Source organism: Yersinia sp. FDAARGOS_228, assembly GCF_002073315.2.
GTDB classification, from domain to species: domain Bacteria; phylum Pseudomonadota; class Gammaproteobacteria; order Enterobacterales; family Enterobacteriaceae; genus Yersinia; species Yersinia intermedia.
The window spans coordinates 4,152,345-4,379,194 of the sequence record NZ_CP020409.2 but is presented as its reverse complement, the minus strand read 5'-3'; the positions used below and the strand labels follow the sequence as shown (position 1 = coordinate 4,379,194).

Below are 226,850 nucleotides of genomic sequence, written 5' to 3'. Positions count from 1 at the left end.
GCGGTAAACGGTTAATACTGTCAGAAAAAACAGCCAAAGAAGCACAAGCACCTAATGATGCCACTGACATCCAAAATGATCCGTTAGTTAGCCGAGAACTGACGATTAACAAAGAATTAAGTCAGCGGCTGATTAATGCCACGAAAGAAGGCAATACTCTAGTACAACAGAATATCAGAGTTAAAAACTGGCTGGATCGCGCACTGCAATCGGAGCGTAACTTAAAAGAACAAATTACCGTACTGCGCGGTAGTTTGTTGCTTTCACGTATTCTGTACCAGCAGCAACTCAATTTACCCACGGCTGGCTTGATAACCAATATGGGGCCACGTATCGCTGACTTGCGCTTGGAGCAATTTGAAATAAACCAGCAACGTGACCAGCTATTCCAGGGGGATGACTATATCCAAACCCTGATGAATGACAGTAAAGAGAAAATCAGCCCTGATGTAGAAGACGCTCTGGGGCAAATTGTTGATATCCGCCGTGAGCTACTGGATCAGTTGAATAAGCAGTTGGGTAACCAACTGACACTGGCTATCAATCTGCAAATAAACCAACAGCAGTTACTCAGCGTCAATGAATCGCTGCAACATACACTGACACAGCAGATTTTTTGGGTTAGCAGTAATAAACCGATGGATTGGTCTTGGCTAAAAGCCTTACCGGGGGCGCTTAAAGCTGAACTGAGTAATTTTCACTTTAGCCTGTCACCGGGTGATGTGTTGTCGGGGTTGATCAAATCAGTGATGTTCCTACTGCCTATGTTGATTGTGGTGGGGGTGATACGGTCACGCTATAGCATTATCAATAAACATTTGGATCGGCTGGCGGCTGACGTCGGGCAACTTAAGCACGACAGTCAAATGCATACGCCAAATGCCATTATGCTGACTTTACTGAAAGTCTTGCCAGGGGCCTTAATCATTCTAGGTTTTGGTTACTGGTGTCTGCGTTCAGACTTTAATCTCAGTGACTTCCTCTGGAGCTTCTTCCAACGTTTGGCACTGTTCTGGCTGATATTTGACCTGACCTATCGCATGCTCTCGCCAGGGGGAATTACCGAGCGACACTTTATGATTGCGGCTGACCGGTGTGCACATTATCGCCGCCAAATGGTGCGATTAGGGGGCGCATTGTTGCCGGTGATATTCTGGTCAGAATTGGGTGAGAAAAGTCCGCTTCGATTGGTCGATGATGTCATTGGACAAATTGTTATTGTTATTGCTCTGGCACTGCTGGCCTTGTTTGTCTATCCATTCTGTCGTGATAGCTGGCGTGAAAAAGATTCCCATGCGGTGCGATTGGTGATTGTGACTGCGGTTGCGGTAACCCCCATCATTTTGATTGGATTAATGGTGGCAGGGTATTTCTATACAACGTTGCAACTGGCTGGCCGCTGGATAGATAGTCTGTATTTATTATTCCTGTGGAATATCGTTTACCTGACGGCAATTCGAGGTTTAGGGGTTGCTGCGCGGCGTTTGGCCTATCGTAGGGCAATTGCCCGGCGGCAAAGTTTGGTGAAAGAGGGGGCTGAAGGTGGTGAACCGGTTGAAGAGCCGCCATTGGCCTTGGACCAAATTAACCAACAATCATTGCGCCTGACAACGATGGCGCTCTTCCTGATTTTTGCGACTTGTTTCTATTGGATTTGGGCGGACCTGATAACGGTTATCTCCTATCTGGACAGTATATCTCTGTGGCATTACACCTCGACGGTCGCTGGTGCCAGCGTAACGCAGGCTGTGACTTTGGGGAATATGCTGGTGGCTTGGATGGCATTGGTGGTTGCCTATGTTCTGACTCGTAACTTGCCAGGCTTACTGGAAGTCGTGGTGCTGTCGCGCCTGCAACTACGCCAAGGGACTTCTTATGCCATCACTACTATTCTGACTTATTTTATTACGGCTGTCGGGGGGATAACCGCGCTCAGCTCACTCGGTGTTTCGTGGGATAAATTGCAATGGCTAGTAGCGGCCTTGTCTGTTGGTTTGGGTTTTGGCTTGCAGGAAATTTTCGCCAACTTTGTATCAGGTTTGATTATTCTGTTTGAACGGCCTGTTCGTATCGGCGATACCATTACTATCGGTACTTTTTCTGGGAATGTCAGCAAGATACGCATCCGCGCGACGACAATTACCGATTTTGACCGTAAAGAAGTCATTATTCCAAACAAAGCATTTGTTACCGAACGCCTGATCAACTGGTCACTGTCAGATACCATTACGCGTATCATCATTAAAGTTGGTGTTGCCTATGGTTCCGATCTGGCGAAAGTAAAAGATGTGCTGTTGCAAGCCGCTCATGAGAATCCGCGCGTTATGGTTGATCCTGAACCACAAGTTTTCTTCCTAAACTTCGGCTCCAGCACTCTTGATCACGAGTTACGGTTGTATGTCCGTGAACTCAGGGATCGCAGCTATACGGTGGATGAATTGAACAGGGCTATTGATAAGTTATGTCGTGAAAATGACATTAATATCGCTTTTAACCAGTTGGAAGTATATCTGCACAAACCGGATGGTACCGAGGTTCAGGAAGTCAGTCGGCCGCTTGATAAACAAGGCTTACCGGCTGAGCAATCGGATTTGGGGGATACTAAGCCTGACTTACCGGATATCAATAAGCCGCTTGCTTAAGGTATTTGTCTGTACAGACAGAGTAGCGCACCATTCTTGATGGAGTCGCTATGGGTAGGTTCATATAGTGAGTATCACTGAGGCGACACTCTGGTGTATCGCCTTGGTTGAACCTCAGAAGTGATATCTTCAATCTGAGTTTTGGTGGCGGAGCTTACGCTGATAATCAAGTTGCACTATCGCTAACGCCGCCAGTGCTGTCTCGGGCGCTATCTCATTGCATTCCAGCAGATAGATAAGATCTACTGCCAGTTGCAGTTCTGGTGGTGCTTTTTCAACTGACATAATCTAACCAACATTTGATTTGCAGTTAATCGGGAAGTCAGGTGTGAATATCTTGCTCGGGTTCCACCTGACCTGATTCAAACTATATATCTAATAGATTTCAACATACCCAATAGATTTCAACATGCTGGAAGGTGATAAGCGAGGCAACACCGATGAGCTGACTCCAGTCAGTAATTCGGGGGAGCGCAAGCCGTCAACATCTGCACTTGAAACAGGGCGGGCATAAAACATTATAGAGAACTATTTGTTGTCGGAACCTCAATGATTCAAAAAATGTGACAAATATTCAAAAACCGTTCTCTTTTTTCTCAATACTGCGCTCTATTCTTATCAACGCCTGCCGGCAGCGCATTAGACGCCCCTCAAGTGCTGCGAGCTCCTTCTGTATTTTCTGCTGCTCGGATAACAAACTTTGCTTACCCAGTTGGCTCTCTCTATCGTGAATCATAGCCAGTATCCGCCGCTCATAATCCTGATGCTCAGCCAGCTTATGGTAAGGGTCCAATTTGTTATCCCTGGGCTCAGGATTTGATTTTCTTAATTTTTGAGTGGCTAATTCTCTTTGTAATGCAGAAATCTGAGCAACCAGCTTTTCAGCCAGAAAAGCGACCTGTTGTGTGCGATTTTCTGCAACTACTTGCTTCAGTTGTGCCATATTTTTCCGTACTTCCTGTAGATAATCGCGAAACCGATTACCATGATTACCAAACAGGTTGAGATCAAAACGGGCTTGCTGAGACGGCGTGTTTGCCTGAGGGCCAACTTGTGCCGACAGCGCTTCAATTTGGCTTTCAAGCACCTGCAATAATTTTTCCGTACTCATGGCGCTTCTCCTGGGCATTTCCCGCCAGCTTGCCTTCGAATGGTGGCAGATACAAGCACGAGGGAGGGGAAATACAATAGATACCGATGTATCGTGTAAGTTATGGCAAGAATATCTGTTGATGATGGTCAACGCATGGGTTAATGATAACGTCTCATTAAAGTGCTAATAAAGGGAGCTTATGTCTCGTTGGTTTTTAATAACGGTGGGTTGGCTGGCAGTGATATTGGCAACGTTAGGTGTCGTGCTTCCTTTGTTACCTACTACGCCGTTTTTGCTGTTGGCTGCCTGGTGTTTTGCACGATCCTCCCCTCGATTTCATCACTGGTTGCTCTATCGTTCATGGTTTGGCAGCTATATACGTACCTGGCAACAACATCGAGCATTGCCTGCGGGCACTAAGTCGAAAGCAATATTCATTACCATACTTACATTTGCTGTTTCACTTTGGTTGGTGAAAATCTGGTGGGTGAGAGGCATATTACTTATCATGTTAACCCTACTGTTGACCTTTATGTGGCGAATGCCAGTTATTGACCTATCGCAACAAAAACGGCGCTGAGCAATTCACACCAGTTGCATTTTAGTGCCAGTTTGCATAGATTTGAGCGTTTTCGTGCGCGGGGTAATCCTTCGTTGCCTCCTTAATGTTAAGGATGCGGTGACGTAGACTATCGGAGTATTATCGATAGTGGGACTAAGTTACTCAGCCGATGCCATTTAACATCGACTGACCGCGCTTAAGTATGTACAGCAGTTTTATCAGGCACAAATTATGACCGCTACTGCACCTAAGACAGCACAACAGTTTCAATATATTAAAGACAGTATCAAAACCATCCCCGATTATCCAAAAGCGGGAATACTGTTTCGTGATGTGACCAGCTTGCTAGAAGATCCATTAGCCTATGCCGCCAGCATCGAATTGCTGGTAGAGCGCTATCTGGATAAAGGCGTGACCAAAGTAGTGGGTACTGAAGCTCGCGGTTTTCTCTTTGGTGCGCCGGTAGCCCTGTCGCTGGGTGTCGGTTTTGTTCCGGTGCGTAAACCCGGTAAATTGCCTCGGGAAACTATCAGCGAAAGCTATGAGTTGGAGTATGGCACTGACGAACTTGAGATCCATACCGATAGCATTAAACCGGGCGATAACGTCTTGGTGATTGATGATTTACTGGCAACTGGCGGCACAATCGAGGCGACGGTTAAGCTTATCCGTCGGCTGGGTGGTAAAGTGACTGACGCCGCATTTGTGATTGATTTACCTGAACTGGGCGGCGAAGCGCGTCTGACTCAGCAAGGGATCACTTGCTATAGTTTGGTTTCGTTCAGCGGGCATTGATTTTATCCTCCCAAGAACGTGGAGTTGCAGGTGGGCTGCAAGTGAATATATCCCGCCAGGTAGTTGATTTTGGTAAATGAACGCAGCCAACACTCTCTGGACTGAAAGATGCCAGGTATAACAATCTGGTGGTCATCAACGGTGACCGCCAGATTATTCGATGAATATCGGGAAAATATTATCAATGCAAACTGCTATTCACTTATTAGAGTGGCAGCGAATAAATACGTGAAGATTCGCCCCATGGGTGATAACCCAATCCAGTAAAAGTAAAACCATACTTTTCGTAAAACCCGATATGGTCAGTACATAAATGTAGTGTATCAAAACCTAATTGTTTGGTTTCTTTAGCAATATGCTTGATCAGTAATTGACCATAAGCATGCCCCCGGTGTTGCTCTTCAATATAAAGTGCACATAACCAAGGATACAGATCCATACGGCTAATAAAGTCATTGGTGATTAACCCCGCGCAACCAATAACTTCATTATTCATCTCCATCAAATACCATTGAGGTAAAGGATTTTTAGCTTCAATACAATGACTGATGCAATCCTGATAAAGCATTTTAGTCTCTTCCGTGGCCCACTTATTCTGAAAATAGCGTATAGATTCATCTTTATACTCAGGGTGGCTTCTCACTGAGATGATTTTTATCATTGTTGTGTTCCTAACACACTAATTATACTTACTATTTTTGGTAAAGATCCCAGCGATTACCGTAAATATCTTCGAACACAACCACCATGCCATATTCCTCTTTGCGAGGTTCTTCGCAGAATGTCACTCCTTTTGACTTCATCAATTCATAATCACGCCAGAAGTTATCCGTCTCAAGAAAAAGGAATACTCGACCACCGCATTGATTACCAATAAACGCAGCTTGCTGGTCATTGGATGCTCGAGCCAGCAATAAACGACACTCACTGTCTTCTGTCGGCGAGACCGACACCCAACGCTTCCCTGGTTGTACCTCATCTTCTCGCAGAAAAAAGCCCAGTTTTTCGGTATAAAATTCAATGGCTTTATCGTAATCATCAACTACGATAGCAATGTAGCCCATCCCTCTTTTTTTACTTGTCATAAATCCATCCATTGTTAATTGACCCAAACTGGATACTACTGCTTATTAACTATAACGTCTTGGTAGCCCTGTTTCAGCATCCATTAAAATGCCGTACAAAATCCAGCGTTCAGGGACGTAACATTACAATCTGCGGGTCAGATAGGGGCACCGTAGCGTTCACCCAATGCTTGAGCATTACACACCTTGCTTTAATTGTCTGATACTCAGGTCGCTCGGTTCATTCTGGCCTGTACTTTCAGGTGTTCAAGAGTGTGATGACACGCGACCGCTGTTCGATCTCAGCTAAAATCTTGTCGATAGATTTGGATGCCTTTTTCTCTGTTGCAGAAACTAAGAATGATTTATTACTGCATCGCAGGGCACAAAGAATCGACAAGTCTACCGCCACAAAGTAAATTTGTGGGAATGACGATGGGCGTACTGGTACACTAAGATTCAGCCTGTAGCTATCAGGGTTAATGTGTTCAAAAACAGACCGCTCAATATATGTAGGTTAAATTGTGGTTTTTTTATTGGCGATTAAAATATTATTTATAAATCAATGATGAAGTATTAATGAGCTATCAGGTCCTTGCCCGTAAGTGGCGCCCCCAAACGTTCGCAGACGTCGTTGGTCAGGAACATGTCCTGACGGCGCTGGCCAATGGCCTTTCATTAGGGCGTATCCATCACGCCTATCTATTCTCCGGTACCCGTGGCGTTGGTAAAACGTCTATTGCCCGGCTGTTAGCCAAAGGTCTTAACTGCGAAACGGGCATTACCGCGACGCCTTGCGGTACCTGTGCTAACTGCCTGGAGATTGAGCAAGGCCGTTTTGTTGATCTGATCGAGATAGACGCCGCCTCGCGCACGAAAGTAGAAGATACCCGAGAACTGCTGGATAACGTTCAATATGCGCCAGCCCGTGGCCGCTTCAAAGTGTACTTAATTGATGAAGTGCATATGCTGTCGCGCCACAGTTTCAATGCGCTACTAAAAACGCTTGAAGAGCCGCCAGCTCATGTGAAATTCTTGCTGGCGACCACGGATCCACAGAAACTGCCGGTGACCATCCTTTCCCGCTGTTTGCAATTCCATCTCAAAGTGATCGATGTTGAGGTTATCCGTGGGCAGCTTGAAAAAATATTGCTGGCAGAGCAAATCAGTAGTGATGCTCGTGCATTGCAGTTACTGGCACGGGCGGCCGATGGTAGTATGCGCGATGCGCTCAGCCTGACAGATCAGGCCGTTGCGATGGGCGATGGGCATGTGACTACAGCCACTGTTAGCCAAATGCTGGGAACGCTGGATGACGAGCAACCCTTGGCGATTATCGAGGCGCTGGTCAGTGCTGATGGTGCGCGAGTGATGGCGCAGGTAGAACAAGCGGCATCTCGTGGTGTTGATTGGGAAAACTTATTGGTTGAAACCCTAAGCTTGCTGCACCGGATTGCGATGGTACAACTGCTGCCATCAATGTTGGATAACCATTATGCGACGGTTGAGCCTCGGTTACGCGAACTGGCTCGCACATTGCCGCCTACAGATATCCAGCTATATTATCAAATACTGTTGATGGGCCGTAAAGAGCTGGCTTATGCGCCAGATCGCCGCATGGGGGTCGAAATGACCTTATTGCGTGCGCTGGCCTTTCATCCTAAAGCAATAATCGCTGAACCGCAGATTGTTCCTGTCAGTGCGCCAGCAGCCATTGCAGGTAATAACGCACCTCAGTACGCCCAAAATACCCAACAACCTGTATCGACTCACTCAGCCGTGCCATCGCAAGATGCACCGCCGCTAGGGCTTGCCGCTGACGTGGGTACTCAACTACCCGATTCGACTGCGCAGCTTCTTCAGGCGCGAACCCAGTTGTTGCGGCAATCCGGGGCAACCACACCAAAAAAGAATGAGCCGGCAGCGCCAGGAAAAGCGCGGCCGGCAACCTCGGCACTGGAGCGTCTCGCTTCGGTGACTGAGCGCAGCCAGCAGCGTCTGGCTGCTAAATCAACCGAAGAAAAGAAACCGGCCAAGAAAGAAGCTTATCGCTGGACCGCGCAGAATCAGCCTGAAACGGTGGCTGAGCCAGTTACCACGCCTAAGGCATTGCGCTCTGCGTTAGAGCATGAAAAAACACCGGAGCTTTCTGCTAAGTTGGCTGAAGAGGCTATGGTGCGGGATCCTTGGGCGGCAGAGATAGATAAGTTGCATATTCCGAAATTGGTACAGCAACTTGCGCTGAATGCATTTAAAGAAGTAATAGAACCGGGTAATATCTGCCTTCACCTGCGTTCTAGCCAGCGCCATTTAAATTCGCCCTCGGCACAAAAAACGCTGGGCGATGCATTGAGTGAATTACACGGTAATGCTGTCACACTTAGCGTTATCGAAGATGACAACCCGGCGGAACGTACTCCGCTGGAATGGCGGCAGGCCATTTATGAAGAAAAACTGGCACAAGCACGCCAGTCGATTATTGCGGATAATAATATTCAGACACTGCGTCGTTTCTTCGATGCAGAATTGGATGAAGAGAGTATCCGGCCGGTTTAACCGCTGCGATAAGTGCATGGTGTACTGACGCGGCCCCTTGCTATGAGAGATGACTATGTTTGGTAAAGGCGGTATTGGCAATTTAATGAAACAAGCCCAGCAGATGCAGGAAAAAATGCAGCAGATGCAGGAAGAAGTCGCCAAATTGGAAGTTACCGGTGAATCTGGCGCGGGCTTGGTAAAAGTAACCATCAATGGGGCGCACAACTGCCGCCGGGTTGAAATTGACCCAAGCCTATTGGTTGAAGAAGATAAAGAAATGCTGGAAGATTTGATTGCTGCGGCATTGAACGATGCTGCTCGTCGTATCGATGAAACGCAAAAAGAGAAAATGGCTTCTGTCTCCAGTGGTATGCAATTACCACCAGGCTTTAAGATGCCGTTCTGATGCAAACCAGTCCACTCCTTGAATCATTAATGGAGGCGTTGCGTTGCCTGCCGGGCGTTGGCCCGAAATCAGCGCAACGCATGGCATTCCAACTGCTACAGCGTGATCGTAGTGGTGGAATGCGGCTGGCGCAGTCATTGACCCGTGCGATGTCTGAAATCGGTCACTGTGCGGATTGCCGTACATTTACCGAGCAAGACCGTTGCACCATCTGCTCCAACCCGCGCCGGCAGCAGAATGGTCAGATCTGCGTGGTCGAAAGCCCGGCAGATATCCATGCTATTGAACAAACTGGCCAGTTCGGCGGGCGTTACTTTGTGCTGATGGGGCATTTATCCCCCATGGATGGTATTGGCCCTGGCGATATTGGCTTGGATTTACTTGAAAAACGGCTTGAAACTGAAACTATCACTGAAGTCATTTTGGCAACTAATCCGACCGTCGAAGGGGACGCCACTGCCAACTATATCGGTCAGATGTGTGGTCAGTATGGCGTATTAGCCAGCCGTATCGCTCATGGTGTACCGGTAGGCGGTGAACTGGAAATGGTTGATGGTACGACATTATCGCATTCACTGGCCGGGCGTAATCCTATTAAGTATTGATCCCATTCTTTACTGTGGGCGACAGTCTTGTTATTGATTATCTTACGAATAAATTCGTTAGGGATAATAAGTCAATCGCCCTCAATTCTCTGTTTTTTTCTACCCTCATACTTGAAACTTTCACCTATTGGCCCCATCTGATACTCATTGTTCGATTTTATGTACCTGTCGGTAATTTGGATTGAGGTAATTAATGAGTATGAAAGGTCAAGAAACCCGTGGATTCCAGTCTGAAGTAAAACAACTCCTCCATTTGATGATTCACTCGCTTTATTCCAATAAAGAAATTTTCTTGCGCGAGCTGATCTCTAATGCCTCTGATGCGGCTGACAAACTGCGTTTCCGCGCGCTGTCTAATCCTGAATTATTTGAGGGCGACGGTGAGCTGAGAGTGCGTTTATCCTGTGATAAAGAAAAGCGTACTTTGACTCTAAGCGATAACGGCATTGGTATGAGCCGTGATGAAGTTATTGATAACCTTGGTACCATCGCGAAGTCAGGGACTAAATCATTCCTTGAGTCTATTGGTTCAGATCAAGCCAAAGATAGCCAATTAATCGGCCAGTTTGGTGTCGGTTTCTACTCCGCATTTATCGTGGCAGATAAAGTCACCGTCCGTACCCGTGCTGCCGGTGCGCCTGCTGATGCTGGCGTATTTTGGGAATCAGCAGGCGAGGGTGACTACACCATTGCTGATATCACTAAAGAAGAGCGTGGTACTGAGATAACCCTGCATCTGCGTGAAGGTGAAGACGAATATCTGGATGATTGGCGCTTGCGCTCAGTCATCAGCAAATATTCAGACCATATTGCCTTGCCTGTTGAAATTCAAAGCAAAAACGAAGAAGACGGCACGGTCACCTGGGAGAAAATCAATAAAGCTCAGGCATTATGGACGCGCGGCAAAGCAGAGATAACTGACGACGAATATAAAGCATTTTATAAGCATATCGCGCACGATTTCACCGACCCGATGAGTTGGAGCCATAACCGCGTTGAAGGTAAGCAGGAATACACCAGCTTGCTGTATATTCCGGCACAGGCCCCGTGGGACATGTGGAATCGCGATCATAAGCATGGTTTGAAACTTTACGTGCAGCGCGTGTTCATTATGGATGATGCTGAACAGTTCATGCCGAATTACCTGCGTTTTGTTCGTGGTTTAATAGATTCTAATGATCTGCCGCTGAACGTCTCGCGTGAGATTCTGCAAGACAGCCGCATTACTCAGAATCTACGTAGTGCACTGACTAAACGTGTGCTGCAAATGTTGGAAAAACTGGCTAAAGACGATGCTGAGAAATATCAGCAGTTCTGGCAACAGTTTGGTATGGCGCTTAAGGAAGGCCCAGCAGAAGACGGTAGCAATAGAGAAACTATCGCCAAGTTACTGCGCTTTGCTTCAACCCATACCGACAGCTCAGCGCAAACTGTGTCCCTGGAAGACTATGTCAGCCGTATGACTGAAGGGCAGGAGAAGATTTATTACATCACTGCTGACAGCTATGCTGCGGCGAAGAACAGCCCTCATCTGGAACTGTTCCGCAAGAAAGGCATTGAAGTTTTGCTGTTATCTGACCGTATCGATGAATGGATGATGAGCTACTTGACCGAATTTGACGGTAAAGTCTTCCAGTCAGTCAGCAAAGCAGATGATTCACTGAATAAGTTGGCAGATGAAGAGCGTCCAGATCAGCAAGAGGCCGACAAAGCGTTGGAGCCATTCGTTGAGCGCGTTAAAACCCTACTGGGTGAACGTGTGAAAGATGTCCGCCTGACGCATCGTTTGACGGATACTCCAGCGATAGTGACAACTGATGCTGATGAAATGAGCACACAGATGGCGAAATTGTTTGCTGCTGCCGGCCAACAGGCACCGGAAGTGAAGTACATCTTTGAATTAAACCCTGAACATGGCTTGGTTAAACGCGCTGCTGATGTGGCGGACGAAACACAGTTTGCTGAATGGGTCGAGTTATTACTGGATCAAGCGCTATTAGCTGAACGGGGAACATTAGATGATCCTAATCAGTTCATTCGCAGAATGAATCAGTTATTAACGGCTTAATTGAGTAATAGAACGCCTCGGATAGTGCATTATCTGGGGCGTTTTTTCATCTGTTTTCAGTAGGTTAATTTTTTATTTCTCTTTGGTATTACAGATTCCCCCCCGCTAACCGGCCTCGCGCGCCTTGAGCCAACCCCCCTGAAAATGGTATGGTTGCTTGTTTTCCGCAATTTCGATTTTTTTAAGAGCTTATCCCAGTTAGCGTCATTGTTGCAGCCAGTTTGGACATGGGCAGCGCGGAAGAACCGGAGCGTACACATCGTATGTGAGGATTCTGAGCACTGCCTTGGTTCAAAATGGCAAATAAAATAGCCCTAATGGGATGGCTCTAAGTAAAAACACATAGAAAAACTACATAGCAAGGGGATTTACGCAATGCGTATCATTCTGCTGGGCGCTCCGGGCGCTGGTAAGGGTACTCAGGCTCAATTCATCATGGAGAAATACGGTATTCCGCAAATCTCTACTGGTGATATGTTGCGCGCCGCTGTAAAAGCTGGTTCTGAGTTAGGTCTGAAAGCGAAAGAAATAATGGATGCCGGCAAGCTGGTTACTGATGAGCTGGTTATCGCATTGGTTAAAGAGCGCATCACCCAGGACGATTGCCGTGACGGTTTCCTGCTCGACGGGTTCCCACGTACTATTCCTCAGGCTGATGCCATGAAAGAAGCCGGCATCAAGGTTGATTATGTGCTGGAGTTTGATGTGCCAGACGAGTTGATTGTTGAGCGCATCGTCGGGCGTCGGGTACATGCTGCTTCAGGCCGTGTTTATCACATTAAATTCAACCCACCTAAAGTTGAAAATAAAGATGATGTGACAGGCGATGAACTTACTATTCGTAAAGACGATCAGGAAGCCACTGTTCGCAAACGTCTGATCGAATATCATCAACAAACTGCACCATTAGTTTCTTACTATCGTAAAGAAGCTGATGCAGGTAATACGCAATATTTTAAACTGGACGGAACCCGTAAAGTAGCAGAAGTCAGTGCAGAACTGGCGACTATCCTCGGTTAATTCTGGATGGTAAGATAGCTAAGGCGGCCTAAGGTCGCCTTTCTCATTTTACGGTTCTGGTTGCGGGCTTATTCGTAAGTTCGAATAATAGGCGTAGTATCCTCCACAAGGATTTTGCATCATGCAAAGCAAGCTCGGCGTATTAATGGTCAACTTGGGGACACCGGACGCCCCAACACCGCAAGCAGTAAAACGCTATCTGGCTGAGTTCCTGAGTGACCGCCGGGTGGTTGATACTTCCCCATGGCTGTGGTGGCCTTTGTTGCGTGGCGTCATTTTGCCTATTCGATCTCCTCGCGTAGCTAAATTATACCAATCAGTTTGGATGGAAGAGGGGTCACCGTTATTGGTCTATAGTCGGCGGCAACAGAAAGCATTGGCGGCACGTATGCCAGAGATCCCCGTTGAGTTAGGCATGAGTTATGGTTCACCAAATCTGCCAGATGCTATTGATAAGTTGTTAGCCCAAGGGGTGACTAAGCTGGTGGTTTTGCCGCTTTATCCGCAATATTCCTGTTCAACCAGTGCGGCTGTGTGGGACGCTGTTGCCCGTATTCTGAAAGGGTACCGTCGGTTGCCGTCAGTCTCTTTTATCCGTGATTATGCAGAACATCCCGCCTATATTTCGGCGTTACAACAAAGTGTTGAACGGGCTTTCGTGCAGCATGGTAAACCTGACAGATTAATCCTTTCCTTCCATGGTATTCCTAAGCGCTATGCCCGACTGGGGGATGATTATCCACAACGCTGTGAAGATACCAGCCGTGCTTTACGTGGCAAGTTGGCGTTACCAGCCGAACACATCATGATGACATATCAGTCTCGCTTTGGCCGCGAACCTTGGTTAACCCCTTATACCGACGAGACACTAAAAAGTCTTCCAGCTCAAGGTATTAAGCATATTCAGCTTATCTGCCCCGGTTTTTCTGCCGATTGTCTTGAAACACTGGAGGAGATCAAGGAGCAGAACAGGGAGATTTTCATGCACGCTGGTGGCGAGAAATTTGAGTATATTCCAGCATTGAATGACGATGAGGGGCATATAGACCTTTTAGAACAGCTAGTTAGAGATCATTTGTAGTGTTAGTGGCAAAATGGTGTTATGACGACTATATTCATATTTGTTGAAATAGTTACATGTGGAAGTAAATTTTCCAGACTCAATAAAGTTAACTGAGTGTTTTTTATTTTTAAATCAGAATAAACCGAATTGATATTTTCATATTTTCGTGATGTCAATTAGCCAGTACAGTGAAATATCCAAAAATGATATATTTCAGATTTTTCTTGTAATAATGGGTTATATGTAAGAAAATTAAAGGCTATATTATAATTTCGCAAATTTTGATGTTTTTCAGAAAGTGCCGTTTAGCCGTCTTGTCAACTGAATCAGTGATATGACTTTAGGTAAGACCTTGGATTACAAGATTTTTTTAAAATCAGCGCATTGGTTGCTGTGAGCCAAGGGCGGTAGCATATCTATAATTCAATGCTTTTGGCGTAATTGCATGATTTTAATTGAATAATTTTTTCTTTTAGAAATGAAGTAAATTTTTATACTTGACATGTATATCGATATTTTTGGTGCGAAAAGTCCAAATATTAATACCATTTTTATAATAAATTAGCTGAGTTTGAATTTATGTCTTTAAATATAAAATTACAGCCATCAGGCATTACTTTTAATGCTGGTGAAACGGCAACTATCTTAGATTCTGCTTTAGAAAATAATATCAATATCGAATATAGCTGCAAAGATGGTACTTGTGGTTCTTGCAAAGCGAAATTAATTTCTGGAGAAATAGAACAAGGTGAAAATAGTGCCCTAACTAACGAAGATATTTCCAATGGATTTATTCTCACTTGTTGTTCAAAACCAAAAACCAATATAGAAATTAATGTTAATTATTATCCTGAGTTAAGCCATATAAAGAAAAAAACATATCCATGTAAACTTGATAATATTGAAATTATCGGTTCAGATATTGCTATATTGAGTCTGCGCTTACCCCCAACTGCAAGAATAGAGTATTTGGCTGGTCAATTTATTGATTTAATTATCAATGGGCAGCGTCGCAGCTATTCTATTGCAAATGCTTCTGGTGGGAATATTGAGTTACATATAAGAAAAGTAAGTAACGGTGTATTCAGCCAAATCATTTTTAATGAACTTAAATTGCAACAACTTCTTCGTATTGAAGGACCACAAGGAACATTCTTTGTTCGTGATAATGATCGCCCGTTAATATTTTTAGCTGGAGGAACAGGATTTGCTCCAGTTAAGGCAATGGTTGAAGAGCTTATAAATAAAAATGACCAGCGACCGATACATATTTATTGGGGAATGCCTCAAGGTAGACTTTTCTATTCTGATATAGTTAATAAATGGTCAGTAGAATATCCGAATATCCAATATGTCCCCGTTGTTTCTGAAGAAGATAGTTCTTGGCATGGGCAAACAGGATTCGTTCATCAGGCGGTAATAAACGATTTTCCTGATCTAAGTAACTTCAGTGTTTATGCCTGTGGTTCACTCGCTATGATTTCTGCGGCACATCAGGAATTTGTTGAATATGGGCTGGCTGAAGACCAATTTTTCTCTGATGCCTTCGTTTCATCAAAGTAATTATCAATGGAGAGTAAAGTGAAAGCAGTTATTCTTGCAGGTGGTTTAGGAACTCGTCTTAGTGAAGAAACGGTAGTTAAACCAAAACCGATGGTAGAGATCGGCGGAATGCCTATTTTATGGCATATTATGAAACTCTATTCTGCTCACGGGATTAATGATTTCATTATCTGCTGTGGTTACAAGGGATATGTAATAAAAGAATATTTTGCTAACTACTTTATGCATATGTCCGATATCACTTTCTCTATGCTCGACAATGAAATGAAAGTACACCAAAAACGAGTTGAACCGTGGAATGTAACACTGGTTGATACTGGTGAAAACTCTATGACCGGTGGCCGTTTGAAACGTGTCAAAGATTATGTAAAAGATGACGAAGCATTTTGTTTTACTTACGGTGATGGTGTTGGTGATATAAATATTACTGAGTTGATTAACTTCCATAAAACACATGGTAAACAGGCTACATTAACGGCAACTTTTCCTCCTGGCCGTTTTGGTGCATTGGATATTAAAGATAGACAAGTCCGTAGTTTTAAAGAAAAACCTAAAGGTGATGGCGCAATGATTAATGGCGGCTATTTTGTTCTATCTCCTAAAGTTATCGATCTTATTGATGGCGATAAATCTACTTGGGAACAAGAGCCACTAATGACGTTGGCTGAAAAAGGTGAATTGATGGCTTACGAGCACACCGGTTTTTGGCAGCCAATGGATACTTTGCGTGACAAAGTCTATCTGCATGAATTATGGGAAGAAGGCCGGGCGCCTTGGAAAGTTTGGGAATAAATAACATGATCGATAAAAGTTTTTGGCAAGGTAAACGCGTTTTTATTACTGGACATACCGGTTTTAAAGGTGGTTGGCTAAGTTTATGGTTGCAAAATATGGGGGCGACAGTAAAGGGCTATGCATTGGCAGCACCAACAGAACCAAGTTTATTTGAAGCTGCGCGTGTTGCCGATGACATGATTTCGGAAATCGGTGATATTCGTAACTATGACCAATTACTAAAATCAATCAGCGACTTTAAGCCTGAAATTGTTTTCCATATGGCTGCACAACCTTTAGTCCGTTTGTCTTACTCAGAACCTGTTGAAACTTATTCGACTAATGTTATGGGTACCGTTTATCTGCTGGAAGCTGTTCGACATGTTGGCGGTGTCAAAGCCATTATTAATATCACCAGTGATAAATGCTATGATAATAAAGAATGGGTTTGGGGATACCGGGAAAATGAAGCTATGGGGGGATATGATCCCTACTCAAACAGTAAAGGTTGCGCTGAGCTAGTCACATCCTCCTATCGAAATTCTTTTTTTAATCCAGCTAAATATGAACAACATGGCAGCGCACTTGCAACAGTGCGCGCTGGTAATGTTATTGGTGGTGGTGATTGGGCACTAGATAGGGTAGTTCCTGATATTTTACGCGCATTTGAAAGATCAATCCCTGTTATTATTCGCAATCCACATGCAATTCGCCCATGGCAACATGTATTAGAACCACTGTCCGGTTATTTATTGCTGGCGCAAAAAATGTACTCTGAGGGTACTCAGTTTGGTGAAGGTTGGAATTTTGGGCCCAATGATACGGATGCCACGCCGGTACAGAATATCGTAGAAAAAATGGTGTCATTCTGGGGTAAAGATGCCAGTTGGCAATTAGATGGCAGTGAGCATCCTCATGAAGCACATTACTTGAAACTGGATTGCTCTAAAGCAAAAATGCAATTAGGCTGGCACCCACGCTGGAGTCTCGATACTACACTGGCTCGAATTGTTGCTTGGCATCAAGCTTGGTTGTCAGATTCCGATATGCGTGATTACAGTATTAACGAAATTAATAGCTATATGAACACTAAATGATTTGAGGTCATAGATAAATGAGTCAAGAACAATTACGTCAACAGATTGCTGAGTTAGTTGCTCAGTATGCTGAAACGGCTATGGCCCCAAAGCCATTTGAAGCAGGTAAAAGTGTCGTCCCACCTTCAGGTAAAGTGATCGGTACTAAAGAACTACAGCTTATGGTTGAAGCATCTTTAGACGGATGGCTCACCACTGGTCGTTTCAACGATGCATTTGAAAAGAAACTCGGTGAATATATTGGAGTTCCTTATGTATTGACCACAACGTCTGGTTCCTCTGCCAATTTACTAGCACTCACGGCATTAACATCCCCTAAATTAGGTGCTCGTGCACTTAAGCCTGGTGACGAAGTGATTACTGTCGCTGCCGGATTCCCTACAACAGTTAACCCAACCATCCAAAATGGGCTAATCCCGGTATTTGTCGATGTAGATATCCCGACTTATAACATCAATGCTAGCCTAATTGAGGCAGCAGTTAGTGATAAAACTAAAGCAATCATGATTGCTCATACTTTAGGTAACTTATTCGATTTGGCAGAAGTACGCCGAGTAGCAGATAAGTATAATCTATGGTTGATTGAAGACTGCTGCGATGCTTTAGGTTCTAAATATGACGGAAAAATGGCTGGCACATTTGGTGATATTGGTACTGTCAGTTTCTATCCTGCGCACCATATTACAATGGGCGAGGGAGGTGCGGTATTCACCAAATCAGCAGAACTGAAAACTATTATTGAATCTTTCCGTGATTGGGGTCGTGACTGCTATTGTGCACCTGGTTGTGATAATACTTGTAAGAAACGATTTGGTCAGCAATTGGGTTCTCTGCCATTTGGCTATGATCATAAATACACCTATTCGCACCTCGGTTATAACTTAAAGATTACCGACATGCAGGCCGCGTGTGGCTTGGCACAACTTGAACGTGTAGAGGAATTTGTTGAGACGCGTAAAGCGAACTTTAAGTATCTCAAAGAAGCACTTCAATCATGTGTCGACTTTATCGAATTACCGGAAGCAACTGAAAATTCAGAGCCATCATGGTTTGGCTTCCCGATTACTTTGAAAGAGGATTGTGGGATTAGCCGTATTGACTTGGTTAAATTCCTTGATGAAGCAAAAGTTGGGACTCGTTTGCTCTTCGCCGGTAACTTAACTCGTCAACCTTATTTCCATGATGTGAAATATCGTGTCGTGGGTGAATTGACTAATACCGACCGAATTATGAATCAAACTTTCTGGATTGGTATCTATCCAGGGTTGACACATGATCATTTAGATTATGTTGTAAGCAAGTTTGAGGAGTTTTTTGGTTTGAATTTCTAATTTAGTTAATATATTGAGCTAGTTAATCTGGCTCAATTTTTACTGGGGTAGTAAATGAAAGCGTCTGATGCTATAGCACATGTATTGAGTGCTAATAATGTAGATTTTGGTTTTGAATTGATAGGCGGGATGATTGCTCATCTCGTTGACAGTATCAATTTATTAGGAAAAACAAAATTAGTCTCTGTACATCATGAGCAAGCAGCCGCATTTGCAGCAGGTGGAATCGCTAGAGCTACTGGAAATCAAAAGATAGGGTTAGCTTTAGGGACCAGTGGACCTGGTGCAACAAATTTAATTACTGGCATTGCTGATTGTTGGTTGGATAGTTCACCTTGTATTTTTATTACAGGGCAGGTTAATACAAATGAACTAAAGGGCGAGAGAAATATTCGGCAGCAAGGATTTCAAGAGCTGGATATAGTCAGTATTGTTAAAAGTATTACTAAGTATGCCTATCAAATAAAGCATCAGGATGAAATTATTCCCTGCTTACAACATGCAATTGATGTTGCTACGAGTGGACGGCTTGGCCCTGTACTTATAGATATTCCAATGAATCTACAAAGAGCAGAATTAGATAAAGGTGTGATTGATTACCTTAAAGAAAAAAAAGAGATAATAGTTAAAAAGGATTCAAATTCATTCTCTGATTTTGCTAAAATAATTGAATTATTAAATAAATCAAAAAAACCACTATTCCTAATTGGAGGTGGTGCAATAAATGCGGAGAACTTTATTCCTTGGCAATCTTTTCTTTCGAAGGAAAAAATTCCCCATGTTGCTAGCTTGAAAGGAAGTGAAAAAACGTTAGCTCTGCCAGGGTATTTTGGCATGATTGGCAGCTATGGTACCCGTACTGCAAATTATGCTCTGCAACATGCAGATTTAGTTATTGTTGTTGGAAGCCGTTTAGATGTTCGGCAAACGGGGGCTGATACAGATGATTTTGCCCGGAATGCAAAAGTTGTTCAAATAGATATTGACCAACAACAAATAGATAACAGAATAAAAGGTTATTTTAATGTTGTCGCATCGAGTGAAGAATTCTTTTCATACTCATTAGATAACAATTTTAATGGGCAATATGATGATTGGTTTTTGAATCTCAATAAACATTGGGGAGAAATGTTTATTGATGAATATGAAGACCTTAATATCAGTCCATTTAAAATGTGTAAAATATTAAATAGTTTATTTGATAGCAAAAAAATACATTATGTTACCGATGTTGGTAATAATCAGATGTGGGCCGCCCATTCGTTACGACTAAGTTCTGGGCAAGCAATACATAATTCTGGCGGTTTGGGTGCGATGGGTTTTGGAATACCGACAGCAATAGGTGTTTCTTATGCAATTGATGGCGCTGTGGTTGTAATTACCGGTGATGGTGGCGCTCAATTAAACATCCAAGAATTAGATATTATTGCTCGTGAAAAATTACCAATCCTGACAATAGTTCTTAATAATGATTCTTTAGGTATGGTTCGCGCATTCCAAGATATGTATTTTGATGGCCGTGATGATTCAACATATTGGAATGGATATAGCTCATCGTTTGCAAGGATTGGAAAAGCATATAATATAATATCATTTACTATTGCAACAGATGTTGAATTTTCTAAGTATATAAGTGATTTTATTGCTAATCCTCGACCAATGCTTATTGAGGTTTTAATGAGCGATGCTAGAGAATGCAGGCCAAGATTAGCATTTGGAAATCCAATTGATAAACAATTTCCTTATAAATAACAGAAGGGCTATATGAAATTGGCAATTATTGGCGCTACAAGCCAAATAGCTCGTGACCTTATTATTAGACTTTTAACAGTTCAATGCCACTCTTTGGAATTATATTCACGTAAACCAGAGATTCTAAAAGAATGGCTTATACATAAAGGTTACTCTGAGAGATATACATCTAATCATATAGACACAATATTTATTGATCCTCAATATGATGCTATTTTAAATTTTATTGGCGCTGGAGACCCTGCAAAAGTAAGAGATCTAGGGAGTAGTATATTCAAACTCACTCAATATTTTGATTCTAAGATTATTGATTATTTATATAGCAATCCTTCATGTAAATATATATTTTTAAGCAGTGGTGCAGTTTATGGCGATATATTTTCACACGCCCAAGAGTCGCATACCTACAGCAAATTCAATATTAATAATCTAAATGACTCGGATTGGTATGGATTAGCAAAGTTTCAAGCTGAAGTAACTCACAGGTCATTAGAGAAACTTAATATAGTTGATGTAAGAGTTTTTGGGTATTTTAGTGAAAATCAGGATCTTGAATCTAAATTTATTTTATCCGAAATGTACCGGGCTATACGGGATGATGTGGTCTTTATTACAGGAAGAAATGAAATGGTGCGAGATTATATACATCCCGATGACTTTTATCAATTAGTAAATAGAGTGTTAATGTCTGGTCTTGGTAACTATGCAGTAGATTGTTATTCCAGAGAAATAATTTCGAAAGAAAAAATGATTTGTGCAATGTATCATAACTTTAACATGAAATTTAGGTATATAGATGAAACTACAGATTTTAGAGTTAATAAGAAAAACGAAAGGACATTCTATTATAGTAAGAATGTAAAAATAGGGAAAGACATTAACTATAACCCTATATATAGTTCTGAGGATTCAATTGTAGAAGAAATGCATAAGATTGTTGGTAGTATAAAATGATAAGTAAAATGAGTTTTTTGTCAAAGTTATCTAAATTTACATCAATAGATTATCATATCGGGATTACACTATTATTTAGACTTTGGTCTATATTTGCCGGTGGTATACTAATAATATTAATTCCATTTTCAATGTCAGAATCAGAACAAGGTTATTTTTTTACGTTTTCAAGCCTGATAGCTATGCAGGTTTTTTTTGAACTAGGTTTTAATTTTGTCGTAGTACAACTAGTTGGCCATGAGATGGCTCATGTCACATGCAAAAAGAATGGTAAATTGGATGGCGCTGAATTCAATATTTCGCGGATCTATTCCTTAATTTCTCTTTTGAGAAAATGGTATGCTGTTATTTCGGTTTTTTTCTTTATTATAGTATTTTTATCGGGAATTTATTTTTTTCATACAACAGGAGAACTATCATTTAGTAAATGGCTCCCTGCTTGGATATTATTAGTCTTTTTTTCATCTATTAACCTTTTTGTTAGCCCATTTTTAGCTGTACTTGAAGGTATGGGGTTTGTAGGACAGGTTGCTTCTATCAGACTTGCCCAATCATTTTTAGGATATGCAACTTTAATTATACTTTTACTATCAGGATATGGGTTAATAGCAACACCTGTAATTAGTGGGACCGCAGCGTTAATATCTCTCATCTGGGTGCTTAAGAAGTATAGGGCATTGCTATTTAAAAACGATAGCTATTCTGCAATTAGCAAGATTTCATGGAGAAAAGAAATATTCCCATTTCAATGGAAGATTGCGCTCAGTTGGTTAAGTGGTTATTTTATTTTTCAACTTTTTAACCCGATGCTATTTGCTCATCAAGGCGCTATTGAGGCAGGTAAAATAGGATTGACATTGGCTGCATTTAATTCCATGTTATCATTATCGATGAGTTGGATAACAGCAAAAAGTCCCGTTATGGCTGGACTAATAGCAGGGAATGAAAGATTCAAACTTAATTCATTATTTAAATCTTTACTATTTAAATCTTTATTTTTAAATGTGATTATATCTGGCTCATTCCTATTATTTGTTGTCGGTTTAAAACACTATAATATCGCACTTGCTACAAGGATTGTCGATGTTAATATTCTACTTGTTCTTTTATTTATATCTCTTATAAATCATCTTATTTTTTCAATGGCAGTTTATATGCGCGCGCACAAACAAGAGCCTATGCTATGGAATTCACTTGTTGTAGGACTTATTACTTTACCTTTAATATTTTATTTTTCTAGGATAAGTACCTTTGCCACGATGCTAAGTTATAGTGCTGTAATTACATTTATATCTTTACCATGGTGTTATATTCTTTTTATGAAATACTATAAAGGTTTGATTAAAATAAATGAGATAAATAAAAAATAAACTTTAGATAGACATAACACAGTCCCATGTAATTAAGTGTTATTTAATAAATACGATGGTTTTTAATATATGGTATAGGCTTAGAGTTATATAAATGAATAATATTAAATTGTCATTTTGCATTCCAACATATAATCGAAGAGATTTACTTTCTGAACTAATTGAGAGCATTGTTTCTCAATGTGATAATAGAGATGATGTCGAGATTTGTATTTCAGATAATGCATCAGATGATGGTACTGATATAATGGTTTCTTCTTGGGGAAGTAAAACAAATATACCTATAGTTTATCGCAAGAACGAGGAGAACTTAGGCCCTGATATAAATATAATTGCCTCTCCCTCTTTTGCGTCAGGCACGTATTGCTGGCTGGTCGGTAGTGATGATAAATTATTTGATGATGCAATTGAATATATAGATAAATATTTAGATGAAAGTAATGATATATATTTAGTTGAAAGAACAGAGTTTGATTATGATATGATTGAAATAAAAAGAGCTGATAGGCGATGGATGTGTACGGAAGAGCGTTCATATGATTTGGCCGATGAGCGTCAGTTGTTGAATTATTTTTCTAATAGCTTATCAATAGGAGCTATATTTAGTTTTATGAGTTCTATCATTGTGAAAAGATCCAGATGGAATGAAGTAATATTTGATACCAAATATATCGGATGTGCATACACTCATGTTTATTATATCCTGTCTATTATTAAAAAAGGCGCGACTATACAATATATAAATAAACCATGTATTATGTGTAGAGGAGGCAATGACTCTTTTGTAGGGTCTGTTGTTAGTCGAATTGAACTAGATTTCAATGGATATACAAGACTTGCGGATGGTTTTTATGCGGATAATAATGAGTTAAAATCTAGATTTCTGAATGTATTATTGCATGAAAGACCATTCTTATTTAATTCGATGATAGTTTCTCTTTATGGAACTGCGGAAGAAAAGAACAGAATGAAAGATTATTATCTAATGTTAGGGCAAAGTGAGATTATTATTAATATTATCTATAGGGTTAAACCTATATTGAAGTTAGTAAAATACTTAAAAGATAAAATTAAGAATTTAAAAAAATAAGTGTAATATCTTTAAATTAAATAAATTGTAATTCTAATTTATTTTGTAGTTTTTTATATAATTACATGTGCAACTTTAGTACATAATCTTTTTTTATTTTGTTTAGGTTTATTTTTATATATTTAATAAGTAATGATGAGATCTAAATAAGGGTTTTTGATGAATTATGTTTCGGTTGAACACTATGTTCTGGTTACTAATGGTTATTTTAATAAGTATATATTTATTGTTTTATTATTTTTGTTTTTTTGTATGGTAATATCAATTAATGAAATTAATTCTAAAATAGCCTCATACTTCCTGTTAACTTTTTTTATAATATTGAGCTTATTCTTTTCATTAAATGGCCCTGATAAGGGTTCATATGCTACATTTTATTCCTATTTGCAAAGTTATTCTGATATTTTTATAACTAGAAATACTATTGACTCTCCATTTTATTATATACTAATGGTTAGTTTGAAAAGTATTGGTGCGAATGCTGAAGCATTTTTTATTTTTCAAAATATATTAATATCCATATCGCTTTTTTTATTAAGTCTTAGAATAAAAAATGGTATATATGTAGTGTTTTGGCTCTGGTTTACTCATTTACTTATCCCTTTTTCAGTTAGGGGGCATCTATTACTAGTCCTTCTGCCACTTCTTTATTATTATAATAATAGAATTGGAAAAGGTTTAGTATCATTGGCGTCACTAACTTTGCATCCACTTATTGCAGTCTTTCCTCTGGCCTATTATTATAGAAATAAAATTTCACTTATCAAAACAACTATTTTAATATCGTGTGTGATATTTATTTTCTTTGATTACTTTTTTGGTAAGTTCTCATCTTACATTTCTGATGGTAAAAGTTACTATAATGATACTGGTGCTTTCTATACTTCATCAGTGTTTGAGTTCATCGAGTTTGCTATTTTCTACAATGCGCTGAAAACTGCATCAATAAAACTTTCATTTATAACTAAACTATTTTTAGTATTACCAATATTAGTTTCTTTATTTTCTATATTGGTACCAACCTTGGGGAGATTTGTTTTTGCATTTGATTTAATGTATGTCTTAGTTTTATTAAATTATAACTTAAAAATATCGAAGTCGATGTGGCTTCTCCTCTGTCTCATGGCCTTTGTACGTTTCGCAAAAAATTATATAATGCAGGAGTATTATATTATATGATCCCTTCTTTTAGTGACCCATTAAATACCTTCTCTACAGGTGTGACTTTTCTTAAAAGTATTTTATTTAAAGAAAGTATTTTAAGTAAAAATACATATTCAAAATTATATTTATTTAAACGTTTTTTTTCTAAAAATAAATGCGAAAAGGTTGTATTTATACCTATTGAATATAAATGCCTGCTTGCGCATAAGGACGATATAATAATATTACCAGATGATTCTTTGAGATCAATTCAAAGTGTTGCTAAAGTTAGATTTGCTAATAGATCATATTTGAAGTTTACATATCAAGTTTATCGATATATTATTACATATATCCTGATAAATTCCTTGCGTCGGTGTGTGCTCTATACCGTTTCAAAAGATGATGAGATTTCCTTAAAAAGAAAGTTCCCTAAAAATAATATAAAATATCTCCCTCATCCAATCCAAGCCAGATATAATTTGGGACGAATAAGTGATTTTACTCTTAATGTGAAAACTATAGGTTTTATTAATTTGCAGAACCACTACTCTGTAGATGCAACAAATTTTCTTTCTTATAGTGATTTAACTGAGCTTAAAAATAAAACTATAATCTTTCATGGCTCAGCCAGCAAAAATTGGTTTCAGAAGGCTAAAGAACTATATGTCGGAGTTGATTTTATTGAAAAAAGATATATTGAAGACTTTGATACCTTTTTTGATAGTTTAGATCTTGTCATTATGCCTCTAGATGCTGGTGCGGGGGTTAAAAATATCTTGCTAAACTCTGTGTATAAAAACAAATTAGTTTTTGGTACGAAAGAAGCTTTTTCAGGAATCCCCGAGCACTTAGCAAAACCTTTTATAATTAATAGTATAGGTGATATTAACGAGAAGCTAAAAAAAATACTCTCTTTAGAGAAAGATTTTTTTAGACTAAGAGAGTACATTTTAGAGCATCACACAATTGAAAATTTTAAATTTGCTTTATGCGAGTAAGTAATATGCTCAACGATGTTGATATATCTGTAATCATTCCCGTTTATAACGCTGAGAAATTTATCCTGACTGCCGTGGAGTCTGTTTTATCTCAAGAGTGTGTAAATATAGAATTAATAATAATCGATGATGGTTCTACTGACACTAGCGGCGAAATAATACAATCAATAAATGATAACAGAATAAAATATTTCAAAAAAGAAAACGGAGGGATCGTGTCAGCTCTTAATTTTGCAATATCTAAAACTCATTCAAATTTAATTGCAAGAATGGATGCTGACGATATAATGGAACCTTTAAGACTAAAAAAACAACTTGATTATATGATAAGGAATGATTTAGATATTGTTGGCGGTAATATTAAATTAATAGATGAGAACGATCAAGTTATAGGCAAGAAAAATTTCCCAATTAATCATTTTGATATAATATCATCTATGCCATTTATTAATCCTCTTTGTCATCCTGCGACTATAATTAAAGCCACAGTATTAAAAGAAGTTAATGGATATACTTTAGGTACTGATGGAGCAGAAGATTTTGATTTATGGTGTAGATTGTCAGGAATATATAAGTTCGGAAACTTACCTGAGTATGTTTTATCTTATAGATTAACAGCTAATAGTATATCCCAATCTTCTCATTTGCATCGAATTTCTTTATGTACTGAATCTATTAGGGATAATATACCTAATGCTCCGATAGTCTTTTATTCATTCCCCTCATATTTTAAGAGACTACCTGATGTTTTTAGGTATGTGATTAAGTACTCCTGCGTAACAAATTTCAGATCTTTTTATTACATGACATCTGGATTTATTCGGGCTTTAAACTTCTCATTTAAAATATATAAGGAAAAAAAATGAGTGTTAATGTTCTTGTGCAAGGAGGTCTAGGTAATCAATTATTTCAGGTTGCTTGGGCTTATTATTTGAAAGATAAGCTAAAGCTAGATGTTAATTTAAATATGCGGCTTTTTTATAAGCAGAAGCAACATTCAGCAGTGAGTTTTTTATCCTTACTAGGAGAATTATCGCATGTTCCTCTTTATAAGAATAAAATAATCACTTTTAATGATGATCTACTATCTAAAGTAATTAGATTTTCTTTGCGTAAGATAAACATTCGTTATGTGCCAAAGTTTTTGATATATGATTACGATGCTTTGAGTAATCTGGTCGATTGTTTGAAAATAGCAAATTCACATTGTCATTATGGATATTTCCAATTTCCGGATGCTGCAATATATGCAGCTGATTCTTTCAGAGATTGTATATTAGATAAGCATAGTCAGTTTATAAGAAGTATTAATAAAAATATATCTAAGCATGTTGGTATTCATATTAGGAGAGGGGATTTTGTTACATCTAAAAATAAATTGCATACTGTTAGCAGTATCGAATATATAAAAAAAGCAATTGAAAAGTTTCCAGGAAGAAGTTTCTTGGTTTTTTCTGATGATATCGATTGGTGTAAAGAGGAATTACATGATGTTAGTTCAGTTGAGTATTTTTCTGGAAAATCAGCGATCGAGGATTTTATTGGGTTAATGTACTGTCAAGATTATATTTTGAGTGGAAGCACTTTTAGTTGGTGGGCAGCCATTCTTAATAGAAATGAATCAACTAAAGTTATTATTCCAAAGTCAGATGCACAGTTCATGTCTGAGCAATCTAATAATATAATTGGTTGGGACTATGAAAGAGTGTAGAAGTATTTGTATTATACAAAATTCAATAAAAACTGTTGTTGTATTTAGATTATCGTATATTAAAGAGTTAATGCATCGTGGGTATAAGGTGTACTGTATTGCACCAGATGATGACCATGAATCAGTTGATTTACTTAAGCAGTATGGTGTTGTAGTTATTACTACAGAAAATAAAACTCTATTACAGAATTATTTTTTTATAAATTTTTCTTTGCTAAGGCTTTTACTTAAAGAAAAGTTTAGATTAACCGTATCTTGCCATTTTCTAGTTACCTTTATTTTATCTATTCCATCAATTTTTTTTGCGAGAAAAAGTGTTTGTTTTATTGAAGGAGTCGGTTCTTTTTTTACAAGGAATAAAGGTTTTCTCAGGGTGCTAAAATTATTGTTAATGATGTTTGTTAATAAAAGAATATTTATGAATGAATATGAAAAAAGTTTATTAGGGCATAAGGATGATTTAGTCCTTGGCGGCATAGGCGTTGATATTAATAGCTTTAGTCCTTACCCTAAGAAAAAAAACAATTCAAAAAAAATAAAACTACTTTATGTTGGGCGTTTAGTTGAAGATAAAGGCATCTTCTATATTATTGAACTAGTCAGATGTTTGAAGACAAGAGGTATAGATTTTATTCTCAATGTTGTTGGTGATACATATCCTGCAAATCCATCATCTCTTACAGAAAATGATATAGCCAATTTAAAAATAGAGTTCGAGAAGGAAATATTTTTTCATGGCTATCTTTGTGACCTTCGCAACATTTATGCTGAAACTGACGTTTTACTCCTTTTATCAAAACATGAAGGGTTTCCTGTTGTAGTCATGGAGGCGAATGCATGTGGTGTTCCAGCGATATGCTATTCTGTGCCGGGGTGTGTTGATGCGATTGAAACTGGAATTAATGGTTTTCTGTTTGACGAGGGTGAGATCGACGGTATTGTAAAATTAATTAGCACTCAAGACTTTTCATTATTGGCAACTCAATGTCGAAGTTATGCAGAAGATAATTTTAATCAAGTAAACAAGAATAGATCTATTATTGAGGCGATCGAATCGTTATGAAAAAGGCATTAATCACGGGTATTACTGGTCAGGATGGTTCTTATTTAGCCGAGTTTTTACTCGAGAAAGGCTATCAGGTTCATGGTATTAAAAGACGTTCATCTTCTTTTAATACCAGCCGTATTGATCATATTTACCAAGACCCTCATGAAGTCAACCCTCATTTCTTTTTGCACTACGGTGATTTGACTGATACTTCTAATTTAATTCGCTTAGTTAAAGAAATTCAACCCGACGAAATTTATAACTTAGGCGCTCAGTCTCATGTGGCTGTTTCTTTCGAATCGCCAGAGTATACCGCAGACGTAGATGCTATGGGTACTCTTCGTTTATTAGAGGCTATTAGGATCAATGGACTAGATAAGAAAACTCGTTTTTATCAGGCTTCTACTTCCGAGCTGTATGGTTTGGTTCAAGAAATACCTCAAAGAGAAACAACACCATTCTATCCTCGTTCTCCGTATGCAGTAGCGAAGATGTATGCTTATTGGATTACAATTAATTACCGTGAGTCCTATGGCATATATGCTTGCAATGGTATTTTGTTCAACCATGAGTCCCCTCGTCGTGGAGAAACGTTTGTTACTCGTAAAATTACGCGGGCTATTGCTAACATAGCGTTAGGGTTGGAAGATTGCTTGTACCTAGGAAATATGGATTCTCTGCGTGATTGGGGTCATGCGAAAGATTATGTGCGTATGCAGTGGATGATGCTACAGCAGGACCATCCTGAAGACTTTGTTATTGCAACCGGTAAACAGATTACTGTCAGAGAGTTTGTACGTATGTCTGCAAAAGAGGCCGGTATCGAAATTGAATTTTCAGGTAAAGGACTGGATGAAATTGCAACGATATCAGCAATCAGCGGTGATCATGTAACTTCGGCAAAAGTAGGTGATATTATTGTTCGTGTTGATCCTCGATATTTCCGTCCCGCAGAAGTAGAGACTCTATTAGGTGATCCAACAAAAGCGAAAGAAAAGTTGGGTTGGATACCAGAGATAACTGTTGAAGAGATGTGCGCTGAAATGGTTGCTGGTGATTTACAGCAGGCTAAGCAGCATGCTTTGCTGAAGGCTAACGGTTTTGATGTGTCTATTACTTTAGAGGGTTAATAAGAATGGTTATGAAGCGCGTATTTGTGGCTGGCCATCGTGGTATGGTTGGGTCGGCTATTGTCCGTCAGCTGAAAGACCGTAGAGATATTGAATTGGTGCTTAAGCCACGTACTGAATTGGATTTAATGTCTCAATCAGATGTACAGGAGTTTTTCATTGCAGAGGCTATTGATGAAGTTTATCTAGCTGCCGCAAAAGTAGGTGGAATTCAAGCTAATAATAATTATCCTGCTGAATTTATTTATGAAAACTTAATAATTGAGTGCAATATTATCCATACTGCTCATTCGGTGGGTATACAAAAATTACTCCTTTTAGGTTCGTCATGTATTTATCCAAAAATGGCAGAACAGCCTATGAAAGAGTCTGCGTTACTTACTGGTGTATTGGAACCTACCAATGAACCTTATGCAATCTCTAAGATAGCCGGTATTAAATTGTGTGAATCATACAATCGGCAATACAACCGTGATTACCGTAGTGTTATGCCAACTAATCTCTATGGTGAAAATGACAATTTCCATTCTGAGAACTCACATGTTATTCCTGCATTACTACGCCGGTTTCATGAAGCAAAAATGCGTAATGACAACGAAATAATTGTTTGGGGAACTGGTAAACCGATGCGTGAGTTCTTGCATGTAGATGATATGGCAGCAGCCAGCATACATGTGATGGAGCTGGCAGATGATGTCTATACAACCAATACTCAGCCCATGTTATCTCATATTAATGTTGGAACTGGTGTTGATTGTACTATTCGTGAATTAGCTGAAACGATTGCTAACGTAGTTGGCTTTTACGGTAAACTGACTTTTGATTCAAGTAAACCCGATGGTGCACCTCGTAAGCTTATGGATGTGAGTCGTTTGAAAAAACTAGGCTGGCAGTATCAGATTTCCTTGGATAAAGGGTTAAAGATGACCTATCAGTGGTTCTTGGATAATCAGGACAATTTTAGGAAGTAACTACTTATGCTATTACCTGTAATTATGGCTGGGGGAGCTGGCAGTCGTTTATGGCCTTTATCTCGGACACACTATCCTAAGCAATTCTTGGCACTTACGTCAGAATTAACGATGCTCCAAGAAACCTTATTGAGATTACAGAATCTACCCCATCTTTCACCATTAGTGATATGTAATGAAGAGCATAGGTTTATTATTGCTGAGCAACTTCGGCAGCAAAATCTATTATATAGTGGCATTGTGTTGGAACCTGTAGGACGTAATACTGCTCCTGCAATTGCATTGGCGGCATTGCTTGCTACATTAACTGGTGAAGACCCGATCTTGTTGGTATTAGCAGCTGATCATGTGATACAGGATAACCCTGCATTCATTCGTGCTGTCCAGCGAGCTGAGCCTCTTGCTGAAATGGGTAAATTGGTCACTTTCGGAATAGTCCCTAATACACCTGAAACGGGATATGGTTATATTCGGCAGGGTAAACAGATTGGGGATGATGCTTTTCAGGTAGATGCTTTTGTAGAAAAACCTGATTTAACTAAAGCAGAGCAATATTTAGTGTCTGGTGATTATTATTGGAATAGTGGGATGTTTGTGTTCAAAGCATCTCGTTATTTGCAAGAGTTGGAAAAGCATCGACCAGATATTTTTGAAGCCTGCAAAAATGCTATTGCGGGACAACACAAGGATCTAGATTTTATTCGCCTCGATGAGGCTGCATTCTGTAACTGCCCCGAGGAGTCCATTGATTATGCAGTAATGGAAAAAACAAGCGATGCGGTAGTGGTTCCTATGAATGCACAATGGAGTGATGTAGGCTGTTGGTCAGCGCTCTGGGAAATCAATGATAAAGATGGTCATGGCAATGTTGTTCGCGGCGACGTGCTAACGGAAGATACAAATAATAGTTATATCTATTCTCAGAATAGATTAGTAGCCACTGTTGGAATTAATGATCTAATCATTGTTGAAACTAAAGATGCTTTATTGGTCGCTGATAAAAATAAAGTGCAAAGCGTCAAAGAGATCGTTGAGCAACTAAAGCTTGGTTTACGATCTGAATATCTACAGCATCGGGAAATCTATCGACCATGGGGGTCACATGACGCAATTGCTGAAGGCACCCGATATCATGTGCAGCATGTGACAATCAAGCCAGGGCAGCGCACTGCAACTCAAATTCATCATCATCGTGCTGAACATTGGGTTGTCGTCTCTGGGACGGCTAAAGTGTACAGAGATAGCGAAAGTTATTTAGTAACAGAGAACGAATCTACCTATATTGCTGTTGGGGTGGCCCACTCTATTGAGAATCCAGGAAAACTTCCTTTGGAGATAATAGAAGTTCGCACTGGAAGCTACTTAGAAGAAGATGATATTGTTCGAATTGAGCATAAAATATAGAGCTAGAAAATTATGAGTAAATTAAGTTGTTTTAAAGCCTACGATATTCGTGGCCGATTAGGTGATGAGTTAAATGAAGATATTGCTTACAGAATAGGCCGAGCATATGGTGAGTTTGAAAAACCTAAGAAAGTAGTGGTCGGCGGCGATGTCAGATTAACCAGTGAGAGTCTTAAATTAGCACTTTCTCGGGGGCTACAGGATGCAGGTGTTGATGTGTTAGATATTGGTTTATCTGGTACTGAAGAGATATATTTCTCTACTTTTCATCTGGATGTTGATGGTGGAGTAGAGGTAACTGCTAGTCATAATCCAATTGATTATAATGGCATGAAACTGGTCCGTAAAAATGCATGCCCTATTAGTGGGGATACTGGTTTGCGAGATATTCAGCGTTTAGCAGAAATAAATGAATTTTCTGCAACAGATCCTTCAAAAAAAGGCAGTTATGAAAGAGTATCTATTATTGATGACTATATTGAGCACTTAATCGGATATATAAATCCATCGTTACTTAAGCCGCTGAAATTAGTTATTAATAGCGGGAATGGTGCGGCAGGACATGTAATTGATGCACTTGAAAAGCAATTTTCTGCTTTAGATATCCCGGTTACTCTGATTAAAATCCATAATGAACCAGATGGTACTTTCCCTCATGGTATACCTAATCCATTATTACCCGAATGTCGGCAGGATACTACGGATGCGGTGTTAGCTTATGGTGCAGATATGGGGATTGCTTTTGATGGTGATTTTGACCGTTGTTTCTTTTTTAGTCATAACGGAGATTTTATTGAAGGATATTATATTGTAGGTCTTTTGGCTGAATTTTTTCTTCAAAAACAATCGTCTAGCAAGATAATTCATGATCCCCGCTTAACCTGGAATACGATAGATATCGTAAACTCTTTCGGTGGAAGACCTATAATGTCTAAAACTGGTCACGCATTTATCAAAGAACGTATGCGAAAAGAAGATGCGGTTTATGGTGGTGAAATGAGTGCTCATCATTATTTCCGTGATTTTGCTTATTGTGATTCAGGTATGATTCCATGGTTACTCATTTCGGAAATTATATCCGTCAAGGGGAAAAGTCTGGAACAATTAGTAAAAGAGCGCATGCTAGCCTACCCTGCATCGGGAGAGATAAATTCCCAACTAAGAGATCCAATATCTGCGATAGCTCGAGTTCGTGCTACATATGAAGCTAGGGCTATGAATATTGATGAAACTGATGGGGTTAGTATGGAGTTTGCTGAATGGCGTTTTAATTTACGCAGTTCAAACACAGAGTCTGTTGTGCGATTAAATGTTGAATCAAAACATGATGAACAGTTAATGAAAGAAGAGACTTCCAGTATTTTAAGAATATTAAGAGAGTGACTGTTATTAATTTTATCTATCTTATGTACAATTGATAGAGTGTGTGAAATGGAAAATATATGACTATACTAGTTACTGGTGGTGCAGGATACATAGGTTCCCATACAGTGCTCAAATTATTAGAGCAAGGGGAAAATGTTGTGGTTCTTGATAATTTAGTTAATTCATCAGTTGAGTCATTATCACGTGTGTCCAAAATTTGTGGGCGAAAACCTATTTTTTATCAAGGTGACATACTTGATAGAGCTTGCGTTAAACGTATTTTATTAAATTATGAAATTGATTCTGTCATCCATTTTGCTGGATTGAAGTCGGTAGGCGAGTCCGTTAGTAAACCTATTGAGTATTATCAGAATAATGTCATTGGCTCCATAGTTTTACTTGAAGAAATGCATGCTGCTAATGTAACAAAACTAATCTTTAGTTCCTCGGCGACTGTATATGGAGAGCCGGAATTTGTTCCATTAACGGAGAATGCTAAGGTTGGTGGAACAACTAATCCATATGGCTCTTCAAAAGTAATGGTTGAGAAAATACTGCAAGATTTCTCCCAAGCTCATCCTGACTTTTCAATTGTATCCTTACGCTATTTTAATCCAGTCGGTGCTCACTCCTCGGGTTTGATTGGTGAAGATCCTAATGGAAAACCGAATAATTTATTACCTTTTATTACCCAAGTTGCTATTGGTAAATTAGCTACGCTTGCTGTATATGGCAATGATTATAATACACCGGATGGTTCTGGTGTTAGGGATTATATTCATGTTATGGATCTTGCTGAAGGACATTTAAGTACTTTAAACCATTTATCTCCTGGATATCGGACCTATAATTTAGGCACGGGAGTTGGTTATTCTGTTTTACATATCATCAAAGAATTTGAGAATATTACGAACATAAAAATCCCTTTTGAGATTGTTTCTCGTCGTCCTGGTGATATTGCCGAGTGCTGGGCTAGTCCCGAACTAGCGCGTCGGGAGTTAGGCTGGTATGCAAAAAGAACTTTAGTTGATATGCTTCAGGACGCTTGGAAATGGCAAAAAATGAATCCTAATGGTTATAACTGTTAGTTATTATTTACAATATTTTTCTTAATTTAATTAGTATGGGTAAAATTGATGAGTGATAGATCACAGGGTAATGATAAAAAACCATCCCCGTTTGGAAAGTATATATTGCCTTCAAATAAAGAAGAAGTAGACCTTATAGAGATAATTTCAATAATATTTAGATCATCCAAGTTGATCGTTATCGTACTCGCTATATTTACTCTTGTGGGAGGAGGGATTGCATTTTTTTCTCCAAAAGAATGGACTAGTTATGCAATAGTATCAGTTACTTCTGATGGTAAGATGCAACCGCTTGAATCTGTTGAGTCATCATTATCAGTGCTTAATATTGATTTGAATATTACCGCAGATGACCTGTTCATGGATTTCAGGACATACTACTCTTCTAAAGATATGTTGAGTAAATATATGTCGGAAGAGAAAATTAACGCTAATAATTTTGCTGGGGTTAAAGGCCAGAATATAAAATCGGATAGTGGTGTTAGGGATAATTACATTCTTACTTATAGTTCTAATTTAGAATATGGTTTAAATGATATTTTCTCAGGTTATATTAATTATATTAACAGGAAAGTTAATGATAATGTTAATGACCAAATTAAATTCACCATAGATACAGCTAAAAAGATAGCCTCTGAAGAATATAATTTAGCTTTACAACAGGTTGAGAATGAACATAAAATCAGAATCCAGAGATTAGAATACGCAGCTTCGATAGCTAAAGCGGCTGGTTTGCAGAAGCCAGCTATTGGTGCATTTGATATTTCTGCTAGTAGTAATAATTATCCAATATCCATGGGTTATGATGCATTAAATAGGCAGTTAGAAATTGAGAAGTCTATAACTGATCTCACAAGTGTTAATGCAGATTTATTGAATAAAAAGCTCTACCTGAATAAAATAACTGCATTACAACCTGTTGTTATAGATGTCCCGACATTTAATTACTTGCAGGAGCCATCGGATCCTCTACAGCAGAGTGTCCCATCTGAACCAATACTTCAAAATAGTAGAAAAGGTTTATTGACAATTATTTTATTTGGTTTCATTGGTTTAATTGGTTCTATTGCATTTGTATTGATGCGGTTTTTTGTTCTTGAGCGCCATAATTCTAGATTAGAACCACCCAAAAAATAAATTTATTATGCCCAGATAAAGAACTGTCGTGTTATAAAAATACTAATTTTCTCATATGAGTGCCTAATATTTCGGTGTCTATTATGCTTACTGTAACGGACTATTTTGGTATTACTACTTATGTGTGCCAGAGATTTTATCTCTGGCCTCATTTTTTTATCTTCCCATTTCAATTTTTTACTCAAAACAATGAAATTTCCTGGTAAACGCAAATCTAAGCACTATTTTCCGGTTAATGCCCGTGACCCTTTATTGCAACCGGCGCAAACAGAAAATGAAGTGAGCACCTCTTATATCGTTGGTATTGACCAGACGTTGGTTGATATTGAAGCCAAGGTTGATGAGGGATTTATTGCCCGTTATGGTCTGAGCCAAGGGCACTCTTTAGTGATTGAAGATGATATCGCTGAAAACCTTTATCAGGAACTAACCGCTAATGGGTTGATTACTCATGAGTTCGCTGGCGGAACTATTGGTAATACGTTGCACAACTATTCTGTCCTTGCTGATGATCGTTCCATCCTGTTGGGCACCATGTGTAGCAATATTAAAATTGGCAGTTATGCCTATCGTTATCTGTGTAATACCTCAAGTCGCACCGATCTGAATTATTTGCAGGCAGTTGATGGCGCTATTGGTCGCTGTTTTACCTTGATTAGCGATAATGGTGAGCGGACTTTTGCGATAAGTCCGGGGCAAATGAATCAGCTACGCCCTGAAAGTATTCCTGAAGATGTGATTGCGGGAGCTTCTGCTTTGGTGCTGACTGCTTATCTGGTGCGTTGTAAGCCAGATGAACCTATGCCGGCGGCTACAATGCAGGCTATCAGTTATGCGAAGAAACATGATGTTCCCGTCGTGATGACCCTAGGGACGAAATATGTTATTGCAGATAATCCGCAGTGGTGGCGTGATTTTCTCAGCGAGCACGTCTCTATATTGGCGATGAATGAAGATGAGGCTTATGAACTTACTGGCCTGAATGATCCGTTGATGGCTTCTGATATGGCATTGAATTGGGTGGATTTAGTGCTTTGTACTGCCGGCCCGAATGGGCTTTATATGGCAGGATATACTGAAGAGGCGAATAAGCGCCAAACACAGCATCCATTATTACCTGGCGCTATCGCAGAATTTAACCTGTATGAATTTAGCCGGGCAATGCGCCAAGAGCATTGTGATCATCCATTACGTATCTATTCTCACATTGCGCCTTATATGGGCGGGCCTGAGAAAATAATGAATACCAACGGGGCAGGGGATGGTGCATTGTCCGCTGTGCTGCATGATATTGCGGCTAATGGTTATCATCGTAATAACGTTCCGAACTCTAGCAAACATGTGCGAAGTTACCTTAGCTACTCTTCGTTGGCACAAGTGTGCAAGTATGCTAATCGGGTCAGTTATCAGGTATTAAACCAGCATTCGCCGCGTTTAACACGTGGCTTGCCTGAACGGGAAGATAGTTTAGAAGAGTCGTACTGGGAGCGGTAAGATACCCGTCATACTTCAAGTTGCATGCGCGTTGGCTGCTCTTATTACTCGGCCCATCCTTGGGCCTCGCAAGGCGAGGCCGCTGCAAGCGGCGTTCAAATCTGCTCCCGGCAGATTTGTCACCTCAGTCACTTACTCGTGTAAGCTCCTGGGGATTTGCTTGTAGCTGCCTTCCCGCAACTTGCATTATTTAGAGTATAAAACTTCAGTTATAAACACAGATATGTTTTTAAATCGGGCAAACTGGCATTTTATCTTCTTCGGTCAGCGTTTCTATTTTTAGCATATTAAGCATGCTGTTAGCGATTTCACGTTCTCCCATAACAACCTGGTTAGCGCCGCGGTCTGAGATATAAACCACTTCATCGTCATAATGGGCGCGGGCGATTATCTCAAGATCTGGCCGCTTAATTCTGGCTGATGCGACAATTTCACCGGCTTCGTAGCCATTTGGAATTGTTAATAGGAGCCAGCGGGCACAATCCAGACGCGCCAATGACATAATATCTGCGCTTGCAGCATTACCTAATACCGCATTAATACCTTGTTCACGTAAGGCTTCTACACGCGGGCGTGAATTTTCTACGACGACCAGCGGGATGCCCTCTGCGTTAAGTTTTGCCCCTAATAAGCTACCTACCCGGCCATATCCCACCAATAATGCATGGTTGCATAAGTCGACAGGGATCTGTTTTTCCTCCTCTACTGCCTCTTCCAGTATCAGATCTTCCATCGTTTCATTCTTGGCTAAATAGCGATCCAGCAAGGTGAAAAGTAACGGGTTGAGCATAATAGAAAGAATCGCCCCCGCCAGCACCAGATTACGGCCATGTTCAGACATTAAACCAAGAGAAATACCCAGCCCTGCCAGGATAAAGGCGAACTCCCCGATTTGTGCCAAACTGACGGAAATGGTGAGAGCCGTACGTTTTGAGTGACCAAACAACCGCACCAGTATGAAAGCAGCCGCTGATTTACCAAAGATAATAATGGCCAAGGACGCTAACACCGCTAATGGTTCTCGCAGCAAAATCATCGGATCGAATAACATGCCGACTGAAACAAAGAACAGTACGGCAAAGGCATCACGCAGCGGCAAGGTATCTTGCGCGGCACGGTGGCTCAGCTCCGATTCATTTAATACCATTCCAGCGAAGAATGCACCGAGAGCAAATGATACGTCAAACAGCCCTACAGCGCCGTAGGCTATTCCAAGCGCCAACACCAAGACTGCCAGCGTAAAGAGTTCTCGTGAACCGGTACTGGCTGTTTTAGCCAGTATCCAGGGCACCAACCGGCGGCCGACTACAATCATTAGGGTTATGAACGCGATCACTTTACCAATAGTAATGGCTAACTCTGTAAATAATTGGCTCAAACTGGTGGTTTCGTTGCCCATGACTCCGGCAAACGCGGGCAATAATACTAATGTCAGTACCATTGCTAAATCTTCGACAATCAGCCAACCGATAGCAATCTGCCCTCGCTGACTATCAATCAGTTGCCGTTCTTCCAGTGCACGCAGTAATACCACAGTACTGGCGGTTGATAGACATAACCCAAAGACCAATCCGGTGACCAGATCCCAACCTAATAAATGAGATAAGCCCATACCAAGTAGAGTGGCGACGGCTATTTGTGCCACGGCTCCGGGAATTGCGATAGCTTTTACTGCGAGGAGGTCTTTAAGCGAGAAATGAAGTCCGACACCAAACATCAACAAAATAACACCAATTTCAGCCAGTTCGGGTGCTAATGAAGTATCAGCAACAAACCCCGGCGTGAATGGCCCGGCAAGCACCCCTGCGGCAAGATACCCCACCAGTGGTGAGATGCGCAGGCGGTGGGCCAGAGAGCCCAAGAGGAAGGCGAGAACAAGGCCTCCGACGATCGTGGTGATTAAGGGTGTTGAGTGGTGCATCCAGACTCCTTCTTGTTATACCTGCCATCTTTCAAATTGCAGGTGTGTTGGCTACGTTCGTTACTCGGCCGATCTTTGCAAGGCCGCTGCAAGTAGCGTTTAAATCTACTCCCAACAAATTTGTCACTGGCTTGCCGCCTTTTGAATGAACATTGGTTATATGCGGAGCAGCAAGCATTTCACAACAATGCCACCAGTTTATTGTATTTATGCGATCAATGCGCGATAAAATTCATTTTTTATCGATAAAAGTCTGGTTTGGCATGGAAATTGTCTGAAGTGGTTATTTATGGGGGATTTGCGGTTTTCATCAAGATTACACAGGGAACTCTCCCGACTAAAGTAACGCTCTCAGTCGGGATTATAAGGCTGTTACTATTACTTATCTTCTATATTAGGCAGTAAGGCCGTAAATATCCCCAGTAATGGTAGGAATGCACATATTTGGTAAACTAGCTCAATACTGGTTAAATCAGCAACATATCCTAGTACTGCCGCACCTAATCCGCCCATACCGAAAGCAAAACCGAAGAATAAGCCGGATACCATCCCCACTTTTCCAGGGATTAACTCCTGTGCATACACCAATATTGCAGAGAAGGCTGATGCGAGGATAACGCCAATGATCACGGTTAAAACCCCAGTCCAATACAAGGAAGCATAGGGTAAAATAAGGGTAAAGGGGGCTACACCCAAGATTGACCCCCAAATAACATATTTTCGCCCTATCCGATCACCCAGAGGGCCGCCAATGATGGTGCCAGCAGCTACGGCGAATAAGAAGACAAATAGATGTATCTGGGCGTTTTGCACTGAAACACCAAACTTATGCATCAGATAAAAGGTGTAATAGCTGCTAATGCTGGTCAAGTAGAAGTATTTAGAGAATATCAGCACCATCAAGATTACTAATGTGCTAATCACCGTCTTTTTAGGGAGTACTTTTGCTGATGAGACTTTTACGATTTTGCCATGTGTCATTTTTTGCTGCTGCTGATACCACTTGCTGACTTGCAGTAGCACCACAATGGCCAGTAATGCCGCGAGGGAGAACCAGCCAACATTGCCTTTACCGTAAGGAGCAATAAGGATTGCAGCTAATAGTGGGCCGAGAGCACTGCCGAAGTTGCCGCCAACTTGGAAAACGGACTGGGCCAGACCATGGCGACCGCCGGATGCCATGCGTGCTACCCGTGATGATTCAGGGTGAAATACCGATGAACCGGTGCCAACCAGCGCTGCTGCCAATAAAACCACTGGGAAAGTGGTTGCCACTGCCAGCAGCAATATACCTGATAAGGTAAAACCCATACCAATCGGTAAAGAGTAGGGTTGGGGGTGTTTATCGGTATAAAGCCCTATCAAGGGCTGTAGTAGTGATGCGGTAAGCTGGTAAGTCAGCGTGATTAGCCCTATCTGAGCAAAACTCAGTGAAAACTCGGCTTGTAATAAAGGATAAATCGCCAGAATCAGCGATTGAATCATATCGTTGAGCAGATGAGATACGCTAATAGCACCCAGTATAGAGAAGGATGTACGTTTTACAGCGGCAGTAGTGGATGGTTGGAATCCAGTCTCAGAACGATCGGTCATAGTGAGTATTCGCCTAATAATTTTCACTGTTAATAATATGCTGGTAACGAATACATATTATGCAGATCGAATGATTTTTACTACATCTGACATAATTTGATATATATTCCAAAGTTATGAAATTCATATATACATCGTCACATTACAATGCGAGTTATGTCACGGTATGGTCTTGATTTATCGTGTTATTGATATGCATTACACTATTTTCACTCATTAAGCCGGTATTCATCGGGCCGGTTTTTAACGACTACATGGAGATTTGCCATGCGTTTTTCATTACCGACCACAGCATGTGCCTTGGCTGTGTCGCTAGCGTTCGCCCCTGGATGGGCTGCTGCCTGGGAAAAAGATAAAACTTACGATATCACTATATTGCACACTAATGATCACCATGGGCACTTCTGGCAAAACGATCATGGTGAGTATGGTTTAGCGGCGCAGAAAACGGTCGTCGATAATATTCGCAAACAAGTTGCAGCCGAAGGCGGAAGCCTGCTACTGCTGTCAGGCGGGGATATCAATACCGGTGTGCCTGAATCTGATTTGCAAGATGCGGAACCTGATTTTCGGGGGATGAATCTGGTTGGTTATGACGCGATGGCCATTGGCAATCACGAATTTGATAACCCACTAAGTGTGCTGCGCCAACAAGAGAAGTGGGCAACCTTCCCGCTGTTATCGGCCAATATTTACCAGAAAAGCACGCAACAGCGCTTATTTAAGCCTTATGCCTTGTTTGATAAGCAAGGTGTGAAAATTGCGGTAATTGGTTTAACGACTGATGATACTGCCAAGATCGGGAATCCCGAATATTTCACCGATATTGAATTCCATGTCCCGGCCGTTGAAGCAAAGCAAGTCGTCGATCAACTGCGAAAGACCGATAAGCCTGACATTATCATCGCCGCTACCCATATGGGGCATTACGATGATGGTAGGCATGGTTCGAATGCTCCGGGTGATGTAGAGATGGCACGCAGCCTTCCGGCGGGCTATTTAGATATGATAGTGGGTGGTCACTCGCAAGATCCGGTTTGTATGGCCAGTGAGAACCATAAGCAGGCTGATTATGTTCCCGGTACACCTTGTGCTCCTGATCGCCAGAACGGAACCTGGATTGTTCAAGCTCATGAGTGGGGTAAATATGTTGGTCGTGCCGATTTTAAATTCCGTAATGGTGAATTGAAACTGGTGAGTTATCAGTTAATCCCCATCAATTTAAAGAAAAAAGTTGAGAAGGCTGATGGTACCAGTGAGCGGGTCTTTTATACCCAAGAGATCGCGCAAGATCCATCGATGCTGAAGCTACTTACGCCTTTCGAAGAGCAAGGTAAGGCGCAGTTGGATATTAAAGTCGGCAGCGTCAATGGCAAGTTAGAAGGTGATCGCAGCAAGGTTCGTTTTGAGCAGACCAATCTGGCGCGGGTGTTACTGGCCGCGCAAATGGAACGAGCCGGTGCCGACTTCGCCGTGATGAGTGGTGGTGGGGTGCGTGACTCTATCGACGCCGGTGATATCACGTATAAAAATGTGCTTAAGGTCCAGCCATTTGGTAATACGTTAGTTTACGCCGATATGAAAGGCAGTGAGATCGAGAAGTATCTGGCCGTGGTGGCGAATAAAAAAGTCGATTCAGGCGCTTATGCACAATTTGCTAATGTCAGCTTGGTCGCTGATGGCAATGGCGTCAGTGACGTGAAAATACAGGGCAAGCCATTAGATCCGAATAAAATGTATCGTCTGGCGACTCTGAATTTTAATGCATTAGGCGGCGATGGCTACCCGAAAATCGATACCCTACCGGGCTATGTGAACACTGGTTTTATCGATGCTGAAGTACTAAAGCAGTATATTGAAAAGCACTCTCCACTGGATGCCAGTCAGTATCAGCCGAAAGGTGAGATTGTTTATAAGTAAGGCGTGAAGCTGGAAGCCTCCATTTGGCAGTGGAGGCTTCTGGTGCTTTGCGCGCGATATGTGTGCAGCGCGCTACGGGTCTGTCATGCAATAAATCAACTAATCCCGTTTGGCAATATCGGCAAAGCTGCCTTGCAGCAACTGGCATAAATCTGCTGCTGCCAATTCAATATCTAAACCCCGCTTGCCGCCGGAAACAAATATAGTGGCATACGTCTGTGCCGGGCTATCGATCACTGTTGGCAAGCGCTTTTTCTGCCCTAATGGACTGATACCACCGACTAAATAACCGGTGGTGCGCTGCGCCAATTGTGGGTCAGCCATCTCCGCCTTTTTGGCACCTAAAGCACGAGCCACCTTTTTCAGATCAAGCTGAGTGGCGACGGGGGTAACGGCAACCGCCAGATTTTTGGCGTCACCATTTAAGGCGACCAGCAAGGTTTTATAAACCTGATCGGCATTAAGCCCCAACTTTTTAACGGCTTCATCGCCAAAGTTAGTTTCTGCTGCGTCATGGTGATAAGCGTGCAATGTGAACGGAACTTTTTGTTTTTCCAGCAAAACGACTGCGGGGGTCATAATAAACGTCCAATTAAAAATGAAAATTCATTCCAGTGGATTATCCTACACCCAATTATTGCGGTAGGGTTAAAAATTAACCTAATAAAATCAAGGTCATTATTATGAGTTGCTTGAGTCATGATGAATGTAAGTTGCTAATCTAATCGTGAGGTTGCTACCCTGTACCTGCAGCTCATATTATCCGCAAGGGGTGTGGGCGCTTAATAACTAAAATAATGAAAATTCCTCTTTGACTGGCCGATAGCGATATCGGCCTTTTTTTTACTTTTATTTGTGATTACTGTACGCCGGGTTGCAACAAATCAGGAAGATTGCCCTCGCCATACAGATGCAGTGCACCTACTGCAACCACATAACGCCCGGTGGGTAACTGTTCGAGCTGCTGTTGCCAGCGTTTATTTCGTTGAATCATCAGTACGTCGTATAGGTTTTGGCTAAAGGTTGGCGCCAGTGTAGTTAGGTTATTGGCTGGGTGATGCTCCAGCCACCAGCCAATCATGGTTTGCAGCAGGCGTGCGTTGGTGTGCCAATGGGTTAGTGTATCAAGCAGCAAAGACATTCCGTTATCAGGTAATGTCTCCAGTAAATCGAGCTGCATTTGTGTTCCTTCCAGCTCAATAACTCTTTTTTGTTGCGCTGCCGCCGCTTTCAATAATTGATAATCGATGCCGTACTCCCCGCGCAACCCCAAGCGTTGAGCCTGGCGAGCCTGTAGCATCAAGGCAACCTGCCATGCCGGTAGAAAGGCCATCGTGTGCGGATCCGTGCTCAGCTCTTCGCAGCGCTGTAGCAATTGCTGATATGGCTCCTCAGGTAATCTATCGATTAATGGTTCGCTAAGGGTATCGTTACCAAAAGGTGAGGAGGCATCGGTGATATCCGCTTCGACGATAAGAGCATCAGCCTGATTCAATTTATTCAGCAACTCGTGGGGGAGGGGGAACATGCCCTCGGTCCCCATATGAATGCTGCCAACCATATGGAAGTGGCGTTCGCCGGGTAAGGTGATATCCAACGCCGGATAAGGGTAGGTCGCCGGTGTCAGGATACCGAGAAATTTTGCAATGCGGCGTAATAATTGGCCCATATCCATGGGGTTCCCTTTTTAGCATTTTTTAACATGCTAAACGCTAAATGGCGCACATGAAAGTATTGTGCGCCATTAGGTTATACTCTTTGTACTTGAAGCCGCAGGGTTGTTAGCTGCGTTAGTTACTTGGCCCATCCGTGGGCCTACCTGCAACGCCAATGACTTTGAGTCTATTGGGCGCGCTTATTGCTTCGGTTTAAAGCGCAGCAAACGGTTAGCGTTGCTGACCACGGTAATGGATGACAGCGCCATAGCCGCTCCAGCTACCACCGGGCTAAGTAATGTTCCGGTGAACGGGAACAGAATACCCGCTGCAATCGGAATACCCAATGCGTTGTAGAAAAAAGCACCCAATAGGTTTTGCTTCATATTACGCAATGTTGCTTTGGAAAGTTCAACAGCATCCGCCACCCCATGCAGGCTGTGGCGCATCAACGTGATAGCCGCAGTTTCAATTGCGATATCACTACCACCGCCCATGGCAATTCCAACATCAGCTTGTGCCAGTGCGGGGGCATCATTGATACCATCGCCAATCATGGCCACTTTGTGCCCGGCGGCTTGCAGTTGCTTGATAGCCTCAGCTTTACCCTCCGGCAACACACCCGCGATCACCTGATCAATACCGGCTTCTTTGGCAATGGCATTGGCGGTAATAGGGTTATCACCGGTTAACATCACCAGGCTATATCCCAGCTTATGCAATCGTTGCAGCGCGCTGACACTGTCGCTGCGCAGTGGGTCGCGGATCGACAGCAATGCCGCGGGTTTACCCATCGCGGTGAGGATAACCGGAGTGGCACCACTTTCGGCTTGCTGCTGCATGAGCGATTGCAACTCACGGGTATCAATGCTCTGCTCCTCCAGCAGACGGTTGTTCCCTAGCAACAGCGGAATGCCGTCAACTTCACCACTGACACCCAAGCCGCGTAAGGTGCGGAACTGACTAACTGTAGCCAGCGTCAGCCCTTCGGCACGTTGCAAAATAGCGCGAGCCAATGGGTGATTAGAGCCAGTTTCTAGTGCTGCGGCCCATTCCAGCGCTTGTTGTTCGCTGACACCGTTAAAGGTATGAATTGCCACCACTTGCGGGTGACCTTCCGTTAGCGTGCCAGTTTTGTCGAACACCAACGTATCGAGATTACTGGCTTGCTGCAACGCATCGGCATCACGAACCAAAACACCAAACTCGGCCGCCCGCCCGACGCCAGAAATGATAGACATCGGCGTCGCCAGCCCCAGCGCGCAGGGACAAGCAATAATGAGCACCGTGGTGGCGACCACCAGGGTGTACACCAACTGAGGTTGTGGCCCGAGGAAATACCAAATCAGCCCGGCGATAACAGCAATTGCCACCACGGTTGGTACAAATACCGCAGATATTCGGTCCGCCAATTTGCCGATTTCTGGTTTACTGCTTTGCGCCTGACGAACCAGTTTGATGATACGCGCCAGTGTGGTTTGGCTACCAATGGCATTGGCGCGGAACAGTACTGACCCATCCTGTACTTGGGTACCCGCATGTACCACATCACCTGCTGATTTTTGTTGAGGGATAGGTTCGCCGGTCAGCATGGCTTCGTCCATCCACACTTCGCCTTGCACAATTTCACCATCAACCGGTACACGGTCACCGGTAGTCAGGCGCAAAGTCATGCCCAATTGGACCTCAGCCAAAGGGATCACTTGCTCGCCTTCGTCAGACACCCATCGTGCTGTTGGTGGTGCCAGATCCAGCAATCGCTCCAACGCATTGGATGAGCGCTGTCTGGCACGTTGTTCCATCGCATGACCAAGGTTAATCAAACCGATGATCATGGCACTGGCTTCGTAATAAAGATGGCGCGCTTCCATCGGGAAAACATCTGGCCAGATATTCACCGTGATGGAATAAAGCCACGCCGCCCCAGTACCTAGCGCCACTAAGGTATCCATGGTGGCACTGCCATTTTTCAGGCTGACCCAGGCGTTGCGATAAAAATGTCCACCTGCAAATATCATCACCAGCAGAGTAATAACCCCGACAATAAGCCACGGTGTCTGGGTTTCGGGGGTTAGCGTCATACTGCCGCCAAATAACCCCCATCCCATCAGTGGGATACCCAACAGCAGGCCCAGCGCTGCTTGCCATTGGAAGCGTTTCATACTGGCTTGGGACATCTGTTGCTGACGTGCGCGGCGCTCGCCTTCGTCTTCAATAATTTCCGCGCCATAACCGGCATTTTTGACGGCTGCGATTAAGGCGTCATTACTTGGGGTACCGGTGACTAACGCGCTACGTTCCGCCAAATTGACGCGCGCAACCTCAACCCCATCAACCCCTTCCAGAGCATGTTGTACTTTGGATACGCAACTGGCACAGCTCATTCCGGTTAGTAATAACTGGACGCTATCGATATCCGCCACTGTGGTTGGTTTAGCATTAGTATCATTTGTTACTGCCGGAATGGTTGAAGAGGCCGCTGCCTGATATTCCGGCTGAGATGGGGCTGAGTGAGTCAGCGGCTCAGTTTTTGGGGATAGGGCACCTGGCAGTGCGGCGTGATAACCCGCCTGTTCCACTGCGCTAATTAGCACCTGTGGATCTGCTTTGCCATACACTTTAGCGCTATCCACACTTACCACGGCCGCAATCACACCGGGAACGGCTTCCAGCGCTTTGCGTGTAGCTTCAGTACAATGACCGCAACTTAAGCCTGAGAGCTGTAATTGTGTATCGGGTGTTTGGGCTTCTTCTGCCTGATAACCGGCTTGCTTGACGGTATCAATCAACGTATTGATATCGGCTTCACCGGTCACTTTGGCGTAGTTGACATCGACTTCAGCATGATGAATATCTTCACGGCTTTCTAACGCAGTTTTCACTCGTTTGGCACAATTCATACAGGAAAGGCCATGCAAGGCCAAGACTGTGGTTTGCAACATAATTAACCCCTTATCGAGTAACCACTTATCCGTTAATTTCGTCGGGATAAGTTTAGTTGGTAATCCCAGTCACATCGCTTATCTGCGGTGATAATGGACTGCTCCGCAACTTTACGCTGTACAGATTTTATTCCGCTTGACTGACATCGTTATTTTCACTAATTATGGAGGTTAAACCTTCCAGCAAGGGGAAGGTCAAGGGGAAATATGAACATAAGCGATGTCGCAAAAAAAACCGGCTTAACCAGCAAAGCCATTCGTTTCTACGAAGAAAAAAAACTGGTAACGCCGCCGATCCGCACAGATAACGGTTATCGCAGTTACAGTGCCAAACACATTGAAGAGTTAACACTGCTACGTCAGGCGCGACAGGTTGGTTTTACACTGGATGAATGCCGTGAGCTACTGGCATTATTTCATAATCCGGCCCGCCACAGCGCGGATGTGAAAGCGGCGACGCTGCTAAAGGTAGCGGAAATTGAGCAACATATTGATGATCTTAATCAGATGCGCTTGCGCTTGCTAGCACTGGCAGATGAGTGCCCTGGGGATGATGGCGCTGATTGCCCGATTATCAATAATCTGTCGGGATGTTGCCACTCGGCAGATAAGCAGGCTGTTGATAATAAGAAGAACGTTGTCATTAAACGGAAGGTTGTGAGTAAACAAGAGACAGTTAGTTAACTGACAGGCCGCTCAACTGACGGCCTGCCGGTCAATATGCTACTTATGATGATATAGGTATCAGTGATGGATGGCGCGGACATGCAAGGTATTGCCTTCCACTAATATCACTTCAACTTCGGTACCAATACTAAGCTCGGTCGCGCAATAAATACGCCAGCTACTGTCGCCAACCCGCATGCGACCAAAACCATCAATGGTCGGTTCGGTCAATGTTGCCCGCGTACCCAATAACTGATGAGTACGTTGATTCAACATCGCAGGTTGTGGTTTGGTGCGTTTACTCAGCCAGTACCACCACAGGAATGCAGCGACCACTGTCAGGACGGAAAATAGCACGCCTTGCATCTCCCAGCTAAAGGGAAATAGCCAGACTAACGCGCCCACGACTACGGCGGCAACGCCGCTCCACAGCATATAACCACTGGCACCTAGCATCTCAGCGGCCAGTAGCAGCCCGCCGAGAGATAGCCAAAACCAACTTGGATTCGCGGCAATTTCCTCCAGCATGGTTATTTACCTCGGCTGTTTTTACTCTCGCCAATCAGTTCGGCAATCCCGCCGATAGCGCCCATCAGGCTGCTAGCTTCTAGCGGCATCATAATGACTTTGCTGTTATTAGCGGAGCCGATGTGTTGCAGTGCGTCGGTATATTTCTGTGCCACAAAGTAGTTAATGGCTTGAATGTCACCGGCAGCAATAGCCTCAGAAACCATTCGGGTGGCTTGGGCTTCAGCTTCAGCGCCACGCTCACGGGCTTCTGCCTGCAAGAATGCGGATTGACGCTCACCTTCAGCTTTCAGAATCTGTGATTGCTTCTCACCTTCAGCACGCAAAATTGCGGCCTGACGAACCCCTTCGGCTTCCAGAATATCAGCACGTTTAGTACGTTCCGCTTTCATCTGAGCATTCATCGCAGAAATCAGTTCAGCCGGTGGGCGCACGTCACGGACTTCAATTCGGGTAACTTTAATGCCCCACGGGTTGGTGGCTTCATCCACAATATGCAGCAGGCGGCCGTTGATGTTGTCACGTTGGGACAACATTTCATCCAGCTCCATGGAACCTAAAACAGTACGGAAGTTGGTCATGGTCAAATTGATGATGGCCGATTCCAAATTGCTGACTTCATACGCTGCTTTTACCGGGTCAATAACCTGGATAAAGCAGACGGCATCAATCGCCACGTTGGCGTTATCGCGGGAAATGATCTCTTGGGATGGGATATCCAAGACTTGTTCCATCATATTGATTTTACGACCAACACGATCCATAAATGGCACAACGATGTTCAAGCCTGGCATCAGGGTTTTGGTATAACGGCCAAAACGCTCGACAGTCCACTGAAAACCTTGTGGAACGATTTTGATTGAGGAAAACACCACAATCAGTGCAACAACGATAAGAACAGGGATGACCGTAAACATATTTAACTTCCTGTCAGCAATAATATTTGTTTCTTAATATTACGTGACGGGGCGCTAAATGCCTAACGAATGGCCGGTAAAAGCATGTAAATGAGGAAAAGTAAGGTTGTCGCAGAGTAAAACTGCGCGAGATGATCCCGCGCAGCAGCAAATAAGGAGATCGCCCCAAAAGCCATGGCGATTAAAATTCGCGGTCAGTACAGCAATGAATAAAGTTGGCGGCGATATTTGGCTGCCAGTGCATCGCCAGTGCCTAATGCGGCCAGAATATCCATGAGTGTCTTACGTGCAGTGCCATTGGCCGCAGCCAGATCTTTTTTCAGATGGCTCAGCAACAACTCTAAAGCTTCTTCATTGCGGCCAACCTGATGCAGTTGCAGCGCTAATTGAACCGCTAGTTCGACGTTGTCAGGCTGTTCAGTCAGTTGCTGTTGTAACTGTTGGATCTCTGGGGTGTCAGCCGCTTGTTTGAGTAACTCAATCTGAGCAATCAGGCCTTGATAGCGGGTATCACGGTCTTGCAGTGGAATGGTTGCCAGCACCGCTTCAGCATCTTCACTGCGGTTCAACTGGATTTGTACTTCAGCCAGTTGCAGGCCAATTTCACTGTTTTGCCCACTCAGCGCCCAGGCGTCTTTCAACAGTGGCAGCGCTTCTTGTACGTTGCCTTCACTTAACAATTGCACGGCTTCGGCAACTTTCAACTCTTCAGGTTTCGGCAGTACCCGTTGCAACAGTTCGCGGATAACCTCTTCTGGTTGTGGCCCTTGGAAGCCATCAACCGGTTGACCGTCTTTAAACAGATAAACCGCCGGAATTGAGCGTAAACCAAACTGTGATGCCACCATCTGCTCTGCATCGCAGTCGACACGAGCCAGAATAAATTGACCAGCATACTCTGCGGCCAGTTTATCCAGCACTGGCGTCAGTTGCAGGCAATGCTGGCTGCGTTCGGACCAAAAGTAGAACAATACTGGCACGGCCATGGATTGTTCTAAGGTCTGGTGTAGGTTCGCTTCAGTAATATCAATCGTAGTAGGTGCTAGCATGAATTATTTCTCTCATCCGTTTTAACACTAGATGGGGGCAGATTATGTTGCTTCAACCCCAACTATTTTTGGATAGTCAGTTAAGCATTGCCGCGCAGGACTTTATCTAACATTCGCCCCGGTAGGATGCGGCGCAGAATGGTCAAAGCATGGGCCACTAATGTGACAGGATAGCGCAATTGTGGGCGCTGGCTTTCCAGCGCATGGCGTAATTTCGGTAGTATAGCCTGCGGGGGCAGGGTAAAGCGCTTTGCGATACCAGGATTATTGACCGGTTTATCGGCCTCGGCCTGATTTACGTTCTGTGTAAAATGGGTACTGATCGGGCCGGGTTCAATCAGACAAACATGTACACCACTGCCGTGCAGTTCCATCCGTAGTGCATCAGACCACGCTTCCAGTGCATATTTGCTGGCAGCATAAGCGCCGCGACCTGCCGTAGAAACCAACCCCATCACCGAACTGGTTTGAATTATACGCCCTTCGCCGTGGGGCAACATTGCTGGTAACAGCAATTGCGTGAGCTGGTGGGTGCCGAATAGATTGGTGGAAAACTGCTTTTCCAACTGCTGGCGTGAAATGGTGTGCAACGGGCCATACAGGCCGAAACCACCGTTGTTAAACAGGCCGTATAAGCGCCCGCCAGTCAGTTCGATAACCTGCGCGGCAGCACGTTCCACACTGGCACTGTCATCCAAATCCAGTTCAATACCTTCCAGACCCAATTGTGTCATCTTTGCCACATCATCAGGTTTACGGCAGGCAGCCAGCACGCGATAGCCCCTGTTTTTCAAATCCTGTGCCGCAACCAGACCAATGCCGCTGGAACAACCGGTGATTAAGACTGCTTTTTGCATAACTTTACCTAGTGAGTGGTTCTATTTGTTTGAACAAATGTTATACCGTCATACTTCAAGCTGTATGTGCGTTGGCTGTGCTCAATCACCTGAATCACTTACTGATGTAAGCTCAGCGTGATTTTCTCGCTTGCCGCCTTCCTGCAACTTGAATTATTTAGCGTATATTACTTTTATTGATGTATCGCAACGAGCGGCTTGAGTTGTTGCGCCATCCAATCTGCGATGAAGGGTTGGGCCGCTGCGTTAGGGTGTAAGCCATCATCCTGCATCCACTGCGGTTTCACAGCAACAGCTTCCATAAAGAAAGGGACCAATGGAATGTTAAATTGCTGTGCCAGTTGTGGATACATCGCGGTGAAAGCATCAGTATAACGGCGACCATAGTTAGGCGGAATGCGGATTTGCATCAATAAAGGTTGGGCTTTCGCTTCCAATATCTGATTGATAATTTGTGTCAGGTCCCGTTGAATATCTTGCGTTGGAAAACCACGCAGTCCGTCATTGGCACCCAATTCTATCAGCACCCAGCGTGGCTGATGTTGTTTGAGCAAGGCGGGCAGGCGGGCCAGGCCTTGAGCGGCGGTGTCACCACTGATACTGGCGTTGACTACCTTCGGCAATGACGGTGTTCCCTGCCATGTTTTATCCAGCCGTGAAGGCCATGCTTCGGCAATCGGTAGGCGGTAACCGGCGCTTAAGCTATCGCCAAGAATTAACAGTGTATCGGTTGCGGCGGCTCGCAAACTGAATAATCCCAACAGTAAAAGGAAGGGAAGATGCCAGCGGAAAACGTTCTTGAAGTTCATCATCTTAATAAATACGTCGGCCAGGGTGAGCAACAGCTCTCCATCCTTACCGGAGTTGAGCTGGTTGTCAAACCCGCGCAGACAATTGCGCTGATTGGTGAGTCGGGTTCCGGTAAGTCAACTTTGCTGGGGATTCTGGCAGGGCTTGATGATGGCAGCAGTGGTGAGGTGAGTTTACTCGGCCAGTCTTTGACCGCCATGGATGAAGAAGGGCGCGCGCAATTACGCGCAAAAAACGTCGGCTTCGTATTTCAGTCATTTATGCTGGTGCCCACACTCAATACGTTGGAGAACGTTCAGCTTCCTGCATTGTTGCGTGGAGAGAGCGAACGCAATAGTAAGGCCCATGCGGTGGAGTTATTAGAGCAACTTGGGTTGGGCAAACGGCTTCATCATCTGCCCGCTCAGCTATCTGGTGGTGAGCAGCAGCGAGTAGCATTGGCACGGGCCTTTAGTGGGCGGCCTAAAGTGTTATTTGCCGATGAGCCGACCGGTAATCTTGACCGCCATACCGGTGACAGAATTGCTGATTTGTTGTTTTCACTCAATCGGGATTATGACACCACACTGATTCTGGTTACCCACGATGTACAACTGGCGGGGCGTTGCCAGCGCCGCTTGCGGCTACGGGACGGCAAATTGTGGGAGGAAGTATGATTTGGCGCTGGTTTTGGCGTGAGTGGCGCTCACCCTCACTGTTAATTGTCTGGCTGGCATTAACGCTGGCGGTGGCCTGTGTGCTGGCGCTGGGTACTATCAGTGACCGTATGGAAAAAGGGCTGAGTCAGCAAAGCCGTGATTTTCTGGCCGGCGATCGGGTGCTGAGTGCGGCGCATCCGGTTCCTGACGCGTGGTTGCTGGAAGCTAAACGGCAAGGGTTGACCGTCAGTCGCCAGTTATCATTTATGACCATGACCTTCGCGGGTGATCGCCCACAACTGGCTGATGTGAAAGCCACTGATTTAGCCTATCCGCTGTATGGCAAATTAGATACGCTGCCTGCTGGCGCGGTGCTTGAACCGGGTACGGTGTTGGTGGCTCCAAGGCTGTTGTCGCTACTTGGGGTTAAGGTCGGCGATATGCTGGATGTCGGTGATACCTCACTGAAAATTGTTGGTGAAGTGATTCAGGAGCCTGATTCTGGCTTTAATCCATTCCAAACCGCGCCGCGTATTTTGATCAATCTGGCTGACGTGGAAAAGACCGGTGCGATTCAGCCGGGTAGCCGTCTGACCTATCGTTATATGTTCGCCGGCCAGCCTGATGGCGTCACCCAATTTAGTGACTGGCTCACGCCACAACTGAAACCAGAGCAGCGTTTGTACGGCTTGCAGGAGTCAGGTGGTGCGCTGGGGAAATCGCTGCAACGGGCGCAGCAGTTCTTGCTGTTATCGGCACTATTGACGTTACTACTTTCGATTGCTGCCGTTGCGGTGGCGATGGGCCACTATTGCCGCAGCCGCTATGATTTAGTTGCGGTCCTGAAAACATTAGGTGCAGGGCGCAGCGCGCTGCGGCGGTTGATTATCGGTCAGTGGTTGTCAGTACTGGTGTTGGCAGGCCTGTGTGGCAGTGTGATTGGCCTCTTATTCGAGAAAGTTTTAGTTCGCTTATTGTCACCGGTATTACCGGCTGCATTGCCAGCAGCCGGTTTATGGCCATGGGTATGGTCAATGGGTTCGCTGGTATTGATTTCGTTGCTGGTGGGTGTTCGCCCCTATCGGCAATTGCTAGCGACCCAGCCGCTACGGGTTTTGCGCCGTGATGTTTCCGCGAATGTTTGGCCGCTGCGTTACTTTATTCCTGCAATGCTGGTTATCGTGATTGGCCTATTGGCATTGCTGATGGGAGGAAACGCGTTATTGTGGGCCATTCTGGCTGGCATGGTGGTATTGGCGTTATTACTGGGCGTGATTGGCTGGGGCAGCTTGGTACTGTTGCGCCGCCTGACCGTTACCCGTCTGTCATTGCGGCTGGCAATCAACCGTTTGCTACGTCAACCGTGGATGACATTAACGCAACTGGCGGCATTTTCATTATCCTTCATGCTGTTAGCGTTGTTATTGGTACTGCGTGGGGATCTGTTGGATCGTTGGCAGCAACAATTGCCGCCAGACAGCCCGAATTACTTCTTGCTGAATATGACACCGCAACAGGTGCCACAAGTAACTGAATTTCTGGCGCAACATCAGATAACGCCATCAACGTTCTACCCTATCGTGCGGGTACGGTTATCTGAAATTAACCAGCAACTGGCCACCGAGCGGGTGCGTGAAGATGAACCCGGTGGCGAAGCGGTTAACCGTGAATTGAATCTGACCTGGCAGCAAGACTTACCGGCGCACAATATTTTGACCGCCGGCCAATGGCCGCCTAAAGCCGACGAAGTGTCGATGGAACAAGGCATTGCTGACAAGCTGGGGATTAAAATCGGCGATAAGCTGACATTTAGCGGTGATACACAGTCATTCGAAGCCAAAGTTAGCAGTATTCGTCAGGTGGATTGGGAAAGCCTGCGGCCAAATTTTTACTTTATCTTCCCGCCAGGTGCATTGGATAAACAGCCACAAACCTGGCTGACCAGTTTCCGCTATCAAGGAGACGGGGAGGTGCTGACACAACTGAATCGGCAGTTCCCAACACTCAGTTTGTTGGATATTGGCGCGATGCTTAAACAGGTCGGGCAGGTGTTGCAGCAGGTGAGCCGTGCACTGGAAGTGATGGTAATACTGGTGATTATCTGTGGCACTTTGTTGCTGTTAGCGCAGGTTCAAGTAGGGATGCGTCAGCGCCGTCAGGAGCTGGTGGTTTACCGGACACTAGGCGCAAGTAAACACTTACTGCGAGGTACTTTGTGGTGGGAGTTTGCCTTACTGGGATTGGTTGCCGGGCTGGCTGCTGCCATCGGAGCAGAGGCGGCACTGTGGGCATTGCAGCGCTTAGTGTTTGATTTCCCATGGCAGCCTAATTGGGTTATGTGGTGGCTGTTGCCGTTGGCTGGCGCGCTATTGTTGTCACTGTGTGGCGGTTGGTTAGGTGCGCGTTTGTTACAGGGAAGGGCGCTGTTCCGCAATTATGACAGTTAGCCCACTTGGGTAACCTGGCGTTGCAGTGTGGCTGCAACGCCAACGATTTGTGGGGCAGGCCAGATGAGTTACAGCTTATCCTGCGCCCAGATCAGCGCGTTCTGGTATTCCGCTGGTAACAACGGCGCGAGTGCGGCCAGAGCAGCACGTAATTGTGTGCCATCGGGATGGTTCAAATTCAGATGGCCTACTTTACGACCTGCGCGCACTTCTTTTTCATACCAGTGCAGATGCACCAACGGCAGAGATAGCCATTCGATGTTCACTGGCGTGCCAATCAGGTTGACCATCGCTGATGGGGTGTTGACCACCGGCGTCGGTAAGGGCAGGTCCAAAATGGCACGCAGATGTAGCTCAAACTGGCTTATAGATGCGCCATTTTGCGTCCAGTGGCCGCTGTTATGCACCCGTGGTGCCAGCTCATTGATCAACAAATTGTCGCCAACGATAAAGCACTCCATGACCATTACGCCAACATAATTCAGCTCATCCATAATGGCTGACAGCATTTTTTCAGCTTGTTGCTGTAATCTGCTATCGGGCTGTGGCAAAGCCACACTCATGCGCAGGATGCCATCTTCATGCAGATTGTGGGTTAACGGGTAAAACACCGATTTACCTTGGCTGCTGCGTGCGCCGACCAGCGAAACTTCACCGCTGAAGTTAATCCCTTGCTCAACAATACATTCACCGTAAGCATCAGTCGGTAAGGTATCCTGATCACCGGCCCGCAAACGCCACTGTCCGCGGCCGTCATAGCCACCGACTCGGCGTTTGACGATGGCCAACTCACCTAATGTTGCAAAGACCTGTGGCCATTCGCTACTACTTGCTAATAGCTGCCACGGGGCGGTTGGCAGATTCAGGCTATCGAGCAATTGCTTTTGTGTCAGGCGATCGGCCAGACGCGGGAAGATATCGCGGTTAACAAAAGCCGTGTGTGTAGCGAGCTCACGGGTTAACGCCGTTTCTGGCCAGCGCTCAATCTCAGCGGTAATCACACTGTGCTGATAAGGCACGGCTTCAGGTTCCGCATCCAAGCCCACCGGATAAACGGCAATACCCAGTGGTTCGCCAGCCTGACGCAGCATGCGCCCTAGCTGGCCATTACCTAATACGCAAACTGGTTTCATGCCTTCACCTGTAAGTCTGGTACCCGAGGATCTGGATTATCCAGCACTTCGTCAGTTTGGCTTTTGCGCCAATCAGCCAGACGATCGGCTAATTCGGCATCGTGCAATGCCAATATTTGCGCGGCCAGTAAAGCGGCATTGGCGGCACCGGCTTTACCGATAGCCAAGGTCCCCACGGGGATACCACGCGGCATTTGCACAATCGAATACAGGCTGTCGATACCACTCAGCGCAGCACTTTGTACTGGAACACCTAAAACAGGTACTAGCGTTTTTGCCGCAATCATACCCGGCAGATGTGCAGCACCACCGGCACCGGCAATTATCACCTGTAAGCCATTGGTTTGGGCCGACTCGGCAAAACTGAACAGCTTATCGGGGGTGCGGTGTGCGGAGACAACTTCCACATGAAATGGAACATTGAGCGTGGTGAGCACGTCAGCGGCGAACTGCATGGTGGCCCAGTCACTCTTGGACCCCATTACGATAGCGATTTTAACCCCGGCTGTATAAGCCGAATCGAGGTTAGCTCCCATGAGTGTAAAGCTCCTGTGATTGCACAAGCGTCGGCCAGAATGATTTTACTTAAATCGTGACTGGCGAAGAGGGCGTAGAGCATATCATGAGCCAAAGGCGAGGAAAACGGTTGCGTCGCGGCTTTTAGTGGGATTTATCGGTTTTTTATACCCACTCGCCAGATAAACCTGAAGGTCAAAATGGGAATTTAATCAACTCAACACTGTCTGCCGTGACTTTGACCATCGAACCCTCAACATGCCAGGCACCAAGAACCACACGATGGGCGGTTGTGGCGGGGAGTGCTACGGTGTGAACCGCTGGGCGATGCGTATGCCCGTGGATCATCCAACTGACGCCATTACGTTGGAAGCTATCAATCACCGCTTGTGGATTTACATCCATGATCAGCTCAGATTTGCCGCTATTGTTCTGCTGACTTTGGTTACGCATATAAGCTGCAATGCGTAAACGAAAACGCAGAGGTAGCCATAGGAACAGTTTTTGAATCAGTGGATTATGTACTCTACGACGAAAATGCTGATAGTCAGTATCATCGGTACACAGGGTATCGCCATGTAAAATAACAATTTTACGGCCATACAGTTCGACGACTTTCTCTTCCGGCAGCAGGATCATCCCGCTTTCTTGAGCAAAGCGTTTACCGAGCAAAAAATCACGATTACCGTGGATAAAGTAGCAAGGCACACCCCGTTGTTGGAGTGATTTCAGCGCAGCGGCAACTTGCCGGTACAGTGGTTCGGGGTCATCATCGCCAATCCAGGACTCGAACAGATCACCCAGGATATATAACGCATCAGCATGAATAGCTTCACGCTGTATAAAATGCAGGAAACCGGCAGTGATTGCCGGTTCCTGAACGCTAAGATGCAAATCTGCAATAAAAAGCGTGCTCATTAAGCTGTCATTATTCGCTGATAGTGACGCTTTTGATGATCACATCTTCTTTTGGCACATCTTGATGCATGCCGCTACGGCCAGTAGCAACGTTTTTGATTTTATCAACAACGTCCAGACCTTCAGTAACTTCAGCGAATACGCAGTAACCCCAACCATCCGGGCGCTCTGAACGGAAGTTCAGGAAGTCGTTGTCAGCAACGTTAATGAAAAATTGTGCAGTAGCAGAGTGCGGATCGTTGGTACGCGCCATTGCCAGGGTGCCACGGGTATTTTTCAGGCCGTTGTTAGCTTCGTTTTTGATAGTTGCATCAGTGGTTTTCTGGTTCATGCCCGGCTCAAAACCACCGCCTTGAATCATGAAACCGTCGATAACACGGTGGAAGATAGTGTTATCATAAAAGCCTTTACGGCAGTAGTTCAGGAAGTTTTCAACGGTAACCGGCGCTTTATCCGCGAAGGTATTGACGACGATATCGCCGTGATTAGTATGAAACGTGACCATAATAATGTTCCTGCTAGTGTAATAGTGTATTCACAAATGAGTCGTAACTCTTTAGACGGCTCTTATATCATAACTCTGAGATTGAGTCAGCACTCGAAACGCGAGCAAGATGTACGAAAAAGTGCTGAATCAGTGGCTGATTTACCGCATAATCTGATGATATCCTTTTATCTCCTTCGTCCTTGAAGTTGTTTGCGCTCCACCTGCAACGCCAATGACTTTGGGTATAAACCCTGCTTACCGCAAAAACAAAAACCACGGAATGTCCCGATGCTAAAGATTTTTAATACACTGAGTCGCCAAAAAGAGGAATTCAAGCCTATTCATGCCGGTAAAATTGGTATGTACGTATGCGGGATCACTATTTATGACCTGTGTCACATTGGGCATGGGCGTACTTTTGTCGCTTTCGACGTCGTGGCGCGTTATTTGCGTTATTTAGGTTACTCTTTGACGTATGTACGCAATGTTACCGATGTTGACGATAAAATCATCAAGCGTGCACTGGAAAACAATGAAAGCTGTGAGCAACTGACGACACGTATGCTGGCAGAAATGCATAAAGATTTCGATGCACTGAATCTTAAACGCCCTGATTTGGAGCCGCGTGCGACGCACCATATTCCTGAAATTATTGCACTGACCGAGCGCTTGATTGCCCGTGATCACGCTTATGTCGCATCAAATGGCGATGTGATGTTCGCTGTGGACAGTGATCCTGATTACGGTTTGCTGTCCCGTCAGGACTTGGATCAATTACAGGCCGGTGCCCGGGTTGAGGTGGCAGATGTTAAACGCAATCCGATGGATTTTGTCTTGTGGAAAATGTCTAAACCGGGTGAACCAAGTTGGGCATCACCTTGGGGGCCGGGTCGCCCTGGCTGGCATATTGAATGCTCGGCGATGAATGGCAAGCAGTTAGGCGCACATTTTGATATTCACGGCGGTGGTTCTGATTTGATGTTCCCGCACCACGAAAATGAAATTGCACAATCTACCTGTGCCCACGATGGCCCCTATGTGAACTACTGGATGCATTCCGGTATGGTGATGATTGACAAAGAAAAAATGTCTAAATCACTGAATAACTTTTTCACCATTCGTGATGTTTTGGCCTATTACGATGCTGAAACTGTGCGTTACTTCCTGATGTCTGGTCATTATCGCAGTCAGCTTAACTACAGCGAAGAGAACCTCAAACAAGCGCGTGCTTCACTGGAACGCCTGTATACCGCTCTACGTGGGACTGATGCGAATGCGACTCCTGCGGGGGGGGCAGAGTTTGAAGCGCGGTTCCGCGCGGCAATGGATGATGATTTCAATACGCCAGAAGCTTATTCGGTACTGTTTGATATCGCCCGTGAAGTAAACCGCTTAAAAACTGAAGATATTACGGCGGCAAATGGTTTAGCGGCAGAATTGCGTAAACTGGCCCATGTGCTGGGATTATTAGAGCAGGATCCAGAGCTGTTTTTACAAAGTGGCGCGCAGACTAATGATGACGAAGTGGCAAAAATAGAAGCGTTGATTAAGCAACGTAACGATGCCCGTAGCAGTAAAGATTGGGCGCTGGCCGATTCGGCCCGTGATCAGTTGAATGAGCTAGGTATTGTGCTGGAAGATGGCCCACAAGGGACGATATGGCGCCGTAAATAGCATGGTATTGGGTCGATAGGTGCAATTTAGCTATCTGCATCTAAAAAAATTGCGGTTCTGGTGCTGACCAGTAACCGCATTTTTTTGCCCTTATCTCGCCATGGCAGCCTTTCGCAATAACCAGCTAGAACTCGCCTTTGCCGAGGTGATTAGGCTTTAACCTGCACTTTCATGCCTTGAAACTCAACAATCTGGTCAGCCAGGATTTTGCAGCGCTTACGCGTTTCTACATTCCCGTCGACTTTCACCTGACCATCTGCGATGGCGGCTTTAGCTGAGGCACCGCTGTCGTTCCAGCCCTGTAACTTTAATAAGTCACACAGCTCGACGTGCGGGTGTTTTTCCAAATGAAAAATGTCCATTCCTGTCCTTACAATCAATTTTCGTTGATGTCGTGATATTCCTCGCAGGCTTGCAAGGTATTTTGTATCAGTGTTGCAACGGTCATCGGCCCGACGCCACCGGGAACCGGTGTAATCCAACCCGCACGCTCAACGGCGACATCAAATTCTACATCGCCGACTACTTTACCACTTTCCAGACGGTTAATGCCTACATCAATCACGATAGCACCAGGTTTAATCCATTCACCGGGAATAAAACCGGGTTTACCCACGGCAACCACCAGCAAGTCAGCATTTTCGACATGTTGGCGCAGATTTTTGGTAAAACGATGCGTGACGGTGGTAGTGCAACCGGCTAACAGCAGTTCAAGGCTCATCGGGCGGCCTACAATATTGGATGCACCGACCACAACTGCATTGAGGCCATAAGTCGAGATATTATAACGCTCCAGCAAGGTAACGATGCCGCGTGGGGTACAAGGGCGCAATTTCGGTGCGCGTTGACACAGACGACCCACGTTATACGGGTGGAAGCCATCTACGTCTTTATCAGGGTGGATACGTTCCAGCACTTTGATATTATCAATACCTGCAGGCAGTGGCAGTTGCACCAGAATCCCATCAATTTCACTATCGCCATTCAGTGAATCAATCAATGCCAGCAATTCTGCTTCCGTAGTAGTCATTGGCAGATCATAAGAACGTGAAACAAAACCGACCTCTTCGCACGCCTTACGCTTACTGGCGACATAAATTTGTGAGGCTGGGTTAACACCAACTAATACCACAGCAAGACCGGGAGCACGCTTACCGGCAGCCAAACGTTTCTGTACCAACGCAGCAACTTCATTTCTTACCTGCTGCGCAATCGTTTTACCATCAATAATTTTTGCTGACATCAGTGGAGGGATCCATCAATTAAAAAAGCGGGAATCCGCCTATTTTGTCAGAAGCGGGGCGCGCTGTCAGGCGTATAATAACGATTAATTAACGATTAAATAGCCAGATGGTAAACAGTAAGGCGAAAACCCATTGACTCGAAAGCGACTGCCCGTATAATCCAACCCGCAACTGACTACCGGCAGTGTTCTGTGCTGCGGTAAATATCAAATGCGCCCTTAGCTCAGTTGGATAGAGCAACGGCCTTCTAAGCCGTAGGTCACAGGTTCGAATCCTGTAGGGCGTACCATAAAAATCAATGAGCTACCCTCTATTTACCCCCTAATTATCAACAACCTTTTTTAAAAGTGCCAGATTAGTGACATTAATCCCCATTACCTCGTCAATTTTACGCGCATGCTCAGTTAGATGGTTTGGCGACAAGTGAGCATATCGACGAACCATTTCGATGCTCTCCCATCCTCCCATTTCCTGAAGTGCTGATAGTGGTACCCCGGCTTGAACTAACCAGCTCGCCCAGGTGTGCCGCAAATCGTGGAAACGGAAATCAGTGATTCCGGAGCGCTTTAATCCAGTTCTCCATGCTGTATTATCATCAACGCGCATTTTCCTGACCTCATCGGTTTTTGTTCCATCTGCCCGGTGCCATGCCGAGGTGTGGACAAACACATATCTTGAGTGCCGGCCTATCTGTTCACGTAATACCTTGCATGACATATCGTTTAGAGCTACGCCAATTGCCTTGCCCGCTTTAGCGTTCTCTGGGTGAATCCATGCAACCTTTCTTTGCATATCGATTTGCGACCATTCCAGATCCAGAATGTTCGACCTTCGAAGCCCGGTAGCCAGAGCAAAGACCACTACAGGGCGGAAGTTCTCAGGCATACAATTGATTAAGGTTAGAGCCTCATCTTTTGTCAGCCAGCGTATCCGCTTACTCTGTGGTTTTCTGGTCTTGATCACTGGCGCTTTGGCTAACCACTTCCATTCGTCTGCTGCTGCCCGTAACAGGCTGCGTATAAATGAAAGGTGCTGGCTTCTTGTTGCCGGTGAAACCTGTTTTTCCACATAGCCAGGTATCGGTTTTTTCTTCCTTAATGCTGCATCCCTTTTCGACTCCCAGATCTGCCTATGCTTCCTGTTTGGCATTCTGGACACCGCTTTCATTATCTTATCTTCGGTAATGCTGGATATTGGCATTCCAGAAAAATGACCGAGGAAAAACTCAATCTTCGTTCGGTCATCATCCAAAGATCGCTTATGCTCTTTTTCTATCAGCCAACGCAAGCATGTTTCATCAAAAGTGTGTTCAGCTATTTCACCTAGCTTATCTACCCTCCATGCATCTGCCCTTAACTGATCGAAGAGTTCCTGCGCTTGTTTCTTGTCTGCCGTACCAAGGCAGCGTCTAACTCTTTCCCCGTTCGGGCGAACGAAATCACAGTACCACTTTCCGTACCTTTGTTTGAGCGCCATACAGACTCCTTCTCTGCTTGGCCGTTTTCTGCATTCACGGCCTGATTGTGTTGGTTGCTGTGGATATATTCAAGACATGCTGATTTCAGAATTTCAAAACTTCCGCCGCCATTAGCTCCGCTCTTGCCCGCTTTTAGTCGCTTATTTTTTATTAGTAAGCGGACGGTTCGCGGGGATTTTCGCAGGTAGGCGGCGGCCTGTGGCAAGTCGAATAACTCATCATCAAGCCGAATATCATTCATAGCTGGCCTCTTATCTCTTTATCAATCTGACGGACGTAATAACTCAACCAGCGTTTAGCCGGGAAAGTGTTAGGGGGTATGGCGATGATTTTTTTGCGTGGCGGTCGAGGATTTCGGTGATGAGCTTGTCGTGTTCTGAAAGTGGCTTGCCGTCCGTGGCTTCAATTATTTCTGTTCTACAACATCGCGCTACTGACCTGATAGCATTTTCAATGGTTGTCTCCATACTCTCACCACTCCTTTAACCACAGCAGCCAGATCGCCACACCGCCGCCGACGATAAGCAGTATCCAATCCAGATATGCCATTACAAAACTAAGATCATCCATCAGTTAACTCCCTTCACAGCATCACCCACCACATAGACAACCAGGCAGATAATGAATAGTGCAAAGCATATCCCTAACAGTATTTCCGTTACTTTTGGTTGGTTCATGCTGCCTCCGAACTGCCAGGTATTAATTTGATTGATTGATCGCACTCATTGCCCCACGTATCCCAGCCCTCTAAATCCCTCCTTGAAAACAACTCAATGCGCTTCACATCTCCATACAGTAATTCCAGCCGATGGCGGACCTCCCACGGCTTTTCGCTATGCTCGCCAAGCGGTGAGTAAACAACTTGCTTGATGCTGGCATTGAGTCGCTCAAGGCCATTGCCGCGCACTGCAATCAGAACATCTTCCGTGTTGGCCCGCGTGTAGTTACCGCCATTCATCCGTGATTGGGTATTGAGCAGGGCGAGAAAGTCGTAAAAGTCGTTAACCTCACCGGCCGCCAGCGCCTTATTTATGTGATCCTCTGCTAACTGATTCAGCTTCACCCAGGTGAAACCCTTCATTGTGCGCACCTGAAAGCCCCACGCTTCAGCGAGCTGCTTGGCTTCGTCATTGAAGTTGCCGGTGTACCACATAGCGAGAACTGCATCGGGTGCTGCGAGGGACCAAACAGGGAGGCGCTTTAAATCGGTGAGTGACATCGTGCTGTAGTGATTAACTGCCGCTCCATTGCTGGCCTTGTTCCCGTACTGCCAGGGTGGATCACAATAAATAAGCTGATATCCACTCATGCCGCCTCCATTATCTTTCTCACTTTCGCTTTCACTGACTTCACCGTTTTAACTGGTGTTGGCGGGACAACTTGCTGCGGCGAGGGTCTCTTTGATTTATCGCCGGTTCGTAGCCGCTGCTTTATTTTCATGTCCCACAAATAGGCTTCTTTGTGGTCACGCCCGTCATCCGGCGCGCGGCCAACAGTCAGAATTAGTTCGCTGATATCGTCCATATCAACCTCACAGATTTAGAATGGTTTTTACATCATCCGGCTCGCAGCCAGACGACATGATATGAGTGCCTTCATGTAGCGACACAACAACATCGGCAGGCATGACGCCGTACCGTTTCCACAATCCCTGATGCAGAACTTGCGCTAATTCATCCGTGCTAACGCGACCCGCAGTGAAGTAAGCGCGGGGTAATTTGACGATGATTGATGACATAGGGACACTCCAGATAGTGAAATCCGTTTACTGAGAGTTCCGTGGTGGGGTTAAAACGAGATGGTTATTGCTTGGCTGCTGTGAATAGCTCGTAAACATCATCTTTTAGCGCATGACCAGCTCGCGTGAACGTAATCGCAAAAAGGTTGCCGTCTGGCCTGTCATGCTGAATATCAATGATTGCAACCGGCTGCAACGCTTTCAACTCAGCAAGTTGCTCACGCAGTGAACGTAGTTCAATGAGAAGCATAAGTAACTCGGTGTTGTAGGCGTCACCCTCTGCCATCGCTTCGAGCACTTCAATCTGGTCTGCAAGCCCACCGTCTGGCTTGCGGGTAAATTCCTGCTCAGTTAGCTTGTTCATCGGGTGCGCTCCACGTCTGTTGTGATTGCCGTTACTTTTGCCCCAGCAAGAATGCGGACGTCTTTATCGCCAGCAAATATCTTATTTAGCCGGCCATTAGCCGCTTCGATTGCCTGCTTGTAAACTTGGGCCGTTTGGCAATCAGGTCCCCATGAACCTAGGTTGCTAAGCTCAATAGTCAGGGTAACTGTCGCATTGGTTGTAGTTCTTATCACTGGTTTACTCAGCATCTGCATTCCCCTCTACCAGCCACAAGCCGGTTGTGAATCTTCATCCGACATGAAAGGCTCGCACGAACTAGCGCAACCCTCGTTATTTTCTTCATCATCAAGCGGTGGTAATGGCTCAGATAAATCAAAAGTGGCTATCAAATCTCTAACGCTACGATATCCACGATAAAACTTGCGTGGTTCGTCGCTTGGTTGACCTTTAATGGAGTTTCCGCCAACAAAGCCATATTGATTTTCCAGATATGCAAAAATGTCAAAGTGGTGCCAGTTATCACGATAGATTTGTTGAAGCTTTTTATCTGACTTCTTGAAGCAGCATTTGCAATTACCCTTGTAATCTTCCAGTTTCAACCTGAAATCTTGTTCCTCCCAAAAATCGAGCACATCTAATTTGTCTGAAGGGAATATATCAACGAGTGGGTATATTTTTATTTGCTGATGTTGCACTGAAACTTTACGATTAATACGGCGTGGCTCATCAGTACGAATCCCGATAGCTGTTAAATATTCACCCTTCTTCCAGCCAATAGAGCGGATATAGCTATGAATTGGTGCTTCTTTTAGTTCGCGAGTGCAATGCTTATATGAGTGATTTGGTATGCCATATTTTTTCACAGCTTCCTCAAACACCTCACCTGAGCGCTTTGCTGTTTCATAACTAACGACTTTATGACCAGTAGGCTTGCCCTTGATGGGATTAATATTGGCTTCAAGCCACACAGTGTTGAAACCAAAATTAACATCACAATCACGGACAAAATCTAACGTTTCATTGTTTTCTTGGCTGGTATTCGCGAAGCAAACAATCATTTCATATTCATCAGCACATTTAGTTAATAGCTGGCGAGTCATAAAAGCGGAGGTTGCGCCACCGCTATTTAGAACGAGTAATTTTTGTTTACCCATCACTCCCCCTCTACCGTGAAACCGGCTACTCTAATTGCATGTTCAACATCGAAACGGGAAAGCCAGTTACCGCCCTCTTTAGGTATCATGACATTTCGCTCACCTTCGTTAATCGGATGCCCAGCACGAACTGCGTAACCGACAGGCAGTACAACAGGCTTACTCAGCTTATCGCTTGCCGCTGATAACGCTGCTTCTGCTTTCTTGGCGCGTGCCTGCCACTTGTCGCGCATCGCATCGATATGTGTTGTGCGCTTACTCGCAAATGCAGAGCCACCTCGCTCGATATTCAGAATCCCGTTCATTTCATCACGCTCTTTCTGTGCCGCTTCCAGTTGGGCTATCAATCCAGCACGTGCTGCATTCCAAAACGCCAGCATGTCATTTGCATGCTGATATTTGTAAGTAACGCCCGGTACCGGATGTTTAAACTTTTCTACCGGAGTTCCAACATCACGCTCCATGTATGTGTTGTATGCGGACTCAAACTCTTCGATGTTATTCATCAGTTGTTACCCCTCAGGCTTTCACGAAATTTCTTATGCCATTTTCTAGCGCGATTTTGTCTAGCTGATAGATTCCTTTCCATCCATACATGAGGGTAATTAGCGCTAAAAACTAACCAGCCAAGATTGCTTACTCGAAGCCTTCCGTTAGTGAACATGCCAAGCAGCCGCTTTGCTTCACGATTTGATTTCATGGGAAACCCTCAGGCTGTGCGTTTATTCCAAGCGCGTATTGCCATGGCGATTTTACCTCTGCCAATCATTTGAGCGCTCTGAGCATCGCAATTATGACAACGAACTATCGCAGAACGGTCAGGGCAATCTTCTTCGTACTGAGCGAAGGCTTCTACATTCGTGGATCCGCAGAATGGGCATGGCTTAAGTTTTTCATCAGTATTTTCAGACATAACTGTTTCCTCAGCAGATTGCTGTAATGGGGTGGGGGATTAGTCCTGCTTGACCGACCAGCCAATACCGGCATATTCACGAGCAGCCTGACTTGCAAGAATCGGAGCAGGATTGCTTAAGCTGAATGGCCGCCGCTCCAGCGGTAACAAGTGAGCAGGGCAGCGAGGGTAATTCGCTGTTATCCTGCCTATCGTCCTGATAATCATCTTGTTCAGCCGTTCGTGTTCTTCTCCCCGCTTTGCACAATCAAAAGCCGAGAGGCATCCTGCAATTATCTCTGCATAGTTTTCTTTTCTGATTGTCATGGGATTACCTGCGGGGAAGTGTGAACTTAGAAACGTGGGTCTTCAGCAAAGAACTGATCATCCCCCTGATAGTTACCTGAATGAGTTGGAGCGCTGTTTACTTGCTTGCGCTCGTCTTTATCTTTCAGGGTGGTGAGCATCTTCGCTATTGTTTCGGCTGGGGCGTTAGTTACATGCTCTTGCAGCGTTCTCTGGCTTTGCGCCAGAAATGGAATGCGAATATCAAAGTTATAAGTCTCACGTCCATCATCTTTTGTTTTCAGAGTTTTTTGCAGTACCAAACCCAACTTGCGGCCTACAAACTCAGGGGCTACATCAACACCAGCTTCATTTTTAATGATGGTGAGTTGCTTAACGCCAGAGCAACCCATCATGGCATTTATCATGTTTACGCCATGCGTATTGGGGCTTCCGTCTTTCTTGACGGTGTAAACATTCAGATAATTGGCCTTGCGCCCATCATCAGTTTCCACGGAGAACTCAATTGATTTAGCGCCGCCAGAACTGATCACATATTTAGCTTCTGAGATGGTGAAGATATAAGCCCCAGACTCATTGATGAAACCGCTTAATCCTGCTGATAAACCTGAATCTTGGTCATAGACGAAAGTTACATTGCTCATGCCGCGTTTCCTTTAATTTGGTGAACATTATTGATGCCGTAGTAATCGCAAATATCCCGATCTACAGTCAGAAGGTCATTTTCAATTTCGTTGGTTTCGAAGAGGCCCATCGGTGATTTAACGGTGTCGTAACCGTTGTTTTGAGTGGTGAAAAAGTATTGTCCATCGTGAACGGTGGTTCTCAGAACGATGGTGAACATTCCTTCGACTGTTACTTTCTCATCCAACATTTTGCCGATGGTTTTCATTTTGACTCGACCAAGGTTTGTTTCCTCGGTGTGGGCCATGAAGTAAATTCTCAGATCATCCGGCGCATCCTGTGCCGCTTTGATTATTTCCCACATGTGAAGTCCCATTTTCGCGAACTTATCAAATCCCTTATCGTTCACCGTCTCCATGAACTCGGTGCACATCACATACTGAAAGTCATCAATGATGACTATTTTCTTCCCGTACTTTGTCGCACCATTAATGACGGCCTTAATCAGTGACCAGTCATGTGTTGGGATAACACTCCCTGTTTTCTTCTCGCCATCCCATGACTGCCAGTTAGTTGATTTGAACGGTAGCCGCTTCCTTACGACCTGAATAAGCAGGCAATCATCAGGGTTGAGATTGCGCAAGCTGGTAGACTTCCCTGTACCAGATTCACCAAGGATTAATGTTGCGGTACCCACAAATCACCTCCATAAATGATTTACGCTTTTTGGCTGCCGATTCCCTTACCTGCTCAACCAATTCGCCTTTAATCCCCATCGCGTCCAGTGCAATGATCGCCAGTTGTTCAGCCGACACGCGACCGCACTCCAATTCATTTTTAACAAAGGACAGAGTATCCATACTCTTTAACGATTCACGCCTTGTGATAATCAGTTCTTTGAATTGCTCTTCTGTCATGCAGCCTCCTGAAGCTCGATTGATACCGACGCATCCATTTGGTAAATACGACGCTTGGCGACTGCGCAGGTGAGGTAATTAGCTGCTGAGCGCCTACTTCCTGCCTTGCGGCAAGACTTCGCGCAATTCAGCCAGTGGTTATGCCACCACCTGAGTTCCTTCTTGGTCATGGCTCAACCCTCCGAGTTAGCGCCTCAATAATTTTCTCCCAGATACCTTTCCGTGGTGGGGGAGTGAAGCTTGCTGATGTGAGGCGGTAGGCCGGTGAATGCTGAATTTTGGTTAAATAGTTAGTAGAGCAGCCCGATGCGGTCTGCCCAGCAAATGCAAGTTGCATGGGATACTCCAGTTTAATTAGTGGTAATAAATGTTTCTTCGTGGTGTGCGTCAGCCATGGATTTCGCTTCATCTTGGCTACTTGCAATAAATACGAGTGGTAAATGTCTTGGCTGATTGATAAACGCGGCGTGCTTAATTCGACTCTCTATATTTATGCTATCGCTAGGGTCGATGTAGCGAACTTCTTTTTGCTCACCATTTGGATAATGCAGCGTCCAATTCGATGCATATAATTCGTCTTTATGCTCGGTAAGAGTTCTTTTTATTTCTTGAATACATGCAGCTTGAAGTTTTACTATTTTCCGCATAACTCGCTCAGGCATGACAACACCACAATACACGCCGGATAAATCAAAAAGGCTTTCTGGAATGATTTTGTATCTTTCATCACTCATGCTCATTTCCTATGTTTAGCCCACAGCAAAACACCGACAGTTGTCAGTTATTTACTCTGGGGATTGGTGGGGGTGGGGAGTTACTCGGCTACTTCTTCAAATTCACCATCTTCACTTAGTGAATACCAAACATCAGGCTTAATTCCGTTTTCGCCAACTTTACTGGCACGGATATGAATCAGTTCGCCATCGTCATTTCGGTAGCACAGAACAATAGCTCCACTTTCGGATGATTTAGCTTTGCCACCCTCGCCGAATGAGGCAGCTACAGATTGTGATCCAGAGACTTCAGCCGCTGACCGGTAGCCAGTGTTGGTTGCCGCTGACCGGTCGCCAGTGTTGGTTGCCGCTGACTGGTAGCCAGTGTTGGTTGCCGCTGACCGGTCGCCAGTGTTGGTTGCCGCTGACTGGTAGCCAGTGCTGGTTGCCGCTGACTGGTAGCCAGTGTTGGTTGCCGCTGACTGGTAGCCAGTGTTGGTTGCCGCTGACAGGTCGCCAGTGTTGGTTGCCGCTGACTGGTAGCCAGTGTTGGTTGCCGCTGACCGGTAGCCAGTGTTGGTTGCCGCTGACCGGTAGCCAGTGTTGGTTGCCGCTGACCGGTAGCCAGTGTTGGTTGCCGCTGACCGGTCGCCAGTGTTGGTTGCCGCTGACCGGTCGCCAGTGTTGGTTGCCGCTGACTGGTAGCCAGTGCTGGTTGCCGCTGACTGGTAGCCAGTGTTGGTTGCCGCTGACCGGTCGCCAGTGTTGGTTGCCGCTGACCGGTCGCCAGTGCTGGTTGCCGCTGACTGGTAGCCAGTGTTGGTTGCCGCTGACCGGTCGCCAGTCATGATCTGCTGCTCAAGCGACTTATCAACTTTGCTCCAGATCCAATCAATACCGCGCTGGATGAACTGAGGGAGAGTGAGTTCCGCTGTGATGGTTATACTGGCGCTTGCGATTTTTGTGTCGCCGTCCTCTTCGCGGTCAATAGTGCCAAACGACTCCGTGACCGCGTACCGGCTTGATGCTGGTGAGTAATATCCGAAAACATCAAACGGGGCTTCACAAGCATGGAAGCCAGAACCGCATGCTTCGACCTTGCCCTCATGCGTATACGTTTTGCCAATTTCGAACTGGTAGCCACGGCACTGAAGGGTTTGGTCGAATCCTTTAAAAGTAATCACTGTTTCTTTGCTCATGCTGCTTCCTTGAATTTTAGGTACAAAAAAAGCCGCATAAGCAGCTCGTTGTTTGTTTCAGTGGTCTTATTGCTGCCACCGGTTAAGTGGCAGGGGTAAGATCACTGGGGTTTTAATGGTTTACTAAGCTATTACCCAGCCCCCACGGTCTTTATAGTTAATGCTTTCTGAACCGTCGTACTCTTCAATTTCAAACATTGATCCTTCAGGTATCCATTCAACTTTTAACTGTTTAACTCCGCCGTCATAAATCTCAGGGAAAAGCTCGTTAGCCACCTGAATAGGTGTTTTATCAATCTCGCCAAGTACCGCTTTCACCAATTCAGCAGAAAATATTAACGCTTCATCATTTCCATTCCATGTTGACCATCCAGCCCCAAATCCAGGCGAGTATAAAACTGCCACATTCCCATCCCGCTTTAACTTTTCCACCATCATTCACTCCTCATTTACCCGCCAATAAAAAAGGCCACCTAAGTGACCTCTATAATTTGTGCTGGGATATTTAGCCACGCCCAGCCGTGGTTTCCCTGCTTTCCACAGTCAAAGGAAATTGATATGTTGGTTATTCCACAGTCAATATAGGGATTTAAAAATGGCTAGAACAACACGATGCCCAAAATGTGAAAGCTCAAGCTTTGAATTGGCAACTGGCACAAGAGTGCAAGGGAGCGGTCACGCAATTTATTTCGTACAGTGTGCGTCCTGCGGGTGTGCGATAACTGCTATGAGTGCGAGAGAAATTCATTTGATTGAGCAAATTGCCAAGAAGGTTAGTGCTAGTTAATAACAAGCCCGTTTGGGCGGCTGTTATCATAGGCCGCCTTTAATGCCTCAAGCACAGCAGACTCATGCCCAGCCAATCCGCGTGATTTGATAATCTCATCTATTTTTTCTGCTGCTTCGCATGCTGCTAAAAGAACACTTTGTGTTGTTTCCATTCTCTTACCCCTTAACTATGTGGTGGGCTTCTTTGCGAACGTTAATCTGCGAGTCCAGAAATATCGATTCCCATCATTTTCAAAGCAGTGGCTGGGTCTAGCTGAAGAATATCCCACCCCAACTTTGAACGAATCTCACTAGATTCAACACGGTCAATGTTCACCATAAAATCAGCAAACTTCTCGCGGTACACTTCTTCTGGTTCGTTTTCTAACGGCTGGCGGAAATTTCGCATTTTGGCGCGACGCTTCAGACTTTCTAAATTAGGGAATGACATTGGCATGGTATTTACCTCGCTGTTAATGATTCTGACTTACGGAAGCCTGCTGCAACTAAATAAGCTGTATGCTTTTACCGCGCATCTTCTGGCGAGCTATAGCGTTAACTCCACGTTCTGATTTGGGTTCGCTGTGGAACTTACGGCAGCGTTTTATCTCAATCGCCATGTGATGCTCGGCAGCGTTATAAATCTGTACTTGGTAATCAGTTGGTGGTGCCGGGTATTGGATTTCCCCGCTTACCTGACGCTTGCAGATAATTTCTGCTTTACGAACTGACTGTTCTTTCTGTTCTGGCTTCATGCCAAGTGCGCGATAAACTTGTGACTCAATTAAATCGCGCTCAACAGCTTGCGCTTTCAGGCGAGAGCGGCGACGAGCAGATGATGATCCATTGAATGCTGTTCTGCGTGTCATGGTTACCTCCAGTTAATGAGCTTTGGTGATGGTGTCTGTGCCTATTTCAATCACAGCGCTCTCGATAGCCTTCTCAGTCCCGCAGCATTACCTGTCGTTAGCTCCAGCTATTCACCATCCCAAAACTCATTCGCTTTGGTTATTCGCGCTTTGCCAGCGCCGTAGGATCAGACTGCAACCCGTTGTATCCGTTTCGTACTGATTTTGCGTCATGCCGTGTTGATGGAATGATAATAGCCTTAGCGATTATTTAGGTCAATCGTAAAAGCGATAATATTTATCGATAAGGTGATAATTGCATAATTGATAAAGGAATTTATTTTTAAAATAATTCAGACGTGACCATTCGCACCGGCTAGCAGGCGTGAAAAGTGTGAGGTGAGTAGTGTTTAAAGCGGGTAGGGTGGTGAGATTGTCAGATTACAGGCACAAAAAACCCGGCAGCGGGGCCGGGTTTTGAGAGCTTTACCAGAATTTACGCAGCTTTTTGCGTCATTTCTTCCAGCATCTGTTCTCTTTTTGCATGCAGCGATGCAACGATAGCATTAAGTTGCTTGGTGAGCTGCAGCATTTCACTAATGCATTTCTGTTTGTTAGTCATAGTAATCTCCTCGTGGGCGGCAATAACTACTTGAACACCATGGCATTTTTAAGGAATTTAGACCCTTGCTCACAAAGTTCAGGATTCTTTTCTTTAATATTTTTTATCATGATTTGTGCACTGATCAGTATCTGCTGCAGATCAATATCACCAATCTGCTTAGCCTTTGCATCTAACTTAATGATTATAGCTTCGATGTCACCCAAAGATGGGTCTACTAACTCATGAAACTTATCGATTCCAAGCAATTCAAAGCTTGTAACAACAAAGTCAATTAGCGATTTAACGCCTAATTGCACCGTATAGATTTGTCTTTCCTGCAAAGATGCTTCAGCACCTGAAACCTTCGCACAATCACTAAAATCATGGGTCACTAATCATACTCCTTTTATTGTGTCATTCAACCCAGATTTCAATATATCTGAGCTTTATTTATACAGGAAGGTACGTTTAGCAACCAAAATGATTCATAAAGCGTCCCTTGCTTAATTAGGTCTATATGTATATCCAATAAACACCATATCGGCAAGAGTCCTATAACCTTTACTTAAAGTTTATTTCGTTGATTAATCTTAGTACACATTAACACGTTGTATAGGTGCTATCAGTGATATTTCCATATTTTGGGAGTGGTTAGTAATCGAAAAGTATAATTTTTACTATCCCTCCCACCCCTCTATGGGCTAGCAGTGGGTTAGCCGTGGATCACTTGCGATATCTAATGACCGAGTACCAGAAAACAAACCCGACTATCTCCAGTTCGCTCTCTAGCGCTTCCTCGTCATCATTTTCTTCACGATTGAAGCTGCGGATTGTCACCTTTCCGCCAGGGCGGCGATAGAGTTGCTTAATGCGCTTGAGTCCATCCTGATTAATTGCGTATAGCTCACCATCCACAATCTTTTTATTCTGAGTATCAACCGCAACGGTAGCGCCATCGGGTATTACTGGCTCCATGCTGTTTCCTGCCGCCGGAAAGCAGATAACCCCAGAACCATCCGTGTTAGCTCCCACTCGTCTCAGGGTAGCTTTAGAGAAGCGAATTTTAAATCCGTTATAATCTTCGTTCGGCACTCGCCCATCCCCACAAGCAAACTCGATATCCCTAAGAAATGGGACTTCTACTTCATCATCATGGAGCGGTGTTTTGCTGTCCCATGCATCAACAGTTCCCCACTCTGATTCTCTAGGGATGGTTGAGTCTGGGTGATGTGGTTTTACACCGTCATCGCGCATTGGCCCGGAGCCACTAGAAAGCCATTCAGGTCTAACCCCTAGCACTCTAGCTAGATCAACAGTTCGCCTAGACCCCTTAGCTCCGCCAGAGGTAAGCTTCCATATGCTGGATTGAGCCATACCTACAGCCTTAGCTAAAGACCCTTGCGTAAATCTACCTTCCGCCATCGCCAAATTAAGGCGCTCAGAAAAATCCATAAAAACCTCATAAAACAGTTCACTTCATCTTATCGCCATAACGATATTTAATCAAAATCGGTAAAGCGATTGCTTTTCACTAAAGCGATAGCTAAAATCATCCAGTAAGCAATAGAAAAGGAGATTTTATGAAGCATGAAGCAGTCGAAAAAGCGATTGCAATTGTTGGCAGTCAGGCTGCATTAGCCAAAGCTGTTGGCAAGGCGCAATCAACGGTATCGGATTGGCTTAACGGCAATAAGCAAATTTCAGTAGAAGGTGCGCTGCTTCTAGTTAGGGCTACTAACGGGAAGATTAAAGCCGCTGAGTTCCGTCCTGATAAAGCAAACCTATTTGAGCAATTCAATAACGCAGCATAATCACTACCGATATTTTCACAACGGACACTCGTCCTACGGCGCTGGCAAAGCGCGAATCCAAACAAAAAACTAATCACAAGTGGCATTAGCTACGGCTTTGTCACGTAACAACATCTAACAAGGGAAGAGTACGCAATGGAACGTGCAAGTAACAGCAAGAGAATTATGGAAGTTGAATCTGAGCTACGAAGCCGAATGGCTATCAAGGGCCAGAGCAAGTTTGCGCGGGAGGCTGGCTGGGCCGAATCAAAGGTAAGCCGGTTAAACGTACATGACATGGCAGTGACGTTTGTTCTTCTGGAGAAGATATGGGAGACGAGCGTGATAAGGGAAATCGCAAGGCAGGCAGTGATTGCGGTGACCGGAAAGCAAAAAGCCCCTGCACGAACAGAGGCTCAAGAACAGCAAATAACTATGTCTTTCTAGAGGTAACTATACATGCGAAAGAAAACTAACGCAAAACAGCGAGAAGTTACTCAGCAGCGTTCTGCAAAGCCAGACGAATTAGTCATGGTATGCGTGGACAACCCAATATTCGGAAACAAGCTCGTTGAGAAATTCAAGGAGCTTAAGGCTATGCAGGGGAAAGCCAATGAGTAACGTCTTAGCGTTTCGTCAACCAGACACAGTAAGGCCGGAGGCAACCGGTAAGGGGTTTGCCTTGATGCATAGGAAAATAATGGATCTGCCTTTCTACAGGACGGATTCTGAAGCGGTTCACCTGTGGTTCCATTTCATACTTATCGCCAATCACGCACCGGCAATAATTAATACCGAGCTGGGTGATGTCATGGTTCGCCGTGGTGAATTTATGACCGGTCGCAATAAGCTGGAACTGGCAACCGGTATTACCGGTAACCGCATTAAATATCTAATCGGTAAGTTTGAAAAACTTGGGATGATCACCAAGTCAACCACCAAAAAATTCTCACTAATTTACGTCACAAAATACGACGAATATCAGCCAAATATTGTGCCAACAGATTACCAACAGAGTGCCAACGCAAAGCCGCTTGCACCAAGCGCTGGCGCGGAGGTTGTGCCAACAGATTACCAACAGAGTGCCACAAACAATGAATTTAAAGATCTCTTAATATCTAAAGATATTAAGTGTGCAACTGGCGGTGAGGATTTAGAGGCTGAAAAGCCAACAGACGCCAAGCAGAAAATATCTTGTGAAGAAGTCTGGCAATGCCTGAAAGACGAACTTCCAGAAGCCAGAGGTTGGCGAGTAATGGATGATGACCGGCGCAACCTGATTAGACGATTTTGGGCTAAGGCAAATAAAATTGCCCGTCAGATGGATAACGGTCAACCGCTGACGATGCAGGGGTTCAGGGAGTATCTCAAGTACATCAGCGAGAACTGCCGCTGGATGCTGGAAGACCGCCCTGATAACCGCAGTGGCAAGACATGGCGCAGGATGAAGTTTGATAGCTTCCTGTCAGAAAAGCTTTATCGGGATGTACGCGAAGGAGACAAGGATGACCGTTGATTACAAAACACCACCACACAACCTCGATGCTGAACAAAGCGTTCTTGGCGGCCTGATGCTGGATGACGGCAGTGATAACGTCGCTAAAGTCCTATCCATGCTGAAACCCGAATCGTTTTACACACGCCCACACCAAGTAATTTTTGCAGAAATTAAAGACTTAGTTAGCAGGCAGATCCCCATAGACCTGATAACGCTGTACAACCAGATGGAGAACAAGGGGATCAGCAGCACTGTAGGCGGTTTTGCTTACATGGCTGAGTTGTCGAAGAACACCCCCAGCGCCGCGAATATCGTGCATTACGCGATGGAAGTACGCGATAAGGCGATCACCCGTTACAGCATTGCCAAAACCAATGCGATGACCGAGTTGCTTTATGCCAACAACGGCATGACAGCAACGCAAAAGCTTGAGGCAATACAGGCGCTATCTACCGAGATCACAGATCACGCCAAGACAGGTAACCGCAGAGGGCTGCGAACATTCGAAAGTGTGTTCTCAGATTGGGTTGATGTTGTTGATCAGCGACTTTCCGGTGACCCGCGAGCCATTGGACTAACCAGCGGGATAGCATCACTGGACGCCATGCTGGAACCTAAGCGAATTGTGAAAGGTTCACTGTTCGTGGTCGGTGCCCGCCCCAAAATGGGTAAGACAACGCTCTATTCAAGCATGGCAATCAACTGCGCACTGAATGAGAACCTTCCGGCGCTGGCGTTTAGCCTTGAAATGCCTGGTGTGCAACTTGGTGAGGGCATGATTTCCCAAGCCTCTGGAGTATCCAGCAGTAACTTTTATCTTGATGGGTACGACGATAACCGTTTTGCGTTGGCATCCGCGAAAGGGTTAGAGCTGGCAAGAAGTGGCAATTTGTACATTGATGATACGCCGGGGATTCCACTGTCTCACATTGTTTCTGAGTGCCGCCGCATTAAGCGCGAACGTGGCGTTGTTGGCATGGTATTGGTTGACTACCTGACACTGATGACCGCCGAAAAAGCAGACCGCAATGATCTGGCTTACGGGATGATCACCAAGGGGTTAAAGAACCTCGCCAAAGAGCTGGATTGTGTTGTTGTGTTGTTGACTCAGCTAAACCGTGATTTAGAAAAACGCGTCAATAAGCGGCCTCAACCAAGTGACTCCCGCGACACAGGACAGATTGAACAAGACTGTGATTACTGGCTGGGAATATATCGTGAAGGCGCTTATGACGAGAACGCCAATCAGCAGGATACAGAGTTACTACTCCGGCTTAACCGGCACGGCAGTAGTGGCGTGGTATTCGTTGAGCAGCGCCACGGCGCAATCTATGACTGCAACCAGGAGCAGGCAAAAGCTAAGGCGGCTGAATCTGAGCGGCGGTCAACTAAAAAACAAGGTGGTTTCTGATGGAACTCACTCACGAGGATGAATTAACCATTGAGCAATATATTCGCCTTGCTCACAACGGCTACACCGGCCCGGTATTTATCTGGCTTGACCGGTTGAAAGAACTTCACATGAAACGCGCACAACTGATTGCCTGGACTGCTATCACCTGCGCCAGATACGAATCGAGGACGGAACATGATGGACATAACTAAATCGCAGTCTGACTTTGAAGCAACGTTTCCGATCCCAAGGCACGTAATCAGATATAGGACCGGTTATGCAGTGATTAGCTATGGTGCATGGGAGGCCAACTCATACATTGATTTGTGGAAAGGGTGGCAGCCAGCCGTGAAAGCATTGAGGCAGTTATTCCGCCTTTCGACGGATACAAGGACCACGTGGCTAAAGAGTTGCAGGAAGCCTTAAAAATAGCCATCCGCACTGCCGGTATTCGAATCAAGGGAGAGAGTGAATGAGTGAATTAGCGATGAAAGTTATCAAATGGCAGACTAAGGATCGCGTAGGAATAAGTTCTGCAACAATGGCGGCTATAGCTCTCGGCCTCGATAAGAATTTCTACAGCGATCACTTCAAGCCACCGAGTGACCCTTCCGACTTACGCCGCTGCATGTTTCTTCTCGATGAAATACCAGAGATACGCGAATACTTCCCAGTTATTGCCAAAAAGGTGCCAAAGTTCGCACCAATTATCGAGAATTGGGATGAGCTAACCACGCTGATTAATCGTGAAGCAAACAGGGCCGACAACCGAGCGCCAGAAACGTATGCGTTGATGAAAAAGTTATTGGGAGAAAGGCCATGAAAGAATTAGATAGTTTTACTGTAGAAGAGATTGAAGAAATTATAAGTACCTGCCAGCAGGAGATTCACAACACGCCAACTAGTGATGAGTTTCCTGTAAGCCCTAGATTACTGCTTTCACTAGCCCGCATCGCGTTAGCTGCAAAGATGGCTGAGCCGGTTTATCAGTATCAGTCAGGGATAGGTACCGACTTTAACGGCGGCATTGAATGGGTTTGGTATGACTGCGATAAAGGATTTTATAACCAATACGACCACACCCGCCGCCGCATCGTTTACACCACCCCACAGTTGAACTCTCCGGAGATACCGGAAGGTTGGAAACTGGTTCCGATTGAGCTTACTGCTGAAATGGCTCAGGCAGCTAGAGAAGCGCACGAGGGGGAGAGTTACCTACCTTATTCAATCTATCGAGCTATGCTAGCCGCCGCGCCGGAACCACAAAACCAACAACAAAATATTCCTGAAATTATTCCGCAAGGCTGGATTAAGTGTAGTGACCGGATGCCGGAAGATGATGACTTTGTACTTATCTGGCCGCTTCCTGATTTTGGGGTTGAGCTTCATGTCGGGCAGTACATTAAATACCATGCGAATGGCCCAGGTTGGTTTGCTCAGGTGTACGAGTACAATTACGGCATTGAGTTTTATCCCATTACTGTAACCCACTGGATGCCACTTCTAGCCGCGCCGGAGAAGCCACTATGACCAGTGAAGCCTATTTTTTATATTCAGGAATCGTTTTAAATGCTCTGGTAGCACTCACGTTTGTCATTACTTTTTGGCGCTGGTTTATCTGGCCTGCTTTCATTGCTACCAGCCTGGTTCGTTGCTTCACTGCCGTTCAGATTAAATATGGACATGAGCGCAAGTTTTCTCGGACGCTTAGGCAATGGTGGATTGAATACACAGGGCATCTAATCGTTGGACAGACATATGACTCAATCCGCAATCGACACTTCGTATGGCACGGCGTAGGTCAGTGGACAGTTTTCAATGGTGAAGACCATGGATAAACAAATATTCTTTCTACGAAACGAACAAGTAAGACGAAACCTGATAGCAGCAATAAACCAACTCCCCCTCGATGACCACCGCCCCATAACAATCCGAATCACCGACTTTGACCGCTCTCTACTGCAAAACAGCATGTTCCACGCATTGTGTGGTGACGTGGCTAAGCAGGCGTTGTGGATGGATAAAGAGCGCAATCTAGTTCAGTGGAAGATGCTGTTTGTGTCGGGCCACGCAATGGCAACCGGCATGGGCGCGGAAGTAGTACCTGGTCTTGAAGGTGAGTTCTGCAACATTAGGGAATCGACCGCCAAGATGGGCATTAAGCGCATGACCAGCCTGATTGAATACAGCACGGCGTGGGCGGTCGGAAGTGGCGTGAAGCTGCGCGAGGTTCGCTATACCAATGATTATTTCGGGAGGGCAGCATGAAACTATCGAAAAAACAGCGAGCAGAACTGCGGGAAATGTTCGGCGGCAAGTGCGCTTACTGTGGGTGTGAACTCACCGATAAATGGCATGCCGACCATGCGCAGCCTGTTATACGAACTGGCGGAGTGATGATTTATCAGGACAGGGACAATATTGAAAATCTGGTTCCGTCATGTCACCCATGCAATTTACATAAGCATTGCAATAGCTTGGAAGATTACCGAAGAATTATTGATGACGGCCGCAGAGAGTTTTTACGCTCAGGGAAGGGTAAGGCACTCGTCAGAATGGGGCTTGTTGATATGAAACCTGACCCGGTTATTTTCTGGTTTGAAAAATGGCGAGAGGAAAGGCCATGCGACAAAGGCAAAGCAGCATAGTTGCAGTAATGGAAAACTCAATATTCAAAGTATCCCACCGAACCAAGCCAACCAAACAAATCCCCGTCAGCGAAATACCCACATATGATCACATATGCGTTTTGCTGCGCGCCAAATTCGACAGAGTAAGGAGAGCGCGATGAAAGACTACTTAGCAATGAGTGATGATGAAATTTCTAAAGAGGTGGGAAATTACCTTGGACTAGAGTGGGCAAATCTTGATGAAAATTATAACAAGCTTTGTCATTGGCATATGGCTGTAGGCCTATCGGTATTCGACCCATGCAAAAATATCGATGATGCGTGGAAAATAATTTCAGAAAACAGAATCAATGTGGAATGGCATGAAATGAAAGACGACACGTTTAAGCCATATGCATTATCCAATGAAACCATGATTGGTTACTACGATGACAGCGCCCTCCGAGCCGCAATGATTGTATTCCTGATGATGAAAGACAGGGAGAGCAGCCATGGGTGATATTTACCAAAAAATTAATGGGGCCGACTATCGACGAATATTCGTTGTTGGCGATATCCACGGCTGCCTAGACATGCTCAATGAGAAATTACTCTCAGTAGATTTCGATGAGAGCAAAGATTTGCTGATATCGGTAGGTGACCTGATTGACCGCGGTGAGCAGAACGTCGAATGCCTTGACCTGATAACGCAGCCTTGGTTTCGTGCCGTTCGTGGCAACCATGAGCAGATGGCGATTGATGCACTTAATGGCTCAGGTGATGTAAATAACTGGCTAGCTAATGGTGGGATGTGGTTTTTCTGCCTCGATTATGGCCAAGAAGTATTGGCTAGGGCGTTGATAGCAATGGCTGAAAAGTTGCCGTTAGTTATCGAGGTTGATACTGACTCCGGCAAATACGTAATAGCCCACGCTGATTACCCATCAGACAGTTATCACTTCGGTAAGCCGGTGAGCGAGCAGCACGTCATATGGAATCGTGAGCGCGTGAGGTATGCGCTGGGTGGCAAAGAGGAGGAAATCGCCGGGGCCAAGCAATTCATATTCGGTCACACGCCGATGAGCAAGCCCAGCCAGTTTAAAAACCAACTCTACATCGACACTGGTGCAGTTTTTGGGGCAGGGCGTGAATTGACGATGATTCAAATTCAAGGGGAATAGCCATGCCTGAACTCCCCCAATCAATATGTATCTTCTGCTTCCTGATGCTTAACAAGGGTGAAACCTACGCTCATCAGAAATGCATTGATAAAGCAGCGAAGGAGAAAAGAGATGGCGAACTTACGCAAAGAGGCTAGAGGCCGCGAGTGCCAAGTTAGGTTACCAGGTATCTGTAACGGTAATAACGAAACCGTAGTGCTGGCCCACTACCGGCTATCGGGAATATGCGGTACCGGAATCAAGCCACCTGACCTTTTCGGCGCATGGTGCTGCTCTGCGTGCCATGACGAAATAGACCGGCGTACGCACATCATGGACATCGAGAGTGCGCACTTGGCTCACCTAGAGGGAATGGTGAGAACGCAGGCAATTCTACTGTCGGAGAATAAGGTGAAGATATGACCGAATATCACATAACACCCATACCCAAACCAAGGATGACACAGAGTGATAAATGGAAGAAAAGACCACCAGTTCTACGATACCGAGCATTCTGCGATGAAGTAAGGCTAAATCGAATATCCCTCCCTGAATCACATTATCACGTAACTTTCATAATCCCGATGCCACCAAGCTGGAGCAAAAAGAAGCGCTCCGAAATGAACGGCAAGCCACACCAAACCAAACCCGATAAAGACAACCTCGAAAAGGCGCTGCTTGACGCCATTTTTGAAGACGACTGTCGTATTTGGGATGGTCGGGTAACAAAGTTGTGGGGCGAAATTGGGAAGATAATCATTCAGGAGATGGCAGCATGAGACTAGAAGCATTACCAAAGTTTTTCTCACCTAAAAGCCTTCATATAAGTGACGCTCCACGGGCCACGGCTTCTGATTCTTTATCAATCACCGATGTTATGGCATCGCTTGGGCTGGCAGGCCTTAAAGCGAAGATGGGGATTGAACTGTTTTTAGCGAAACAAGGTATCAGTAGTCCAGATAGCGCCGTGGAAAGCCTAACTCAGTATGCATTGAAAGAAACCAGTCAATACAAAGCAATCTCAAAGCTCGATAAGAATATTAAACAAAGCGTCGTGCAAACTCTCGCAAGATATGCGTTTGCTGATTATGCGCGTAGTGCTGCCAGCGTTCGCGAGTGTGAATGTTGCAATGGGGAGGGGTTTACTGAGTCAGAGGTATTCACGACTAAAACTTCAATGCCACTATTCAACAGGGAGATCGTTAAAGGCTCAATTAGCTTTGGAATTGAGGGATTCCGGCCTTCTGAGTATGAAGTTCATAGGGATCTGCGTGAAAAAGTAAAATTGCTATGTAAACCGTGCGGCGGGAAAGGTGTGGTTTCAAACTCATGCCGGTGTAATGGGAAAGGCACTGTGGTGGACAAAGAGAAATCAGAACAACAGGGGATTCCGGTTTATAAAACCTGTGGGAAATGTTCAGGTCGTGGATATTCGCGGCTTAAGTTTTCTGACGTCTACGAGGCTATTAGAGAGCATCTTCCTGAACTGGCATCCAGCACATGCTACGAGAGTTTTAAGCCGCTCTATGAGCTGCTGGTAACGAAATGCCTAATGGAAGAGGGCGTGGCTGATTCAATGCTTGCAAAAGTAACCCGATAGAACACGATGGGAGCATGATTGCCACGGATGGCGACATTATAAAAACAAAGTCTTGCATTTACCGGAAAAATGGACTATATTCATCTCTAACGGTGGTAATTGCATCCGTTGAGTTGGTAAACAAGATTTTGCGGCGGCACTTGTTAACCATAGATACCGCCGAGTTGGTCACTTCGACTTAGGTCTGGAACTCCAACCACACTGGCTGAGAGGTCGGTAAAATTATGAGCCCGAGGTTAACGCCTTGGGCTTTTTGCATTCTACATTCGCGCATACCAACTTTTAAGGCTCACTTCGGTGGGCCTTTTTTATTTAGCTCCCGCCTACACCAATCAAACGCAAACACCCTCTAGCGAAAAGTGGAAACGACGGGAGCTATTCCCTACATAACAGCATACGAACCCGACCAATCGCCGGGAAGATAATTCCCCGGATGGGGAGGTGGGTCATGAAAATGAACGACACAAGCCAATTACAGTATTGGTGGACGGGGTCACTTGCCGCGTTCTCTGTTTTGAGCACTCAGGATTACATTTTTATTGTCGGCGCTTTGATTAGTGCCTGGTTCACAATAAAAACGTATTACGCGAACCGGCGTGAAAAGGATGCGCAACTCAAGGAAGAGCAGAAGCGCACTCAATTGCTTCGTGAATTCTTGGAAGATAAGACAGCCGAGACTAACCCTGAAGCAATCTCTGTGGTGAATGAGGCTTTGCAGAGAATGGAGGCTGATTAATGTCAGCACTAAAGCGCGTCACTACCGGTACCGCCTGTGCCATATCAGCCATTATTGCAATCGTCGTATCTAACGGAACGGTTAGGACTAGCGAGAAAGGTTTAGAGCTTATTGGTAATGCTGAATCATGCCGCCGTGACCCATACGTATGTCCGGCCGGAGTGCTGACCGATGGCATTGGTAATACACATGGTGTTAAGCAGGGCGCCCGAAAGTCTGATGAGCAGATCGCCGCAGACTGGGAGAAGAACATTCTTCAGGCTGAATCCTGCGTGAACAAATACGGAAATGGCAACAAGTTGAACCAAGGCCAGTTTGATGCAGTCACGTCGATCACCTTTAATGCCGGTTGCCCCCAGATGCAGAAATCAACGATGTATCGAATGCTGCGAGAAGGGAAGTTTACTGAAGCCTGTTATCAATTCCCTCGCTGGACATATGGTGGCGGGAAACAGCTCCCCGGACTGGTTGTTAGGCGCGAGAAGGAGAAGGCGCTATGTCTGGGAAATTAACCGCCGCTCTCGTCGCCGTGCTTATCGCTTCACTGTTTGGACTAACTTACTACCACTACCGAGTGCAATCGCTCAATCGTGATGTATCCGAGTTAACCACGGTAGCCAAGCAGCAACAAGCCACTCTCGACCAGATAGAAACCCAGCGTCAAGCAGTAGCCGCCATCGATATCAAACACACCAAGGAACTAGCAGATGCCAAATCTGAAAACGAGCGCCTTCGTGCTGATATCGCTAATGGCACTAAGCGGTTGCAACTCAACGCAACATGCACAAAGCCAGTGTCCGAAATCACCGGCCCCGCCAGCATCCCTGATGATGCCAGCGCCAGACTTACTGAGTCCGCTCAACGGGATTATATCAGTCTCAGAGAGCGTATCGGAATTGCCACAAGCCAAATAACCGGATTGCAGGCGTATATCAATAACGTGTGCCTGAAATAAATAAGAGAAATCAAAATGGAAAAAGATAACAGCCCTACCTTTGCCTATGATTCATCCGCATTTGAAAATGCAGCTAAGCCATTAATTAAGTGGCTAAACGATAATGCCAACCCTCATGCGTCTGTGGTTGTAGATGCAGGCAGCGCAACACTATTCACCGGCGAACTGTATGTCCATACCGATGAGTATTTGAAAGGTTAAATAGATATCTTCTCTCGATGGAGGTGATTGCCTGTTTCACTGGGCTTATCTTGCTGACGGGTAAGCCATAAGTGGTGTAGCAACGCCGAGAGGAGTCGCAAAGCCGCGCTTGTCGCAATTTGAGTACAACACACATATCACCTGACGTTTTATAGCGGCAGGTCGAATAAGAAGGCTCGACTTAGGTCGGGCTTTTTTTATGCAGTAAATCTAACGCCACGCCCGGCGTAACCAACCATAGATCCTGTTTGGAAATGAGCCTCAGAGGAATGCCGGTATAGCTGGTGAGCTTCTATGGGCTGTCATTTCTGGGCACTGAGGGTCATTTCCAAAAGGAATACACAATGGAATATCCAGTCATTACAGAAATTGAATTTAATGGAGACAAACTGACGACTGTCCGTGAAGGCGGTGTTGAGTATGTGGCAATGAAGCCTGTTATTGAGGCTATCGGGCTGGACTGGAAATCACAGCATAGAAAATTAATAGCTCAAAAGGGAAAGTATGGGTGTGGTCATATGACCATGCCTTCGCGTGGCGGAGTTCAGGAAATGCTCTGTATCCCCATTCGCAAACTTAACGGCTGGTTATTCAGCATTAACCCCGCAAAAGTACGTGCCGACATTCGCGACAAGCTGATCCAGTATCAAGAGGAATGTTTTGCTGTTCTGCATGACTACTGGACTAAAGGCGTAGCAATCAATCCCCGCAAACAAAGCATCATGGAAGAACTTAACCAGGCTTGTGCGGATATGAAGCATGATAAGCGCATTGCTAGCATGTTCGGCACCGGACTTAATGAGTGGAAGAGTGTGAAAGCGGGGCATGTATCAAAGATCAAATCACTGGTTCAGGAAGCCAATGAGCTGATTTGTTACGTGCTGGCTGAAACAGGGAAAGGGAAGGTAACCCGAACATGACCAACGGCGAGAAACAGCAACTGGAAACTATCTGCCGTTATTTGAAGGATGGTTTCCAGTATTTGAATTGTGGCCGGATATCTATTGGCCTATCGAATGTTGAGAAGGCTGAGGTCCTTCTCGATGTTCTACTAGCGACGGAAGATCAGAATCAGGCAAAGAAATAAGCAAAATCCGCGTGAAATTAGAAACCTAAAATTGAGAGCCACTTTCACAACGGCTCTCAATTTATAAAACTCTGCAAAATGTGCTGATTAAGTGCCTTTGACAGAATCTTATAGATGTTTGCAATCATGTCGGTCTCACCATTACTGAGCGGGAGACTTTACCAACCAGTGGAATATTCTGTTATGGCTAATTCAGACACACAAATGAAGCGGCCATATCCGCCATTGTCATTCGTCAATGAGTTCAGACCGCACATTGAATTAGTCCCCGCCACTGAAGTTCTTGAGTGGGTTAACAGCCAAATACTCAGTGACGAAGGCGAGCTACACAATCCCGACCACGGACACTTAATTGACGCTGACATAAAAATCATGTGGGCATCATCTGCGTTTGAAAAGCAGGGTCGCACTGTTCTTGGTCAAGCTGAGCAGGTAGCAATGAGAGCTGGCGGCTGGCAAAAAGCCCGAATGGAACAGCAGATGTACGAATGGTTCGGCGATGTACCGACATTCATCATTACCCTGGCTGCTGATTATTGCGCTCAATGTTCTGACCTCCAGTTCTGTGCGCTGATAGAACATGAGCTTTATCACATCAGTCACGCAAAGGACGAATTCGGAGCACCCAAGTTCAACAAAGAAGGGCAACCGACATTGAAACTGCGCGGACATGACGTTGAAGAGTTTGTCGGTGTAGTTCGCAGATATGGTGCGAGCATTGAAGTACAGGAAATGATTGATGCGGCAAACAAACCTGCTGAGGTAGCCCATCTTAACGTTGCCAGGGCGTGTGGAACATGCCTGCTGAAACTGGCCTGATTAGTTACATTACGTTAGTCATGGAGGATGCCAATGGCTGCACTAAAACCAGAGGTCAAAGCCTTCATAGTTCAAGCCTTGGCCTGCTATGACACACCATCGCAAGTGGTCGCGCAGGTGAAACAAGAATTCAACCTCACCTTGACTCTTCAGCAGGTTTCTTCATACGACCCGACAAAGGCCATCGCGAAGAATCTGGGGCAGAAATGGATAGACCTTTTCAACTCAACTCGCACTCGATTTCAAACCGAAATATCTGATATTCCAATCGCTAATAAAGCGTACCGGCTCCGCGCCTTGAATCGTATGGCGGCGAGCACTGAAAAAATGAAGAACTTCGGAATGACAGCCCAGCTAATGGAGCAGGCGGCCAAAGAAGTTGGCGATGCCTATACCAACCGCCAGAAGGTAGATCACACGTCATCTGACGGCAGTATGGCACCAAAGCCAACAACAATCAGATTGGTAGGGGTCGAGCCATTAAATGGAAAGCCAAGTTGATCTCCAAATCCCCGCTAAGTTAGTACCTGTATTCGCCACTGAAGGCGTTCGTTACCGTGGCGCATACGGCGGGCGTGGTTCCGCGAAGACACGCACATTTGCGTTGATGACTGCGATTAAGGCTTACCAGGCAGCCGAGTCAGGCATAAGCGGCGTTATTCTCTGCGCTCGCGAGTATATGAACTCGCTCGAAGAGTCCTCTATGGAAGAGGTGAAGCAGGCAATCCGCTCCGTTCCATGGCTGGATGATTACTTCGACATTGGCGAGAAATACATTCGTACCAAAAACAGGTGCGTGAGTTACGTGTTCTGCGGCCTGCGCCATAACCTAGACAGCATTAAATCCAAGGCCCGTATATTGGTAGCCTGGGTAGATGAAGCTGAGTCTGTATCGGACATCGCCTGGAAAAAGCTCCGCCCCACCGTACGTGAGAATAATTCTGAAATCTGGGTAACGTGGAACCCAGAGAAAGACGGCAGCGCGACCGATAAACGCTACCGGAAAACTCCGCCAAAAAATTCAATGATTGTCGAAATGAACTACAGCGACAATCCGTGGTTCCCTGACGTTCTTGAAGAGGAGCGTCTCGAAGATTTAGCTACCCTGGACTATGCCGATTACGCGTGGATATGGGAAGGCGCTTACCTTGAAAACTCTGACAAGCAAGTGCTGGCGAACAAGTACGTCGTCCAAAGCTTTGCTGATGACCTGTGGGAGCAATCAGAACGACTACTGTTCGGTGCTGACTTTGGCTTTGCGAAAGACCCTAGCACGCTTATCCGCATGTTTATCCTCAACAGCAATCTGTACATCGAATACGAGGCTTACGGTCACGGCGTCGAGCTGGATGATATGTGGAAATTCTACGCTGGCGTTGATGGTGCCAAACCTAAGCAGCTTGAAGAGTGGAAGGTCACTGACGAGGCGAAGTTCCCTGGTATACCACAGGCTCGCAAGTGGCCCATCAAGGCTGATAACTCACGGCCTGAGACTATCAGCCACATCAAGACGCAAGGCTTCAACATTGCCGCTGCTCAGAAGTGGGCCGGTAGCGTTGAGGACGGAATAACCTGCCTTCGTGGGTTTAAGCAGATCATCATCCATCCTCGCTGCAAAGAGACAGCAAAAGAGGCCAGGCTGTATTCGTACAAAACAGACCGGACTACTGGCGAAGTGTTGCCAGTGATCGAGGACAAGAACAACCACTGCTGGGATGGTGTTCGTTACGGTTTAGATGGATATATAAAACATAAGCCGCAGTCTATGGGCATGATGATTCCGAAGCGACTAATGGGTAGATAAACTGAAAATGAGGTGTAACTCAATTCCCGCTTGCGGGTTAGATGGGTAGAGTAATGCATCAACTGGTTAACGCCAGCAGGTTAGGCATGATGCTTTTGCCGATCCTGAGTGCTGGTTCGAGTCCAGTCACCTCACCAATCCAATAAGGTCGCTCAGGCGGCCTTTTTATTGCTTAACAACCAACGAATGGAAACAGCATGACAGACAAATTACAGCTTGCTGTTAACCATGCATTGCAGATTAACAGCGCAATCAGTGATTCAGCCATGGCTCGCGCTCGTATGGGACTACTCAATACTGGTATGGGCCTTGACGCCAAACGTGCTAACGCATGGTGTGAGTACGGATTCAAAGAGGAATTAACCTTTGATGATCTGTACAAGCTCTACCGCCGTGGTGGTATCGCCCATGGCGCGGTAAACAAGCTTGTTGGTACATGCTGGCTGAGTAATCCAGAAATTATAGAGGGTGAGAAAAAGGACGAATCAGGCGCTGTAACTCCGTGGGAAAAAAGCCTTAAAGCCGTATTCAATAATCGCCTGTGGCAACAATTCGCTGATGCTGACATACGTCGCTTGGTTGGGCGCTATTCGGGGATTTTGCTTCATGTCCGCGATAGTGGTGCCTGGAATACGCCAGTAGTCAAAGGACGCGGGTTAGAGAAGCTAACGCCTGTATGGGCAGGTTCATTAGTTCCGGCTGAGTGGGATACTGACCTTAATTCCACCTCATACGGCAATCCGAAGATGTGGCAATACACCGAAATGCTCCCTAACGGGGCAAGTCGGCGTGTGAGGATTCACCCTGACCGCGTTTTCATCTTGGGTGATTACAGTCGTGACGCTATCGGATTCCTTGAGCCTGCATATAACGCCTTTGTTAGCTTAGAAAAGGTTGAGGGTGGGTCTGGTGAGTCATTCCTCAAGAACGCAGCAAGGCAGCTTAATCTCAACTTCGAAAAAGAAATTAACTTTAGCAATCTCGCTTCCCTGTATGGGGTAAGTGTTGATGAGCTTCAGGATAAGTTTAACGAAGCGGCCACTGAGATTAATCGCGGGAATGATGTTCTTTTGACGACGCAGGGTGCGAGTGTAACGCCGCTTGTTACCGCAGTTGCTGACCCTGAACCGACCTATAACGTCAATCTACAAACTGCTTCATCTGCTGTTGATATCCCTGCGCGAATCTTGGCTATGTCACAAACAGGTGAGCGGGCCAGCACAGAAGATAATCGTTACTTCAACACGCGATGCCAATCCCGCCGTAATCGCGCTCTGTCATTTGATATCGAGGATTTCTGCAACAAGTTAATCGACCTTGGCATCATTGATTCAGTTTCAATGAAAACGGTTATCTGGGATGAACTGAACGAGCAAACAGCATCTGAGAAATTGGACAGCGCTGTGAAGATGTCTCAAATCAATAGCACATCAATGTCAACCGGCGAGGCGGTATTTAGTGGTGAAGAGATTCGCGTTGCGGCAGGTTACGAGCCGGATGGTATAGAACCATTAGGAGAGACTGACGATGGCCGCGAAACCGAAACCGGCGATAATACCGAAGAATAAGAGTGACCCGACCGGGTTAAGTTCTTTAGAGCGAAAGGCGATGGCTGATTTTGCCAGGCGGCTAAAGAAGGTTCAGAAAGCATACACCGACGCACTTGATAGATTCCCCGCCTCACCCGCAGTCAATCGCAGATATGAATACCAACTCGACCCGCTACTACTCAACATCGTGCTGAACGATGCGAGTGTTCTCGTCGATGCTGTTCTATTGGAAGGCGGACAAAACTATCTGTGGTTTTCTGAGGATTATGTCGAGCCTGCTGCGATACGAGGTACAAATCAGGCATACGTCAACCTTAGCCAGCAATCAGCAACATACGCCGCCAGTCGCGAATCTCTGCAAGCCATTCTATTAAGTACTCCGTACCAGCGCCGCATGGCTCTGACTTATGCGCGAGTATTTGAAGAGATGAAGGGGTTTACAGCTAAAACCAAGCAGCAAATGGCTAGAGTTCTCACCGATGGAATAGGGCGAGGACTTAATCCGAGAGAGGTTAGACGTAACCTGCGTGACCAAGTCGGTATTGAAACGCGGCGAGCTAATCGCATAGCGCAAACAGAAATACCAGGCGCATTGAGGCGGGCGAGATGGGAAGAGGCAGAAGATGCGCAGAGCCTTGGACTGAAAACAATGCTCGTTCATATCTCTGCATTATTGCCTACCACACGCAGGACACACGCAGCACGGCATTCACATCTGTACACCGTCGAAGAGGTTCGCGACTGGTACTCCATTAACGGTAACTCAATCAACTGCCATTGCAGCCAGGTTGAAACGCTGGTTGACGACAAAGGTAAGCCGTTAGCCCCTTCAATTATCGAAAAGCTCAAAGAGGAACGAAAAAAAATGGCTGAACGAGGCTATCCGTGGGCTGAGGAATAAATCATGTCAATTCAGGTAAACATCACCACAAGGGTGAATAACAAATCAATTCGTCGTGAGAAATACAACGGCAAAGAGCACTGGGTTTTGCCGAGTTACACACTTCCAGCAAATGTGGTCATGAATGGCGGTCTGTACACATCAGAACAGATTGACGCTCATTATTCTGGGCTTGAGGGGACATTAGCGCCGCTCGGGCATCCAGAGGTTAATGGTGCTTTCGTCTCAGCATTCAGTGCTGAAGGTATTAACCAGGGTCACATTGGTGCATGGAACCGCAACGTTAAGAAATCAGGCAACCGCATCTATGTAGAGAAATGGGTTGATGTTGAGGTCGCCAGCCGATCTGAAGGTGGTCGCGAATTACTGGCGCGGGTAGAAGCTATCGAACGAGGTGAGGATGTCCCGCCAATTCACAGCAGCGTTGCCGCGTTCCTTAATGAACTTGAGCCGAATGAGCAGCAGCGTGCGCTGGGGGCTAACTGGGTGGCGGATATTGTTCGCATGGATCACGACGCAATCCTGCTTCATGAGATCGGGGCCGCAACTCCAGAGCAAGGTGTTGGCCTCATGGTTAACGCTGACCTGGCAACGCCATTACAGGCTAATTCTGGTGCGCTGATTGGCGAGTCGTTTCGTGAACGTGAGCGCCGGTTAGAGAAAGCCGCAAAGGACCGGTTTGCACCTGGAGATAACGACTACGCATGGATTGCTGACTTCACAGATTCTCAGGCAGTCATCATCAAGAACGGCGGCGACGCACAAGTCTACGGCTACAAATCTGAAGGTGGGAAAATTACTTTTTCCGACACAGGAACAGCGGTAACCCGTCAAGAGTCATGGGTTTCCATAATCGCAAACAAAGTTAAATCCCTTTTTACTCCGCAGGATTCACCTGCAAACAATAGCAATAATACGGAGGGCGACATGCCTTTAACCAAAGAAGAAATGGAACAAATCGGCAGCATGATTGGTGAGGCTGTGGCTACCAATACAGAAAAGGCATTGAAGCCACTTTCTGACAAGGTTGATGCGCTACAAGCTAACCACAAAGCGCTATCAGACACACTGACCGCTAACTCACGCGCAGAAGAAGTAACAAAGCGTGCTGAAGTAGCAAAAGTTCACGGTGAAATTGTGGCTAACGCGCTGTCTGGCGAAGCTCTGGATGCAATGTTTAAGTCGCTCGGCAAAGCGGCCCCGCTGGGTACCAACTCAGCACAAACTCAGGTGGAAACCGGAGCGCCAGATCCAGCAACCCATTTCGGAGGTGCTAAATAATGACTCGTTATCGTCGCGTTAATATTGACGGTGATTCCCTGTTCAAAACGGAAACCCGTAAAACCGCCGCCGCATTTTATCCCGGCACTTTTGTTGTGATCAACGGTAGCAAACTGTTTGCACAGGCTACTACTCCTGTTGGCCGCATGTACGTGCTGGATAATGCATACCATGAAGGTCTGGGCATCACTGATCAGATCCCTTCCGGCCACTCCGCAATTGGTAACTACCTGGAAGAGGGGCGCGAGTTTGCTGTGCGTGTTGCGGCAGGAACTTACACCAAAGACCAGCCGATCACCGTTGTTGCAGGATTGGCTGCTGCTGTCCCCGCCGCTGCTGGCACATACAAAATTATTGGCTATTGCCAAGATGCCGTAGTTACTGCGGCAGTTGATTTTATCCGCATCCGCGTTCGCGCTGACAGCGTAACTGTATCCTAAGGAGAATCAGATGTATTTTGATGCTAATACGCTGGCTACGAATAGCCGACTGCGCGGTCACTGGAATGAATTGTGGGCTAACCGCAATATGTTCGATGCGCAACACCGTGGCATGGTTGCCGCTAACCAGAGCTTAATGACGCCAGAAATGCTGGCTGCAAACGCACTGCTTGGTGATGGTTTGGGCCGTGATTTCTGGGCTGAAATTGACCGTCAAATTATTCAGTTGCGCGACCAAGAAACCGGTATGGAAATTGTCACTGATCTGATGGGGATCCAGACCGTTCTCCCTATTGGGAAAACCGCGAAACTGTACAACATGGTTGGTGATATCGCTGATGATGTATCTATCAGCCTGGATGGGCAGCCGCCATATTCATTCGATCACACTGAATATTCCAGTGATGGTGACCCGATCCCGGTGTTCACTGCTGGTTACGGTGTTAACTGGCGTTTGGCTGCTGGGCTAAATACCGTTGGTATCGATTTGGTCCTCGATTCTCAAGCGGCAAAACTGCGCAAGTTTAATAAACGTATCGTCTCCTATGTTCTGGACGGTGATAGCACTATTCAGGTGCAGAACTATCCGGCGCAGGGTATGCGCAACCACCGCAACACCATTAAGCTGAACCTTGGCGCAGGAGCTGGCGGTGCAAACATTGACCTGACCACTGCTGCACAAGCTGATATTGCTGCGTTCTTCACGTCTGGAGCATTCGGTCAAACCGCGCGCAATAACTTCGTTGAAGCCTACGACGTCCTGTGGGTATCTCCGCAGATTTGGGCCAACTTGATGAAGCCTGCAACGGTAACCATCGGCGGCAACACTCTGCTGTCAGGTGGTACTGTTCTAAGCGTTATCACTGGTTTCATTCCGGCGCGTGCAGTTCGTCAAACCTTCGCATTGTCAGGCAATGAGTTTATTGCTTACCAGCGCCGTCAGGATGTCATTTCGCCGCTGGTTGGTATGGCTACTGGCGTTGTTCCTCTGCCGCGTCCTATGCCGCAGTCAAACTGGAACTTCCAGATCATGGCAGCGATGGGCTTGCAGATTAAGCGAGATAGTGAGGGCAAGTCAGGCGTGCTTTACGGCGCTAATCTGGCTTAAGAGGTGGCTCATGCCAAAGTACGAAGTAGTTAGAGCGTGGAATGGGGTCGTTGTTGGTGATGTAATTGATTTGGATAGCTTGCACCCTGCATTGCAGAGTCACGTTAGAAAGGTCGGCGGTGAAGGTGAGTTATCACCAGCAACGCCAGGGGCCAAATCACCCAAACCAGGCAAGCAGAAAAAAGAAGACGAATAAGCCGCCATATTTGAGCGGCTTTTTTAATGCCCTCTTCGGAGGGTTTTTATTCTGGAGTGAGTCATGGTGACCCTCGAGCAGGCCAAACAGTATCTGGAGACGGTTGGTATCACTCTTCCAGACTTCATTTTACAGGCGCTTATTGAGCAGGTTAATAGCATTCAGGAATGCCTGGATGAACATTACCCAGCATCAACAGCGCTACTTATTCAGCTCTACCTGCTCGGATTGATGGGGCTGGGGCAGGGCGATAAATACATCAGCTCTCAAACAGCCCCGTCTGGTGCGTCGCGCTCGTTTCGATATCAATCATTCGCTGACCGGTGGAATGGCTCTCTCTCATTACTAAGAGGCCTTGATAAGCATGGTTGCGCCGCTGCCATAACGCCACCTAACCCAAACAATACAGCGTTTGCTGGGGTTTGGATTGGCAAGGGCGGCTGCATGTGCGGGAGTAAGTAATGGGTTGGATATCTGTCACTGACCGATTGCCGAAGCCACTTATTCGCGTTTGGGTGCTAACCGATAGCGGCAAACAGACTACGGCTTACATCAGGAAAGGCGGCGAGTGGTTTCTATTTTGCCGGAAGATTGCGGCGGAGAAGCCCACAATCGTGAAGTGGAGAGGGTAAGTGTGATGGAAAGAATAACCGCGCTAAATGTGAATGTTGTGTACAGAGTCGATGGCGAAGTTCGCGTGTTTAATAAAAAGGTTGTTGCCGCGCTTGTCATTGAACGTTACCTGAAACTTGAATCAGGCGATACCGTTGGGCTGTTTGTTCCTGTCGGCAATGGACAGCAAGTAAACGCGCTCAATATTGAATGGTTTGAGATTGAGCGAGTAGCCGCGCCGTAGGAGGTAGCTATGTCATCACTAGCCTCATGGTCATACACAGCTGAAGCCACTGTTTGGCCCATTACTGGGACGGATAAGTGGAACAAGCCTACCTATGGCGCACCGGTTGTTATTGATTGTGACTATGGCAGCCGAAGTAAACGTAAATCTAACGTGATAGGCAACGAAATCTCCGTCAAGTTGTACTTCTGGACTGAGTATGCAGATGCGAAAGAGGGCGACATGATAGCCATCGGTGCTTATGCAGATTTAGCCCCTATCGCAGATGCTGACTCAATTATTGCCGTTGGCAGAGATGCTGACACTTTCGAACGCCTGATTGACGATTACGAATTGGCTACCGGGGTTTGATATGGCAAAGGTCAAGGTAACTGGCATTCGTGAGTCACAAAGACAGCTTGCTGTATTGGTTGGCGAGATTAAGGGGCGAAAAGCAACTAGGGCTATCCAGTCAGCAATGATAATTGGCAGTTCCCTGGCTGCGCTTTATACCCCGATTGATACCTCAACGCTCATCAATAGCCAATTTCGAGAATTAATTGTGAAAGGCACTCGATTAACTGGACGGGTGGGTTACTCGGCAAATTATGCCATGTATGTGCATGACCCTACTGTAAAGCAAGTTTTCCGTCGCTCTACTGCAAAAAAGGAATTCTTGAAAGATGGATTTCGTGAGTCCAAAGAACAAATTGACGCCGCAGTCAAAAAGGAAATGTCCCTATGACGATATTTGAAAAGGTATCTGATTGGCTGGAGTCAGCCGGGTTGACTGATGGTTATAAGGTGCAGCTTGCATACTGGGAAGAGCAGAAAACTGACACTGGCGCAATGAAATACATAGTTGTGCAACCAGATGGAGGCACAGCGCGGTATCGATGCTTAGGTGCTTACGATTATGTGCTGGTTAACATTATCAGCGCTAAGAATGACCCGGCACCGGCGATCACCCAGGCGCAGACAATTATGGAGTTCGTCACTAATAACTCCGATGACGATGCGCTCAACTTTATTGCCAACACTGGCGGATTCCCAACTCCAATCCCCACCGAAGAGGGCCGAACTATTATCCGGCTTCGCTTCGAAATCATATCCTGATTTTCCCTGGCGGCCTCTGGGCCGTTTTTTATTTCAATTCCATAAGAGGCTATACAATGGAAGGATGTAACGATTCCGGCTTACTGGTCGGTAAAAACGTCGTTCTCGAAGTTGCGCTAGGGTGTGCTGACACCGTACCGACCGAACAGGACTGGAAAGCGCTTGCGGCCGGCACGTCTAAGACTGCTGACTTATCGCCGAACACGGTAACCTCTGACGCAGATGATAAGGGCGCTTGGGTTGAAAGTGCGGTGACCAACGCTGATATCACTATCTCTTTTGAGGGGGAGGTCAGAAAGAAAGACTCTCTCGACCAATTCGGCTTTGGCAAATTCTTTAAATATTTTGTCGATGAAGTGAATGCAAAGCGCCAGCCTACTTTATGGGTGCGTGTTGTTATTGGGCCGATTGAATTTGTTGGTTATATGGTTACTACCGCCCTGAGCACTGATGGCGGCACTAACGATATTGTAACTTTCTCAACTGAGTTCAAGGTTTCCGATGGTGATACTGTAGAAGTTACGCTTATTGACACTGTACCGGTTACTGGCGTGACGTTAACCCCAACTACAAGCACTGGTGCGGCAGGTGGTTCTAGCACCTTTACTGTCACAGTGCTGCCTTCTGGCGCGACTAATAAAGCATTCGATGTGGCAACAACTGATGCAACCAAGGCAACGGCGGCGGCAGTCGGTAATGTTGTGACAGTTACCCGCGTTGCTACCGGATCCGCCCAAATCGTCATTTCTACCGAAGATGGCAACTTCGTCGCAACCCATACGGCTACTGTTACCGCGTAGTTATTCCAAAGGGCGGCGAGTGTCGCCCTTGATAATGACTATGGAGAATCCTATGAACCCAATGGTAGAGATAGGAGAGATATTAATCTCCGACAGATATACCGATTACTTTTTTCGTCCATCTTTCACGTCCATGTCTCGCATTGGAAGCCCTGTAGATATTGTTGAGGCCTATGCCAATCTAAACGGCTATGAGGTCTCTCAAGTGATAGCCATGGCGCAGGATAGCTATGGGAAAACACCCGAATGGCTCATTAAAACACTGCGCAAGCCAGCCTATGGAAGAAAGATTTTATCCACTGCTATGCACGTGATGCAGTCATGTTGTGATGAAGATGTCACCCCGTTAATCGGTGAGTGGAGAGTGGGTAAAAAAGGTGTGATATATCATCGCGGAAGCATGTCTACCGGTGAAATAATTCTGATAGCCCACACGCTAATTGAGCATGGCGTGATGGGTAAGGCAAAAATAAGAAAGCCTCAACGAGCTGAAACTAATAGTTACGTTAACGAGTTCCGGGCTATTGAATACATCAACTCAGCAAGGATTCATTTTGGAATAAGTCGAGCAGAGGCAGAGCTGTTAACAATGACTGAGTTTCAGTTAATGCTTAACGCCAAATACCCAGATCAGAAAGGATTTACACGGGAAGAATACGACACTGTTCGCGATGATTACTTTAAGCGGCGAGAAGAAAGAATAGCCGCAGAAAAAGCCAAGAAAGCAGCATAATATATCCCACCGTTTTGCGTTGCCTTGCACCATCTCCCTGCTATCATGTAACGAACCGTTATGGATAGAGCGCAAAAAATGGCAAAAATTAAGGTTCATGCTGCCAACTTTCCCTATGAGGAAATGAGCATTACGTCAGGAAGTCTTTTTATAAAAACGAAATGGTACCAGGTGTCTGGAGACATTGTACTTCCTACAGACGTAATTACTGTTGAAGTCGCCTCAGAGGATAGCGTCAAGAAAGTCGGTGGTGCTATGGGATGGGGTGTTATTGGTGGGGTGTTAATGGGACCTGTAGGATTAATTGCAGGAGTTTTGCTTGGTGGTAATAAAAAAGATGTTACATTTATTGCTGAGTTGTCTGGTGAAAGAAAATTCATGGCAACCACAGATTCAAAAACATTTATTTCATTTCAATCTAGAAGCCTAAAGTTATAGTTCTAATTAACCATCCAATAATCCTCGCTAATGCGGGGTTTTTTATTACCTAAATCTCACCCTATAACCAGACCCCGCCTAGTGCGGGTTTTTTATTGCCCGGAGAATAGAATGGCTAGCGACAATCAGGTCGGCAATATCGTTTATCAGGTTGAGATGGAAGTCGGCAAGCTGATCACTTCCCAGCAGCAAGTGAATAACCGCCTTGATCAGATGGAGGGGAAGTTCAATTCAACAGCAAAATCTGTAGACCGGGCGGAGAAATCATTTCTTTCATTAAGCCGTGTTGCTACCGCACTATCAGCGGCTATTTCTGTTCAGCAAATAGCTGCATATGGTAATGCGTGGGTTACTGTCAGCAACAAGCTGGTAAACGCAGTAAGGGCTAATGAAGATTTATTCACCGTAACCAATCGTGTATTTGATATTTCTCAGGATACACGCGCCGGTCTTGAGGCAACCGCCACACTATACGGGCGACTGGAAAGGGCCACGAGAAGTGCGGGAACCAGTACGGCAGACCTAGCCAAATTAACAACCACGATTAACAAAGGGCTGGTAGTTTCTGGCGCAACAGCAGAAGAAGCTAGCTCGACCATGATCCAGCTCTCGCAAGCATTAGCCTCTGGCGTACTACGTGGGGAAGAGTTCAATTCCATTTCAGAGAACGGCAGCCGGTTGGCTGTGGCTCTGGCTGATTCTCTCGGTGTTACAGTTGGCCAGCTCCGAGCGATGGCGGCTGAAGGTAAGTTAACAACCGATGTTGTTGTTAATGGGTTGCTGAAACAAAGCGATGCGATTGCCAAAGAGTTCGGAAATACCGTTCTCACTATGGGTCAGGCATTTACAGTTGCCTCTAATAACATCACCAAGTTTATCGGTGAGTCATCATCGGTTAATACTGCTCTAAATATTTTCAACCAGGGTGTGATCGCTCTCAGCGAGAACCTTGGGACAATTGCCAATATTATCGGTGTTGTTGCTGCTGTAGTGGGTTCCAGATATGTATCTGCACTAGTTCTGGCGACATCATCACAAGTCAGGTTGGCGGCTACCGCCTATGCAGCAGCATCCGCGCAAGGCGCTCTAGCAGTTGCCGCAAAGGTTGCCAGTGGAGCGCTGGCTCTGGTAGGTGGGCCGGTAGGATTAGCTACCTTGGCAGCCGCTGCAATATTTTATTTCTATCAGTCGTCAGTTCAAGCCAGAGAAGAATCAATTAAGTTCGCTGATTCCCTGGATGGTGTTATTGGCAAAATGAAAGAAATGAGCGCCGTACAATTACGCGCCACTATTGCTGAAACTAACCAATCATTAACCGCCCAAACAGAGAATGCCTCCAAGCTTTCATTGGAACTGGCCGAGTTAAAAAACCAGCTATATAACGCTAATTCAGCCATGGAGAACTCCACAGCAGGATCTTGGGCATATAGCAATGCACAGGCCAAGGCCAGAGAACTTACGGATGAGGTCGCCAAAAAGTCGGCAGAGTATGAGAGCGCACAAAATAAATTGACCTCAACTCAATCAAACCTATCGATCATTACCGAGCAGTACGTCACAACGATGCGGAACAATGCTACTGCGACTGACGTGGCAATAGAAAAAGGTGGCGTTCTTGCTGGAATACAAAATAAAGTTGCCAGCGCTTTTGGCGTCTCAACAGATGCAGTAACTGGATATAACAAAGCCGTATCACTAACGAAGCCTCTTAGTGATGACTCGCAAAAGCTAATTAAGGCGGCGGAGCGTCGCGTTGCATTAGCGAAAGCAGAGGGCACTGAAAGGGCAAAGCTTCAGGCTCAATACGCTGCTGAAGACGCTGGAGTCACTGACGACAGGGCCATTAAAAGAACACAAGATTTAGCGGTTGAAGAATACAATTTAGGCGAAGCAAAAAAGAATACCAAGAAAGAAACTGCCGCAGCAGCTAAGGAAGAAACCGCCGCCGAAGCAGCAGAGAAGCGCCGTGTTAAATCATTGCAGGATTTAAGCAATGAAATGGCAGTTGCTGAATTGCAGGCTAAGGGGTTAAGAAAGGAAGCGGCTCAGTTAGCAGCAGTGCAAGAGTTGGGTGCTAGCGCATCACCGAAACAAGTTGAGGCAGCAAGAAAACAAGCAGGACAAATCTTTGAAATAGAGCGGCAGAAGAAGGACAGGAGTGCCGCTCTTGCACAAGAAACCAACACTAACCTTACTAGAATTCGCGATGAGGACTTAGCGCAGGCCAAACGCCAGTTAGACCTCAAACTGATAGATGAGGATACCTACAAGCAGAGGAGGCTACAGATTGCTGGCGAATACGCTAGCAAGATAGCAGAAGCTAATGCTAAATCAGTAGTAACGCCTCAGCAGGAGAATTTAGCCAAAATTGATCCTATTCAAGCGTTGGCAAATGAGCACGCCAAGAAGCTGGCACTAATCCAACAGTTTGAAACGCAGAAGGGCGTGATAACAGCTAATGGGTTGGCGTTAATGAATGCTGCGAATACCCAGTACGAGCAGGCAAGGATAGCGGCCCAATGGGAAATATTCCGTAATCAAAGCGTAGGAAATGAGTCTCTGGCAGCAGCATTTGATTCGCTGGCTGGTAATGCGTCAAATGCGTTTACTGGAATCATTACCCAAAGCATGACGGCAGAGGAGGCAATGAGTTCTCTTGCTAGCAATGCCCTTAATAGCCTGATTAATGGTTTTGTTCAGATGGGCATTGAGTGGGTTAAGTCTGCAATTACTGGATCTACAGCTCAAGTTGCAGCCACAGCCACGACAACTGCAGCGGCCGTAGCAGGAACCGCGACAACCACGGCAGCGAGTGTATCTTCAGCAGCAGCAACAACCACAGCATGGACTCCAGCAGCTATCGTTGCTTCCATAGGGTCATTTGGTGGGGCCGCCGCTATCGGTATCGGTGCTGTTGTAGCAGCAATGGCGTTAAGTGGAAGTTTATCCGGTAAACGGAAGAATGGTGGACCGGTTAGCGCTGGCAGCATGTACCAAGTCGGTGAGGGAGGTATGCCTGAGATTTACCAAGCGGGTACCGGCAAGCAGTACATGATCCCAGGCGACAATGGCAAGGTAATAAGCAACAAGGATATGCAAGGTAGCGGTTCTGCTCCTAACGTTTCCATTCAGTTTATCGACCAATCCACAGGTAGAAAATCATTCGATGCCCAGTCATCAATGAGCGGAAACAATCTCACCGTTACCGCGTTCATTTCTGACCTTGAAGAAGGTGGCCCAATGTCCCAATCAATCACCAGAAACACCACGGCGTCAAGGAGAGCTAACGGATGATTATCGAATATCCTGACTGGCTTCCACTTGCGCAAAAATCTGGTAAGAACATAACCAAAGATACAGGGTTCAGGACAGACCAGCCCACGGTTGGCGCGCCAATCTTCCAGAAATTGACCGATGATTTAAAAGCGTCGTTTTCGGTTACGTTTATCTGCACTACTGCTCAGCACAGGGCTTTTTACCAGTGGCTAAGAAGCCCTAATTACCTTGATAACTGTAATCGCTGGTTTCGGCTAAAAGTTTCTACCGGTACTGGTGATTCAGGAGTTGAAGAGCAAGTATTGCACTTCACTAGCTACCCACAGTTTAACCAGAGCGGCAGTATTTTTACGTGGACTGGAAATGTAGTGGCCAAGCAGATAATCAGTGCTGATGATGACCTTGATGACGTAATTATCGAGCTTCCAGCCCCATGGGGGAGCTGGCTGGATGTCATCGTTACAGAAACATTACCCCGGAGCGAATAATGCCAGGACTAAGAGAGTACCTTTCTCATCGACCTAACCGGGTGATGTATATAACGCTTAAGTTTACACATCCGGTATTCGAACAGGTTCGCCTCGTCGCTGATCAGGTATTTCAAAAAACGCTCGGAGGGGAAGTCTATTCACCCTGCCGGATGGAAGTATCTGAAAGCGAACAAAGCGACATCCCTATCATCCAGTGTGCAGTGAAGCTGAGTCGTGTGGCTCAAGACATAAAGCAAGGACTTAAGGGATGGACAGGAGCACAACGGATGATCCCCATTACGGCTGTATATCAAAAATGGGATTCTATCGACATGACAGTGGCAATTAGTACCTGGTCACTGTTTGTTAAAGATATATCCATGGATGAAAATGACGTAACGGCGACCATCGCGCTTAAAAATCCGATGGTTAACAATGTCGGAAAGCTTTACAACACAACTGATTTCCCAGGGCTAATTAACATCTAATCACTCGACCTTTCTTATCGGCTAATGAGAATAACGTGAATAAATCAGACTTTATTAAACGGATGATTGGCGTTCCGTGGGTTAACCGTGCCTACACGTTTGAGGAATGTGATTGCTGGGGCTTGGTCGTCCTTTATTACAAGCACGTTATGAATATAGATATCCCTATTATTGATGACTATCTAAATAATTCTGAATTTGGCCAGTGCTTCTCAATTGTCATTAAGCAATGGGGGCTTGCAAATTCTGCGGTAGATAATGGGATGGTTGTTGCCTATTACGGTAACCAGCCGGTTCACGTTGGTATTCTTATCGGTAATAGGGTGCTTCATAGTCGTGGTGAGTCAAGTGCTACGCGACTTGACAGGCTGACTGTCTTTGAGCGGGTTTATACTAAATTGGAGTTTTATCAATATGCCGAAAGTTAAAATTACGGCAATACCCGGCGTGCCTAACAAAACCATATCTGCTAATGCTGGTGATAGCATCCAGTCAGTGATTGATAAAGTAAACCTATTCCATGATGCCTATTTTTTGCTGAACGGCGTGATCCTCGATGATGACTTTGATGTTTCATATCCGCTTGGTGAGCATGACGTATTAACCATCATTGACCAACCGAAAGGGGGGCTTTTCAAGACGCTGTTAAACCCCTTGGAGCACTTCAACCCGATAAAATTTACCAAGAAAATCCTCGGATTCTTAATTAAAACCCCGTCAGCTTCATTTGCTGCTGATGTAAATTCAAAAACGTCAACAAACAACAGCATTAAGGCTCAAACGAATACCGCAAGAAACGGAGAGGCAAGGCCGGATAGTTTTGGACTAATCAGATCGTTCCCTGACCTTATTCAGTCCGGGCTTACTGAATATATCAGTAATGACCAGTACGTTACTCAATGGATGAACTTCGGATTAGGGAAATACACAATTTCATCTATCAGGTATTCAGAATCAAATATTGGTTCAATGCCTGGTTCGTCTTACCAAATTTACCAACCAGGTGAAACAATCCCACAAATCATTGAACCGATACTTTTTGATGATGTTGATGGGCAGGAAATACCCGGTGCTAACGAATCATCAGATTTCCCAGCAGAAACAGCAACCACCAATACAATTGTTTCAGGCAGTATTGCAGGAAATGAAGCTGTAGTTAAGATCGTCAAGAATAGCGATTTTGATTACTTTTATGATTTAGAAAAGCCGCATGCTGTAACTGTGATTTTGAACGTAACCTATCCCACAGCATCAGGAAGTACAACCAGAAACGTGACATTAAGCGCTAACCTTACCGGGGCGCAGACAACCGATAATGGGGCTGTCATCTCTCCAATTTATTACTATGTTTTCACATTTTCAGGATTAGGTGGTTCTGATTATGATCAGTTACCTGCAACAACAGTAGTTAATACAACACTTTTCACAATAAATGATAATGAAGCGCTGATTGTAGGGCCGATGTATTCGCCAATAGCCTCATCACAGCTTTGGGTTAACTTAAAAGCTGACCTTGGTAATGATTCCTCTGCCAACGTAAATATAAATTGGGTTAAGGTCGATGATGATAATGTGCAAATCCCCGGCACTGAAGGTGCCATGCAATCAACACTATCAAATTCAACAGGCAAGAGCGATAGTATATACAAGACGGTTAAAATCACCCCTGCTGCCGGGATTGGTCGGTACGCAATTAAGTTTCAGCGACCAGATAACAGCTCAGATTCAAATAGATTAATAGTTGAATCAATCCAAGGGATAAACATCAGAAATAACGTTATCTATCCAGAAGATACAATCATAACAATCAAAATACGGGGGACGAAAAACGCAACCCAATCCAGGCAGCTAAAATTCAATGCGATGATCTATCGCCACGTTATCTCTTATAACCGAACAACAAAAACTATTAATTATGTAGAGTCTGCGAGTCGCAGCTTTGCTGACATAGTTCTTCATAACTGGATAGTCGTAGGCAGTCAGGATCCATCATCAATTGATATAGATGGACTGTATGAGATATCTGATTCTCTATCGGATCCAAGGCTGGGCTATTTTGACTTCACATTTGATGATGAGGATGCATCGCTTGGTGAGCGCATAAAAATAATCTGCGATGCGGCTACGGTGACGGCCTATGGAAATAGTGGCGTTCTATCATTTACACGTGATGAGAAAAAGATTTACCCGGCGACAGTGTTCACCACATCGAACATGAAGCCAGATAACTATTCGCTTAGTTACGATATATCACTACCAGGGACTTATGACGGTGTTGTTGTTAAGTATCGGAACCCGACAACGAATAAACAAGATTTTGTCCGTATGAAGATAGTGGATGGCGTTGTCACGGAAGGAACTCCAGTTAAAGGGAAGCAGATTGATATATTGTATGTCAGGAATCGGTTTCAGGCTTTAGACAGGGCCAATAAGGAGGCGAGGCGGTTAATCTACTCAAGGATGTCGATGACAGCAACTGTGATGTCTGACGGCGAGTGGGTAAATCTTGGGGATATGGTTCAGGTTCCTGATATGTACGATGAGCTTCACCAGCAAGGTTATATCGTACAGCGCGAAGGTAATGATTTTGACACCAATGAAAGAATAGAATTTTCTTCAAGTCCATTATTCGTCGTAATAACAGATAGCATGGGATACCCAACAGGAAAGTATCTTGCACATAAAAGAGAGGATACCGACTTTGGGTTTACTGCTGAAATTCCAGAAGTAAGTTTAAATATATGGGATGGATATGAAACTCAATCATCTTCGCGATTTTTTATTGCTGCTGAGTCTGAAATAGAATTAACGAAGTGGACAATAACAGATAAGACACCAAACACCGACGGGACAACATCCTTAACGCTAGCCGAGTATAGCGACAAGATACATGATTATGTAATCTCATAATTAGCATCATTAACCAATAATACCCAGCCAATGTGCTGGGTTTTTTATGGAAAAAATATGACTACTACACCTACGCAAAATCCTGTACCGAGCGAAGCTGCTGTTGATTTAAAGTTTAACGCAGGAAAGATAGACGAATTCGTTACCTCATTTTTACTTAAATACACAGATCGACTTGGAAGAGAACATTTAACTATTGAGGGGATGAGGGATATTATTGAAAAGGCCATTAAAGCATTTGGCTTTGTTACTATGGATTCGTTTGAGGACGGGGCTACGCTAGATAACTCCAGCCAAGTACTGCGCTGGGAAAGTAATGGTGAGTATTACCGCTGGGACGGGTCATTCCCTAAAGTTGTCCCGGCAGCGTCTACTCCTGAAACATCTGGTGGTATTGGGATTGGTGCGTGGTTGAGTGTCGGTGATGCTGCATTAAGAGGTAATTTATCCAGCAATGCGGATGGAGAGGGAGATGCTTTAGTAGGATCGTCAATCAACGGAAGAGTTGGAACCGTACATAGTGAATTGCAATTATTGTGGGGAAGAGGATTTATTCAAGCTGAAGACTATGGAGACCTTACATCTATCAATGCAACTGAGCTGTTACAGTCGGCATTAGATGACGCTAGTTCAGCACAAGTACCAGTTGTAATAAAAACTCCAAATATAACTGTTGGCGGCCTTAAGATTGGGAGTAATACAACCATCATAATGCCTAATGTCACTCTTAAACTTAAAGATAACTCAAATGTCCCATTATTTTCTAATAAGAATATAGTTTTTGCTGGCTCAACACCGATTGATAAAAATATCACAATATTTGGTGGGACTTTTGATTTTAATGGCATTAACCAGGCTGACACCACATCAACCGGAGAATGGCAAATCGGAATGACTTTTGTTGGTGTCAATGGATTAAATTTCCAAGGTGTTACAACGTTTAGAAATTCCCGTAGATTTAATGCATTAGTTTGCAATTGTATAAATGTCGATATTGAGAAATCAATTATAGAAAATGATGTGGATATTCCATCTACAAACAAAGATGGTTGGCATGTTAACGGGTACACATTAGGGTTTAAGGCTGGTTCAATTATTGCCAATAACTCAGATGATGATGCGTTAGCGTTAAATGCAGATGATGGAAATTTTGGAGGGGTATTTACTCCTGCGCACGTAACTGGCCCAATCCAAGACGTATGTGTTGACCAGATAATTCTAAAAGGTTCAACAAGAAACGGGGTCAGGTTACTTTCTGCTAATGTTTCAATCCGCAACGTTAACATAAATAGCATTTCTGGTGACGTGTCAGCATACGCATTAGTTGCTGATGACTATGGGCTTGGTTCTGGATCTCATTATGAAAACATAAACATAGGATCTATAAATTGTAACTTTAAAACACGACCTTATTCTGGTGCAACATTTGGCATGGTTCATATTAGTACCACTAATAATAATTCTTCACTTTTTAGTGATATTACAATTGGTAAGGTTTTTAGAAAACAAGAAGATGTTGATGGTCAAAACAGGCCAACAATAACATTTGTAGGATCAAGAACATTACTAAATATTGGATTGATATCTGAAAATAACTGTTCAAATAGCACAACAGTATACATGCCAAACCCAAAGGGAGGCGTTGAGCTAAACGTTGATAAGTTCAAAAGGATTAATTCACGTCCTGAATCTGGAGCATATGGGAACCTTATAAGAGTAGAAGGTTCCGGAGTTATATTAGTTGATAAAATAAGAATTGGATCTGTTGTTAGTGATTCATTAAATAGTTACGTCCAGGTGGTTAATTCAAAAATATCTAAACTTGAAATTAACAAAACATCTACGACTATTGCGAAACCAATCGGATTGACAAATGGCGATGTTGGGGCGTTATTTTTCCAATCAAATACTTCAGTACCATACCTTTTATATGATGAACGATACTCAAAATCTGGAACATCATCAGTTGGTTTTGAGCGACCAGCACCACAAAGTGGAACAACTGCTCAGCGACCAATAAACGCACTTTATGGGGATAGTTACTTTGATACCACTATAGGTGCTCAAATAGTATGGCATGGGATATGGACGGCGGTTTAAATAGAATAAACACATTGGAGGGGTTATATACCCCTCCAGAAATATAAATAGTCACTTTACCTGATGTTATTTTTAATCTTATCAATTAACCAAATAGATCCTTCTGTTGTCATGTGTGCATTATCAAACTGGAATGGAGCATCTTTCCCAGCATTAACAATTGCTTTGCAGGTTGAAAACCCACAAATAACATCCACAGCGGATACAAACTTAACATCATTAAATCCTTTTAAACTTTGAATTATTACTTCATCACTGCCTTTAGTGGTGTGAATATTGTCTAATAATTCCTTTGAAATATAACCACTACTATTCATTTTATTTTTTTCGATTAAGCTTGGTATAGGTTCTGACCAGAATGGCACCGACCCAATAATTATAACCTTTTTCACTCCAGCACTTTTCAAAAAATTCAAGGTTTCTGGAAGATACGTACTTACATCATACTGAGACCACAAGGCTGATAGTATTACAATCTCAGGTTTATTTTTCTCAATTTCAGATATTATATATTTGTTAATACCCTGACAAAACGGTCTGTCTAATGTTGGCTGACCTATTAATGGAGGACAAAGACTAGCGGTGCGCTGAGTTATATTTTCACCCACAAAATACTTGTTTAATCCAGGCATCATCTGTGCTGCATGAGAATCACCCCATATAACAATAGAACTTGATTTCATCTCGTCTTTGCACTTTTTAAATGTATTGTAATCTTGCTCTGGAGATAAGAAACATTCCCCACCCCTCCATGATGACATATCATTTTTGTATTCTGCAATCTCACTAAGCGTTTTTGAAAATCTAAACTTAGCACCATCTGTGAGGTAAACAGCTACAACCATAAATGACACAATGGAAAAGCAAATTACATTGAATTGTAAGTTTTGTTTTTTGTTGAATTTAGACTCTATAATTGAATATGATATTTGAGCTAAAATTATAGATGCGAAAATACCAAGCGTAGAATTTAATAAATTAAACTCAATGCCATAGCCATGCATTACAACTATAACCGGCCAATGCCATAGATATAAAGAATAAGATATTCTTCCTAACCACTGAAGCAGCGGGTTAGTTATTAAAATTGAGCTATTGTTATTTGAAAGCAAAATCAAGATTGCGCCACATACTGGGATTAATGTATATGCACTCGGCCAGTATTCTGCGCTTGTTATCTTCATAGTTGAAATGACAACTACAGCAAATCCGATATAACTAAGTAATTTATTATAATGTATTTTTTGTATTCGTTTTTGTAAGACATATGCAATACCACCTGATAGCATCTCCCAAGCTCTGGTTACTAGGCTATAAAATGATTGCTCTTGTGTTGCTGATAACTTAAATAAACAAAATAACAAAGAAATTATTGTTATTAAAGAAATGAATCCAATAAGAGATAATCGAACTTTTTTAGATAAAAAAATAATTAATGGGTACAATAAATAAAATTGCCATTCTACTGAAAGTGACCACGTATGAAGCAAATAATTCGAATCAGATGATTGATCAAAATACCCTGAATTATATGAGTAGTAGTAATTTGAAAAGAAAAAAATTGATGATAATGCATTCTTAGACAGCGTTCTGTACCCATCAGAACCAAGAGTTAGATATCCAAAAATCATTAGAGAAGCAATTACAACAAGCAAAGCAGGAACTATTCTTTGAAACCTTGATATGTAGAATGAAATTATTTCTTTTTTATCTATTTTATCTAGAACTATTCCTGTCATCAAAAAGCCAGATATGACAAAAAAAACATCTACCCCTGTAAATCCGCCCCTCACGTAAGTAAATGAAAAATGGAACAATACAACGCTAATTACTGCTATTGCCCTTAGCGCATTGATATCATACCTGAATACTTTATAAGACATGGCAAACATTCATCCTAACGCAAGATTTGAGTGTAAATATTTCCGGCATTTTACTTTAAAATTACTTGAATAGTTATGATTTTCTAGCCATTAAGCTAGGAATACTATGAGATTATTTTTAGCATGATTGATTGTTTGTGTGGTTTTCTAGGGATGCCTATCGAGGTGGGGTGACATATTAGTGACGCATCTATAGTGCCGAAGAAGTGTCACTGGTATGTCACTATTAGCCATAATGTCGCTTGTGAATGCAAATTAGGCCAGTATTTACAATGGGTTATATGCACTACGACGTTCTTCTAAGCCGTAGGTCACAGGTTCGAATCCTGTAGGGCGTACCATCTATACCTCTTCTAACGTCTATCTAAGTCTACTAATCCCTTATATAATCAGCCTCTCTGACAATTCCTAGCATCCCAACGTCTACCTGCATCCACTGCAATCAACAACAAAGTGGGGGTACTATTGGGGGTATGTCTAGGTTCAATGAAGTGAGATACCCCCACATGAAACTGAACGCCCGACAGGTCGATACTGCAAAGCCAAAAGAGAAGCCCTATAAGCTATCTGATGGAGGTGGATTATTTTTGTTAGTAAAAACTACTGGTTCACGTTGTTGGCGGCTGAAGTATCGGATCGCCGGTAAAGAAAAATTGCTAGCATTTGGGGTCTATCCTGATATCACTCTCGCTGAAGCCAGAGCAAAAAGAGATGAGGCTAAGCGTATACTTGCTGTGGGCGGCGACCCTGGTGAAGAAAAAAAAGTAGAAAAACAAACCAGAAAAGTCAGCATTGATAACACGTTCGAAGCTCTAGCCAGAGAATGGCATGCCTACAAAAGGCCCAATTGGTCCAAAGGTTATGCTGATGATTTAATGGAGTCGTTCGAAAAAGACATATTCCCTTACGTTGGAAAACGTCCAATTGCCGAAATCAAACCTCTAGAAATTCTCGAAACCCTACGCAAGTTAGAAAAGCGCGGCGTCCTCGATAAAATGCGTAAGATCCGTCAGGCATGCAGCCAAACTTTCCGTTATGCAATCGTAACCGGCAGGGCAGAGAACAATCCAGCAAGTGAACTAGCTGGCGCTCTGGCGGTTCAGAAGCACACGCATTACCCCCACCTCTTAGCTAACGAGCTTCCCGCATACCTTAACGCTCTCAATGCCTATAGTGGCAGTACAGTCACTCGAATAGCAACACGGCTACTGATGCTTACTGGTGTTCGTACAACTGAACTACGGGCCGCTGAGTGGCTAGAATTTGACTTGGACAAAGCCGTCTGGGAAGTTCCCACCGCCAGAATGAAAATGCGTCGTCCTCACTTGGTTCCCTTATCAGAGCAAGTTTTGGCATTACTGCGTCAATTACATGAGATTACTGGGCGATTTAAACTGGTATTCCCCGGTCGTAATGACAGCTTAAAGCCAATGAGCGAAGCCAGTATTAATCAGGTCATAAAACGTATTGGTTATCATGGTAAAGCCACTGGTCATGGTTTCCGTCACACTATGAGTACCATTTTGCATGAACAGGGGTTTAATACTGCGTGGATAGAAACACAGTTGGCCCACGTCGATAAGAACAGCATTCGTGGCACCTATAATCACGCTCAGTATCTTGATGGTCGCAGGGAAATGCTTCAGTGGTATGCCGACTATATGGATAGCCTGGAACGTCAGTCAAAAGATTAGTTTTGGATAAAATTCTTCCGTGAGGAATAAAAAAGGGTCGGTTCAGTAGGTTCAGTCGGTTCAATATTTTAGTTTGTTGATTTATAGGTTAATTAATTCATTTTTTGAACCGACCCTGAACCGACTTTAGGCCATTTGAACCGACCCTAATCGCGTTATCTCCCGAAAACCTGGCTTTTTCTCAGCTAAATCACCCTAAATCTGTAATCGATAAGCCGAAATTTTTCACTACAGTTTGATGTGAAAATGTGAAGTGATGCTGCGCATGGGGAGGGTGGATGCTGGACGAGTATACAGTGGTGATTTATAGTAGACCTCAAGAGAATAAGGCTATGTCTAGGCGGTTTCCGAAAACCAGTATTTTTACTGGCGGGTATGGTCCCTAATTTAAAGAGGGCGGGAGGTAGCATTATGGTTAGAGTGAAGGCACAGGAAATCCTTTCTTGGTTTAATGTATCAAGATATGAAGAGTTATTGGAATTCACAATAGATGAAATTTTGAAAGATATTGAGTTCAGGATTTTCTTGCTCTTTGAAGGTGATGACAGTGACACGTTAATGCGTGCTAAAGAAATGAATGAATCAAGATTAAGTTTTATCGATGGTTTGAAAAAAGGCCATATTAATTCACTATCAGCCTACTTACATAACCTTGGAGAAGGTTGTTCAGAGAGTGAGAATGATACTGAAGAAAATATCAAAGATATCACATTGCAGTTTAATGGATGGCCCATTGTCTCTCGCGATTATCATAATGTGTCCAAGGATGAACCATTTACTTCTGGATTGGCATGCGCTCCATTTATGGTTGGTGACTTAATTTCATACTATAACGCTCTAAGACGACACGGTTATATAGTTGATAACCAAAACGGTTTTGTGGAGGTTCAGGGTACACATGTTGGTAGGGAAATTACCAATGTTGATTATTTAGGGGAGAGTTTTAGTGGAGAGGTGGTTATTAAACTTAACCTTGAAGAATTCTCTGATGAAGAATTGATTACTGAATTCAAGGAAATGATAAAAAATTGGAGGGTTGAGTCTGGTATTGATGAACCAGATAGGGCCGTAAATAGAGTTGGACTTTCTACCTTAAAGAAAATAATAACTTACAAAGTAATTCCATTTATTGATTTAATGATTTGGGAAAAGGCCTGTAAAAAGAAGATCAGTAACGAGATGTATGCAAGGATATTATTCCCCTTGTCTGAATATGATTATGATGTAATAAGTAGTTCTCAAATTAAAGATACTGTAAAACCTTTTATTGAAAAGATAGTTAGCAATGATCTCCTTCGGGAGATGATTTTTTTCGTTAAGAAAAATGAGTATCTCAAAAATATGAGATTTTCAGATATACTGAAACTCGCTGAAAACTGATAGCGACATAAAACATAGAGGAATGTTTTTTGTGTACATATCTATCGAGTAACAAGAATTGAACGGAGAATCCCCCTGTCATCCTCAATAGACTAATACAGGGGGCTATATGCCACAAAGTACACACTCACTGATCCGCCTTGGAGAGGTCCAGCGCCGTACCGGTTACAGCAAAGCTTGGATATACCGCCTTATTTCCCATGGGAAATTCCCCACTTCCGTAAAAATCGGCATACGTGCTATTGCCTTCGTTGAAAGCGAAATTGACGAATGGATCAACCAACGCATTGCTGAATCCCGCAAGGAGGTCGCCTAATTAAGCATATAGGGTGTGCATTACTTGCGTGTACTTGCATTTGGTTTAATCCAATATTTGATTTCCGTCGCTACAGACACCAAACGATTTAACGAAGAGTAATTAAACATGAAAAAATTAAATGCCTTAATTGGCAGTACCCAAACTCAGCCTAAAATCGTACTCAGCGGTATTAACGTTAATGGTTTGCCTATCGAGTTTGTAGATCAATGGACAGAGTATTGGACTAAGCAAAGTTTCGCTATTTCTGTCCCTGCCAATATTCGTCGCCAGTATTATCCCGATGATTCAGCGTTCAGTGTAGCCATGCACAAAGCTGGCTATGTGCCGGTTCGTACTCGGAAGCTGACAGGGAAAGACGGACGATTCTGGTTGTATCGAGTAACCGGCAAAGATAAGGGGGTTGTCGCACCAGTTCCCGCTAATAGCAAGGCTTGTGGCCTATTTGTGCAGGTGTCACATAAGCCTCGATATGGTTATAACGAGGTCGCTTTAGATGGAAAATTACTTCATGTATACGGTGACCACATCCGCTTACTGACTAAAAAGAGGGTTCGTGTGAATGGTAAGCAGGTTCAGGGCTACACGGCTAAAGGTCTGCGTGTGGAGGTGGTGGCATGATGCTTACAACTCCAGTAGCCAGCCAGAAAAAGGCATTTCCCTTGGCTGGCACCCTGAACCGACTATCTTTGAGCGAGTCGGAGACTAACCCGTTAATTTCGGAGCAGTTGAAAGTCAGTAATACTGACGCTCAAAATTTAAACTACGAAACTTCCGTAGTACCTGGAGCAAGCAATCTATACCAATCTCCAGAATATAATGGAGATTACCGCTCAGCCAAATATTTGGCTCAGCAAACACTGCTCAAAAACGGCAACTCACCGAGTTTAACCAAACACGAACAGTATTCGGGTTCAGGCAAAGAAAAGGGTAGCACTGTGAATGCTACCCTTCTGGGTTACTCAGATGGTTCGGCCTTGGCCTTTTTGCGCTGGCGGCGTTTGATCTCACTCTGCGCTACGTCAACGATGGCCTTGATATTTTCCCCTGCCTTCGTACCGATCTCTTCGATACGAGCTAGTGCTTCTAGTGCGCCATTGAGGTTGGACAGCAACTTATTTTCGTCGCTCTCTTTGAGTTGGCGGCGGGCTATCTCACCCTGCATAGCGGAAACGATAAAACCGGCATTACTTTCACCATCCATTTTTACCGCTTCCATTCCGTCCATTACATCGTGTGGAATGCGAATGGATATTTGTTTTGATTTGTCGTTAACCGTATTTGTTGCCATGTTCAGCACCTTGAATAAAACGTGTGATTCAGTATACATGAAATCAAATCACACAAAACACTTGATGTGTGATTCATTTGATTGTAATTTAAATCACACCTTATCCACAGATAAGGCACAGGCAGTACACAAAATAACGAAGCCCAGCAGTGCGCTAACACTAACCGGGCCTCTTACCACCAACGATAGATTGAGTATCGAGGTAGCTATGTTAAATCATACCCAAACTCGCCCTAAATTTCAGTATCTCTTTCTCGCCGTGTGCCGTTCTGACTTGAACGCTAAGCCACACCGTGAATCAGTCACTGCCCATTCTGAACAAGATGCCCGCCGCTTTCTGGCTGGTCAGTTCGTACTTTCCTTTGCTGGTCGTATTCCTGCACAGGGGGTATGCAATGCTTAAAAAATACCGTGTTGAATTTAGCGCATTAGACGCTGCTGGTGGTGCTCTCAAACTGTCATGGTGTGGTGAAGCTGAAAGCCTTGATAAAGCATCTGTCACTGTTCTCTTGGGGGCTACAGAGCGCCGGTTAAGCAACGTTCAGATCACCAGCATCATGCAGCTCCTTGATGAGGATGATATCTACCCACCTTCATACAAAGAAACTCAAGCCCTGATTGCTGAACTGATGGGCAGCCGTGGTAAGCCAATCCCTGATACCAGCGAGAATATATCTCGCACTCGGTTACTTCGCGTTAAAGAAGGTCTGCTTCATTTGTTGACGGTTGTTATTCCTCTGATTGAGAACGAGCAGCAACGATTGCAGGTGTATTGGTGGGCTGAGGCGGTACATAACATCGTACGGTTTGAAGAGCATGACGCGAAAAATGAGCAGGGGGTGTGCAATGTCTAAAAAAACTGAGTTGGCTCTGGTAGCGGCCAAAGATTTGCAGGTTATTGAGTATCGCCGTCAGCGTGTGGCAACTACTGAGCAGCTGGCGGCTGGGTATGGCACAACGGTGATCCGTATTCAGCAAAACCACCATGAAAATAAATCCCGCTTTGTTGAGGGTAAGCACTTCTTCAAAGTGGTTGGTACTGAACTCAACAATTTGCGACTAGTTTTAAGCGAACTGCAAATCTCGCCAAAAACTCGCTCACTTATGCTCTGGACTGAGCGCGGTGCGGCCAATCACGCGAAGATGTTAGAAACGGATCAGGCGTGGGACTACTTCAATGACCTCACTGAGTTTTACTTTTCCCGACGGGATGCATTGCCAGCACCTGCAACTATTCCCGACCTCAGTCGCTTGGAAATCCTTCAACTGGCTATCGACTCCGAGCAAGGCCGCTTAGCTGAAAAGCAGCGTGCTGATAAAGCTATTCGTACCAAAGGTCAGATTAGCCGTAAACGTGAAGCCAGCGCCCTCGGCAAACTAAGTGCAGCTACTCGCAAATGTCGTGTACTGGAAGAACGGTTGGGGGAAAGTACAAAGCATGCCACGGTGAAAGCTGTAGAAAATGTGACTCATCAGAAGTTTGCGTGGCATCCGTTGCGGAAATGGTGTCTTGAGAATGACTTTAAACCTGAGATTGTGCCGGATCCACAGTATGGCTCTGTAAAATCATGGCCTCGCGAAGCATGGCTGGCAGTACATAGCATCAATCTGTCCGATGTTATGGGGGTGACTCATGGATAAATTAGCGCCCTGCGAAGTTTCCGATCTTCTCAGTCAAATTGCTTCAATTTTAAAAGTCAGTTCAATGCTGATTGCTAGTGAGGATGGTAACGACACGGGTTACGAACTTCTTTGGATTGCTATGGATCGCGCTGAAAAAGCGGCGAAAAATATCGAGGGGGTGAATTATGCGCGAACCGCTGCCAAATGATCGTTACAAAGACAGTCATGGCTCATTGGTCACTGTCGATAATGTTGCCTTTAATCGCGTTACTTTTAGCCGTGACGGATATTCATCGCCCTGCATTATGCCACTGGCACGGTTCGTCGCTGAATTTACCTTTATCGGGAGAGCATAACCATGAAAGCCAATGAATCAGTACCTCTGGATATTGCCACGCATAAGGCTGGTCAATTAAATGCTCTCTTGCTGTTGATGTTTGAATCCAATGTTGAATTAGATACTACTGACGAAAAGGAATTACTAGGTCTAGCACTGGATCTCGCCGGGCCAGTTGCGGTTCATTTGCTTGAGCGGGAGGCTGGACAAAATGGAGCGCCTTGATAAAGCCAATAGCTAAATGCTCTGTATTTAATTAGTTAGCATTCCAACATCTCAAAAATAACAGCCATCAGGCTGGGGACTCGCTCGGCCTGATGAAAGGAAAGGATATATTTATGACGAACCTGAATCATTCAATCGAATTAAATCGTAAACATATTGCAGTGGCATTTATCGCTTATTGTCAGAAACGAAATAGAGGCGAATCCATTGCCAATGTCATTATTAATTCTAGAAAGGTTGTTGTTCTGGAAAATTTAACTGAGGCAGCAATTTGTAATTGCCTTATTCATTCTTTGGAAGTGCTTTGTTTTCAGGAATTCGGGCGTGATGACGGCTCGCGGATCCTTGTGGAAACCTACACTCAGATGCTGAGTAAGGATAACAGTAAATTGACACCGCACGGCGTCGAGACAATGACGGAAGTCATGAAGGCTACAGTCGTAGAGACTTTGGCTAATCCTCACGATAACCGGCATGGGCTGGTATTCAGTCAGGACGGTGCAGCATGAAGCCATCCATCGACATGATCCGTGAAGTTACGGCTCAGGCTACCAACCGTTGGCGCGATATTCTTGGTTACCTCGGTATTGATGTACCGGAACGACCTCGCGACCATTCTGCTTGTCCGGCATGTGGTGGCAAAGACAGATTCCGATTTGATGATCAGGATGGACGTGGGACCCATTTCTGTAATCAGTGTGGTGCCGGTGATGGGCTTGAGCTGGTACAGAAAGTTAAGCAATGCACCTCCACTGAGGCGGCGGTCATGGTAGCAGATGCACTGGGAATGGATCCCGACTCGCGAGTGTCTGCGACGGTACCTGCTAAATCTGTAAAACAGCCGGTACAACCCAGTATCCCGATAGCGGATAAGGTTGCGGAGCTGGTGGCGAAAACGGTACCTGGCGAATCTCAGTACCTACTTAATAAGGGGCTTCCAAGCCCCCCTCAAGCCTTATTGAGTGACGGTTCTTTGCTGCTGGTACTGCAAACAATGGAGGGCGTAGTAAAGGGTGCGCAGGTGATTAAGCCTGATGGCACCAAACGACTGATATCCGGCACCATCAAGAAAGGTTCATTCATTCCAGTGAGACTTCCAACTGCACTGAATGATGAGCTGGTTGTAACGGTGTTAATTGCGGAGGGTAACGCAACCGGCGTTACAGTTTCGTTACTGAGTGATGGGGTTGTGCTGGCCGCTATTGATGAAGGGAACCTGATCCATATAGCGAAAGCCAGCCGGGAACGTTGGCCTGATGCGAAAATTATCATTGCTGCTGATAACGATCTTAAACCCGGTGAAAAGAATGTCGGGAAAGAATCTGCTGAGAAAGCGGCTACCGCGGTGAATGGCTGGGTTGCCTTACCACCGACAGACCATAAAGCCGACTGGGATGATTATCGTCAGCAGTATGGACTGGATGCGAGTATTACCGCGTTTGCTGATTCTCTATATCAACCACATATTTTGGCAGAAGAGGAGCCTCCGGTAGCGGAGCCTCAGGATGTCAGGCGTCCATATGTTGATGAGCGTAAAGGGGGCATGTATTGGGTTGAACCCAAACTGGATAAAAGTAACGGCAATATTACGGAAAGAGAAAGCTGGCTGAGTGACCCGATATCAGTTGCGGGGATAGGTGAAGACGATAACGAGCGGTATCTGATCCTCTCCTGGACGCCGGAGGGTAACAATACCAAACGTTCAGAAGCTTTACCTATGCGTGACATTGGCGAACGGGAAGGTTGGTCGCGGCTGCGGGCTGGTGGTTTATCTATCACAGCCAAAAGTGGATTACGGGCAATACTGGCTGACTACCTGCAACGCAGTGGAGAGCGGCAGCTTTGGACAGTTGCCAATGCTACTGGCTGGCAGTGTGGGGCATACATCATGCCGGATGGTTCGGTGATTGGCGCACCTGCAACCCCGGTACTCTTTAATGGTCGCTCATCGGCGGCAAAAGGCTACACCACCAAGGGGACTCCAGAAAGCTGGCGCAACAATGTGGCCAAACTTGCTCGAGGTAATCCCTCCATGATGTTGGGTATTGCCTGCGCCTTTGCTGCTCCGCTGATTGGTCTGGCTGGTGCAGATGGTTTTGGTGTTCATTTATTCGGTGGCTCCTCCGCGGGTAAAACCACGACGGGTAATGCAGCTACCACTGTTTATGGCGAACCCGAAGCGCTGAAGCTGACGTGGTACTCAACAGCGTTGGGATTGGTAAATGAAGCTGCGGCGCACAATGACGGTTTTATGCCACTGGATGAGATAGGGCAAGGCAGCAATAAACGCGCAGTTGCTGATGCTGCTTATGCTTTGTTTAACGGCGTCGGCAAAATTCAGGGGGCCAAGGAGGGCGGTAATCGGGATGTGAAACGCTGGCGCGCAATGGCATTCAGTACCGGTGAGATCGATCTCGAAAGTTATATCAGAGCTGATGGTGGCAAAGTAAACGCTGGCCAACTGGTGCGGTTATTAAATGTCCCTATTACCAAAGCAACTGAATACCATGGCTATAAGGACGGTAAAGCGCATGCAGATGCTATGCGAGATGCCTGTAAAGACCACTACGGTGCGGTAGGGCGGGCATGGATAAAATGTCTAGCCAGTCAGAAAGAGGCGGCAGCGCAAGCTGTCAGGGATGCGGAACGTCGGTGGATAGCATTATTACCCGATGAAGCCAGTGAGCAGGTACGCCGTGTTGCATCGAGGTTCGCCATACTGGAAGCCGCTTTGCTACTTTCCAAACACCTTACCAGTTGGAATGAACAAGAGTGTCGTGATGCTTTACAGCATGGCTTTAATGCATGGGTTAATGATTTTGGTATGGGGAACCGAGAGTCAAAAGCATGGGCGGAACAGGCTGAGTCTTTCTTGCAACGCTTCGGTTATAGCCGTTATTTACCACACCCTGAAACGGATCCACGAGATTTACCAATAAAGGATTTAGCGGGGTATCGGGAGAAAAAGCAGGGACTCGACACATTGGTATTCCATACCTTCCCGTCGGTGTTTCGCGACGAGATAGCCGTAGGTGCTAATGCAGTGGCTTTTGCTCAGGTTCTGGCAGATGCCGGTATGTTGGATAAACCGAGCAAGGGGATCACCAAGAAAACGCTCAGAATTGACGGTAAGCAACCCCGTTTTGTGGTGCTCATGATGCCTGATGATTTGGAGGAATAAGCGGATCGCCTCCATTTGAACTGACCTGAATCGGATAAATCATTCTCTCTGGTGGGGTATTACACCAATGCCCTGACAGAGAGTAAAAGAATACAGGGTATGCATATCATGAGAATGACAAAAGAATTACGTGCTGAGGTATTTCGGCTTAAACAATCAGGCATCGGTTATAAACGGATAGCCGATATGACTAATTTGAATTTGAGCACGGTCAAAAGCGCCTGTAAGCGGTCGGGGTTATTTGCTGATAATCCCGAGCATACAGCGATGTTTGAGATACCAGAGAAGCAATACAGCACTGCACTTATAGTGCCAAAGCCGTTACCCGTACAGCGGCGTATTACGGGAGATAAGCAGACCGACGCCTATTTGTGGGTGTTGGAAGTTATCAATACCGGCGAACCGGGACATATTGCAGCGGCTGAGGAAGCCTTGCACAAGCTGACTATATCCCCTAAAGATGCTCGAGATAATTACACTCGTTATTTAGAAGCGAATGGCGCTGGGTGGACTGCTGGCTTTTCCACACTAATGATGGGCGACCCACAGCATTATATAGACCGAGCTAGAACACAATATTCCCGCGCAGCAGAGGTCAGGGGAACATTTGGCAGCTATGAGGCAGCACTGGAGCCTACTAGAGCCGAACAACTCATGGAGATGGTCTGTGGTGATATTTATGATAATGATTTTGGCTGGACACCTGAGGAAAAAAAGAAGGGATGTATTGAGGGTAAGCGAGTTACTGATGTATGGGACCTGCGAGCGCAAGCGTCAAAGGGTTTCGCTGGGGTTTTACCAGAGCCTCATACACTGTCTGATGTTGTAAGAGAATTTCAGTATTGGCAATGGTTATATACGGTGCGTAATGCTGCTTGCAAAGAAATGGACCCTGGTGGATATGGTTATGATTGTGAAGGGCCTATATCTGATCGTGAAACCTACCTTGATAAGAAGCTTGAAATCATCCGCCCTCGCCATCAACGAGAGGCACTGGATGTATTGAAATGGTATTTGCAAAGTGAGCGACATCAGAGTTTTTCAGGATCAGATAATGATGCGGTATATCTGAATTTGATAGGCGTGCATGAGTGCGTATAGGGGATGCAAAAGCAGAAGCATTGGAATAGACGGGGATCTGGTGATGAATGCACCGCTAAGAATTAACTTTGTTAAATAATTCAATTAACGTCGCCTAACGTGCTGCCATCATGGAAGATATTACCGTTATTTACTCATTTATCGTTACGATTTATGGTAATATGTCTACATAGCTAATCAATATAAATAGTGAGTCGTATATTAAATACGGCTCGCTTTTTTATTGGGTAACGTCCAGGGATTCAGAGGGGTATCCATAATATGCGTGATATTCAATTGGTATTAGAACGCTGGGGCGGTTGGGCAGCAAATGAAGATAGTGGCGTAGGTTACTCCCCCATTGCAGCAGGATTTAAAGGTCTGTTACCCAGTACCACAAAATCACGGTTGTCGTGCTGTGATAATGATGGGTTGTTAGTCGATGCTGCTATAGGCAGGCTAAAAAAGGCAGGACGCAGCGAAGAGTATAATCTGATAGAGCAGCATTATAAAAAGGGTATATCAAAGTCAGCGATTGCCAGGAAGCATAAATGCTCAGAGGGTAAGATTCGGTTAAAACTCATGCTGGCTGAAACTTTTGTAGATGCCTGTTTGATTATGGCAGGGGCTAAGTTAGAAATGGATGAGTGGACGCATAAATCTGATAGTACAAAACTGTATCAGACCTGTTCTGACAATGCTCTGTAGCAAGGATTGGATAAATATTAGCGTCGGTTAAGGGCGAGAAGTAGACGCTAACTGAGCTATTCATTGGGAAGCAGATCAACTTAGCGTCGTCCTAGTCAAATAAAATCCCCCTTTACTTGGAGTTGATCTGCTCCCGCTTGATTAACACAATTAACTGTTTGTAACGTCTTCTTTCTAGCACGAAACTGCCCACTTCAGCACCAAAGGTACCGCTATGAACGAAATGCAGACTTTATGTCAGCAAACTATCATTCAACAACTCCATTTCTTATCAAGCGATATGAACAGATGGATGATGGTCTGGAAAATGCGGGATATTACGGCTTAACCAATGAACGAATAAGCGCGCAAATGTCCCGCATTAGATTCCGTGCTGTCGGGCTTATCCCCCCAAGCTGAAAGAAACCGTGAATGACGCCGAAATAGCGTTGTGCTGTGCAATTTACCCCTTGCTGAGTAAGGCGAACAAATAGCGCTTCACCTTCATCGCGCAACGGGTCGTATTCCGCTGTAACGATATGCACTGGTGGCAACGCAGATAAATCACCATGCAGTAACGGGCTGACTTCAGGATGAGTAAATTCAGTATGAGGAAAATAGGCTTCGAAACCGCTAAGTAGCGTGTCGCTTGTTAGCACATAATCGTTACCATTTAGCTTGTGGCTTTCAAATGATGCAGTTGCATCCAGCATGGGGTAAATAAGTACCAACTGCTGGGGCAGCCATTGTTTGGTGTTTCTCAATCGAAGTGCTGTTATCAGGGCAAGATGGCCTCCCGCGCTATCCCCCATTAATGTTATATGGTTTCGATCAATGCCCAACGCTTGTGCGTGTTGCCAAACAATGTTCGCAGCATGTTCCGCATCATCATGTGCAGCTGGATAAGTATGTTCTGGAGCTAAACGATATTGTACCGCAACGACTCTACAACCACTCAGGAAGGCAAGTTGTCGCAGCTGATTATCATGTGTTAAAAAACCGCCACTCACAAAACAACCACCATGATAATAGACAATCGCAGGCAAAACCCCCCCCCCTCATTTAAGGGCGATACGATACGCAACGAAATCCCTTGAATAACCATATCTTCAACATTTACGCGCTGCTCAATATCACCGGACAGAGCTGTGCTTGCAACATACGTGGCACGACGTTCTTCAAATGTCTGATTACGAGATGACGGGCGACCTGCTGCGATAAAGTCGTCAACAAGCCTAGCGATTGCCGGCTCCAGAGTCATGAGGTTGTCTCCCAGATTGAGAATATTTTGAAAAGCTAATTCAGGAGTGTAATTTGCCAGGAAGAATATGAAAAGTCAGGAAACCAATATTCATAATACCAAATATTAAATCAGTGCTACTTCCTGTAGTTAATCACACGATTTATCTGGGGCGTTATCTTCTGACAAGTAAGTGTTGCCTCGCTGTATTAGTATGTTTTAGTGCGTTGAATGTCCGGTATTGGCACCGAGCTGGCTGTCAGATCTGATTGGCCCAGAGTTCAATGGGTGTAACAGTAAGTATGAACTAATAAAAAAACGTATAAAAAACTATTCGTTACGAATTTTACCTATTACTCTGCTAAGAGTGGTTACTTTGTCACGTAGCTTACACAATCAAAAACACTAGTTTTAACATTATGTATCAGATCGAAAAAACGGTATTAAATCCTGAGGTTGGCAAGTTTATACTGGTAGGTTGGTTAAAGTCTTAGATTAGACGTCCACTGTTTATATCATTTACTTGACCCTAATCATTAGGTTCACTTAATGAAGTGTTATGCTGTCTACCGAAGCTGCTTTATGCCTTCATTCAAGTACATACCTTCTTTCGGAGATTGATTATGTTTGCTATAAACCCTACTACTTTTGACTATTTTTTGCGCCACCTATCGCAAGTTGCACAAGATAAAAGAGTCGTTCCATACCATGAGTTGGAAAATGCTTTTGGACTAAGCCATAACATGGTCGGAGAATATGCAGGAGCTGTTGGGAAGTTCTGTATAGACAATAATTATCCCCTCCTTAATGCCCTAATAATAAATATTACAGATTGCGCCCCTTCTGAGGGTTTCCATGCATGGTACTTGGAGTCCGATGTTGGCGATTCGCACTATCCTTATACAGGTTTATCGTGGGGAGAAATGATCTCTGCGTGTTGGCGTTTTTTTCATGTTACGTCTTCAAGAGCCAAGCAGGTTCAAAATTTTTCAGGTATGACCCCAGTACATAGATCTTGGGCAGAAAAATATGTTAATTAATAAATAAGCCCACATTCTTTTCGCATTATAAGCCTCGCATATCGCGGGGCTTTTTTACATGCGGGATTATCCCCTATGTAGAATTAGCAAGTCAGTAATACTGCTGCACTAAATTTTAAGCCTCGGTTAATCGCCGGGGCTTTTTGCTTTCTACATTCGCATGGGTACTGGATTGGTTAATCCAATCGTTGTGAAACAGTATCCAGCCGAATGTGGTGAAAGCAGGCACCGATGTGTGGGGATACAAGTGGAACACCAGTGAAACGACGTCGGCGAATTCCCCACCACCACAGAAGTACACTGAAAGGTATGCGGTCAGCACATTGGTAGATGTTGACGCCGGAACCGTAACCGGCTTCAAAAAATAAAAGCCCCGACATCTGTCAGGGCATAATTATTTGTGGAATGTGCCCACACTTAGCTGATTCCAAGCTTTTTAGCTATTTCTTCGAAAAGAAAATTGTGTCTATCACTAACTACAGAAATAGCCGCACCACACGACGCACACTGAATAAAATGAATGTTGTGCCTGCAACCGTCAACTTTAGTACCACTGTTTAACTCAAATGAAGTGGATTCGCATTTAGGGCATTTCGTCTGTTTTACCATGATTCTCAATCCCTTAGGTTTACTATGGAATAGTCAATTTATCAGCTTCCCTTGACTGTGGAAAGCAAAGGGATAATGCCAGATTCTCTCTGGTGCCCATTCAGGGCTCATCTCGGTAGGCCTTTTTTCTAATACTTAAATTGTTTTTACCAGCCGCCATTACCACCAAACCGAGGGCCTGACCCAGCAATGCGAAGTGGCTTTGCTGGAGGTAGCTTATTCATTTTAAATTCACTCTTGCATGTAGGGCAATAATGAACAAAAAAGCCGCCTTTTACACCGGTAGTTATGCCAGGTTGAAGTATAGATATTTTATGATGATGAAAGCACTGTGGGCATACATTCACTATCAACTCTTCACCGTTCATCGCTTGCTTCTTGGAGTACATCAACGTTCCCGACTCCGCTTTGTTAAGAACGTAACCTTCAGACTCCTTTGTGAAATTTTCAGCCTCTGCCAGTTTTGCTTTGACATGGGACAGCTCTTCATCACGAGAGCGGATCAGATCTCCAAGTGTGAAGCTCTCATGCTGGAGCATTAATAATCGCGACTGTAGTTCTGAAATTGCCTTCTTAATTTCAGCGTCTGTTTTTGCATCATTTATTACTTTAGCTAGATTTGCCGTTTCACGGATTGCTGTCATTACAGCCGTCAATTCTGCGATCACAATAAATACTCTTCATATTGTTGGGGGTATTCAGATTAACCGAATCCATGTTGTTGGGGAATGACAGGATGCACCTCGCCTGACGTGGTTAAAAGCAGGCAACTATTAGACAGTGTTAATTCGTGGCCTTTTTCAGTTTTAGCCCATCAGTCACCCAATCAACTCCACACACACTATTAACAGATGAGTGGCTGCACTGGTGGGCTAAAGTCCTTAACTACACGCCCAGCCCGTATGGGAGGGGGAGATATGAAAATGCATAACAACCCTGACCTTATGGACATCATTACCCGATGGATAGCCGCACATCGTCCCGAGTTGGGCTATGGCGGGATCGCTGGGATTATCGCCTGGTTACGTGGCCGGTATAACGAGAAGCCATGGCGTAGATGTTTTTTGGATGCACTGATGTGTGCTGCGATAGCTTTTGCGGTGCGTGACCTACTTAATTTCTTCGGGTTATCGACCGACCTCGCATACCTCTCTAGTGTAATTATTGGTTATCTCGGCACGGATTATTTATCCAGCTTGTTCAAGTGGAAGGTAACGGGCAGGCCAATGGAAGAAGGAAAAGAGAATGACAAGTAATTTCAGATTCAGCCAGCGGAGTGATAATAACCTCAAAGGTGTTAACCCTGTATTGGTGAAAGTAGTCCGCCGCGCCCTTGAGCTATCAATCGTAGATTTTGGCGTGATCGAAGGTGTCCGCACGGTAGAACGGCAAAAAGAGCTGGTGGCCACTGGCAAGAGTCAAACAATGAACAGCCGTCATATCTCTGGGAATGCGGTTGATCTGTTCCCCGTTGGCGGTGACTGGAATAACTATAAGTGCTGGCTGCCGGTATTGGATGCCATGCACCGTGCGGGTAAAGAGCTGGGCATTAAGCTGCGTTTTGGTATCAGTTGGACTGATAACCCAAATGACAAGCCCGCTAAGTTCTTAGATGCGCCTCACATTGAGATACCCGCATGAAAGAAACCCTATTGAGATTGATAGCCGTCGCACTGACGATTTCAGTTTTAGTCGGCGGCGGGTACTGGTGGGGTAGCGATAGTAAAAACTCGGAATGGTCTCTCAAGTGGACTAAGCGCGATAAATCAGACCTAACGGCAGAAATAGCCGCCAAAAAAAGTGCTACCGAAAAAGAGGCTCAACTTCAGGCTGCCCAGTCAGCCGGATTAAAGGCATATCAACAAGGGGTAGTAGATGCTGAGAACAAAGCAAAAGGCACTATTGCTGCTTACCGTGCTGGCAATATCAAGCTGCAAAAGCGTTTCGAGTGTCTCGCCGCTTCAGTTGGGGATATGCCCGTTACTCCCGCCAGTGGACAGCTCACTGATGCAGCCAGAGACTGCGGATTTTCAGACGCAGATGTCGGGTTTCTTATTTCAATCGCTGAACGAGCCGACAAGTTAGTCGAGAAGGTCACCGCGCTACAAAAGGTTGTCGCTGACGGCCGGTTAATAATTAACAGCACCACACATCAATAGCATGTGCCTGAAGTAACCCCACAGGATAAATCATGAGTGAAGCAAAGCCACAAGACGGCAGTACAGTAAAAGGCTATCGGACGCTCGGACCGAAAGAAATTGACGACATGAATCAATTAAAAGGGGTAAGTCGTGAATTTTGCTTACTTCTTGAAAAACAGAAAGCATGGGTAAATGACGAGCTGATAGTGACAGGCAATCACTCTGCTGATGCGCATGAGGCTGGTCGCTGTCTATCTATTGCTCGTACCAAAATGCAGGAGGCTTGTATGTGGGCCTGTCGCGCAGTAGCTCGTCCGGATGCTGACTGCTGAGAATTCCCCCGACAAGGAATAGATAGCTTCTCTCGATGGAGGTGATCGCCTGTTTCATTGGTGATGCTTCTATATCGGCGCCTTAAGCGGCCGGAGGGAGTGGGAAGTAGTATTGAACCAAATGATAGATCGTTTTCAGAATGATGTTTACCGATGATAAGTCGTCAATAGCTAATAGTAATTTGATTATAAATTTCATATGGCACTCCAATAGTTAAAGTAAGTATTTGATTTATCTATTGTAGTGGTTAAGAAAATCGTCCCTGAGCGGTGTAGTATACTACACTGACTGTGGTCATCTAAGACACACAACCGAAGCCGGTGGCTTTTCTATTTTGGGATAGATCATGGCAACTCTTAAAGATTTATCCAATCAGTTGCAGTCGATAAAAAAGCAGATCCCCTTTGCTACTGCTCAGGCACTAACAAGTGTTGCTCGCCAGATTGCAGATGCTCAAAAAGTGGGTATGCAGCGCAATCTGGATAATCCGACCCCTTTCACTGTTAATTCTGTTGGCTCGTTTGGTGCCCGCAAAGACCGATTGCAGGCCAAAGTATTTGTGCGTGATATTGCTGCCAGTTATCTCGAACCGTTCGAGTTCGGCGGTCAGCACAAGCTCAATGGTCAGGCGCTGCTTAACCCCAAGAACATTAAGTTGAATAAGTTTGGGAACTTAGCCCGTAATAAAACGCAGCAGCTCAAGGCTAAGGAAAATGTCTTTGTTGGTGAGGTGAATGGCGTTAGTGGTTTCTTCCAGCGAAAAAAAGGCAAGAAGAGCAAAAAGGTTAAGAAACGTCAGAAGCGCTCTCCTAACGGTGTGCATCGCGCCAGAGAGAAACAAAGAGCACCTAAGCTGCTGATTCAGTTTGGTGACGCATTGGCAGTTAAACCAACGCTTGGATACTTCGACCGGGCGAATGCAATGGCACAGGCTTTAATGCCTGGCGCGTTAAGCCTGGCAATCGAGCAGGCGTTGACGACGGCTAAATAACAAACTACTCAACCATTGTATAACTAACATGCCTCGCCTATGCGGGGTTTTTTATTGCCTAAATTGCAGGTGATACATGAAAGAGTTAACCCAAGAAAGACTGAAAGAGCTACTTCACTATGATCCTGATACAGGTGCATTTATGTGGCTGGTCTATCGTAACTTTAGGGCTGTAGCTGGCTCAGTGGCTGGGCGCACCAATATGACAACAGGCTATGTAGAAATACAAATTGATGGTCGTCGCTATAAGGGGCATCGCCTTGCATGGCTCTATATGACAGGTGAGCAAGCCAACAGTCAGATTGACCATGTGAATGAGGTAAAGGTAGATAATCGCATTAGCAATCTTCGCGTTGCTACTCGAGCAGAAAACAAAAGGAATGTTGGTATCACTAAAGCCAATACATCAGGCGCAAAGGGTGTCTATAAGCAAGGTAATCGCTGGATTGCTCAGGCGCAGATGGACGGGAAGAAATACCGATTAGGTAGCTTTGTTAGCGTTGATGATGCTGCCAAGGCATACGACTCGTTTTGCCAGCAGTCTTATGGGGAGTTTTATCACCATAGTTCGGCCCGTTCAGTTGATAATCAGTATCAATAAAAAAATGGGTCCCTCCTGGCAACATTTATTACACGGGACATTGCGCGCCCCGTTCTGCGTCTAGCTTTCAACTTTTGAAATTTGGGTAACAGGTAACAACTGAGGTAACACATGAACCAGTCAGATTTTGCCAAACTTCACAATGTCAGCCGAAAGACGGTTACAGCATGGAAGGCGCGTGGGTGGCTGGTTTTAGCGGGTGATGACATTGATGTTGAGGCATCAAATGCCAACATTGAGCGCTTTCGGAAAACTGTTACCCGACCAGAGAAAAAAGTTGCAGGTAACACGCAGGGTAACAAAGCAGGTAACAAGACGGGTAACAGAGCCAAAGGTAACAGATCAGGTAACAGACCTGATAAAGATCCGGTGGATTCTCCCGCAGACGTTGTGAAGAAAATGATTGCTGAAAGCGGCGTCGAGATGACAATCGATGAAGCCAGAGAAATGAAAGAAAACTTTCTGGCGCTGCTCACTCGGTTGGAATATGACATTAAATCAGGTCAGGTACTTCCTTACAAAGAGATGATTGAGGCGGTAGGTAGCGAATATTCACGTATGCGTACCCGCCTGATTGCCATCGCTCCCGAACATGGTCCCCGCTTGCGGGTGCTGGCCTCAACCACTAACGATGCGGAGTTTGTTGAAGCACTGCAAGAAGTGGTTTACGAGGCAATGGAGGAGCTAAGCCTTGATAACAATAACAACGGAGAGAGCAGTTGACCCGGCCGCTTGGCAAAACTTCTCCACGGAACTGCATCAACGACGCAAGAACTTAAAGCCCCCCGAACCTCTATCATTGAGTGAGTGGGCCAATAAGCATGCGGTATTGTCAAAAGAGACCAGTGCACAGACTGGACGATTTCGCTCTTTTGCTTATCAGGATGGCATTATGGATGCAGTAACTGACCCACTGGTTACTCAGGTGTCCGTCATGAAATCTGCCCGAGTGGGTTACACCAAGATTTTGGATCATGTTATCGGCTATTACCTGGTACATGACCCTTCACCCATTTTAGTTGTGCAACCCCGTGTTGAAGATGCGGAGGATTACAGTAAGACTGAAATTTCTCCCATGCTCAGGGATACCCCTGTTCTCGCTGAGATATCCGGTGATCCGAAAGCCAAGAGCAGTAACCAGACCATCCTTAAAAAGCAGTTTCTCAACGGTTCTAATTTAACGCTGGTAGGGGCAAACAGTCCTGGTGGCTTCCGTCGTATAACTTGTCGAATCATTGCTTTTGATGAAGTCGATGGGTATCCGATAGCGGGGGCCGGTGTTGATGGTGATCAGATAGCATTGGGTACCAAGCGTTCAGAGACATTCTGGAATAGAAAAATAATATTAGGATCAACCCCGACGGTTAAAGGCATTAGCCGCATTGAGAAGGCTTATGCTGAAAGTGATCAGCGTAAATATTATGTTCCATGCCCTCACTGTGGTGAATTCCAAACGCTGGAATGGGGTGGGCCAACAACGCCATACGGAATTAAGTGGGATAAAGACTCTGACGGTAATGGATTACCCGATACCGCCTATTATGTTTGCCGCCATAACGGTTGTGTGATCCATCACAACGATAAAGCCGGAATGGTGAAAGCGGGAAGGTGGCAGGCAACTATGCCCTTTAAAGGGCATGCGGGTTTTCATATTTGGGCGGGATACAGTCTCTTCCCTAACGCGGCATGGAAGTATCTGGTTGCCGAGTGGTTGCGGGTAAAAGACGACCCTTTGATGCGCCAGACATTTATTAACCTTGTCTTGGGTGAACCCTATGAAGATCGCGGTGAAAAGGCGCTCAGTGAAAAAAGCCTGGCAGAACGTTGTGAGGTTTATTCCGCTGAAGTCCCTGATGGTGTTGCCGTCGTCACCGCCGGTATCGATACACAAGACGGACGACTTGAGATTGAGGTGGTGGGTTGGGGCAGGAATGAAGAAAGCTGGTCTATCGCTTATGACGTTATTGAGGGGGATTTAGAAACTGACGAACCCTGGCGTCGGCTTGATGCTTACCTGAAGCAGACATGGCGGAGAGCGGACGGGCGAGGTTTTACGATTATGGCTGCCTGTCACGACTCCGGCGGGCATCATACACAGAAAGTGTATGAGTTTTCCAAAGAGCGTATTGGACGGCGGATATGGGCGATAAAAGGCGAGTCGGCAAGAGGCGGTAAGCGTTCACCCATCTGGCCAACAAAGCGACCATCTTCTCGGTCAAAGTCTCAATTCAAGCCCATTATACTGGGTGTTAATGCTGCAAAAGACGCCATTCGTTCCCGTCTTCACATGGAGCAACCGGCGGCGGGTATCCCTTCTGCTGGGTATATGCACTACCCAGTTGAGCGTGATTTACACTATTTTAGCCAATTACTTGCAGAGCGCTCCGTTGTTAAAACGGCGGGCGGGCAACGTTATCGCGTTTGGGAATTATTGCCCGGGCGCGCAAATGAGGCATTAGATTGCCGGGTATACAGCTATGCAGCATTGAAAGGGTTGCTGCATTTTGGATTAAGTCTTAACCAATATGCTGACAGCCTTTTAAGTCATCCTGAAAAATTACTGCCTCCTTCTGACGTTACAGAAGACAAGCCCAACTTGCGTTTTCCGGGCGTCATTATTCCAGAGTCACAACCCACTACACCCAAAAGTAGAGCCAGAAGGCTGGCGTAAGGATATCCATGTTCAATGCAAACACTAGCCTACTGGCCGGTGCGATGAGTCGCGCCCAATTAGAAGAGGCATTAAACCGAGCGCAGCAAGCCTATATCGAATTATCGTCCGGCGCGAAGGGCGTTTCGTTCTCCTATGCGCAAGGGGATGGCACCCGATCGGTTACCTATCAGCAAACAGATATTGGGACACTCATGGGGTTAATTCAGCTTCTTCAGGCTCAGCTAGGCATCGTTAAGCGTCCACGCAGGGCGATAAGGTTTCGTTACTGATGAAAAACCCAGTAAGGATTTTAGGTCCTGACGGTGGCCCCTTGCCGCCATCCAAATCAAGGGCATCAATGTTGAGTGGTTCCCGAGGGGTTCCGTATGACGCTGCTGATTCATTCAGTGATTCTATGGCCAATTGGCAGCCGTCCTTGTGGTCACCGGATAACGAAATCAATACCTCCCGCGATCAGGTTGTTGCCCGCGTTCGCGACATGGTACGTAACGATGGTTGGGCATCGGGCAGCGTTACCCGCATTTTGGATAATGCTGTGGGGGCGTCTTTCCGGCCGCTTGCCAAGGTTGATTACCGGACTTTGGCACTGATGACCGGGAATCCTAAATTTGACGCAAAATGGGCTGATGAATATGGACGGGCCATTGAATCAGGCTGGCGAACGTGGGCGAATGATCCGAACCGTTATTGTGATGTGGAAAGGAAGAAAACAGTCGCTCAACTGCTCCGGCTTGGTTTTCGCCACAAACTAACTGACGGTGATGCGCTCTGCGTTATGCAATATCGACCTGACCGTCTGGGCTATGGGCGCGCGCAGTATGCCACGACCATGCAGATCATCGACCCGGATAGATTAAGCAATCCTCAGCAAAATTTCGACATGCCGAATATTCGCGGTGGGGTAGAGATTGATGAGGATGGGGTACCTATTGCTTATCACATCCGAAAAGCTCACATGGGCGACTGGTGGAGCGGTAAAGAAACCATGACTTGGGAGCGTATCCCGCGTGAAACTGACTGGGGTCGCCCAATCGTCATCCATGATTTTGATAGTGACCGGGCCTCCCAGCATCGGGGTATCAGTATTTTCACTCCCATCGTTCAGCGTCTTAAAATGCTGATTAAGTACGATGAGGTTGAGTTGCAGTCGTCAATCCTGAACTCCATTTTTGCCGCCTTTATCACATCACCTTATGACCCAAGTTTGGTAGCGGACGCCCTTGATACGGGTGAGGAAGTTAACCGATATCAAGACATGCGCCGCGAGTATCACGACGAAAAACGCCTGTCACTACAGGGTGGCGCACGTATTCCGATACTGGCACCCGGTGAGGAAATGACCACCCTAAACGCGGTTCGACCAACCAGTAACTTTGTTGCTTTTGAAAGCGCGGCGTTACGGAACATAGCCGCATCATTGGGAATTTCTACCCAGCAACTGACACAAGACTGGTCGGATGTTAACTACAGCTCAGCCCGTTCAGCAATGCTGGAAGCTTGGAAAACCCTGACCCGCCGGCGCGATGATTTTGCTACAGGTTTCGCCCAGCCAATATTGTCGTGTTTTATCGAAGAATTGCATGATTTAGGTGAGGTTCCCTTGCCTGATGGCGCACCTGATTTTCTCACAGCGAAAGCGGCATATTGCCGTGCGCAGTGGATGGGCCCCGGTCGTGGTTGGGTTGATCCGGTGGCTGAGAAAAAAGGGGCCATTCTCGGGATGGAGGCTGGATTGTCTACTCTCGAAATGGAAGCGGCTGAGAACGTGGGCGAAGACTGGGAAGAGCTACTGGATCAGCGCCAGCGAGAACGCGAGGCCTACATTGAGCGCGGACTGCCGATCCCTACATGGTTGCAAGCTGACACCTTTGCACCCGATCAACAACAAAAACCGGAGGCACAGTGAATCTTCCACATTTAGCCCAGCGGCTATTTAACACCCCGTTGGCACTTCACCCACACAAGGCTGAAGTGGTTATGGCGGCATTGACTGACCGGTTCGGACTGACGCGTATCCAGTCTAATGCCGATTGGGCCGACGAAGAGGATGATTTCTTTTCACGCAAGGGTCGTGATTGTGGCTATGACGTTATCGAGGGCGTGGCGGTCATTCCGATTCAGGGCACGTTGGTGCAAAAGTTAGGCACCCTGCGACCTTATAGCGGCATGACAGGCTATGACGGTATTCGGGCCAGCTTTCTGACAGCAATGAATGATGATGCGGTGAAGGGCATTTGTTTTGATATCGATTCACCGGGCGGTGAAGTCGCCGGTTGTTTTGATTTGGTCGATGAAATTTATGCCGCCCGAGGCGCTAAACCCATTTGGTCAATCCTGTCCGAAAATGCTTATTCGGCTGCTTATGCGCTGGCCAGTGCAGCGGATCGGATTATCGTTCCTCGCACCGGCGGGGTTGGTTCTATCGGCGTCATCGTGATGCATGTTGACTGGTCGCAGCGCATAAAAAGCGATGGGGTACAGGTTACGATAATCACTTTTGGCAGCAGAAAAGCCGAATCAAATCCCTATGAAGCATTAAGCGAAGAGGCAAAGAAGGCCATTCAATCTGATGTTGACGAGATGGGCCGCCTGTTTGTGAGTACCGTTTCCCGCAATCGCGGGATAGCAGAAAGAACTATCAGGGACACCGAGGCGGCATGTTTCTTGGCCGCTGATGGTGTGCAGTTGGGGCTGGCTGATCAAGTCGCCCCGCCTGATGTCGCATTCCGCGATTTATTAACATTGGTTGGAGAAAAGTAATGGCGAAAATTAAAGGTTTTTCACACCTGTTTGGCCGTGGGGCCAAGGCGTCAGAAGAGACAGAGGACGATAAGGACAAGGTCAAAAAGGCCAAAGGTCGTCAGGCTGAAGAGGATGAAAAAGACCCTGAAGCCGAAGAGAACGATGACGACTCAAACGATAATCCCGATGATCAGGATAATAAGGACCCTGATGCTGAGGACGACCCCGATGATGCTGACGCTGATGAAGGGAGTGACGATGACGGCGATGATGATACCGAAGACCGTAACGTCAAAAAAGGCCGCAGTGCTGAGCGCCAGCGCTGTGCTCGTATCTTTGGCAGTAAGCATGCTACTGGGCGCGGTGATTTAGCGGTCTCTCTGGCGCTTAATTCCGGCATGAGTTCTGCTGCTGTGATCCGTGTTCTTGCCTCAACCGCAGCTACTTCACCTGCATCATCCCCTCGTAAACGTTCTTTGGATGAGCGGATGCAAGCCCACGGTAATGCACAGCCTGGACAAGACACCGCCGCCGCATCAAAAGGCGCGTCACTGGTCAATAAGATGACCAGCCTCTATGACTCTGCAAAAGGTAAAAAATAATGGATAACTTCGGACAAAATGCATTTCAACCGGGCATGAGCTCATCGTTGTTTGTGCCAGATCAGTTAGTCTCAGGGACATTGCAACTGGTCACTGATACTGGCGTTATTGCTCAGGCGGCTGCGATACATTTGCGGGGCACTGTATTGGGTAAAATTACGGCATCAGGTGAGTACGTCAAGTCTGTTAAGACTGCCACCGATGGCAGTGAAGTACCGGTCGCCATCCTCGTCGATGATGTGGATACAACAACAACATCTCAGCGCGGAGGCATTTATTTGATGGGGCAATTCAATCAAAACCGCATTATTCATGATGTTTCATGGACGCTGGCTGAATTAAAAACCGATCTGCGGACCTACTCAATCTTCCTCGAAGACAGTATCCAGGCTCCAGTCTAAAATCTAAATTCCTTACTGTGCACCCAATGCCATTCACCTGGTAGGGGCTTACTCGTCCTCAATCTTTGTCTGGCGGCTCTGGCTGCCAGAAAATCAAAAGAGACACTACATGAATATTTTTGATACCAACGCGTTGGTTCAGGTTGTTCCTAACCTAAAAACTAGCCAAAACTGGCTATTGGATCGCTTCTTTCCCAACATCGTTACCTATGAGACTGAAGAGGTTTCAATTGATGTGGACATCGGTAAGCGCCGCCTTGCACCTTTTGTATCGCCGTTAGTCGCCGGTCATTTGGTTGAAAGCCGAAAATATCAGACCAATACCTTTAAGCCTGCTTACATTAAAGATGTGCGGGTTCCAGATCTGCGCAAACCAATCCGACGTCAAATGGGCGAACGTATTGGGGGGGAGTTCACCGCGACTGAACGTGAGATGCTCAATATTCAATTTGAAATGGAAGATCAAATTGACATGATTAACCGTCGTTTGGAATGGATGGCGGCCAGTGCACTGACTAAAGCAAAAATCATGGTCGTGGGTGAAGGGTTTGAAACAGCTGAGATTGACTTTGGCCGCTCAAGTTCTTTGACGATTACGCTGAGTGGGTCAGATAAATGGCCTTTATCTATTCCCGCAGGCACGACAAATACCCAGCCATCCGATGATATTGAAGACTGGCAAACATTGATGTTGAAAGAGTCTGGGGCGGTGGCCACTGACTTGGTATTTACGACCTCTTCATGGAAAGCGTTCCGTCTCGATACCACCATTAAGGACAATGCTATTACATTCCCAGCATTGAGTCCGTTTGGTAATCAGGTCGATGCCGGTCCGAGAATCAATAAAGGCGCAGTCTATAAAGGTCGCTGGGGCAACTTTGATTTGTGGTTGTATAACGACTGGTTCGTTGATCCCGTTGATGGCATTGAAAAGCCGATGATCCCCGATGGTGCCGTGTTGATGTCAGGTGCTGATCTAATGGGTACTCGCGCCTTTGGTGTCATTCTTGACCCAGCGTTTAATTATGGGCCTTTAGCGTTTGCGCCTAAATCATGGGTTATGCCTAACCCCGCCCAGCGTTATTTGATGATGCAATCTGCACCATTGGTGATCCCAAGCCGGGTTAACGCCTCACTCTGTGCGACGGTGGTGTGATATGGCAAAAACACCGAGCAAGCAGCAAGCCAGCATTAACGAACTGGGCGGCTTGCCGCCCGAGTTCGACGCTGACACCCCGCAGGAACAGACTGTTGTGACGGATAATAACGAAACACAGCCTGAATCTGATGTTCAGGAACGTACCACAGAGAACGAGACGGAGAGTGATGATCCTTCCGACGACAGTGACGAGTTGGAGGTTGTTGTCGTAAAAGGCCAGACTCTGCGCCATAGCGGGAAAACTTATGCTGATAATAGCCGTTTATTCCTGCCGCATGATGATGCTGAACGACTGATTAGCCTGGGCGTGGTTGCTGATGTGAAAGTGTTACGGCAGCAGGCGGCTAGCGCTATTGGCCCTTCAATCACTGTCGATGATGGTGTGAAGATAAATCGGGGTAGCTGATGGGTATCAACTGGGATCAGCATCTTCTTGCACCCCTACAAGCGGTATTTGGTGACCCGGTTGATTACCGGCCTGCTGGTGGTAAGCCAACTTATACCATCAGCGGCATCTTTGATCGGGCCTATACCACCATTGACCCGCTGGATGATGGCAGCACCATTAATACCACCAATCCCGTTTTAGGGGTTAGGGACAGTGAGTTTCGTTCGCCACCTAAACAGGGTGACCGGGTATTTATTGGCATCGTTGCTAATGAACCGGTCAATACCTTGTTTGCTGTAGCAGATGTTCAGCCAGACAGTCATGGCGGCAGCAAACTCATTCTGAATCGGGTGAAACCATGAATACAGCGCAAGTCAGGAAATTGGTTGTTGATGCCATCATCGGAAATACTGACGCGGGAAACCGCGTCTACTCCCCGCGCGACTGGCCAACTACTGAGGAGATGTATCCGGTTATCTTGGTGCAAACCCTTATCGAGGAAAAGCAGTCATTAGGCCGCAACGCCCCGCAGTTCAATACTATTACCACCGTGCGTATCACTGGCCGGTTGCAGGAGCTTGACGGCGAAAATGAGAATGATGGGGCGAATAAGGCAGAACTGGCGCTCGAACGGTTGCGAGAACAAATTGAGCGGGCGGTGATAAACAGTTATGACCTTACTCGCCAGATACAGCAATTTGCCAAAGTGCGTTCAACCATTGATCTAGACTCGGGGGGCGAAGGCCATCTGGCTCAATTATTGATGGAACTGGATATCGAGTATTACCAAGGGCCGGAAGACTTCTATCCCATTAATGCCGACAGATTAGACGGTATGGATGTCACGATAGCCATGCCAGATGGCACTACCGAACCCGTAGTTTCAATCAACTTCCCGGAGTAAACCCATGATTGTTAAACCCGTAGCCGGTCGCACTGTACGCGACCCGGTTAAGGGCACCTTTTTGCCTGAAACTGGCGCTGAGGTTCCCGATAATTCATTTTGGCGTCGTCGTTTAAACGACGGTGATGTGGTGCGCGAACAGCCTAAAGAGGCTAAACCTGCGCCAGAAACCACCAAAGCGGAGAAAACCAAATAATGACTATTCCTTTTACTAATATTCCGAGCAATCTTCGGACACCGCTTTTCTTCGCTGAATTTGATAACTCACAGGCGAACACGGCGACAACGACGCAGCGAACTTTAATCATCGGCCAGATGTTGGCTTCAGGCTCGTTACCTGCGGATATTCCGGTACCGGTTTCCTCAGTGGCTACCGTGGCGGGGCAAGCTGGTGCAGGTTCAATGTTGCATGGTCAGATGGCTGCATACTTAGCGAATGACATCGCCGGTGAGATCTACATTTTACCGTTGAGCGATGTGGAATCCATGGTTGCGGCAACGGGTAAGATTACCGTGACCACGCAGGCATCAGCAACTGGGGTTATCTCTCTGTATATCGCGGGTATTCGGGTGCAAGTCGCGGTGGTGGCGACTGATGAGGTGGCAGAGATTGCCACTGCATTAACTTCCGCCATCAATGCCGCCAGCGCCTTGCCTGTCACTGCTGCTGCGGTGGCGGCGGTCATCACGCTCACCGCTAAAAACAAAGGTTCCCACGGTAACACGATTGATTTGCGGCTGAACTATTTGGGTAGCGCCGGTGGCGAAACAACACCAGATAGCCTGGTACTGACATTTACGCCAATGGCTGGCGGTGCGGGTGCGCCTGAACTGGATGATGCGCTGGCTAATTTGCAGGATAGGACCTTTGATTTCATTATCAATCCATACACTGACACTGCGTCACTGAATAAAATCAAAGACTTCTTGTCAGACAGTACCGGTCGCTGGAGTTATGCCGAGCAGCTCTATGGCCATAGCTTTGCGGCTCAATCGGGGACTTATGGACAACTGACATCCGCAGGCGAATTACGCAATGATCAGCATGCTTCTCTGTTGGGGGTAAATGGCTCGCCAACACCAAGCTATATCTGGTCAGCGGCTTATGTTGGCGCTATTGCGCAAAGTCTGCGTAACGACCCCGGACGCCCGTTACAAACCTTGGCAATCAGTGGCGTACTGGCTCCCCCACTGGCCAGCCGCTTTACCCTGACCGAGCGTAATAACCTGCTGCACAGCGGGATATCCACGGTCACTACCACCGACGATGGTACGGTACAGGTAGAAAACATCATTACCACCTACCAAAAGAACAAATATGGCGCGGAAGATGACAGCTATTTGCAGATTGAGACTTTATTCCTGCTGATGTTTGTCACTCGATTCCTGCGTACCCAGGTAACGTCGAAATTCGCCCGTATGAAGCTGGCGGCCGATGGCACCCGTTTTGCCCCCGGCTCGGCGATTATTACCCCGAACGTGATCCGCGCTGAATTGATTGCCCAGTACCAGACGTTGGAATTTAACGGCTATGTGCAGGATGCCAAAGGGTTTGCCAAGGGATTGAAGGTCGAAAAAAGCGCCAGTAACCCGAATAGAGTTGATGTGCTGTGGACCGGTGTCCTGATCAATCAGTTGCGTATCTTCGCTGTTCTCAACCAATTCCGCCTCCAGGCATCAGCATAAGGATTCATTATCATGGGTGATACATCCAATCGCCTCGCGGGAACAGCTTATGTCACCGTTGACGGCCTGACCATCATGGTTGCGGGGCAATTTAAATACAGCCCCTCAAAATTCAAGCGTGAAACCCTGACGGGAATGGATGGGGTGCATGGTTATAAAGAAACCTTTAGCGCCCCGTTTATTTCCTGCCAAATCCGTGACAGTGGCAGCACGTCGATCAGCGATTTTAACGACCAGACCAATGTCAATATTGTCTGTGAATTGGCCAATGGCAAAACGATTATCGGCAGTGGTATGTGGTCGGTAAATACCCAAGAAGTAGATAGCACCGAGGCGACTGCTGATATTCGCTGGGAAGGTGGTTCTGTATCGGTGACGGAGAACTAAGATGTCTGAACTGGAACGCACTAAAACAATCCCCCTCGTTAAGCCTATTTCTCATGAAGCCACTAAAACCACCTATGAGGCTATCGAACTCAGTGAGCCGATATTGATTCAGGTTCAGCAGTTTTATGACGAACAGGCTAAATCTGGTGCACTCAGTGCGATGGGGCTGCTTATTTCGCTGGTGTCGAATGTACCGCGTGAAGCCATCAAAAAGATGGCTTTTACCGACTATAAAGCCTGTGAGGTCTACATGATGGGTTTTTTAGCCTACTCCCCCCAGGTGGAGAATGGGGTAACGAACTAGCAGATGTGACCTATTACTATGGGTGGGGACCAGCAGATGCCTGGTCCCTGACCTATAGCCGATTACAGTGGTGGTATCAGCAGGCGGTCAGAATTAACAAGGTGAAGGCGGGGAAAAATGGGTAATGCATTTGATTTTGAACTGACCGCGACAGATCAGGCGTCGGCCTCCATTCAGCGTATCGAAGAGGCCGTTAAAAATCTCATTCCTGATCTGGATAAAACCCGTGATGGACTTAAATTAGGGGGGCAGGGATCAGTTGAAGGTATTGACGACCTCAATGCTCGTCTAAAGGGAATGGGGCAGTTTGCGCGTGAAGGTGTGCAGTTTGTCGGTGATATGGTGCCCCCGCTAAAAATGGTTGGTGAGATTGGCAGCAAGGTACTCAGGTTTGGTGCGCTTGGCGCTGTTGGTTATATTGGCGTCAAAGCCGCTCAGGGGTTAAGTGCGGCTGCTGATTCAGCCTATTCGCTTGATGTGGCGGCTAAAAATGCCGGTATGTCAGTTGATAATTTTAGCCGTGTTAGCGGTGCTATGCAGATATTAGGGGTAGATAGCGACTCCGCCCGTCAATCTGTTGAGGGTCTGTACAAGACGTTTAATGACCCTTTATGGGCACGCAATGACACGACACAAGCGTTGCTTGCTCAAAATGGGATTGTCATCGAGCGCCTCAAAGATGGCACGGCAGATGTCTACAAGACGCTGGACAATGTTGCCAAGATATTCCCTAAACTTTCCCCACAAACTCAAAAGACTTTGGCTGATGCTTTAGGATTTGATGCCCCCCTTTTAGCATTGATGCGAGAGGGTGCCAGGTACAAAGAGTTGCTGGCTAAATCGGATAGTTTTGGCTTAACGGTTGACCCCAAGATTAATGCGCAACTGGTTGAATTGAATGCTCAGTTAAAGGAGGCCAGCGCCGCGCTTGATGGGTTGATGACCAAAGGAAAAATATGGGCAGCCCAAAAACTTTTACCTGATGAAAATATGGTCAAGGGAAGTGCTGCAACTCAGCTTCATGATATGAAGATGCGCGAGAACGATGATGAAAACTCGTTTGCACATGGTGATAAACAGAAAGACATTCTTCATCGGGCGCGAGTAGACGATAAATTCAAAGAAACATTATCGTTTAAAGAGAAAGCCTATTTAACGTTTGGATATCCAGATAAGGATTTTACCCAAAAATTAAATGATCAGTACGGTGCGGATTGGGAAGCGCAGGAAAAGAAACGGCTTGAGATAGAAAAGCAAAAAAACGTTGCTCCCGTTAAATCACCCTACCTACTCCCCGGCGAAGATCAGCAGCAAGTGAGACTAAAACAGTTAGAGTCACAGTATAACCTCCCTTCAACCTTGCTTGATCGGGTCTACCTGAATGAATCTAACCGAGGTAAAAATCTACTATCACCCAAAGGTGCTGAGGGGCCATTCCAATTTATGCCAGCGACAGGCAGAGACTACGGATTAAATACGCGGGAAGACCGCATGGACTTTAATAAGTCCAGTGAGGCTGCGGCTAAGTATTTGGCCGACCTACTCAAAGATTTTGATGGTAATGTGAATCAAGCCGTTGCGTCCTATAACTGGGGGCAGGGGAATGTCAAAAAGCATGGGTTGGGAAAGGCCCCTGCTGAAACGCGTAACTATCTCCAGAAGATTATGCCGGGGTTACCCGCTATTCATCCCCAGCCAGGCGAGTTAAATACCGGCACCTCTGATATCAACGCGCTACCGCCAACATCCATAAATGCATCCCAGCAAAGTGGGAGAGACAATAATGATATCACCCAAGGTATTGGTGGAGATAAGTCAGAAATTGAAATTACGCTGATCACTGATAAAACAGGGGAGCGTCAGAAAATAACTGCGCCAAAGGGGGCAAAAATATCAACATCAATGAGTTACCCGGCGTAATAAAGTACAACCATCAACCTCGCTTCTGGCGGGGTTTTTTATTTTCAGGGGGCGTAAATGTCACTGATCAGCAATGCACTTTCTGATTTATTAGGTACTGGTGGTGATAGTTGGCAATGGTCTGAACACCTGCATCCCGCCTCTTTCCGTGGTGTTCCTTTTGCTGTATTAACTGCTGAGGGTGTTTTTGGCCGGCGCCAGGCCATTCATGAATATCCTTATCGAGATACTGCATGGATTGAAGACTTGGGACGAGCAACTCGCCGCCTGACTATCCGTGGTTTTCTTATTCAGAGTAGTGGCCTTTATAACGCGCCTGACGTCATGACCCAGCGTGATTCACTGATTGCTGCCTGTGAAATGCCGGATGCGGGAACATTAGTACACCCAACGCTGGGTGAAATGACGGTCAGTATTCCTGAAAGTGGTCTTCGTCTGAATGAAGGGGCTGAGTCAGGGCGTGTTTTTGAATTTACGCTGACCATCATTGAATCAGGATTGCGGGTATTTTCTGTTACCAGTTCAGCAGATGCCGTTTCGTCGATTCAGTCGTCATGGTTTGGGCTGGCCTCCAAATCTGTTGCGACATTTATCGCCACAGTAAAAGGTGAGATCCGTTCCGTCACTCAAACCATCAGAACACTAAAAAGTACCGCAGCATTCTGGGTAAACATGGTGAATTCAACCACCAGTGAGGCGACAAATCTCGGCAATGTCCTCCGTTCAACCCTTGGGCGTGATCGTTATGGCCGTTACAACCACGGTACCGTAGGCGGCAGCGTATCAGGGGCCACGGCATCCGTAAGCACGCAGAGTGACACGACGAACCTGTCCGCGCTGGTGGCTCAACGAATGGCTGTTTCAGTCGAGGGGCGGGCCTCACTTGTTGCTGCTACTGATACATTGTCAGGGGCTGCGACGGTAGAGGAACATGCCAACGCTGTTCTTGCTGTCGTGAATGCCATCTTGGCCAGCGGAGCCAGCACCCTTGATTTAATCCGCATGATGCAAGAATTAATGGAAGTTGATGACAACACTTTTCGACCCAACCCCAGTGACAGCAATACCGCATCCGCCAGCTACCAACTCATTATTGTGTTGTGTGCCGGTGCGATGGTGTTTGCTGCTTCGCAATATCAACCTGAAAGCTATGACGATGCGGTCGATATATTGACGCGAGTCTGTGATGTTGTAGACAGTGCGGCGCTTTCTGCGGCTGACAGGGGTAATGACGAGGTATACCAGGCATTAAACGACTTGCGCGGCTCTATTGTCACACTGTTGCAGCAGACCGGCGCGAATCTGTCTCGCGTTGAGACCGTCAATTTTAACCGATCATTACCCGCGCTTAATCTTGCCAATCGGCTATATCAGGATGCACGACGGGGTGACGCGTTAGTGAAAATGGCTAACCCCGTTCACCCGGCATTTATGCCAGTTAGATTCAAGGCGTTAAACTCATGAGTGATGATCTGACGCTACGCATTGGTAATAAGCTGATTACCGGTTGGGATAATATCCGGGTCACGCGCAGCATAGAGCGGTTACCCAGTGACTTCAGCCTATCATTGATGGACCTTTATCCGGGGAGTAACAATCAACAGTGGGTTAACCCTGGAGACGCTTGTGTCGTTAATTTGGGTGATGATGTTGTTCTGACAGGCTACATAGACCGTTGGGCACCGATGATCAGTCGTAATCGCCGCGAAGTGAGGGCGACGGGACGGAGTAAGTGTCAGGACTTGGTTGATTGCTCCGCAGAGTGGCCAAACAATGTGATCAGCCAATCGACAGCGCTACAGATAGCCCAACGGTTAGCGATGCCCTACGGAATTACGGTGTCCAGTGATGTTACTGACCTCGACATTGTTCCCCAATTTACATTGAACTGGGGGGAATCCTCTCAGGAAATTATTGACCGCATCACTCGCTGGGCGGCATTGCTGTATTACGATCTACCCGATGGCAGTTTATATCTAACTCGGGTGGGTACGCGAAAAGCAGCCAGTGGGGTAGCGCAGGGTATCAATATCGAAGACGCTGCGTATAACTCAGGAATGGATCAACGATTTTCTGACTATATCGGCGTTTCGATGTCTGTTAGCCAACTTCAAGAGCAGGTTCAGGATGCGGGATACGGTTCAGTTACGTTAGCTCGCAGTCGCGATCCCGAAGCGGCCCAAATGCGCTATAGAAACCGCATTATCATTGTTGAAAGTACCATGAAAGCCCTAAAACTGGCTCAGCAATGTATTGATTGGGAAATGAACCGCCGTTATGGACGCTCTAAAGAGCTGCTGGTGACGGTCGATAGCTGGCGGGATAAAGACGGAAAACTGTGGGAACCTAACACGCTGATCCCCATTGATTTACCTATTTTTGGTCTAAAGGATGAACTTTGGTTGTTATCTGAGGTGACTTACCTCAAAGACGACCACGGTACCGCCGCGCAAATGGTCCTGATGCCCCCTGAAGCCTTTACTGTCCAACCTTATCAGTTTTATTCAAATATTATGGAGACAAACCAACGATGAGTGAATCAGGGCAGTTATCCAAATTATACCGGCAAATAAAAATGATGATTGGGGTGGGGCGGGTGACGGGCAGTAATGATGGCGGCACCGTTCAAACCGTTCAATATCAAACACCGCTTGAAGTGCGTGATGATACCCCAAGACTGGCTGAATTCGGTTTTTCATCAGGACTTCCCGCCAATACTGATGTGGTTATTGGGTTTTTAGGTGGAGACAGATCAAGCGCAGTCATTATTGGCTCAAATCATCAGTCTTTTCGCCACACCGGACTCAATACGGGTGAAACGGTGATTTATTCGCAATGGGGGCAATACGTCAAGTTAACTGAAACAGGGATTATTATTGAAGCCAATAGCCAGCCGGTCACGGTTAATAATGCGACTGAGGTGACGATTAATGCCTCGGAAAAAGTACGGCTAAATACGCCGCTGTTAGAAGTTAGCGGCGATATTGTCGATAACGCGGACAGCAATAGCACCACACTAAAAAACCTGCGCGAAGCCTATAACACCCACAACCACCAACTTAAAAATGTTCAGGGTGGTAGTTCGACATTAACCAGTGAAGTGACGGGCAAGGTGGTTGAATGACAACAGATATTAAAACAGTCTGGGAGCCGGACACGCTACTGGGCGATTGGCAAACCGGCGGCGGTGGGTTGCTGGATGGTGATGATTTAGAAACCGCTATTTTAATTAGCCTGTTCACGGATCGGTTGGCCCGTAGTGATGATGCTATCGATGGCGATGATCGCCGAGGGTGGTGGGGTGATACCGGATCAGAATATCCGATAGGCTCCCGTTTGTGGTTGCTTCGCCGCGAAAAACTCACGACTAAAGTCGCGTTAAAGGCTGAGGACTACGCCAATGAAGCTTTGGTCTGGCTGGTTGATGATGGTGTGGTGACCGCAATCAGTACCAATGCTCAGATAGTGTTTCCCAACCGAATCAATCTCATTATCAGCTATCAACAACCGGCTAAAGCACAGGCTTCAGTTAAATTCTCATGGGTATGGGAGACCTAATACATGCCATTTAATCGCCCCACATTAAGCGAACTGCGCCAGCGCAACCTGTCTTATATTCAATCAGAACTCAAGACGGGCGGTAATTTATTGCGCTTCTCCAATGTCGGTGTGATCAGTGATGCTGATGCCGGAATGGCGCATTTACATTATGGTTATCTGGATTATATCGCGCTGCAATCCACGCCTTATAATGCCACTGACGAATATCTTGCCGCGTGGGCCGCGTTGAAAGATATTTTCCGCAAACCCGCCAACCCTGCAACTTCTCCTGCAGTCGAGTTTAGTGGGACCGTAGGCCGTGTCATTCCCGCCGGTAGCCTTTTAAACAGGGCCGATGGTTATCAATACAGTCTCGACCATGAGTTAAGTCTGGGGGCTGGTGGTACTGCCACCGGTTCAATTACTGCTGTACTCCCCAGTGTATTGGATGACACTACGGGTGGCGGTATCGCGGGGAATGCGGATGCCGGAACGTCTCTTACACTCGACGTCGCAATTGATGGTGTCCTGTCAGTGGCCACCGCAACAGTTAAGATATCTGGCGGCGCTGATATTGAATCAGAAGATGCTTTTCGTTCTCGTATGTTGCTGGCCTATCAAAATACACCTCAAGGTGGCAACGATACCGATTATCGAAATTGGGCGTTGGCCGTGCCTGGTGTGACACGTTGTTGGGTGAAGCGTCGCTTACAGGGGGTAGGCACGGTCGGCATTTATATCATGTGTGATGGCAATGATTCAGGTGGTTTTCCGATCGGGACTGACGGCGTGTCTCAGCTTGAGGAATGGGGTGCGGTAAAAGCGACCGGCGATCAGGGGCGGGTTGCAGATCATATCTATCCCTTACAGCCTATTATCGCCATCATTTATGTCTGCGCGCCAGTAGCCTCGCCCGTGAATTTTGTTATCAGTGGCATTCCTACGGCATCCAGTGAAACTACCGTAGCAATAAATACGGCTATTGATGAGGTGTTTTTTACTGAGGGTCAGCCAGGTGGGGAAATTCTTCTGTCGTCACTGCTGCTTGCCATCGGTGATATTGATGGAACCAGTGGTTTTATTCTTGATTCTCCAACGACAAATATTCAGCTTGAAACCGGCAAATTACCTGTCCGGGGCACGGTGACCTACTTATGAGTCGTTATTCTGCGAATGAATATACCGCAGCTCTTCAAGCGCTGATGCCGGGCGGTCTAGTTTGGCCCCGACAACTTAATGGGGTTCAAACCAGTACCTTGCGGGCACTGGCAAGATCCTATCAGCGCAGTGATGAAGATGCCCGCGATCTGCTTGATGCGGCTTTTCCATCCACAGCCACTGCAATGCTTCCTGAATGGGAAGCGACGCTCGGATTACCTGATTTATGCGCGATAGGTGAGATTGACAGCATGATTCAGCGCCAGCGGGCCGTGATATCTAAGCTGTTCGGCATTGGCGGCCAGTCAATGGCTTATTTTATTCGGGTTGCTGAGGCGCTAGGTTACACCATCTCAATAACCCAATATAGGCAGGCATGTGCGGGGATGTCCGTTTGTGGGGATGCTTTAAACGGTGACGAATGGCCTTTCACCTGGCTGATCGCTGCGCCAGAAACCACGATTAATTATGCCCAATGCGGTTTAACTTATTGCAGTGATCCTCTGCGGTCGTGGGGAAACAAACAGCTTGAATGCCGATTAACCGTATTAAACCCTTCTCACACCATTCTTAAATTTGGCTACGTTAGCTAACTAATCAATATCTATTCATTTAAAGCGCCTTACCTGGCGAGGATTATCTATGCAAAAAATTGGAGATATACCGAATACGCGCGCGGACAGTAACGGCGAATTTACAGACGGCAATGTTGCTAGTGGTGTTCCGCCTACGATATTACCGGCTAAGTGGTTTAATACCATTCAGCGTGAATTGATGAGTGTTCTTTCTGCTGCAGAGATTGATGCCGACAGCACTCAGTTTAATCAAGTTCTTTTATCTATACAGAAGCTGATTGGCGAGGGAATTCCTGATATTAAAGACGCCTCATTAACCCAAAAAGGAATTGTTCAGCTTAGCAGTTCTATAACCAGCACCAGCGAGGCATTAGCTGCGACACCTAAGGCTGTTAAAGCAGCGAATGATGCAGTTACGAAAGTGGTCAATGACCTTTCAACAAATGGCATTGGCTTGTCAAGCATGACCGGGATAGATAACTTTGATTTTCAAACATTTGTATTTACATCCGGTGCGAATTACATCGCATCCTCTACAAATTGGATAAATGTTCCAAGTGAAATTAGTTACCCTGCGGGATTAGCTATTAGCATAAAAGTTGATTACGTCACCGGCACCCAGATTGGGCTTGAGATAAAGCCCAGCACGGTATCAAGTTCAAACTTTAGGGCTTGGTATCTTCGGCTTGGCGGTTACCCTGGCTCTCGGACATTTACAGCAAGAGAAATCCAAACATCAGCAAATCCAGTATCAATTTCTTGTGGCGGTACGGGTGCACTCACCCCTGATGGCGCACGGTCAAACCTTGGATTCGCAGGTATGGGTATTGGCTTGACGACGTTAACAGGATTAACGGCTCTCGATTGGCAGCAACAGGATTTCCTTACCGGCTCTAATTATTTTTCCAATTTTAATACGTGGTCTAATACGCCAGCAGGCATCGTTTACAATACAGGTACCGGCGTCAGCATTGCCGTGGATTATATATCAGGAAATGCGAGCAAGCGTATTGGTCTGACTCTAACCCCGGATACGTCGCTGAATGCCAATTACGTGATTTATAAAGTACTCATCATAGGTGACAAAGGCTCTCGAACATTTACTTATCGCAAGATACAGAACTCGGCAATACCCATTGCAATTGAAGATGGCGGAACAGGTGCGAATACAGTTGCAGGCGCTATTGCAAACCTCGGTTTAGGCGATGGAAGTTTGGTGCCCATCGGTGTACCTCTTCCTTACCCGCTCGCGACCCCTCCTGCGGGGTTTCTGAAAGTAAACGGTTCATCGTTTAGCACAGCAACATATCCAAAATTAGCCCTGGCGTATCCGTCTGGTGTATTGCCGGATTTGCGCGGCGAGTTTATTCGTGGCTTTGATGATGGGCGTGGTGTTAGGGCAGACCAACACTTATTGGAATGGCAGGGTGGCGGGATACAAAGCCATAACCACGGCCTCTCGAATTTTGAGATTCGCGGAATAACAGGCGGCCCCACATCAGGTTGGTTTACAAGCGTGAACGGCCTTTCAACAAGTAATTCCGGTGGTGATGAAACTCGCCCACGGAACATTGCATTTAACTACATTGTGAGAGCTATATAATGACAAAATATTCACTAGAAATCACCGCAGCGCAGTTGGGACAAGATGGTTTATCTATCACTGAGGGCTGGATAGCAGTTTATAGCGCAAGCCCTGACTCACGCGAATATACCGGCGCAAGTAATGAGTATCTCCCTGTCGGTGTAGGCTTGCCAGCTTGCGGATATGCTGACGCGCCAACCCTGCCCGCGAGGGATGATAAAGCAGTGCGCCGAAATGCTACTGGAACTGCATGGGAAATTGTTGATGATTTGCGTGGCAAAGTGGCATATAGCACTGAAACTGGTCAGCCGGAGGAAGTAACAACAATTGGTGAATTGCCAGATACACTCACTTTACTAGCACCACTCACTATTTACGACAAATGGAGCGGCAGCAAGTGGGTGACGGATAAGGGGTTACAGCAAGCCGCAGCAGTGCAGACAGCAGAAGAAACAAAATCTCAATTATTGAACGACGCAACAGTGAAAATCGCCCCGCTACAAGATGCGGTCGATACGGGCATGGCAACGGATGAAGAGAAAGGACAGCTCATTGCATGGAAAACTTACCGCGTCTTGCTGAGTCGTATTGACACAAAAGCGCCAAACATCGAGTGGCCAGTTGCACCTGGTGCCGTTTCAACTGAAGCATAAATACAAAACCGGGCTTAATGGCCCGGTCTATTCTTTTCCGCTATTGAGTGAAAACGATGATAGTTGTGCTAAATTTGGTGGAATTGAGATGGGAGTGGCTATGAGCACAAAAGATTCAGACGCGCTATATAACGAAATGTGCAGAGTAGTGGGGAAGGTGGTGCTTGAGATGCGTGATCTTGGACAAGAGCCAAAGCATGTGGTCATTGCGGGAGTGTTGAGGACATCATTAGCTAATAAAAAGATAAAGCGTTCAGAGACTACAGAAGAGGCGATGAGGGCTGTGGTGGAAGCGCTGGCTAGGAAGTAATAAAACCCGGCTGCGGGGCCGGGTTAGGAGCTATTTTCGGGTTAAATAGACGCCACTTGATGTTCCGACGACCCGCCGAGCAAAGTCATTCGCCGCCTGCTGCTTCGATTGTTCATCAAAATACTGCTCATTCCCGTAAGGGATTGCCTTGGTTAATGAATCTCGGCTAGGAGCTTTTGAGGTCGAAACCTTTTTCATAATTTAATTACCCTTTAATATCTTGTAGATATCATTATTTGATAGGGTTGCCTTACAATTTTGTTTTTCTCTTCTTTTAGTTCCATCATGATTTTCTTTATAAAAATCACTTTTAGTAGTTGCTTTATCAACCTTGAATACCATCTTAGCTTGATCTAATGGCTTAATCCAGATTAAATGCGTTATATCATCGACCATTCTCCAATCTAAACAGACATCATCTATTGATGATAGCGCATTCAACACTTCAAGCGCAGATTGATATCTATCATTTGGATCTACTGAGAGGCATTTATTTATAATGGTTCTTAAGGGCTTGGGAATGTGATGGTCGTATGTTTTTTCGGGGAACGCACCCGAGCTTATTTGACTTATAATAAAATCATGGGGGTTAGATAGCAATTTCTGTGTTTCATCGTTGAACTTATTATATCCTACAGCCATTCTATATATAGTCATTCCTGCTTGATATATGTCATATGTCAAGTTATAAACTTTTAAAGTGAAAGCTTCAGGGGGGTAGTGTGTAGTATAAATTTGGTCTGGTGCGGCAAATCCTGTTTTATCTAATGTCTTCGCCAATCCGAAATCAGCCAGCATGGCTTCATCACGCTCCGATAGCATTATATTATTTGGTTTTATATCAAAATGCATTAGAGATTTTGAATGTATGTGGTGTAGTCCACTTAAGAAATTAATTGAGTACCGTATTATTTCTCGAGGTGAAAGATTGCTTTTTTTAATTCTGTCGCTTATTGTCCCATTAGGGTAAAATGGCATGCAAACGTATATATTATCTTGGTCTTGGCACGCATAGTTTACTTGAGCAATATTGGGGTGCCTACTTGCATATAGCAATCTTGCTTCACTAAAGTAGTCTGTAGCGTTAATTTTAGCCTTAGAAACTTCTTTTATTGCAACTTCAGCATCTAGGTGCTCGTCTTTGGCTAAATAGACTTCTGAATTTTGCCCTGCCTGTCCGATATCTCGTATATATGTAAAGTTAACGTCAGCTTTTTTCATTGGAGCTATCATATTAAGCATCTCCTACAGCTAAAGCGGCCAATATGGCTTCGTTAGTTGAAGTGTCGTATAAACTTGTATCAATACCTTTTACTTTAAGTTTTCCTTTTATTGCATCTTCAAACTCTGAGGCATTTATCCCTATCCTGCTGTAAATTCCTTGTTTTCTTAGAGTATAATAAGACTTAACGCTGCTACTTGAAAATGCCTCTTGGATTACGCCTTCAATATAAAGTCTCTCAATGTTTAGATTTTTGGAGTTTGATTCACTAACTCTTATGCATGCAATGGAAACATTATATTCTCTCAATATATCCAAAATATTATTTCTTACATACTTTAATTTTTCAGGTGTAGATAGCGTTAGTGGGATTTTTATTACATCCACGCATTTTAATGTTCCATCTTCGCTGCAATAAACAACGAAAGAAGCAACTTTTGGTGCTGCTCTAACTCCAAGTATCCTCATTGCGAATCCCCATCGGCTTATCAAATAAGCCATTAAATTCCCTAAAATAGAACGCGCTCCGGTCTTTGCCAGATTCGCTGTATTTGTTTACCCACCCCTCTATGGGCTAGCTGAGGTAGTAAGTCATATCACCAATTTTTATCCCATTGCCCAGTAAGGCTATGGTGATAGCTACTACTGCGAAAATAGCTATAACAGTAGCCAAGACTAAGATTCCAGGAACTACATACTCTTTCATCTATCTTCCTTGCCTATCTACAGGCTAGTCGTTAGCTACCTAGTCAACAAATCAAACACCAGAAAGCCAAACGACACAACTGCAACAATGATGGCAGTGGCCGATAAGGTACTATTAATTTTCATATTGCCCCATAGGTTGACTGACCACTTTTTAGTGCCACGGAGCTTTAATTTTTCTTAAGCATCATAGATCGAATAGTTTGTAACACAAATACTGTGGATATATCAGGGAAGGAGTTATCGGGTAAGTTGCTAGACTGGGCGTGATTTAAGCCTGAAGCTAATCATCCGAACTATCTCATGCTTCCTCTTGCAACCTTCACTTCGTTTTTCCTGCCAACAATTGCCAATCTATAAATCCCCCAACCAATAGAGCGCACCCTGTATGAAATGCAAACCTTTAGTTAGCGGCATAGCATGAAATTTCCAAAGTAAGTTAATAACAATATGTTTTATAATGATATTTTTATCCTCTCCAGAGATTTCTACATATGGAGATGGATACTGAACCGACTTTCTTGATAGATGAACCTACCGTGGGTCGGTTCAAAATAAAATAAATATTTTATATAAATCAGTTGGATAAGTAAGTGAACCGACTGAACCTACCGAACCGACCACTTTCTGGTTATATATAGAGAAATTTTATTTGTGATTATGAATCCATAATCAACTGTTAAATTGGTGGTCAAATAACAACCATTAAAGTGAGGCACGATGATATGAAATCATTCTGATAGCAAATACCGTCTTTCACGATTCTTGGTAATTTATTTGTACAGGTTTGGGGAAGGAAAATTATTTGGGGGTATCATTGGGGGTATCTTGAAAATCGAACTTGGTTAATATATTTATTTAACAGTATGTTATGCGTTTAATTCCACTCCTGTAGGGATTTTGAAGTAAACTGACGTCAACTGACGTCTTTTTTTATGCCTGAAATTCAGTGGGTTGGCTGATTTTAGCGCGTCGAGATTCTCTCAGTATCTACCTACATTTACCCGCATCAAGTAGTATCTGTTGGTATATGTGATGGTACATCCCCGTTCAATGAAATCTTGTACCAACAGCCAGCAACGGAGAGCCCCAAATGGCATTAACCGATGTGAAGGTAAGAAGTGCAAAGCCTACCGACAAGCCTTATAAGCTTACCGATGGCGAAGGAATGCATTTAATGGTTCATCCCAATGGATCTAAATACTGGCGCTTGCAGTACCGCTTCGACGGTAAACAAAAGATGCTGGCGTTGGGTATCTATCCTGAGATTTCGTTATCTGAAGCCAGGCAGCGGAGAGATGAAGCTAAGCGGCAAGTCGCTAACGCTATCGACCCCAGTGAACAGAAAAAGGTTGAGAAACAAGCTCGCAAAGCGACAGTGGAAAATAATTACTCCAATAGAAGTTATCATAAGTAACGTTAAATGCTTTGAAATAGGCGTCTGTGGCATCACTTATGTCTTCAAATCCAAAATTATTTTGCAGCACAGAATCGACTTCAACAGGGATTTTTTTGAAGGTAATTGTTGTTACCAAGGGAAGCTCTTTTTTAAAAAACTCGATAACCTACTGTTCAATATTCGGGGGAGTTACCATAAATTTTTCTAACTCAAACTGATAGACCATGAGGGTTATCCCTTCTGCGAGCATACACCGAATCGCTATAGCATTTTGGGTTAATTTTGGTTATTATAAATATAATTCAGGATTTTTTAATTAATGGAACTAATAATGAATATTAATAAATTTCTTTTTTACACAATGATGTCATTATCATTTTGTTTGTTTTGTTTTATTGCCTTTGTTGTGTTCAGCTTTTTTACAACCATCATTGATATATATAATGACGGTGGGCTGTCTCCCTTTAACTATAGTTATGTTGTTGGTCACTTACTTATTCTTATGTTTGGATTAGGTTGTTTCTACTTTTCAACAAAAACAACCTTAAAATTAAAGGGTAAAATTTAATTATTGTTTGTCAAGGCCAATAATTATCTTCATGATAATCTCGTCCCACGCGGCGGGATTTTTATCTTTTATTATCATGGCTTCAATAAATGGGCTAGCATAGCTATCCACCAAAAAATAAAACAAATCCAAATCACCAGAACCTCTTAACTTATTATATATATCAGGTGTTTTCTCTCTTAACGCATCAGAGCCATAAATTGCTCTTGACCTAGCTCCACCTATTGAATAAATTGTTGAAAACAATGAACCAACAAGAAACTTGCTCACGAGTCTTTTGGAAAAAATAGTAGATAAATCATTAAGAATGGCTGTGCTGATGACAAATTTACCCGTTGCTTTTCCTAAGCTATCAGCGAGTGATTTTATTTTGTCCTTTCTGACTTTGCTGACGAATTCATTTGTGATTATATTTAATATTTTGGTTAAATCTTCATTGGTAACGCCTTTTTTTATTCTCTCCAAGAGTCGTATGGTGGCTATTTCGTTTCTTGATCTGTTTTCCGTGTCAATAAAATCAACAAATATAAATGACATATCTTTTGAAAAGTCAATGACAACTTCACCAGCCTGTTTAAAATATATTTTATAGGCGGGTTTATTATTCGATTTTAAAATTTCTATTATTTGATTTGCTATTAAATCTTGTTTAGACATTTTACGTTCCTTATAGAGTGTCCTATGTTTATTTTGTCTCGTTCACAATTCACACTTCTCTTTACATAACCTCCATGCGAGAAATAGCTTATCATAGGTTAATGTTTTAATCGTACGAAAAGCTGTCACAAGGTTGGGTTTATTACGATAAAACTTTTCTCTTTTATTACCATATAAATTCCCATCCAAGCATATTGGATTTGGATGATTACTCCAAACAATTAGGGTGAGCAAAATTCTGAAAATAGGATGGCACTATAAAGGCAGCTAGAAAGGGGCAGCGCGGGTAGGGTGGTGAGATTGTCAGATTACAGGCACAAAAAACCCGGCTCGGTGGCTGGGTTAAGACTCAATGCATATGGAAGAGGTGGCACCTAAAAAGGCAAGTCTATCTGCCTTTGGGGATTGATTATTTTCTTAACATTAACAACCTCGTAAGAGGTTTTTATGCCTTTCTCAGCCAGATACTGTGTCACTTTTAAGTCAACCAGTAAAAGGTCTCCCTTAGCAAAAGCAACTGATTGCTCGTCTATTGCTCTTAGAAATCGTTCATCGCTAACGTCGGCTTGAAATGGATTATTACCATCTGAAAACTGCCATTTGTGGCCTTCGCGAAACGATATATCAAGCGGTTGAAGCGCTCTTTCGGTTATGGACTCAGAGATTATTGATTCTTGAATGCTATCAACTTTGAAATATATAGCTTCGTCTTTACTAACTTCGACAAATGTAACTCCATCGTCGATTGTGACGGCAAAGGTATCGATGCCATCCCTTTCTAACGGCTTGGTAATCACGTTTTCGAGAGATCTTCTTAACTTTTTGTTCTTATATAACTCAATGACTTGGGATTCGAAAATTTCACTTTCATCATCAATAAAAATTTTTGCACAGCCATCAAGTGTTGGCTCAATACGTGTCATTTTTCTAGGGCCCAGCCATTTTATTAACTGAATTAGTCCCTTATAAGACTGCTTTGACGTTAAATATCCAAATCCAACTAAGCTTATTATATTGCAAGCCGCTGACGCGTTATTGCCAGAAAAAACATTTATTATTTGTCCGGTTAACGACGATGATTGGGCTATGAGATCTACACCGAAAGACCCGGCCTTAAAAGAGGCATTCACCTTTACTGAGATGCGCCTTTCTTTCCCGTAGATGGTTCTCCCAGCCTCTTCCAGGGCGTCAGATAGTGACAAAAGCGCAGGAGCAAGATCGCGCACATCCATCTCGTGCGCATCTAAAGCTGGGCCGTCATAAACTATTCTAAACTTCATATCATCACTATCCATCAATGCCTATCCTGTGCATTATAATAAACCTGATCGCATATACAGTAAAATGCGGATTGTATTATCACTAGAATAAAACTAAATGCTCTTTAACCTTATGCAATTGGAATTTACCACCCACCCCTCTATGGGCTAGCAGCAGCTAAAAAATCTCAGCCTCATGCCACCAGTGGACAAACCACTCGGCTAACCACCCAATGTAAATAACACTCAAGATGGCTGAGGCAGTTAGAATGATGACTACCAAATAAACCTTCAATCACCCTCCTTGAGCTATCTATGGGCTAGCAGTGGGTTAGGGTATGAGTATCCCAGACTTATCTCTATAGATAAGGCAATTTGTTCCCCTAGAATATACTCACGCAGCTAGCGTGAATTAATTACTCGGATGTCCGCAAGCTGCTTATTCCAAAAAGTAAACTCTATGCCGGAGTGAAGATAGGTTATCGTGTGTTCATGCGCTCCAGGCATTGCCCCAAACTCTGAAACTACACTATCACCTTCCCTTGTTGGGGTACCATAGGCTTTATATACATCTTGTATGGAGCTATTTTTGCCTATCCCTTTATCGGTTATACCTTCAAATGATTTGTATTTTGGAAGTCTATAATACAGAAATATTGCGGCTATTTTTCCTTCGTTGTTGTACGAAGCATCTATCCCTTTCGTTGGAAGGAATAGATAACCATCCTTCATTACGAAATCTTTTGAAAAATTTGATGTGGCATGTTCGATGGAGTCACTTAGTGAAAGATTTTCTATACCTACACCCGGAGTTATTATATGACCACTATCAGGTTTTGTTTGATCTAGAGTCGGAGTGCATCCTAATAAATATAGGGAGCAGCATAGAAGCAACATTAAACGAAGCATATAAACATCCCAGTTTGAATGGCCTAAGTCTTCCACTATCGTTACTGTAGGTTAGCCATTCGCAATACTTAAACTAAGTGACCTAACTTAGATAGTAAGTCATATCACCAATTTTTATCCCATTGCCCAGCAAGGCTACTGTTATAGCTACTACTGCGAAAATAGCTATAACAGTAGCCAAGACTAAGATTCCAGGAACTACATACTCTTTCATCTATCTTCCTTGCCTATCTACAGGCTAGTCGTTAGCTACCTAGTCAACAAATCAAACACCAGAAAGCCAAACGACACAACTGCAACAATGATGGCAGTAGCCGATAAGGTACTATTAATTTTCATATTGCCCCATAGGTTGACTGACCACTTTTTAGTGCTACGGAGCTTTAATTTTTCTTAAGCATCATAGATCGAATAGTTTGTAACACAAATACTGTGGATATATCAGGGAAGGAGTTATCGGGTAAGTTGCTAGACTGGGCGTGATTTAAGCCTGAAGCTAATCATCCGAACTATCTCATGCTTCCTCTTGCAACCTTCACTTCGTTTTTCCGGCCAACAACTGCCAATCTATAAATCCCCCAACCAATAGAGCGCACCCTGTATGAAATGCAAACCTTCAGTTAGCGGCATAGCATGAAATTTCCAAAGTAAGTTAATAACAATATGTTTTATAATGATATTTTCATCCTCTCCAGAGATTTCTACATATGGAGATGGATACTGAACCGACTTTCTTGATAGATGAACCTACCGTGGGTCGGTTCAAAATAAAATAAATATTTTATATAAATCAGTTGGATAAATAAGTGAACCGACTGAACCTACCGAACCGACCACTTTCTGGTTATATATAGAGAAATTTTATTTGTGATTATGAATCCATAATCAACTGTTAAATTGGTGGTCAAATAACAACCATTAAAGTGAGGCACGATGATATGAAATCATTCTGATAGCAAATACCGTCTTTCACGATTCTTGGTAATTTATTTGTACAGGTTTGGGGAAGGAAAATTATTTGGGGGTATCATTGGGGGTATCTTGAAAATCGAACTTGGTTAATATATTTATTTAACAGTATGTTATGTGTTTAATTCCACTCCTGTAGTCGCTCAATCCATTTCCAGTCGCGTTCTGCGGCACGCATAATCGCTTTCATTAATGCCAGGTGTTTTGCCTTTGTTGATATGCTAACCGGCACTTCCACAAATGGATCCACGACATCACCGCGCTTCCTCAGCGAACTTGCTTTCGACTCCCAGTTATCCCTATGCTTTCTGTTTGTCATTTTACTGACGGCGGCATAAATTTTTGCTTCGGAAATACTCTTCAGCAAAACACCTTGAAAATGGATGAGCCAGAACCCGATCCGGCCCTTATCCGCATCCAATGATTTTTTATGTGCTTTCTTTTCAAGCCATCGCAAACAGGCATCATCAAATGTCACGTCAGGGAAATCACCCTGGCGCTCTATTCGCCATTGCTCAGACTTTAATCTGTCGTGCAACTCCTGTGCTTGGCGCTTGTCCTCTGTGCCAAGAGACTGTTTAATGCGTTTTCCGTCCGGTGCCGTGAAGTCGGCATACCAAACGGAACCCCTGCGGAAGATTGACATTGTATCTCTTTAGTCGCCCCGCCGCCGATCACGGACACAGAATGGATTTATTGAGAGTTTTAACGGACGCTTTCGCGATGAATGCCTGAATGAACATTGGTTCCGCGATGTCAGTCATGCCAGAAAAGCCATCAGTGAATGGCGTAAAGATTATAATGAGTGTCGCCCGTACTTCACGCTGAATTATCAGACGCCGTCTGAATTTGCGGCGGGTTGGAGAAAGGGTCATTCTGAGAGTGAAGGATCCGACATTACTAACTGAGTGTTGTATCTAATCTTGGGGGCAGGTCAGAGTAGCCTGAGCTTTCCCTCATAGACCTGAATAACAGGGGTTTTGCATCATGAAACAATTTTGGTCCGCTAACTTGTTTGTATTTGCCGTATCCGGGGCCGCACTTCTTTGTGGCCTTGGTTTATTCTGGGGGGGCAATCGGGAAATAGCTCATTGGGTTTGGATCGGTGGCTCTGCTCCGGCGTTGGCTCTGTTACTCTATGACACATTGCGAGCACTTGTCAGGCGTGAGGCAGGTGTCGACATGCTGGCTTTAATTTCCATCAGCGGTGCCATTGCTCTTGACGAATACCTTACGGGAGCGGTGATTGCAGTCATGTTAGCCAGTGGCAGAGCCCTGGAGAGTTATGCGCAGCGTCGTGCCGGGCGAGAAATGTCAGCTTTGCTGGCAAAGGCTCCCAGAACAGCCAACCGGTTTGAGAATGGCGGGTTTGTTCAGATCCTGCTGGAACAAGTGATTCAGGGCGACCGACTTCTGGTGCGCAGTGGAGATACCGTTCCCGTTGATGGCCGTTTATCCTCTGCACTAGCTGTTTTGGATGAATCCATGCTGAGTGGTGAGTCTACACCGGTTGAACGCCGAGAGGGTGATGCTCTGCGCAGTGGCGTATTAAATGCCGGAGCTCCTTTTGAAATGCTTGCGACGGCCAAAGCGGACGAAAGTACCTTCGCCGGTATTATCCGACTTGTTTCTGCAGCTCAAAGCTCCAAGGCACCCGCATCCCGCTTGGCAGACCGCTATGCGTTGTGGTTTGTCCCCCTGTCGCTGGCAGTGGCTGGAGCCGCCTGGTTTTTGAGCGATGATCCGGTGCGTGCGTTGGCGGTACTCGTGGTAGCAACACCTTGTCCTCTCATCCTCTCTGTCCCGATCGCCATTGTGTCGGGTATGTCGATATGTGCGAAGCGTGGTGTTCTGATCAAGGGCGGTGGTGCTTTGGAGCAACTCGCACAGGCCAGAATATTATTTTTTGACAAGACAGGAACATTAACTGGCGGACGGGCGCGTCTGGTTTCGATCAAAACCAGTAGCAGTGTCAACCCTAATAGCGTGCTGGTTGTCGCGGCATCGATGGATCAGATGTCCGGGCACGTGATTGCTAGCGCAGTAGTCGACGCCGCGCGCGAACGTGGCCTGTCCTTGTCGCTCCCTACAGCAGTTCAGGAGCAAGGGGGATCTGGCCTCAGCGGTATACTCGATGGGAAACAGGTTGCAATCGGCTCTTACGAGTTCGTCTCTGCGCGTGCATCATCCCCCGAATGGGCGTATGCGTTTCTGCAGGAGGTCGCCGAAGACGGCGGTGCAGCGGTATTTGTGGCACTGGATGGAGAAATCGCCGGAGCTCTGCATCTGGCGGACCAGATCCGGGTTGAAACTCCACGCGCTTTGCGTTTGCTGCGTAGGGCTGGAATCAAGCGCATAGTAATGCTCACTGGCGATAATCAGCAAATCGCCGACACTATTGGTGCAGCAGTGGGTGTCGACGAGGTACAAGCTGAGCAGACCCCTGCGGGAAAACAAGTCGCAATCGAGTCGGGCCGTTCCTTGGGGATCACTATGATGGTTGGTGATGGCGTGAATGATGCACCAGCTCTGGCTGCAGCCGATGTGGGTGTCTCCATGGGGGTTCGCGGAGCGGCGGCATCGTCCGAGGCTGCAGATGTCGTGCTTTTGGTGGATCGGCTTGACCGCCTTGCTGAAGCGCTCCATACGGCACGTCTGACACGTTTAATCGCATTACAAAGTGTTATTGCCGGAATGGGGATGTCTGCAGTCGCGATGCTGATTGCAGCATTCGGCTATCTTCCGCCGCTCTATGGCGCATTGCTACAGGAAGTGATTGACGTTGCAGTTATTTTGAACGCGTTACGCGCGCTTAATATTGCGCCACTGCGCGTCAGCCGTCACACTTTATCTGCAACCCAATTACAGACTCTACGGGATGATCACTTGGCTCTCGCTCCAGTGCTAGAGTACCTGACTTATTTCACAACAGAACTGGGTATGATAGCACCAGCCCAAGTCAGACAAGCTGCGGTAGAATTGGATGTAATGTTACAAGAAAAGTTATTTCCTCATGAACGATCCGATGACACCGATGTGTATCCGGTTCTTGCCGAGCTCTTGGGGGGAGACGATCCTATGGCGGCTATGAGTCGTACTCACAGAGAAATCTTTGAGTTGGGCCGACGACTAAAGCGTATCATCAAGGCAATACCGCCGGATAGGAGCCCGAAAGCGGAGACAATAACCGAATTGCAGCGCGTTTTATACGGTTTGGATGCCATTTTGCGCTTGCACTTTGCTCAGGAGGAGGAAATTTATCAAAATCTTGAATGAGTAAGTGAAGTTCCTAATCTTACTCCAGTTCGGAGTGTGGGTCGTCACGCAATTTCTTGGCTTACAGTAAGCATACGGTAAGGGTGGCACCAAAGTGAAGACTTAGGGCGTGAGCCAGATACCAACACAAAAACAGTATATTACTCGACGTGCGTTTAATGATCTCGTCTGAGAGAAATATGCGTTCCCGGAACTACTGGCGAAGATACCTTTCATGTGGGAATTTCAACGCATTTCAAAGCGTTCTACATGAAAATCACTATCATTTAATCCCATTGCAGTGAACTCACTACGTAACGCTTTAGCAAATCCCGAAGGACCGCAGAACCATACACTGGTACTGGAAATATCCTGAACAACATGCGGGACACTTTTGGGTGATAGCCCCACTAACCTGCTGGCAGGATGACGACAGCATAATATGCTCCAGCCAAATAAATAATAGGAAACACTTTATGCACACTCCGTATCGGCGGGGCTTACGTCACAAGCTGATCGACGGTGATGCTCTTTGTGTTATGCAATATCGCCCTGATCGCCTTAGTTATTAGTGGTATGCCCATTACCGAAATCCGCAAAAAAGAAAATTAAGGCATTCTGGTACTGAAAGCCAACACCAAATCACATCAAAGATAAACACTCGGCAAATGTAGGTTGTTCACGCCCCGTTCTCGCAGTAATTGAGCAAAGTGCTCGACATCTATTTTTTCAGCAGTCGGCCAGTGTGAGGCATCCCCTGTCACACCGTGGGTTTGAAAGGCATTAATCTTAATTCTCACCGTGTCGGGGAGCGTGATTAAAAATGCTGATAATTCATCAATATGCGCCAAATAGTCCGTGTGTTCTGGAATATACAATAGCCGCACTTCGTACAGTTTATTCGCGGTTGCTAATAACCGGATGCTGTCGATAACCCGTTGGTTATCGCGACCCGTTAAGATGAGTGCACGTTGCGGACGCCACGCTTTTAAATCAATCATCATGCCATCTGCATAAGGCAAAACTTTGTGCCAACCGGTTTCAGAGAGATAGCCATTGCTGTCGATGAAACAGGTTAAATGGCATAGGTCTGTAGACTGCTTTATTGCAGAAAAAAGCGCGCTAATAAACGGTAATTGCAGCGTCGCTTCACCACCGCTGATCGTGATACCGTTTAAAAAAGCCACATAATGGCGGATTATCGCCAACACAGTATCGACGCTGTAATGCAGTGTCATCGGGCTGGCGTTTTTAGTACAGGTTTGTAGGCATGTATCACACTGCTGACAGTACTCTTTTGCCCACACAACCTTGCCATCATCAGAGAATGACAATGCCCCGTGGGGACAGGTGACAACACAGTCCCCACAATCATCGCACAACCGCATGGTATAGGGGTTGTGGCAATTCTGGCACCACAAATTACACCCTTGTAAAAAGAGCACTAACCGGTTGCCGGGGCCGTCCACACAGGAAAACGGTAGGATTTTATTTATCGTAGCGCATCGATTGTTCACGACTGATAACCCGTGGCTGACGACCCAAAATATTGCAGTTTGCGGCGGCTTCATCCCCTAACCATGTGGTGTTAATCCGCGAACCCGCTTCTTTGAATTTCTGAATATCGGACAAACGCACCATATATCCCGTTACGCGCACTAAATCGTTACTCGCGACGTTCGCTGTAAATTCGCGCATGCCTTGGCTAAATGCACCCTTGCACAATTGCAGCATCGCCAGCGGATTCTGTTTGATAGTTTCGTCTACGGTAAGAATGTCACTGATCCCGGAGGTGTAATAACGGTGATGCGGTGCCACAGCCATAATATGTGAAACAGGATCCGGCTCTTCGCCATAAGGAAGGCGCACGCCCGGCGTAGTATCTTTGTCTGAACTAATGCCCGATTGGGCATGTAACATGGCGCGGTGATTTAAGCCGTATTTCACGGGCGTGCTTATCACATAGTCATCCAACTGCGCACTGATCTGATACGCCAACGCTAGCGCCGGTGAGCCCGGTTCATAACTCGCCTCAATGCCGTCTTTTTCCATTAGAATATTCACCGCTTCGGCCATGCCATAAATACCAAACATCGGGGCGAAACGTTCGGGTTTGATCAGCCCTTCTTGCACGAGAAAACTGGTTTGGAAGAACTGAGAATCTTCATACAAAAATTCGGTTCTGCGCTCAATGAGTTCCATTTGGATCCCACAGTATTTAGGTAGCTGGTGTGATAGAAAATCATCCGCGCATTCACTGCGTAGTGCCACTTCTCGTAAATTAATGCGCGATAACGTACTGCCACCACCCGCTATCGGCAATGAGTTATAACAACTCACCACGCCGTAACCGATATCATCAAATGCCGCTGAATGAACAATATCATTCGCAATATGTGGTTTGCTGCATTCACAGATGTTTTCTATTACCTGTAAAAATAAGGATCCCGGCGTGCGCTCAGGGTGATACATAAAGGTCAGGTTCGGAGCAACCTGTTTCAATTCGGCATCGATGCGTAAAATCAGGCGGCAGATAATATTGTCATCAGGCCCAATGTTGGCGTGCATAAAGGCATCGGGCAAAGTTCTGTCGAGCATGATCCAAAAACGTTTTAATTTCTGATAAAGCTGCTCTTCGCTGTAACCTTCGGTATACGGCATCAATAAACGGTCGAGATACCCCAAGAAGACCGGTAAGCCCGTCACTGATGGTACGTGGTGATACAGGATTGTCAGTTGATTGAGTGCATCATCGAAATCTTCGGCGGGCGCTAACTCCAGATAGGCAGAGCCTTGCTGCAAGAAACGGGCATAATCAGGCAGAACATAACGCGGTTTGTACGGCGCATGGCCTTCGTACATATCACAAATTACGCGCTCGCTGAGCGCTTTTTCGGTTTCGGCGCTGAGAGAGAGATACGGAATGCTGTTTTCCGCTTCAAGCGCCAAAAAATTCGCTTTCTGTTTTGGCGACAGCAAAGTGTCTGTGGCTATTGCCAAATAACGCTCCTGCGACGCGGTTAATTCAGAGTTACGTTTCATCATAATAAAAATCCTATCAGGGCGTTATTCGCGCGTTATTGCGCCAAAAAGAAGCTGGCGAGTGCTGCACTCATTAAATTAGATAGGGTAATCGTACGTTGTGTTTTGATGGGTTGATTGAAATCAAGCAGAGTCGCAACAATGCCAACAAGAGCGATAATTTGTTATGTTGATCGTTTTGACGAGTCGGTATAGTTCATTTGTTTATCCTCTGTCGTGTGTACAAAGGAAGGGGGGAACGTGACGGCTTTTAACGTCTGAATCATCATTTAGTGATTGTCACTCAATTGGTCGTTTGTGTGACAACGCGGTTATTGCTGATCGCAGACAAATCAGGGATTCCGGCGTGGAACCCCTTATACTGAGACTGAATACCCAGGAATAAACGTGGGTGGTTTAACGATTCTGGTACTTAATCACCAGAATCGGTAGGGCGAACAGCAACGTCAGCAGGTTCGCCAGGCTGACGGCCATATTGCTGATCAACACACCATAAATCAGCCATAGCAGCAAACCCGCGACGAACATGCCGTACATCAGCAAAGAGATGCCCTGGGTATTGCGGGTTGAGATCACCTTGATGGCCTGCGGCAGAAAAGAGAGCGTTGTCAGGCTGGCCGCTAGGTAGCCGATAAGCGAAATCCACTCCATGATCATCCCTTTGCCTCAGCTTCAGGCAACAGAATGTGGCCTGTTTCCAGTACAGGTTTATCAGATGTTTGGCTATATTTAGCCTGCAGATGAGTCTGGATTTTGTGCTGAAAATCGCCGTTCAGCTTATAAAGCCGGAAGTAAATAAACAGCGTCACGCAGAAAAAAAGCGCAGGCAGGGCGATCATGATGAACTGCATGCCGACGATCGTCTCTGGTGATTGTGCAGCATTAGGAATATAGCCGACGATGCCTAGCACAATGCTGATAAAAAACACCGACAAGGCCGAACCGGCTTTTACCACCAGCGTTTGCACCGAGTAGGCAATACTCTCGCAGCGCACGTTAAGCTTGTACTCGCCGTAGTCAACGGTATCGGCCACCATGATCACCTGCAACACCCAGAACAGAGCAGTACCGATGTTAAGTAACACCCCCGCCAGTGAGATAAGCCATAGGTTGTGATATCCCGCAGTGGCAATTCCCAGCAGTACCCCACCGCCGAGAATCGGCATGATCGAAGCCCCGGCCCACAGCGCACGGCGTGACAGCGTCTTCACCAAGCGAGGGAACAGGAGCAGGGTGATCAGGTTAGCCGCACCCGCGTAAGACATGTAATAGGGGAAGAGCGCCGCATCGCCAATCACGTAGGTGAAGTAGTAAATCGCAAAACCAGTGATGACGTTGGAAGCGATGTTGTATGCCAGTGCCATACCGAGCAGGCAGGACAGCTGATCGTTTTTGTAGATCAGCCCAATCATGGTTCTCAGGTTGATACGGCTGGTATCCTCCGCTGTGTTATCAGATGAATACACCTCTTTGACGTTACGCAAGGTGACAAACGTTGAGACAACGAAGAAAGCGATCAGTATCAGGGTAAACATCTGAAACCCAAGCCCGCGATCGGCTCCGCCCACGTAATTGACGAAGGGCAGCGTCACCCCGGCGGTAATAAAACCAGCCAGGCTGGCGAAGAAGCGCGGGTAAGGCACCAGTTCCTCGCGCTCGCGTTTATCCAGCGTAATCGTCGGCACTAGCGACCAGAAAGGAATATCCATCAGGGTATAAGTCATGCCCCAGAGAATATAGGTGACGATGACAAATATCAGTTGTGATGTGCCCTCAAGGTGGTGGGCGCTGAACAGCAGAAAAAGCACGATAGAGTTAGTGATGGTGCCAATCAGGATCCAGGGTTTGAATTTCCCCCAGCGGGTGCGGGTATTGTTAACAATCCAGCCCATGATCGGGTCGTTGAGGGCGTCCCAGATGCGCGCAATTAGGAATAACGTCCCGACCACGCCCACCGACAATCCGACAATGTCGGTGTAGTAATACATCAGGTACATGTAAACAATGCCAATGGCGAAGTCTTTACCGAAAGCGCCAAAACCGTAGCTGATCTTTGTCGTTATTGAAACACTCATAGGGTACAGGGTCACTGTTGCCAGCGCCCGCCTTCTGTTTTAGTGAAGGGAAGTCGGGCGCTTAGGCACCCGACGATCGCTAGGTGTTATCAGTGCAGCCATGCAGGGAGCCAGTCACCATGAGCGGTGATCAGATCGTCAATCAGCGCATAAATCTCCTCGATACTCAGCACGGCTGCGGTATGAGGGTCCATCATGGCGGCATGGTAAACGTACTCTTTGTTTTCAGTCAGAATGGCTTCGGTCAGCAGCGTCTGCACGTTGATGTTGGTTTGCATCAGCGCGGCCAGATGTGAGGGGAGTTTGCCTACTTTAGTTGGGCGGATCCCGTTGGCATCCACCAGGCAGGCCACTTCCACGCAGCACCCCTGCGGCAGGTTATCGATCAGGCCATCGTTACGCACGTTGCCATAGATGACGTTGGGTTCACCGGTCCACAGTGCGTTCATGATGGTGCTGGCGTATTCGTTGGACTGCTTAATCTCAATACGATCCGCCGTTTTGTACTCCTCAAGCTCCCGCTGCCAGTTCGCCAGTTGTTCCACGCAGCGCTTCGGATATTCATCTAGCGGCACTTTGTAGCGTTCGATCAGGTCAGCACGCCCCGGCTTGATAAACCACGGGGTATATTCAGCAAAGTGCTCTGAAGATTCCGTCACAAAGTAGCCCAGTTTTTTGAACATTTCATAACGCACAATGTTCTGGCAACGCGGGTTACCGTGAATGTTTGCTTTCGGTGCCTGGCCGCTGGCATAGGCATTCAGCAGGTCTGGATAAATGCTGCGGTAGTGGCCGTGGGCATCCTTTTTCTCCAGTTCGAGGTAAAAGGCCATATGATTGATCCCGGCGCTGCGATAGCGTAATTCACTAGCGTCGATATTCAAATCGCGCGCCAGTTCTTCCGCTGTACCCTGAACGGAGTGGCAGAGCCCGACTTGCTTAATCTGCGGATAGCGGGCAAACATCGCCCAGGTGTTTATCGCCATCGGGTTAACGTAGTTGAGCATGGTGGCATTCGGGCACACTTCCGTCATGTCTACGCATATCTGCCACAGGTGTGGAATGGTGCGCAGCGCACGCATAATGCCGCCGGGGCCTAGTGTATCAGCGATAGTCTGTTCCAGACCGTGGCGTTTACACACTTCAAAGTCAGTGACGGTGCAGGGTTCATAACCACCAATCTGAAACGCGACAACCACAAAATCCGCCGCGTCGAGGGCCGCTTTCTGATCGGTATGGCAAGTGATACGCCCATTGGCACCGGCAGAGTCCATCAGTTTACGCACCACAATGTGCGACTCTTCCAAGCGCGTTGCGTCAATGTCCATGAGCGCGATATGGGCTGATTTAAACGCCTGGCGATGAAACACATCGCCGAGGATATTTTTTACAAAAATGGTCGAGCCAGCGCCGATAAAAGTGATTTTTGGGACTGACATGTGTGTTCTCCAGTGGCGTGTTGGGATAACGCCATGGTGGCATGACGCGGAGTGGTAACGCTTCCATGTTCCTGAGTGAGCATTCCCATAAACTCAGATTCTGCGTATCAGCCTTCGGAATCTGAGCTTATGGGATAAAAAGAGTGAAAAAGCAGAGCATATGGGGAAATTAAAGCAATGCTCTAGGCCAGGATGTGGTTTCGATCGCGCCATGTTTCCCTCTGCTGTGCCACTATTCTGATAATTCAGGAACCCCGGAAAACGATCGCTATGGAAAACGCTGTGGTACGTGCTCTAGCGCCCGATCCCGACATGTGCAGTAGTACCGACCCTGTGGCGCGCAGCCCGCTGTCGCTCTATTCCGATTATCAGCGGATGGACATTGAGCTTCGTGCTCCGCACGCCATGCCGTCCAGCCACTGGCATGGTCAGGTGGAAGTGAATGTGCCTTTTGACAGCGATGTGGAGTATCTGATTAACGATGAGGTGGTGCGGATTAAGCAGGGGCACATCACGCTGTTCTGGGCTTGTGTACCGCATCAGCTTATCCGTCCCGGCGATTGCCGTAACATGGCAATCCTGAATTTACCGATGCACTTGTTTCTCTCATGGCCGCTGGATCGGGAATTGATCAACCATGTTACGCACGGCATGGTGGTAAAATCGCATACAGCTCATCAAATCAGTGCCTTTGAAGTGCAGCGTTGGCAGGCTGAGCTCACCAGTGACGATGAGCAAATCCGGCAACTGGCGATTGACGAGATCGGTTTGATGCTCAAGCGATTTAGCCTTTCTGGCTGGCAGCCGATTCTGGTCAACAAAACCGCCCGGACCCACAAGAATGGCGTTTCCAGACACGCGCAGTTTTACGTCAGCCAGATGCTGGGATTTATTGCAGACAACTACGATCAGGCGCTGACCATCGACAGCGTGGCTGAGCACGTCAAGCTCAATTCCAATTATGCTATGGGGATTTTCCAGCGCGTGATGCAATTGACCATGAAGCAATACATCACTGCGATGCGTATCAACCATGTAAGGGCACTGCTGAGTGATACGGATAAAACCATACTGGATATCGCTCTGACGGCGGGCTTCCGCTCAAGCAGCCGTTTTTACAGTTCCTTTCACAAATATGTTGGCATGTCGCCACAGAAATACAGGAAGCTCAGCCAGCTACGCAGGCATTTAACCTAATGCCTCGCTGGAAAATCCCGTTAACTACCTGTTGCGAGGCGATCACACCGCTGTCAGCAATACGATCGTAAAGCTATTTGCCATCATGGCGAGCCAGAAGTGATTACTATCGATAAAAGTGGGGTGCTAATACCGCAACTTTGGCTACGCTCAGCGCCGACAAACCCGATGAGGAAGCGATTACCGTCAGGCACAGACCGTGTTGGCGGGCATTGAGCTGGTACAATAATATAAAGAGGCGTATGCCACTCAACAGTGGACATACGCCATTTCTACATAACGGTTACTTATATTGCTAACGCTCATTTACAGTAAGAATTTAATTTCATTACCCAAGATATCACTGATATCTTCATGCATTTTTGTCGTTGTATGCATGTTATCCCAGAAAATAAATGCTCCATTACTATTTTTACACTCGTCTTTAGGTGATGCACCTGCAATATAATCAAGACTGGAATCTCTCAGATTCAGACAAGTATCTTTAGCGTTTACATAATTAAAACTTGCAGGGTTTTTGATTATTTTATCAAAAGCTGCATTTAAATCTGGCATAATCCATTTGACATCAGGGTAGGTTGATTTTAAAGAGTTTATTAACAAGTTTAGTTTCGTATTAAACTCAATGGATTTATTTTTTAATTTATCTCTTTCGGACTGGCTCCAGTTCTTAACCGCAGGGATAGTTGAGAAATCAGGGAGAGTAAATATCGCAACCTGCTTGGCACCCAGATTTTTCAATCGAACTAAAGCGGTTTTATAGTTATTAACAATATCATCAGGTAGTTTGTTTCCCGTGATAAAATCATTGCCGCCAAACATAGCAAGAAAAAGAGTTTGACCAATATCATATCCATTAGATTTCTTCATATAAGACTCAAATGAGTCTAATTGCTGACTAAATCCTGAGAATATAAGATTACTGCCACTCTCTGCATTGCCCGTTGCCCATGTGTAGCCAGGCACCTTGATATGCTTTTTACTCAGGTATTCATGCCAAACAAGTCCGTTTGAAAAATGCCCTAAAAACCATGTATTACTATTTGGCACTGTTCCATAAGAACCGTTATAAACATTAATCGTATCAGATAAACTATCGCCGAAAACAACCATTCTATCCAGTTTCGCTTTGCCAACTTCGATTGAGGGAATATTACTCCCTTCATTCCAGAATGAGTAATAATAAGATAGAGTGTAATCAGATGCGTAAGGTATTAAATCACTATAGTTAATGTCTTTCTTATTTAATGTATTAATGCAAACATTTTTTATTTCTTGGTGGCTGGCTTTTGTATAAAACATATTAGCTAGAATGGCGCTGGAATACCAATGACCATTAACTGTAGCATAATTATTGGCTGTATTACCCGCTCGCCCCCATTCCCAGGATGAAGTTGCATCAAACTTTTTATCTTTGTTTTTCCTATAGACACACTTTATATAGGTATAGGTTTCACTGTTCCTCGCAGAATGTTGCATGCTCCTTTCAGGTGGAATATTTGTTTCTGAAATTGAACTCGTTTCTTTCACTGCATAAGCTGAAATGCAAAAAACATATAAAAATAAAGCCAGAGGTATTTTATTCATTTTTACTTTCCTTTTCTAATTAACTTAATATAAAGCTGCGAAAATGCAGCTTTATATAGATTAAATTATTTATTTCATTGTTTTTGGTGATAAGAAACACAAATATTTGCAGCTTGACCGACTAGTTCACTTCGATCGCTGGCAATAAAAATACCAGAAATATAGTGCCCCTCGAGCGCAAACTTTCTGTAGTTTGTTGAATAGCGTTGACCAACAGTTAAGGTACGTCCGTCGCTTAGGGTAAATTTGGCTTCGTCAATAGCACCATTACCCCAGGTTTCTATTGTCTCAATGACACCCCCATTGAGGTCAATTGAACTATATTCGCCGGTAACAGTTCCTTGTTGATACTTATTACCATTTTCAAAGATAACTTCTAACCCACCTACCCGTAAAGCGCCTCCGATACGTCGAATAAAACCTTTAACTGACTTTATTTGGTTTATACGGCCATTTACTAATTTTGGCTTAAATGGCTCCGGCATATTAATTTCGTCTTTTAATGCAAGAATTCGTGCCTGACTGGTTGGCCAGCCAAAGAAGGTCGAATAACTCAGTGTTTTTAAATACAGTCCCTTTGTATTGCTTCCATTTTTCTGGATATTTTGAATGATCTCGGTGTACTCCAAACCATGCACCCGACAGTAGCCATGCACATACATAACATTGTTAGCTACAGTATTTGGTGCAGAGTCGTTGTATTGGATCTCTAATTCTGTATCGTAAATCTCTTGAATATAACTCTCGACATGTTTAACCAATAGATCAATATTTCGCTGAAGTTGCCCAACTTCATTACTGTTCAGTCCAATATCGTCTTTACGTTCAATGCCCATAGTCCAGTACATTATTTGCATTAAAGCTGTTGCTGAATACATCGGCAAAATGTGATAGTTAGTTTTGTGATCAAAAGTAGTAAACTTGCGTTGTACACTATCCAAATGTACCGATACGCTCATAAATAGACTTTTGGCTTCAGGTGTACCAGGATGATCTTGCAAAGCTGCAACTACGGAGGCAATCTTCCCTTTAAGTTCGGCAATATCACCCAATAGAATGCCTTTAATAGCTTTAAGCACATTCTCCTCAATAAGTTGCTGTACCCGTCCCAAAATTTCCTGCCAGATATCCCTCTCTTGGTCTTTCCAAAAGAAACCAATAATAGAGGATAAGTAATCACCGACATAAGGAATGAATGATATGCCTTTAAGCACTGCTTGCTTAAGAATTGCTGATGAGTCCCAGTCGAATTCAAAGGCTGAAGTAGCATATACATTGTAAGGAACAATGGCTGCTGTATTGCTATATTCTGTAATGTTATTCATTTAATATACCTTTAGTTAAAGTTTAAAATAAAAGATAATGTCGTATTTTCTAAGAAATTAATTTATTAATGACAATAAGTGGCCTCACTTCTGCATGAACAGAAGTCAAAAACTAATAGTAAGTATTTGGCCTTCACTGTTGCGAAGGTGAGACCAGTTAATGTTTTATTTTCCTTCTTGATAAAAATAAATTATCTTAGAACAAGGCGGTATTTATTTTTCCTCCGCGGTAACATATGCTTTACGGCTTGTGTTGTTAATCAGAACAACCTTACTGTAATATAGTGAATTAGATGGTGAAACTAATAACTTAGAATCACCAACATTGACGTCAATAGATGTATACAAGAACCATTGACTTGTAAAACTGTGCGACCAATAGTATTGAGCTGTAATGACATTTGCAGCGCCATCATTAGTGATCATTACATTCCGACGACTTTCAGGAATAATTGGTGTGCTGCGATAAAGAACCTCGGTACTTGAGTTAGGAGCAACCTCAGTTGGCACTCTGGCTCTGGCCTGCGCTGCGTTCAATGTTAAATTCTCGGTATCAGCCTCAGTTGGGTTTTTAACGTCTACTTCATTTGAATCAGTATTAATAGTGATAGTTACCTTGTTCATATTTTACATCCTCTTTGTTGTACCAACCATAGTGTTGGTGCCAGAAGAATACTCAACATATCACTTATTAAAAAATCAATTTTAGGTTAAAAGCAATGTTATTAGTATTTATATGTTTTTATTTTAATTATTTATTATGTATTTTTCCTTATTTCTATATCACTTTTAATTATAAATTAGGCATAATTCTGTGGGGTGATTTTTTATTACAGTTAGTCGCAAGTTAACCAGTTACTGACAGTGTTGACTTAATTAGTTGATAGAACATCTTGCTATAATCTAATGTGGGCTGCTTTACTCTAATTGGCACAGATAAAACCCCCATAAATAGCCAATGGGCTTCACGCTGAGATTATATTACTGGGTTTACTTTCTGAAATAAATGCAATGAAAAATATAATGTTGATTGCAAATAGGGGCATTGTTGGCTCATGATTATTACGCCTCCAACACTAACTATAGACGGGAAAAATAGTCTGGATAATCGCCTCTGTGTTCAACATCGAATGGTGGCGCATCGCTTCTTTCAAAAATAGAGCGAGGAATAAGCTCGGAAGGATAGTTATTTTGGTTCAATGAGTTCGCGCTGCAACCGGGTAACATCAACAGACTGATTAGCGGGCGTCAAAGCGGCACGAGTTTTTTGACGGAGTAAATCATTGTCTGTCTCGAGTTCAGTTTGGCTTTGAGCTTGTTTAGTTATGACAAAAGCTAAATTTTCAGTCTGACTTTTTAGTTGTAAAAGCCGGTTATTTAATAAGCTATTTTGCATTTTCAGTTGCTTATTATCTTGTTGAACTTTGTTATAAGCTCGCTGCTGATAGCATGTCCATAATATACATACAAGTAGTATGACTAGAAATAGTCCGATGCTATACATTTTTGAAATAGGTAATATCATGGGTAGCTCTTTCGTGAGAGTTCAAAATGTGGGCCATCCTTTAACGTCTTCCAATCTCCACCCCATACTATGAGGATATTTAATTTTTCTGCGGAAATTTTCATTGCATCTGCAACTACTTTAAATGCACTCCAGTTATCCCACGGAATAGATTGATTTATCCATGGGGCCAGATCTACAGCATGTCCAGTTAAATGACGGCTATTTAACGTTTGGCTTTTATCGGTTAGTACCATTTGGCGTTGACGTGAAATATCACGGACGCCTTCAATGACACAAAAATCTATATCTGTAATCTCAAGTGCCAAATTCACAATGTCAATAAGGTGGGGATGAACGCCCCGTAAATTATTCTTACTGATGTGGCTAAGAATGAAGTTACTCATTTTACCTCCCTGAAGGATTGAAGAAACGACGCCATATATAGCTCAGAGCTGTGCTGCCCATGGCACCAAACAATCCGGAAAATATGAATGTCATGTAATAGCTAGCACCGCTTTCAAAACTCAATAATCCACCTAATAAACCGGTGAAACTCGATATTATTACTTGGCTAATTACAGCCATCCAACTCCATTTACAGCGGGTTCCTTGTTTATCCATTAGATATCTCACCACCCCTCCCCAGGCAGATAGGACACCGATGATTACCCACGTAATAACTTGTGTTTCTGCTGGGGGCTTTAGTGACATGATGTATCTCCATTTATTAGCCATGCTCAATGGCTGATTTTGAATATCTGTTCATTATATTTCACCATAAAAATCAGTATAAATAATGATCTTAACCTGTAACTGGAGTGGTTTATTTCACTTCAGCGCATGGGCCAAATAATAATCAGACCCATGTCTATATATAAGCGTATATTTCTGGATTTATTCTTAGCCCATGCCGAATGGATAAATCTAACTCCTTTTATCATAGTTGCTTTATGTTAATTTCTCGTGCTTATTGGATTTCAAATAATAGATTGCAATCTCGATACTATCCAAGTCATTTGCAATTATTTATGTTTATCGTATTTGTTATTTGTGATCATCTTTGGTTATAATTTAGTCTGTCGTTATTGCCAGTGCCTTAAGATTGCTTACCGGCTAACTAACCAAGATTATATGGCGTCATTTTTGTTAATATTCAGTAGTGACTTGAGCAATAAGCACAGAATTCCATTATTTGTTGTGATAATGGTTATCGCGTCTCGATGTACTTTACAACGTCCGCCACTATTCATAGAAATAGATATCTGGATAGCATCCCCTATGGCGGATAATTTACTTCTTAGCCGATAGGTTAACTGTGAGACATTGCCTTTAACTATAGTATTCTCTCTTCCACTCCAGACATGAGTTATAATTTCATCTATAGGTATGTTATTGTTTTTTCTCTTACTTAGTAGCAATTCGAGCATTAAAAATTCCTTTTCCGTTAACATAATTTTCTTATTATTATAATGCAACGATTTTTGTGCTCCATCGATAAACAAGATTTTCATTATCATTCTCCATATGAGTGAATCATCTATTAACTAAAGATGATAATTCATGGAATGATTAATTAACATGCTAAATTATATTTGAATTTTATTTTTTGAACAAAGTAACAGAACGTGTGATTGGTAATTCTTTCTATTTTTTTGTTATTGTAATCTTGGGTGTTATATTTTTAATTTTTAGAGTTTGGAATGCATCATTAACGTAATTTTTCTGTCGCGATGACACTCCGCGTCAGGTAAGAAATGCCGTTGATTTTAATTGGAATTCTCTCACTAAGAACATTGCTAGCGTGATTATTCATACGAAATACTTAAATCCTCCATTCGTTTAGCTCTGGTTTAAGTTTGACGTGAAAATTAAACTACTACGTATTTGTAGATTTTGTCGCATTAACAGAGCGAGGTCGGCAAAATGGCACTGCCTATTTTTCAAGCGGCCAACAGGTAACATTGTTCTGCCGATAACAATATGTCATCAGCAGGATGATGAGGTTGTTCTTTGCATATCATCTGTACCAGCTCAATACTGCGCTCTGTCATCATATCTTCCAGGTTGTGTAAACTCAGTAAGTAAACTTGATACCAGCGGACACACTGAGCAATAATATCGGCGGGATTATGTAGGCGGAAAAGGCGTTCTGGATCAGGAAAATGGGCAGGTAACATCACAAAAAAAACAGCATGTTACCTAGCAACGCCTTAATGCGACAGAGCCTGCTATATCCCATTCGCTATCATCGGGCTAAATTTTCACTAAATTGATTGGGACTTTGATAGATAAAGTCGGCGATGATGATAAGTACTCACTATCTTGCTGACTTACCGCTATTAATGCAACACAGCCGTATAACCCTCAATTCGTACTTTTTTGAATAATTAATAAAAGCATTTATTTTTAGTAAAACAATTCAACTTTATATGAATTGTAATCATTTGTTTTAATTGAATATTAAAAATTAAATTTGAATAAAGAAAAATAAACGCGATCTACCTTGCATTTTATATTTACCAGCTATAATTAATTTTGCATGACTACTTAGCGAATTATTCATCATGCATGTTCCTTTGTTGGTTAATTCTTCTGAAATATTACGAAGGTGGATGTCCGTATTTTTTAATTTAATATTAAATTAATTCATCGGCTATGTTCAGTTAAATGACGATTAAGTCCAATTACGTGGAAAATTATCTATGAAAGCAAGTAGTAATAAAGTTGTCGAACAGTTTGATTCCGCGATGGCTCGGAGTGGTTATAATGCAGTAAGCGAGTTTTTTCAGTATCATGCGCGTGGTGAAAACTTAGTGATTAACGGTAAGCCTTCTTACTCCAATGAAGATGCTGGATTACAAATTACTCGCACTGATCAAACGTGGAATGGTAAATACGTTTTTGATCAGCCGGTAAAGCTGACTTATTCATTTTTAGATAGTGTTACTCGAATTCCGGGGGGGGATAAGGGTTTTGTTAAATTTAACCCTGCACAAATTGCCACTGCTAAATTATCATTACAGTCATGGTCAGATGCTGCCAATATTACATTCACAGAAATCACTCCCAGCCAAAAAGCTAATGTTACATTTGGCAATTTTACACTTTCTCATGACGGGTCACTGGCTGATTCACAGGCTTATGCACTTTTGCCTGGCAGTGGGAGTTCATCTGGTTCTACCTGGTACAATTATAACGTTGATAACATACGTCACCCGGATACCATGGAATATGGACGGCAAACACTAACCCATGAAATAGGACATGCTCTGGGACTTAGCCATCCCGGTAATTATAATGCTGGAGAGGGAACACCGACTTATAAAGATGTGACTTATGCGGAAGATACCCGTCAGTTCAGTATTATGAGTTATTGGAATGAAAAAAATACCGGAGGCGATAACAAAGGGCATTATGCTGCTGCACCGATGTTGGATGATATTGCTGCTATTCAGCACTTGTACGGAGCGAATATGACGACCCGCACCGGTGATACCATCTATGGTTTTCATTCCAATACCCATCGTGATTATTACACTGCTGCAGACAGCAGTAAGGCATTAATTTTTTCGGTCTGGGATGCCGATGGTAACGATACCTTTGATTTTTCCGGTTATAGCAATGACCAACGTATTAACTTGCATGAGGGATCCTTCACTGATGTCGGTGGTCTGAAGGGCAACGTTTCTATTGCGGCCGGTGTGACTATCGAAAATGCGATTGGTGGTTCAGGTAACGATATCATCGTGGGTAACGACGCTCGTAATACCTTAATGGGGGGCGATGGTAATGATATCTTGTTCGGCGATGGCGGTGCTGATGTGTTGTGGGGCGGGGCCGGTAAAGATATTTTTGTATTTGGTAAAGTTAGTGACTCCACCCCACAAGTTGCTGATTGGATTATGGATTTTGAACGTGGCATTGACAAGATTGATCTTTCAGCTTTCAATTTTGCCAACAGTGGCGGCTTCCATTTTGTTAATAGTTTCAGTGGTAAAGCAGGCGAAGCTATGCTGACTTATGATGCTGGAAGCAATGTTAGCGATCTAGCATTAAATAATGTGGCAGGCGACCATTCATTCTCCGATTTTTTAGTGAAAATAATTGGGCAGCCAGCACAAGAAACAGATTTTATTGTCTGATAACCTATATTTATGAAACAAAAATAACGTCTAATGAATTTTGTTAGACGTTATTAGTAAATAAACCCAGTAATGATGAGGTTATATAATGATATTGGCTGTGCTTTATGCACGTAATCAGATGTTTTGGTTTTATTGATTTTAATTACCATTCCTTGATTTTAATAATTCAAAGCATATAATTAGAATGCATCGTGATGATCCGATAATTATTTCTCACCTATTAATTAGCTGGAAAATTATTTTATATCATAAGTATATTTTTATGTAATGCCACTACAAAGGATATGACATGGATTCACTTTATTACATGGGGAAAACATCCATCCATTAATTAATGTGGGCTGTCGACGTGGTGGTAAATTTAACTAATTACAAGGAACTTGACGTTGAAATCAATCAATAAAATAGCTAATGATCAGATCGATAACACTATTAGCCAGAGTGGTTATGGTGCTGTCATTGATTTATTCCGTGACTCAGTTCGAGGCGATGGTTTTACTACGTCAAGTGGAAAGGTTAGTTTTGATTTAGGTAAGTCGGCTCTGCAGTTAAACCGTAGCGAACTAAATTGGAATGGAAAAACGACCTTAGGGCACGATGTTGATCTAAATTATTCATTCCTCGATTTACAGTCTCAAAAATCGAATGATGTTCACGGGTTTATTAAATTCAATCCTGAGCAAGTGACACAAACTAAATTTTCACTGCAATCCTGGTCTGATGTCGCTAATATCCACTTCACCGAAGTAGGGCCAACCGAAAAAGCCAATATTACATTGGGCAACTATTCGTTAACGGCTGATGGGCAGCTGGCGGGAGGGCAGGCATATACCAGTTCCAGTTACACTTCTGGTCCTAACGGAAGAATTGCTGATACCAGCACTTGGTATAATTACAATATGGATAATATCCGAGAGCCAGAGAAAATGGAGTATGGCCGCTTGACTCTGGCGCACGAATTGGGACATGCACTTGGTCTGAGTCACCCTGCGAATTATAACGCCGGACAGGGTAATACTTTTGCCAAGGATGCGGTTTATGGTGAAGATACTCGTCAGTTCAGTATCATGAGTTACTGGGATGCTTGGCAATCCGGGGCTGACCATCAGGGGCACTACGCGTCAACGCCACTAGTGGATGATATTTTTGCAATTCAGCGTCTTTACGGTGCGAATATGGATACTCGCACGGAAGATAATATCTATGGTTTCAACTCCAACACTCAGCGTGACTCTTTTACCCTGACAGATAGCAGTGATCAGAAAGTATTCTCTGTGTGGGATGCGGGTGGCATTGATACCTTTGATTTCTCAGGCTATAGCGTTGATCAACGTATCAATCTGGAAGAAGCTGCTTTTTCTGATGTTGGGGGATTAAAAGCTAATGTTTCAATCGCCGCCAACGTGACGATTGAGAATGCCATTGGTGGTTCTGGTAATGATGTTCTGGTGGGTAATGGAGCAGATAACGAACTACATGGTGGTGCAGGTAATGATGTTCTGTTCGGCGGCGGCGGTGCAGATAAACTTTGGGGGGGCAGCGGTAGCGATATTTTCGTATTCGGCCGGACCACGGATTCTTCACCAAGTGCGCCAGACTGGATCATGGATTTTGAGGGCGGTATAGATAAAATCGATTTATCCGTTTTTAATACTGGCAGTGGTGGTATTCACTTTGTTGATCATTTTAGCGGTTCTGCCGGTGAAGCATTATTAACTTATGATCCGCAGACTAATATCAGCGATTTGGCATTAAATGTTGATGGCGAGCAATTATTACCTGATTTCCTTGTGAAAATTGTGGGTCAGCCAACTCAGACAACTGATTTTATTGTTTGATGTGATTGCTATCCAACGTCTGGTTGATTTAATCAGACGTTTTTATCACATATTACAGAAGTAGGAATTAAAAAACTCACAACCGTGTTGGAGATGAAAATAGCATATAAATCAAGAATAATGAGTTTTATAGTTGTATGTAGAGTGGGTTAATTATTGCTGAACGCCTCTTTATATTATGAATTATGGAACAGTCTGATATAAAGATAGCGTTTATCTTATAGGGCTGTGCTGATAAAAGTAAACCAGCGTCCGGGTGATAAGCCAAGCACTGTTTATAAAGGAGTATTTATAGTGAAGAGGTCATTACGTAAACCTTATCGGACACTGTTTGGTGCCATATTGGCGATATCAACTTTAATGAGTTCAGGAGCGATTATGGCGAGCAGTCTGGTGCTACCGAATGCCAGTGATTTAAGTGGTCAATGGCAATTACAGTTAAATAGCTCTGTTGTGAAAGTCTGCGGCATTGAGCTGAAATCCACGGTAATTAAACCCAACTTGACCTGGCATGCCAGCGGGGAATCCTCCTGCCTTAAACAGTTACTGGGTAGTGCTCCGCAGGGCTGGCGTCCAACGCCGGACGGCATTACTTTAACTGATGGGACTGGTAATGCATTGGCATTTTTTGAACGAGCACAAGAAGGTTATGAAATGACTTTGCCGGATAATACCGGAGTGGTCACATTGCGCCGTATACCGAATTAACGCCCATCTACCTCATCTAATGACTTTATTTCTTTCCTTGAGCGGTAAAGTCATAAACATAATATTTCGCTTGTCAGAAAACCATTAAAGGAAAGATATGGTTTCTCATTCAATTCCTAATTATGACCGATTGCGAGAAGCGCTGGGTGCATGTCGGCAGAGTTTCTACGGTGTGGGTGTATTCAGTGCCATTATTAATATACTGATGTTGGCACCTTCCTTGTATATGTTGCAGGTGTATGACCGGGTTTTGGCTTCGGGTAATGAGATGACATTGCTGATGCTAACATTGCTCATGGTTGGCTTATGTTTTTTTATGGGAGCGCTAGAGTGGGTGCGTAGCCTGGTGGTTATCCGTCTTGGTACCCGACTGGATTTGCGTCTCAATCAACAGGTTTTCAATGCGGCTTTTGAGCGTAACTTGCGCGATGGTGATGCTAAAGCAGGGCAGGCGTTAACGGATTTAACTCAATTACGCCAGTTTGTCACCGGTAACGCTCTGTTTGCCTTCTTCGATGCTCCTTGGTTTCCGTTATTTCTCGCTGTGGTTTTCCTATTACATCCGTGGCTGGGTCTGCTGGCGTTGGGCGGTGCTATTTTTCTGATCATCCTCACTTGGTTAAACCAACGTGTTACCCACCACCCATTGGCGCAAGCCAATAAGCTGTCAATGCAAGCAACCCATCAGGCCAATACGCATTTACGCAATGCGGAAGTGATTGAAGCGATGGGAATGTTAGGCAATATGCGTAAGCGCTGGTTAGCGCAGCACTATGGTTTTATCCGCCAGCAGAATCTGGCGAGTGAACGCTCTGCTGCTGTGACTGCTTTATCGAAAAGCTCGCGCATTGTTTTACAATCTTTGATGCTAGGTTTGGGAGCATTACTGGCGGTAAATGGTGAGATTACCGCGGGTATGATGATCGCCGGATCGATTTTGGTCGGGCGAGTGCTTAGTCCTATCGACCAGTTAATTGGGGTCTGGAAGCAATGGGTTGCAGCACGTCAAGCCTGGAACCGCTTGCATTTACTGTTACACAATCATCCCCATCGTGAAGACAGCATGACCTTGCCACCACCGACAGGTGATCTGAGTGTTGAACACATCACTTTTCGTCCCAATACCAATCAACCTCCACGTTTGCATAATATTCATTTTTCTCTTAATGCGGGGGAAACGCTGGGGATTTTGGGTGCTTCCGGCTCAGGAAAATCTACTTTGGCACGCTTGTTAGTTGCAGTACAAGCGCCGAGTCAAGGAACTGTGCGACTGGATTCAGCCGACATGAATCAGTTAGATAAAGAGGTATCGGGTGCATATATCGGCTACCTTCCACAAGATATTCAATTATTCAGCGGTACTCTGGCAGAGAACATTGCCCGATTCGGTACCACTGACAGTGAGAAAGTGGTTGCCGCTGCAAAGTTAGCCGGGGTTCATGAGCTGATCCTCTCGCTGCCTCAAGGTTATGACACGGAGCTTGGTGAGAGTGGTGCGGGTCTGTCGGGCGGTCAACGCCAACGGATAGCGCTGGCAAGAGCAGTATATGGTGATCCTTGTTTTCTGGTGCTGGATGAGCCGAATGCCAGTCTGGATACAGCCGGGGATCGTGCCCTGTTGACGGCACTGGATGCGCTACAAAAACGCGGTTGTACCTTGGTGCTGATCACTCATCGTCCTGCGTTGACCGCTCGTGCCCATAAGTTATTGATCCTGAACCAGGGGCAACAACAGCGATTTGGTCCGGCAGGCGAAGTGATGGCCGAGCTACAGCGGCTAAATGCGTCCAATCAGCCTGAACTAAAGCGCGCTGCGCAAACAACAGGCATTCCGGGTTGAGTGGGAATAAGAAGAGAAGCAAGTCATATGTCCGAGCACAATAAAAAAACGGAACAGGCATTTTTGCAGGAAATACAACGCAGTGAGAATCGGGCATTGTATTGGGGATGGGGGTTGGTATTGGCCGGTTTTGGCGGTTTTATCCTTTGGGCTCTATTGGCCCCGTTGGATAAAGGGGTTCCGATTACGGGTACTGTGGTGGTTTCTGGCAACCGAAAAGCCATTCAGCACCCCGAAGGCGGTATTGTTGACCACATTATGGTTCATGATGGCGACAGGGTCGTTGCCGGTGAAGTGCTACTGACTTTAAATGCTGTCAGGGCACGCTCCGCCAGTGATGGACTAACATCGCAGTACTATCAGTTGTTGGCCAACGAAGCTCGTTTACTGGCCGAGCAAAAGGGGGATAAACAGTTGGTAGAGACGCCTCGTTTACAACAGGTGAAGCGGCAGACTGGTATGGATGAAATGCTGGCCTTACAACAACTACTACTTGATAGCCGCCAGCAGGCATTACAGTTGGAAAGTGATGGATTACGCGCCAATATTGCCGGTTTACAGGCCGCGATGGGGGCGCAGAAGCAAGTTCTTGGTAGCAAGAATAGCCAAAAGCAAGCATTGTCCCAACAGTTGGACGGATTGAAATCGTTAGCGGATGAGAACTATGTCCCGCGCAATAAAATGCTGGAAAGTAAGCAGCTTTATGCGCAGCTTAATGGCGAAATAGCGCAAATTGTCGGCGAAATCAAACGGGTTGAACGGGAAATACAGGAACAGAATTTCCGTATCCAACTGCGTCAACAAGAATATCGAAAAGAGGTCAACACCCAGATGGCGGAAGTGCAATCCACCATAACTGAAGTGTTCAGCCAGTTGGAAAAAGCGAATTTCGATCTGGCAAATATACAAATGCGGTCGCCGGTAGCCGGTACAGTGGTGGAGATGAAAGTCTTTACCGAAGGGGGTGTTATTGCTGCGGGCCAGTCCCTAATGGAAATTTTGCCTGATGATCAGCCGCTCTTTGTGGATGCGCGAGTACCGGTAGAAATGGTGGATAAAATCCACTCTGGCTTAGCGGTGGAATTGCAGTTCACAGCGTTTAATCAGAGCACTACGCCGAAAGTAGAAGGGACAGTAAAATTGTTGTCGGCTGACCGGATATTAGATGAAAGAACGCAAGAGCCTTATTACAGTTTACGGGTAGAAGTCAGTGAGGCGGCGCGGCAGAAGTTGGATCACTTAGAAATCAAGCCTGGTATGCCGGTTCAAGGATTTGTCCGTACTGGTGAACGCTCAATGATTAATTATCTATTTAAGCCATTGATGGATCGCCTGCACATAGCATTAACGGAAGAGTAGGGAGCATTGGATGCCATTAACTTTACGAATCATATTTCTCATCCTGTTAGTGTTACCTGAGCAGGGAAATGCACTGGGATTACTCGATGCATGGGAATTGGCAGTGCATAATGATCCACAATATCGGGCTGCGGGTTATGAGCGGGATGCAGGGCAAGAGGAGGCCGCTTTGGGTTTATCTGGCTTATTACCCTCCTTGCAATACAGCTATGGGGCAAACACCAATTACTCCACTGTGAGTCAGGCCGATAACCGCAGTAACAGTAAGGTAAAACGGGATTACGATAGCTATGTCTCCATGCTGTCTTTGCGGCAACCATTAATTGATTACGGCGCCTATGCCCGCTATCGCCAAGGCATTGCGCGTAAGTTATTCGCAGATCAACGCTATCGTGATAAAAGCCAGGAATTGATCGTCCGGCTGTATCGGGCTTATAGCAGCGCCTTATTAGCTCAGGAAAAAACATCCCTATTAAATGCCCAATTACGTGCTTATGAGGAACAGATCCAACTGAATCGTCGGTTATTGGTTGCCGGAGAGGGCACACAAACAGATATTGATGAAACTGCTGCACGCCTGACGTTGACCCAGGTACAACTTATTGAGCAACAAGATGTGTTGGACAGCCAATTAACCGAGCTGGAAAATATGATAGGTCGATCGGTTAACTTGGCAGAGTTACGGCCATTAACGTTGGACGCTTTGCCACAGAATATCAGCGATGACCGCACACTGGCGCAGTGGCGCGATCTGGCTATTCGCTATAATGCCCGTCTTGCTGGCCAGCGGGAGAATCTAGATGCCAAACATTATGAAATAGAAAACAGTCGTAGCGGTCATCTGCCGACCTTGCAACTGGTGGCCTCCTCCCGTAATTCTCGCTCTGAAGCGGAATATAATTATAACCAGAAATATGATACGCAAAGCATTGGTCTACAGTTGAATGTACCTATTTATGCTGGGGGGAGTATTTCCAGTGCGACTCGGCAGGCAACGGCACACTATCAACAGTCGCAGGCGGAACTCGATCAAGAAACCAGACAGGTATTGGCGGAACTCAAACGCCAGTTCAATCTCACGAGTAGTGGTGCTGCCAAAATACGTGCGTGGCAAATGACGGTAGACTCAGCGCAAAAGGTACTGTTGGCTACCCGTCGCAGTGTACTGGGTGGTGAACGAATCAATCTGGATGTCTTATTGGCTGAGCAGCAACTGTATAACTCGCGGCGGGATTTGGCAGAAGCCAAATACAGTTGGCTCCAATCATGGCTAGAGCTACGCTACAACGCTGGGACTCTGCAAGAAAATGATATTCTGCAATTAGCTGCATGGTTTGAGCCAGGGAAACGCTAAAACGGCTCTGTCGCATTAAGGCGTTATTAGATAATATGCTGTTTTTTGCGATGTTACGTGCATGTTCAGTTAAATAGCTTGGTGATATGTTGAAAAGTGAGTTTAATTAATATCGTTATTTAACAATGTATTAGGTGTTTAATTTTGCGCCTGTAGGTACTTGATTCGCCAGTGGGTTGAAAATTCGTTATTATCCACTCCCACTCTCCATCCGGGCAGCCGATGTCTACGATTATTGATACCTTTATTGCCCCTCCGTGCCATGACAAGATAGAGATTCTCTATCAGGACGATCACCTGGTGCTTATCAATAAACCCGCAGGGCTGCTCAGCCTCTCGGGGAAAAATCCACAAAATCTCGATTCGGTACATCATCGGCTGGTACAGATATTCCCCGGCTGTACCCTGGTCCATCGCCTTGATTTCGGTACTTCCGGGCTAATGGTGATTGCCCGCAATAAGGTTATTAACGCTGCCCTCTGCCAACAGTTCAGTCAGCGCACAGTGACCAAGGTGTACAGCGCACTGCTCTGTGGACATCTGGACGACAACGAAGGGGTGATAGACGCTGCGATTGCCAAAGACCCGGCGCTGTTCCCGCTGATGTCTATTTGTTCAATCCACGGTAAGCCCGCTCGTTCCCACTATCAGGTTGTTGAGCGCTTTTATCATGAGTTGGAAGACAGTACGTTACTGCCATTGACGCGGGTACAGCTAACCCCGGAGACCGGGCGCACCCATCAACTACGCATTCACTGCCAGCAGTTGGGCCACCCTATTTTGGGCTGCGACCTGTATGGCGGTCGCCTGCTGCCAGGTACCGAACGGGCTCCGCGGCTGATGCTGCACGCCAGTGAGTTACATTTTAATCATCCCATTGGCGAAGAGTGGATCAAAGCCCGTAATACCAGCCCGTTCTGAAAGCGAAAGTATCTATAACGATGTCACTGCGAAGGTGCCCGGAGTCGTGCCAAAGTGCATATGGAAATGCTTAATCAAATGACTTTTATCGCCAAACCCGCTATCCGTCGCCGTTAATTAAAACAGCGGCATTAAAAATGAAAATATTATATTTTCTTGTATTCATCCCTTTCGTTGCTTATATCTATAGACGTAATCCAGTCGGATTGATAGCACAAGTGTTGGCAATTGCCCAGAATAACCCTGCGTTTTCCTATGAACTGGCTGGACATAAAATCTTAATGAAAAGCCCTAAGGGGCCTTTCATATATAAGCATCTGCAAGACGTTAATTACCACATCAAATCATCGGGCACTTTAAAATCGGCATACGGATCTTCGCCATCTTGCTCTTCCTGACTAAGCGCACTATTTAATACAATACTGTTCGCATCTCGCTGCGCAATTTTATCGGCTACGCTCGCGGGGATAATAGCGTATTCACTCTCGCTACTGTTATCCACGACCAAACGAGCAATGGCGAGACGGCCACTAATCAACTGAGCTTGAGTAGTCTTATCCACAGTTATTTTTTTAATTAAATTATTATCTGTGAAGTTAAAACCAATATTGCCTTTTGAAATATTGATTCTGTTCATTTCAATGAGCTGTTTCACCTGAGCTTTATACTCTTTAGATAAAGCAGCGTGTTTTTGTTGTTCGCTTAGCTCTTTATCACGCTCAAGTTGTACTTTTTTATTTTCTTCCACAGCCTCTCTTGCCTCACGAGCCTGAACTCGTGATTTTTTAGCTGTTCTTTGGACTTTAGCCATTTTTTTGCTGGTCACTAATCCCGCTTTTAGCATCTGCTCTTGTAAGGTGAGTTTTGTCATTTTCGTCTCTAAACCAATTGAATAATTTGTGGGATTATACCTGTAATTCTTAACGCTGTTCCAGATTACAAAATCTAATCTCTGTGTTGCTTGAGTTTGGCGGGGTCTGGCCATCAGTGCATCAATATGCGTTCACATTCTGCTGCCTCAGTCATCTGGAAGACCCCAAAGCCCAGTAGAGGCATATCAATCCCATTATTCAGTTTTATTGTTTGCATGACGTTACCCTTGAGGGTTGTGCTTGAGATAAGCATAACGCAGAGTGATTTATTTGATAATGGGGTGTAATTAACTAAGATTTATTAGATATATTCATAAATTCAGCCATTATCTGAATAAATGAAGAATATCAGTTCAGGCCAGCTCTGACACTGTGATAAGTCTGAACGAAATCTAAACGTCGGCATTGTGCCAGAGGCGGAAGCTGGAGTGCCAGAGGCCCTCTAAAAATTGATGGTTCGTTTGCAGGGATACTTACAGCCGTACTGGCTCAAGTCGGCTCTCGACCAAGCTATACTGGGGCGGTTCAGCTCAGAATCTGGATGAAATAAAGGATCCAGATGCGGATCCAATACCATTTTGACTTCTTATGTAGCAGGTGAAATGGTCAGTTCCAGTATTCATATTTCGCCGTCATTACGGCGTTATGTTTGTCCACATACTGTTTACCTGTCCGATCAGTTGGGGTGATTATGATATCCATATTGGCGCGTGTGCATTCTCCATGTGAGTTCCACTCCTCGCAGGTGGTCAGATTTTTTTCGATGGTGAAATACGTCTGAGTCTTGCTCAGGGTCAACTCACGGCCCTCGTTATCATAGCCATACTCTTCTATGGTTGAGGGTGATTGGGTTTTGATCAGGCGATGATTGCCATCATAACTATATACAATCGTATTATTATCTATCGCCATACTTCCTTTGCTTGCCGCGCTTGCCAGTAATCCTGATGAATTGAAGTCGTAGTCGATTGTGCCTACTACGGTTTTATCTTTATCTTCCTGTTTTGTGGCCTCGATAACCGAACGATTAACTGCACGGTTGATAATTCCTTTATCGTTAAGCAGGTAAATTCCCTCAAGAGTCTGCCGATATGCCTGCGTGGTTTTCTGACTGTTTTTATCGGCTATGACCCCGTTTGAGTCCACCTGGATGCGCCAGCCAAATTCCGTTTTATTCAACTGAATTTCAGAGGTTGCCGTGAAAACTGCTTTCTGGCCTGTTGAGGTTTTGACCTCCTTCATACGGCCGCCAATTAACTCACCGCATTGACTGAAGTTGCTTTGAACCGATGTGCGAAGATACCCATCAGGACTATCAATAGTGATTGATACAGATTTGGGAATTTCAGTTCTTGTCGGCTGGCTCAGAAGGATGAAGTTGTTCAGTTTGTTTTTAGCGAAGATTTCCGCAGTGCATTGTGCTGCATAAGTCTGAAATGTGCAGAGGGATAAGAGAGTAATTAACAGTTTTTTATTATTGAATGACATTATTTGTTGTCCTCATGAACCGATCAGTTATCCAGATTTGGTTAAGTTGGCGAAGTTTTGTTTCATTGGCTGCTTGTCTGGTTTGACTCACTTGTCAATCAGTGGCTTCACTGTAATCTGGCTACATGCTTTGTACAATAAGGTCCGCTTTTCGCTCACAGTGGACCCCCAGCCCAGTTAATTTGTCCGTTTCGTGCCAGCAGCGGATATAGAGAAAGTTATGGCACGAACCGGATAGATAGCTAAAAGCGCACTATCCGCCGTTGTGGGATACTTACAGTATTAGTACCAGCCATTCATATTACTCAGAGGCTGAAGCGAATCTCTACAGACTGTGTACTGCGCTCTGCCTCTCCATGGTAAACAGCCTCGATGTTGTTACCATCAGGATCGAGCACAAAAGCCGCGTAGTACCCTGGATGGTAGCTTCGTTCGCCAGGCGCTCCATTGTCACGCCCACCATGAGAGAGTGCCGCATGGTAAAAAGCATCCACCACTTCACGGTTCTTGGCCTGAAAAGCCAAATGATGGCGTCCTGTCAGCTCACCTGCAGAGGCTGGACTTTTTACTGACGAAACGACAAGTTCATCTGCCCAGATATAATCGTCGTCTGTACTTATTACAGGGATCTCCAGAACAGATAGTACAACTGTGTAAAAAGCTTTGCTTGTTTCGAAGTTGTTTACTACAAGCTGGATATGGTCGATAAGCCTGCCACGATGTAGCCGATAATTTTCGATGGGAAATTTCCTCAGTCAGTCGCATCGACTGGCATTTATCTATTTTCTAAAAAGAACTGATCCACAATTATACCGTTGATCCTGTATTACTTTTTACTCTTGAGCATATTCGGGGTCAGCGAACTTCCGCTCTTCGCTCAAATCTGCCCGTCAACTTCGTGCCAAGAGTGGACATTGATAATATTACATTGCGTTAAAAATTAGGAAGCAGGTCAACCTCACGAGTGAGGTTGTGTTGGCTCGGCCATTTTTAATAGATTCAGAAATATTCCGTTTCATGATTAGAAATCCAGATGAGGATTGAGCCACGATAGTCGTCATTAGTGGAGGCTATCAACGAGCATTTATCTGCATTACCATCAGCGGTGTAAGCACAACTTTGCTTTACCCGGACAGTTAATCCCCCTCTTTTTGATACACTCTCTAAGTCAAGAAATTGCGCGCTTCCGGATGGGTAAAATATGCGAGTATCCTCTTGATCTTTATAGTTTCTTATACGCACAGGGAGTTGGTTATTGTGATATTCATATCGCTTTACAACTTCGCCCGTGTCTTTGTCCACGATTGTTTCAAGCAACCCACGTACATTATAGCTGAGCACATATTTGCCCTTTTCATTCTCAAGCTCAGTGATTTCGCAAAGTTCATTGATTTTTCCGGTAATACGCAGGCCTTTAAAAGAGGTTAGTGCACCATCTTTGTTTACCAAATGGAACTCTCGGTCATTTGCCTTATCAACCATGTTGATATTAGTAAAGCACCCGCTTTGATCGTATCTAACTTCTGTCATAGCCTGAAGTTTACCGTAAACATCTCGGATCCACTGGATGCTATGTTTTACGTTCCCAGTAGTTGCATCATGCTCGAACAAAAGAGCAGCATTTAAGACCGCCGGTTTGAATTGAGTAAATGCAGCGACATTAAATGATATTGCCAAAAATAATAGACTTAAAAGCACCCTTGCTTTCATTAATCATTCCTTTATCAGTAGGATCGCACTCTAAGGTGACGTGGGACTCAAGTTATCCAATGCTTTGCGAATAGCCACGAATAATCGAGATGCTTCCATGCCACAAGTTAAGCGTCTGTTGTTCGCTCATACACAACAACGGAGAATAATCCAGCCGGAGTTGCTGTTTAACGTACATAGATTCACGCTGCGGCAAAATATTGGCCGTATATCTTTTTTTGATTTCCCTGCTGGCGATATTCACCGCCCGGCTTGTCTGAATAGTAGCGCGTGGTCGTATTGACTCTGCGATAGAGCTTTTTGGCTTTGTTATCCTGATGATTCGCAATGTTATCCATTCTGAGTGGATGCCAATTTAAGTGTAAGCGGGCGCGCCAGAGAAGCGCTCTGTCCTTTTACTTATTGCAGATAGCCCGTTACCAATACAGGCCATCTGCTTCAGCGTGGACCGTCGGGTTCCGATTAATGCTAATTAATCCAGTAGCGGCTTGCGGTTTTCTTTCGCCGGCTCTGGCTTGAGTTTTTCAACGGGAATACTGCACATGGTTTCAGCTATTATCCCAAAAAGAGAGTCTTTCGGGAAGGTTTCCCATTGCCCCACATCCAGCTCCGCATGTATAAGATCGCCTTCCGCAAACGGTTTGGAAAAAAGCGTACGTCCCATAACCGCACGCTGGTTTTTGTCGCAGTTAATAACATCGATTGCCCGGGAACTGGAAACGTAGACGGGTGGGTTTTTTATAATCAGTGTCTGCTCCGCGTAGTTATTGATGAAATAAAACCGGCGCAAGTGGCTGTTACCCTGGTAAGTTGAAATCACCCTGAAATCGACATACGAAGTCACTCTATCATCTGCAAGAATTTTTATTAAACCAGCCGGTGCTTGGGCGGGCACTTGCGGCTGTGGTTTACTGATCCCAGTACACCCCGCCAGCATAAGTAATGCCAGCCATATCAGCTTTTTCATTTCGCTACCCCGCCGGTTAAATCAGGTCGTAATGTCGCGAGCATATCAGGTGTGACATTTCCCTGAACGGAACAGAGCAATAATGTCCCTTCTTTACCTTTGCTGAGCATTAACAGCTTTTCGGTGCTTTCTTTTGCCGGAGCAATACCTGACACCGCTTGCGCATTTTCTCTCCAGGCACTGTTGGGGTCTACTTTAATCATCGCCTGAGAGAGATAATCATCTCCGGCCTTGCCCCAGGTTAAATGATCAAGCTTGGACATGACCTCTTCAGGCGATTCTTTGAAAATCAGCCCCCAGTAATAGTACTTACCATAATTGATTTCATTAAGGTTGCTGGTTTGCAGAAAATATCCCGATAGCGTCAGATTTAATTCATGTAGAGGTTGGGCAAACCAGACGATGCCATTACCGTCAACCGGCGCTTTGAACCAGGCGTGAAATTGCTGGTCAACCGTTAAAGGTGCTACGCGACTGAGTGTGGTTCGCTGATGATAGATTTCACTGAAAAATGTTGTGTCGCAACGCGTCAGGCTTTGCGTCAACGTATTGGCATAAACAGGTAACGTAGCCCCTGTCATTCCTAGCATGAGCACAATGGAGCAGATAATTTTATGCATGTAATATCCATATAATAAAAAAGACGCTATTTTTATCGGCACTCTGCAATGATACTTTACGCTTTCGTCTTTAACTCCCTTATCTGGCATGTTAAAAAAACTGCCCTTGCAGTTATGACCTCCAGCAACCCCTGTTGTGTAGTCCCTTGAGCACGGCACATTCTATGTGCTTTTAATATCTTTGCAGTCGATTAGCCATAGATCTATTATGGTAAATACGACCGACATAGTTTAATGGTTATATCCTATAGCCGTAAAATTAACTTCCGCTCCTCGCTGACTATAGCGTGGATTAAGTGTTGCACTGAAAGCTATCAATCAAAGTAAATACAGTCAGGCATCTTCCCACAGCGGCACCAATTCAACAGGCAACTGTTCCTTATCAAATCCCTCAAACCAGTAAACTGTGCCTTTTTGCCCAACAATCGGCACTTCTCCCCAACCCGGATGAAACAATGCGCGCTCCCAGTCCGGCTTGAGACGACCACGTCGTTTAAGGCGCTCACCATTACATGCAACTGCGCGTATTGAAGGAAAGTTAATAAAGAAACTTAACGGCATTCCTTCTTTTTGTGCACGTCGCAATTGCCGTGAGATCCAGGCTTGGTTACGTTGGCGAAGCTTTTTTTTCATTGGCTACACATCTGCTAAGACAATTGATAAACCGAGTAATGACAGTATGTCTGGTGAGTTTCCAGATGTACTCAGTTACTCTTGCATTTATATCGCTAAATGGCCAGGTCACTATAATTGCCCATAATACCAGCGTTCGCCTGAAAACCACTCATCCGGGTCGTCACCACCATAGTAGTCAAGTGTAATACCTAATTCCTGAACCCCATCTGGAAGAATAAGCCCCCACTCCTGGGCAAGGCTTCGTTCCCTGAGGAGTACCGATGAACCATTTTCAGAATTCCCCTCTGTAATGAAGCTTTGAAAGTATTCCTCTGAACGAAATAAACAGACCTCACTTGTAAACATATCCGGGAGGCAAATTACGGCAGTAATTCGAGGGATATCATCGCAATCTGCTGTGGCGAGCATCAAGTTGGAACAGGCATTGATCATGGCTTGCGCACACTCTGCCTTAACTTTCTGCTTGCTGTATTTTCCTTGAACAAGATTAATTTCTACAGGTATCTTGTAATTCCAGTAATGTTGCTCTTCCGGAAAAATGGCACGAATTGGGTTATGAAAAGTTTCAGACCAACGGTTAAGTGATTTTATACGACGGGGAATGTTTCGTATTTTGGTGCGGTTATCCCTACATAATCGCCTGCTCATATTTTTTAACTTCCTGCTTGTTCAGTTGGCTATAGCGTTGGTCGAAAATAACTTCACTGTAATTTAGCGACATATTTTGCACAAGAATGTCCGCTCTTCGCTCTTAACTGACGACCAGACCTTCTCATTTTCTTCCATCGTTCTCAGTCAATCCAAATCACAGTTGATACGTATCAGTCAGTAAATCCGTGCGGCATCCATAATAATTTCATCGTATTCCCATAGCTCCACGTCAGTAGGAATAAGATGATTAAATTTATTTACGTAATATTGGCACAATGTCTCATCAGATTTCTGCCTTTTATCTTTAAGAACAAACATTATTTTTCGATACTCAGTTGGTACCAAATAGAAATAAAACATTGCTTCATTCCATACCGTTAATTTGGCACTTGGTACATTATTTCCTGTTGTCCAACGATGAGATTTACACTCAACTAATATTTTTTGTTCGGAGCAGCCTAAATCAAATCGATGAGATTTCTTAATACTATCTATTCCCACCATTACTTTATAATTTCTTTTCAAGAAAATATCTTGTCCTTTAAAAAATAATTGGACTTTAAATTCAAAATCATGACCGACGTGTGCGTTCGATACAGAACCAATGCGTTGAAATCCTTTTTCCATCAGATATTAATCCTGTAATAGTATTTTTATTCAACGTATGTTACACGAAAACTGAGTTAAAACATTGAGCTCAATGTAAGAATGGAATAATGCACCTGAGAACAGAGGTAAGTAAAAACAAAGCATAAACCTTATAATCTGCTTGTTGTGGTCTTTTAGTCTTGATTGCATTAGATAAGTGCCTTCCGAAGACGTTGACGGTCCGCACTTCGCTCATGAGGGACAACCATACTCAAATCTCCCACATTGCAGGGGATTTGAGTATGAACACGTCACCGTGGAACAAAGACCGTATCTGTCCCAGATAATCGCTTTCTGTTCGGGCGTGAAGTTAATACGCGTTCTTCGTTTCATGGCAACGTCCTCCTTCGATTAAGGATAGCGTTGCATCCATCGGTTGAACTCACAGCGATGAGCGGACGTAACGTCATCGTTCGGCATTAAGGCTGGTGAGCGTATTCATTTCAGCAAGCAACCAGCGTTCAAAACTTTCTAGCGCAGCCTCATTGATTCCCGTTTCCGTCGGTTTTACTAAACAGAATTTTTTGCTCAGGCAGTCCGAGGCTGGCCAGGGCGAAACAAGCATGCCGCAACTCAATTCATTCTCGACATACATACGCGGAACCAATGCTACGCCTTGTCCCGCGATGACGGCAGCGATGGACATTTCATGAAGATCGTACCGCACACCCTGAGCCGGATTATCGAGGCGTATTCCACTTTCCCGGGCATAGTGATGCCATGCATCAGGATTCTGTCGACGGTGAATGCGCGGAAGTTCGTTTAACTGTCGATTGACGTCATTATTTGTTAACAGTGCGGGATTGCAAACAGGCAGCAGAATCTCCTGAAACAGAAATTGCATACGCATACCTGCCCATGCGGAATGTTCAAAATGAATGACCGCGTCAAAGCCACTTCCAGGCAAAATGAACGGATCCGTTCTCGCCGCAATATTTAACGTTATGTCCGGGAACAAAGAGTTAAAGCCGCTCAGGCGGGGAATAAGCCAACGGCTGGAAAAGGTCGGCAGGACGGCGATATCCAGACTCTTACTGCCCTCAGGCATTCCCATTATGTACTGCGTATCTCTTTCGAGCCGATCGAGCGTTTCACGCACGTGATGTGCATAGCGTGCGCCGACAGGGTTAAGCTTTACCCGGCTTCCCATACGGTCAAACAGTTTACAGTTCAGCAACGCTTCAAGACGCGCGATCTGACGGCTAATCGCCCCTTCGGTTAACGATAACTCCTCTGCGGCCCGGGCAAAATTACCGTGCCTTGCGGCGGCATCAAAAGCCTGCAGGGACGCACTACTGGGTATTTTTCTGCGCATTCCACCTGTTCCTTGCTCTGTGCCTACAACGTGCTTTCATTGACTTAATATCACTAATCCGTGACATATTATCGTTTTTAAGCGGCATAACCAGCCTGTAGCATGATGAAAAATCATTGAGCGAATATATTTGCTCGCGTTTATAACTCATGTGAGATGGGCTGATGTTTTATACCGTGGAATGCTCGTATAACAATCCTGAAAGCGAGGCAGAATGGAATGCCTTTTACAGCCAACAAAAACTACCCGCATTGATATCTGTTGCTGGCTTCACTACCTCTCAACGCTTTCGCGCCGTCAAATCCGGCTGCCCTGTTTACCTTGCCATTCATACGATTAATGATGCGGATATTCTCAGCAGTGAGGATTACCGTTTAAAAGGAGGCGGTAACTTCTCTCGTTGGCAGGTCTGCATTACTGACTGGCATCGTAACCTCTATGAAGGTGAAGGCCTTGCTCCAGCCATCTCTTCCGATGAAATTCTGCTATTGAGCGCAAAGCCAATAGACTTTTTAGAGACAGAACTGGGATATCGGGGTCTGGAAATGCATGCGGTGGGGCTGGATAAATCCCCTGACTATCGCGTTGTATATGTCTTGCCTATTGAGATGGCCTCGCTGTTTACAGATATGTCGGGTGTGTATCTCTATGAGCCTCTGACTCCGCAGTTGCAGAGTGCTGAAAAAGGAAAGCCATAACATCATGCCTAATCTGACTTTTTATATTTCTGAAAATCACTCTGACAAGTTTAAAAGCCTTGGTGATTTTACCCATAAATGCAGCGCCCTCTGCTGTGACATCCTTGGCGCAGAACCCAAAAACGTTCATATCATTTTTGTCGATGTAAAGCCGGGATGCGGGCAACCAGTCTATGCCGAGCTCTTTTATCGTCTGACAACATTGCGAACCCATGAAGTGATGGAGAACTTTATGCGTGAACTGGATTTTGCCACTCAACAGGCCTCTGGTCTGATGACCCGTATTCGCTGTTTTGGCTCCCCAGCAGAACACCTATTCGCCCGCAACTAACCTCGAGGTAGTGATGAGCCATCCCCTTCCGTTCCGTCAGATTGGCGATTTTCAGGTAACTGTGCTGAGTGACGGCAATATGTCAGCGAGTCTGGATTTGCTGTCAGGCATTGAAAAAGCTGATGCGGACGTTATTCAATGCCGTGCCGGAATCGGTGAGCCCGGCGATATCCATATAAACTGTTACCTTATCCGCGGTCTGGGTCGGATCATTTTGGTTGACGCTGGTACAGGCCCGCTGAATAACATGGCGGGACAACTCAACGCAAACCTTGCCGCAGCGGGTGTTAGCCCTGACGACGTCGATACTGTTTTATTGACGCACTGCCATCCGGATCATATTGGAGGCCTGCTGGATTCTGAAAAACAGCCCGTTTTTAAACATGCTGAAATTATTCTTCATCCTCTCGAAGCGCAACACTGGCAGGATGATGAAAAACTCAACATAGCGAATGAGCGCGGGCAACGTAATTTTTGGCTGGTCCGCCAAACCTTAGACGCTTATGCCCAGAAGGTGCGTTTTTTTAACGGCGACAAAATAGCAGAAGGTATTCTGCCGGTATGGCTACCGGGTCATACGCCTGGGCATACCGGTTTTCGCATCGATGCGGATGATAAATGCTTATTAATATGGGGAGACATTGTCCATTATCCTCATATTCAGTCAGCGCAACCGGCTGTTTCTATTTTATTCGACACCGACCCCGCTCAGGCCGAGGAAACAAGAAAGAAAATAATGGAAAAAGCTGTCAGCGAAAAACTGATCATTGCCGGCATGCACTTAAGTCAGGCTGGGTTTGCCAGCGTTCTCAGGGAGGATAGTGGATACCGCATTTCCTACTCTGAAAAATGAATGGGTAGGCCTGACTGGGTTGTTATTGATTAGCACCGTTCAAGGTCATCAGTGTCCGTTTCACACCCTGAGGCATTCAACAAGTTTTTTATGGCATAAGTAAGGGCGATTTTCGTTCTTCCAGTGCCAGCAAATATTTCGTTCGTTATCTCAGGCTCATTTCATTGAGTTGTACAGTTTGAAGGCTGGATTTTTTTCAAAAATTTCAGCAACAAAATCCATGAACACAATCGCCCGTTTTGGTAAAAGTCGATTAGCAACATAAACGGCCTGAATGGGAACGGGCGATGCAGTGTAATCAGTCAGTAATAATTGTAAGTTGCCATTTTCCAGTCCCTCCTCGAACAGCCATTCTGGGCCCTGTGCGATTCCAATCCCTGCATTGACAAATTTCTGTACTGCTTCTGGTGAATTGACCCTGAGCCGACCAGAAACAGGGACATTGATATCCTGAAATCTCCAGGTAGCTCCTGTTGTTAGCAAGGTATAGATCAAACAATCATGTTTTTTTAAATCCTCAGGGGTATTAGGGGTTCCGTGTTTAGCTAAGTACTTGTTACTGGCAACACAGACTCGCTCGAACATGCCAAGTCTGCGGGCACGCATAGCACTGTCCTCCAAGTGTCCAATGCGGATTGCCAGCTCAGCACCTTCATCAACGAGATTGATATAGCGGTCATTAATCTGTAGATCGAGTGTTAGCTCAGGGTAGCGTTCTAAAAAATCTGGGATGTGTGGGACTAAGAATGTGTGAGCCAATGCTGTGGGGCAGGCAACGCGTAATAGCCCTGTGGGTGTAACATTTTCTCTGAAAGAAGACTCTGACTCTTCGACGGCTTCCAGAATACGCCTTGCTTCCAAATAATAACGTTCTCCCTCAGGCGTCAGGGAAAGCTTGCGGGTTGTTCTGTGAAGTAATCTGGTCTGCAAATGCTCTTCGAGGGTTGCAACATGACGGCTCACGTTCGGTTGCCCTAAGCCTAAATCCCTACCGGCTGCGGAAAAGCTGCCTGTTTCAGCGGTACGGACAAAGCATGTCATCAAAAGTAATCTATCCATCCTCAAACCCATTCATGCTTTTAATGCATGAAACATATTTAAAAATACAATCTTATCACAATATGAGCATGAGCATACAGTGGCTATCAAATCGGTCATTCGCCGATCAGTTGTTAAAACTAACAGGAGATTTTTACATGTCCAGATTACAAGGTAAACGCGCACTGATTACGGGTGGAACAAGTGGTATTGGGCTTGAAACAGCGAAGCTGTTTGTTGCAGAAGGTGCACGCGTAATTGTTACTGGTGTCAACCCTGATTCTATCGCAAAGGCGAAAGTAGAACTTGGTAATGATGTGTTAGTCGTGAGCGCTGATTCCGCTGATGTGAACGCACAGAAAGCTCTGGCTCAAACGGTTAAGGAACACTTTGGACAACTGGATATCGCTTTCCTGAATGCTGGTATATCAATGTATATGCCAATTGAGGTATGGACAGAAGAGAAGTTCGACCGCATTTATGATATCAACGTTAAAGGTCCTTACTTCCTGATGCAGGCGCTGCTGCCAGTGTTCGCAAGCTCTGCATCAGTGGTCTTTAATACATCTGTAAATGCTCACACAGGACCAGTGAACTCTTCAGTTTATGGCTCAACCAAAGCAGCATTGCTTAACATGTCGAAAACACTTTCTAACGAGTTACTTTCTCGTGGGATCCGTATCAACGCAGTGAGCCCTGGCCCTGTTGATACACCGCTCTACGATAAGGCGGGGATTCCAGTGGAATATCATGATCAAGTGATGAAAGATATCGTTGCAACCATCCCTGCAGGTCGTTTTGGTAAGCCTCAGGAAGTAGCGCAAGCGGTACTTTACTTCGCATCTGATGAGTCAGCCTGGACCGTGGGTTCAGAAATCATCATCGACGGCGGCGTTTCAATCTAAGCCACCAAAATAAGATTTACAATTCATCAAGCCCGCCACCTTTTATAGCGGCGGGCTATCCTTTTATCTGGAGTTTGAGATGTCTACCCATGACCTGACACTTATTAGCCACCCACTATGTCCCTTTGTGCAGCGTTCAGCGATCGTTCTTCTCGAGAAAAATGTGCCATTTGAACGTGTAAATGTAGACTTATCGGCCTCGGCACCTTCCTACAGCGGCTGCCAGACTGTTTCTGTCCCACATCCTAGCGGACTGAAAACGCCGCAACCGGTAGCGACTATCCGTCTGTGATAGTTGAACGTTATATTGAGTTTCTCAGTTGTTGTTCGGAATGGGTCTGCACCTCAGGACGGATCCTGAACCAGATCGCATACATCGCGGGCAGGAAGACAAGAGTAATGACGGTGCCTCCTAACGTTCCGCCAATCAGCGTATAAGCCAGTGTCCCCCAGAACACCGAATGCGTCAGTGGAATGAACGCCAGAATAGCGGCCATCGCCGTCAGTAATACCGGTCTGGCTCGCTGCACCGTTGCCTCTACCACAGAATGGAACGGATCGAGACCTTCCTTCTCGTTATGATGGATTTGCCCAATAAGAATAAGCGTATTACGCATAAGAATGCCCGAGAGCGCGATCAATCCGACGAGTGCATTGATGCCAAACGGCTGATTGAAAAGCAGTAGAGTAGGAACCACACCGATCAGCCCCAGTGGGGCAGTAAGGAATACCATGACCATTGCTGACATTGAGCGCACCTGCAGAATGATGATCAGTAGCGTCATCGCAATCATAGTGGGGAACAACGGTGCCATTGCCTGAGTGGCTTTGCCAGACTCCTCAATCGAACCCGCCATTTCAATACGATATCCAGGCGGAAGTGAATCAACGATCGGTTTTAGCTGCTTCATGATTGATGTAGAGACATCCGGTGGCTGCAGATTTTCTGCAATATCACCCCGCACGGTAATGGTGGGTGTTCGATCGCGACGACGCAGTACGGGGTCTTCCATTCTGACCTCAACTTCCCCGATTTGTGAAAGAGGAATGCGTTGACCTGAATTGCCGACTAAGGTGAAGCCCTCTATTTTCGCCGGATCCAGGCGTATATCGCCCGCGGCACGACCAGTAACCTGTACTGAGCGAATATCTTCACGTACAGACGTAATGGGAACACCCGATAACAGGAACTGAAGCTGTTGGGCAACGGTATTTGACGTTAAACCTGTAGCCTGCAGACGATCCTGATTTAGGGAGAAGTGTAACGTTGGTACTCGTGGACCCCAGTCAGTGTTGACGGTCCTCATCATCTGGCTTCCCTGCATCACAGCCTTAACCTTACTAGCGATTTCACGCAGTTTATCGGCATCAGGCCCCATAACACGCCAGGCGACAGGGAAAGGTGAATACGGACCAAACACCAGTTGCGTCACGCGTACGCGCGCTTCAGACGCCAGCCCGTTGGCTGCCGCTTCCCGGAGTCGTAACTTGAGCGCCTCGCGTGACTCCTGGTTATCAGTCAACACAACTATCTTCGCAAACGATGGATCGGGTAACTCTGGTGCCATAGCCAGATAAAAACGAGGTGAACCCTGGCCGATGTAGGAGGTAACGATTGTTGCTTCTGGCTGTTTTTTCAGCCAGTCTTCTATTTTCGCTGTTGCGTTGCTGGTCTGCTCAATAGAGGTGCCGTAAGGCATCTGGACTTCCACTAATACTTCCGGACGGTCAGAGGTGGGGAAAAATTGTTTTTTCACCAGCCCCATCCCCAGAATTGCGAGAGTAAAAATAGCTACAACGGTACCTGCCACTAACCATTTTCGCGCGATAACGCGGACCAGTACACGGCGAAAGCGGTTATAACGAGGCGTGTTATACATTGCGGCATGGCCGCCTTCCACTTTTGCAATATTTGGCAGCATTTTGACACCCAGAAAAGGCGTGAAAACGACGGCCACGACCCATGAGGCAATCAGGGCTATGCCTACAATCCAGAACATATTGCTGGTATATTCCCCAGCGGTAGACTGTGCGAAACCATTGGGCATAAAGCCAACGGCTGTCACCAGCGTACCGGCCAGCATTGGCGCGGCGGTATGGCTCCATGCGTAGGCGGAAGCTTTGATTCTGTCGTAGCCTTCCTCCATTTTAACCACCATCATTTCGATCGCGATTATGGCATCATCGACCAGTAAGCCTAAGGCAAGAATAAGGGAGCCGAGCGTAATTCGGTCAAAGTTTTTTCCGGAGGCTTCCATCGCGACAAAAACGACGGCCAGCGTTAGCGGCACCGCCGCTGCGACCACCACCCCAACGCGCCAGCCCATGCTGACAAAACACACCACCATAACGACAAGCAGGGCGACGAAGAATTTGATCATGAACTCATCGACCGCAGAGCTGATATTCACGGACTGATCGGTGACTTTCGTTAGGGTCATACCCACAGGCATGTTCTCATTGATTTTTGTCGTTTCGGCATCCAGCGCTTTACCCAGATCCAGGCCGTTCCAGCCTTCACGCATCACAATACCCAGCAGCAGCGCCGGTTCATGCTGGTTACGAATCTGTAAGGTGGGCGGATCTTCATAACCCCGTTCGACCGATGCCACGTCGGACAGCTTGAGCGTTTTGCCCTGAGCAATAAATGGCGTATCGCGGATCTTCTGCAGTTTATCGAAAGCACCATCGAGGCGGATAAAGATCTGTGCGCCGCGGGTCTCAATTGAACCTGCAGGTGTTAATGCGTTCTGGCTGTTTAGCGCATAGAAAATATCCTGAGGAGATAGCCCCATCGTAGCCAGACGGTCATGGGAGAAGGAGATATAAATCCGTTCGGCCTGTTCTCCGATAATATTCACTTTCTTCACGCCAGGTACATGCAGGAGTTGCTGGCGTAACGTTTCGGCATCACGCACCAATAACCGCTGTGGTTCTCCTTTCGCTTTCAGTGCAAAGAGGGCAAAAGTAACATCAGAGAATTCGTCATTTATCATCGGCCCCATTACGCCGGGGGGGAGATTTTTGGATTCATCGCCAAGCTTCTTCCTCGCTTGGTAGAACTCTTCCTGCACCTGAGAAGGCGGCGTCTTGTCCTGTAGTGACAGCGTGATAAAAGCCATGCCTGGGCGGGTATAAGTTTCCGTGCGGTCATACCATTTGAGTTCCTGTAGGCGTTTTTCCAGTGGTTCGGCAACCTGATCCTGAATTTCCTGCGCGGTCGCTCCAGGCCAGACGGTGATAATAGTCATCTGCTTAACCGTGAAGGGAGGATCTTCAGCTCTCCCGAGCCCAAAAAACGAGAAAATGCCAGCAAGGGTGATGAGGATAATAAGAAACAGCGTGATTGAGCGCTCGCGCACCGCAAGCGCTGACAAGTTGAATCGTCCTTCGCTCATGGCTTACTCCCCGCCAGAGCAGCATCGTGTTGTTCAGCCAGGCGGACAACCTCACCTTCATGCAGAAGATGCGCCCCTAACGCGACAATCTTTTCACCAGGCTTTACGCCGCCAGTTACCCTGGCGGCATCGTCACCCAGACTAAGAACTTTAACGGGCTGCCATGAAACTTTTGTAGGTTGAGCGGAAATTCGCCAGACACCAGGACCTTTGCCCGCATCGTAGAGAGCAGCCAGAGGGACCTGCATTACCTGACTTCCCACTCTATTTTCGATGTGCAGCGTTACGGTCGCACCCAGCGGCGCGTTCGCCAGCAAGCCTTCAAGCACGTACCGCGCCTCAAATGTGCGGGTCGTGGCATCCGCTGAATCTGAAAGCAGACGCAACTTTGCAATGACAGGCTGATTTTGGTTGCCATAGAGCGTAGCCTGAGCTTCGCTGCCTAGGGCAGGGCGCAACGTTTCTGGCAGTTGCACAAGCGCCTCGCGCTGCCCGGATCTGGCAAGCCGGATGACCGCCTGTCCAGCACTGACCACCTGACCGGGTTCGGTGAACGTCTCCATAACCACACCGTCTGCATCGGCCTGCAGCAAGGCATAGCTCATCGCGTTAAGCGCCACATTTGCCTGGGCCTGAGCTGCACTAAGTTCCGCGTTGGCTGTATCTGCCGCAGCTTTAATCTGATCGTACTCCGACGCAGACACTACACCAGCAGCAACAAGGCCACGATAACGAGCCTCATCATTGGAAGCTTTTCTCCCACGCGCCCGGGCAGCATCCACAGCCTGTTGCTGAGCCTGCGCCTGTAATTTAAGGTCAACAGGATCTAGCCGCATCAATGGTTGGCCCCGTTTGACGGACTGACCAGTATCCACAAGACGTTCAAGGATTTTGCCCTGCACCCTAAAACCAAGGTCGCTTTGCGTTCGGGCAACAACCACGCCGGTGAACGCACGAGAAGTATCGATCGCACTCTCAACGGGTGCTGACCTTACCAGCGGAGGTCGCGTGCGCGGATCATCATTACCGGGGTTATCACCGCAAGCCACCAAGGCAAGTGGGAGGAGGAAGGCGGCAATATTGGCTGAATTAAGCCTGAGCATGGGAACCCTTATTGAATTAACAGGACGGTATCCACATTCTCAGACTAGTGACCAATAAAGTCAATGGTCACTAGTTAGGGTGACAGACTTCTTAGAATCAGAGATGAGAGTAGAACGGAAGCTGCCGGGGCTGCTTCGAGATTGTATTGTAATTGAACGGGACTCATGAAGGGCCGCATTACCAGGTATATCGCGTGTGTGGCTTCGTCAAGAGGCGTTTTTCGTTCGAACTCTCCAGCCTGCCTGCCTTCGACAATGATGTTCTCAATCAGTTTACGCAGGCGATTTTCATACATCTCTGTCGAAGGCCACTTATCCCGCGCCGCAACGGCGGCAATGTCGTAAAGTTTTCGATCGTGGAAAAACAGTTCGCTACCAGCTTCGGTGATCGCCCTAAAGAGTCGGCGAATTTTTTCGCTTACTGACGGGGCATCGGCTATCGCTGAATTGATTACTGCCATGATCATTTCAAGGCGGTTAGCGCAAATCACTTCGCCGATAGCCTGCTTAGAGTCGAAAAATTTATATATGTAGGACTTTGAAAAACCAATAGATTTAGCAAGCTCTGAAACGGTGGTTTTTTCATAGCCATAGTGTCCGAAATGTTCTGTAGCTGCTTCAACTATCTGGTCTCGGACGTTGTGATCAAGTGGACCACGTGATGAAGGAACGTTTATATTTTTAGTCATTTTTCCAGCTTAGCGTGATAGGCTCCGATTGACAATAAGTGACCATTTATTTTTTTGGTCACAGATTTAAATTGTTTCAAGGTGACGCAATGTTTTCTTTACATACTATTGCACTTGTAGTGAGCACTTCTTTGCTTGCCGGTTGTACTGTTGGGCCAGATTATCATCGCCCTGAGGCACCTCTTTCAAAGCATTATCAGGCGCAATCCTTTGTTAGAAAAAGCTCGGCATCACGAAATGACAGCTTATCTCACTGGTGGAAGAGTTTTAACGATCCGCCCCTAAATCAGTGTATCTCCGATGCGCTCACGCAGAACCTTGATCTCGCCCAGACAACAGCGAAACTAGCGCAGGCTCAGTTCACCATCCCTGTGCTTCACAATGGGGCTTGATGCCGCCATGAATGCCCTTGATGTCATACTCAGTACTCTGCCCGGCACGCATCGTACTGTACTGAAATCGATTGATATGATCCCGCAAGCCCTTCAAATAACGGCTATGGGTACACCTGTCGATCTGCTTGCGTCAACGAGTCTGTACGAGGCATGGGGATTGGACCGACGTTGCTGTGTCATATTAAAAATATGGCCTATAGACAGGGGAAAAAACTTATTCTTGATATTATTGCAGATAATGAAGGTGCACGAAGACTTTATGAACGCAATGGCTTGTTCGAAATAGGCCGGAAATCTTTCATTTTGTCCGCCCCACTGCTTGGTTTTCGACAAGCAGTCAGGATGCAGTTCAGTAGTCACATTCCTGATTAAGTATCCAGAGTGAAATAACATTGAGTGCTCCAGGTGAATAAGCATATTGCCCGGACAATAGAAATACGCCCTGTTTCCACAGAGGAAACTGAGAGGGTAGCTGGTAATCAAACCATTTGCTGCGCAGAAGTCCGTGAGTTGCATTGGGGACCAGCCGTATGCAACGGGGGGTGTCCACGGGTAATGCTCTGGTCCAGAAAGCTATTGTTTCATTAGGATCCACATTTCGGTCAGCGTCTCCCATTATGATCAACGTTGGCGTATGCATCTCTGAGATATATGTTGTCGCATCTGCGCGAGAATTCCTGCGCTCAAAGTCTTGCCGCGTACAGCGCGATAAGCATGGGCGCGAAGCCGTTTCTTCCGTGAATAGCCTATCAAAAGTCTCTGCTTCAAGCTTTTTAGCATTCTGAATATCAACAGCAGTTCGCCCCTCAGATTTAAGCCGTTGTTCCGTAAAATATATCCCTTGGTTTCGCCAGTTTATCGCTGCACCGGCCAGCACAACAAATTCGGGTGCTGCCAGTTGACTTGCATGCGGTACTACCCAGCCAGCCTGCGAAAAACCAAGGTATCCTACACGACTTCTTTTCAATTCAGGTTGTTCTTTCAGTTTTTGTAACGCGAGGGCAGCCTCTTCTGCACGATCAGGCATTGTCTGTGCCAGCCAGTTACCGGTACTTGTTCCTATGCCGGGTTTATCCCATGAAAAAACGGCTATCCCCTGTGCAACAAGGAACTTAACGAGTGGGATATATCCGTCCCCTGACCAGCGGTCCTGAGCACCATCACCGTGAACGATAAGTACAACTGGGGGATACTTTTTATCAGGAGGAAGAATCAGCGTACCTTGCAGAACATCCTGATGATGTTGAAATGATATGATTCGCTGTTGTCCATAGCCAGAAAGGTCAAAATCAGATAAACGAATGAAGAAAAAAACGGCAAAAAGGATGGCTATTGCAAAAAAAGAGGTAAGATATTTCATTATATGTCTCTTTTCTAACTCATTAATATTTAAATGGATTTAATTTATTACTTGATCAATATCCAGATATAAAATGTTCCGATGAAAGGTTGGAAATATTGCAATATTCTCTTCATTTTTAATAAATTTCAATGCACAGGGGGCGGACCACTATTATGCGAAATGCAGGCATTAGCTAATTACTATGAGTTGCCCGGTGCCAGAGCGGACATCACAAACCTTACCTTGGATTTATCAAAGGGGAGCAGATCAATTTCTCAGATTGTTTTGATTGATGTGGCCGTATACAAATCAAATTCGTTGGTTTGATCAATTGTATGAAGGCAGAAAACTGCCTTATCGAGCACGTTATTAAGATGTGACCTGAAAATTTATGAACATTTTATTGAGTCTCTGAGGATTCAATCCTCATGGACTTCCTGACTGAGAATACGGGAGCGGCAAACAGCCAAAATCTCATCTGCCAGAGCGGAATCGTCAGGGCAAGCACGCGATAACACAAGTGCACCGACAAGATGTGCAATAGTGTCAATCAGGTCGGCACGCGTTTTGCTTCCCGCTGCATTTCCATTCGCTAAAAGAGCTAGCTGAGTTTCAATTCCGGTCTCAAATGTTGCCTTAATGGATTCAGACAGGCGTGCTGTATCGGTGCCAAGTGCCGACATCACGCACCCCTTTCCCATAGAGTCGCGATGTTGGCGGGATAGGTAGTATTCAATAAATTTTTCCCGGTCCACACCCACTGTATTTTCTGCGGATTGTGAAAAACCGCAGCTCATCGCCTCCGACATCAAATCAGCCTTGGAACTAAAGTGCTTGTAGAACCCGCCGTGAGTTAAACCTGCTGCTGACATCAGTTCCGCTATTCCCACGCCGTCATAGCCCCGTTCACGAAACAACACTGAGGCGGTTTCAACAATACGCATTCGGTTTTCACGAACCTGCTCTTTAGAAACTTTCATCGTTTCCGCATCCTCTCCTAAGAATTCATGTCATAAGTATACATTGATGATGATCGTAATCAAACCGTTTGACTTTTTAGATTATGATCATCATCATTACATTGTGTTTTCACACATCACTTAGCAGGGGAACTTACATGACGAATCGACAATTATTTCAACCCTATAATCTGGGGCCAATAACGCTCACTAATCATATTGTGATGGCGCCGCTAACACGTAATCGTGCCGCAGCGGGTCTGGTACCCAATGAACTGGCAGCGACGTATTACGCTCAGCGTGCAACTGCGGGGTTGCTGATTACTGAAGCCACGCAGATTTCCGCACAAGCGCAGGGCTATCAGGATACGCCGGGGATATACACGCAAGCTCAGGTCGATGGCTGGCGCAGGGTGACTGACGCCGTGCATGCCAAAGGTGGGCGGATATTTGTACAGTTGTGGCATGTAGGGCGAATTTCTCATGTCGACTTACAGCCGGATGGCGCTGCGCCGGTTGCTCCGTCCGCTATCCGTGCCGAGACTAAAACCTTTGTGAACAATGGATTTTCCGACGTCTCTGTGCCTCGTGCGCTTGAGCTAAGAGAAATAAAAGACATTATCGACGATTTCAGAAAGGCATCTGCAAACGCCATTGCCGCCGGATTTGATGGCGTTGAGATCCATGGCGCAAATGGTTATCTGCTGGAACAGTTCCTAAAAGATGGCGCTAATCAGCGTACTGACGAATACGGTGGTTCTATTGAGAATCGAGCGCGCCTGCTGTTAGAAGTGACGTCTGCCGTTAAAGATGAAATTGGCGCTGAACGCACAGGCGTGCGTATTTCACCGGTTTCACCCGCTAATGCGATTTCATGCAGTGATCCACAGCCGCAATATGACTACCTCGCTGAGCAACTCGATGCGTTAGGCATCGTGTACCTCCATGTGGTTGAAGGCGCAACAGGCGGCCCCCGTGATGTATCACCTTTCGATTACGATTCCCTGCGTCGACGCTTTAAAAACACCTACATCGGTAACAATGGCTATGACTTGGCGTTGGCGTCCACTCAACTTGCACAAGGCAAAGCCGATCTATTCGCGTTCGGACGCCCATTCATCTCCAACCCAGATCTAGTCGAAAGGCTGAAGACGGGAGTGCCTCTGGCCGCACTTATCCCTGAAACGCTTTATGGCGGTGGTGCAGAAGGGTACACCGATTACCCATCGTTTACAGAAGTCAGCCAGTAGACTCGCGGGTATCAAGTTTCTACCTACATACATCCCATATTGCGGGTTCTGTTTACTCATTAATAAAGAAGATCAACCTATGACCAAATCATCAGTCCTCATCACAGGCGCCTCTACAGGTATTGGTGCTGTATACGCTGAACGGTTCGCCCGCCGGGGGCACGACCTTGTTCTGGTCGCTCGCGACAATGCAAAGTTAGAGATGCTTGCAAATCGTCTGCGACAAGAAAGAGGCATTTCTGTTGATGTTCTGCCTGCCGATCTTACGCAAGCGGATGATTTAGCAGCGGTCGAAACTCGCCTACGCGACGACACTCGAATAGGTATTCTTATCAATAACGCAGGTATAGCGCAGTCGGGCAGTTTTACAGAGCAGGCGCCTGATTCGATAGAACGTCTTATCGCGCTTAACGTCACTGCCCTGACGAGACTTGCCAGTGCAGTGGCACCACGGTTTGTAAAAGCCGGCGAGGGTTCGATCGTCAACATAAGCTCCGTCGTCGGACTCGCCCCTGAATTTGCAATGTCGGTTTATGGCGCAACCAAAGCCTTTGTCCTTTTCTTGTCTCAGGGAATGAATTTTGAGCTGTCACCTAAGGGCATTTATGTCCAGGCGGTACTCCCTGCCGGAACTTACACGGAAATTTGGGAACGTGCGGGTATCGACATCAGTACCTTGTCCAAAATGATGGAAGTGGGCGAATTAGTTGATGCAGCACTGGTTGGCTTTGATCGCCGTGAGTTGGTTACCATCCCACCGTTACATAATGCTGCACGCTGGGACGCCCTTGATGCTGCGCGACAGACTCTGCTTTCGGACATCAAACAAGCTGAAGCCGCGGAGCGATATAAAACCCTTTAGTCGATACGGTGCACTGTGCAGAACAGTCTTCCTGCTGTGCTGCACAGAGATAAACCCATTATAAATTCTGTATGGCTTGTCTTCTCATCGCTGACGAGCAACCTAAAAAAACTCATGAGGGGCTAATTCAGCATGACAAACAAACGTGTAGCACTGGTTACAGGTGCTTCCTCAGGTATTGGCGAAGCATCTGCTAATAAACTTTTAGCGGCAGGTTATACGGTGTATGGCACGAGCCGACGTGGCTCGCTGGCAGGTACGCATCCATTTCCATTATTGACACTTGATGTGACGGACGACGCCTCTGTCGAGGCTGCCATTGATGAGTTGCTGAGGCTGGAGGGGCGGATCGATATTCTGGTGAATAATGCGGGCTTTGGGGTTGCTCCGGCGGCTGCGGAGGAAAGTTCGATCGAGCAGGCCAGGCGCATTTTTGATACGAACTTTTTGGGCATAGTCAGGTTAACGCGGGCAGTCGTTCCTCACATGCGCCATCAAGGCTGGGGGCGTATCATTAACATCGGTTCGATACTGGGGATTGTTCCGTTGCCGTATGTGGCACTTTATGCTGCCAGCAAACATGCGGTCGAAGGGTATTCAGGATCATTGGATCATGAACTGCGCACGCAGGGCATAAGAGTCTCTGTCATCGAACCTGCCTACATAAAAACACGGTTTGAAGCCAATAATTTAGTACCGGATGCCAAGCTTGAAGAATATGAGCTTATTCGGGCTAAGCTGACCAAAGTTGTTAGCAAGGCAATGGCTGAAGCGGAAAGTCCAGAGGTGGTAGCGGAAGTGGTCGTTATGGCTATTCAGACTTCACGCCCCAAGTTGCGTTACACGGCGGGAACGTTGGCAGGAAAGTTGAATTTCATTCTCAGATTCGCGCCTGCAAAATTTTTGGATAAAGTGGTGCGTAATAGCCTTCAGCTTGATATGAAATAATAAGAAATAGGGCAAGTTTGATCAGCAAACACGACAGGGCAAACACTCGCCATAAAACGGCCATTTCCAGCGCCGTTTTTGGGTAAACACAAATATCTGATTTGTCTGTCGCTGACTGAAAAATAAGTGACCTGAATGTTGATGTATTCAATGGGTGCTCTTTTAGCTATGCATCCATCCTTCGCTCATCCCGTTGCCCGTGGTAGATAGTCAGTGCCATAGGGTAATCCGCCATATTAATTTTTTTTCCTCTTCGTTGCATGTATAAAAAAATCAACTAAAATGTTAATTAAGTGATCTTGTTTTGTTGCTTAATTGTAACTTTAACAGTGAGGTTTATCATGAATGCTTATAAACTCGCCTGCATATCAGCCTCAATTAGTTTTCTTTTGTTCACTAACATTCCCCTCTGCAGCGGAGCAACTAGTGGTGTGATCCATATCGTAGGGATGATCGTTGAAGATGGCTGTACCATCAATAACTCACAACAAACTGTACACATCGAGTGCTTCAACGACGGGAAGGAAATAGAGACAACAGCATCGATTAATTCACCGGAAATTAACTTCCCTACAGGAAAAGTTACGGGTATTAAGTGGCTTCATGCCAACCATGACCTTGGAATCATGAATGTAGAATATGAATAAACACCACCAGCATCAGAGATAATGCCCTCAGTGTCTGCATAGTTGTCATTGTGCCAAGAAGGAAGGTGACAGCCTGCGGGGGCTGAGGTTTTCTTGCTGTAATGTTCTAATCGTTGGTAACCAATGGTATTCATCTTTTGTATTAGATTACTGACACACCAGTGACTTAAATATATACCTTTTGCAATGTTGCAAAATACTGTCACAGCGGTACGACGTAATCCACATTTAGTAGCAATCGGACTGGCACTGCAGCCAGTCTGATTGCCTGCAATATTAAGGATTAAACAACCAAACTCAACAGTAATACGATTGCCAGCCCAACAACCGAGTTAGTTAGCTCCAGTAATCCCCATGTTTTAAAAGTGTCTTTAATCGACAGACCAAAATATTCTTTAAATAGCCAGAATGCAGCATCATTAACATGGGTTAAGGTGTTACTCCCTGAAGCTGTTGCCAACACCATTAGCGCAGGATTAACATTAAAAGTAGGTATTAGTGGACCGACAATACCGGCAGCAGTAATAGCAGAAACAGTTCCTGCACCTGTCGCCAAACGTAACAATACAGTAATAAACCATGCCATGATCAGTGGTGATACTGATGAGTTTTTCATCATCTCCGCAATATAGTCACCAACGCCAGTATCGACAATTATTTGTTTAAATGCACCACCTGCACCAATAATAAAAACTACGAGTGCTACTTTTTCAATGGCTTCAGTGTAAGAACTCATTACTTCAGTCATCGATTTATTACGGAAAATACCAAATGCAAAAATACTGATAATTACTGTAATCAGCATACTGATCTGTGCACTACCGATAAAACTCAAGAAAGTGAATAAATCCCCATTTGGTGTAATGTAAATTTTAATTATTGTAGCTAAGACAATAATGATTGCAGGGGTTAGAGGAACCAGTAAACTGACGGCAAAACTAGGCATTTCCTCTTCAGTAAAGACTTTGGATGATTCAAGTAATGGAGGAATAGGGCGATCTAAATTACCAAGTATTTTGGGTAATAGTATACCAGAGCAAATGACTGTGGGAATCGCGACTATGATACCGTATATATATACCATGCCTATATCAGCATGGAATGCTGCAACTAATGCGGTTGGACCAGGTTGTGGCGGAAAGAGGCTATGGGCAGTTGTTGCTGCTGCAACCATAGTTATACCTAACTTCAGGAAGGGTATTTTAGCTTCTATAGCAATACTAATCACCAACGGTGCCAATATTAAGAATGCGACTTCATAGAACATCGCCAAACCAAAGATAAGCCCAATTATTAATATTGCCCACTGTACATTCTTCGGACCAAATTTTTCCAATAATGTGCTGGCAACGCGCTGAGCTGCACCTGAGTCCACCATTAGCTTGCCTAATATCGCGCCGAAAAGAATAATCAGAGCTAAGTGGCCTAAGGTACTTCCAACCCCTGTTTCTATCGATTTATTAATTGAGGCTAATGGGTGGCCTTCTAATAGCCCAACCGTAATTGCCGCAAGTAACAAAGCTAGCATGCCATTAATTTTGAATTTAATATTTAAGACAAGTAATACCAATACACCAACTACTACCCATAGAATGGGTAGGGATTCTATTATCCAGTTCATATTATTTCCCTGTATTTTTACTTTTCTTATACATATATAATGTATGTCATATTATATAAAATGAGCATCAATGATTAAACTACTGGTCTACAACTTTAACTTTATTGGTGTGACATGTTGTATATGTTATATGACAACATTCCTTTGAAATGTTTGACTTTAATCACAAAATCAAATTTAACTTATTAAGTTTGATCAAAGACGGACAGTCGAAAGACACAGATCCAGATAATGCGTACTCAGGGATTTGGAGTTACAGAGATAGTCAGGACAATGGCGATAGGTTATGCAATAGTCTGTAATATCATCAATTAAAATAATGGATTAGAGCAGTAACGCGATTTTGCATCGTTGAATTTAATTAATTACTTTAGAAATATAACATAATAATAATAAATGTTTTTCAAATATCAGATGGCACTTTTTTTGGAGGGGAGGTGCTGAGAACCTGTAATACCACGCGGTATGCTGGTATGAATACCTTGCTATACACAAGCAGCTTAGGCAGCTATCTAAACAATTTACTGAAGAAATTCTAATAATATCTATCCACCATATTATCTTTTTTTGTTCCCTTCACTCGCCATATTAGTGCAATTAAAGTATGGAATATTCATTTTTAACATTAGGTAAATAACTTATATGTTATTTACCTAATAAGATATTTCTTGTTTTGTAGGAAATATCCTATCTATTAGTATTTATGAATCCTGAAATCAAAAACGGTTAGTGAAGTATCCTCATAAAGAAAACATCTTTTGCTGACTTCTAAAGTGGATATGATGATTTTTTTTGTGAAATATGTTGCATTTTCTTTAAAAAATTGTTTTTATTTTGTTGTTGGTTAATGATAATCCAGATGTAAAATTGTACTTCCATTTGTAAATATTATCATGGTTTTTGAAAATAGTTTCATAGCGAAAATATTCTAAATAGTTATTAAAAACAGCCTGACTTTTGATGATTTTTAGTGATTTTCTCAAAAGTTACCATCTCAATCTTAAAGCTTTGTCAGACAGGTATTTGAGATGAAATACATCTATACCGCTATGTTACGACGTTTCTATTGGAGGGTTGTATTATGAAAAACCATTTAACGACAAGGTTTCCGTATATTTATACATTGCAGTCTACATGGGAGAGATACGCAGCAGTCTTTTTGAGAAATAAAACCGCGAAATAATCGCGGCCAGTATGATGAGAATGGTAGGACAACTTCGGGAAGAGACTCGAGTCTGGCGATAAAAGTATCACTCAGCAAATGTTTTTAAACAACATAGTCTGTAAGGATGACTAATATGGACAAGTCTGAACTGCTTAAACACCTTCATAATATCAATTTGTCATATTTGCTTTTGGCGCAACGTTTGATAAAGGATGAAAAGGCGTTGGCAACATTCCGTTTGGGAATTGATGAAGCGATGGTCGATGTATTGTCAAAACTCACATTGCCACAACTGATCAAATTGGCAGAAATCAATCAACTGATCTGCCATTTCCGTTTCGACGATCATAGCACCGTTGAGCGTTTGACCAAAGAGTCCCGTATCGACGATCTGCAACAAGTCCATACGTGTATTTTGCTATCAAGCCAGTTACAGCAAAAGTTACCGGGTAAAAGGGAGAGTACAATGATGAGGGGGGCTGATGATGAGCAAAAAAAGTATTGTTCAAGAAGTTAAAGAGATTCAACTTGCCATGGAATTGATCTCTTTAGGCGCACGCTTACAGATACTGGAAAGTGAAACGCAACTCAGCCGTGGCCGCCTGGTCAAACTGTATAAAGAGTTACGTGGTATATCCCCTCCTAAGGGAATGCTGCCATTTTCTGCCGATTGGTTTATGACATGGGAACAGAACATTCATTCATCGATGTTTTATAATGTTTATCAATTCCTACAGAAAAATAGGCAATATCAGAAAGTAGAAATCATTATCAAGGCTTATTATTTATACTTGGAACAGTTTCCACAACAGCTTGGTAAAAAACCATTGTTATCCTTGACACGGGCTTGGACATTGGTGCGCTTTGTCGACAGTAATATGTTACAACTTTCCGCCTGCAGTTGCTGTGGTGGTGCTTTTATTACCCATGCGCATCAACCCATTAGTTGTTTTATCTGCAATTTATGCCACCCTCCATCCCGCGCAGTAAAAAAACGTAAACTTTCTCCGAACCTGGAAAGCATTGCGTATATTCCAGGCTGAGCCTAAGTATTACGGTCGCCTAATGGCGAGGTGCGTTTGGTGAATAAGGTTTTTGGTCTCTCTCTGAGCCCTTTTTGAAGGGTGAAACTCAGATCAAAAACTTATTTGCAACAGTGCCATAAAAGTCGTGCTAACACAGTGGTGGTGAGAGTGATAAAGTCGCTGGCGACATTATTTCACAAGCTCGATTCGTTCTGGGTTATTAAGATTCTTGCTGGTAATTGCAACAGGGCTAACCAAGACATCTGCTGTTGCCGGGCGAGCACCCGTACGGATGTAATCGGTCCGAATTTTTACTGCCTCTCGGCCTTGTTTCCCTTGGGTATTGATCGATTGTTGTGGTGAGCACACCGTCTCGTACTGCCTTCAGCGCATCAGTTGAACCATCGTAACCCAAGATAGCCATTTTGCCTTTTAAGCCTCGCGCTTCAACATTAGTCTTCTTGGTAAAATAATAGGATTTGACTATATCATGAGGGAAAATATTTGAAATGGCAGTTCTACAGAATAATTTTGTCTTTAAATATGCGAAAAATAAAATATCAATTTCAGCGAATAATTAGCTAAAGAATATAATGATATTGACAATATGATTATCGAAGGGCGATTACCTAGCACCGGCAGCTAAGATATTAAAATCAGTCAGGTTCACCATGTTAAAATCATACCGGTCGGCAACGGAGAGTATCGTCTGAAACCGGTATGGTGTGGGGCTGCCCTGAGCGAGGGAAGGGTAACACTGGCGAATCCGGTCTGCTGCGGGGCGGATAATTAGCATGAGCCTCAATATGCCGATATCTGATGTAGAGAACATTACTTAAAAACACGCTGATTCTATCAAATAAACCACTGCTTACTGGCTATTGTCGCAGCGCCGCTAGCACCGTTAAATGCTGACGATGAAGCTTGCACGAAGCGCACCACGTCATGGGAAAGCGGGCGGCGCAAATAAGTTCGTATTTGCCGGATCAACGCTTCTAGTGGGAAACCTGACATATCCATCACCCCTCCGCCGAGCACTATCGCATGGGGATCAAACAGGTTAATGCTGGTGGCAATAGCTTTTGCTGTTCGTTGCATAAATTGCACAATAAATGGCTGCCCGGCGGCATAGAGAAACAGTTCATTTAGCTCAAATTCGCGCGGCGTGCTGTCATACCATCGGCGTAACGCCAAACCGGAGCAGGTGGTTTCCAGACAGCCGTAATTGCCGCATCCACACTGCTTTTCATCATCCCCCATGGGGATATGGCCCAATTCACCTGCCACGCCGTGTGCTCCAGTCCAGGGGGCGCCATTCATCCAGATAGCAAACCCCATGCCGGTACCAAGATAAGCACCGAGGACCAATTGCTGCTCAAGTTGATGTTCATGTACGTCATAGGAGAGTTGCATATTAACATCACGCTCGAATTGAACCGGGCAGTGTAGCGCTGCACTCAGCTTATCGGCCAGCCCCGCCAGGTCAGTCGGGGTTAACGGTAAATTTGGCGTGGAAATAATGCTCTTTTTGTTGTTCTCTACCAGTGCCGGGAACCCCATGACCAGCCCTTGGCAGCATGCATCATAACGTTCAAGATATTGATGCAGTCGGGCGCTTAATCCAGCAACTAACCCCGATGCAATGACATCAGCGGTACGTAACTTCTCACAATGGAGCATCGCACCATCGCGCTTGAGTAAACAAAAGCGGATATGGGTCGCCCCCATATCGACCCCGATCACCACGTCATATTTAGGCATGCTGTAACACCTCACTCTTGGCATGAATGATTTGTTGCGACATCAGCGCCCAGGCTTTATCGATATCAGAGGCATGATTGAACAGCCCGGAAGAGCCAACAATCAGCACATCGGCTCCAGCCTCAATCAGGCGTTGGTAAGTTGCCTGATTACAAGAACCATCAATTTCAATTTCATAATTAAGCTGGTTTTTTTCACGCCAGGCTTTCAGCTCAGCAATTTTATCTAACATTTCAGGGATAAATGGCTGCCCGGCAAAGCCTGGGTCCACCGTCATGACGGTTATTTTGTCTGCTTTATGAATGTAATATTTCATGCTATCGACCGGCGTTTCTGGATTGAGGATCAGGCCGACTTTCATCCCTAAACTGCGGATCTCCTCGATCAAGCGAAATGCTTGCCCGTTGAGAGTTTCTGGGTGCAGCGTGATAAAGTCTGCGCCTGCTTTTGCTAAAGGCGCAATGTAATCCTGCGGGCGTGTCACCATTAAGTGGCAGTCCAGTGGTTTGTTGGCGATACGTTTCACTTGGCTGACGAAAAAGGGGGACAGTGTCAGGTTAGGCACAAAATGGCCGTCCATAATGTCGATGTGAAAATAGTCCGCATTTTGGTCAATAAATTCAATCTGCTCTTTAAACTTCAGCAAATCCATACACATTAGGGAGGGAGATATCTTCATTATCGAGTCCTTACTTACTGATAAGTCGGTCAAGGGCGACAGCGGCAATAATCAGGCCGCCCATCACCACCAGTTGGTAATAGGTTTGTACTTGGAGAATATTTAGGCCGTTATTGATGGTGCCTATAATTAGGCCACCAATAACCACTGAAAAGATGCGCCCCTTGCCCCCGAAGAAGCTGGTACCGCCAATAATGGCACTGGCGATGGCATAGGTTTCAAACCCCATCCCGGCCAGCGGTTCAGCCGCGCCAAGGCGCGCTGTCGAAACCACACCAGCAAGACCGGCACAGATACCCGAGATGATAAACACCACTAGCATGTGAAATTTCACATCAATGCCTGAATAGAAAGCGGAGTTTTTATTGCCACCCAGGGCGTAAATATTGCGACCAAGACGTGTACGGGTGGTCAGAAACCAAAGCAATATGGCGATAAACAGGGCAAATAACACCGGGACGGGGATGCCTAACACACTGGCAGCAAAGAAATTTACAAACTCAAAGGAGAAGCCATACACCGAGTTGGCATCAGAAATCACCAGGGTGATACCGCGAAAAATGGCATTGGTGCCCAGAGTGATGATGAAAGGGTGCAGGCCGGTCCAGTTGACCAGACAGCCATTAATGGCCCCCAGTGCCCCACCTACCAGCACACCGCCAATCAGTGCTGCAAATATTGGGTCTACCCCAGCTAGCATCAATTTTGCGGTAACCATGCCAGACAGTGCCAGAATCGCACCAACAGATAAGTCGATCCCCGCCACTAAAATGGCAAAGAATTCCCCCATCCCAATTAATACGGTGACTGAGCTTTGGACGAATATTTGCGTGATGTTATTGGTAGTAAGGAAATACTCCGACGAAATAGAGCCAAAGATAGCCACAATGATCGCCAGAATGAAAAAAGTGCCGTATTTATCCCAAAACGCGGCGAAGTTAAACGGCTTTTTCCCAGCCGTATCTGATTTCACTCTTGTGGTAATGCCCATGCCATAATCTCCTCTTCGCTGATGTCATCGCGGTTGGTCAGGATTTGCGTCAATCGCCCTTCACAAAACACCGCAATACGGTCGCAAACGGTAATAATTTCGGGAAGCTCAGAGGAGACCATCAGAATGACTTTCCCCTCATCCGCAAGGGTGCGCATCACTTTATAGATCTCGGCTTTAGCACCCACATCAATACCTCGGGTGGGTTCATCAAAAATAATCACGTCGGGATGGCAACATAACCATTTAGAAATCAATACTTTTTGCTGATTCCCGCCAGACAGTTCTGTGATGTTTTGCGATACAGAATGGCACTTTAGTGCCAGCAGGCTTCGTTGTTCTTCGGCAATTTCCTGCTCAAGCTGTGGCTTAACCAACCCCATTGCACCTTTGTAACCCCCTTCTTTTAAGCTATGGCTGATAGCCATATTTTCAGCGATAGAGAAATTGCCGAAAAAACCGTTTTCACGCCGGCTTTCAGTGATATAACCCATGCCTTTCTTCAGTGCATCCAGCGGGGAGCGGGGGGTGATATTTTTGCCATTCAGCCAGACTTCGCCATGACTGGTTTTGTCGACACCAAACAGGCAATTCATTAATTCGGTGCGGCCGGAACCCACCAAACCGGCAAACCCGAAGATCTCGCCACGGCTGACAGTAAACGAAATATCGCGGACTTTTTTCTTATCGCGACTGGTCAGGTTTTTCACCTCAAACACCGTGTCGCGTACCACGTTGCCGGCATTTTCTTTGAAGGCAATAAAGCGGTTTTGTAATTCGCGCCCGACCATCAAGCGCACAATATCGTCGTTGGTAACATCCTGAATCATGCCGCTACACACACTGCTACCATCTTTCATTACTGTATAGCGATCGCAAATACGGCGGATCTCATTCAGTTTATGAGAGATATAAACAATAGCAGTGCCCTCCTTGCGCAATTGATTCATAATTAAGAAGAGGTAATCTACCTCTTTATTTGTCAGTGATGAGGTTGGCTCATCCATAATAATGACTTTAGCATCAAGCATTAATGTTTTGGCAATTTCCAACATCTGTTTATGACTGATGGATAAATTAGCCACTTTTTCATCAAGGCTGACTTTTAAACCCACGCGCAATAACATTATTGCTGCCTGGATACGCATCTTTCTCCAGTCTACAATGTTTATACCGCAGACTTTTTTCGTCAAGTGACGGCCAATATAAAGATTTTCTAACACCGTCAATTCATCAATAACACTAAGTTCCTGATAAATGATTCCGATACCTAATTGCGCTGCCTGTTTATGGTCCAGTTTGTCGTAATTAATATCATTAATAGTTATTGATCCACTCGTTGGGGAATGAATGCCTGATAATACTTTCATTAACGTTGATTTACCTGCGCCATTCTCACCTAATAACGCATGAATTTCATGCGTGAAAACAGTTAAATCAACGGACTTTAAGGCATGAACCGGCCCAAAGGATTTGCCGATCCCCGCCATAGAGATATAAGGCGTGACCATATAATCACCTTAGTTTTTTATTTCTACCGAAATCTACCCTTACCCGACCTAACCCGTAAGAGGAAAGCCGAGTGAATGGCTCTGCTCTCTAACCGGATATGGCCGGGTGGGTACGGCTATAACGCTATTTGGTGACCAGTACAGAATCCACCAGCGTAAACTGTGGTTGTTTATCCAATGGGATCACTTTCCCCCGTTGAACTGCTTCCACCAGCAGCTTCAACCCGGTAGCACCTATATTCGCTGGGTTTTGCGCTACCGTGGCGGTCATTTGCCCAGCATCGACCATCTTACGTGCTTCGGGTATTCCGTCGGTGCCGACAACCAGAATCTTGCCAACTTTACCTGCATTGGCGACCGCCTGAGCAGCCCCCATCGCCATGGTGTCATTGGCACAATAGATAGCTTTCAGATTGGGGTTGCGCTGCAAAACATTGGTGGCGACATCTAGCGCTTTAATACGATCCCAATCAGCAGGCTGACTGGCAACTAATTTGATTTGGCTGGCTTGCTTAAATGCTTCGGTTGCTCCTGCACGGCGTGCTTCACCAGAAGCGTTACCCGCTTTACCTTCGATAATAGCGACTTCACCACCGGTACTGCCTAATTTATCAATAATAAAAGCCGCTCCTTTTGCACCTACCGCATTATTATCGGTTGTGACAAAGGCCTCGACATTGCCTTTGGCTTTTTTCAGATTATCCATATCAATTTTCTCGTCAAGATTGACCAGATAAATTCCTTTTTGCCAGGCACGGGCCACAGGCATAACCAGGTTAACTGAAGACAGTGGCGCAAAGGCGATGCCTTTGTAATTTTTATTACTCAGATCTTCAAATAATTGCAGTTGAGACTGAAAGTCGCCTTCAGAGGGAGATGCAAATATATCCACACTGACACCTAATACTTTTGCCTCCTCTTCAATTCCTTTTTTCATATCCACCCAAAAAGGATTAGAGAGCGTTTTTAAAATAACCGCATACTCTGCGGCAGCGAACGCGCTGGTGGATAACATCATACCTATGGCTGCACCACTAAAGAGTTTTAGAAGTTTATTCATGGCTCATTTCTCATTATAGGGAGAGAGTTCCGGCATGCCTTAAAATAGAGACATGCCGGTTTTTTATTACTATTATTTATCTCGTCGGAAAAAGTCGACAATAGCGCCAGTTTTTTCCAGATTAATTGTGGCTCGTTCAATATCTTGTTGTGCTACTGAAACAAAAAATGCATCTAATAATGTGAGTTGTAATATACGCGCTGAGGCGTTCCGCCCTAATAAAGGGGTCTCTGGTGCTGGCGAACAAATAATAAAATCAGCCAGTTTGGCAATAGGGGAGTGATAGCTATGAGTAATACAAATAATCTTCGCTCCATTTTTTTTTGCCAATTCTACAGCGGCTTTTAAATCACTGGTGCGACCGGAATGGGACACGACCAGCACTACATCACCTTCTTTCAGCAATGCAGCGGACATCATCATAATGTGTGCGTCTTGGTAAGCCTGACAACGCACACCTATGCGCAGTAGTTTATGCGCAATATCGGCACAAATGGGGTTCGAGCCGCCCACGCCGTATAAATCACGCTGTTTGGCACCGTAGAAAAATCGTGCTGCACGGTGGATTTCATCGACGTTAACGATCGATTGCCCTTCCATAATCGTGCGCAGGGTGATGTTAAATACCTTATTAACCACATCCTCTGGCGCTTCATCAAACGATAACTCGGCCGGTAACACCTGTTCAGACTGCGAGAAGTAATCAATCAACGTACTGCGCAGATTGCGAAAGCCGCTAAAACCCAGCAGTTTTGAAACTTTAACTATCATCGCTTCTGACACCATGAGGGTCTCGGCAACATCTTTAATCGCCGGTGCGGCACTCAAGTTCCCTGGTGTAAGAAACCATTCAACAATACGGCTTTCATTTTCCGTCATCCCCTCCTGCTTCATTCGTAGGTAGGGGGCGATACCGATCCCGTTAGGAATACCTTGATCAAACTCTGACTGACTCATCTCGGTCTCATGTCCAAAAATTGAAGACGTCACTATATCATCACAATGTGTTGACGAAATATGCAATCAACTTCACAGATTTTGATAATTTATAAAGTAACTATGTTTCGTGTAGTTTTGTGTTCGAGAGACTAAACATTATAAGTTAATTTATTTTTAATAAAATCAATCTGTTGAGTGCTCTGTATGGGTGCTATTTAACAGGATGGTCTTTATGTTCACTACACGGATTATTTAAAACTGATGATTATAGTACGTAAAATGGACACCTTAATGCCCGCTGTTATTGGGGTTTTTAACTAAAAGTATCGTTTTAGCTCACATAAAACTGAAATTTGTGAAGTTTGGCTTACTGACGAATGAGAGGTTATTCAATGAAAAGTATCGCTCTGGGTTGTGATCACGTTGGATTTATTCTGAAAGCGGATATTGTTGCTCACTTACAAACGCGTGGCATCAAGGTGATTGACAAAGGTTGGTGGTCTACAGAACGTACGGATTATCCACGTTATGCCAATGAAGTTGCTGAAGCGGTCACCTCTGGGGAAGTTGATGGTGGCGTCTTGATTTGTGGTACGGGCGTAGGTATCTCGATTACGGCAAATAAACATCCTGGCATCCGCGCGGTAGTGTGCAGTGAACCCTATTCGGCACAGCTTTCCCGGCAACATAACAATACTAATGTACTGGCTTTTGGTTCTAGGGTCGTAGGGTTGGAACTGGCTAAGATGATTGTGGATGCCTGGCTCGATGCAGAATTTGAAGGGGGGCGGCATCAAACACGGGTAGATGCCATAACTGAGGTGGAAGCACGGTTTAACGCATTGTAATAAGGCCGGCCACTATTTTTGCCGATATAAGAAGGGTTCTGTATCCCCCCATCTTGCGATGAGGGGATAGTCTTATTTGTTGATGCGCCCGATCATTTTGGTGAAGTTAAAGAAGCGCCCAGCTTCTATTGCCATCATCTTGCGGTCGCGAATAGCGTACTCATGGTCACATGCTAGCCACTCCTGCCATGCCTGATAGCAGCATTCACTCTCAGTACAGACATTCATTTGCAGAAAAGCACTTTGCTGCCACAACTGCTGCCACCAGTTAACGGTGAAGAAGTTCATGCCGGAATGCCAGAAGGGCGCCATTTCTGGCGGTATGCCGTGGTTAAAGGGCGCTTTCAGGCCAGGAATCAATATGGCGACGCCAGCACCCGCCTTAAGATAGGGGGCAAGATGGTAGTCGAAGAACATCGAGCTGGCACCGAAATAATGGTACGCATCAATACTTATCAGCGCGTCGAAGCTATTTTCAGCAAACGGTTTTTGGTGGGGAAGATCAGCAACATCCATATGTAATGGTGTAATTTGCTGACGGAATCCCATTGCTTCAAAGCGACTCGCGTTATCTTCAGCGGTAATCCACAAATCCATTGCCACCACTTCGACCCCATATTTACTGGCAAGATACATCGACGTCAGGCCAGTACCGCAGGCAAGATCGAGTACCCGCATACCGGGGCGCAAATTAAGGGAATCACATACTTCTTCAGCGAATAAAAGGGCATTGGGACCCATCATGTTAGCGTTAAGAAATTCTTGGGAAAATAATCTGTTCATCTCACTCTCCTTAGCGGTTATCCAGCTGTGCTCGGACGTTGTTCAGCCCTGTAGTATTGATACGGTAGGGCTGGCCCTGGGTGGATTTGATTAGTTTTTTGGTTTTGAGTTTTTTAAACACGTTGAGTGTGCAGTCACTGAGAAGCAAGCCTTCGCGTGTATAGCATTCAACGGAGATAACGCGGCCAGATGCATCGCGGACATGAGCTATACGTCCACCTTTGGCGAGTACATGTAAGGTACGTTGTTCTTGACGGGATAAATTCATACTGGAAAAACCTATTAATCATCATATGCAAAGCGTGCGAACACAGTAGTGTTCACATCCGATTTCAGTGCATTGATAACCAGCCCGGCCTCAAGGGGCGGGAAACTGATTATCTGATGATTACATTCTCCAGCATCAATGCCTCGGTATGAGTTGAAAGGTATTTACTGCATAAATGCTAACATAGGTTTTTTAGTTCAGGAATTATTGGTGCGTGAGAATGTGATCTTAGCAGGGGAAGTGGGGATATAGGTATCAGGCGAAAACGCAGCTATGAACAGATGTCTGTAACAGTGATGTCGATTATTTTTACTCGCTGAATGCATAGCCTTGACCAATGACAAGGCGGCCTATGGGGCAGCCACTTTATAATCAGGGCCGTTTGTCATCTCACTGGTGTTAAAGCATGGCTTATCAACTTAATCTTAATTGGCCCGAATTTTTAGAGAAATACTGGCAAAAACAACCTGTTATATTAAAAAATGCCTTCCCTAACTTCATTGATCCGATTACACCGGATGAACTGGCTGGTTTGGCGATGGAAGCGGAGGTAGATAGCCGTCTTGTCAGCCATACCAATGGTCAGTGGCAGGCCAGTAATGGGCCGTTTGAGCATTTTGATAACCTGGGTGAGACCGGATGGTCGTTGTTGGCTCAGGCTGTTAACCACTGGCATGCTCCGTCTGCCGAATTGGTGTGTCCATTTCGCGTGCTGCCGGACTGGCGTTTAGATGATCTGATGATCTCTTTTTCCGTACCGGGTGGGGGTGTCGGGCCGCATATCGATCAATATGATGTTTTTATCATTCAGGGAATGGGCAGCCGCCGTTGGCGCGTGGGTGACAAATTACCATTGAAGCAGTTTTGCCCACATCCGGCGCTGCTCCACGTTGAGCCTTTCACACCAATTATTGATGAAGACCTCGCTCCAGGCGATATTTTATATATCCCACCAGGCTTCCCACACGACGGTTTTACCCATGAAACGGCACTCAATTACTCTGTTGGATTTCGCGGGCCGAATGGCAGGGATCTGATCAGCAGTTTTGCTGACTATGCGCTGGAGAACGATCTCGGCGGTGAGCACTACAGCGACCCTGATTTAACCTGCCGGGAACATCCGGGTCGGGTTGAGGAATACGAGCTTAACCGCTTGCGCCAGATGATGGTCGACATGATTAATCAGCCGGAAGACTTTAAGCAGTGGTTTGGTCGCTTTGCTACCACGCCGCGCCATGAGTTGGATATCTCTGCCGCGCAACCACCCTACGAGCAAGATGAAATTGTTGGTGCTTTGATGGATGGTCAGATCTTGACGCGCCTGAGCGGCTTGCGTGTTCTGCAAGTGGGCGACAGTTTCTTTATCAACAGCGAACGGCTGGAAACAACCGATGCTAAAGCTGCCGATGCACTGTGCCGCTACACGATGATTGGCAAGAAAGAACTGGGTGAGGCGCTAAACAATCCAACTTTCATGGCTGAGTTAACCGAATTGATTAATCAGGGTTACTGGTTCTTCGACGAATAAGAATGCAATCAATAGTGGCTTCCGAATGCGAGTATCGTGACGCGATTCGGGGGCCGCAGTGATTTTTCAGCGTTATGCGCAAGCCAAAGATCCGGTTCAGTTAATAAACGCGGGGTATCTTTATAACCAGAGGTAATTTTTATTGGTGATTGTTTTTTATAAAGTTAATTCGGTTGGTAGCAGAATTAAATGTGGCGTGATTAAAATATAATAAAATTAATTATAAATGGTTTCTAACACGATCGGTGTGAGGGAGCTCGGTGCTATGGCTATTAATAAATAGCCCCACTTAATCTAAGTGGGACTTTATGCTATTATTTTATCTTAGTTTTTGGCTGTCTGATCAGCTGCGTTAGTGTTTTGGCCCTGGCTTATTGAGTAGGTTCCTTTATAACTATCACTGTCGCCGATATTTGCCATTGAAACAGTAGGTGCCAGGATAGCTGCGATAAGTGCGATTGCTGCGATGGTAGTTTTCATAATAAATTCTCTTCTATTTGTGTATGTGAAAGCGGGTTGCTTTCGATAGGAGTAATGTTACTCCGATCACAAAAATTGAATATCAAAGAGAATTGCTTATCTTGTTCAAAAAAAATGAATGACTAATTGGGTTAGCGGCTTGCTGAAGTTAGTATGGTGCTTAATTACGACTAAAAACACGTATTTAATTATCTATCTAACTGATTATCATTGTTTTTAATTGTTATTTCTAATTTTCAATAGCTGTATTTATAATCAAAAAAAGAGGAGTAAATAAAGTTTTTCCCGCATTGGCCCCCTATCATCCGAGGGTGCTGATGTTGCATCGACTAATCTCGTCACAGGTGACTAAATTCTAATTCGGCAGATAGTGCCGACCTCATTAGGCCATTCCACTTATACGTGGCAGAATATAAAAAATAAATACAACTATTTCACCTGAGATGATAAATACATAAATATGGATCGTTCACGCTTACTAAAGTTCCTGCTACCTTATCTTTGGCCGAAAAATAACCCTAAGCTTCGCTATTATCTGGTTGCGGCCGTGATCTTTATGGTGGTTTCCAAGGTCAGTACCACTCTGGTCCCACTAGCTTATAAGGCGATGGTTGATACATTAAGCAGTGAAAACGCCAAGATACTGGCTATTCCAATCGGTTTTATTATTGCGTATGGCATCGCGAGAATCAGTGCTTCCTTATTTGAGGAGCTGCGGAACGTCATGTTTGTACATGTCAGCCAGAATGCGACTCGGTTACTTGGCTTACGTGTATTTAAACAATTGCATGAACTAAGTTTGCGCTTTCATCTGGACCGACAAACCGGTGGTTTATCCCTATCAATCGAGCGTGGAACCCAAGCTGTCGCTACCGTACTCTCGCGCCTGTTGTTCTCTATCTTTCCCATTTTGTTTGAGATAACACTGGTTTCGTTGATCATGTGGCATCTGTTAGATGGCTGGTTTGCGATCGCGATTTTGGTGACGGTCGGCTGCTATATTTTGTTTACGATAATGGCCGTCAGTTGGCGAACCCGCTTCAGGCGTGAGCTAAATCAAGCCAATGCAGATGCAAACACTAAGTCTATCGACAGTTTGCTCAATTATGAAACTGTTAAGTATTTTGGTAATGAAGCGTTCGAAGCGCAGCGTTTCAATACTTCACGGCAACTCTATGAACATGCAGCTATCAAAAACCAATTCAGTTTTACCGCATTGAGTCTTGGGCAGACTGCCATTATCTCAATCGGGTTGGTCGTCATGATGACGATGGCGGCGCAAGGTATCACGCAGGGCAAAATGACTATTGGTGATTTTGTATTAGTGAATGCCTATCTGCTTCAGTTATATCAACCGCTTAATTTTTTTGGGTTTATTTATTCTGAAATCAGGCAAGCCTTGATCGATATGGAAAATATGCTCGACCTGCTGATGGTTAAGAAAGAAGTGACTGATAGACCAGATGCATTGCCTTTGAAACTGACCCAAGGTGAAGTCCGTTTTGCGTCAGTCAGCTTTGGTTATGATCCCCGCAGGCCTATTCTGGATAACGTGAGTTTCAGCATCCCTGCGGGCAAAACAGTCGCTGTAGTGGGTGCTTCCGGTGCGGGGAAATCAACTCTCTCACGCTTACTGTTCCGTTTTTATGATGTAACGGGTGGTGCTATTTACATTGATAATCAGGATATTAGGGCTGTTACTCAGTCGACTTTGCGCGAAGCGATAGGTATTGTGCCGCAGGATACCGTGCTGTTTAATGACACATTGCGTTATAACATTGCTTATGGCAGAACGTCTGCAACTTTTGCAGAGATAGAACGTGCGGCAAAACTCGCACATATTCATAAATTTATCACTAGCCTGCCAGATGGATATGAGACACGAGTAGGGGAGCGGGGGTTGAAGCTCTCTGGTGGCGAAAAACAGCGGGTCGCTATTGCGCGTACTATCCTTAAAAACCCCGCTATATTAGTATTTGATGAAGCGACCAGTGCATTGGATACGCAAACTGAGCGTGAAATTCAGGCTCATCTGCGAGAAGTTAGCCGCGATCACACGACGTTGGTGATTGCCCATCGATTATCAACAATCATTGATGCGGATGAAATTATTGTGCTGGACGCCGGTGCCATTGTGGAACGGGGCCGCCACGATATGTTATTACTTGCCAATGGGCGTTACGCCGCCATGTGGCAAAATCAATATCATGAGGAAGAGCAACTTGCACAATAACAAGCTGTTCTTAAGGGTTATTCAAAACAGCGCATTAAGATGAAGGTGCCGTCTTTTCGTTGGTATTGATTAATTTTTGGAACCAATTCTCTGAAATGCGCAGTGGCACAATGTATGTCTAACGCGGCTTGATCTGGCCACTCCTCGATAAAAATAAAATGGCCGGGATCTTTATGATTGATACATAAATCATAGGAAATACAAAGCGGTTCTCGCTTTGTTCTGGCGACTAATTCTTTATAGAGTGGCATAACATCGATAATGTGTTCCGGTTTTATAAAATCTTGAGCAATAACTTTTAGCATCTTCTTATTTGTGGGACCTAATTCAATGGATGATAAATAAAGAGCCATGCCAGAAAGCGTTACGCTTAGATAGCGCCCTGGCAATCATCTGATTGTTGGCGAATGTTACACCCCGGTAAAGTAGGTATAAGCGAATACCGCCAGTGCAATAGCGATCATAATCATGGTTGTCTTTCTCATTTCGGCTCCAGTTCGGTGGTCTATTTTTGTCTTGAGGTTAATCCCACAAGATAACGGAAAATAGCTTAAAAGGCACTGTTGTGCGGTTCAATATAAGAAAATGATCTCGCTTGCAGTAACGGAAAATTGATACCTGGCTGACACTTATATCACTGTGGCGAAGAAATTAATCATGATCCAGGGCGTAAGGTTAAAAATATCGGGAGCTTGCATCAATTGAAGTAAACAGACTGATGTCATTTTTAGTGATCTTGTTCACGGTTATGGATTGATGATTTGTGTTAATTATATTTGTGTGGTAGCGAAGTAGGGGGTGTGAAATGTCAGCACTAGAAAAACTGGTTTCTGAATATTGCCATACCAGCCTGGACTTTGTGGCATCCACGGTTGCTTTTATGGAAAGCCAAAAGAAGAACATTGATGTTGATGAAGTTGAGGCCAAGCTTTCGGTGGACGAGCGTGACTACTTCCACGAAAGATTAGCGCATTACAGGGGCATATACCGGCCTTTGTAGCGGTGCCTCAATGCTAAATAAGCCGCCTGAGGGCGGCTTATTCAATCATGGGCAGTCATTTTAACCAAGCGAATCGGTGATTAAGGCTTGTTGGTGGCGAGGTTCACCCTCGGTGCTTTAAACCCTGTAGTTAGCCCACTAAACAGTGCAATTAACTCACTTCCAACTGTCAGCGCCATTTCCTCAAGGTTTTCATTGGTCATTACTGAGATAAGTACCAGCCATTGGTGGTCACGGCTTGAACCACAGAAAATAGCGGCATCAGCTACTCAAAAAACACTCAAGTAAGCTAAGGTTAATACAGGCCATACACCGACTGTGGAGCCTGTTATGTACCGTAAAATAGACGGTAGTGAATACCAACGTATTTTTGTGGTAGGCGATATTCATGGCTGCTATAAAAAACTGATGGATGCTCTCGGTCGCGTACAGTTTGAGCGTTCGACGGATCTATTGTTGTCTGTCGGGGACTTGGCGGATCGCGGCTTGCAGAATATTGAGTGTTACGAACTGCTCACTACTCACTGGTTTCATGCTGTTCGTGGTAATCATGAGCAGATGGCAATTGATGTGCTAGCTGGAGGGGAGGTTGACACCTGGATAGCGAATGGTGGGCAATGGTTTTTCTTACTGGAAACC

General features: G+C 45.2%; 246 protein-coding genes, 1 tRNA gene, 7 pseudogenes and 1 other annotated feature (2 of these 255 cut by a window edge). Of the genes and pseudogenes, 156 read left to right on the top strand and 98 right to left on the bottom strand.

The features are described 5' to 3' along the window. Positions 1-2,642 carry the 3' portion of a mechanosensitive channel MscK gene (gene mscK, locus A6J67_RS20570; RefSeq protein WP_172668584.1) on the top strand. It extends 760 nt beyond the left edge of the window, so 2,642 of the gene's 3,402 nt are visible here — the last part of the coding sequence; the start codon falls outside the window, past its left edge; its stop codon occupies positions 2,640-2,642. Between the two features lie 129 nt (positions 2,643-2,771). Here the strand turns inward: mscK and rsmS are convergent, their stop codons facing one another. Together rsmS and priC are read right to left on the bottom strand one after the other, a co-directional pair. Next, on the bottom strand, positions 2,772-2,927 hold the full coding sequence (gene rsmS, locus A6J67_RS20565; RefSeq protein ID WP_005182289.1) for a pleiotropic regulatory protein RsmS: 156 nt from the start codon (positions 2,925-2,927) through the stop codon (positions 2,772-2,774). Positions 2,928-3,216: 289 nt separating this feature from the next. Continuing rightward, entirely contained in the window at positions 3,217-3,753 is a 537-nt protein-coding gene (gene priC, locus A6J67_RS20560) for a primosomal replication protein PriC (protein ID WP_005182293.1), read from the bottom strand. Positions 3,754-3,934: 181 nt separating this feature from the next. On the opposite strand from priC, the gene A6J67_RS20555 reads away from it, so the two are divergent. Together A6J67_RS20555 and apt are read left to right on the top strand one after the other, a co-directional pair. Beyond that, the gene (locus tag A6J67_RS20555) at positions 3,935-4,315 is read left to right on the top strand and encodes a DUF454 family protein (protein ID WP_050088858.1); all 381 of its coding nucleotides are present in this window, start codon (positions 3,935-3,937) and stop codon (positions 4,313-4,315) included. A 213-nt stretch (positions 4,316-4,528) separates the two neighbouring features. Beyond that, the gene (gene apt, locus A6J67_RS20550; RefSeq protein ID WP_005182300.1) at positions 4,529-5,092 is read left to right on the top strand and encodes an adenine phosphoribosyltransferase; all 564 of its coding nucleotides are present in this window, start codon (positions 4,529-4,531) and stop codon (positions 5,090-5,092) included. A gap of 205 nt (positions 5,093-5,297) precedes the next feature. Here apt and A6J67_RS20545 read toward each other — a convergent pair whose 3' ends face one another. Next, positions 5,298-5,753 carry a GNAT family N-acetyltransferase gene (locus A6J67_RS20545; RefSeq protein ID WP_005182303.1) on the bottom strand — a complete coding sequence of 152 codons (456 nt, stop codon included), beginning with the start codon at positions 5,751-5,753 and terminating at the stop codon, positions 5,298-5,300. Positions 5,754-5,784: 31 nt separating this feature from the next. After that, positions 5,785-6,177, bottom strand: a complete 393-nt coding sequence (locus A6J67_RS20540) for a VOC family protein (RefSeq protein WP_042569290.1) — start codon at positions 6,175-6,177, stop codon at positions 5,785-5,787. Positions 6,178-6,735: 558 nt separating this feature from the next. Here A6J67_RS20540 and dnaX point away from each other — a divergent pair. The 26 genes from dnaX (at position 6,736) to A6J67_RS20410 (ending at position 37,279) form a co-directional block, all read left to right on the top strand. Further along, positions 6,736-8,712, top strand: a complete 1,977-nt coding sequence (dnaX, locus tag A6J67_RS20535) for a DNA polymerase III subunit gamma/tau (protein ID WP_005182310.1) — start codon at positions 6,736-6,738, stop codon at positions 8,710-8,712. Further along, positions 8,043-8,106: a sequence feature (DnaX frameshifting element), on the top strand. It overlaps the preceding gene by 64 nt. A gap of 55 nt (positions 8,713-8,767) precedes the next feature. Beyond that, positions 8,768-9,100 (top strand): YbaB/EbfC family nucleoid-associated protein, encoded by a 333-nt coding sequence (locus tag A6J67_RS20530; protein WP_019081276.1) that lies wholly within the window; start codon positions 8,768-8,770, stop codon positions 9,098-9,100. Further along, complete coding sequence (gene recR, locus A6J67_RS20525; RefSeq protein WP_005182314.1) at positions 9,100-9,705, top strand: recombination mediator RecR; 606 nt, start codon at positions 9,100-9,102, stop codon at positions 9,703-9,705. Before A6J67_RS20530 ends, recR begins: the two co-directional genes overlap by 1 nt. Before the next feature lie 199 nt (positions 9,706-9,904). Continuing rightward, positions 9,905-11,773 (top strand): molecular chaperone HtpG, encoded by a 1,869-nt coding sequence (gene htpG / locus A6J67_RS20520; RefSeq protein WP_172668585.1) that lies wholly within the window; start codon positions 9,905-9,907, stop codon positions 11,771-11,773. 375 nt (positions 11,774-12,148) lie between these two features. Then, complete coding sequence (gene adk / locus A6J67_RS20515; RefSeq protein ID WP_005182317.1) at positions 12,149-12,793, top strand: adenylate kinase; 645 nt, start codon at positions 12,149-12,151, stop codon at positions 12,791-12,793. Positions 12,794-12,911: 118 nt separating this feature from the next. Further along, the gene (gene hemH / locus A6J67_RS20510; RefSeq protein WP_050073427.1) at positions 12,912-13,874 is read left to right on the top strand and encodes a ferrochelatase; all 963 of its coding nucleotides are present in this window, start codon (positions 12,912-12,914) and stop codon (positions 13,872-13,874) included. 561 nt (positions 13,875-14,435) lie between these two features. Next, positions 14,436-15,419 (top strand): CDP-6-deoxy-delta-3,4-glucoseen reductase, encoded by a 984-nt coding sequence (locus A6J67_RS20505; RefSeq protein WP_050085986.1) that lies wholly within the window; start codon positions 14,436-14,438, stop codon positions 15,417-15,419. An 18-nt stretch (positions 15,420-15,437) separates the two neighbouring features. Continuing rightward, positions 15,438-16,211 (top strand): glucose-1-phosphate cytidylyltransferase, encoded by a 774-nt coding sequence (rfbF, locus tag A6J67_RS20500; protein ID WP_050297423.1) that lies wholly within the window; start codon positions 15,438-15,440, stop codon positions 16,209-16,211. A gap of 5 nt (positions 16,212-16,216) precedes the next feature. Continuing rightward, a complete protein-coding gene (gene rfbG / locus A6J67_RS20495) occupies positions 16,217-17,290 on the top strand; it encodes a CDP-glucose 4,6-dehydratase (protein ID WP_050085985.1) in 1,074 nt (357 codons plus the stop codon). 17 nt (positions 17,291-17,307) lie between these two features. Then, complete coding sequence (gene rfbH / locus A6J67_RS20490) at positions 17,308-18,621, top strand: lipopolysaccharide biosynthesis protein RfbH (protein ID WP_050297424.1); 1,314 nt, start codon at positions 17,308-17,310, stop codon at positions 18,619-18,621. Between the two features lie 54 nt (positions 18,622-18,675). After that, positions 18,676-20,373: a thiamine pyrophosphate-binding protein gene (locus A6J67_RS20485; protein ID WP_080608410.1), complete on the top strand. Its 1,698-nt coding sequence runs from the start codon at positions 18,676-18,678 to the stop codon at positions 20,371-20,373. A 12-nt stretch (positions 20,374-20,385) separates the two neighbouring features. Next, the gene (locus A6J67_RS20480; RefSeq protein ID WP_050297426.1) at positions 20,386-21,327 is read left to right on the top strand and encodes an NAD-dependent epimerase/dehydratase family protein; all 942 of its coding nucleotides are present in this window, start codon (positions 20,386-20,388) and stop codon (positions 21,325-21,327) included. Next, complete coding sequence (locus tag A6J67_RS20475) at positions 21,324-22,697, top strand: hypothetical protein (protein ID WP_105165860.1); 1,374 nt, start codon at positions 21,324-21,326, stop codon at positions 22,695-22,697. Before A6J67_RS20480 ends, A6J67_RS20475 begins: the two co-directional genes overlap by 4 nt. A gap of 94 nt (positions 22,698-22,791) precedes the next feature. Continuing rightward, a complete protein-coding gene (locus tag A6J67_RS20470) occupies positions 22,792-23,787 on the top strand; it encodes a glycosyltransferase family 2 protein (protein WP_050297428.1) in 996 nt (331 codons plus the stop codon). Between the two features lie 159 nt (positions 23,788-23,946). Beyond that, on the top strand, positions 23,947-24,966 hold the full coding sequence (locus tag A6J67_RS20465; protein ID WP_050297429.1) for an EpsG family protein: 1,020 nt from the start codon (positions 23,947-23,949) through the stop codon (positions 24,964-24,966). Then, a complete protein-coding gene (locus A6J67_RS20460; protein WP_050297430.1) occupies positions 24,963-25,931 on the top strand; it encodes a hypothetical protein in 969 nt (322 codons plus the stop codon). Before A6J67_RS20465 ends, A6J67_RS20460 begins: the two co-directional genes overlap by 4 nt. 5 nt (positions 25,932-25,936) lie before the next feature. Next, positions 25,937-26,797, top strand: coding sequence for a glycosyltransferase family 2 protein (locus A6J67_RS20455; RefSeq protein ID WP_080608510.1), 861 nt, complete (start codon positions 25,937-25,939; stop codon positions 26,795-26,797). Continuing rightward, positions 26,794-27,642, top strand: a complete 849-nt coding sequence (locus A6J67_RS20450; RefSeq protein ID WP_050297431.1) for an alpha-1,2-fucosyltransferase — start codon at positions 26,794-26,796, stop codon at positions 27,640-27,642. Before A6J67_RS20455 ends, A6J67_RS20450 begins: the two co-directional genes overlap by 4 nt. A gap of 88 nt (positions 27,643-27,730) precedes the next feature. Beyond that, on the top strand, positions 27,731-28,705 hold the full coding sequence (locus tag A6J67_RS20445; protein WP_226967866.1) for a glycosyltransferase: 975 nt from the start codon (positions 27,731-27,733) through the stop codon (positions 28,703-28,705). After that, entirely contained in the window at positions 28,702-29,820 is a 1,119-nt protein-coding gene (gene gmd / locus A6J67_RS20440; RefSeq protein ID WP_050297433.1) for a GDP-mannose 4,6-dehydratase, read from the top strand. Before A6J67_RS20445 ends, gmd begins: the two co-directional genes overlap by 4 nt. Positions 29,821-29,825: 5 nt before the next feature. Continuing rightward, entirely contained in the window at positions 29,826-30,791 is a 966-nt protein-coding gene (gene fcl / locus A6J67_RS20435) for a GDP-L-fucose synthase (protein ID WP_050297434.1), read from the top strand. A 6-nt stretch (positions 30,792-30,797) separates the two neighbouring features. Continuing rightward, positions 30,798-32,195, top strand: coding sequence for a mannose-1-phosphate guanylyltransferase/mannose-6-phosphate isomerase (locus A6J67_RS20430; RefSeq protein ID WP_050297435.1), 1,398 nt, complete (start codon positions 30,798-30,800; stop codon positions 32,193-32,195). 12 nt (positions 32,196-32,207) lie between these two features. Beyond that, positions 32,208-33,578 carry a phosphomannomutase CpsG gene (gene cpsG / locus A6J67_RS20425; RefSeq protein WP_050297436.1) on the top strand — a complete coding sequence of 457 codons (1,371 nt, stop codon included), beginning with the start codon at positions 32,208-32,210 and terminating at the stop codon, positions 33,576-33,578. Positions 33,579-33,637: 59 nt separating this feature from the next. Next, positions 33,638-34,648: a UDP-glucose 4-epimerase GalE gene (gene galE, locus A6J67_RS20420; RefSeq protein ID WP_050297437.1), complete on the top strand. Its 1,011-nt coding sequence runs from the start codon at positions 33,638-33,640 to the stop codon at positions 34,646-34,648. A 48-nt stretch (positions 34,649-34,696) separates the two neighbouring features. Further along, entirely contained in the window at positions 34,697-35,785 is a 1,089-nt protein-coding gene (locus A6J67_RS20415) for a Wzz/FepE/Etk N-terminal domain-containing protein (protein ID WP_050297438.1), read from the top strand. A 189-nt stretch (positions 35,786-35,974) separates the two neighbouring features. Next, positions 35,975-37,279 (top strand): inosine/guanosine kinase, encoded by a 1,305-nt coding sequence (locus A6J67_RS20410; RefSeq protein ID WP_005182364.1) that lies wholly within the window; start codon positions 35,975-35,977, stop codon positions 37,277-37,279. Between the two features lie 229 nt (positions 37,280-37,508). Here A6J67_RS20410 and ybaL read toward each other — a convergent pair whose 3' ends face one another. Further along, positions 37,509-39,200, bottom strand: a complete 1,692-nt coding sequence (ybaL, locus tag A6J67_RS20405; RefSeq protein ID WP_042569300.1) for a YbaL family putative K(+) efflux transporter — start codon at positions 39,198-39,200, stop codon at positions 37,509-37,511. A gap of 378 nt (positions 39,201-39,578) precedes the next feature. Beyond that, positions 39,579-40,793 (bottom strand): MFS transporter, encoded by a 1,215-nt coding sequence (locus tag A6J67_RS20400; protein ID WP_042569301.1) that lies wholly within the window; start codon positions 40,791-40,793, stop codon positions 39,579-39,581. Between the two features lie 267 nt (positions 40,794-41,060). On the opposite strand from A6J67_RS20400, the gene ushA reads away from it, so the two are divergent. Beyond that, entirely contained in the window at positions 41,061-42,713 is a 1,653-nt protein-coding gene (gene ushA / locus A6J67_RS20395) for a bifunctional UDP-sugar hydrolase/5'-nucleotidase UshA (protein ID WP_050297439.1), read from the top strand. A gap of 99 nt (positions 42,714-42,812) precedes the next feature. Here ushA and ybaK read toward each other — a convergent pair whose 3' ends face one another. The 3 genes from ybaK to copA form a co-directional block, all read right to left on the bottom strand. After that, positions 42,813-43,292, bottom strand: a complete 480-nt coding sequence (gene ybaK, locus A6J67_RS20390; RefSeq protein ID WP_005182371.1) for a Cys-tRNA(Pro)/Cys-tRNA(Cys) deacylase YbaK — start codon at positions 43,290-43,292, stop codon at positions 42,813-42,815. Between the two features lie 280 nt (positions 43,293-43,572). After that, positions 43,573-44,382, bottom strand: a complete 810-nt coding sequence (locus A6J67_RS20385) for a TraB/GumN family protein (RefSeq protein ID WP_032905741.1) — start codon at positions 44,380-44,382, stop codon at positions 43,573-43,575. A gap of 186 nt (positions 44,383-44,568) precedes the next feature. Beyond that, positions 44,569-47,310 (bottom strand): copper-exporting P-type ATPase CopA, encoded by a 2,742-nt coding sequence (copA, locus tag A6J67_RS20380; protein WP_050073410.1) that lies wholly within the window; start codon positions 47,308-47,310, stop codon positions 44,569-44,571. 207 nt (positions 47,311-47,517) lie between these two features. Here copA and cueR point away from each other — a divergent pair, with 207 nt between their 5' ends. Beyond that, positions 47,518-47,994 (top strand): Cu(I)-responsive transcriptional regulator, encoded by a 477-nt coding sequence (cueR, locus tag A6J67_RS20375; RefSeq protein ID WP_042569304.1) that lies wholly within the window; start codon positions 47,518-47,520, stop codon positions 47,992-47,994. 60 nt (positions 47,995-48,054) lie between these two features. On the opposite strand, the gene A6J67_RS20370 is transcribed toward cueR, so the two are convergent. From A6J67_RS20370 to tesA, 5 genes are all read right to left on the bottom strand, one after another. Continuing rightward, positions 48,055-48,504, bottom strand: a complete 450-nt coding sequence (locus A6J67_RS20370) for an NfeD family protein (RefSeq protein ID WP_005182387.1) — start codon at positions 48,502-48,504, stop codon at positions 48,055-48,057. 2 nt (positions 48,505-48,506) lie between these two features. Further along, positions 48,507-49,421 (bottom strand): SPFH domain-containing protein, encoded by a 915-nt coding sequence (locus tag A6J67_RS20365; protein WP_004704953.1) that lies wholly within the window; start codon positions 49,419-49,421, stop codon positions 48,507-48,509. A 194-nt stretch (positions 49,422-49,615) separates the two neighbouring features. Continuing rightward, complete coding sequence (locus A6J67_RS20360) at positions 49,616-50,470, bottom strand: co-chaperone YbbN (RefSeq protein WP_032905626.1); 855 nt, start codon at positions 50,468-50,470, stop codon at positions 49,616-49,618. Positions 50,471-50,550: 80 nt separating this feature from the next. Beyond that, positions 50,551-51,327 carry an SDR family oxidoreductase gene (locus tag A6J67_RS20355; RefSeq protein ID WP_050297440.1) on the bottom strand — a complete coding sequence of 259 codons (777 nt, stop codon included), beginning with the start codon at positions 51,325-51,327 and terminating at the stop codon, positions 50,551-50,553. Positions 51,328-51,500: 173 nt separating this feature from the next. Further along, entirely contained in the window at positions 51,501-52,136 is a 636-nt protein-coding gene (gene tesA / locus A6J67_RS20350) for a multifunctional acyl-CoA thioesterase I/protease I/lysophospholipase L1 (RefSeq protein WP_032905627.1), read from the bottom strand. On the opposite strand from tesA, the gene ybbA reads away from it, so the two are divergent. Continuing rightward, a complete protein-coding gene (gene ybbA / locus A6J67_RS20345; protein WP_005182403.1) occupies positions 52,107-52,793 on the top strand; it encodes a putative ABC transporter ATP-binding protein YbbA in 687 nt (228 codons plus the stop codon). The genes tesA and ybbA overlap by 30 nt on opposite strands. Then, complete coding sequence (gene ybbP / locus A6J67_RS20340) at positions 52,790-55,222, top strand: putative ABC transporter permease subunit YbbP (RefSeq protein WP_050297441.1); 2,433 nt, start codon at positions 52,790-52,792, stop codon at positions 55,220-55,222. Before ybbA ends, ybbP begins: the two co-directional genes overlap by 4 nt. Positions 55,223-55,290: 68 nt before the next feature. Here ybbP and purK read toward each other — a convergent pair whose 3' ends face one another. The 4 genes from purK to ppiB all read right to left on the bottom strand — a co-directional run bounded on the left by purK (position 55,291) and on the right by ppiB (position 58,294). After that, on the bottom strand, positions 55,291-56,355 hold the full coding sequence (gene purK / locus A6J67_RS20335; protein ID WP_080608408.1) for a 5-(carboxyamino)imidazole ribonucleotide synthase: 1,065 nt from the start codon (positions 56,353-56,355) through the stop codon (positions 55,291-55,293). After that, positions 56,352-56,891 carry a 5-(carboxyamino)imidazole ribonucleotide mutase gene (gene purE / locus A6J67_RS20330; RefSeq protein WP_005182416.1) on the bottom strand — a complete coding sequence of 180 codons (540 nt, stop codon included), beginning with the start codon at positions 56,889-56,891 and terminating at the stop codon, positions 56,352-56,354. The genes purK and purE overlap by 4 nt, the downstream gene beginning before the upstream one ends. 175 nt (positions 56,892-57,066) lie before the next feature. Then, a complete protein-coding gene (locus A6J67_RS20325; protein ID WP_005182417.1) occupies positions 57,067-57,789 on the bottom strand; it encodes a UDP-2,3-diacylglucosamine diphosphatase in 723 nt (240 codons plus the stop codon). A gap of 10 nt (positions 57,790-57,799) precedes the next feature. After that, on the bottom strand, positions 57,800-58,294 hold the full coding sequence (ppiB, locus tag A6J67_RS20320) for a peptidylprolyl isomerase B (protein WP_005182430.1): 495 nt from the start codon (positions 58,292-58,294) through the stop codon (positions 57,800-57,802). Positions 58,295-58,564: 270 nt separating this feature from the next. Here ppiB and cysS point away from each other — a divergent pair, with 270 nt between their 5' ends. Further along, complete coding sequence (gene cysS, locus A6J67_RS20315; protein ID WP_105165859.1) at positions 58,565-59,950, top strand: cysteine--tRNA ligase; 1,386 nt, start codon at positions 58,565-58,567, stop codon at positions 59,948-59,950. A gap of 149 nt (positions 59,951-60,099) precedes the next feature. On the opposite strand, the gene ybcJ is transcribed toward cysS, so the two are convergent. Beyond that, positions 60,100-60,312, bottom strand: a complete 213-nt coding sequence (gene ybcJ / locus A6J67_RS20310; RefSeq protein ID WP_004390634.1) for a ribosome-associated protein YbcJ — start codon at positions 60,310-60,312, stop codon at positions 60,100-60,102. 14 nt (positions 60,313-60,326) lie between these two features. Further along, positions 60,327-61,193: a bifunctional methylenetetrahydrofolate dehydrogenase/methenyltetrahydrofolate cyclohydrolase FolD gene (gene folD / locus A6J67_RS20305; RefSeq protein WP_005182439.1), complete on the bottom strand. Its 867-nt coding sequence runs from the start codon at positions 61,191-61,193 to the stop codon at positions 60,327-60,329. 213 nt (positions 61,194-61,406) lie between these two features. Between folD and A6J67_RS20300 the strand changes: the two genes are divergently transcribed. Further along, a tRNA-Arg gene (locus A6J67_RS20300) sits at positions 61,407-61,483 on the top strand. Between the two features lie 32 nt (positions 61,484-61,515). Here A6J67_RS20300 and A6J67_RS20295 read toward each other — a convergent pair. The 22 genes from A6J67_RS20295 to A6J67_RS20190 all read right to left on the bottom strand — a co-directional run bounded on the left by A6J67_RS20295 (position 61,516) and on the right by A6J67_RS20190 (position 74,202). Then, the gene (locus tag A6J67_RS20295) at positions 61,516-62,670 is read right to left on the bottom strand and encodes a tyrosine-type recombinase/integrase (protein WP_080608407.1); all 1,155 of its coding nucleotides are present in this window, start codon (positions 62,668-62,670) and stop codon (positions 61,516-61,518) included. A gap of 674 nt (positions 62,671-63,344) precedes the next feature. Beyond that, complete coding sequence (locus tag A6J67_RS20285) at positions 63,345-63,980, bottom strand: MT-A70 family methyltransferase (protein ID WP_080608406.1); 636 nt, start codon at positions 63,978-63,980, stop codon at positions 63,345-63,347. Then, positions 63,977-64,195: a hypothetical protein gene (locus A6J67_RS20280; RefSeq protein WP_080608405.1), complete on the bottom strand. Its 219-nt coding sequence runs from the start codon at positions 64,193-64,195 to the stop codon at positions 63,977-63,979. Before A6J67_RS20280 ends, A6J67_RS20285 begins: the two co-directional genes overlap by 4 nt. 7 nt (positions 64,196-64,202) lie before the next feature. Then, the gene (locus A6J67_RS20275) at positions 64,203-64,409 is read right to left on the bottom strand and encodes a hypothetical protein (RefSeq protein ID WP_042569889.1); all 207 of its coding nucleotides are present in this window, start codon (positions 64,407-64,409) and stop codon (positions 64,203-64,205) included. 64 nt (positions 64,410-64,473) lie between these two features. Beyond that, positions 64,474-64,773, bottom strand: a complete 300-nt coding sequence (locus A6J67_RS20270; protein ID WP_080608404.1) for a hypothetical protein — start codon at positions 64,771-64,773, stop codon at positions 64,474-64,476. Beyond that, a complete protein-coding gene (locus A6J67_RS20265) occupies positions 64,770-65,003 on the bottom strand; it encodes a hypothetical protein (protein WP_192945348.1) in 234 nt (77 codons plus the stop codon). The genes A6J67_RS20270 and A6J67_RS20265 overlap by 4 nt, the downstream gene beginning before the upstream one ends. Positions 65,004-65,015: 12 nt before the next feature. Continuing rightward, a complete protein-coding gene (locus A6J67_RS20260) occupies positions 65,016-65,909 on the bottom strand; it encodes a hypothetical protein (RefSeq protein WP_080608403.1) in 894 nt (297 codons plus the stop codon). Further along, positions 65,909-66,415, bottom strand: coding sequence for a hypothetical protein (locus A6J67_RS20255; RefSeq protein WP_105165858.1), 507 nt, complete (start codon positions 66,413-66,415; stop codon positions 65,909-65,911). Before A6J67_RS20255 ends, A6J67_RS20260 begins: the two co-directional genes overlap by 1 nt. Positions 66,416-66,618: 203 nt before the next feature. Then, positions 66,619-66,822, bottom strand: a complete 204-nt coding sequence (locus A6J67_RS20245) for a Lar family restriction alleviation protein (protein WP_080608402.1) — start codon at positions 66,820-66,822, stop codon at positions 66,619-66,621. Positions 66,823-66,861: 39 nt separating this feature from the next. Beyond that, positions 66,862-67,128: a hypothetical protein gene (locus A6J67_RS20240; RefSeq protein WP_080608401.1), complete on the bottom strand. Its 267-nt coding sequence runs from the start codon at positions 67,126-67,128 to the stop codon at positions 66,862-66,864. 26 nt (positions 67,129-67,154) lie between these two features. Next, complete coding sequence (locus A6J67_RS20235) at positions 67,155-67,751, bottom strand: DUF669 domain-containing protein (protein WP_080608400.1); 597 nt, start codon at positions 67,749-67,751, stop codon at positions 67,155-67,157. Further along, on the bottom strand, positions 67,748-68,428 hold the full coding sequence (locus A6J67_RS20230) for an AAA family ATPase (RefSeq protein WP_080608399.1): 681 nt from the start codon (positions 68,426-68,428) through the stop codon (positions 67,748-67,750). Before A6J67_RS20230 ends, A6J67_RS20235 begins: the two co-directional genes overlap by 4 nt. Beyond that, the gene (locus A6J67_RS20225) at positions 68,400-68,648 is read right to left on the bottom strand and encodes a hypothetical protein (protein WP_080608398.1); all 249 of its coding nucleotides are present in this window, start codon (positions 68,646-68,648) and stop codon (positions 68,400-68,402) included. The genes A6J67_RS20230 and A6J67_RS20225 overlap by 29 nt, the downstream gene beginning before the upstream one ends. Positions 68,649-68,998: 350 nt before the next feature. Then, a complete protein-coding gene (locus A6J67_RS20220; protein ID WP_226967865.1) occupies positions 68,999-69,382 on the bottom strand; it encodes a hypothetical protein in 384 nt (127 codons plus the stop codon). Between the two features lie 80 nt (positions 69,383-69,462). Continuing rightward, positions 69,463-70,560 (bottom strand): hypothetical protein, encoded by a 1,098-nt coding sequence (locus A6J67_RS20215; RefSeq protein WP_080608397.1) that lies wholly within the window; start codon positions 70,558-70,560, stop codon positions 69,463-69,465. 123 nt (positions 70,561-70,683) lie between these two features. Beyond that, positions 70,684-70,998, bottom strand: coding sequence for a hypothetical protein (locus A6J67_RS20210; protein WP_125461933.1), 315 nt, complete (start codon positions 70,996-70,998; stop codon positions 70,684-70,686). Positions 70,999-71,339: 341 nt separating this feature from the next. Further along, positions 71,340-71,501, bottom strand: a complete 162-nt coding sequence (locus A6J67_RS23580) for a hypothetical protein (protein WP_192945347.1) — start codon at positions 71,499-71,501, stop codon at positions 71,340-71,342. Between the two features lie 41 nt (positions 71,502-71,542). Then, positions 71,543-71,785: a hypothetical protein gene (locus tag A6J67_RS20205; protein WP_050122729.1), complete on the bottom strand. Its 243-nt coding sequence runs from the start codon at positions 71,783-71,785 to the stop codon at positions 71,543-71,545. Positions 71,786-71,834: 49 nt separating this feature from the next. Next, positions 71,835-72,197 carry a hypothetical protein gene (locus tag A6J67_RS20200; protein ID WP_080608395.1) on the bottom strand — a complete coding sequence of 121 codons (363 nt, stop codon included), beginning with the start codon at positions 72,195-72,197 and terminating at the stop codon, positions 71,835-71,837. A gap of 475 nt (positions 72,198-72,672) precedes the next feature. Further along, a complete protein-coding gene (locus A6J67_RS23830; protein ID WP_264291092.1) occupies positions 72,673-72,798 on the bottom strand; it encodes a hypothetical protein in 126 nt (41 codons plus the stop codon). Positions 72,799-72,824: 26 nt separating this feature from the next. Next, the gene (locus A6J67_RS20195) at positions 72,825-73,172 is read right to left on the bottom strand and encodes a hypothetical protein (RefSeq protein WP_080608394.1); all 348 of its coding nucleotides are present in this window, start codon (positions 73,170-73,172) and stop codon (positions 72,825-72,827) included. Positions 73,173-73,503: 331 nt separating this feature from the next. After that, positions 73,504-74,202 carry a S24 family peptidase gene (locus A6J67_RS20190; RefSeq protein ID WP_080608507.1) on the bottom strand — a complete coding sequence of 233 codons (699 nt, stop codon included), beginning with the start codon at positions 74,200-74,202 and terminating at the stop codon, positions 73,504-73,506. Positions 74,203-74,360: 158 nt separating this feature from the next. On the opposite strand from A6J67_RS20190, the gene A6J67_RS20185 reads away from it, so the two are divergent. The 46 genes from A6J67_RS20185 (at position 74,361) to A6J67_RS19970 (ending at position 107,074) form a co-directional block, all read left to right on the top strand. Beyond that, entirely contained in the window at positions 74,361-74,591 is a 231-nt protein-coding gene (locus A6J67_RS20185; protein ID WP_048901721.1) for a transcriptional regulator, read from the top strand. A 135-nt stretch (positions 74,592-74,726) separates the two neighbouring features. Continuing rightward, positions 74,727-75,017 (top strand): CII family transcriptional regulator, encoded by a 291-nt coding sequence (locus A6J67_RS20180; protein WP_080608393.1) that lies wholly within the window; start codon positions 74,727-74,729, stop codon positions 75,015-75,017. A gap of 12 nt (positions 75,018-75,029) precedes the next feature. Beyond that, positions 75,030-75,191 carry a hypothetical protein gene (locus A6J67_RS23575; protein WP_192945346.1) on the top strand — a complete coding sequence of 54 codons (162 nt, stop codon included), beginning with the start codon at positions 75,030-75,032 and terminating at the stop codon, positions 75,189-75,191. Continuing rightward, positions 75,184-76,086 (top strand): DNA replication protein, encoded by a 903-nt coding sequence (locus A6J67_RS20175; protein ID WP_080608392.1) that lies wholly within the window; start codon positions 75,184-75,186, stop codon positions 76,084-76,086. The genes A6J67_RS23575 and A6J67_RS20175 overlap by 8 nt, the downstream gene beginning before the upstream one ends. Beyond that, positions 76,076-77,479: a DnaB-like helicase C-terminal domain-containing protein gene (locus tag A6J67_RS20170; protein ID WP_080608391.1), complete on the top strand. Its 1,404-nt coding sequence runs from the start codon at positions 76,076-76,078 to the stop codon at positions 77,477-77,479. Before A6J67_RS20175 ends, A6J67_RS20170 begins: the two co-directional genes overlap by 11 nt. Beyond that, the gene (locus tag A6J67_RS20165) at positions 77,479-77,673 is read left to right on the top strand and encodes a hypothetical protein (protein WP_080608390.1); all 195 of its coding nucleotides are present in this window, start codon (positions 77,479-77,481) and stop codon (positions 77,671-77,673) included. The genes A6J67_RS20170 and A6J67_RS20165 overlap by 1 nt, the downstream gene beginning before the upstream one ends. A 260-nt stretch (positions 77,674-77,933) precedes the next feature. Next, positions 77,934-78,284, top strand: a complete 351-nt coding sequence (locus tag A6J67_RS20160) for a hypothetical protein (RefSeq protein WP_080608389.1) — start codon at positions 77,934-77,936, stop codon at positions 78,282-78,284. Continuing rightward, entirely contained in the window at positions 78,281-78,991 is a 711-nt protein-coding gene (locus A6J67_RS23740; protein WP_226967864.1) for a DUF551 domain-containing protein, read from the top strand. The genes A6J67_RS20160 and A6J67_RS23740 overlap by 4 nt, the downstream gene beginning before the upstream one ends. Continuing rightward, entirely contained in the window at positions 78,988-79,299 is a 312-nt protein-coding gene (locus A6J67_RS20150) for a hypothetical protein (RefSeq protein ID WP_042546561.1), read from the top strand. Before A6J67_RS23740 ends, A6J67_RS20150 begins: the two co-directional genes overlap by 4 nt. After that, the gene (locus tag A6J67_RS20145; RefSeq protein ID WP_080608388.1) at positions 79,292-79,729 is read left to right on the top strand and encodes a recombination protein NinB; all 438 of its coding nucleotides are present in this window, start codon (positions 79,292-79,294) and stop codon (positions 79,727-79,729) included. Before A6J67_RS20150 ends, A6J67_RS20145 begins: the two co-directional genes overlap by 8 nt. Beyond that, entirely contained in the window at positions 79,726-80,109 is a 384-nt protein-coding gene (locus A6J67_RS20140) for an HNH endonuclease (protein WP_080608387.1), read from the top strand. The genes A6J67_RS20145 and A6J67_RS20140 overlap by 4 nt, the downstream gene beginning before the upstream one ends. Before the next feature lie 139 nt (positions 80,110-80,248). Next, complete coding sequence (locus A6J67_RS20135; protein ID WP_192945345.1) at positions 80,249-80,590, top strand: phage protein NinX family protein; 342 nt, start codon at positions 80,249-80,251, stop codon at positions 80,588-80,590. Then, positions 80,583-81,251: a metallophosphoesterase gene (locus A6J67_RS20130; RefSeq protein WP_080608385.1), complete on the top strand. Its 669-nt coding sequence runs from the start codon at positions 80,583-80,585 to the stop codon at positions 81,249-81,251. The genes A6J67_RS20135 and A6J67_RS20130 overlap by 8 nt, the downstream gene beginning before the upstream one ends. A 111-nt stretch (positions 81,252-81,362) precedes the next feature. After that, entirely contained in the window at positions 81,363-81,653 is a 291-nt protein-coding gene (locus A6J67_RS20125; RefSeq protein ID WP_042562425.1) for a DUF1364 domain-containing protein, read from the top strand. Then, on the top strand, positions 81,650-82,009 hold the full coding sequence (locus A6J67_RS20120) for a RusA family crossover junction endodeoxyribonuclease (RefSeq protein WP_080608384.1): 360 nt from the start codon (positions 81,650-81,652) through the stop codon (positions 82,007-82,009). Before A6J67_RS20125 ends, A6J67_RS20120 begins: the two co-directional genes overlap by 4 nt. Continuing rightward, positions 82,006-82,830 (top strand): antitermination protein, encoded by an 825-nt coding sequence (locus A6J67_RS20115; RefSeq protein ID WP_080608383.1) that lies wholly within the window; start codon positions 82,006-82,008, stop codon positions 82,828-82,830. The genes A6J67_RS20120 and A6J67_RS20115 overlap by 4 nt, the downstream gene beginning before the upstream one ends. A gap of 454 nt (positions 82,831-83,284) precedes the next feature. Then, a complete protein-coding gene (locus tag A6J67_RS20110; protein ID WP_049528949.1) occupies positions 83,285-83,566 on the top strand; it encodes a hypothetical protein in 282 nt (93 codons plus the stop codon). Continuing rightward, positions 83,566-84,078 (top strand): lysozyme, encoded by a 513-nt coding sequence (locus A6J67_RS20105; RefSeq protein ID WP_080608382.1) that lies wholly within the window; start codon positions 83,566-83,568, stop codon positions 84,076-84,078. Before A6J67_RS20110 ends, A6J67_RS20105 begins: the two co-directional genes overlap by 1 nt. Then, a complete protein-coding gene (locus A6J67_RS20100; protein WP_080608381.1) occupies positions 84,063-84,521 on the top strand; it encodes a lysis protein in 459 nt (152 codons plus the stop codon). The genes A6J67_RS20105 and A6J67_RS20100 overlap by 16 nt, the downstream gene beginning before the upstream one ends. 15 nt (positions 84,522-84,536) lie before the next feature. Beyond that, complete coding sequence (locus A6J67_RS20095; RefSeq protein WP_080608380.1) at positions 84,537-84,722, top strand: hypothetical protein; 186 nt, start codon at positions 84,537-84,539, stop codon at positions 84,720-84,722. A 344-nt stretch (positions 84,723-85,066) separates the two neighbouring features. Further along, positions 85,067-85,642 carry a phage antirepressor N-terminal domain-containing protein gene (locus tag A6J67_RS20090; protein WP_080608379.1) on the top strand — a complete coding sequence of 192 codons (576 nt, stop codon included), beginning with the start codon at positions 85,067-85,069 and terminating at the stop codon, positions 85,640-85,642. Continuing rightward, positions 85,639-85,809: a hypothetical protein gene (locus A6J67_RS23570; protein WP_192945344.1), complete on the top strand. Its 171-nt coding sequence runs from the start codon at positions 85,639-85,641 to the stop codon at positions 85,807-85,809. Before A6J67_RS20090 ends, A6J67_RS23570 begins: the two co-directional genes overlap by 4 nt. 204 nt (positions 85,810-86,013) lie before the next feature. Then, positions 86,014-86,628, top strand: a complete 615-nt coding sequence (locus A6J67_RS20085) for a putative metallopeptidase (RefSeq protein WP_050297981.1) — start codon at positions 86,014-86,016, stop codon at positions 86,626-86,628. A 33-nt stretch (positions 86,629-86,661) separates the two neighbouring features. Next, positions 86,662-87,129 carry a DUF2280 domain-containing protein gene (locus A6J67_RS20080; protein WP_080608378.1) on the top strand — a complete coding sequence of 156 codons (468 nt, stop codon included), beginning with the start codon at positions 86,662-86,664 and terminating at the stop codon, positions 87,127-87,129. Continuing rightward, positions 87,113-88,432, top strand: coding sequence for a PBSX family phage terminase large subunit (locus A6J67_RS20075; protein ID WP_080608377.1), 1,320 nt, complete (start codon positions 87,113-87,115; stop codon positions 88,430-88,432). The genes A6J67_RS20080 and A6J67_RS20075 overlap by 17 nt, the downstream gene beginning before the upstream one ends. A 197-nt stretch (positions 88,433-88,629) precedes the next feature. Further along, the gene (locus A6J67_RS20070; protein WP_080608376.1) at positions 88,630-90,000 is read left to right on the top strand and encodes an anti-CBASS protein Acb1 family protein; all 1,371 of its coding nucleotides are present in this window, start codon (positions 88,630-88,632) and stop codon (positions 89,998-90,000) included. Continuing rightward, complete coding sequence (locus A6J67_RS20065; RefSeq protein ID WP_080608375.1) at positions 89,960-90,883, top strand: phage minor head protein; 924 nt, start codon at positions 89,960-89,962, stop codon at positions 90,881-90,883. Before A6J67_RS20070 ends, A6J67_RS20065 begins: the two co-directional genes overlap by 41 nt. Positions 90,884-90,886: 3 nt before the next feature. Beyond that, complete coding sequence (locus tag A6J67_RS20060) at positions 90,887-92,164, top strand: hypothetical protein (RefSeq protein ID WP_080608374.1); 1,278 nt, start codon at positions 90,887-90,889, stop codon at positions 92,162-92,164. Further along, positions 92,164-92,604 carry a hypothetical protein gene (locus A6J67_RS20055; protein WP_080608373.1) on the top strand — a complete coding sequence of 147 codons (441 nt, stop codon included), beginning with the start codon at positions 92,164-92,166 and terminating at the stop codon, positions 92,602-92,604. Before A6J67_RS20060 ends, A6J67_RS20055 begins: the two co-directional genes overlap by 1 nt. 10 nt (positions 92,605-92,614) lie before the next feature. Further along, entirely contained in the window at positions 92,615-93,712 is a 1,098-nt protein-coding gene (locus tag A6J67_RS20050; protein ID WP_080608372.1) for a major capsid protein, read from the top strand. A 10-nt stretch (positions 93,713-93,722) separates the two neighbouring features. After that, the gene (locus A6J67_RS20045; protein ID WP_049556430.1) at positions 93,723-93,908 is read left to right on the top strand and encodes a hypothetical protein; all 186 of its coding nucleotides are present in this window, start codon (positions 93,723-93,725) and stop codon (positions 93,906-93,908) included. A gap of 63 nt (positions 93,909-93,971) precedes the next feature. Next, positions 93,972-94,370: a hypothetical protein gene (locus tag A6J67_RS20040; RefSeq protein WP_080608371.1), complete on the top strand. Its 399-nt coding sequence runs from the start codon at positions 93,972-93,974 to the stop codon at positions 94,368-94,370. Further along, positions 94,370-94,540, top strand: a complete 171-nt coding sequence (locus A6J67_RS20035; protein WP_080608370.1) for a DUF551 domain-containing protein — start codon at positions 94,370-94,372, stop codon at positions 94,538-94,540. The genes A6J67_RS20040 and A6J67_RS20035 overlap by 1 nt, the downstream gene beginning before the upstream one ends. Then, complete coding sequence (locus tag A6J67_RS20030; protein ID WP_192945375.1) at positions 94,477-94,764, top strand: hypothetical protein; 288 nt, start codon at positions 94,477-94,479, stop codon at positions 94,762-94,764. Before A6J67_RS20035 ends, A6J67_RS20030 begins: the two co-directional genes overlap by 64 nt. A 9-nt stretch (positions 94,765-94,773) precedes the next feature. Then, entirely contained in the window at positions 94,774-95,115 is a 342-nt protein-coding gene (locus A6J67_RS20025; protein WP_080608368.1) for a hypothetical protein, read from the top strand. Between the two features lies 1 nt (position 95,116). Next, a complete protein-coding gene (locus A6J67_RS20020; RefSeq protein WP_080608367.1) occupies positions 95,117-95,488 on the top strand; it encodes a hypothetical protein in 372 nt (123 codons plus the stop codon). Continuing rightward, complete coding sequence (locus tag A6J67_RS20015; RefSeq protein ID WP_077174374.1) at positions 95,485-95,859, top strand: hypothetical protein; 375 nt, start codon at positions 95,485-95,487, stop codon at positions 95,857-95,859. The genes A6J67_RS20020 and A6J67_RS20015 overlap by 4 nt, the downstream gene beginning before the upstream one ends. Before the next feature lie 56 nt (positions 95,860-95,915). Then, positions 95,916-96,659, top strand: coding sequence for an Ig-like domain-containing protein (locus A6J67_RS20010; RefSeq protein WP_080608366.1), 744 nt, complete (start codon positions 95,916-95,918; stop codon positions 96,657-96,659). 52 nt (positions 96,660-96,711) lie between these two features. Next, on the top strand, positions 96,712-97,392 hold the full coding sequence (locus tag A6J67_RS20005; RefSeq protein WP_080608365.1) for a DUF6246 family protein: 681 nt from the start codon (positions 96,712-96,714) through the stop codon (positions 97,390-97,392). 78 nt (positions 97,393-97,470) lie between these two features. Next, positions 97,471-97,830, top strand: coding sequence for a hypothetical protein (locus tag A6J67_RS20000; protein ID WP_080608364.1), 360 nt, complete (start codon positions 97,471-97,473; stop codon positions 97,828-97,830). 111 nt (positions 97,831-97,941) lie between these two features. After that, positions 97,942-101,124: a tape measure protein gene (locus tag A6J67_RS19995; RefSeq protein WP_192945343.1), complete on the top strand. Its 3,183-nt coding sequence runs from the start codon at positions 97,942-97,944 to the stop codon at positions 101,122-101,124. Continuing rightward, a complete protein-coding gene (locus A6J67_RS19990; protein WP_080608362.1) occupies positions 101,121-101,594 on the top strand; it encodes a hypothetical protein in 474 nt (157 codons plus the stop codon). Before A6J67_RS19995 ends, A6J67_RS19990 begins: the two co-directional genes overlap by 4 nt. Beyond that, positions 101,594-102,064: a DUF1833 family protein gene (locus tag A6J67_RS19985; protein ID WP_080608361.1), complete on the top strand. Its 471-nt coding sequence runs from the start codon at positions 101,594-101,596 to the stop codon at positions 102,062-102,064. Before A6J67_RS19990 ends, A6J67_RS19985 begins: the two co-directional genes overlap by 1 nt. A gap of 35 nt (positions 102,065-102,099) precedes the next feature. After that, positions 102,100-102,492 (top strand): NlpC/P60 family protein, encoded by a 393-nt coding sequence (locus tag A6J67_RS19980; protein ID WP_080608360.1) that lies wholly within the window; start codon positions 102,100-102,102, stop codon positions 102,490-102,492. After that, on the top strand, positions 102,479-104,974 hold the full coding sequence (locus tag A6J67_RS19975; protein WP_226967863.1) for a host specificity factor TipJ family phage tail protein: 2,496 nt from the start codon (positions 102,479-102,481) through the stop codon (positions 104,972-104,974). Before A6J67_RS19980 ends, A6J67_RS19975 begins: the two co-directional genes overlap by 14 nt. 57 nt (positions 104,975-105,031) lie before the next feature. Then, complete coding sequence (locus A6J67_RS19970) at positions 105,032-107,074, top strand: hypothetical protein (RefSeq protein WP_080608359.1); 2,043 nt, start codon at positions 105,032-105,034, stop codon at positions 107,072-107,074. A 56-nt stretch (positions 107,075-107,130) separates the two neighbouring features. On the opposite strand, the gene A6J67_RS19965 is transcribed toward A6J67_RS19970, so the two are convergent. After that, a complete protein-coding gene (locus tag A6J67_RS19965) occupies positions 107,131-108,957 on the bottom strand; it encodes an acyltransferase family protein (RefSeq protein WP_192945342.1) in 1,827 nt (608 codons plus the stop codon). Between the two features lie 506 nt (positions 108,958-109,463). On the opposite strand from A6J67_RS19965, the gene A6J67_RS19960 reads away from it, so the two are divergent. From A6J67_RS19960 to A6J67_RS19945, 4 genes are all read left to right on the top strand, one after another. Next, complete coding sequence (locus A6J67_RS19960) at positions 109,464-110,651, top strand: tyrosine-type recombinase/integrase (protein ID WP_005182448.1); 1,188 nt, start codon at positions 109,464-109,466, stop codon at positions 110,649-110,651. 411 nt (positions 110,652-111,062) lie between these two features. Continuing rightward, positions 111,063-112,031 carry a DUF6387 family protein gene (locus A6J67_RS19955; protein ID WP_125461932.1) on the top strand — a complete coding sequence of 323 codons (969 nt, stop codon included), beginning with the start codon at positions 111,063-111,065 and terminating at the stop codon, positions 112,029-112,031. Positions 112,032-112,140: 109 nt separating this feature from the next. Continuing rightward, positions 112,141-112,347, top strand: a complete 207-nt coding sequence (locus A6J67_RS19950) for a helix-turn-helix transcriptional regulator (RefSeq protein ID WP_049602767.1) — start codon at positions 112,141-112,143, stop codon at positions 112,345-112,347. A 108-nt stretch (positions 112,348-112,455) separates the two neighbouring features. Continuing rightward, entirely contained in the window at positions 112,456-112,968 is a 513-nt protein-coding gene (locus tag A6J67_RS19945) for a hypothetical protein (RefSeq protein WP_032898475.1), read from the top strand. A gap of 337 nt (positions 112,969-113,305) precedes the next feature. On the opposite strand, the gene A6J67_RS23565 is transcribed toward A6J67_RS19945, so the two are convergent. Further along, positions 113,306-113,638: a YlcI/YnfO family protein gene (locus tag A6J67_RS23565; RefSeq protein ID WP_192945341.1), complete on the bottom strand. Its 333-nt coding sequence runs from the start codon at positions 113,636-113,638 to the stop codon at positions 113,306-113,308. A gap of 208 nt (positions 113,639-113,846) precedes the next feature. Here A6J67_RS23565 and A6J67_RS23560 point away from each other — a divergent pair, with 208 nt between their 5' ends. From A6J67_RS23560 to A6J67_RS19895, 10 genes are all read left to right on the top strand, one after another. Beyond that, entirely contained in the window at positions 113,847-114,041 is a 195-nt protein-coding gene (locus A6J67_RS23560) for a host cell division inhibitor Icd-like protein (RefSeq protein WP_192945340.1), read from the top strand. Beyond that, the gene (locus tag A6J67_RS23735; RefSeq protein ID WP_226967862.1) at positions 114,034-114,492 is read left to right on the top strand and encodes a hypothetical protein; all 459 of its coding nucleotides are present in this window, start codon (positions 114,034-114,036) and stop codon (positions 114,490-114,492) included. Before A6J67_RS23560 ends, A6J67_RS23735 begins: the two co-directional genes overlap by 8 nt. Next, on the top strand, positions 114,485-115,279 hold the full coding sequence (locus A6J67_RS19930) for an ORF6N domain-containing protein (RefSeq protein ID WP_080608356.1): 795 nt from the start codon (positions 114,485-114,487) through the stop codon (positions 115,277-115,279). Before A6J67_RS23735 ends, A6J67_RS19930 begins: the two co-directional genes overlap by 8 nt. Continuing rightward, positions 115,272-115,469, top strand: a complete 198-nt coding sequence (locus A6J67_RS19925; RefSeq protein WP_049602771.1) for a hypothetical protein — start codon at positions 115,272-115,274, stop codon at positions 115,467-115,469. The genes A6J67_RS19930 and A6J67_RS19925 overlap by 8 nt, the downstream gene beginning before the upstream one ends. Beyond that, positions 115,447-115,617, top strand: coding sequence for a DUF4222 domain-containing protein (locus tag A6J67_RS19920; RefSeq protein WP_049602772.1), 171 nt, complete (start codon positions 115,447-115,449; stop codon positions 115,615-115,617). The genes A6J67_RS19925 and A6J67_RS19920 overlap by 23 nt, the downstream gene beginning before the upstream one ends. A 2-nt stretch (positions 115,618-115,619) precedes the next feature. After that, a complete protein-coding gene (locus tag A6J67_RS19915) occupies positions 115,620-115,823 on the top strand; it encodes a hypothetical protein (RefSeq protein WP_032905637.1) in 204 nt (67 codons plus the stop codon). A 113-nt stretch (positions 115,824-115,936) separates the two neighbouring features. After that, entirely contained in the window at positions 115,937-116,332 is a 396-nt protein-coding gene (locus A6J67_RS19910; protein ID WP_032898470.1) for a hypothetical protein, read from the top strand. After that, positions 116,329-119,004: a TOPRIM and DUF927 domain-containing protein gene (locus A6J67_RS19905; RefSeq protein WP_080608355.1), complete on the top strand. Its 2,676-nt coding sequence runs from the start codon at positions 116,329-116,331 to the stop codon at positions 119,002-119,004. The genes A6J67_RS19910 and A6J67_RS19905 overlap by 4 nt, the downstream gene beginning before the upstream one ends. 99 nt (positions 119,005-119,103) lie before the next feature. After that, the gene (locus A6J67_RS19900) at positions 119,104-120,105 is read left to right on the top strand and encodes a hypothetical protein (RefSeq protein WP_404810544.1); all 1,002 of its coding nucleotides are present in this window, start codon (positions 119,104-119,106) and stop codon (positions 120,103-120,105) included. Between the two features lie 261 nt (positions 120,106-120,366). Next, positions 120,367-120,792 (top strand): antiterminator Q family protein, encoded by a 426-nt coding sequence (locus A6J67_RS19895; protein WP_050133492.1) that lies wholly within the window; start codon positions 120,367-120,369, stop codon positions 120,790-120,792. Between the two features lie 317 nt (positions 120,793-121,109). On the opposite strand, the pseudogene A6J67_RS19890 reads toward A6J67_RS19895, so the two are convergent. Further along, a pseudogene (locus A6J67_RS19890) lies at positions 121,110-122,032 on the bottom strand (alpha/beta hydrolase). A 602-nt stretch (positions 122,033-122,634) separates the two neighbouring features. Between A6J67_RS19890 and A6J67_RS19885 the strand changes: the two are divergent. Next, positions 122,635-123,051, top strand: coding sequence for a hypothetical protein (locus A6J67_RS19885; protein WP_080608354.1), 417 nt, complete (start codon positions 122,635-122,637; stop codon positions 123,049-123,051). A 755-nt stretch (positions 123,052-123,806) separates the two neighbouring features. Here the strand turns inward: A6J67_RS19885 and A6J67_RS19875 are convergent. Further along, positions 123,807-124,328: a hypothetical protein gene (locus A6J67_RS19875; protein WP_125461930.1), complete on the bottom strand. Its 522-nt coding sequence runs from the start codon at positions 124,326-124,328 to the stop codon at positions 123,807-123,809. Positions 124,329-124,577: 249 nt separating this feature from the next. Between A6J67_RS19875 and A6J67_RS19870 the strand changes: the two genes are divergently transcribed. From A6J67_RS19870 to fumD, 31 genes are all read left to right on the top strand, one after another. Then, on the top strand, positions 124,578-124,916 hold the full coding sequence (locus tag A6J67_RS19870; RefSeq protein ID WP_050143246.1) for a phage holin, lambda family: 339 nt from the start codon (positions 124,578-124,580) through the stop codon (positions 124,914-124,916). Beyond that, positions 124,906-125,301: a M15 family metallopeptidase gene (locus tag A6J67_RS19865; protein ID WP_080608353.1), complete on the top strand. Its 396-nt coding sequence runs from the start codon at positions 124,906-124,908 to the stop codon at positions 125,299-125,301. Before A6J67_RS19870 ends, A6J67_RS19865 begins: the two co-directional genes overlap by 11 nt. After that, the gene (locus A6J67_RS19860; protein WP_226967860.1) at positions 125,298-125,819 is read left to right on the top strand and encodes a DUF2514 family protein; all 522 of its coding nucleotides are present in this window, start codon (positions 125,298-125,300) and stop codon (positions 125,817-125,819) included. Before A6J67_RS19865 ends, A6J67_RS19860 begins: the two co-directional genes overlap by 4 nt. Positions 125,820-125,851: 32 nt before the next feature. Next, positions 125,852-126,133, top strand: a complete 282-nt coding sequence (locus tag A6J67_RS19855; protein WP_080608352.1) for a hypothetical protein — start codon at positions 125,852-125,854, stop codon at positions 126,131-126,133. 347 nt (positions 126,134-126,480) lie between these two features. Beyond that, positions 126,481-127,125 (top strand): hypothetical protein, encoded by a 645-nt coding sequence (locus A6J67_RS19850; RefSeq protein WP_080608351.1) that lies wholly within the window; start codon positions 126,481-126,483, stop codon positions 127,123-127,125. A gap of 76 nt (positions 127,126-127,201) precedes the next feature. Next, positions 127,202-127,726 (top strand): HNH endonuclease signature motif containing protein, encoded by a 525-nt coding sequence (locus A6J67_RS19845; protein ID WP_080608350.1) that lies wholly within the window; start codon positions 127,202-127,204, stop codon positions 127,724-127,726. Positions 127,727-127,837: 111 nt separating this feature from the next. Beyond that, complete coding sequence (locus A6J67_RS19840; protein WP_005278871.1) at positions 127,838-128,449, top strand: hypothetical protein; 612 nt, start codon at positions 127,838-127,840, stop codon at positions 128,447-128,449. A 169-nt stretch (positions 128,450-128,618) separates the two neighbouring features. Beyond that, a complete protein-coding gene (locus A6J67_RS19835) occupies positions 128,619-130,397 on the top strand; it encodes a phage terminase large subunit family protein (protein ID WP_319016466.1) in 1,779 nt (592 codons plus the stop codon). An 8-nt stretch (positions 130,398-130,405) separates the two neighbouring features. Beyond that, the gene (gpW, locus tag A6J67_RS19830; RefSeq protein ID WP_005278866.1) at positions 130,406-130,669 is read left to right on the top strand and encodes a gpW family head-tail joining protein; all 264 of its coding nucleotides are present in this window, start codon (positions 130,406-130,408) and stop codon (positions 130,667-130,669) included. After that, complete coding sequence (locus A6J67_RS19825; protein WP_226967859.1) at positions 130,669-132,306, top strand: phage portal protein; 1,638 nt, start codon at positions 130,669-130,671, stop codon at positions 132,304-132,306. The genes gpW and A6J67_RS19825 overlap by 1 nt, the downstream gene beginning before the upstream one ends. Further along, positions 132,303-133,160 (top strand): S49 family peptidase, encoded by an 858-nt coding sequence (locus A6J67_RS19820; protein ID WP_032898862.1) that lies wholly within the window; start codon positions 132,303-132,305, stop codon positions 133,158-133,160. The genes A6J67_RS19825 and A6J67_RS19820 overlap by 4 nt, the downstream gene beginning before the upstream one ends. Further along, positions 133,160-133,744: a DNA primase gene (locus A6J67_RS19815; RefSeq protein WP_080608348.1), complete on the top strand. Its 585-nt coding sequence runs from the start codon at positions 133,160-133,162 to the stop codon at positions 133,742-133,744. The genes A6J67_RS19820 and A6J67_RS19815 overlap by 1 nt, the downstream gene beginning before the upstream one ends. Continuing rightward, on the top strand, positions 133,744-134,145 hold the full coding sequence (locus A6J67_RS19810) for a head decoration protein (protein ID WP_080608347.1): 402 nt from the start codon (positions 133,744-133,746) through the stop codon (positions 134,143-134,145). Before A6J67_RS19815 ends, A6J67_RS19810 begins: the two co-directional genes overlap by 1 nt. Positions 134,146-134,254: 109 nt before the next feature. Further along, a complete protein-coding gene (locus tag A6J67_RS19805) occupies positions 134,255-135,301 on the top strand; it encodes a major capsid protein (RefSeq protein ID WP_080608346.1) in 1,047 nt (348 codons plus the stop codon). Position 135,302: 1 nt separating this feature from the next. Continuing rightward, positions 135,303-135,710 (top strand): hypothetical protein, encoded by a 408-nt coding sequence (locus tag A6J67_RS19800; RefSeq protein WP_080608345.1) that lies wholly within the window; start codon positions 135,303-135,305, stop codon positions 135,708-135,710. Next, a complete protein-coding gene (locus A6J67_RS19795; protein ID WP_050134623.1) occupies positions 135,710-136,054 on the top strand; it encodes a hypothetical protein in 345 nt (114 codons plus the stop codon). The genes A6J67_RS19800 and A6J67_RS19795 overlap by 1 nt, the downstream gene beginning before the upstream one ends. Further along, a complete protein-coding gene (locus tag A6J67_RS19790; protein ID WP_080608344.1) occupies positions 136,051-136,596 on the top strand; it encodes an ATP-binding protein in 546 nt (181 codons plus the stop codon). The genes A6J67_RS19795 and A6J67_RS19790 overlap by 4 nt, the downstream gene beginning before the upstream one ends. A 4-nt stretch (positions 136,597-136,600) precedes the next feature. After that, the gene (locus tag A6J67_RS19785; RefSeq protein WP_080608343.1) at positions 136,601-136,792 is read left to right on the top strand and encodes a DUF2635 domain-containing protein; all 192 of its coding nucleotides are present in this window, start codon (positions 136,601-136,603) and stop codon (positions 136,790-136,792) included. After that, a complete protein-coding gene (locus A6J67_RS19780; protein ID WP_080608342.1) occupies positions 136,792-138,282 on the top strand; it encodes a phage tail sheath subtilisin-like domain-containing protein in 1,491 nt (496 codons plus the stop codon). The genes A6J67_RS19785 and A6J67_RS19780 overlap by 1 nt, the downstream gene beginning before the upstream one ends. Before the next feature lie 12 nt (positions 138,283-138,294). Next, positions 138,295-138,669 (top strand): phage tail tube protein, encoded by a 375-nt coding sequence (locus A6J67_RS19775; protein ID WP_080608341.1) that lies wholly within the window; start codon positions 138,295-138,297, stop codon positions 138,667-138,669. Position 138,670: 1 nt separating this feature from the next. Next, positions 138,671-138,973 carry a phage tail assembly protein gene (locus A6J67_RS19770; protein WP_080608340.1) on the top strand — a complete coding sequence of 101 codons (303 nt, stop codon included), beginning with the start codon at positions 138,671-138,673 and terminating at the stop codon, positions 138,971-138,973. 117 nt (positions 138,974-139,090) lie between these two features. Continuing rightward, entirely contained in the window at positions 139,091-140,893 is a 1,803-nt protein-coding gene (locus tag A6J67_RS19765; RefSeq protein WP_080608339.1) for a lytic transglycosylase domain-containing protein, read from the top strand. A 57-nt stretch (positions 140,894-140,950) separates the two neighbouring features. Beyond that, positions 140,951-142,357 (top strand): DNA circularization protein, encoded by a 1,407-nt coding sequence (locus A6J67_RS19760; protein ID WP_080608338.1) that lies wholly within the window; start codon positions 140,951-140,953, stop codon positions 142,355-142,357. Further along, a complete protein-coding gene (locus tag A6J67_RS19755; RefSeq protein ID WP_080608337.1) occupies positions 142,354-143,427 on the top strand; it encodes a phage baseplate assembly protein in 1,074 nt (357 codons plus the stop codon). The genes A6J67_RS19760 and A6J67_RS19755 overlap by 4 nt, the downstream gene beginning before the upstream one ends. After that, complete coding sequence (locus A6J67_RS19750; protein WP_080608336.1) at positions 143,424-144,017, top strand: phage baseplate assembly protein; 594 nt, start codon at positions 143,424-143,426, stop codon at positions 144,015-144,017. The genes A6J67_RS19755 and A6J67_RS19750 overlap by 4 nt, the downstream gene beginning before the upstream one ends. Then, on the top strand, positions 144,014-144,451 hold the full coding sequence (locus tag A6J67_RS19745; RefSeq protein WP_080608335.1) for a phage GP46 family protein: 438 nt from the start codon (positions 144,014-144,016) through the stop codon (positions 144,449-144,451). Before A6J67_RS19750 ends, A6J67_RS19745 begins: the two co-directional genes overlap by 4 nt. A 3-nt stretch (positions 144,452-144,454) precedes the next feature. Beyond that, the gene (locus A6J67_RS19740) at positions 144,455-145,591 is read left to right on the top strand and encodes a baseplate J/gp47 family protein (RefSeq protein WP_080608334.1); all 1,137 of its coding nucleotides are present in this window, start codon (positions 144,455-144,457) and stop codon (positions 145,589-145,591) included. Continuing rightward, a complete protein-coding gene (locus A6J67_RS19735; protein ID WP_080608333.1) occupies positions 145,588-146,184 on the top strand; it encodes a YmfQ family protein in 597 nt (198 codons plus the stop codon). The genes A6J67_RS19740 and A6J67_RS19735 overlap by 4 nt, the downstream gene beginning before the upstream one ends. A 49-nt stretch (positions 146,185-146,233) precedes the next feature. After that, positions 146,234-147,769, top strand: coding sequence for a phage tail protein (locus A6J67_RS19725; protein WP_226967858.1), 1,536 nt, complete (start codon positions 146,234-146,236; stop codon positions 147,767-147,769). After that, entirely contained in the window at positions 147,769-148,404 is a 636-nt protein-coding gene (locus tag A6J67_RS19720; RefSeq protein WP_080608332.1) for a tail fiber assembly protein, read from the top strand. The genes A6J67_RS19725 and A6J67_RS19720 overlap by 1 nt, the downstream gene beginning before the upstream one ends. Before the next feature lie 100 nt (positions 148,405-148,504). Beyond that, complete coding sequence (gene fumD / locus A6J67_RS19715; protein ID WP_080608500.1) at positions 148,505-148,714, top strand: fumarate hydratase FumD; 210 nt, start codon at positions 148,505-148,507, stop codon at positions 148,712-148,714. Positions 148,715-148,744: 30 nt separating this feature from the next. On the opposite strand, the gene A6J67_RS23555 is transcribed toward fumD, so the two are convergent. The 4 genes from A6J67_RS23555 to A6J67_RS23825 all read right to left on the bottom strand — a co-directional run bounded on the left by A6J67_RS23555 (position 148,745) and on the right by A6J67_RS23825 (position 150,642). Beyond that, positions 148,745-148,912 carry a hypothetical protein gene (locus A6J67_RS23555; protein WP_192945339.1) on the bottom strand — a complete coding sequence of 56 codons (168 nt, stop codon included), beginning with the start codon at positions 148,910-148,912 and terminating at the stop codon, positions 148,745-148,747. 3 nt (positions 148,913-148,915) lie between these two features. Next, complete coding sequence (locus A6J67_RS19710) at positions 148,916-149,947, bottom strand: serine/threonine-protein kinase (protein WP_080608331.1); 1,032 nt, start codon at positions 149,945-149,947, stop codon at positions 148,916-148,918. A 1-nt stretch (position 149,948) separates the two neighbouring features. Then, complete coding sequence (locus A6J67_RS19705; RefSeq protein ID WP_226967857.1) at positions 149,949-150,437, bottom strand: hypothetical protein; 489 nt, start codon at positions 150,435-150,437, stop codon at positions 149,949-149,951. 73 nt (positions 150,438-150,510) lie between these two features. After that, positions 150,511-150,642, bottom strand: coding sequence for a hypothetical protein (locus A6J67_RS23825; RefSeq protein ID WP_264291091.1), 132 nt, complete (start codon positions 150,640-150,642; stop codon positions 150,511-150,513). 1,092 nt (positions 150,643-151,734) lie between these two features. On the opposite strand from A6J67_RS23825, the pseudogene A6J67_RS19700 reads away from it, so the two are divergent. After that, positions 151,735-152,034: pseudogene (locus tag A6J67_RS19700) on the top strand (Arm DNA-binding domain-containing protein); the annotation flags it as partial. Here the strand turns inward: A6J67_RS19700 and A6J67_RS19695 are convergent. The 6 genes and pseudogenes from A6J67_RS19695 to A6J67_RS19670 all read right to left on the bottom strand — a co-directional run. Beyond that, positions 151,967-152,176 (bottom strand): DUF1493 family protein, encoded by a 210-nt coding sequence (locus A6J67_RS19695; protein WP_253271833.1) that lies wholly within the window; start codon positions 152,174-152,176, stop codon positions 151,967-151,969. The pseudogene A6J67_RS19700 and the gene A6J67_RS19695 sit on opposite strands and share 68 nt — an antisense overlap. Positions 152,177-152,608: 432 nt before the next feature. Continuing rightward, complete coding sequence (locus tag A6J67_RS23730; RefSeq protein ID WP_074010468.1) at positions 152,609-153,265, bottom strand: hypothetical protein; 657 nt, start codon at positions 153,263-153,265, stop codon at positions 152,609-152,611. 374 nt (positions 153,266-153,639) lie between these two features. Beyond that, entirely contained in the window at positions 153,640-154,560 is a 921-nt protein-coding gene (locus A6J67_RS19680) for a hypothetical protein (protein ID WP_050298004.1), read from the bottom strand. Between the two features lie 366 nt (positions 154,561-154,926). Next, positions 154,927-155,433: a hypothetical protein gene (locus tag A6J67_RS19675; RefSeq protein ID WP_125461929.1), complete on the bottom strand. Its 507-nt coding sequence runs from the start codon at positions 155,431-155,433 to the stop codon at positions 154,927-154,929. Between the two features lie 82 nt (positions 155,434-155,515). Next, positions 155,516-155,647: a hypothetical protein gene (locus A6J67_RS23820; protein ID WP_261797892.1), complete on the bottom strand. Its 132-nt coding sequence runs from the start codon at positions 155,645-155,647 to the stop codon at positions 155,516-155,518. 894 nt (positions 155,648-156,541) lie between these two features. Then, positions 156,542-157,048, bottom strand: a pseudogene (locus A6J67_RS19670) (integrase); the annotation flags it as partial. A gap of 34 nt (positions 157,049-157,082) precedes the next feature. Here A6J67_RS19670 and A6J67_RS19665 point away from each other — a divergent pair. Then, positions 157,083-157,310 (top strand): annotated as a pseudogene (locus tag A6J67_RS19665) (integrase core domain-containing protein); the annotation flags it as partial. Positions 157,311-157,389: 79 nt separating this feature from the next. Then, positions 157,390-159,678 (top strand): heavy metal translocating P-type ATPase, encoded by a 2,289-nt coding sequence (locus A6J67_RS19660; RefSeq protein ID WP_042569341.1) that lies wholly within the window; start codon positions 157,390-157,392, stop codon positions 159,676-159,678. A 626-nt stretch (positions 159,679-160,304) separates the two neighbouring features. Here A6J67_RS19660 and A6J67_RS19655 read toward each other — a convergent pair. The 5 genes from A6J67_RS19655 to A6J67_RS19635 all read right to left on the bottom strand — a co-directional run bounded on the left by A6J67_RS19655 (position 160,305) and on the right by A6J67_RS19635 (position 166,213). Then, on the bottom strand, positions 160,305-161,174 hold the full coding sequence (locus tag A6J67_RS19655; protein WP_032905690.1) for a YjjW family glycine radical enzyme activase: 870 nt from the start codon (positions 161,172-161,174) through the stop codon (positions 160,305-160,307). After that, entirely contained in the window at positions 161,146-162,699 is a 1,554-nt protein-coding gene (locus A6J67_RS19650) for a YjjI family glycine radical enzyme (RefSeq protein ID WP_032905755.1), read from the bottom strand. Before A6J67_RS19650 ends, A6J67_RS19655 begins: the two co-directional genes overlap by 29 nt. A 396-nt stretch (positions 162,700-163,095) precedes the next feature. Then, positions 163,096-163,350: a SemiSWEET transporter gene (locus A6J67_RS19645; protein WP_005182570.1), complete on the bottom strand. Its 255-nt coding sequence runs from the start codon at positions 163,348-163,350 to the stop codon at positions 163,096-163,098. Between the two features lie 2 nt (positions 163,351-163,352). Next, on the bottom strand, positions 163,353-164,774 hold the full coding sequence (gene melB / locus A6J67_RS19640; RefSeq protein WP_005182571.1) for a melibiose:sodium transporter MelB: 1,422 nt from the start codon (positions 164,772-164,774) through the stop codon (positions 163,353-163,355). 89 nt (positions 164,775-164,863) lie between these two features. Continuing rightward, positions 164,864-166,213, bottom strand: a complete 1,350-nt coding sequence (locus A6J67_RS19635) for an alpha-glucosidase/alpha-galactosidase (protein ID WP_050297887.1) — start codon at positions 166,211-166,213, stop codon at positions 164,864-164,866. Positions 166,214-166,483: 270 nt separating this feature from the next. Between A6J67_RS19635 and melR the strand changes: the two genes are divergently transcribed. Then, complete coding sequence (gene melR, locus A6J67_RS19630) at positions 166,484-167,410, top strand: transcriptional regulator MelR (protein ID WP_050297886.1); 927 nt, start codon at positions 166,484-166,486, stop codon at positions 167,408-167,410. A gap of 306 nt (positions 167,411-167,716) precedes the next feature. Here the strand turns inward: melR and A6J67_RS19620 are convergent, their stop codons facing one another. The 8 genes and pseudogenes from A6J67_RS19620 to A6J67_RS23995 all read right to left on the bottom strand — a co-directional run. Beyond that, entirely contained in the window at positions 167,717-168,997 is a 1,281-nt protein-coding gene (locus tag A6J67_RS19620) for an SGNH/GDSL hydrolase family protein (protein WP_005182577.1), read from the bottom strand. A 74-nt stretch (positions 168,998-169,071) separates the two neighbouring features. Continuing rightward, positions 169,072-170,322 carry an insecticidal delta-endotoxin Cry8Ea1 family protein gene (locus tag A6J67_RS19615; RefSeq protein WP_080608328.1) on the bottom strand — a complete coding sequence of 417 codons (1,251 nt, stop codon included), beginning with the start codon at positions 170,320-170,322 and terminating at the stop codon, positions 169,072-169,074. 213 nt (positions 170,323-170,535) lie between these two features. Then, a complete protein-coding gene (locus tag A6J67_RS19610) occupies positions 170,536-170,946 on the bottom strand; it encodes a hypothetical protein (RefSeq protein ID WP_042569345.1) in 411 nt (136 codons plus the stop codon). A gap of 562 nt (positions 170,947-171,508) precedes the next feature. Further along, positions 171,509-171,718 carry a hypothetical protein gene (locus tag A6J67_RS23335; protein WP_125461928.1) on the bottom strand — a complete coding sequence of 70 codons (210 nt, stop codon included), beginning with the start codon at positions 171,716-171,718 and terminating at the stop codon, positions 171,509-171,511. A 125-nt stretch (positions 171,719-171,843) separates the two neighbouring features. Further along, entirely contained in the window at positions 171,844-172,233 is a 390-nt protein-coding gene (locus tag A6J67_RS19600) for a M15 family metallopeptidase (protein ID WP_032905696.1), read from the bottom strand. Position 172,234: 1 nt separating this feature from the next. Beyond that, the gene (locus tag A6J67_RS19595) at positions 172,235-172,540 is read right to left on the bottom strand and encodes a phage holin family protein (protein WP_032905698.1); all 306 of its coding nucleotides are present in this window, start codon (positions 172,538-172,540) and stop codon (positions 172,235-172,237) included. 416 nt (positions 172,541-172,956) lie between these two features. Beyond that, positions 172,957-173,340, bottom strand: a complete 384-nt coding sequence (locus A6J67_RS19590) for a winged helix-turn-helix domain-containing protein (protein ID WP_032905700.1) — start codon at positions 173,338-173,340, stop codon at positions 172,957-172,959. A 522-nt stretch (positions 173,341-173,862) separates the two neighbouring features. Next, a pseudogene (locus tag A6J67_RS23995) lies at positions 173,863-173,993 on the bottom strand (IS6 family transposase); the annotation flags it as partial. Positions 173,994-174,531: 538 nt separating this feature from the next. Here A6J67_RS23995 and A6J67_RS19580 point away from each other — a divergent pair. From A6J67_RS19580 to A6J67_RS19550, 7 genes are all read left to right on the top strand, one after another. Then, a complete protein-coding gene (locus A6J67_RS19580; RefSeq protein WP_050297884.1) occupies positions 174,532-175,971 on the top strand; it encodes a serralysin family metalloprotease in 1,440 nt (479 codons plus the stop codon). Positions 175,972-176,354: 383 nt separating this feature from the next. Then, positions 176,355-177,812 carry a serralysin family metalloprotease gene (locus A6J67_RS19575; RefSeq protein ID WP_005182588.1) on the top strand — a complete coding sequence of 486 codons (1,458 nt, stop codon included), beginning with the start codon at positions 176,355-176,357 and terminating at the stop codon, positions 177,810-177,812. A gap of 294 nt (positions 177,813-178,106) precedes the next feature. After that, entirely contained in the window at positions 178,107-178,520 is a 414-nt protein-coding gene (locus tag A6J67_RS19570; protein WP_226967856.1) for a protease inhibitor Inh/omp19 family protein, read from the top strand. A gap of 97 nt (positions 178,521-178,617) precedes the next feature. Then, the gene (locus A6J67_RS19565) at positions 178,618-180,360 is read left to right on the top strand and encodes a type I secretion system permease/ATPase (RefSeq protein WP_050074818.1); all 1,743 of its coding nucleotides are present in this window, start codon (positions 178,618-178,620) and stop codon (positions 180,358-180,360) included. Between the two features lie 27 nt (positions 180,361-180,387). Continuing rightward, positions 180,388-181,719, top strand: a complete 1,332-nt coding sequence (locus A6J67_RS19560) for an HlyD family type I secretion periplasmic adaptor subunit (protein WP_050288777.1) — start codon at positions 180,388-180,390, stop codon at positions 181,717-181,719. Between the two features lie 10 nt (positions 181,720-181,729). Further along, positions 181,730-183,073 (top strand): TolC family outer membrane protein, encoded by a 1,344-nt coding sequence (locus tag A6J67_RS19555; protein WP_050297883.1) that lies wholly within the window; start codon positions 181,730-181,732, stop codon positions 183,071-183,073. A gap of 222 nt (positions 183,074-183,295) precedes the next feature. Next, on the top strand, positions 183,296-183,994 hold the full coding sequence (locus A6J67_RS19550) for an RluA family pseudouridine synthase (RefSeq protein WP_005182593.1): 699 nt from the start codon (positions 183,296-183,298) through the stop codon (positions 183,992-183,994). A 331-nt stretch (positions 183,995-184,325) separates the two neighbouring features. On the opposite strand, the gene A6J67_RS19535 is transcribed toward A6J67_RS19550, so the two are convergent. From A6J67_RS19535 to A6J67_RS19480, 11 genes and pseudogenes are all read right to left on the bottom strand, one after another. Beyond that, positions 184,326-184,865, bottom strand: coding sequence for a DUF2058 domain-containing protein (locus A6J67_RS19535; RefSeq protein ID WP_005182598.1), 540 nt, complete (start codon positions 184,863-184,865; stop codon positions 184,326-184,328). 119 nt (positions 184,866-184,984) lie between these two features. Continuing rightward, a pseudogene (locus tag A6J67_RS19530) lies at positions 184,985-185,083 on the bottom strand (2,5-didehydrogluconate reductase); the annotation flags it as partial. 389 nt (positions 185,084-185,472) lie between these two features. Continuing rightward, positions 185,473-186,354 (bottom strand): hypothetical protein, encoded by an 882-nt coding sequence (locus A6J67_RS19525; RefSeq protein WP_050297330.1) that lies wholly within the window; start codon positions 186,352-186,354, stop codon positions 185,473-185,475. 305 nt (positions 186,355-186,659) lie between these two features. Then, entirely contained in the window at positions 186,660-187,094 is a 435-nt protein-coding gene (locus tag A6J67_RS19520) for a VOC family protein (protein ID WP_032905710.1), read from the bottom strand. Between the two features lie 259 nt (positions 187,095-187,353). Then, positions 187,354-188,064, bottom strand: coding sequence for a YnfC family lipoprotein (locus A6J67_RS19515; protein ID WP_050089654.1), 711 nt, complete (start codon positions 188,062-188,064; stop codon positions 187,354-187,356). 472 nt (positions 188,065-188,536) lie between these two features. Next, positions 188,537-189,031 (bottom strand): surface-adhesin E family protein, encoded by a 495-nt coding sequence (locus A6J67_RS19510; RefSeq protein ID WP_226714027.1) that lies wholly within the window; start codon positions 189,029-189,031, stop codon positions 188,537-188,539. Next, positions 189,028-189,651 (bottom strand): hypothetical protein, encoded by a 624-nt coding sequence (locus A6J67_RS19505; RefSeq protein WP_050089656.1) that lies wholly within the window; start codon positions 189,649-189,651, stop codon positions 189,028-189,030. The genes A6J67_RS19510 and A6J67_RS19505 overlap by 4 nt, the downstream gene beginning before the upstream one ends. A gap of 333 nt (positions 189,652-189,984) precedes the next feature. Continuing rightward, positions 189,985-190,284: a hypothetical protein gene (locus A6J67_RS19500; protein ID WP_049598759.1), complete on the bottom strand. Its 300-nt coding sequence runs from the start codon at positions 190,282-190,284 to the stop codon at positions 189,985-189,987. 111 nt (positions 190,285-190,395) lie between these two features. Beyond that, positions 190,396-190,935 (bottom strand): DUF3916 domain-containing protein, encoded by a 540-nt coding sequence (locus tag A6J67_RS19495; RefSeq protein WP_080608327.1) that lies wholly within the window; start codon positions 190,933-190,935, stop codon positions 190,396-190,398. A gap of 177 nt (positions 190,936-191,112) precedes the next feature. Further along, complete coding sequence (locus A6J67_RS19490) at positions 191,113-191,565, bottom strand: hypothetical protein (RefSeq protein WP_050089666.1); 453 nt, start codon at positions 191,563-191,565, stop codon at positions 191,113-191,115. 427 nt (positions 191,566-191,992) lie between these two features. Continuing rightward, positions 191,993-192,901, bottom strand: coding sequence for a LysR substrate-binding domain-containing protein (locus A6J67_RS19480; RefSeq protein ID WP_042569359.1), 909 nt, complete (start codon positions 192,899-192,901; stop codon positions 191,993-191,995). A 164-nt stretch (positions 192,902-193,065) separates the two neighbouring features. On the opposite strand from A6J67_RS19480, the gene A6J67_RS19475 reads away from it, so the two are divergent. The 3 genes from A6J67_RS19475 to A6J67_RS19465 are packed head-to-tail and all read left to right on the top strand — an operon-like array spanning position 193,066 to position 194,783. After that, positions 193,066-193,599, top strand: coding sequence for a sugar ABC transporter (locus tag A6J67_RS19475; protein ID WP_080608326.1), 534 nt, complete (start codon positions 193,066-193,068; stop codon positions 193,597-193,599). Between the two features lie 4 nt (positions 193,600-193,603). Next, on the top strand, positions 193,604-193,930 hold the full coding sequence (locus A6J67_RS19470) for a hypothetical protein (protein ID WP_005182622.1): 327 nt from the start codon (positions 193,604-193,606) through the stop codon (positions 193,928-193,930). Between the two features lie 13 nt (positions 193,931-193,943). Continuing rightward, positions 193,944-194,783 (top strand): MBL fold metallo-hydrolase, encoded by an 840-nt coding sequence (locus A6J67_RS19465; RefSeq protein ID WP_032905713.1) that lies wholly within the window; start codon positions 193,944-193,946, stop codon positions 194,781-194,783. Positions 194,784-194,939: 156 nt separating this feature from the next. Here A6J67_RS19465 and A6J67_RS19460 read toward each other — a convergent pair whose 3' ends face one another. Beyond that, a complete protein-coding gene (locus A6J67_RS19460) occupies positions 194,940-195,842 on the bottom strand; it encodes a LysR family transcriptional regulator (RefSeq protein ID WP_005182624.1) in 903 nt (300 codons plus the stop codon). 137 nt (positions 195,843-195,979) lie between these two features. Here A6J67_RS19460 and A6J67_RS19455 point away from each other — a divergent pair, with 137 nt between their 5' ends. Together A6J67_RS19455 and A6J67_RS23725 are read left to right on the top strand one after the other, a co-directional pair. Then, positions 195,980-196,726, top strand: coding sequence for an SDR family oxidoreductase (locus tag A6J67_RS19455; protein ID WP_005182625.1), 747 nt, complete (start codon positions 195,980-195,982; stop codon positions 196,724-196,726). Positions 196,727-196,805: 79 nt separating this feature from the next. Next, entirely contained in the window at positions 196,806-197,018 is a 213-nt protein-coding gene (locus A6J67_RS23725; RefSeq protein WP_226967855.1) for a glutathione S-transferase N-terminal domain-containing protein, read from the top strand. 10 nt (positions 197,019-197,028) lie between these two features. Here the strand turns inward: A6J67_RS23725 and A6J67_RS19445 are convergent, their stop codons facing one another. The 3 genes from A6J67_RS19445 to A6J67_RS19435 all read right to left on the bottom strand — a co-directional run bounded on the left by A6J67_RS19445 (position 197,029) and on the right by A6J67_RS19435 (position 201,916). Then, on the bottom strand, positions 197,029-200,124 hold the full coding sequence (locus tag A6J67_RS19445; RefSeq protein WP_032905715.1) for an efflux RND transporter permease subunit: 3,096 nt from the start codon (positions 200,122-200,124) through the stop codon (positions 197,029-197,031). Then, positions 200,121-201,227: an efflux RND transporter periplasmic adaptor subunit gene (locus tag A6J67_RS19440; protein WP_050297778.1), complete on the bottom strand. Its 1,107-nt coding sequence runs from the start codon at positions 201,225-201,227 to the stop codon at positions 200,121-200,123. The genes A6J67_RS19445 and A6J67_RS19440 overlap by 4 nt, the downstream gene beginning before the upstream one ends. A gap of 74 nt (positions 201,228-201,301) precedes the next feature. Further along, positions 201,302-201,916: a TetR/AcrR family transcriptional regulator gene (locus A6J67_RS19435; protein WP_080608325.1), complete on the bottom strand. Its 615-nt coding sequence runs from the start codon at positions 201,914-201,916 to the stop codon at positions 201,302-201,304. Between the two features lie 89 nt (positions 201,917-202,005). Between A6J67_RS19435 and A6J67_RS19430 the strand changes: the two genes are divergently transcribed. Both A6J67_RS19430 and A6J67_RS23990 read left to right on the top strand, forming a co-directional pair. After that, positions 202,006-202,308 carry a hypothetical protein gene (locus A6J67_RS19430; protein WP_042569363.1) on the top strand — a complete coding sequence of 101 codons (303 nt, stop codon included), beginning with the start codon at positions 202,006-202,008 and terminating at the stop codon, positions 202,306-202,308. 153 nt (positions 202,309-202,461) lie between these two features. Further along, positions 202,462-202,683, top strand: coding sequence for a GNAT family N-acetyltransferase (locus A6J67_RS23990; protein WP_072088873.1), 222 nt, complete (start codon positions 202,462-202,464; stop codon positions 202,681-202,683). On the opposite strand, the gene A6J67_RS19420 is transcribed toward A6J67_RS23990, so the two are convergent. Then, on the bottom strand, positions 202,661-203,671 hold the full coding sequence (locus tag A6J67_RS19420; RefSeq protein ID WP_050089678.1) for an alpha/beta hydrolase family protein: 1,011 nt from the start codon (positions 203,669-203,671) through the stop codon (positions 202,661-202,663). The two genes, A6J67_RS23990 and A6J67_RS19420, sit on opposite strands and share 23 nt — an antisense overlap. 401 nt (positions 203,672-204,072) lie before the next feature. Continuing rightward, on the bottom strand, positions 204,073-204,633 hold the full coding sequence (locus A6J67_RS19415) for a TetR/AcrR family transcriptional regulator (protein ID WP_005182635.1): 561 nt from the start codon (positions 204,631-204,633) through the stop codon (positions 204,073-204,075). Positions 204,634-204,770: 137 nt separating this feature from the next. On the opposite strand from A6J67_RS19415, the gene A6J67_RS19410 reads away from it, so the two are divergent. From A6J67_RS19410 to A6J67_RS19395, 4 genes are all read left to right on the top strand, one after another. Then, positions 204,771-205,862, top strand: coding sequence for an alkene reductase (locus A6J67_RS19410; RefSeq protein WP_032905721.1), 1,092 nt, complete (start codon positions 204,771-204,773; stop codon positions 205,860-205,862). Between the two features lie 79 nt (positions 205,863-205,941). Then, positions 205,942-206,724: an SDR family NAD(P)-dependent oxidoreductase gene (locus tag A6J67_RS19405; RefSeq protein WP_005182639.1), complete on the top strand. Its 783-nt coding sequence runs from the start codon at positions 205,942-205,944 to the stop codon at positions 206,722-206,724. 132 nt (positions 206,725-206,856) lie between these two features. Next, the gene (locus A6J67_RS19400) at positions 206,857-207,672 is read left to right on the top strand and encodes an oxidoreductase (RefSeq protein ID WP_050297777.1); all 816 of its coding nucleotides are present in this window, start codon (positions 206,857-206,859) and stop codon (positions 207,670-207,672) included. Between the two features lie 341 nt (positions 207,673-208,013). Further along, a complete protein-coding gene (locus A6J67_RS19395; protein WP_032905722.1) occupies positions 208,014-208,319 on the top strand; it encodes a hypothetical protein in 306 nt (101 codons plus the stop codon). Positions 208,320-208,602: 283 nt separating this feature from the next. Here the strand turns inward: A6J67_RS19395 and A6J67_RS19390 are convergent, their stop codons facing one another. Beyond that, the gene (locus A6J67_RS19390) at positions 208,603-209,928 is read right to left on the bottom strand and encodes a gluconate:H+ symporter (RefSeq protein ID WP_390898233.1); all 1,326 of its coding nucleotides are present in this window, start codon (positions 209,926-209,928) and stop codon (positions 208,603-208,605) included. Positions 209,929-211,238: 1,310 nt separating this feature from the next. On the opposite strand from A6J67_RS19390, the gene flhD reads away from it, so the two are divergent. Both flhD and flhC read left to right on the top strand, forming a co-directional pair. Further along, positions 211,239-211,622, top strand: a complete 384-nt coding sequence (flhD, locus tag A6J67_RS19385) for a flagellar transcriptional regulator FlhD (RefSeq protein ID WP_005182647.1) — start codon at positions 211,239-211,241, stop codon at positions 211,620-211,622. Next, entirely contained in the window at positions 211,588-212,148 is a 561-nt protein-coding gene (flhC, locus tag A6J67_RS19380) for a flagellar transcriptional regulator FlhC (protein WP_172668595.1), read from the top strand. The genes flhD and flhC overlap by 35 nt, the downstream gene beginning before the upstream one ends. Positions 212,149-212,796: 648 nt before the next feature. Here flhC and A6J67_RS23985 read toward each other — a convergent pair. The 7 genes and pseudogenes from A6J67_RS23985 to A6J67_RS19350 all read right to left on the bottom strand — a co-directional run. Next, positions 212,797-212,865 (bottom strand): annotated as a pseudogene (locus A6J67_RS23985) (hypothetical protein); the annotation flags it as partial. 120 nt (positions 212,866-212,985) lie between these two features. Continuing rightward, positions 212,986-213,891 (bottom strand): allose kinase, encoded by a 906-nt coding sequence (gene alsK, locus A6J67_RS19375; protein ID WP_080608324.1) that lies wholly within the window; start codon positions 213,889-213,891, stop codon positions 212,986-212,988. Beyond that, positions 213,884-214,570 (bottom strand): D-allulose 6-phosphate 3-epimerase, encoded by a 687-nt coding sequence (alsE, locus tag A6J67_RS19370; RefSeq protein WP_050089688.1) that lies wholly within the window; start codon positions 214,568-214,570, stop codon positions 213,884-213,886. The genes alsK and alsE overlap by 8 nt, the downstream gene beginning before the upstream one ends. Before the next feature lie 10 nt (positions 214,571-214,580). Next, entirely contained in the window at positions 214,581-215,561 is a 981-nt protein-coding gene (gene alsC, locus A6J67_RS19365; RefSeq protein ID WP_032905729.1) for a D-allose ABC transporter permease, read from the bottom strand. Continuing rightward, complete coding sequence (gene alsA / locus A6J67_RS19360; protein WP_005182659.1) at positions 215,540-217,072, bottom strand: D-allose ABC transporter ATP-binding protein AlsA; 1,533 nt, start codon at positions 217,070-217,072, stop codon at positions 215,540-215,542. Before alsA ends, alsC begins: the two co-directional genes overlap by 22 nt. 124 nt (positions 217,073-217,196) lie before the next feature. Beyond that, a complete protein-coding gene (gene alsB / locus A6J67_RS19355) occupies positions 217,197-218,132 on the bottom strand; it encodes a D-allose transporter substrate-binding protein (protein ID WP_005182661.1) in 936 nt (311 codons plus the stop codon). Between the two features lie 72 nt (positions 218,133-218,204). Continuing rightward, complete coding sequence (locus A6J67_RS19350; protein WP_042569372.1) at positions 218,205-219,089, bottom strand: MurR/RpiR family transcriptional regulator; 885 nt, start codon at positions 219,087-219,089, stop codon at positions 218,205-218,207. A 374-nt stretch (positions 219,090-219,463) separates the two neighbouring features. Between A6J67_RS19350 and rpiB the strand changes: the two genes are divergently transcribed. After that, positions 219,464-219,919 (top strand): bifunctional allose-6-phosphate isomerase/ribose-5-phosphate isomerase RpiB, encoded by a 456-nt coding sequence (gene rpiB / locus A6J67_RS19345; RefSeq protein WP_005182666.1) that lies wholly within the window; start codon positions 219,464-219,466, stop codon positions 219,917-219,919. A 72-nt stretch (positions 219,920-219,991) separates the two neighbouring features. Here rpiB and A6J67_RS19340 read toward each other — a convergent pair whose 3' ends face one another. Both A6J67_RS19340 and A6J67_RS19335 read right to left on the bottom strand, forming a co-directional pair. Beyond that, complete coding sequence (locus A6J67_RS19340) at positions 219,992-220,702, bottom strand: SAM-dependent methyltransferase (RefSeq protein ID WP_042569373.1); 711 nt, start codon at positions 220,700-220,702, stop codon at positions 219,992-219,994. A gap of 10 nt (positions 220,703-220,712) precedes the next feature. Next, complete coding sequence (locus A6J67_RS19335; protein ID WP_050074542.1) at positions 220,713-220,970, bottom strand: YjhX family toxin; 258 nt, start codon at positions 220,968-220,970, stop codon at positions 220,713-220,715. A gap of 406 nt (positions 220,971-221,376) precedes the next feature. Here A6J67_RS19335 and A6J67_RS19325 point away from each other — a divergent pair, with 406 nt between their 5' ends. Continuing rightward, the gene (locus A6J67_RS19325) at positions 221,377-222,498 is read left to right on the top strand and encodes a cupin domain-containing protein (RefSeq protein WP_005182668.1); all 1,122 of its coding nucleotides are present in this window, start codon (positions 221,377-221,379) and stop codon (positions 222,496-222,498) included. Positions 222,499-222,822: 324 nt separating this feature from the next. On the opposite strand, the gene A6J67_RS23545 is transcribed toward A6J67_RS19325, so the two are convergent. Beyond that, complete coding sequence (locus tag A6J67_RS23545; protein WP_164711359.1) at positions 222,823-222,978, bottom strand: hypothetical protein; 156 nt, start codon at positions 222,976-222,978, stop codon at positions 222,823-222,825. 460 nt (positions 222,979-223,438) lie between these two features. On the opposite strand from A6J67_RS23545, the gene A6J67_RS19320 reads away from it, so the two are divergent. Continuing rightward, positions 223,439-225,211, top strand: a complete 1,773-nt coding sequence (locus A6J67_RS19320) for an ABCB family ABC transporter ATP-binding protein/permease (protein ID WP_050297775.1) — start codon at positions 223,439-223,441, stop codon at positions 225,209-225,211. 17 nt (positions 225,212-225,228) lie between these two features. On the opposite strand, the gene A6J67_RS19315 is transcribed toward A6J67_RS19320, so the two are convergent. Continuing rightward, positions 225,229-225,516, bottom strand: a complete 288-nt coding sequence (locus tag A6J67_RS19315) for a putative quinol monooxygenase (RefSeq protein ID WP_042570114.1) — start codon at positions 225,514-225,516, stop codon at positions 225,229-225,231. Between the two features lie 500 nt (positions 225,517-226,016). On the opposite strand from A6J67_RS19315, the gene A6J67_RS19310 reads away from it, so the two are divergent. Further along, positions 226,017-226,211 carry a glycogen synthase gene (locus tag A6J67_RS19310; protein ID WP_005182674.1) on the top strand — a complete coding sequence of 65 codons (195 nt, stop codon included), beginning with the start codon at positions 226,017-226,019 and terminating at the stop codon, positions 226,209-226,211. A gap of 330 nt (positions 226,212-226,541) precedes the next feature. Then, positions 226,542-226,850 carry the 5' end (the start) of a metallophosphoesterase gene (locus A6J67_RS19300; protein ID WP_005182690.1) on the top strand. The gene runs 336 nt beyond the window's last position, so the window shows 309 of its 645 coding nt (coding positions 1-309); the start codon lies at positions 226,542-226,544; the stop codon falls past the right edge of the window.

What these genes read in the sequence shown, in the direction of transcription:
- A6J67_RS20145 (WP_080608388.1), top strand. Translation starts at nt 79,292, where the DNA reads ATGGATAAACAAATATTCTTTCTACGAAACGAACAAGTAAGACGAAAC.
- A6J67_RS19835 (WP_319016466.1), top strand. Translation starts at nt 128,619, where the DNA reads ATGGATGCAGTAACTGACCCACTGGTTACTCAGGTGTCCGTCATGAAA.
- A6J67_RS20165 (WP_080608390.1), top strand. Translation starts at nt 77,479, where the DNA reads ATGGAACTCACTCACGAGGATGAATTAACCATTGAGCAATATATTCGC.
- A6J67_RS19750 (WP_080608336.1), top strand. Translation starts at nt 143,424, where the DNA reads ATGAGTGAATCAGGGCAGTTATCCAAATTATACCGGCAAATAAAAATG.
- recR (WP_005182314.1), top strand. Translation starts at nt 9,100, where the DNA reads ATGCAAACCAGTCCACTCCTTGAATCATTAATGGAGGCGTTGCGTTGC.
- A6J67_RS20130 (WP_080608385.1), top strand. Translation starts at nt 80,583, where the DNA reads ATGGGTGATATTTACCAAAAAATTAATGGGGCCGACTATCGACGAATA.
- A6J67_RS20235 (WP_080608400.1), bottom strand. Translation starts at nt 67,751, where the DNA reads ATGAGCAATGTAACTTTCGTCTATGACCAAGATTCAGGTTTATCAGCA.
- A6J67_RS19645 (WP_005182570.1), bottom strand. Translation starts at nt 163,350, where the DNA reads ATGGAGTGGATTTCGCTTATCGGCTACCTAGCGGCCAGCCTGACAACG.
- A6J67_RS20540 (WP_042569290.1), bottom strand. Translation starts at nt 6,177, where the DNA reads ATGACAAGTAAAAAAAGAGGGATGGGCTACATTGCTATCGTAGTTGAT.
- A6J67_RS20215 (WP_080608397.1), bottom strand. Translation starts at nt 70,560, where the DNA reads ATGAGCAAAGAAACAGTGATTACTTTTAAAGGATTCGACCAAACCCTT.
- A6J67_RS19580 (WP_050297884.1), top strand. Translation starts at nt 174,532, where the DNA reads ATGAAAGCAAGTAGTAATAAAGTTGTCGAACAGTTTGATTCCGCGATG.
- cysS (WP_105165859.1), top strand. Translation starts at nt 58,565, where the DNA reads ATGCTAAAGATTTTTAATACACTGAGTCGCCAAAAAGAGGAATTCAAG.
- A6J67_RS19855 (WP_080608352.1), top strand. Translation starts at nt 125,852, where the DNA reads ATGAGTGAAGCAAAGCCACAAGACGGCAGTACAGTAAAAGGCTATCGG.
- ybbA (WP_005182403.1), top strand. Translation starts at nt 52,107, where the DNA reads ATGCCAGCGGAAAACGTTCTTGAAGTTCATCATCTTAATAAATACGTC.
- adk (WP_005182317.1), top strand. Translation starts at nt 12,149, where the DNA reads ATGCGTATCATTCTGCTGGGCGCTCCGGGCGCTGGTAAGGGTACTCAG.
- A6J67_RS20475 (WP_105165860.1), top strand. Translation starts at nt 21,324, where the DNA reads ATGATAAGTAAAATGAGTTTTTTGTCAAAGTTATCTAAATTTACATCA.
- A6J67_RS20175 (WP_080608392.1), top strand. Translation starts at nt 75,184, where the DNA reads ATGAGTAACGTCTTAGCGTTTCGTCAACCAGACACAGTAAGGCCGGAG.
- A6J67_RS20055 (WP_080608373.1), top strand. Translation starts at nt 92,164, where the DNA reads ATGACTCGTTATCGTCGCGTTAATATTGACGGTGATTCCCTGTTCAAA.
- A6J67_RS19660 (WP_042569341.1), top strand. Translation starts at nt 157,390, where the DNA reads ATGAAACAATTTTGGTCCGCTAACTTGTTTGTATTTGCCGTATCCGGG.
- A6J67_RS20480 (WP_050297426.1), top strand. Translation starts at nt 20,386, where the DNA reads ATGAAATTGGCAATTATTGGCGCTACAAGCCAAATAGCTCGTGACCTT.
- A6J67_RS19865 (WP_080608353.1), top strand. Translation starts at nt 124,906, where the DNA reads ATGACAAGTAATTTCAGATTCAGCCAGCGGAGTGATAATAACCTCAAA.
- A6J67_RS20240 (WP_080608401.1), bottom strand. Translation starts at nt 67,128, where the DNA reads ATGACAATCAGAAAAGAAAACTATGCAGAGATAATTGCAGGATGCCTC.
- A6J67_RS19910 (WP_032898470.1), top strand. Translation starts at nt 115,937, where the DNA reads ATGACGAACCTGAATCATTCAATCGAATTAAATCGTAAACATATTGCA.
- A6J67_RS23830 (WP_264291092.1), bottom strand. Translation starts at nt 72,798, where the DNA reads ATGACTAACAAACAGAAATGCATTAGTGAAATGCTGCAGCTCACCAAG.
- A6J67_RS19445 (WP_032905715.1), bottom strand. Translation starts at nt 200,124, where the DNA reads ATGAGCGAAGGACGATTCAACTTGTCAGCGCTTGCGGTGCGCGAGCGC.
- A6J67_RS20040 (WP_080608371.1), top strand. Translation starts at nt 93,972, where the DNA reads ATGGTGACCCTCGAGCAGGCCAAACAGTATCTGGAGACGGTTGGTATC.
- A6J67_RS23725 (WP_226967855.1), top strand. Translation starts at nt 196,806, where the DNA reads ATGTCTACCCATGACCTGACACTTATTAGCCACCCACTATGTCCCTTT.
- A6J67_RS19800 (WP_080608345.1), top strand. Translation starts at nt 135,303, where the DNA reads ATGGCAAAAACACCGAGCAAGCAGCAAGCCAGCATTAACGAACTGGGC.
- A6J67_RS20085 (WP_050297981.1), top strand. Translation starts at nt 86,014, where the DNA reads ATGAAGCGGCCATATCCGCCATTGTCATTCGTCAATGAGTTCAGACCG.
- A6J67_RS19745 (WP_080608335.1), top strand. Translation starts at nt 144,014, where the DNA reads ATGACAACAGATATTAAAACAGTCTGGGAGCCGGACACGCTACTGGGC.
- A6J67_RS20080 (WP_080608378.1), top strand. Translation starts at nt 86,662, where the DNA reads ATGGCTGCACTAAAACCAGAGGTCAAAGCCTTCATAGTTCAAGCCTTG.
- apt (WP_005182300.1), top strand. Translation starts at nt 4,529, where the DNA reads ATGACCGCTACTGCACCTAAGACAGCACAACAGTTTCAATATATTAAA.
- A6J67_RS19885 (WP_080608354.1), top strand. Translation starts at nt 122,635, where the DNA reads ATGTTTGCTATAAACCCTACTACTTTTGACTATTTTTTGCGCCACCTA.
- A6J67_RS19735 (WP_080608333.1), top strand. Translation starts at nt 145,588, where the DNA reads ATGAGTCGTTATTCTGCGAATGAATATACCGCAGCTCTTCAAGCGCTG.
- A6J67_RS19480 (WP_042569359.1), bottom strand. Translation starts at nt 192,901, where the DNA reads ATGCGCAGAAAAATACCCAGTAGTGCGTCCCTGCAGGCTTTTGATGCC.
- A6J67_RS19650 (WP_032905755.1), bottom strand. Translation starts at nt 162,699, where the DNA reads ATGAAACGTAACTCTGAATTAACCGCGTCGCAGGAGCGTTATTTGGCA.
- alsC (WP_032905729.1), bottom strand. Translation starts at nt 215,561, where the DNA reads ATGGGCATTACCACAAGAGTGAAATCAGATACGGCTGGGAAAAAGCCG.
- A6J67_RS20070 (WP_080608376.1), top strand. Translation starts at nt 88,630, where the DNA reads ATGACAGACAAATTACAGCTTGCTGTTAACCATGCATTGCAGATTAAC.
- dnaX (WP_005182310.1), top strand. Translation starts at nt 6,736, where the DNA reads ATGAGCTATCAGGTCCTTGCCCGTAAGTGGCGCCCCCAAACGTTCGCA.
- A6J67_RS19510 (WP_226714027.1), bottom strand. Translation starts at nt 189,031, where the DNA reads ATGAAAAAGCTGATATGGCTGGCATTACTTATGCTGGCGGGGTGTACT.
- fcl (WP_050297434.1), top strand. Translation starts at nt 29,826, where the DNA reads ATGGTTATGAAGCGCGTATTTGTGGCTGGCCATCGTGGTATGGTTGGG.
- tesA (WP_032905627.1), bottom strand. Translation starts at nt 52,136, where the DNA reads ATGAACTTCAAGAACGTTTTCCGCTGGCATCTTCCCTTCCTTTTACTG.
- rpiB (WP_005182666.1), top strand. Translation starts at nt 219,464, where the DNA reads ATGAAAAGTATCGCTCTGGGTTGTGATCACGTTGGATTTATTCTGAAA.
- A6J67_RS20060 (WP_080608374.1), top strand. Translation starts at nt 90,887, where the DNA reads ATGTCAATTCAGGTAAACATCACCACAAGGGTGAATAACAAATCAATT.
- A6J67_RS19635 (WP_050297887.1), bottom strand. Translation starts at nt 166,213, where the DNA reads ATGTCAGTCCCAAAAATCACTTTTATCGGCGCTGGCTCGACCATTTTT.
- A6J67_RS20185 (WP_048901721.1), top strand. Translation starts at nt 74,361, where the DNA reads ATGAAGCATGAAGCAGTCGAAAAAGCGATTGCAATTGTTGGCAGTCAG.
- A6J67_RS20100 (WP_080608381.1), top strand. Translation starts at nt 84,063, where the DNA reads ATGTCTGGGAAATTAACCGCCGCTCTCGTCGCCGTGCTTATCGCTTCA.
- A6J67_RS20020 (WP_080608367.1), top strand. Translation starts at nt 95,117, where the DNA reads ATGGCAAAGGTCAAGGTAACTGGCATTCGTGAGTCACAAAGACAGCTT.
- ppiB (WP_005182430.1), bottom strand. Translation starts at nt 58,294, where the DNA reads ATGGTCACGTTTCATACTAATCACGGCGATATCGTCGTCAATACCTTC.
- A6J67_RS19315 (WP_042570114.1), bottom strand. Translation starts at nt 225,516, where the DNA reads ATGCTAAAAGTTATTGCTCAAGATTTTATAAAACCGGAACACATTATC.
- A6J67_RS19410 (WP_032905721.1), top strand. Translation starts at nt 204,771, where the DNA reads ATGACGAATCGACAATTATTTCAACCCTATAATCTGGGGCCAATAACG.
- A6J67_RS19925 (WP_049602771.1), top strand. Translation starts at nt 115,272, where the DNA reads ATGGATAAATTAGCGCCCTGCGAAGTTTCCGATCTTCTCAGTCAAATT.
- A6J67_RS19960 (WP_005182448.1), top strand. Translation starts at nt 109,464, where the DNA reads ATGAAACTGAACGCCCGACAGGTCGATACTGCAAAGCCAAAAGAGAAG.
- A6J67_RS20115 (WP_080608383.1), top strand. Translation starts at nt 82,006, where the DNA reads ATGAGACTAGAAGCATTACCAAAGTTTTTCTCACCTAAAAGCCTTCAT.
- A6J67_RS23570 (WP_192945344.1), top strand. Translation starts at nt 85,639, where the DNA reads ATGACCAACGGCGAGAAACAGCAACTGGAAACTATCTGCCGTTATTTG.
- A6J67_RS20180 (WP_080608393.1), top strand. Translation starts at nt 74,727, where the DNA reads ATGGAACGTGCAAGTAACAGCAAGAGAATTATGGAAGTTGAATCTGAG.
- A6J67_RS20200 (WP_080608395.1), bottom strand. Translation starts at nt 72,197, where the DNA reads ATGACACGCAGAACAGCATTCAATGGATCATCATCTGCTCGTCGCCGC.
- A6J67_RS19920 (WP_049602772.1), top strand. Translation starts at nt 115,447, where the DNA reads ATGCGCGAACCGCTGCCAAATGATCGTTACAAAGACAGTCATGGCTCA.
- A6J67_RS20265 (WP_192945348.1), bottom strand. Translation starts at nt 65,003, where the DNA reads ATGCTGAGTAAACCAGTGATAAGAACTACAACCAATGCGACAGTTACC.
- A6J67_RS20415 (WP_050297438.1), top strand. Translation starts at nt 34,697, where the DNA reads ATGAGTGATAGATCACAGGGTAATGATAAAAAACCATCCCCGTTTGGA.
- A6J67_RS19775 (WP_080608341.1), top strand. Translation starts at nt 138,295, where the DNA reads ATGGGTGATACATCCAATCGCCTCGCGGGAACAGCTTATGTCACCGTT.
- A6J67_RS19395 (WP_032905722.1), top strand. Translation starts at nt 208,014, where the DNA reads ATGAATGCTTATAAACTCGCCTGCATATCAGCCTCAATTAGTTTTCTT.
- A6J67_RS20355 (WP_050297440.1), bottom strand. Translation starts at nt 51,327, where the DNA reads ATGCAAAAAGCAGTCTTAATCACCGGTTGTTCCAGCGGCATTGGTCTG.
- A6J67_RS19930 (WP_080608356.1), top strand. Translation starts at nt 114,485, where the DNA reads ATGTCTAAAAAAACTGAGTTGGCTCTGGTAGCGGCCAAAGATTTGCAG.
- A6J67_RS20260 (WP_080608403.1), bottom strand. Translation starts at nt 65,909, where the DNA reads ATGGGTAAACAAAAATTACTCGTTCTAAATAGCGGTGGCGCAACCTCC.
- A6J67_RS20025 (WP_080608368.1), top strand. Translation starts at nt 94,774, where the DNA reads ATGTCATCACTAGCCTCATGGTCATACACAGCTGAAGCCACTGTTTGG.
- A6J67_RS19825 (WP_226967859.1), top strand. Translation starts at nt 130,669, where the DNA reads ATGAAAAACCCAGTAAGGATTTTAGGTCCTGACGGTGGCCCCTTGCCG.
- A6J67_RS20125 (WP_042562425.1), top strand. Translation starts at nt 81,363, where the DNA reads ATGGCGAACTTACGCAAAGAGGCTAGAGGCCGCGAGTGCCAAGTTAGG.
- A6J67_RS19340 (WP_042569373.1), bottom strand. Translation starts at nt 220,702, where the DNA reads ATGAACAGATTATTTTCCCAAGAATTTCTTAACGCTAACATGATGGGT.
- A6J67_RS19860 (WP_226967860.1), top strand. Translation starts at nt 125,298, where the DNA reads ATGAAAGAAACCCTATTGAGATTGATAGCCGTCGCACTGACGATTTCA.
- A6J67_RS20275 (WP_042569889.1), bottom strand. Translation starts at nt 64,409, where the DNA reads ATGTCATCAATCATCGTCAAATTACCCCGCGCTTACTTCACTGCGGGT.
- A6J67_RS20430 (WP_050297435.1), top strand. Translation starts at nt 30,798, where the DNA reads ATGCTATTACCTGTAATTATGGCTGGGGGAGCTGGCAGTCGTTTATGG.
- A6J67_RS19465 (WP_032905713.1), top strand. Translation starts at nt 193,944, where the DNA reads ATGAGCCATCCCCTTCCGTTCCGTCAGATTGGCGATTTTCAGGTAACT.
- A6J67_RS19845 (WP_080608350.1), top strand. Translation starts at nt 127,202, where the DNA reads ATGAAAGAGTTAACCCAAGAAAGACTGAAAGAGCTACTTCACTATGAT.
- A6J67_RS19785 (WP_080608343.1), top strand. Translation starts at nt 136,601, where the DNA reads ATGATTGTTAAACCCGTAGCCGGTCGCACTGTACGCGACCCGGTTAAG.
- A6J67_RS19420 (WP_050089678.1), bottom strand. Translation starts at nt 203,671, where the DNA reads ATGAAATATCTTACCTCTTTTTTTGCAATAGCCATCCTTTTTGCCGTT.
- A6J67_RS20505 (WP_050085986.1), top strand. Translation starts at nt 14,436, where the DNA reads ATGTCTTTAAATATAAAATTACAGCCATCAGGCATTACTTTTAATGCT.
- A6J67_RS19815 (WP_080608348.1), top strand. Translation starts at nt 133,160, where the DNA reads ATGGCGAAAATTAAAGGTTTTTCACACCTGTTTGGCCGTGGGGCCAAG.
- A6J67_RS19505 (WP_050089656.1), bottom strand. Translation starts at nt 189,651, where the DNA reads ATGCATAAAATTATCTGCTCCATTGTGCTCATGCTAGGAATGACAGGG.
- A6J67_RS20470 (WP_050297428.1), top strand. Translation starts at nt 22,792, where the DNA reads ATGAATAATATTAAATTGTCATTTTGCATTCCAACATATAATCGAAGA.
- A6J67_RS19325 (WP_005182668.1), top strand. Translation starts at nt 221,377, where the DNA reads ATGGCTTATCAACTTAATCTTAATTGGCCCGAATTTTTAGAGAAATAC.
- A6J67_RS19790 (WP_080608344.1), top strand. Translation starts at nt 136,051, where the DNA reads ATGAATACAGCGCAAGTCAGGAAATTGGTTGTTGATGCCATCATCGGA.
- A6J67_RS20410 (WP_005182364.1), top strand. Translation starts at nt 35,975, where the DNA reads ATGAAATTTCCTGGTAAACGCAAATCTAAGCACTATTTTCCGGTTAAT.
- A6J67_RS23990 (WP_072088873.1), top strand. Translation starts at nt 202,462, where the DNA reads ATGGGGATTGGACCGACGTTGCTGTGTCATATTAAAAATATGGCCTAT.
- alsK (WP_080608324.1), bottom strand. Translation starts at nt 213,891, where the DNA reads ATGCCTAAATATGACGTGGTGATCGGGGTCGATATGGGGGCGACCCAT.
- A6J67_RS23560 (WP_192945340.1), top strand. Translation starts at nt 113,847, where the DNA reads ATGTTAAATCATACCCAAACTCGCCCTAAATTTCAGTATCTCTTTCTC.
- A6J67_RS20010 (WP_080608366.1), top strand. Translation starts at nt 95,916, where the DNA reads ATGGAAGGATGTAACGATTCCGGCTTACTGGTCGGTAAAAACGTCGTT.
- A6J67_RS19720 (WP_080608332.1), top strand. Translation starts at nt 147,769, where the DNA reads ATGACAAAATATTCACTAGAAATCACCGCAGCGCAGTTGGGACAAGAT.
- A6J67_RS19565 (WP_050074818.1), top strand. Translation starts at nt 178,618, where the DNA reads ATGGTTTCTCATTCAATTCCTAATTATGACCGATTGCGAGAAGCGCTG.
- A6J67_RS20190 (WP_080608507.1), bottom strand. Translation starts at nt 74,202, where the DNA reads ATGGCGGAAGGTAGATTTACGCAAGGGTCTTTAGCTAAGGCTGTAGGT.
- A6J67_RS20545 (WP_005182303.1), bottom strand. Translation starts at nt 5,753, where the DNA reads ATGATAAAAATCATCTCAGTGAGAAGCCACCCTGAGTATAAAGATGAA.
- A6J67_RS19515 (WP_050089654.1), bottom strand. Translation starts at nt 188,064, where the DNA reads ATGAAAGCAAGGGTGCTTTTAAGTCTATTATTTTTGGCAATATCATTT.
- A6J67_RS23825 (WP_264291091.1), bottom strand. Translation starts at nt 150,642, where the DNA reads ATGAAAGAGTATGTAGTTCCTGGAATCTTAGTCTTGGCTACTGTTATA.
- A6J67_RS19710 (WP_080608331.1), bottom strand. Translation starts at nt 149,947, where the DNA reads ATGATAGCTCCAATGAAAAAAGCTGACGTTAACTTTACATATATACGA.
- A6J67_RS19495 (WP_080608327.1), bottom strand. Translation starts at nt 190,935, where the DNA reads ATGAGCAGGCGATTATGTAGGGATAACCGCACCAAAATACGAAACATT.
- A6J67_RS19725 (WP_226967858.1), top strand. Translation starts at nt 146,234, where the DNA reads ATGCAAAAAATTGGAGATATACCGAATACGCGCGCGGACAGTAACGGC.
- A6J67_RS19900 (WP_404810544.1), top strand. Translation starts at nt 119,104, where the DNA reads ATGCATATCATGAGAATGACAAAAGAATTACGTGCTGAGGTATTTCGG.
- A6J67_RS19810 (WP_080608347.1), top strand. Translation starts at nt 133,744, where the DNA reads ATGGATAACTTCGGACAAAATGCATTTCAACCGGGCATGAGCTCATCG.
- A6J67_RS19740 (WP_080608334.1), top strand. Translation starts at nt 144,455, where the DNA reads ATGCCATTTAATCGCCCCACATTAAGCGAACTGCGCCAGCGCAACCTG.
- A6J67_RS20075 (WP_080608377.1), top strand. Translation starts at nt 87,113, where the DNA reads ATGGAAAGCCAAGTTGATCTCCAAATCCCCGCTAAGTTAGTACCTGTA.
- A6J67_RS19995 (WP_192945343.1), top strand. Translation starts at nt 97,942, where the DNA reads ATGGCTAGCGACAATCAGGTCGGCAATATCGTTTATCAGGTTGAGATG.
- ybaL (WP_042569300.1), bottom strand. Translation starts at nt 39,200, where the DNA reads ATGCACCACTCAACACCCTTAATCACCACGATCGTCGGAGGCCTTGTT.
- A6J67_RS20210 (WP_125461933.1), bottom strand. Translation starts at nt 70,998, where the DNA reads ATGATGGTGGAAAAGTTAAAGCGGGATGGGAATGTGGCAGTTTTATAC.
- A6J67_RS20150 (WP_042546561.1), top strand. Translation starts at nt 78,988, where the DNA reads ATGACCAGTGAAGCCTATTTTTTATATTCAGGAATCGTTTTAAATGCT.
- A6J67_RS20295 (WP_080608407.1), bottom strand. Translation starts at nt 62,670, where the DNA reads ATGGCGCTCAAACAAAGGTACGGAAAGTGGTACTGTGATTTCGTTCGC.
- A6J67_RS20000 (WP_080608364.1), top strand. Translation starts at nt 97,471, where the DNA reads ATGGCAAAAATTAAGGTTCATGCTGCCAACTTTCCCTATGAGGAAATG.
- A6J67_RS20245 (WP_080608402.1), bottom strand. Translation starts at nt 66,822, where the DNA reads ATGTCTGAAAATACTGATGAAAAACTTAAGCCATGCCCATTCTGCGGA.
- A6J67_RS23820 (WP_261797892.1), bottom strand. Translation starts at nt 155,647, where the DNA reads ATGAAAGAGTATGTAGTTCCTGGAATCTTAGTCTTGGCTACTGTTATA.
- A6J67_RS19795 (WP_050134623.1), top strand. Translation starts at nt 135,710, where the DNA reads ATGGGTATCAACTGGGATCAGCATCTTCTTGCACCCCTACAAGCGGTA.
- A6J67_RS19455 (WP_005182625.1), top strand. Translation starts at nt 195,980, where the DNA reads ATGTCCAGATTACAAGGTAAACGCGCACTGATTACGGGTGGAACAAGT.
- A6J67_RS20095 (WP_080608380.1), top strand. Translation starts at nt 84,537, where the DNA reads ATGGAAAAAGATAACAGCCCTACCTTTGCCTATGATTCATCCGCATTT.
- A6J67_RS19440 (WP_050297778.1), bottom strand. Translation starts at nt 201,227, where the DNA reads ATGCTCAGGCTTAATTCAGCCAATATTGCCGCCTTCCTCCTCCCACTT.
- copA (WP_050073410.1), bottom strand. Translation starts at nt 47,310, where the DNA reads ATGTTGCAAACCACAGTCTTGGCCTTGCATGGCCTTTCCTGTATGAAT.
- A6J67_RS20530 (WP_019081276.1), top strand. Translation starts at nt 8,768, where the DNA reads ATGTTTGGTAAAGGCGGTATTGGCAATTTAATGAAACAAGCCCAGCAG.
- A6J67_RS23740 (WP_226967864.1), top strand. Translation starts at nt 78,281, where the DNA reads ATGAAAGAATTAGATAGTTTTACTGTAGAAGAGATTGAAGAAATTATA.
- ybaK (WP_005182371.1), bottom strand. Translation starts at nt 43,292, where the DNA reads ATGACCCCCGCAGTCGTTTTGCTGGAAAAACAAAAAGTTCCGTTCACA.
- A6J67_RS20065 (WP_080608375.1), top strand. Translation starts at nt 89,960, where the DNA reads ATGGCCGCGAAACCGAAACCGGCGATAATACCGAAGAATAAGAGTGAC.
- A6J67_RS20385 (WP_032905741.1), bottom strand. Translation starts at nt 44,382, where the DNA reads ATGGGCCAATTATTACGCCGCATTGCAAAATTTCTCGGTATCCTGACA.
- A6J67_RS23565 (WP_192945341.1), bottom strand. Translation starts at nt 113,638, where the DNA reads ATGGCAACAAATACGGTTAACGACAAATCAAAACAAATATCCATTCGC.
- ybcJ (WP_004390634.1), bottom strand. Translation starts at nt 60,312, where the DNA reads ATGGACATTTTTCATTTGGAAAAACACCCGCACGTCGAGCTGTGTGAC.
- A6J67_RS20270 (WP_080608404.1), bottom strand. Translation starts at nt 64,773, where the DNA reads ATGAACAAGCTAACTGAGCAGGAATTTACCCGCAAGCCAGACGGTGGG.
- cueR (WP_042569304.1), top strand. Translation starts at nt 47,518, where the DNA reads ATGAACATAAGCGATGTCGCAAAAAAAACCGGCTTAACCAGCAAAGCC.
- purK (WP_080608408.1), bottom strand. Translation starts at nt 56,355, where the DNA reads ATGAAACCAGTTTGCGTATTAGGTAATGGCCAGCTAGGGCGCATGCTG.
- A6J67_RS19470 (WP_005182622.1), top strand. Translation starts at nt 193,604, where the DNA reads ATGCCTAATCTGACTTTTTATATTTCTGAAAATCACTCTGACAAGTTT.
- A6J67_RS20370 (WP_005182387.1), bottom strand. Translation starts at nt 48,504, where the DNA reads ATGCTGGAGGAAATTGCCGCGAATCCAAGTTGGTTTTGGCTATCTCTC.
- A6J67_RS20205 (WP_050122729.1), bottom strand. Translation starts at nt 71,785, where the DNA reads ATGCCAATGTCATTCCCTAATTTAGAAAGTCTGAAGCGTCGCGCCAAA.
- A6J67_RS23545 (WP_164711359.1), bottom strand. Translation starts at nt 222,978, where the DNA reads ATGAAAACTACCATCGCAGCAATCGCACTTATCGCAGCTATCCTGGCA.
- gpW (WP_005278866.1), top strand. Translation starts at nt 130,406, where the DNA reads ATGTTCAATGCAAACACTAGCCTACTGGCCGGTGCGATGAGTCGCGCC.
- A6J67_RS19590 (WP_032905700.1), bottom strand. Translation starts at nt 173,340, where the DNA reads ATGAAAATCTTGTTTATCGATGGAGCACAAAAATCGTTGCATTATAAT.
- A6J67_RS20105 (WP_080608382.1), top strand. Translation starts at nt 83,566, where the DNA reads ATGTCAGCACTAAAGCGCGTCACTACCGGTACCGCCTGTGCCATATCA.
- A6J67_RS20035 (WP_080608370.1), top strand. Translation starts at nt 94,370, where the DNA reads ATGGGTTGGATATCTGTCACTGACCGATTGCCGAAGCCACTTATTCGC.
- A6J67_RS23555 (WP_192945339.1), bottom strand. Translation starts at nt 148,912, where the DNA reads ATGAAAAAGGTTTCGACCTCAAAAGCTCCTAGCCGAGATTCATTAACC.
- alsB (WP_005182661.1), bottom strand. Translation starts at nt 218,132, where the DNA reads ATGAATAAACTTCTAAAACTCTTTAGTGGTGCAGCCATAGGTATGATG.
- melR (WP_050297886.1), top strand. Translation starts at nt 166,484, where the DNA reads ATGGAAAACGCTGTGGTACGTGCTCTAGCGCCCGATCCCGACATGTGC.
- A6J67_RS20485 (WP_080608410.1), top strand. Translation starts at nt 18,676, where the DNA reads ATGAAAGCGTCTGATGCTATAGCACATGTATTGAGTGCTAATAATGTA.
- A6J67_RS19460 (WP_005182624.1), bottom strand. Translation starts at nt 195,842, where the DNA reads ATGGATAGATTACTTTTGATGACATGCTTTGTCCGTACCGCTGAAACA.
- A6J67_RS19490 (WP_050089666.1), bottom strand. Translation starts at nt 191,565, where the DNA reads ATGGAAAAAGGATTTCAACGCATTGGTTCTGTATCGAACGCACACGTC.
- A6J67_RS19950 (WP_049602767.1), top strand. Translation starts at nt 112,141, where the DNA reads ATGCCACAAAGTACACACTCACTGATCCGCCTTGGAGAGGTCCAGCGC.
- A6J67_RS20140 (WP_080608387.1), top strand. Translation starts at nt 79,726, where the DNA reads ATGAAACTATCGAAAAAACAGCGAGCAGAACTGCGGGAAATGTTCGGC.
- A6J67_RS19990 (WP_080608362.1), top strand. Translation starts at nt 101,121, where the DNA reads ATGATTATCGAATATCCTGACTGGCTTCCACTTGCGCAAAAATCTGGT.
- A6J67_RS19430 (WP_042569363.1), top strand. Translation starts at nt 202,006, where the DNA reads ATGTTTTCTTTACATACTATTGCACTTGTAGTGAGCACTTCTTTGCTT.
- A6J67_RS19350 (WP_042569372.1), bottom strand. Translation starts at nt 219,089, where the DNA reads ATGAGTCAGTCAGAGTTTGATCAAGGTATTCCTAACGGGATCGGTATC.
- gmd (WP_050297433.1), top strand. Translation starts at nt 28,702, where the DNA reads ATGAAAAAGGCATTAATCACGGGTATTACTGGTCAGGATGGTTCTTAT.
- A6J67_RS19500 (WP_049598759.1), bottom strand. Translation starts at nt 190,284, where the DNA reads ATGAAAAAAAAGCTTCGCCAACGTAACCAAGCCTGGATCTCACGGCAA.
- A6J67_RS19985 (WP_080608361.1), top strand. Translation starts at nt 101,594, where the DNA reads ATGCCAGGACTAAGAGAGTACCTTTCTCATCGACCTAACCGGGTGATG.
- A6J67_RS19870 (WP_050143246.1), top strand. Translation starts at nt 124,578, where the DNA reads ATGAAAATGCATAACAACCCTGACCTTATGGACATCATTACCCGATGG.
- A6J67_RS19760 (WP_080608338.1), top strand. Translation starts at nt 140,951, where the DNA reads ATGTCACTGATCAGCAATGCACTTTCTGATTTATTAGGTACTGGTGGT.
- rsmS (WP_005182289.1), bottom strand. Translation starts at nt 2,927, where the DNA reads ATGTCAGTTGAAAAAGCACCACCAGAACTGCAACTGGCAGTAGATCTT.
- A6J67_RS19945 (WP_032898475.1), top strand. Translation starts at nt 112,456, where the DNA reads ATGAAAAAATTAAATGCCTTAATTGGCAGTACCCAAACTCAGCCTAAA.
- rfbG (WP_050085985.1), top strand. Translation starts at nt 16,217, where the DNA reads ATGATCGATAAAAGTTTTTGGCAAGGTAAACGCGTTTTTATTACTGGA.
- A6J67_RS19970 (WP_080608359.1), top strand. Translation starts at nt 105,032, where the DNA reads ATGACTACTACACCTACGCAAAATCCTGTACCGAGCGAAGCTGCTGTT.
- A6J67_RS19595 (WP_032905698.1), bottom strand. Translation starts at nt 172,540, where the DNA reads ATGTCACTAAAGCCCCCAGCAGAAACACAAGTTATTACGTGGGTAATC.
- A6J67_RS19435 (WP_080608325.1), bottom strand. Translation starts at nt 201,916, where the DNA reads ATGACTAAAAATATAAACGTTCCTTCATCACGTGGTCCACTTGATCAC.
- A6J67_RS23580 (WP_192945347.1), bottom strand. Translation starts at nt 71,501, where the DNA reads ATGGAAACAACACAAAGTGTTCTTTTAGCAGCATGCGAAGCAGCAGAA.
- A6J67_RS19310 (WP_005182674.1), top strand. Translation starts at nt 226,017, where the DNA reads ATGTCAGCACTAGAAAAACTGGTTTCTGAATATTGCCATACCAGCCTG.
- A6J67_RS23735 (WP_226967862.1), top strand. Translation starts at nt 114,034, where the DNA reads ATGCTTAAAAAATACCGTGTTGAATTTAGCGCATTAGACGCTGCTGGT.
- A6J67_RS19335 (WP_050074542.1), bottom strand. Translation starts at nt 220,970, where the DNA reads ATGAATTTATCCCGTCAAGAACAACGTACCTTACATGTACTCGCCAAA.
- purE (WP_005182416.1), bottom strand. Translation starts at nt 56,891, where the DNA reads ATGGGAGCTAACCTCGATTCGGCTTATACAGCCGGGGTTAAAATCGCT.
- A6J67_RS20120 (WP_080608384.1), top strand. Translation starts at nt 81,650, where the DNA reads ATGACCGAATATCACATAACACCCATACCCAAACCAAGGATGACACAG.
- ybbP (WP_050297441.1), top strand. Translation starts at nt 52,790, where the DNA reads ATGATTTGGCGCTGGTTTTGGCGTGAGTGGCGCTCACCCTCACTGTTA.
- A6J67_RS19600 (WP_032905696.1), bottom strand. Translation starts at nt 172,233, where the DNA reads ATGAGTAACTTCATTCTTAGCCACATCAGTAAGAATAATTTACGGGGC.
- A6J67_RS19320 (WP_050297775.1), top strand. Translation starts at nt 223,439, where the DNA reads ATGGATCGTTCACGCTTACTAAAGTTCCTGCTACCTTATCTTTGGCCG.
- A6J67_RS19560 (WP_050288777.1), top strand. Translation starts at nt 180,388, where the DNA reads ATGTCCGAGCACAATAAAAAAACGGAACAGGCATTTTTGCAGGAAATA.
- A6J67_RS20360 (WP_032905626.1), bottom strand. Translation starts at nt 50,470, where the DNA reads ATGCTAGCACCTACTACGATTGATATTACTGAAGCGAACCTACACCAG.
- A6J67_RS20220 (WP_226967865.1), bottom strand. Translation starts at nt 69,382, where the DNA reads ATGAGTGATGAAAGATACAAAATCATTCCAGAAAGCCTTTTTGATTTA.
- A6J67_RS20045 (WP_049556430.1), top strand. Translation starts at nt 93,723, where the DNA reads ATGCCAAAGTACGAAGTAGTTAGAGCGTGGAATGGGGTCGTTGTTGGT.
- flhD (WP_005182647.1), top strand. Translation starts at nt 211,239, where the DNA reads ATGGACAAGTCTGAACTGCTTAAACACCTTCATAATATCAATTTGTCA.
- A6J67_RS19400 (WP_050297777.1), top strand. Translation starts at nt 206,857, where the DNA reads ATGACAAACAAACGTGTAGCACTGGTTACAGGTGCTTCCTCAGGTATT.
- A6J67_RS20280 (WP_080608405.1), bottom strand. Translation starts at nt 64,195, where the DNA reads ATGGACGATATCAGCGAACTAATTCTGACTGTTGGCCGCGCGCCGGAT.
- A6J67_RS20225 (WP_080608398.1), bottom strand. Translation starts at nt 68,648, where the DNA reads ATGACAGAAGAGCAATTCAAAGAACTGATTATCACAAGGCGTGAATCG.
- A6J67_RS19765 (WP_080608339.1), top strand. Translation starts at nt 139,091, where the DNA reads ATGGGTAATGCATTTGATTTTGAACTGACCGCGACAGATCAGGCGTCG.
- A6J67_RS19955 (WP_125461932.1), top strand. Translation starts at nt 111,063, where the DNA reads ATGGTTAGAGTGAAGGCACAGGAAATCCTTTCTTGGTTTAATGTATCA.
- A6J67_RS19905 (WP_080608355.1), top strand. Translation starts at nt 116,329, where the DNA reads ATGAAGCCATCCATCGACATGATCCGTGAAGTTACGGCTCAGGCTACC.
- A6J67_RS19770 (WP_080608340.1), top strand. Translation starts at nt 138,671, where the DNA reads ATGTCTGAACTGGAACGCACTAAAACAATCCCCCTCGTTAAGCCTATT.
- A6J67_RS19405 (WP_005182639.1), top strand. Translation starts at nt 205,942, where the DNA reads ATGACCAAATCATCAGTCCTCATCACAGGCGCCTCTACAGGTATTGGT.
- A6J67_RS19620 (WP_005182577.1), bottom strand. Translation starts at nt 168,997, where the DNA reads ATGAATAAAATACCTCTGGCTTTATTTTTATATGTTTTTTGCATTTCA.
- alsE (WP_050089688.1), bottom strand. Translation starts at nt 214,570, where the DNA reads ATGAAGATATCTCCCTCCCTAATGTGTATGGATTTGCTGAAGTTTAAA.
- A6J67_RS19610 (WP_042569345.1), bottom strand. Translation starts at nt 170,946, where the DNA reads ATGAACAAGGTAACTATCACTATTAATACTGATTCAAATGAAGTAGAC.
- melB (WP_005182571.1), bottom strand. Translation starts at nt 164,774, where the DNA reads ATGAGTGTTTCAATAACGACAAAGATCAGCTACGGTTTTGGCGCTTTC.
- A6J67_RS23730 (WP_074010468.1), bottom strand. Translation starts at nt 153,265, where the DNA reads ATGTCTAAACAAGATTTAATAGCAAATCAAATAATAGAAATTTTAAAA.
- A6J67_RS19805 (WP_080608346.1), top strand. Translation starts at nt 134,255, where the DNA reads ATGAATATTTTTGATACCAACGCGTTGGTTCAGGTTGTTCCTAACCTA.
- A6J67_RS19755 (WP_080608337.1), top strand. Translation starts at nt 142,354, where the DNA reads ATGAGTGATGATCTGACGCTACGCATTGGTAATAAGCTGATTACCGGT.
- priC (WP_005182293.1), bottom strand. Translation starts at nt 3,753, where the DNA reads ATGAGTACGGAAAAATTATTGCAGGTGCTTGAAAGCCAAATTGAAGCG.
- A6J67_RS19780 (WP_080608342.1), top strand. Translation starts at nt 136,792, where the DNA reads ATGACTATTCCTTTTACTAATATTCCGAGCAATCTTCGGACACCGCTT.
- A6J67_RS19965 (WP_192945342.1), bottom strand. Translation starts at nt 108,957, where the DNA reads ATGTCTTATAAAGTATTCAGGTATGATATCAATGCGCTAAGGGCAATA.
- A6J67_RS19680 (WP_050298004.1), bottom strand. Translation starts at nt 154,560, where the DNA reads ATGGATAGTGATGATATGAAGTTTAGAATAGTTTATGACGGCCCAGCT.
- A6J67_RS20455 (WP_080608510.1), top strand. Translation starts at nt 25,937, where the DNA reads ATGCTCAACGATGTTGATATATCTGTAATCATTCCCGTTTATAACGCT.
- A6J67_RS20450 (WP_050297431.1), top strand. Translation starts at nt 26,794, where the DNA reads ATGAGTGTTAATGTTCTTGTGCAAGGAGGTCTAGGTAATCAATTATTT.
- alsA (WP_005182659.1), bottom strand. Translation starts at nt 217,072, where the DNA reads ATGGTCACGCCTTATATCTCTATGGCGGGGATCGGCAAATCCTTTGGG.
- A6J67_RS19705 (WP_226967857.1), bottom strand. Translation starts at nt 150,437, where the DNA reads ATGGCTTATTTGATAAGCCGATGGGGATTCGCAATGAGGATACTTGGA.
- A6J67_RS20465 (WP_050297429.1), top strand. Translation starts at nt 23,947, where the DNA reads ATGAATTATGTTTCGGTTGAACACTATGTTCTGGTTACTAATGGTTAT.
- A6J67_RS19550 (WP_005182593.1), top strand. Translation starts at nt 183,296, where the DNA reads ATGTCTACGATTATTGATACCTTTATTGCCCCTCCGTGCCATGACAAG.
- A6J67_RS19850 (WP_080608351.1), top strand. Translation starts at nt 126,481, where the DNA reads ATGGCAACTCTTAAAGATTTATCCAATCAGTTGCAGTCGATAAAAAAG.
- A6J67_RS20160 (WP_080608389.1), top strand. Translation starts at nt 77,934, where the DNA reads ATGAGTGAATTAGCGATGAAAGTTATCAAATGGCAGACTAAGGATCGC.
- A6J67_RS19525 (WP_050297330.1), bottom strand. Translation starts at nt 186,354, where the DNA reads ATGTCATTCAATAATAAAAAACTGTTAATTACTCTCTTATCCCTCTGC.
- A6J67_RS20005 (WP_080608365.1), top strand. Translation starts at nt 96,712, where the DNA reads ATGAACCCAATGGTAGAGATAGGAGAGATATTAATCTCCGACAGATAT.
- A6J67_RS20460 (WP_050297430.1), top strand. Translation starts at nt 24,963, where the DNA reads ATGATCCCTTCTTTTAGTGACCCATTAAATACCTTCTCTACAGGTGTG.
- A6J67_RS20170 (WP_080608391.1), top strand. Translation starts at nt 76,076, where the DNA reads ATGACCGTTGATTACAAAACACCACCACACAACCTCGATGCTGAACAA.
- galE (WP_050297437.1), top strand. Translation starts at nt 33,638, where the DNA reads ATGACTATACTAGTTACTGGTGGTGCAGGATACATAGGTTCCCATACA.
- htpG (WP_172668585.1), top strand. Translation starts at nt 9,905, where the DNA reads ATGAAAGGTCAAGAAACCCGTGGATTCCAGTCTGAAGTAAAACAACTC.
- folD (WP_005182439.1), bottom strand. Translation starts at nt 61,193, where the DNA reads ATGTCAGCAAAAATTATTGATGGTAAAACGATTGCGCAGCAGGTAAGA.
- ushA (WP_050297439.1), top strand. Translation starts at nt 41,061, where the DNA reads ATGCGTTTTTCATTACCGACCACAGCATGTGCCTTGGCTGTGTCGCTA.
- A6J67_RS19975 (WP_226967863.1), top strand. Translation starts at nt 102,479, where the DNA reads ATGCCGAAAGTTAAAATTACGGCAATACCCGGCGTGCCTAACAAAACC.
- A6J67_RS19555 (WP_050297883.1), top strand. Translation starts at nt 181,730, where the DNA reads ATGCCATTAACTTTACGAATCATATTTCTCATCCTGTTAGTGTTACCT.
- A6J67_RS20135 (WP_192945345.1), top strand. Translation starts at nt 80,249, where the DNA reads ATGAAAGACTACTTAGCAATGAGTGATGATGAAATTTCTAAAGAGGTG.
- A6J67_RS20050 (WP_080608372.1), top strand. Translation starts at nt 92,615, where the DNA reads ATGTATTTTGATGCTAATACGCTGGCTACGAATAGCCGACTGCGCGGT.
- A6J67_RS19915 (WP_032905637.1), top strand. Translation starts at nt 115,620, where the DNA reads ATGAAAGCCAATGAATCAGTACCTCTGGATATTGCCACGCATAAGGCT.
- flhC (WP_172668595.1), top strand. Translation starts at nt 211,588, where the DNA reads ATGATGAGCAAAAAAAGTATTGTTCAAGAAGTTAAAGAGATTCAACTT.
- A6J67_RS23575 (WP_192945346.1), top strand. Translation starts at nt 75,030, where the DNA reads ATGCGAAAGAAAACTAACGCAAAACAGCGAGAAGTTACTCAGCAGCGT.
- A6J67_RS20400 (WP_042569301.1), bottom strand. Translation starts at nt 40,793, where the DNA reads ATGACCGATCGTTCTGAGACTGGATTCCAACCATCCACTACTGCCGCT.
- fumD (WP_080608500.1), top strand. Translation starts at nt 148,505, where the DNA reads ATGAGCACAAAAGATTCAGACGCGCTATATAACGAAATGTGCAGAGTA.
- A6J67_RS19535 (WP_005182598.1), bottom strand. Translation starts at nt 184,865, where the DNA reads ATGACAAAACTCACCTTACAAGAGCAGATGCTAAAAGCGGGATTAGTG.
- A6J67_RS19675 (WP_125461929.1), bottom strand. Translation starts at nt 155,433, where the DNA reads ATGCTTCGTTTAATGTTGCTTCTATGCTGCTCCCTATATTTATTAGGA.
- A6J67_RS20325 (WP_005182417.1), bottom strand. Translation starts at nt 57,789, where the DNA reads ATGAGCACGCTTTTTATTGCAGATTTGCATCTTAGCGTTCAGGAACCG.
- A6J67_RS19615 (WP_080608328.1), bottom strand. Translation starts at nt 170,322, where the DNA reads ATGAATAACATTACAGAATATAGCAATACAGCAGCCATTGTTCCTTAC.
- A6J67_RS19415 (WP_005182635.1), bottom strand. Translation starts at nt 204,633, where the DNA reads ATGAAAGTTTCTAAAGAGCAGGTTCGTGAAAACCGAATGCGTATTGTT.
- cpsG (WP_050297436.1), top strand. Translation starts at nt 32,208, where the DNA reads ATGAGTAAATTAAGTTGTTTTAAAGCCTACGATATTCGTGGCCGATTA.
- A6J67_RS20285 (WP_080608406.1), bottom strand. Translation starts at nt 63,980, where the DNA reads ATGAGTGGATATCAGCTTATTTATTGTGATCCACCCTGGCAGTACGGG.
- A6J67_RS19475 (WP_080608326.1), top strand. Translation starts at nt 193,066, where the DNA reads ATGTTTTATACCGTGGAATGCTCGTATAACAATCCTGAAAGCGAGGCA.
- A6J67_RS20110 (WP_049528949.1), top strand. Translation starts at nt 83,285, where the DNA reads ATGAACGACACAAGCCAATTACAGTATTGGTGGACGGGGTCACTTGCC.
- A6J67_RS19840 (WP_005278871.1), top strand. Translation starts at nt 127,838, where the DNA reads ATGAACCAGTCAGATTTTGCCAAACTTCACAATGTCAGCCGAAAGACG.
- A6J67_RS20555 (WP_050088858.1), top strand. Translation starts at nt 3,935, where the DNA reads ATGTCTCGTTGGTTTTTAATAACGGTGGGTTGGCTGGCAGTGATATTG.
- A6J67_RS20090 (WP_080608379.1), top strand. Translation starts at nt 85,067, where the DNA reads ATGGAATATCCAGTCATTACAGAAATTGAATTTAATGGAGACAAACTG.
- A6J67_RS19895 (WP_050133492.1), top strand. Translation starts at nt 120,367, where the DNA reads ATGCGTGATATTCAATTGGTATTAGAACGCTGGGGCGGTTGGGCAGCA.
- A6J67_RS20015 (WP_077174374.1), top strand. Translation starts at nt 95,485, where the DNA reads ATGACGATATTTGAAAAGGTATCTGATTGGCTGGAGTCAGCCGGGTTG.
- A6J67_RS20255 (WP_105165858.1), bottom strand. Translation starts at nt 66,415, where the DNA reads ATGAATAACATCGAAGAGTTTGAGTCCGCATACAACACATACATGGAG.
- A6J67_RS23335 (WP_125461928.1), bottom strand. Translation starts at nt 171,718, where the DNA reads ATGCAAAATAGCTTATTAAATAACCGGCTTTTACAACTAAAAAGTCAG.
- rfbH (WP_050297424.1), top strand. Translation starts at nt 17,308, where the DNA reads ATGAGTCAAGAACAATTACGTCAACAGATTGCTGAGTTAGTTGCTCAG.
- A6J67_RS20365 (WP_004704953.1), bottom strand. Translation starts at nt 49,421, where the DNA reads ATGTTTACGGTCATCCCTGTTCTTATCGTTGTTGCACTGATTGTGGTG.